This window comes from Alkalihalobacterium alkalinitrilicum (genome assembly GCF_002019605.1).
GTDB lineage: Bacteria > Bacillota > Bacilli > Bacillales > Bacillaceae_F > Alkalihalobacterium > Alkalihalobacterium alkalinitrilicum.
The window spans coordinates 3,519,698-3,733,847 of the sequence record NZ_KV917368.1; the positions used below are offsets into that span (position 1 = coordinate 3,519,698).

A 214,150-nucleotide genomic window follows, 5' to 3' on the forward strand; every position below is an offset into this window, starting at 1 on the left:
AAGCAACTAAAAACTGCTTTCTCTCAAAAAAACCGTTATCAAATCAAACTACTCAACCAATGTTGGTTCTATTATCAAAAAACACAATACAAAAGAAATACTGCAATGGAGAAAAGTAATTAATAAGAGGCTGACTTAGGTCAGCCTCTTATTCGTTACTGTATTTGTTTTTCTGGTTCCACCATCGTCAAAGCAACTCTCTGCTTCTTAAAATCCACATCATCCACCCAAACCGTAACAACTTCACCTACCGCTACAACTTCAAGTGGATGTTTTACAAATCGGTTACTTAGTTTAGAAATGTGAACAAGTCCATCTTGTTTAACTCCAACATCAATAAATGCACCGAAATCAACTACATTACGTACGGTACCCTGTAATTCCATCCCTTTTTGTAGATCTTCGAGAGCTAACACCCCTTTTTTCAATAATGGTTTTGCTAAATCATCACGAGGATCACGTCCAGGGCGAATAAGAGCCTCAATAATATCCTTCAAGGTCGGTTCTCCTATTTCTAACGTTTGAGCTGTTTCCGACAATGAAATTCGTTGCAATTTCTCTTTCAAGTCTTCCGTGCCTAACTCATCCATACTTGCATTAACAACCTCAAGCAGTCTCATTGTTTCACGGTATGATTCTGGATGAATGGCCGTATTATCTAATGGATTGTTTCCTTCTGCTATTCTCAAGAAACCAATACACTGTTCATAGGTTTTTTCACCGAGTCGAGGTACCTTCTTCAACTGTTGGCGAGAAGTAAATTTCCCTTCCTCATTTCGTTTTTTAACGACGTTATTAGCAACAACCTTCGATAAACCCGCAACATATTGTAAAAGCGATGAAGATGCTGTATTTACATTAACTCCTACACGGTTTACCGCTGTTTCTACAACAAACCCTAGTGACTCTGCTAATCTTTTTTGGGAAACATCGTGTTGATATTGTCCAACACCAACAGATTTCGGGTCAATTTTTACAAGCTCTGCTAAAGGATCTTGAAGTCGGCGGGCAATAGAGACCGCACTTCGCTCTTCCACTTGTAAATCAGGAAACTCTTCACGGCCGAGTTCAGACGCAGAATAAACACTTGCACCGGCTTCGTTAACGATCAAATAAGATACAGGCAAGTTATTTTCCTTAATTAAATCAGCGATAAATTGCTCCGATTCTCTTGAAGCCGTGCCATTACCAATTGCTACGACGTCAACTTTATGCTGCTCAATTAAACGATTTATTACTTTTTTAGCTTCATCTATCTTATTATGTGGTGGCGTTGGATAAATAACAGTAATGTCCAGTACTTTACCTGTGTCATCAACAACCGCTAACTTACAACCTGTTCGATAAGCTGGATCAAGACCTAGTACTGTATGATCTTTAATCGGTGGCTGCAATAGGAGGTTTCGTAAGTTTTCTGAGAAAATATGTATGGCTTGTTCTTCAGCTTTCGTTGTCAGTTCACTACGAATTTCGCGCTCAATTGAGGGCTCAATCAACCGTTTATACCCATCCTCTATTGCCGTTGTAACAAACGATGCTGCACTTGAACTCCTATTTGTTATGTAGGTTTTTTGCATATAGTTTTCAATTTTTTGAACAGGAAAAGTAATCCCTACACGTAATACATCTTCTTTTTCACCGCGGTTCATCGCAAGAATTCGATGGGGGACTACTCGTTTTACTGGTTCCTCGTACTCGTAGTACATTTCATAAATTCCTTTTTCATCTTTATCCGCGTCTTTAACTTTTGTTACAATAATTCCATCTTTAAACGTTAACTCTCTTATATGTTTTCTTGCTTCAGCATCGTCAGAAACCCACTCAGCAATAATATCTCTTGCGCCTTGGATTGCTTCTTCAATCGATAACACTTCATATTCTTCAGAAATATACTTACTCGCTTCGTCTTCTACATTCGCAGATTTGGGTAACGAGAATAACCAATTTGCTAAAGGTTCTAGTCCTTTTTCTTTTGCAACAGTTGCCTTTGTACGACGTTTTTGTTTATATGGACGGTAAAGATCTTCTACTTCTTGGAGCTTTCCTGCCTTTTCAATTGCCACTTTTAACTCACTTGTTAATTTCCCTTGCTCCTCAATAAGCCGAATGACTTCACTTTTTCTTTCACTTAAATTCATTGCATATTGCCACGTTTCCGTTATCGAACGTATTTGCACTTCATCTATTCCACCCGTTAACTCTTTTCGGTAACGTGCAATAAATGGGACTGTATTTCCTTCCTCAATAAGTTCAATGACTTGCTGTACCGTTTTCGTTGGTAAACTTAATTCTTTCCCTATTTTCATCATCATTTGCTGACGCAATTCATTACTACTCAAATTCATCTCTCCTCTAAACAACAACTTACCCATGTTAGCATTTCTTCTATTATATTGAATTATGCTCAAATGTGAATAACCCATACTATTCCTTCGACATGACCCGCTTCATTCCTTTAAATAAGCTATGCTTTTAAATACCTCATCAAAATAAGAAGGCTGATTCCTTGTATTCTCCCCATAAAACGAGGCCCAACACTAGTGAATCAGCTCTTTGCTAATTTAATGTAGTTGTCCAATAAGTATCGTAATATCATCCTCAGTAACTTGTACATGTTTTTGAATAATTTGCTTCGCATTTTCTTCAGAACATAGATCGATTAAATTTTCCCGTTTCATACTACTAAGCTTAACTCCATCTGAAAAGATAACAAAAGTACTTCCCGAGTCATATGGAAATTGCTCTGTTTTCACATCAACTTTTCTCCCTGATAAAAAACCTCTATTCGGTATCGGCCTGATCATTTGTCCATTTGCAGAATAAAACAAAAAACCGATATTGCCAATGCTACTATAGTGAACATTCTTTTTTTTACAATCAAACTTAACGACAGTTAGGACAACCCCTCGTTTCGCGACCAGCGTCTCATTACATCGTTGAATGATTTCTTTTACACTTTTTTCATGGTTTTGTTTTATAACATTCATTACTGATACCGAAGATGAGTGAGCATGTTCACCACTACCTAATCCATCAGAAACAGCGCAAACGATGTAACCATCCACTTCAAGCACAACAAACGAATCCCCATTAAGAGAATTCCCCTCTTTTGGTTTTTGATAGGTAGCGATATTCACATATTCCTTTAGTAGAAATTCAATCATTTAAGGTACTCCGTTGGTTTAATATGAATAGAATCTCTTAACTTTTGTAGTGCTCTTCGTTGCAACCTCGAAACATGCATTTGTGAAATACTTAAGCGCTCTCCTGTTTCTTTTTGACTTAAATTTTCAAAATACGTCAGTTGTAATATTTGCTTTTCACGTTCATTTAGTACGCTGAAAGCTTTTTCTAGAAGGATTTGTTGATCGGTTTGTTCGTATCCTTTTTCTTGTCGACCGACAAGATCTAACAATGTAGCTTCTCCGCCTTCTTGATCAGCCTCTATCGGTTTATCCACCGATAAAGCTTGATAACTTCTGCCCATTTCCATTGCTTCTAACACTTCTTCAACGGAAACATTGATAAACTCTGCTATTTCGTCGACCTTAGGAGACCGTTGTAAGTCATTTGTTAATAGATCAACAGCCTTTTTAATCTTCGGCCCTAGCTCTTTTATTCTTCTTGGGACATGTACGCTCCACGTTTTATCGCGAATATAGCGTTTAATTTCACCAACAACAGTTGGAACTGCAAATGATTCAAAACTTCTCCCTACCGATAAATCAAAACGGCGAATAGCACCTAATAAACCTAACATTCCGACTTGAAATAGGTCTTCAGCATGTTCAGGACCTCTCGAAAACTTACGTGAAAGTGTTTGTACAAGTGGCTTATAATGCTCGACTAACTTTGTCTGCGCTTCTTCTAGCTCATTCTCCTGATACTGTTTGATCCAAAGGATTACATCATCTTTACTATTGGGTCGTTGCTGAGGTTTCGTCGACATATCGTTCCACCCCATCTCTTCCCAAATACTTCGTCATCATTAAAATCACGCCATCTTCATCACTAATTTCTACCTTATCCATTAATGTATTAATAAGAAAGAGCCCCAGCCCTCCTTCTTTTAACTCATGGACTGGTTGACTGCTATCAATTGGTCCTAATTTATCTCTAATCCCATCGATATCAAAACTTTCACCGTTGTCCGCCACAACTACTTCTAAACGGTCCGCGAATACATGAAAAGTAACTGAAATACAACCACTTCCCTCGTAAGCGTGTTCTACTACGTTCGTACATGCTTCTGCAACAGCAATTTTTATATCTTCTATATCATCGTACGTATACCCAATTCGATTGGCAATTCCAGAAACAGTCAAACGGATGACTCCTACATACTCTGGTTTTGCAGGAACTTTCATCTCGATGCGATCACTTTGACAAGTCATTGCATTTCCTCCTTTTCTTGAGTTTCTATATCGATCACTTCATCTAATCCTGTAATTTTAAACAGTCGTTGCAACCGACTCGATAGACCTTGAAGTTGAATGTGACTCTCATAGTTATGAGTTGACTTTAACGCCCCGATAAAAATCCCCAACCCTGTACTATCAATGTAATCTACGTCAGCTAAATCGACAATGATCTTCATCCCACTTTCCTCGGTTAGCGGTATGAGTACTTCTCTCAATTTTGGCGCTGTAAAAGCATCTACTTCTCCTGATAGGCGTAATAAGTGCATATTCCCTTTTGTTTCCTGACGTATTTCTAAATTCATAATAACCCTCCTGAAAAAGTACTTATTCATGTAATTACCACACAATAAGATTTTTTAAACCTGCCTTCGTAAAAACATTAACGTGAAATCATCTTTTAATTCAAAGTCTTGTAGTTGAGCCAACTCATCGTATACTTTCTCAACAATTTCTTGTGCTGGCCGATCAATATACCGACGAATGATGTCCGTAATTTCTGTCCGTTCAATAAAACGCTCTCCCACTCTACATTCTGTTACACCGTCTGATAATAAAATAATAGCATCGCCGACCTCAACTTCATGACTGTACTCACGAAAAGTCGTGCTTTTGGACACCCCTAAAACCAAGCCCTTAGCATATAAATCTACAAATTCGTCTCTGGCCGCAATATAATAAAAACCTGGTTCATGACCTGCACCTGAGTAAGTAAATGTGTGTTGATTAGGATTATAAGACCCATACATCATCGTAATAAACATACTGGCATCAATATTTTGAGCAACGACTCGGTTTAAGTTTTCGAGTAACGAACTCGGTTCCATACGATGAGCTGGTATACTGTCAATCCCGTATTTGATCATTGACATACACATCGCTGCCGGAATCCCTTTCCCGATAATATCTGCAATCGCAACCCCAAGATGTCCACCTTCATTTTTTACACAGTAATAATAGTCTCCACTCATCTTTCCTGCTGGGACACTTGTAACACCTATATCAACATCAGGCAACTGTGGTATTTTTTTAGGCAATAGTGTCTGTTGCATTTTAGCGGCTACATCAATTTGCATCTCTAACTCTTTTTGCTTATCTCTTAAGCTTTGATGTTCTCGGTAGGCTAGTCCGTAACCTACCATCACTTCAAGCAAAACCGAAAAAGATTCTTTAATTTCAGGAGAAATCTCCTCAAACATCTCTTCTAAAACTTCACAATGTAAACTTACCATATCTTCGGGGGAAATTTGATTTTCAAGTAGACGTTTACTATATTGCTGAGCACCATACAAGTCCTGTTCACTTTTATTCTCTAAAAAACCACGAAGTAAATCTTTATAATCGGATTGTAAAGTTAAATCGCGACTTTCAGCTTCAATCACATGTTTCCCTCCTTATCTCATCCATTTCGTAATCGTGATTATAGTCCCTTCCCCTACATTTGTTTCAATTTGAAAATCATCCATCAAGCGCTTAACACCAGGCAGTCCAGCACCTAATCCACCCGATGTTGTAAAACCATCCTCCATCACTTGTCGTACATCTTCTATTCCTGGTCCCTCATCTAAAGCTGTAATTTTTATTCCTTGTTGAAACAAGTTTGTTTCTGTACCAACAACTCGTTCTATACAGACCTTCCCTTGTTTTGCATATAAATAGATATTACGAGCAAGTTCAGAAATCGCAGTTGCAATCCTAGCCTGATCTACGGTACCAAAGCCAATTTCTTTAGCCAAGTTTCTACCAGCTTGTCTAGCTGCAACAATTTCCCATTCACTCTTTACCTCTACACAGGATTGGATTTCCATCCTTACCCCTCCAATACTTGCTGCAACTTTTCCAACCCTTGCTCTAAATCGAGCGCCGTTTGGACACCACCTAACCCGACTCCCATATCAACTAGCGTGATGGCAACAGCAGGTTGTATTCCGGTAAGCACTACTTTTGCTCCCATTAAACTGGACATATCAACAACGTCCCCTAGTACTTTTGCAATAAAAGAGTCAATCATTTCTACAGATGTTAAGTCAATCACAACACCTATCGATCCTTCTTTATGAATTTTATTGAGCAAATCTTCTTGAAATTGAAGAGCTGTTTGATCATCGAGCTCTATCTGAACACTGACCAGTAAATAATTTTTCAACTTTAATATCGGGATTCGCATACTCATTTTAAGCCACCTACTTCTATAAATCTATTTCTCTATGATTTACTTATTTGTGAGTTCAAGCGCAGTTTGCACCCCGACTCGGAGGGTACTCTTTGTTGGGAAGTGACTTAGATCAATGCCTAAGTTCACGATTGTTTGCGCAATCTCTGGCCTAATTCCAACTAAAATGCACTTAGATCCTACCAGACGCACAGCTTCTGCTGCTTGAATAATATGATGAGCCACCATTGTATCGACAATTGGTACACCCGTAATATCAATTAGGACAACTTGAGCGCGATGCTTAATAACACCATTCAATAAGTTTTCCATAATTAATTTTGCTCTAGCTGTATCGATCGTTCCAATCAGAGGCATAACTGAAATATTTTCAAATATAGGGATGAGTGGAGCAGAAAGCTCTAATAAAGATAACTTTTGTAACTCAAAAGTATTCTCCCATGAACCTGTGTAGTTATGGATTACTTTATTAATAATGCCATCAATCCACGTCTCAATCTCATAAAATAAAGAAACGATTTTCTTACCATCACTTTCTCTTTCTGTTAACATCTCTAAGATGACACGACGGAATGCTTGTAGACCTTGGGTAATATACTCCAACTGCAAACCTACTTGAACTAAGCGATCCGAATATTGTCCTATCCGTTCTGTTGCTTCAACCTGACTCCAATGAAGCGTATCTAAAATTAACTCTACAAACTCTCGATTCGTATTTTCAAAGATATGTTCTGATACATTTTCCATATACGTTTCTTTCCGGACTGCTTCTACTTCTTTTAACCATCGGGCTTTTATTTCAACTTTGTTTTGCAAAATAATTTCAATAATATCTGGCTGCAATGATGCCACCTCCATTTCCTACTATTATTTCATGTCAACAAAAAAGTTGCAAAAGATGTACTTTATTAGAAAAGCGGAAGCTCCCTGGGTAGCTCCAGCCAGCAAATGTTCTAGCAGGAATAAAGTCCGCTTTTTGACTTTACCTTGACAGGATAATTGTCCTCGAGGAGCTGGGGACTGCAGCCCTCCCGTAGGAGATAAAGGATATACGGTGAGCGCTAATGCACATATAAACTCTTCTTGGTTACCAGGCTCGAGTCTCAAACTCTGTTGCGGGCACTATAAATCCTTCTTAGTTACCAGACTCGAGTTTCTACTCGCTGTTGCGGGCACTATAAACCCTTCTTAGTTACCAGACTCGAGTCTCAACCCGCTGTTGCGGGCACTATAAACCCTTCTTAGTTCCAGCGTCCTGTCTCAACTTCTGTTGCGGTTGGCAAGTAGTAACTTTTTTGCAAATAAAAAAAGCTACTTCATCTAGTGAGGAGAAGTAACTTTTCTACATTTGCAATAAAATTAAAAATTAATAAGACCTAAACTAATTTGAAGCGCATCATCCACTCGACTCATCATATCATCGTCCAAATGTGTGATTTTGTCAGTCAGCCGTTGCTTATCAATCGTCCTTATCTGCTCTAATAAAATCACCGAATCCCGATCAAACCCATAGCGCTTGGCATTGATCTCTACATGAGTCGGTAACTTCGCTTTTTGAATTTGGGCTGTTATCGCCGCGACGATGACAGTTGGACTAAACCGATTCCCGATATCGTTTTGAATGATGAGAACAGGCCTAACTCCACCTTGCTCTGAACCAACAACAGGAGATAAGTCAGCAAAGTAAACATCGCCACGTTTTACAATCAACAGCTACACCCCACTTACTAAGCGATCTAGGGTGTGCTCTGCTTCCTCCTCAGCAAGAAAGGCTTCTGATGCAATGTTTAAATTGATCTTTGCCATTTCCATATAACCCTGCTGCATAGATTCACGAATCTGACGTCTTTTTCGTTCTCGAAGATACATTTTTGTAGCTTGGGAGATAAACTCACTCCGGTTAACATTTTCTTGCTTTACTACCCCATCTACTTCGTTTAAAAGGTTCTGCGGCAAACTAATCATAATTCGCTTTGTGGCTTGTTCAGACACAAACATACACCCCCAACGTACGGTACGACCTATTTACATTCCGTATCTATAATAGCACTCTATAGACTGAATTGCAAAGTCGTTCTTCAATATTTTATAACTATTTATCTTTTCATTATGGTACTAATTTATTTTTCACGGTATAAACTTCGTGATTTTTGATATAAACTCTCGGTATTCTAGATCCAACCATACAAGGAACTTCATAATTAATCGTTGATAATCGGCCTGCGACTTCATCAATTGAAATCATTCGTTCTCCTTGAGAACCAATCAGCGTTACCTTAGTTCCAACGGGGAGTTCCCGAGGTAATTTAACCATACATTGATCCATACATATCCTTCCAACAAAAGGAACGTTTTCACCATTAACTAGAACCGTACCGCCATTTGTAGAATGGTATCGATACCATCCATCGGCATAACCGATTGGAATGGTTCCAATCCATTCCCACCCTGTTGTTTTATACGTTATTCCATAGCTAATTCCTTCTCCAGGTGGCACGTTTTTCACTTGAATAAGCTTTGCATGCAAAGAGAAGGCTTCTTTTAATTGTACCGGTAATCTATCCTTGATTTCAATAGAGGGGGTAAGCCCGTACATCGAGATGCCTAGTCGAACCATATTAAATGCCTGATTTGGGTGCATCAATCCTGTCGCACTATTCCCACAATGAATGATAGAAATATCTACTTCCAATTTTTCCATCATAGTTACAATTAAATTAAACCGCTCGTATTGCATATTAAAATAGTCATCACACAGCTCATCTGCGGTAGCAAAATGCGTATAGATACCTTCTAGTTGAAACCGTTTATCGTCATGAAGAGCTTCAATAACAGCTTTTCCCTCTTCTTGGTCTCTTATACCAATTCTCCCCATGCCTGTATCGAATTTCATGTGGAACTTAATTTTCTTTCCCCCTTGGTATAATGATTTAGCTCGAACCAACCATTCAGCAGAAAAGACTGTTATCGTAATGTCATGACTTGCAGCAACTTCTATATCTTCTGGTCGAATTGCACCTAACACAAGAATAGGGGCTTGAATATGAGCTGCTCGTAACTGAAGAGCTTCATCTAATATTGCAACCGCCAAATAACTAGCACCTGCTTCAAGTGCTGTTTCCGCAACAGGTATTGCCCCGTGACCATAACCATCTGCTTTTACAACAGCCATAATTTCCATGTTCTGCTTAAAACTTGCCTTTATGTTTCGTACATTTTCCCTAATATGATCAAGGTTCACCTCAACCCACGTATCACGATAAAAAGAGTCATTCCAACGTTGCAAAACGTTCTCCACCTTCCAAAATGCAGCTTTTTCTCTTTATTGTGATTATCGTTTTCTTTGTACACACTTGTCAACAATTCAAAAGTTACATTGATAAAATGAACCGTATTTTTTAGCCCTGTTTAACTAAAAAGAAGAGGTCGACTAGAAATGTCTAAGCACCCATTTTTACACACGATCGTGCATGAGTGCATAGCCACATCAATTTGAGTCAACCTCTGCAAATCAGTTCTTATTTTTATTTTTCAAGTGTACCGTAAACCGAACGAGCTATCGCCATCATTTCTTCTGCGTCTAAATCATTCGATGCTAGGTAGAAGTCCACCCCTTCATATGTCCACATTAATGAACCGTTTGACATAACACCAACCGTGAATCCTAAATCGACAGGATCTCCTGAACTTACATTCATTGGTGTACTAGCGGGTACAACTCTACTCTTTTCTTGAATTAATGTGAAGTTGTTTTCCCCTGTGTAAGTTAAAACGACTTTTTCACCGTCTTCTGTCATAATTGTTTCGGAACCTGTTAGTGCTGTACCTTGTGGTTCATAGATTGGATAAAGTACAGTTAGCGGTTCTGACACATCCGCCATAGTCGGAATTTCTTGGCCCATTTGCGCCGCTGTCATATTTCGCTCCATATCGAAATCATCTTCATTAAAACTTGGATTCATTGAAAACGCACTAAAGTTGACTTGCACAAGTACCTGTAAATCTGAATTCATAATTTTCACAGAAGCAGGTGTTAAATCTTTTTTATTGAGCATAATTTCTTGGCTGTTTAAATTCTTATTTTGATAATTGGTTCTCGTTTGAAACACATAATGATTTTCAGTAGCTTGGAACGTTCTTTCTGGGTCATTCAAAATATCTGAAACTAAAGACTCGTATAAATAGACTTGACTGTTATTTTTCGGCCAATCACTTTGAAAACGGAAGCTTTTATTGAGAGCTGGTGTTAATACAAATACTCCGTCATCATTACGTAAAATAATCTGACTTTGGTTTTTCTCGTCATTCTTTAATGCGACACGATAATGATTTTCCACCTGATGCCATACTTCAACATCGTACTGTTGTGGTTCTTTTCCCGTTTGTAAAATCATGGTAGCATCTGTCTTATAACCTGTCATTTCGCTAAGCTTTTGATCTAACCCTTCAATAATGTCCTCCTGCGTTTTTTCACCGCAACCTGCTAATACAAGAGTGAGAATGACGCTGACAAACAATGCAACTAGTCCTTTCCTTCTCACTTAGTTCACCCCTTTGTCTCATAATTAACGACAAAAGAGAAAGACATCCGTTACAAGTTTTTAAGTAATTTCGTTAAAAGCAAAGAGTATCCGTTCGTGCCTATCATTTCATTTTGTAATGTCACGGACCTGAGTCAAAGCCATAGCCGACAGAAGATATCAATCTTTAATCTCAAGGAATTCTACTAAGAAGTTTATCAATGATGACATCGGGTACATCCCCCGAGATTTTTTCTATCGCTTATCACAAACCCCGTGTTTAGACATCCATCATTAATAGCGCACGTCCTTTCTGCTCAAAGTCTATTAATCCATTACTCTTTTTTGTAACGAGGCTTTCTCCTAACCGCACTAACACTATATGAGACAAACTCCCACAATATGCAGACTAGCTTGACAAGCTTTCAATAATTACTTGAGCAACGGCAAATTCCTTGGAATGTGAAATTGAAACATGAACCTTATCATTCCCTTTCCAGGCAATGCTTGGTTTTCCACTATTCACGTCGTTAACCACTTCAATATCTTGCCATCCCACTTCTTTTGAAATTCCTGTGCCTATTGCTTTGACAAAAGCCTCTTTGGCAGCAAAGCGTCCAGCGACATATTCAAATTGTCGTTGTTTTGTCAGGGTATGATATTTTTTTCTTTCATTTTCAGTTAAAATTCTCAAAATAAATTTATCTGTTCGTTCTATCGCTTGTTTAATTCTTGCAATCTCTACAATATCAATTCCTATCCCTTTAATCATAAGAAACGGGCTCCTTTTTTACATTCTACTCTCATTATGATCATCATAAACTTATCATAACCTATTCATTTCATGGTAGTATGTAAGAGAAATGAAGTAAAAAGGTGGTTTTTTTATGTTTATAAGAAATGAAAGTTTTTACTCTTTCCGACGTAATTATCCTATAATTACAGTTATTGTTGCCATTCACCTACTTCTTTTTGTTTGGATGAACTTTTTACCTTTCGGCTACCTCGTTCGAAATATTGGGATCGGGTTCAATCCAGCAGTAGCTCAAGGTGAGTACTGGCGCTTGATTACCCCTATCTTTATGCATATAGGGTTAGGTCACGTTTTATTTAACTCATTTTCACTCGTTTTATTTGGACCCGCACTGGAAAAGATGCTCGGGAAAGTTAAATTTATTACCATTTATTTGTTGACAGGAATTATTGCTAACATCGCTACTTTTTATTTAGGCGGTCTCTCGTACCCTCCACACCTTGGAGCTTCCGGCGCGATCTTTGGTCTATTTGGAGTTTATCTTTACATGGTATTAAACAGAAAAGATTTAATTGACCAAGCAAACTCACAAATCGTCATGACGATTTTAATTATTGGTCTTGTGATGACCTTTGTAAACAGCAATATTAACATCCTTGCCCACCTGTTTGGCTTAATCGGCGGAGCAGCATTAGCACCTATTTTCCTTGCAAAAGCACGCCCTTTTTATGCCTATACACATGTACATGATCCTGAAGAAGTTACTTTTAATCCGAATCGTTGGAGACGCCGACGGATGAATAGTAAACTAGTTCAAAAAGTCATTTGGATTGGGTTCGGTGTACTAGTTGCACTTGGAATTATAATGCGCTTATTCTAAAAAAAGAAGAAAAAAGACAGAAGCTAGCACCTATCCATTCAGGAAAAAGTGCTAGCTCTTTATTGTTACAAAGTTAATAACAAATTTCATATGAAAGATGTTCATTTTAAACTAACTAGAAAACAAGGAGAGTATTTAGATGAGAACCCCTTCTCCTAAACCTGTTATTAGTGAAGTCTATTTAAGCCCGTTGACAAATATATTAACGTTATGTTCCATCATTTTAATATAACTCTCTGCTCCTGATCCTTCTGGGCCAATAGCATCAGTATAAACTTCTCCAGCAATTTCAACTCCTGCATTATTGGCTACTGTCTCCATATATCGTTGATCCACTGTTGTTTCAACAAATACAGCTGGTAGGTTACGTTCTTGTATTAAATCGACTAAACCAGAAATTTGACTTGGTGTTCCTTCTTCATGGGAGTTCAGTTCCCAAATTCCTGCTGTTTCAATTCCGTATCCCTGCCCGAAATAGCGAAATGCATCTTCACTCACAGCAATCATACGTGCCGCTTCAGGAATACTATTAATTTCAGCTTTAATCCAAGTATCAAGGATTTCTAATTCTTGTTTATAAGCTTCTGCATTGGCACGGTAGAGCTCTTCTCCATCAGGGTCACGTTCAACTAAGTCTTCAACGAGATTATTTACCATTATAATTACATTTTGTGCATCTAGCCAAATATGAGGGTCATCTCCATCCTCATTATTAAGCGGGATTACAGTTACACCTTCTGAAAGAGTGACTACTGGAATATCAGCTGTGTTTTGCACAAGCTTTTCAAGCCACTCCTCTAAACCTAATCCATTTACATAAAATACATCGGAATTGCTTACTTTTTGGAAATCACTTGGAATAGGCTCATATTCATGTGGTTCTTCACCAATTGGAACAATATACTCTACATTCCCACGATCACCTACAACATTATCAATAACATCACCTAATATAGAAAAACTGGTCGTAATGTTTAAACCTTCTCCTGTACTTTCTCCCTGCTCTCCATTGTCACCACCACATGCTACTAAAAACAACGACATAACCATAGCGGATGCTAATAAAATTAATCTTTTCCTCACAACAATTCCCTCCTTTAAAATATACGTACGTTAGTACAAGTTTTTTCATTCATATAAAATTGTTTCCTTAGGGCAAGTTTTTGAGCAAAAAAATATAGCTCATTCTTTACCACTAACAATAATGTTGACTTAATACAACATTTATTTTTTCATAAATATGTATTTTTGTCTAGAGGTTTTAAACAAAAAAATAAAAATGGGCACCTTAGCACGCATTTTTATTTCTTATCATAAAGTTTATACATACTTCCATCTGTTAAAGAGCAGATGCTTACCACTAGTTCTCTAGATATTCCAGGTCTCTCTATATGCCTTCTAATATTATTACAAAGATTTGTTGCCACTTCTACATCTACTTCCATCAGAAAAACGGTAGCACTTATTCCCCTGACTGATTCATCTATAATCACTGAATGACCTTTAATGATTTTAAGACTGCCGCCTTTATTGTAAGCTAGACCTTTCAATAAGAGGTCTGTAGTTTGAGCTAAAGTTTTGTAATAATCGGTTGTTGAATAAAAGTAATTGATGTTAATCTTTTTCCATTGTTCTGCGATCAGCAATAGTATGCGATAAGCCGTCCTTTCAGCCATATTTACCTTTAGGTAACCTTCTACAACGTTATTAACTATAGCTTGAATTCTATTGTTGCATTCCTTTTCATTTACAAAAGACGTTTTCTTTAAACTAATATTACTGCGAGACATCGTCTTCACGTCCCTTCTAATTTGAAATTTGACAATTCTTTTTATTAGGACAGCCCTCATAATCGCAACTGCCAATGGCCTGATAAATGGAACACCAAGACCGCTTTGCGTAACAGATTGGGATCCCTTGTTCATTTGCTTTCTTTTTTAATACGGACGATAAATTATGATTTATGTAATCCGTCAGTACGAGTACTAAGTCAACATGAGTTGGAATTTCTCTTTTTACTTGTTGAACTTTCCTTCCACTAATATGAATGACTTCTTTAAAACCAACTGACGCTAATTTACTTGGAATTTTACCTAAATGATCGGCACCAACAATGAGAAGAGCAGACACATTATATCCCCCTTTAATTTTCAAGTGATAATAATTTTCATTATCACTATTTTAATTGATAATGATTATCGGTGTCAACACCATTTGCAAAAATGTACAAAAAAAGGCTGATTTAGATAGGTAGTACTCATCTATAAAAACGACGAGACCACAAATTCTAAGTCAACCTTTGTTAAACAAACGTTTATTTAATACTTTTTTAACAAGTATCGTAGTGGAACAATCGATACTAGAATAATAATTAGTGCAGCGGGTGCTGCTAGATGATAGATAGCTTCTGACGCTTCAAAATATACACGTACAGCTAACGTATCAAACCCTGGTGGCCTGAGCATAAGTGTAGCTGGAAGCTCTTTAATTGAACTAACGAATACGAGAGCTCCTCCAGCCAGAACCCCTGGCAAAATAGATGGGAGGATCACTTTAAACATTACTTTCCATGGTGGATATCCAAGACTCCGTGCTGCCTCATCAATTCGAGGAGACACAAGACTTAATGAGGCTTCTCCCGCTTGCATTGCTTGTGGAAGAAAACGAACTACAAACGCTAGAGCCACCATATAAAATGTATTGTAAAGCATCGGAATATGGTTGTTAAAGATAAAAATAAATCCTAAGGCCACAATAACACCAGGAAGCGCATATCCTGCATAACTTAATTTATCAATACCACTTGAAATCACTGAAGGATAACGAGATTTCAAATAAATGATTGGCATAGCTAGTAGCATACATAATATTGCCGCAAACCCTGAAACTTTTAAACTATTCCAGGCAAAACCAAAGAACCGATTATCTAAAGCCCCCATACCAATACTAATAATAGACCAATAAACTAAAACGACAATCGGAAGGACAACCGATACGAAAAACACTCCTACTACAAAAACTAGCGTCAGTGGCTTCCACTTTCCAAGAGATAAAATATCTGGGGCCTTAAACGTATTCGACGTTTGGTAGTACTTATTTTTCTTTCTAGTTCTTGCTTCAATCCAAAGTATTACAATCGTAAAGAAAATAAGCACTAAGCTTAGGACGGATGCAGAAGCAGTGTCAAAGCTTGCTCGCTGAAAATAGATCGCCGCGGTAAATGTGACGTACCGAAGCATGGCAATCGCGCCAAAATCAGATAATACATACAATGAAATTAATATAGCTCCTGCCCCTATCGCAGGTCGCAAAAATGGAAGATTTACCTTCCAAAACACTTGTGATGTCGTCATCCCCTGGGAACGTGCCACTTCTTCAAAGTTTCGGTTCATTTTGCGAAGCGATGCACTCGCAATTAAAAAGACGTATGGGTAGGTAAACATCGTTAATACGAAAAACACTCCCCAAAATGAATAAATATTCAACGGATAATTACCAAAAAGATCAACAAGCCAAGGTGTATCTCTCCAAAAGTCACGAACCCATCCACTAGGGCCAAAGACAATTATATACGTAACTGCACCAACATAAGGTGGAATAACGAGTGGCATTGCTAAAAGCCATTGCCACATTTTCCTTCCAGGTAAATCTGTTCGCACAACAATCCAAGCAAGCATGACCCCTATTGTCACAGCACAAGCCGTAACGGCAAATGTAAGTGAGAACGTATTCCATAATAATTGTGGAATTCTTCCATCAAGAAGGCGCATCCACCGATCTACGCCCGCAAACATGGAGCGCCAAATTACGTAAATTATTGGGATAGACATAATGAGTGCAACAAAAATACCGAATAAGAGTAAAACTGGTCCAGGAGGGTTCCCTTTCCAAATATCAAACCACTTTCCCCGAAAGAAACGGAGAATGGCTGGGGAGTTACTCTCCCCAACCTCGGCATTCTGATCATTATTTATTTGTTTTTTGCGTTGACTATCATTACTCATTATGCCCTCTCCTAAGTCGTAAATCGTTTACACTTATCTTAATTCAAGGTCTAACCCTGATTGTTCAATAAGGTCTTTTGTATCTTCAAAGTATTCTCCTAATTCTTTCATAGGCATATCTTGAACTTTAAGCTCACTGAATTCTACAATGTGTGGCTCTACTTCTGGTGGATAAACTGCACCGTACTCTGAGTTAATTAGCAATTCTAAAGACTCACCAACAAACGCTACTTGGTTTTCGGGCAACAATACCCACTCAAGAAATGCAAGTGCATTAGCTTCATTTGGTCCATCAGCAACAAGACCTACACCTGCCGCATTTGCAATAACACCCATTTGACCTTCTTCTTGGTCAAGATAGATAAATCCTACATTATTATCTTGAGGCTCAAGTAATTGTTGATGGAAGTAATAGTTGTTTACTAAACCAAATGAATGCAAACCTTCTCCTACAGCTCGACGAATGTCACCGTGGCCATTGTAAATACCAGCTGCATTTTCTTTAATTGAAGTAACCCACTCAGCTGCTTTCTCATCACCCCACTCGTAACGAAGTGCTGATACGTTTCCGATCATACCGCCGTTTCCACCACGAGTAATTGCGTAACCACCTTCAACATCTGCCCATTTTGCATCAAATAAGTCTTCAATACTCTTCGGCATTTCTTCTTCTGTAATCATATCTTTATTGTAAATAAACCCACGTGATCTAGCAGAAATTGCAAAATACGCATTGTCATCAGCACGGAACTCTGCTGGAATTGTTTCAATTCCTTCAGGGTTTGCTCCTGTTAATAAACCTTCGTTGTGTAAGTAACCAAGTGCTCCTAGATCATTGGAGATATAAATATCAGCTTGAACATTCCCTGCTTCTTCTACAATTTGTAGAGGCTCAGCTCCATGTAACGCTACCACTTCAACTCCAGTTTCTGCTTCAAACTTTTCTAATAATGGTTGCACGAAATTTTCGTTACGTGCTGAGTATACTACAAGTTGCCCACCAAGTTCTACTACTTCTTCATCTTGTTCACCTTGTTGTTCTTCTTGCGGTTGATCTCCACCTGCTTCAGCTTCTGGCTCTGCTTCATCTTGTTGTCCGCAAGCTGCCACTACAAACACGATTGCTAATGACATCATTGCCAACATTAAAAGTTTTAATGATTTCTTCATGCGTATGTTCCCCCTATATATGTACATGTATTTTGTTATAGTTAGAATGAAACTCATTCTCAATTCCAACCACAATTCGTAGTATAGTGCAACTGATAATCATTGTCAATAAGTTTTCAAAAAAGTTTTAACGTTTTTGTACTAACTTAGTAGACAACAAAAAAGACTGACTTTAGCTAAATGTTTCCTACTCAAACACAGTCTTATAGATACAAAATAGCTACCTATATTATGCGAAGAATAAGGACATTTAATGAGTCAGTCTTTTATTTAATTCAATCCACTAAAGCTACTAATTCAGGTGTTATATCAAATGAAACGACACTTCCAATTTCAATGTCCTGTTCAATTGGTGCATAAATAATCATCGGATCATTAGATACTTGGTCTGATTGCAAGCGTACATGTACTTCTTGATACTCTCCGCTATATGTAACGCGTTCGACCAAACCAGCATAACGCCCTTTTTCTGCAAGGCGACAACCTTCAGGACGGATAGATACCATAACGTTTTCAATAACTTTATCCGTTTCTTGTGGCAAACAAACGCGACCGATATGTGTTTCTACATGTTTTAAGTCTGGACATAAAGTCCCAGAGATTAAATTTGTTTTACCCACAAATTGCGCAACAAAACAATTGGCAGGACAGCGGTACATTTCTTTCGGTGCTGCTATTTGTTGAATAATTCCTTCATTCATAACAACTACACGATCAGAAACAGCAAACGCATCTTTTTGATCATGGGTAACAATAATAGCTGTAGCGTTCGCTTTACGCAGAATATTTGTAACATCATAACGCATCTTTTCCCTTAGACCTGCATCAAGGTTACTAAATGGCTCATCCATCAAAATAACTTTCGGTCTTGGTGCTAATGCCCGTGCTAAAGCTACCCTTTGTTGCTGGCCACCCGAAAGTTCACTTGGTAAACGATGACCAAACTCACCAAGTCCCACTAATTCAAGGACTTCTTGCGCACGTTTTTTCTTATCTCGATTTTTCCATCTATTTAATCCAAAGGTTACATTCTTTTCAATTGTTAAGTGCGGGAATAAGGCATAGTCTTGAAACACCATCCCAATTCCTCTTTTCTCAGGAGGTAAGGCACGGCGATCATCATAAACCACTTCATCACCGATGCGAATTTTCCCTGTAGTCGGTTGCTCGAAACCAGCTAGCATTCTAAGTGTCGTCGTCTTCCCACAACCACTAGGACCTAATAGAGTAATAATTTCACCCTCTAGTATTTCAAGGTTTAACTGATCTACGGCAGGTGTTGCTGCTCTATTATAATATTTGGTAACGTTATCAAACTGAATGAAGCTCATAACTAACCTCCGATGTTCCTCAATTACTTTCACTGAGAATGATATTCATTGTTAAGATTTTAGCATAGGAACAACTCAGACGTCAATGAAAAGACAGATAATTACTAGGAATTACCGTCCAATCTTTTCTTTATCATATTTTCCTCTCTGTCCAGTATTCGAAATATTAAAGGAAACATTAATGTTAAATTTAGATTCGACCCACCCTGTTTCTCTCCAGTTTAAAGTTTCATAAAACTTAGGGTCAGTAGCCCATATTTTATGCCCCAATAACCAAGGTTCTACGTTAATTCTTTTCATTTTGGCAATCGTTTGTTCCATTTCTTTTTTTATTTCTTGCTCCATTTTTCTTTCTAGCTTCTCAATAAATTTGATGTCTGTAAGTTCTTCAATCGTAGCCACATCGATAACTTCTGCATCACCTTTCACATCTAAATGAAACGTCACTGGTTTTGTTTTTTCATAATAACTTTTCATTCTTAAATTCATTCGACTTAACGATACTGGTGTCTTTTGTTGATCGGATTCGACTCCAAGTGGGAATGGGGATTTTGAAAAATCTACTAAGTACTGACTTAATACTTTAGAAGATATGATTTGATCTGTCGTTACTTTTTTTAGGCGGTCTTGAAGCTTTCGTAATACACTCGGATCTACATATTCCTCTAAATAAACGACACCTATTTGCGTATGAGTGACAGATCCTACTTGGTATTTTTTTATTTTCAAACGTGGGTCAGGAAAATACTTTCTCATAATGGCCATATTTTTATGTACATCTTCAATAAAACCAACCTTCGGCCCATACACTTGTTGTTCAGTCGATGGATTTTCTAAACTTCTCGTTTCAACATCACCAAGAGCAATCGTAATCGGTTTCCTTCCCGAAAAATGGCAAACGACCTCTCCTCGCATACACCGTTCGATTAACTCGTGCCAATCTAGTTAATGTATCTTTTACACTCTCATGATTCTTAGAAATATTCTTACTATCTTCTATATTAATTTTCGGTTTTAAGTAATCTTCATAATCATACGTGTTAAACGTTGGTTGTTGCTTGAGTTTTTCTTTAGGAAGAACATGCTAACGCTCCATTTCATAGTTGTTCTCCCTTTATTATGCGATGAACTCTGTCCTCTATACTTATTCTTATTAGATAAACACCATTTATAGCGTTTGAGAAAAATTGATATATTTTCTTTCCCTCACTAGACATCAACCTTCATACAATACAAAACAAAAAGAGACTGACACATTAGTATTAGTAACCCTCATTGAACGACCACTCGATTATCGATCGTTTTGAGAGCCTAACACTTTCCTGAGTCAGCCTCTTTCATACTTTCAAAAAAGTTATCTACTTTTTACTAACAGGTTTACTGCTTCCTTAATCGTCTCTTCTGTATTCTCACCATTTTCAATCTGTTCACGAATACAAGCTTCTAAATTAGAGCTTACAACTACTCCAATTGCACGATCAAGGGCATTACGAACTGCAGCCATTTGTCCAACGATATCTTTACATTCTTTTTCATCTTCCATCATTCTAAGGATGCCTCGGACTTGACCTTCAATACGTTTCAATCTATTTTTCACTTTATCATCGTATTGCATGCCCATCACATACGCCCCCCGTCATCACATTTTTTTCATTATACACTAAACCTACTTGTTTAACACCTAATTACAGGTTAACGACCCTAAATGTATCATTAACTTTTGTTTTTTTATTAAAAATGTTTACTATTACCAAAAGTTCTTGTACATTTTAATAGGGTTTTATCCATTCAAATCCAATAAATGACGCATACTATATAGAACGAATTCGAGTAGGTGATAACATGATTGCAAATATGTCCGAAAACCAAATGCTTGTTTTGGTTATAAAATATTTAAAGGAATCTAAACGTGGGTCACTGCAACAACTTTTAGATGAGCTTCATCCATATGATTTTGCACAATTGTATCGGGGGTTACCCGATAAACACCATCATAAATTTCTAACCTTTTTAACACCTAATCAAATCGCAGCATTAATTGCAGAGTTAGAGAGAGAACTTCAAATACAAATCCTCCACAAACTCGGGATTGAACGTTCTTCAAAGGTCATGGATTTAATGGATAATGATGATGTTGTTGACTTACTGAATGACCTTTCAGTAGATAAAATTCAAGAATTTCTTAATGCTATGAAACAAGAAGAATCGGATACAGTTCGTGACCTTATGAGTTATCCTGCTGATACTGCGGGCGGCTTGATGACAAACCAATTTATTTGGATTAAAGAACAAGCTACTGTTCGAGAAGCAGTAGATAAACTCAAGTTATATGCAAGTATGTCAGAGAACATTTATTATTTATATGTAATTAATGAGGAAAAAAAGCTGGTTGGTGTTGTCTCTTATCGTGACCTCCTTATCGCTCATATCGATGACCAAATATCCGATATTATGTTCAATCGTGTGATATCAGTACTTGTAGATGCCGACCAAGAAGAAGTTGCTCAAATTATTGAACGATACGACTTCATCGCAGTCCCTGTCGTTGATAATGAACATACATTACTAGGTATTATAACCGTCGATGATGCAATTGATATTGTGATTAGAGAAGCTAACGAAGATATTGAAAAGCTTTCAGCTACTGGTAAATCTATAGATTTTAATACAAAAGCTCTAACCGCTTCCGCAAGACGTCTTCCTTGGCTCATATTACTTCTCTTTATTGGGCTTGTATCTGGTCAAATTTTAAATAGCTTTGAAGAGACATTAGACCAAGTACTAGCGCTTATCTTTTTTATGCCAATGATTGCTGGTATGACTGGAAACACAGGGACTCAATCACTTGCCGTTGTCGTAAGGGGGATTGTTACAACGACGGTTGATCGAAAAACGGTGATCAAACTAATTTTACGAGAATTTCGTGTTGGAATAACAATTGGGATTGTTTGTGGAATTCTAATCCTCCTCATCGCCTATATATGGCAAGGAAGTTTCATTCTTGGAATAGTTGTCGGTGTCTCCTTATTGATCACCCTAATCATCGGAACAATGGCTGGAACAATTATTCCTCTCGTTCTTTACCGAGTTGGAGTCGACCCAGCAGTAGCATCTGGTCCTCTAATTACTACATTAAATGATATTTTCTCACTCTTGATATATTTCGGGATTGCGAGTGCATTACTTACGCATTTATTGTAAGACTTTTAAAGAAGCGGCGTTCACTGTAACGGGTTCGGTTTTGAAGTGCAAAATTACAAATAGAACGTAAGATAACATTGCTTTTACCAACCAAATCAGCAAGGTAAACACATTATAATTAGCAATAGAAAAACGCGTTGAGTGTGAAAAACTCAGAGCGTTTCTTTTTAATGTCCTCTTCAACAAAAAACACCCGTTTGTTGAAGTGAGATAATTCACAAGCAACACTCTATATAGTCCTTTTCTGATTCCCCAAACAATTCGTAATGAATCACGCCTTGTTTTGATTCACTTTCAATCATATAAGTGAAAGGATCGATATCATACTCTTCATTGGTATAAACTTTCGGATCGACCTCTAACATCTCCATTGATTTTTCTTTCATTTCTTCGAGGTATACTTCAGATTTATCTTCAGCTTCCTGTTTAACTTCTTCCATAATCTCTTGGGCTTCCGTTTCAGTTAAATCAAAAGAAAAATAATTTTCCATATAAATATATTGATGTATATTGACAGGTCTAATCTCGATAGTTGGTACATCTTCTTCAAGAATTTCTCGTGTTGTATCAAGTTCAAATGGATATTCACTAGCTGAAGGCGCATGCCAAAAGTACATATGCTCATCAGATGATTCTCTTACATATTTTGAAACCAATTCAAACGAATTATCTATAGTTATTTTGATAAGAATTTGGTAGTAACCATTCCGGTCCTTCATGTCCATCTTGAACAAACCCATAAATCGTACTACTTGTCCCATCAGTTGAACAAGCCACCAGAAATATAAAGCCAATAAAAATAAGCCATATTTTCTTCATTTTTTCACCCCTGCTTCGTTAGTTGAATAGCGTCCAATTCTATTGGTTAATTGAACTGCTATTTGGTGTGTTATTTTCTACTTTGTACTCTTAAACCGAACCCGATACGTTCACTGCCTCTTTCTTATTTTTGTTCTAAGAAAATGAGACATGCATATACCTTACATATTAGAGGGCCAAGCTCCTAAACTCTAAATGCGAAGGGTGCTTCTCATGTTAAAAAGTTTAACCGCCATCCTTATTGGTAGTCTTTTAATTAGTTACGGTATCAACCAGTTTTTCATTCCTCACCACATTCTCGATGGTGGCATGATTGGTGTTGGATTAATTATTCATTATGTTTGGGAACTAGACGTCGGATTTTCAATTATACTGTTAAGCATTCCCATTTACATCCTCGCATGGATCTATTATCGCGCTTTTTTCTTTTACAGTATTCCAGGCTTTATCATTTCTTCGTTGTTTATTGATTGGTTTAGCTTTCTAGTTCTCCCTTATCAAGTAGATCCACTACTCAGTGCTATTTTAGGCGGCCTTATATTAGGAGCTGGAGTCGGCATTATGTTTAGAGAAGATATTAGTACAGGTGGGTTCGATCTACTAGCGCAAATGATTGCTGAGAAAACGAAGGTCAATATCGGAATTATGATTTTCATTATTGACTTTCTTGTTGTTATCGGTGGGATTTTTGTCATTACACCTACAGAGGTTCTATTATCCGTTATTGCCGTTACAGCTACAGGTTTTTCCACAATGCTCCTTACTTTAGATACTCACGGAACTATACATACATCATTTTAGTATTTCCGACAGTTTATTTCCCAGGAAAGCAAATTTCGACTTTCACATTTCCCACTAGTCTCTGTTTTTATTAGAAGACCAGCGGCAAGTTTCTAATGCTTAATTGCTATACCTTGAAAGAAAAAATGAGGCTGGTCATAACGCCAGCCTCATTTTTTGTTTTAACGATAAGCAACACCATTAGGGTAGATTTTTGTAGAAATTGCATCATTAAACTTATAATGGCCTAATTCCTCAACCCCAATATTCTCAAAGCGAATTTCTTGGATGCCAGAATCTCTAGCTGTTAATAATATAGCTTCAATCATCATTAATGGGGTTGGAGTCGTTAATACATCTGTATCATTCGAAAATGTAATTGTTGTAGTACCTGACTTCTCTTCTACTACACTTTCAATCACCACTTCTTCTGGGATTGTAGGAAATAAACCTTGATTTGTAGATTGCATCATTTGTAAATTCTCCTCAAAATCTAGGGCCCCTGTTTCTTCACTTGGACCTTTTACTAATAATTTTATTCCGCTAGCACTTTCATAAAAATAATATCCCGAAACAAAACTTTTTACATCTAAGCTGTCTAGCGGACCATACTGTCCGATATCTATTCCTTCTATTCCATTTACTAAGACGGTAGCAAAACTATAGGATAACGGTCTGATCGCCATTTTTATTGCCTCGACCAATATTTTCTCATTAGCAGATCCAATAGGCACTTCTGGAATATCAACTGCAACTGTTGTGTCTGACACTTCTTCAAATGTTACACCCTTAAGAGGAGATTCACTTAATCCAATGTAAGACGGATCATACTCTTCAAGAATAGCTGTCATTTGATGCAATATGGCATCGTCATCTCTTACGATAAAACTTACAGGAACTATAAAGTTTGCCTGTTCATCAACAAATGGTACCGTCACAATCCGCTGGTTTTCAAGAAGAATATCATCTACTAACGCTGAAATATATAGTTCTTGCTCTGTTGCTGCATTTTCATTTACTTCATCAACTTCAATAGCAAACATTTCATTATCTTCTGCTTCCTCGGTGACTGGTAAGGCTTCTTCACTTTCATTGCTTTCATTACTTAACATCATTGGAATGAGTAAAATCAAGAGAAAAGCAGCAAAAGTACTGGCTACTGTCGGTACGAGCCACTGTTTTCTTTTCTTCATTGGTTCAGTATTCATTTGTTTTCTTATATTTTGATATATGACTTCTTTCGAACGATTATCTTCTACTTTTGGTAATTGCCTGAGCTTTTTTTCAAACTCTTCGAAATCAAAATTATCTTTTTTGTCCATGTTATCCCTCCTTTACTGCTCCTAAACTTGGCTGTCCAACATAATCTTTTAACGCTTTAATCGCCCTATGTGTTGTCGTTTTCACTTTACTTTCCGTCCACCCTAGCACTTGTGCTGTTTCAGTAATTGTTAATGACTGGACATACCTTAATACAATGACCTGTCGTTGATCAGTAGAGCATTGTTCGAGTCCTTTATAAATTAGACGTAATTCGTCCGATTGCGTTACAATTTCTTCTGGTAAGGGGGCGGGATCACGAATATCTACCTTTTCAATAGGTCCAAGTAAGCCTAACCATTTTCTTTTTTGCCTGTTTTGTTTTCTAATCCAATCAATTGCGACATTCCTCGCAATCGAATACAACCACGTCTTTTCACTACTTTTCCCTTCAAAAGTAGTATAAGACTGGAGAACTTTTATATAAACTTCTTGAACTAGCTCTTCTGCTGTTTCCCTGCTGCGAACCATATAAAATAAATATTGAAATAATGACTGGTGATACGTTTCATATAGTCGATCAAATGTGCTCTCCAAAAAGGACACCTCCCCTTAGTACAGACGATAAACGCATGTGTACGTTACATAGAAAGTAGGATTTACTTAAAAAGTAGCAAAATAATGGCATTACCACCTACTATCCACATTTTCTTTAAGTAAAAAAACACAAAAAAAGCCCAAAAGGGAGAAACCTTGTGAGCTTCCTACACAATTTTTTTGTTTATCTCCTTGAAGATAAGATTATGTGAAAGTTTGGAAATTGACAACACAATTTATTCGACAAATCTACTGCCAATAATCCAATATAAAAAACCATAAAGTAACGCAATTCCCGCTATTAGTAGAAATAGTGCTCTATTGGATAATTTCAAATGCCATCCACCACCCTGACCGTTTTCTGTATCACATTATAGCATAGGGAATAGCAAAATAAATGTAAAGCATTAAGACAAACTGATTAAGCGCTCGTACGGCTAGATTTTAAATCGTCGAGCCAACTATGAACTTTATATACTAGGAGATATTGTAGAAGGAAGAAAAGAAGGGTTTCTAGTGTAGTATAATGAGTTTTTCGTTTAGCATGGCTATTTTTCTAGAGCAACATTGCCTCTGAATCGTCTTTTTTGGAATTTACCTGCTTCGTATTCAACCACCCAACGATGTACTAATCCGACACTTAACACGTACCTTCTAGCAATTAATGATTTATTTCCTGTTTCAATTGCTTCTTTCACCACCTTAACTTTGAACTCCTTCGAATAGCTAGCACGTTTCAACATTCATCCCCCATTCCATTGATTATTTGTAAACGCTTTCATCTTTAGCTACAAAAAAACAACCTTTTCGGTAGGCTGTTCTACACTACTTAAGATGTATATGTCTGAATTTTAAAAAAATATTGAAAATTTGTCAAGGTTTCAAACATTACAATTATATTAAATACATTAAAATGAATACTCCCGCTACTTAATTTCTTAACGAAATCTAGTCCTGAAAACCGCCAGTTCACCTAAAATTAACCGAATTTTTGAGGAAGGAGTCCTCTGGCTGAATGATAGAGGAATTGATACTATTACATCTACAATTTTTACTTTTCAAAATATCACTTTACAATCATAACTGGGCAATGAGCACGCTTGGCTACTTTATGACTGACACTTCCTAGGACCATCTCTTGTAGAACATTTAATCCTCTACTCCCCATCACGATTAAGTCATAATGATGGTCATTTGCGTATTTCACAATAGCAGCTCCTGGTTCACCCCGAACAATTTTGATCTCATACTTAACTTTTTCCATTTTCGCTTGTTGCTCAATTGCACTTAGCTTCGCTTTTCTTTGTGAAGCTATCCCTAATGCATCCCAATTCTTTAGCACATCCGCTTTTGAAATATTCCCATCGACTACATATAATACCGTTACCATGGCTTCGTTGGTTCCTTTTGAAATTGTGATCGCTTTTTCCGCAGCTCTTATGGAATGTTCTGACCCATCAGCTGGAAGTAATATACGTTTAAACATGAAAAGCCCCCTTTAAGAAAATGTACATGAAACTACCTCACCTGGTTAGCCTATATTAGTAAAATATTAATAGAATGATTTCACTTTTTCTTACAATCAGTATACCTTAAAATACCAAGAAGGTCATTGAAGAATAGTCAAATGTAACTAGTTAAAGCTTGAGTTGGTATCCTATACACCTTCTTTTTTACCTACTCACTTAGTTCGTAAAGGAGTATGACCATTTCTATTAACGAATAATTAATCTCTATTGAAAATGTCATTTACGTATATGAAATAATCAGTTTATAATAAATTAACATTGTACGTTAAAACCTTATGATTGAGGGACATTATGGAATTATTTGAATTTTTAATAATGAAATATGGCTATATTGCGATTGTATTAATACTTATGGGGGGGATCGTTGGTCTTCCAATACCAGATGAAGTATTACTTACATTGATTGGCTATTATACATACCTTGGCAAGATGTCTTACTTTTTAGCCATTTTATCTGCATTTATAGGTTCGGCTATCGGCATTACAATTAGTTACTTTTTAGGAGCAAAACTTGGACTACCATTTTTAATGAAGTATGGACCACGTTTTCATATTTCGCATAAGAAAATTGAATATACCCAACAACTCTTTCATAAATATGGACCTGTCCTTCTTTTTATCGGTTATTTCATTCCTGGGATACGTCACATCACAGGCTATTTATCTGGAATATCTAAGTATAGGCTAGTTAAATTCGCATTATTTGCCTACACAGGTGCGTTTACATGGGTATTTATTTTTATTGCATTAGGACATGAACTTGGGAATAAATGGTTTATTGTTGAAAAATACTTTTTAAAGTTTAGTATATACCTATTTATTATATTACTACTTGTAGTCCTTTTTCTTATTATTCGATATAAAACACAACCATCGAGTAAAAATATTGAAAAAAAGTGAGGAAATTCCTCTCCTCACTTTTTACTAATTATTCAGTTGCTTCTACTTGAATTTCTTCTCTCAGTTCTTCAACTGTTTCAAATGTCCATGATCCTGTAATTTCTTCACCATCAAAAGCAACGGCAACAAAACCATCTTCGACTTTGATGATATCAACTTTATAAGCACCATACTCTTCTTTATCTGTATCAATTGTGTCCATATAACGTACTTCTTGTGCAGAACCCCATAAAAGTAATTCAGTTGCATACGAGCTATATGTTTTTCCTTCAGGAGCTCTTTCAATAAACTCTTCAGCTGTTAAATAGCCTTCTTCTTCAGTCACTTCTTCCGTTTCTGGTGCTCCTGTTTGCTCTGCTTCTTCTACTGGCTCATTTTCTGCCGTGCCACAGCCAACTAATAGCAAACCTGCTGCTACTACTACTAAAAACTTTTTCATATCTGTCTCATCCCCTATATCCTTTTTTCTCTCCTACGATATTATATAACAAAACAAATTTTAAGATAAAGTAGAAAGTTTTTACTTCTAAAAACCTAGAAAATTCTGCATTATTACATTTTTCTAAAATAATATTTTTTTGACTTGTTTTAGAATTATTTTACCTTTGCATAAAAAGATAATGTTTATTAAAAAATCTATATTTATTTATAGAAGATTATCATGTATTATATACAATTGTATGGTTATTTACGCTTACTTTTAATTGCTACTGTCTTATTTACATACAAGTTACATTTAGGAGTCGATCAATATGAAAAAAGATAAAATTCGTGGAGTTAGTATCCACACAACGGGAGAAGGATTAGCTTACTATATTCATTATGACCAAAATGGTACAAAACATGTAAACAAACAAATGTATGAAGAAGCAATCTCTTCTTTACAAAAATGGGATCATCAAATTGACCAAAACAAAACTGAGGTTAGAGCATTAAAGCTCTAATCTCAGTTTTTTCTTTTTTCAAAGATTTGTCTTGAAATATTTTGTTGTTCCCATTATACTAATCCCAAGTAAACTAATAAGTTTTATTGTGATTAGGAGGCGTTATACTTGATTAAGCCCGTTCTTTTCCCATCAGGAAGTCTACAATTATCGGCTATGACTCATTATCCACAACAAATGTCAGTAAAAGAAAAAGCACCTGCCATTATTTTTGTTCACGGCTTTGTAGGCAGTAAAGTCGGTGAGCATCGTCTATTTGTTAAAGCTGCTCGATTTTTTTCAGAGCGTGGATACCTCGTGTTTCGGTTTGATTTTAGTGGATGTGGTGAGAGTGAAGGTGACTACGGTCAAGTTACCCTATCTAATCAAATCAAAGAACTACAATCAGCTATTGACTATGTTTTATCTATAGATAGCGTAGACCCTAACTTTTTAACCATTGTTGGTCATAGCTTAGGAGGAGCAGTCTCTTCTTTAACCGCAAGTCGTGATGAGCGAATTAAACAGTTAATCCTTTGGTCTCCTGTTGCAAGACCATACACGGATATTGTACGAATTACAGGCCAAGAAGCGGTAATTCGTACAAAAGAAGAAGGTGCTTATGATTACAACGGATTTTATTTAAGCCCTACTTTTTTTGAGGATTTAAAACTGCATCAACCTTTGAAAAGTGTTCAAAACTACCGTGGGCCTGCATATATCATTCATGCAGCGTTGGATGAGGATGTTCCTAAAGAGAATGCATTTGACTATTATCAAGCTTTTAGTAATAAAAAAACTACTTCTACTACGCATTATTCTTACATCGAAAAGGCAGATCACACCTTTTCAAGCTATACATTTGAACAACAGTTATTTGAACTAACATTTCAATGGATTACTGAACAAAACACGCAAAATACAGCTCAAATCATTTAAATAAAAAAGCTGATTTCCTTAGTGTTCAGGCTATAGACGAACTAAACGATTGCAACTCTTTTAGCAGCAATCGTTATATCTATATACCTACCCCAATTAGGAATCAGCTTTTTGTTTTCTAATAACCTGTTTAAAGCCTTAGCTAAGCTTGACGAGTCAAATTCTTAAAATAACATATCCCAACCAGAAGAAAGCTTTATTTCAGGATACTTATCTACAAACCAATTATACGTAAAGTCATTTTCAAATAATATAACAGTTCGCTCATGTAAATCTTTTACAAGAAGCTTTCGACTATCGGTCATTCGATCCGTCACTTCTCCTTCGACAACCCAACGTGCAAGTGAATGTGGCAAATAATTCAACTCAATGTCGACATTGTACTCATTTTTCATTCTGTATTCAAAGACTTGATATTGTAATTCCCCGACGGCCCCTAAAATATAATCATCAAAGTAAGGTGTACGGTACAACTGAATGGTCCCTTCTTGCACAAGCTGGTGAAGACCTTTATGAAAATGTTTATGTTTTAAAGCATTTTTTGCCAAGACTTTCGCAAAGCGCTCAGGTGGGAACTGTGGTAATTCCTCATATTGAAATACTTCATTCCCTGTTAATAACGTATCTCCAACTTGATAAACACCTGAATCATAAATTCCAATAATATCTCCAGCATAAGCTGTATCCACCGTTTCCCGCTCTGAAGCAAAAAATTGATGAGATTGAGCAAGCTTTATTTTTTTGCCTGTTCGAGCAAGAGTTACATCCATCCCTCGTTCAAAAGAACCTGAACAAATACGTAGAAACGCAATTCGGTCACGATGTTTTGGGTTCATATTCGCTTGGATCTTAAAAATAAACCCAGAAAATTTAGCGGATTCTGGCTGTATCTCCCCTTTTGATGACTGCCTCGGTTGTGGTGGGGATGCTAAACGAACAAACTGATCAAGAAAACCTTGAACCCCAAAGTTGCTTAGGGCACTCCCAAAAAATACTGGCGTCATCTTTCCTTCTCTTACTTTTTCCATAGCAAAATCGTTACCCGCTTCATCAAGAAGCATGATATCTTCATCTAACTTTTCGGTTTCATAATCACGAAGCCCCGCTTCTTCAAGACTCACTACTTGATGTTCTTGCCCTTCAATAAAAACTTCAATCGACTGATCCGTTCTGTTATAAATGCCTTTTAATGTTTTTCCCATACCAATCGGCCAATTCATCGCATACGTTTCCATTTCCAATACTTCTTCAATTTCAGCTAATAAGTCTAATGGTTCTTTTCCTTCACGATCGAGCTTATTAATAAAGGTTAAGATAGGAATTCCTCGCATCTTACATACTTTAAACAACTTCAACGTTTGCGCCTCAATACCTTTTGTACCATCAATCACCATGACCGCAGTGTCTACTGCCGTTAAGGTTCGATATGTATCTTCACTAAAGTCTTGGTGACCAGGAGTATCTAGAATATTAATTTGAACACCTTCATATTCGAGTTGCATGACACTTGATGTAACAGAAATTCCACGTTGCTTTTCAATTTCCATCCAGTCTGATGTGGCATAGACACCTGACTTCTTCCCTTTTACTGTCCCTGCTTTTCTAATTCCTCCACCGAGTAACAACACTTTTTCTGTTAAGGTCGTTTTCCCTGCATCGGGGTGAGAAATAATAGCGAATGTTTTTCTGGGTAATACTTCTTGTTTACTCATCTATTTGCTTCCTTCCTGTCATTGCTGCTATCCCAATAGTATAATGAAAGTTTTAACGACATACAATTATATTTTATTTAAGAGGTAACTTCTACTCTACTTTTTTGAGACATCGATTGAAAACAAGCATCCATAATCCGCATATTTTGTATTGTTTGTTGTCCATTATAGATAGGCTCGGTTTGTTCTAAGATTACACTTGAGAAATATTCAATTTGAGCTCGATACTGATCCGTCTCTATTTTTTCACTTCTTTCTCCATCATTAGTTGTAACTATGATTTCTCCTACTCCATTTCGTTTATCGGGTCGAAATGCATGTGGAACAACAATTTTTCCTTTCGTACCAATTATCTCATAGTCATTCATTGGAAACTGTTCAAAACTACAAGTAAACGTCGCCACGACGTTTTCAGGAAAAGACAGGACACCTTGAACGGTAACGTCAACATTTGTTCTAGAGTCTATATTAGCTTCACAGTACACAGAAATAGGTTCTACTTGTAATATGGAACGACTGGCATGGATACAATAACAGCCGACATCATATAGGCTACCACCCCCAAGATTTTGGTTGAGCCGAATATTATCCTCCTCTAGGTTGAGCAAATAGGTGAATGAGGAATTCATTTGTTTTACTTTTCCGATTTCCCCTGATGCTATGATTTCTTGTACGCGACGGTGTTGCAGATGAAATTGATACATAAATGCTTCCATGAATTGTACGTTTTTTTGCCGACAAGCCATAATCATCTCTTCTGCTTCTGCACTCGTTAACGCTGCTGGCTTTTCACACAAGATATGTTTGCCCTTTAACGCAGCTTCAATGACCCACTGTTTATGAAGAGCATTAGGCAGTGGGAGATAAATAACATCGACTTGTGAATCGGCTAATAATTGATTGTATGATGAGTATGCTTTTGCAATATTAAATTCTTCTGCCGTTTCTTGTGGCGCTCCTTTTTGACTAGCTATAGCAACAACTTCCGCATATTTTGATCGTTGTATTGCTGGAATGACCGCTTTCTTTGCAATACTAGAATCACCCAAAATCCCCCAGTTTATTGTGTTTTTCATTTCAAGATCCCTCCTTCTTAGCATATAAAAACCCTACTATGTAGTGGACTTTACATAATAGGATTCTCATTTATTCATGGTTTTTAATACGTTTTATTTTTTTATGTATGCCATTCCATCAGGGTGGATACCAACGTCTATTCTTTTATCTTCCTTTAACGTTTCCATATTGATGACCGAAACATCATTAGTTTTGTTATTGGCAACATAAGCTAACGTTCCATCCTCGTTAAACACGGTACCCCCAGGCCAAACACCTACACGGATTCGTTTCACTTCCCAAGGACGAACATTCCCTTTTAATTTATGTGCCGTATCTATGATTGATAAATCACCTGATTCACGATTAGGAATTAAGGCATACTTTCCATCTGGTGAAAATACTACTCGAATTGGTATCTCTCCTATACGACGTTTATGTTCGACTTCAAATGTTTCTGTATTTATCACATATAAATTATTGTCCCCTTGGTTAGCTACATACAATTGCTCTCCATTCGGATGAACCGCTACACCTTCTGGTGCTTTCCCTACTGGAAAGTGGTTAATAACTAGCTCTTTTTCTACATCAATAACTGTCATATTATCAGAACCTATATTAGGTACGTAGACTGTTTTCCCGTCTGGAGAAAACGAAATCATATGAGATAATTTTTGATATGTAGGAAATACCTTTTCAATTTCATCCGTCTCACTATTGATAATAAACACTTTTTCACTATATGTAGAGGCCATAAAAACTTTTTTTCCGTCATTTGTAACACCGAGTCCATGCGGAAAGTTGAATTCAGGATGTTCTAACGTTTTTACTATTTCAAACGTTTCATTATTCATGATATTGATTTTATTTCCTAACGAGCACGTTATATATGTCTTTTTACCGTCTGGAGTTACTACTACTTCGTGGGGATTATAGTCAGTATCAATCGTTTTAACTACTTCGTTTGTTGCTAATTCAACAATGGATATGGTATCTTCGTCCTTATTCAAAACAATTAAATATTCATGCATAAACCTACCTCCAAAATTAAGTTTCGTCTCCCTAAATATATCATTGTCCTAGAAATTTCACAAACGCAAAATGGTGTAAATGTTGTTCATAAATTGTGGTAAAATATATACTCAATAAGTCTCATTAGAAGAACACGTTTTTGGCTAATAAAGGGAAATATTGATATATATGTTATTTTATTCCGCAACAACAGTAATACCCCCACTTTAGACTTGATGAAGCAAAGAAGGATAAGTGGGGATTAACTGCCAGTAAAGACAAAGTCAACACAGACTAAAGACGCCACGTCCTGCGGCAACGTCTGTGTGACCCAGATCGTGTGGGCCTCAACTAACCTTCAGTAGGGAAGAGGAAAACCCTCACTGATGGAAGTTCCACTTTATCTATGAAGAGAAATTAATATTATTGGAAGTATAAAAAAACTAGGTGATATCAATGAAACTTTCTAAAACCATTACAACACATGAAGATGTAATTTGTTTACACGGGACAATTAAAAAGTTCGGTCGCGTTTTTACGTTTAATGTTTATTACGTGGACGGTTTACTTATTGATACTGGACCAATGTGTGTAAAAGATACTGTCGTAGAATTTGCTAAGGAAGTACAACCGAAACAAATTATTCTAACTCACTTTCATGAAGATCATTCGGGCAATGCCGATACCTTATCTAAGCTTTTTAATATACCGATAAGGACGAGCTCTTTAACCGCTGACTTATTAAAAACGTCCCCTACTATTCCTTTATACCGTCGCTTAATTTGGGGAAAAGAGCTTAAAGCTATTGAAGGAGACATTGTAGAACACTCTATCTCCACAGATAAATATCAATTTTCGATTGTCAAAACACCAGGCCATTCCATTGACCATATATGTCTCGTAAATGAGGTAAACGGTTGGCTTTTCTCAGGTGACTTATTTTTAGGAAAGCGCCTATTGTACGGTATGAAAGGTGAATCTATTCCGCAACTATATCATTCTGTGAGTAACATCTTGTCCTATGACTTTGATACCGTCTTTTGTGGTCATGCTGGGATCGTAGGGCATGGACATGAAGCACTCAAAGCAAAACAATCCTTTCTTCAAAAACTTATTCAAGACACCACCTCACTGTACAACCGTGGGTGGAGTGAAGAAAAGATAACAAAAAGACTACTCTCGCGACAATCTGCGATCCAACTTTTTTCTGGCGGTGAAATGGCTCCTAAACATCTCATTCACTCGATTATTAAATCCATTTCATCCAAAAAGAGTATACAAACTAATTAAACATGTAAAAAGTGAAGGTACTCCAAAAAGAAACATGGATACACCTTCACTTTACTATGTTCTTATTTTATTTTAACTGCCGTACCACTCGCAATACACATCATCATACCATCTCTTAATGTCTCAAAATCAAGGTCAACACCAATAACCGCATCTGCACCCATCCGCCGTGCTCTCTCCACCATTTCTTTAATGGCCAACTCTCGCCCTTCAGCAAGCTTACTTTCATATGCACCACTTCGGCCACCAATGATATCTGTTATTCCAGCTAAAAAATCACGAACAACATTTGCCCCCATTATTGCTTCCCCACTAACAATTCCATAATAAGTTTCAATTTCTTTCCCCTGTAAAATATGGGTTGTCGTTACAATCATCGGTATTCTCCTCTCAACCACTTTTTTATTACAGGATAAATATACCATACGGATTCCGTTTTAAATACTGCCTTCTAAGCAGACATTTGAACATTTATTTGCTGATTTGCGGGACAAACTATTTTTCTTTTTATATAAAATCGTTTACAATATTATCTAAATAGTCAAAATTATTAGGGGGTTTATTAATGGCTACTACCGCATTTACTTTTGCCCGATCGGCAAATCTACAAGTACTACAAGCTGCAAAAGAACACCAACTGGATGCTATTCCAGAAGGCTTCAACAATTCAATACGCTGGAATGCTGGGCATGTGCTCGTTATCGCAGAAAATGTCTTAAGCCATTCCGATCATTACGAGCCTGTCTTACCAAGTCTATATAAAACACTATTTGATATGGGTACTAGCCCTTCAGGGTGGACAGAAGAACCACCTTCTGTTGTAGAAATCGTTGAGATGTCTAAGAAACAATTAGAAGCTGTACAGAAGCTAAGTCAAAACTATGGAGATACTACTTTCTCCAAACCTTTCGTTTTATTTGGTACAAGCTTTGATAATGTTTCCGATGCAGTAGGTTTTATCTCTTTCCATGAGGGATTGCATTTTACAGCAATCAAATCGTTATTAAAGAAAACAAAGTAATCAATTAACAAATGGTTAGAAAAGGCTCAAAAAAGGGAGAAAGAGCTTATACTCTTTCTCCCTTTTCACCTATTATCGTTGAAATCCACCAAGTTGTTGCTCGGCCATTTGTACTAATCGCTTCGTAATTTCTCCCCCTACAGATCCGTTTGATCGAGAGGTTGTGTCAGCTCCGAGTTGTACACCAAATTCTTGCGCAATTTCCATTTTCATTTGATCAATTGCTTGTTGTGCATTAGGTGTTACTAGTTGGTTTGAAGAATTATTGTTTGCCACTAGAAATCAACTCCTTAATTAGATTTAATAATATTATCTTCGCAAACTGAGTTTATAAACCCGGTAATTTTTTCATGTAATTTGTACTTTTACATCATGCAATTCAATTATTAATACGTCTTCCAATTCGTTTAAGCCTTAATCATATAGACAAGACTGATGATGAGGTGATTGAAGTGAAGGTACTTTTAATTTTAGGTAGTTTTGTTGTTCCAATGATTATGGTAATCATGCAAAATAAATGGTCCAAATTCCGATTGATTTTTAACTTAATAGCTATATTAGCTGCACTGACCTTTGGAAATATGTTATCTCTTGCAATTTACCAAATTCTACATGATAACACCGTGTTCATGACGAATATACACGGTATCCTACTAAACCCTTTTTTCTTATTAACAGGAGCGTATTTAGGCGTATATCTCGTCTATACAATTACCCTTAATATATTTCAAGATGTTAGTAGTAAGCTATTTTAGAGAAAAATATCTGTAAATGTTGATTTTCTCGAAACATTCACAGAATCCCAGATTAAATCAAACTTACCGCGACCCTTTTAAATGAATCATTCAAGTTTTTGAAGCGTAAATACTTCATATGATGTCGAAGTTATTCATTTAATCCGCACCGACCAACCTGGAAAAACAGCAAGGATTTTCATGAATTTTTTGAGGGAAAAAGATATGTGTCAGCTCGCATGCCCCAACTAATAAAATGCAGAGGTTACTCTCTGCATTTTAATGTCGTTATGACACAAGTTCTATATATTCCTAAATATTTAGCTTGTTTATTAAAAAAATCTTCATTAGCTAGGTCCTCAAATAGTAATACCAATTTCATACTTTCTATCATAATGTCGTAATCATGTTATCTGTGATTTTAAAGTGTTGAGGTATGTACATGTTTTTCGGCTCCTAATAACGTTGTAAAGACATAACTAACTTGGTTATATTTCATTTTATATTCATTGAAACGATCGGCATCTTTCGTTTGTATACCTTAAGAAAGCGACACAACACATATTTAATTAAACATTTATTTAACATTATTCATACTAAAAGGAGTCGGCTCATACCAACTCCTTTTTGATGTTATACTTGTAAATTAAGTTTAGTTCCCTATCTTTTTTCTTTGAAAAGAGACTTAGAAGTAATAACAGTGGTTACCCACATTATTGTCGGTGAACAAAAAAATCAAATTCGAGATTATTCCACGGTAACCGACTTTGCTAGGTTACGTGGTTTATCTACGTCACATCCACGGTGTAATGCTGCATAATAAGCGAGCAATTGTAATGGAATGACACTAACTAGCGGTGTAAGCTCTTCATGTACATTTGGAATAACAAATGCATCATTTACATCATCTAAACCTTCCATACTAATAATGCATGCGTTCGCTCCACGTGCTGAAACTTCTTTCACATTTCCTCGGATACTCAAGTTAACGTGTTCTTGTGTTGCTAATGCAATTACAGGTGTTCCATCTTCAATCAGTGCAATTGTACCGTGCTTTAGCTCTCCACCAGCAAATCCTTCAGCTTGGATATACGATATTTCTTTTAACTTAAGAGCACCTTCTAAACCGACAAAATAATCAAGCCCACGGCCAATAAAGAAACAGTTACGTGTCGTCGATAAATAATCACGAGCTAATTTCTCAATCAATTCTTTTTGATCACATAACGCTTCAATCGATGTGGCTACAAGGCTTAACTCATAGATCGGATCAAAATCGATATCTAATCCTTGAGCAATTGCTGTGTCCGCTGCTAATATAGCCAGAACCGCCATTTGTGCTGTATAAGCTTTCGTTGAGGCTACTGCAATTTCTGGTCCTGCATACGTATGAAGGGTATAATTCGCTTCACGCGATAATGTAGAACCTGGTACATTGGTAATCGTTAAGGCAGGATACCCGAGTTTTCGTACATTGACTAAAACACCTCGGCTATCTGCTGTTTCACCACTTTGTGATATAAAGATAAAGAGTGGATTTTCTGATAACAATGGCATATTATATAAAAATTCACTCGCAATGTGAACTTCTACTGGTTTTTTCGCAAGACGCTCAATTAGTTGTTTTCCAACTAACCCCGCATGATAACTTGTTCCTGCTGCAATGATATAAATGCGATCCGCTACTTTCATTGCTTCTCGAATATTATCATCTAACTGAAGCTTATCATTACTATCTTTGTACTTAGAAATAATATTACGAATAACAACGGGTTGCTCATCGATTTCTTTTAACATGAAATGTGGATACGTTCCTTTTTCGATATCACTAGCATCTAGCTCAGCTGTAAATGGTTCTCTCGCGATCGTAACTCCAGCTAAGTTTTTAATCTCAATGTTTTCACGCGTCACAATTACAATCTCTTGATCCATTAATTCAACAAAGGTGTTTGTCACTTGTAACATCGCCATTGCATCACTTGCCACAACATTGACACCATCACCAATACCGATCAAGAGTGGGCTTTTATTTTTACCTACATAAATTTTCTCTGGATCTTTCTCGTCGATCAATGCAGCTGCATACGATCCTTTTAAAAGTGATAATGTTTGGCGAAAGGCTTTCTCTACCGTTTGCCCTTCATTAAGGGATTTTTCTACGAGTTGTACGATAACCTCTGTATCTGTATCACTTTCAAACGTTACATCTTGTAAATAATCACGTTTCAGTTGTTCATAGTTTTCAATCACGCCATTATGCACGATCGTAAATCGATGTGAAGTACTTTGATGCGGGTGAGCATTCACTTTACTCGGTTCTCCGTGCGTCGCCCAACGAGTGTGGCCGATTCCGACTGTTCCAGCTACATTCGCATCAACAATTCCTCGAAGAGTGGCTATTCGCCCCTTTTCTTTGAAAAGATGCACTCCTTTTTCATTAACAATGGCAATCCCTGCAGAGTCATACCCACGATACTCAAGCTTCTCTAACCCTTTTAATAAAATCTCTTTTGCGTCTTGTGTTCCAATATATCCTACTATTCCGCACATGGTTAATTTCCTCCTATGATCGGGAGGCAAGTAACACCCATGTAAATTTACATAACCCTAGGGCATTCTCTTGCCCCCACTCTTAGTTAATACCGTTTAGTGCATCAATGTTTTTGATTTTGTACAGAAAGTCACCTCTCTGTTTTTTACAAAAACTTTCGGTTGTGATGTTCAACCGAGGGGCATCCGCCGATCATCGATAAACCCCTTCCTCGTCAACTATTCTTCTCATCCGTGAATAGTTCAGGCGCTTTAAAAAATACAGTTGTCTGACCTCCAATCTCCTTTCAAAGTCAAAGATAATCATACAATATGAAACTGAAATTGGTCAATCCATTTCCTAATTGAAATAAAAATTGTAAAAAACTCCCACGACATATTAACTCAAAAAAATTTTCAATTTCAGATCATATAATATTAAAAATATGCAAAAGCGGCACGTCTTGTGCCGCTATCACTTACTCCGATATTCCCATTTCTTCTCGTACTACGTCAGAAATTTCGTTCACATACTGTTCACAAAGCTCTTCTGTTTTTGCTTCGACCATGACACGAACTAATGGTTCTGTACCAGAAGGTCTCACAAGTACACGACCATTACCTGCCATTTCTTCCTCCACTTTTGCAATCACTTGTGAAACTCTTTCATTTGCTTGAACCGCTTCTTTATCTGTTACTCGAATATTGACAAGTACTTGCGGGAATTTTTTCATCTCACCTGCAAGTAGAGACAATGGCTTACCTGTTGCTTTTATGATATTGACTAATTGAAGAGCCGACAACATACCATCCCCCGTTGTAATATGGTCTAAAAATATAATATGGCCAGACTGTTCCCCACCAAGGTTAAAACCGCCTTTACGCATTTCTTCCATTACATAACGGTCACCGACACTTGTTTGTTTGGCTTCAATCCCAACTTCTTCTATTGCTTTATAAAACCCTAAATTACTCATGACCGTCGATACAACGGTATTGTGCTTTAACCAACCTTGCTCATTCATATATTTAGCGCAAATAAACATAATTTGATCGCCATCTACAATATTTCCTTTTTCATCAACAGCAATTAATCGATCAGCATCACCATCAAATGCTAGTCCGAGATGTGCTCCTTTTTCAACAACAAATGCGGAAAGCACTTCTGGATGAGTCGAACCTACTTTATCATTAATATTAACACCATTAGGTGATGTTCCCATTGTGTAAATATCCGCTTCTAAATCAGCAAATAAATGAGGTGCTAAAGAAGATGCCGCACCGTGAGCACAATCAAGAGCAATACTTAAGCCTGAAAAATCTTCTTGTACGGTTTGCTTTAAGAATTGAAGGTACTTCTGTCCTCCCTCAAAATAGTCATTTACTTGCCCTAATTCAGCTCCAACTGGTCGTGGTAATGTATCTTCTTCGTCTAATAGTCTTTCAATTTCCTTTTCTTGATCATCCAATAATTTAAATCCATCTGGACCAAAAAATTTAATTCCATTATCGGCAACTGGATTATGCGAAGCTGAAATCATAATTCCAGCTTGACCACTTAAAGCTTTTGTAAGAAAAGCAACACCTGGCGTAGAAATTACACCTAAGCGCATAACCTCTGCTCCGATGGAAAGTAAACCTGCAATGAGGGCCCCCTCAAGCATTTCACCAGACAATCGTGTATCACGTCCGATTAATACCTTTGGCTTTTGTGTGTTTTTGGTTAATATGTATCCACCTATGCGACCTAATTTAAACGCCAATTCTGGTGTTAGTTCAGTATTCGCAACTCCACGGACTCCATCAGTTCCAAAATATTTACCCATGAATAATCTCTCCTTCAATAAATCCCTTATTGATCTTCTTGTTCCATTTCTTCTACTACAATTAACGCTTTTTCAATTTCCGTAAAAAACAATAAGTTTTGTGGACCTACTATTTGTATATCGACTTCATGTTCTCCTGGAGAAAGCTGATTAATATCGACAAATGCCTGAATATCTTCAGTCGTTAATTTATCTAAAAGTAACCTAGACCCTTTGACTAGTATATCGGTTACTTGATTTTCAGGAGTTATAATTTCAGCCGTAAACCCTTCAGGTAACCCTGTAATCTCTAAAGGTATATCTTCTATCGTTAAGGTTTCTTCCACACTTAATTCAATCGTTACATTAACTACTTCAGGATCTACCTTTTCCACTCCTCGCGGTCTCGGTACATTTAATTGTACTGTCTGACTTTGAGAAATTTCATTTAAATCTAAAATGATCCCCTCAATTAATGAAATATTGTTTAATACATTTTGTGGTCCAAAAATTGTCACCACTTTTGGATCTACAGTGATAGAATTTATGCTTACTCCTTCTGGTAGCTCCCCTTGTTTTGTTACTTTAACGGGTACTTCTTTATATGGACTTGTTATCGGAACACGCACATCGACTACTGATGGCTCAATATCAAGATGTAGCTCATTCCCAAAATGATCATACAACTTTACTGGCGCACTTTTTTCAATGGTTTTATCTGCATCTTTTACATCGACATACACTTTTGCTATTGCCACTTGATCAATGAATTCTTCTGCTGCAGTAATCTCTACATTTACTGGCGTCACAATTGGTGTACCTATAGAATACCCTTCAGCGATTTCGGCACGATTCACTAAATCAACTTCAACAGGTAACGATACCGTTCTTTTCTCCTGTAAAACCACTCGAACAAACTGTGGGACAATCGTAACCGAGACGTCATTTGGGAAGCCTCTATGTTCAATACTAATATGATGCACGCCCGCTTCTCGATCCGTTAAATCTGCAAACACCTCATAGGATGGCCGCGTCACTTGAAAAAGTGTAATTGAACTTTGCGGTCCTTTTAAGTTGACTTGAACGCTTTCTGTCATTTCTGTTATAGCAAAACGATCTTCATCATAATATGCGGTAACATCCACTTCTTCTAACGTATATGTACCAGGAGTAACGGTAGGTAAGACCCCTACTGGTTGATTAGTTAAGTTATCATAATTGACCATCATAAATAACATTAAGGCAATGAAAAAAGATACAATCTTAACAAACCATGGACTATTAAAGAATTTATCCATTTTTCTTCCCTCCCCATTGCCAACGAGAGGTGGTAGTTGGTCTTGTTTCCAACATAAGCTCTTTTTCTAGTAAGTGACGTAGTTGCTCTTCATTTAGATCACGGTGAAGCTCTCCATTTTTGGTAAGAGAAACATTCCCGGTTTCCTCGGATACAACAATTGTTATACTATCCGTTACTTCACTAATTCCTAGAGCTGCGCGGTGCCTTGTACCGAGTTCTTTTGAAATAAACGGGTTTTCTGATAAAGGTAAATAACAACCCGCAGCAAGGATTGAATTTTCCTTAATAATGACGGCTCCATCATGCAATGGTGTATTTGGTATAAAGACATTAATTAAAAGTTCTGAAGTTAACTTTGCATTCATACCAATTCCAGTTTCAACATAGTCATTCATGCCCGTTTCTCTTTCGACTGAAATAAGTGCACCAATTCGACGTTTCGCCATATAACTAGAAGCTTTTAAAATTGCTTCTATTGACTTCGTCGCTAACTCTTCTTGAGGGATATTCGTTCTTGAAAAGAAGCGTCCTCTCCCTAATTGTTCTAACGCCCTTCTAAGCTCAGGCTGGAAAATAATAATAATCGCTAATAAACCGTATGTCACTGTTTGCGTCATAAGCCAATGAAGTGTCCGTAAGCCGAGGATGTTACTTAATATCCATACAGCTAATATAACGGTAATCCCCTTTAATAATTGGACCGCTCTCGTTCCACGGATCACAATAATAAGCTTATAGATCACATAGGTGACTAATAATATATCAATTATACTTCCTAAATGCGTAAGAATTTGTATTTCACCGTCAGGAAACATACTTGCGTCCTCCAAACATTATTAAAACGAAACTATACTCTAATAAATAGCTTTTTCATTATACCATAAAGAAATACTTCAATATTTTTACTTTTACTTTAAAACTATGAACGCTCAAAAAAGTTACTCCTCTGAGTCACGTTCAAAAACATTAATCACTTCTAATAGGAAATGCTTAATATGATACCAAGTCCAATCTAACACTTGATTAATTTCTTTGATTTCTCCACTTACTGAACCAGCAGAAGCCAAATACTGCTCACTATTAATTAGCAGTATACTCCCTTTAACCTCACCAGCTACCTCAAGCTTTCCATTTCGTATCGTCAAATCCCCTTCAACAACTTCACCTTCTGGGACAACAACTGTTCCAGTCTCCTTATCTATTTGTAAGTTCCCAGCACCAGAGACCGTCAACTGTCCTTCTTGATGATTCCATAAGGAAACAACACTCGAAGACATAAATACTAAAAATATAGCAGCAGCAATTAAGAAAGGATGGCGTTTAATCCAACTTTTCCAAACACGCGAAGTAGTTCTTTTATCTTCAGGCAATTGCTTTAATACGTTCGCCGTTAAATCTTTAGGGGCGGATATATGAGAAGAACTTTGGACAAATGCTATCGTTCGTTTTAACTCTTTATAATGTTCATTACAGTCTTCACACTGTTTTATATGTTCGTAAAGGCTAGCACGTTCTTTGTCACACGCTTCACCGTCTAAATATTTATGCATTAATGAAACATATTTCGATTCACATGCCATTTGAAAGTCCTCCTTTTACTTATTTCTCATTCTCTTTCTTAATGCTTCTCTCCCTCTATGTATCCTTGTTTTTACCGTTGAAATAGGCAAATCTAGGACTTCACTAATTTCCTTGAGAGAAAGATCTTCGATGTATTTGAGTATAATCGCTGAACGATACTTCGGAGGAAGTTGACTAATTTCATCCTGAATCCACTCTTGCATTTCTAATACGACCACTTGATCTTCTGGAAGCTCTTGATCAGCTGCAATTTGTGATTGAACCGTCAGTCCCTCGCCCCCAGAAATTGGATCACCCAAAAATTGATCTGGCTTTTTCTTTCGCAGCCGATCAATTGATAAGTTTGTCGTTATTCTAAACAGCCAAGTAGAAAATTTACGAGAAGTGTCATAACTATCAAGGTTAGTATATGCACGTAAAAAAGCTTCTTGGGCAATATCTTGTGCTTCATGTACGTTACCAACCATCCGATATGACAACTGATACACTTTATCTTTAAATAATTCTACAAGTTCACCAAAAGCCTGTTGGTCACCTTTTTTCACTTCTTTAATTAGTTGCTGCACAATTCTATCCATTTTTTATTACCTCCGCTTAAATTGCGGTTAGTCTATATACGAACCACTGTAGAAAAAGTTTCTATTTCACTAATTTTTTTCAAAACATACTTCCTATTTTACCATGTTTATATGGAAATTGAAGGAATAAGATAGAATAATAGATTACACCTCACAAAAACAAAAAAATCCTTAGATATTCTATCTAAGGTTGTAGTAAATTATGGTGGAGCCTAGCGGGATCGAACCGCTGACCTCCTGCGTGCAAGGCAGGCGCTCTCCCAGCTGAGCTAAGGCCCCACTAAATATTATGGAGCGGGTGATGAGAATCGAACTCACGACATCAGCTTGGAAGGCTGAGGTTTTACCATTAAACTACACCCGCAGTTTATTCACTTACATTATCATGCCTCTTCCTCTTCTAGCAGATGCATAGATGTTCTTGCGTCAAGGCAACTCGATGTTATCTCACAGATGTTTCGCTCGTGGCTGAGGTTTTACCATTAAGCTATACCTGCAATTCACTTACATTGTTATACCATTTGGAGCGGAAGACGGGACTCGAACCCGCGACCCTCACCTTGGCAAGGTGATGTTCTACCACTGAACTACTTCCGCATTGAAATGGTGAGCCATGAAGGACTCGAACCTTCGACCCTCTGATTAAAAGTCAGATGCTCTACCAACTGAGCTAATGGCTCGAATGGCTGGGCTAGCAGGATTCGAACCTACGCATGACGGAGTCAAAGTCCGTTGCCTTACCGCTTGGCTATAGCCCATCCTATATTTAGTGGTGGAGGGGGACGGATTCGAACCGCCGAACCCTCAGGGAGCGGATTTACAGTCCGCCGCGTTTAGCCACTTCGCTACCCCTCCAAAAGATTGTACTTTGCTTAATTGTAAGCTGAAAATGGTGCCGGCGAGAGGACTTGAACCCCCAACCTACTGATTACAAGTCAGTTGCTCTACCAATTGAGCTACACCGGCATGGTGGAGGATGACGGGCTCGAACCGCCGACCCCCTGCTTGTAAGGCAGGTGCTCTCCCAGCTGAGCTAATCCTCCATTAAGATTTTGATAAGCTGCGAATTTCTTCGTCAGTTTCGCCCTTCTGTACTCACGTATCTAGATACGATCTGTTCCTCAGGACTTCACTTCCTCGAACTTCTTGCTTCTAAAAATCTTTTAGAAATTGGTGACCCGTACGGGATTCGAACCCGTGTTACCGCCGTGAAAGGGCGGTGTCTTAACCGCTTGACCAACGGGCCATGTGTTACCTTTTATACTGACAAAAGAGATTATATCAGAGGTAACCATTCGTTTGCAACCCTTTTTAAAAACTTTTGAAATAAAAAAACGATAATGGAGGCTGAAAAAGTTTTTGCTCTGACATACATCTCTATTTATACGATGTCAGAACAAAATTTCTTCATTAAAAACCAATAGACTCTATATTCAGCCTCTCACAATACTTTTCTAAAGTAAAAATAAACTAATTTGAGGAACAAAAGAAATAATTAATACACAAAGAATCATCACTATTATAAATGGAATAATGGCACGAACAATATTTTCAAATTTCGTTCCTGCAATATTAGAAGCAACGAATAAGTTTATCCCTACAGGCGGAGTAATAAAACCAATTGCTAAATTCACTATCATAATAATTCCAAAATGCACCATATCAATCCCTAATGCTAGCGCAACTGGTGCTAAAATAGGTGTTAAAATAATAATCGCTGCAGCTGTCTCTAAAAAGATACCAATGATCAATAATAAGACATTGATAATTAGAAGCGCTACAATCCAATTATCAGTAATCCCTAACATAAACTCAGTAATTTGAGCTGGAATCTTTTCTCTCGTTAAGTAATAACCAAAGATTGAAGCTCCTACAATAATGAACATAATTACTGATGTCATCAAGACAGAAGCCGAAAAAATTTCATATAATTGTTTTAGTTTGATTTCTCGATATATAAATACACCGACAATTAACCCGTAAACGACTGCAACTACTGCGGCTTCCGTTGGAGTAAAAATCCCACCGTAAATTCCACCTAAAATAATTACTGGCATCATAAGTGCTAAAAACGCATCTTTAAAAGCTTTCAGGAACTCTGAAAAATTGTAAGGTTCCCCACCACCATAGCCTTTGATTACAGAAATGATATAAACTAATACTGTTAATGAACAAACAATAAACACGCCAGGAATAATCCCCGCAATGAATAAATCACTAATTGAAACCCCTGCCGCTACACCAAATAATACGAGTGGAACACTCGGTGGGATGACTACGCCAACTGTTCCACCAGCAGCTTGAATGGCTGTTGAAAAATTTTTGTCATATCCCTTTTTAACCATTGCAGGGATAAGAATAGACCCTACTGCAGCTGTTGTCGCAGCAGCCGAACCTGAAAGAGCTGCAAAAAAGGCGCAGGCAACCACTGAAACGATTGCTAAACCTCCTCTAATTCTACCAAAGATCACATTTGCTAAATGAATAAGCCTTTTGGAGATTCCCCCACTTTCCATTAATTTACCGGCTAAAATAAAGAAAGGGATCGCGAGTAAAGGGAAAGAATCTACAGAATTAAACATACGTTGCATGATTGCAACGAGTGGAACCGAGTCTTGAATGATAAATATAATTGCTGCGGACATCCCTAGTGCAATAGCTACAGGAACGTTAATAATAAATAAAATAAATAATAAGATAAATAAAATAGTGCCCACCCTTACCCCTCCTCTCTTTGCCTTAATTGCCGAATGGTTACATCTATAATATTAATTGCTAGTATAACGCCACTTATTGGTATTACAGAATATACTATTCCCATCGGTATCTTTAATACGGGTGACAGTTGATTCATTGATCTTCCAGCTAAACTATAACCTTCTTTTATCATAATGAAGAAAAATCCAAGACAAACAACTGTTGCCACGATCGCCAAAATTTTTTTAAGAAAAGCAGGCGCTCGATCTCTAAGAACCTCCATACCGATATGTGCATTTTTGGACATGGCAAAGGCTGCTCCTAGAAAGGTAATCCAAACTAAACTATATCTCGATAGTTCTTCAGTCCAAGCTAAAGGTTGGTTAAGTACAAAACGAAATATAATTTGGCAAAAAACAGCTACAGTAAGGACTACAAAAATCAGGACTAATATAATATTTAATGTTTGATTCATTCCCTTTATGGCTTTTCTCAACATAATCACCGCCTTTTGGCAACTTTTAATATAACATTATTATCAACATGTAGTACTACCACAGGATTATTGACAGATTTAAAGACCAGATAAGAAGAAAAACGGGAAGACAACTTCCCGCTTTCCTTAACTTCAATGCTTATTGTTGTGCATCTAAAATTTGTTGTAACAACTCTTGATATTCAAATCTATCATATACATCAGAAATCGCTGAACGGAAAGGTTCAACATCTATATCTTCAATAATTTGCATACCTTGCTCAGCTAATTTGTTAAGAGATTCTTGTTCCATTTCCACAATTAAATCTCTTTGATACGAACCAATATTTTGACCTTCTTCAACTAAAATCTCACGTAAGTCTTCTGGTAATTTATCATATGTGTCTTGGCTTAACATAAAGATGGCTACAGAATAGACATGTCCAGTTAATGTCATATGTTCTTGATTTGCATTATATAAATCAAACTGATCAGCAACGATTGCAGGATTTTCTTGTCCCTTAACAACACCTTGTTGAAGAGCTGTTAAAGCTTCTGTCCAAGCCATCGGAGACGGACTAGCACCTAACATTTCAAATGCAGCTAAATGAAACTCATTTTCTTGTGTACGAATCGTTAACCCTTCTAAATCACTAGGACTATTGATTGGTCGTTCACTATTTGTAATATGTCTAAAGCCATTCTCACCCCAAGATAATCCGATAATTCCTTGCTCACTTAGACTTGAAAATAACCCCTGTCCAATTTCACCTTCTAATACTTCTACTGCAGCTTCACGATCATTAAATAAAAATGGCAAATCGAGCACACCTAATTCAGGAACAAAGTTCGTTACAGGTGCAGTTGAAGAAACTACTAAATCAACTGTACCAAAAGTAAGCCCTTCTGTTAATTCTCTTTCTGCACCAATTTGACTACTTGGAAACGTCTCAATTACAATTTGGCCATCTGTTCTTTCTTCAACAGTTTCAGCTAATTTCTGAAAAGCCTTTTCATAAGGATGATCTTCTGGTAAAGAGTGACCTGCTTGAAGTTTAAAAACTTCACCACTATCAGTACTGTCACTTCCGCTAGTAGTTTCTCCTTCATTTGTTGAGTCTGAGTCTGACCCACTGCCACACGCTACTAGTGATAAACTAGCAAGGACAGCAACAAATGGTGCTAAATACTTTCTCTTTTTCATTTTGAATCCCCCAAATTTAATTTTTTATTTATTTTGTTTTGTTGATCGATTAATCAACAAAAATTTTACCTGGATTTAATATATTATTAGGATCTAAAGACTTTTTAATAGCCTTCATCACTTCGTATGAACTGCCATGCTCTAACCGTTGGTACTTGGCCTTTCCAAGTCCGACACCATGTTCACCAGTACAGGTTCCACCCTTTGAAATAGCGTATTGAACAATGGTCTGGTTGAATTTTTGAGCTAACTTCATTTCTTCTTCATTGTTTAAATCAACCATTAACAATACATGGTAGTTACCATCGCCTACATGGCCTGTTATCGCACCATCTAAACCTAATTTATCTACTTCACTTCTTGAGTGCGCAATCGCATTCGACAACTCTGAAAGAGGAACACTAACGTCAGTAACCATTAACTTTCGCCCTGGTGAACCGTGTATAAAAGCATAAGCTAAATTATGGCGAGCTTCCCATAATTCATGTCTCGCTTTTGAGTCTATTTCAAACAAGATATCTTTACACCCTAAGTCATGTACGATTTCTTTCGTAAATTCTACATCCTGTTGTAAACCAGCTTCATTTCCATGAAATTCTAAGAATAACGTAGGACTCTCTTCATACGTCGTTTTCAATTGTTGGTTTACTTGTTTTATGGAACGTGCATCTACTAATTCAATTCTAGCAATAGGAATGCCTGCCGATAAAATTGACACAACCGCATCTACAGCATTATCTACTGAAGGAAAAGATGCTCTCGCCGCCATAGTCTCCTCTGGGATCCCGTACACTTTTAACGTTAACTCAGTTATTACACCTAATGTCCCTTCTGAACCGACCATTAAACCATTCAAATGATAACCAGAAGACGACTTAGCTGCCAAACCTCCTGTATGAATAATGTCACCATTAGCAAGGACGACTTCAAGGTCTCGTACTTGATCCCTCATAATTCCATACTTAACCGATGTTGTTCCACTAGCATTTGTTGCAGCCATACCACCGAGGGTAGCATCCGCTCCTGGATCTACAGAAAAGAACAACCCATATTTTTTTAACTCTTTATTTAATTGCGTTCTTGTCACCCCTGGCCCAACTTTTACAAGAAAGTCCTTTTCTTTTATTTCAACAATTTGATTCATGAGCGACAGATCGAGTGAAATTCCTCCATTGTAAGGAATAACATGTGCTTCAAGGCTTGTCCCTAATCCAAAAGGAACAACTGGAATTTTATGTTGATTTGCATAAGCTAAGATTTTACTAACTTCTTCTTTAGACTCAGGAAAAATAACGACATCTGGAAGGCTAGGACGATGATAAGATTCGTCTCTACTATGTTGTTCTAACATCGTCTCATTCGTAGTAACTCTTTCATTGGATATCAATTTTTTTAATTCGTTTATGTGGTTTAACATGGCTATCTCCTTCTGACTTAACTACAGCGAGCAATCGTCTTTTTCTCTATTCTGGTTTTTAAAAACTATTCTGATATTTTTCTTGAAATGCAAACTCAGTCTATAACCTACCATCTTCCTATAATTAATACTTTATAATTATGCACTATTGTAACAAATAAATCAAAATAATTAAACAGTTCAAATTATAATATTATTATACAAATTTAGTATTTTTTATTTTATTCAAGAAATTGTTGAAATTTTTTAGATACAAAAAAAGACCTTCCATTACGGAAAGTCATTATACCAAATATGTAAGTGTGCTGGAGCTTCCAAGCGGACTTGAACCGCTGACCCCTTCCTTACCATGGAAGTGCTCTACCGAACTGAGCTATGGAAGCGAGTTGGCTCCACAGGCAGGACTCGAACCTGCGACCGATCGGTTAACAGCCGATTGCTCTACCAACTGAGCTACTGTGGAACGAGAAATTATGTAATAGCCTAGCGACGTCCTACTCTCACAGGGGGAAGCCCCCAACTACCATCGGCGCTGAAGAGCTTAACTTCCGTGTTCGGCATGGGAACGGGTGTGACCTCTTCGCTATCGCCACTAGACTTATAAAATGGTGATAAGCTTCGCATTTCTACGATGCTTATGATGGAGCGTCATTCTCTCAAAACTGGATAATGTACTAGAAGAATATCAACGCTTTATGTTTTGGATAAGCCCTCGACCGATTAGTATCTCTCAGCTCCACGTGTCACCACGCTTCCACCCGAGACCTATCAACCTCATCATCTCTAAGGGGTCTTACTTACTTAACGTAATGGGAAATCTCATCTTGAGGGGGGCTTCACGCTTAGATGCTTTCAGCGCTTATCCCGTCCACACGTAGCTACCCAGCTATGCTCCTGGCGGAACAACTGGTACACCAGCGGTGTGTCCATCCCGGTCCTCTCGTACTAAGGACAGCTCCTCTCAAATTTCCTACGCCCACGACGGATAGGGACCGAACTGTCTCACGACGTTCTGAACCCAGCTCGCGTACCGCTTTAATGGGCGAACAGCCCAACCCTTGGGACCTACTTCAGCCCCAGGATGCGATGAGCCGACATCGAGGTGCCAAACCTCCCCGTCGATGTGGACTCTTGGGGGAGATAAGCCTGTTATCCCCAGGGTAGCTTTTATCCGTTGAGCGCTGGCCCTTCCATGCGCAACCACCGGATCACTAAGCCCGACTTTCGTCCCTGCTCGACTTGTAGGTCTCGCCGTCAAGCTCCCTTATGCCTTTGCACTCTACGAATGATTTCCAACCATTCTGAGGGAACCTTTGGGCGCCTCCGTTACTGTTTAGGAGGCGACCGCCCCAGTCAAACTGCCCACCTGACACTGTCCCTGAACCGGATCACGGTTCGAGGTTAGAACTTCAATGCAGCCAGGGTAGTATCCCACCGACGCCTCCACGTAAGCTGGCGCTCACGCTTCCAAGGCTCCTACCTATCCTGTACAAGCTGTACCAAAATCCAATATCAAGCTACAGTAAAGCTCCATGGGGTCTTTCCGTCCTGTCGCGGGTAACCTGCATCTTCACAGGTAATATAATTTCACCGGGTCTCTCGTTGAGACAGTGTCCAAGTCGTTACACCATTCGTGCGGGTCGGAACTTACCCGACAAGGAATTTCGCTACCTTAGGACCGTTATAGTTACGGCCGCCGTTTACTGGGGCTTCGGTTCACAGCTTCGGCTTGCGCCTAACCGCTCCCCTTAACCTTCCAGCACCGGGCAGGTGTCAGCCCCTATACTTCGCCTTGCGGCTTCGCAGAGACCTGTGTTTTTGCTAAACAGTCGCTTGGACCTATTCACTGCGGCTCTCTCGGGCATACACCCTACCAGAGCACCCCTTCTCCCGAAGTTACGGGGTCATTTTGCCGAGTTCCTTAACGAGAGTTCTCCCGAGCGTCTTAGAATTCTCTGCACGCCTACCTGTGTCGGTTTGCGGTACGGGCACCTCTCACCTCGCTAGAGGCTTTTCTTGGCAGTGTAGGATCAGGAACTTCGGTACTTAATTTCCCTCGCTATCACAGCTCAGCCTTTATGGTAAGCGGATTTGCCTACTTACCAGCCTAACTGCTTAGACGCGCATCCATCAGCGCGCTTACCCTACCTTACTGCGTCCCCCCATTGCTCAAACGGTGAGGAGGTGGTACAGGAATTTCAACCTGTTGTCCATCGCCTACGCCTTTCGGCCTCGGCTTAGGTCCCGACTTACCCTGAGCGGACGAGCCTTCCTCAGGAAACCTTAGGCTTTCGACGGAGGGGATTCTCACCCCTCTTTTCGCTACTCATACCGGCATTCTCCCTTCTAAGCGCTCCACCAGTCCTTCCGGTCTGACGTCGCTGCACTTAGAACGCTCCCCTACCCCTGTCCGTAAGGACAAGCCGTAGCTTCGGTGATACGTTTAGCCCCGGTACATTTTCGGCGCAGAGTCACTCGACCAGTGAGCTATTACGCACTCTTTAAATGGTGGCTGCTTCTAAGCCAACAGCCTGGTTGTCTGGGCAACTCCACATCCTTTACCACTTAACGTATACTTGGGGACCTTAGCTGACGGCCTGGGCTGTTTCCCTCTTGACTACGGATCTTAGCACTCGCAGTCTGACTCCCGAGGATAAGTATTTGGCATTCGGAGTTTGACTGAGTTCGGTAATCCTGTGGGGACCCCTAGCCCAATCAGTGCTCTACCTCCAATACTCTTCCCTCGAGGCTAGCCCTAAAGCTATTTCGGGGAGAACCAGCTATTTCCGAGTTCGATTGGCATTTCACCCCTACCCACACCTCATCCCCGCATTTTTCAACATGCGTGGGTTCGGGCCTCCATTCAGTGTTACCGGAACTTCACCCTGGACATGGGTAGATCCCACGGTTTCGGGTCTACGACCACGTACTTATCCGCCCTATTCAGACTCGCTTTCGCTGCGGCTCCGCCTTATCAGCTTAACCTTGCACGGGATCGTAACTCGCCGGTTCATTCTACAAAAGGCACGCCATCACCCGTAAATGGGCTCTGACTACTTGTAGGCACACGGTTTCAGGATCTCTTTCACTCCCCTTCCGGGGTGCTTTTCCCCTTTCCCTCACGGTACTGGTTCACTATCGGTCACTAGGGAGTATTTAGCCTTAGGAGATGGTCCTCCCTGCTTCCGACGGGGTTTCACGTGTCCCGCCGTACTCAGGATCCGTCTCGGAGAGACGATCATTTTGGCTACAGGGCTGTTACCTTCTCTGACGGGCCTTTCCAGACCGCTTCGCCTATGATCGTCTTTTCTTACTCCATGTGAGACGTCCTACAACCCCAAGAGGCAAGCCTCTTGGTTTGGGCTAATTCCGTTTCGCTCGCCGCTACTCAGGAAATCGCATTTGCTTTCTCTTCCTCTGGGTACTTAGATGTTTCAGTTCCCCAGGTCTGCCTCCTCATACCCTATGTATTCAGGTATGGGTACCATCCCATTACGGATGGTGGGTTCCCCCATTCGGATCTCCCCGGATCAAAGCTTACTTACAGCTCCCCGAGGCATTTCGCTGTTCGTCGCGTCCTTCTTCGGCTCCTAGTGCCAAGGCATTCACCGTGCGCCCTTTCTAACTTAACCATTCGACAAATGATAAGCGGCGGATTACTCGTTGACTGCGCTCTCTGCGTTGCTCATGTACACTTTAAACGTACATTCCGCTACTCGTGAGCTTGCCGCCTCGTACTCCTTGCTTCTAATTCGTCACTTAATTTAGAAATATATCAATTGAAAGAAGTAAATGCTTTCAAAACTGAACAAGGCAACTGACTTCAATTACAACTTGAACAGTCATCTAAGTTATACTTCTTGCAGCCTTGCATCGAGGAAGCTTACTTCGAAGCGTTGCTCGTAGACACAGATGCAAAAAGTAAATCAGAGAGTTTTGAGTTCTCTCAAAACTGAACAAAAAAGACCAAAGCGTACATACGAAGTATGTATCGACTAGAGTAAATACTCCATAGAAAGGAGGTGATCCAGCCGCACCTTCCGATACGGCTACCTTGTTACGACTTCACCCCAATCATCTGTCCCACCTTAGGCGGCTGGCTCCAAAAGGTTACCCCACCGACTTCGGGTGTTACAAACTCTCGTGGTGTGACGGGCGGTGTGTACAAGGCCCGGGAACGTATTCACCGCGGCATGCTGATCCGCGATTACTAGCGATTCCGGCTTCATGTAGGCGAGTTGCAGCCTACAATCCGAACTGAGAATGGTTTTATGGGATTGGCTCGACCTCGCGGTTTCGCTGCCCTTTGTACCATCCATTGTAGCACGTGTGTAGCCCAGGTCATAAGGGGCATGATGATTTGACGTCATCCCCACCTTCCTCCGGTTTGTCACCGGCAGTCACCTTAGAGTGCCCAACTAAATGCTGGCAACTAAGATCAAGGGTTGCGCTCGTTGCGGGACTTAACCCAACATCTCACGACACGAGCTGACGACAACCATGCACCACCTGTCACCTTGTCCCCCGAAGGGGAACGCTCTGTCTCCAGAGGTGTCAAGGGATGTCAAGACCTGGTAAGGTTCTTCGCGTTGCTTCGAATTAAACCACATGCTCCACCGCTTGTGCGGGCCCCCGTCAATTCCTTTGAGTTTCAGCCTTGCGGCCGTACTCCCCAGGCGGAGTGCTTAATGTGTTAACTTCGGCACTAAGGGCATCGAAACCCCTAACACCTAGCACTCATCGTTTACGGCGTGGACTACCAGGGTATCTAATCCTGTTTGCTCCCCACGCTTTCGCGCCTCAGCGTCAGTTACAGACCAGAGAGTCGCCTTCGCCACTGGTGTTCCTCCACATCTCTACGCATTTCACCGCTACACGTGGAATTCCACTCTCCTCTTCTGTACTCAAGTCTTCCAGTTTCCAATGACCCTCCACGGTTGAGCCGTGGGCTTTCACATCAGACTTAAAAGACCGCCTGCGCGCGCTTTACGCCCAATAATTCCGGACAACGCTTGCCACCTACGTATTACCGCGGCTGCTGGCACGTAGTTAGCCGTGGCTTTCTGGTTAGGTACCGTCAAGGTACCGCCCTATTCGAACGGTACTTGTTCTTCCCTAACAACAGAGCTTTACGACCCGAAGGCCTTCATCACTCACGCGGCGTTGCTCCGTCAGACTTTCGTCCATTGCGGAAGATTCCCTACTGCTGCCTCCCGTAGGAGTCTGGGCCGTGTCTCAGTCCCAGTGTGGCCGATCACCCTCTCAGGTCGGCTACGCATCGTCGCCTTGGTGAGCCATTACCTCACCAACTAGCTAATGCGCCGCGGGCCCATCCCGTAGTGTTAGGTAAACCCAACTTTTACAATAACACCATGTGATGTTATTGATTATCCAGTATTAGCTCCGGTTTCCCGAAGTTATCCCAGTCTACAGGGCAGGTTGCCCACGTGTTACTCACCCGTCCGCCGCTAACCTTTCAAGAGCAAGCTCTTGAAAGGTCCGCTCGACTTGCATGTATTAGGCACGCCGCCAGCGTTCGTCCTGAGCCAGGATCAAACTCTCCAATAAAGTGTTTGATTAAGCTCATCGTCACAAACGTGACGTTTTTAAAACTTTGACGAGATATCATGTATCTCTTTATTTCGCTTGGCTTTTTGTTCAGTTTTCAAAGAACTTTTTCGTCTCATCTTAACGACGACTTATTAATCATAACACATTTCAAAACTTGAAGTCAATATATTTTTTAAACGAAGAAACATATTAACTTGTTGATAATTAGTGTTTAATTAGTGCGTAAGAAATACTATAACAAACTCCTATATATTCGTCAATACATTATATTAAAAAATTCTACCCCGTGTAGATACACCTTACTTCACGAGGTAGTAGGAATAGCTTACTTAATTTAAATGTTTATACTGTGATGTTCTAATATACTTTGAACATTCTTTAGGTGATGCAAAGCGACGATATATCCCAAAAATGATTTGATACTTTTCTTCCATAGCTTTTTTTACTACGTTATCTATTCTTGGATCAGTTAAATCAAGAAGTAATTCCTCCATCTCTCTCTTCAACAAATATTCTACTTCTTGTACTTCTTTCATGTTTAGTAAAAACCCAAGCATTATTTTCCACCTCTACCAATAAATTTAAGAGTCTGTTTTAAAATTGTTTTCTAAAACTTGTAATTTTATTCATATCTTGTCCGTTATTGCATAGAGTTATTTTAGGGCATGGGACAAGGGAGGGGTAAAATGAAGTTCTTTTTGGTGTGGAATGGAAAAAAAATAAAGCAATTATCAATTATTATTGTTGCGGCCTTTTTTACCGCTGGACTATTGTTTGTCGAACGAAATGAATTAATGGTTTTTTCGACATCGGATGGACCTCAAGCGTTTCACAAAGCAAAAACCGATGATAAAGTGATGTCTCTAACTTTTAACATTAGTTGGGGTGATCAAAGAGCCTTACCAATTCTGGACATATTAAAAGATAAAAATGTTCAGGCTACTTTTTTTCTCTCAGGTGCATGGGCCGAACGTCACCCAGATACCGTCAAACGTATCGTTGAGGATGGACATGAAATTGGTAACCATGGTTATCAATATGAAAGCTACCCTTCTTGGGATGATGAAAAAATAAAAAAAGATATTCGAAGAGGAGATCAAGTTCTTACTGAACTAACGGAAAAAAAACCTACCTTATTGAGACCCCCACATGGACAGTTTGACAAACGCGTTCTTGGAATAGCTGACAAACTAGATTACTCCATTGTCCACTGGAGTGTTAATACTAATGACTGGGAAAACCCTGGAGTGGACCAAATTGTCGATCAAACGCTAGAACAATCTAGTAAAGGAGATGTAATTCTATTTCATGCATCAGACTCCGTGAAACAAACTCATAAAGCATTACCTATCATTCTAGACCGCCTAAAAAGTAAAGGGTATCAGTTCACAACAGTAACTGAATTAATAGCTAGTACAACAACTAAGAGTGAAGAAATTAAGTAGTACCACCGACAATGCGGTCAAAAGTTCTTCCTATTAAATCTACAATTTGATAAAGCTAAACAACCAACAGTGAGGGTGTTCCTCTTCCCCCACTGTTGGTTAGTCGAGACCCACACGATGTAATGCAGGTCTCATAGATGTTGCCATAGGACGTGGCAATGTTCATTAAGACTGGCAACTTATTCCCAACTTAAGCTTCTTTAATTCCTCGAAGTCTTCAAGTTAGATGTTAACCGCCTGTTAATTCTGGAAAAATTATAGTTTTAATAAAAAGAAAAAAGAAACAGATGGGAATTTTACATCTGTTTCCTTTTATTAATCGTTGGTTTTATTTCGTTTGATTTCCAGTTAGCCGGTGCAATATTAATAACTGCCACGTATTAGCTGCTAACAACGGTGCAAAATAAATCCATAACCATTTTGGGTCATTTACAGTAAGTGCTGGAACCCACTCAATTGTAGTGACAACTACAATGAAGAATAATGCAGGTATGAAAGCTCCTTGATTCGTATCTTTTGCTTTTATATACGCGATAATAATACCGTAAATCAAAATTAGAATAGGCATCAATACATAATTAAAAATGGTTTCATCCGCTTCGGCAAAAGCAATATAACGAAGGTATATTAAATCAAAAATGACAAAAGCAATAACAATAACTTGAACTTTGTTCCACAGCTTCGCTGTTTTAAATAGACCTAACCCTAAGCGATGAATAGTTAAATATGCAAAGAAACCCATTTGACTAATTAAACTAAAGGCAGCACTAATACCTAGTAACCAAACTAAACCAAAGATAAAGTTCATGGCACCTTCACTTGTATACAATGACCAGTCAATGACTAGTCCTACAATCGCACCACTAATACTTCCAATTAAAAGAGAGGTGAAAAACAAATAAACAACTTTACGGCTATTCACGATGAACGCTCCTCCATCTTTCTAATCATGCTCTATTGATTGTACCAATGACATTCTAAAAAATCTAGATTATGGCTTGAAGATACGCATAAAATTTGTAGAAATATTGCATATTAATGACAAAATGAGCGAAAGGAAGAGATTTATGGGGCGATATCGCAAACTAATCATAATACCAACTATCCTCATCTTTTTCATTACTGGTTGTGCGACTGCCGAAGGTGGCGGAAACTCCCAACCTGATTACGAGAGTATGAAAAAAATGATGGTCGATATGTTGCAAACAGATGAAGGAAAAAAAGCCATCTCAGAAGCGATAACGGATGAAGAAGTCCAACAGGAACTAATTATGGAACAGGCTTTTGTTAAGCAAACAATCCAACAAACCTTAACTTCTGAACAAGGAAAAGCCTTTTGGCAACAAACGATGCAAGACCCCGAATTTGCACGAGCATTAGCTGAAAGTATAAAACCCGAAACAGAAAAAATGCTTAAAGCACTAATGAAGGACCCAGAGTATCAACAAATGATGATGGATATACTAAAAGACCCGGAAATGGAAAAGGCCGCTCTTGATTTAATGAGAACAAAAGAATACCGCCAACAAGTGATGACCATTATGGCGGATGCTTTTGAAAGTCCATTCTTCGTTTCAAAAGTTAACCAAATATTAGGGAAGGTTACAGCGGAACAATTACAAAAGGAAGCGAAACAACAAGAAGAGAAAGAACAACAAGGTGAAGGTGGCGGAGAAGGCTCATAGCCAAAACAAGCAGTCCCAAAATTACAATGGGACTGCTTCTTTAATTTATTTTTCTACTTTTTCAATAACACGTTTTGCAATTTCAGTATAAATTTTTCCAATCGGATGATTATCATCATAAATTGAAGGTGCAAAATCATCTTTATTAATTTCTGGCTGACCTAGTGGAATTTGCCCTATGACCTTCGTCTTCAATTCTTCAGCAAGACGCTCTCCACCACCGCGACCAAATACGTACTCTTTTTCTCCTGTTACTTTGCTTTCGAAATAAGACATATTTTCAACTACTCCAATGATCTCATGATTCGTTTTAATCGCCATTGCGCCCGCACGTGCAGCAACAAATGCTGCAGTTGCATGTGGCGTAGTTACAATAATTTCCTTAGACGTCGGAAGCATTGTATGAACATCTAGCGCTACATCTCCAGTACCAGGAGGTAAATCTAAAATTAAATAATCGAGCTCCCCCCACTCTACTTCACTAAAAAAGTTGTTAAGCATTTTCCCTAACATCGGCCCTCTCCAAATAACAGGTGCATTATCTTCGACGAAAAATCCCATTGAAATTACTTTTACGCCAAAACGTTCTACAGGATAAATGCGCTCAGCGATAACCTTTGGACGTTCTTCTACACCCATCATATCAGGAACACTAAACCCGTATATGTCAGCATCTATAATTCCTACTTTTTTACCTAATCGAGCGAGTGTTGTTGCCAGGTTTACAGATACTGTTGACTTTCCAACACCACCTTTACCACTTGTCACTGCAATAAACGTTGTATCTTGAGATGTAAGTAATGATGGAGCTTGCTTCTGTTGAACTCCACCTCGCTGTTGCAATTCTGGTTCTGTTAGATTTTCAAAACGCAGTCCAACGGATTCAGCTCCAGCTTCTTTAAGTGTATTGACCATCTGTTGTTGTAATTGCATTTGTTCAGCTGTTCCTGTTTTTGCAATAGCTACTTTTAAACTTACATGATTATCATTTATTTTGATTTCTCTAATAGCATCAACTTCAACAATGGACTTATCTAAAAATGGATCCATCACTGTTTTTAATGCGCCTATTACTTTTTCTTCTGATAACAACGAGCACACCACCCTTTTTATGTAGATATAATTAGTATAGCATAACTCGTTTAAGGAATACGTTGATTTCGCTTACATGAGTTATGAAGCGGGAACTGGTTCTTCTGAATAATAACGGAGAATTCCTTGATAAATAGATGCAGCCACTTTTTGTTGATACTTTTCGGTTTCAAGTAATTCGGCTTCTTCTGGATTGGATAAAAATCCAACTTCGACGAGAACACCTGGGGTTACTGCTTGTTTTATTAAATAAACATTACCAATCGGTTTGGCCACTCGGTGAGTATTTTCTAAATTTCGACGAATTTCATCTTGAACAAACTTAGCAATGTACTCATTTTCTTCTATTGTCCGGTTGTAAAAGGTTTGTGCCCCTTTCCACTTCGGTGAAGGAATAGCGTTAAGGTGAATACTAACAAACATATCTCCATCTGAACCATTGATTAACTCGACTCTTCGCTTTAAGTCTTGTACTTTACGCTGGCGTATTTTTTTTATATCACTATCGGCTAAATCTCTGTCTTCTTCTCGAGTCATAAGAACTAGCGCTCCTGCTTCTTGTAAATAATCGCGAAGCTCTAATGAAATGTCTAACGTTACATCTTTTTCAAGTAATCCGTCTTTGGATACTGCTCCACCGTCTGGACCTCCATGACCTGGATCAAGTATAATTACTTTTCCTGACAAGGGGAGTTGCCACGTTGACCAAGAGTCATCGCTAATAAATTGGTATTGCACAATAAATAATAGTCCAACAACCGCAAGAGCGAAGCCGCCCCCTTTAATCCACTTTTTCATTCCAGTCCCTCCTACGTCCTCTTCTCTTTATTTATATTTGGACAAGGAGGAAATTATGAACAGAAACTTGTCTTTCTTAATGAAGACGCATTCGGTACCGTTTTGTACCTTCCGTGAACCCCTTTTCCCACCACTGTTCTACAAATTGTTCTACTGCTATATATAATGAATCCAACCCGATATCTCGATATGTGTACCAACCTTCAAGAATGTAAAATAATTGTGTATAAATATCTTTTAGTTCTTCTTCACAACGAAAGCGAACATCTAGAACCGTCTCTCCATAGTAGCCAAAACGGCTAAATTCTGCACCAATTAAAAAGGAATCAATCGCTGCATCAATAATAGGATCGACTAAAAACGGCTCATATTGAAAGTGGAAAGGAAACAAATGTTCAAAGTGTTGCTGAGCATCTTTTCGTAGATCATTTAACGACAATTGTCTCAATACTTTACGTTCAAACTTCCAGCGCTTTTCTCGTTGTTTTTCTGAGAACGTTGTTATGACTGTCATAGGGACCTCTCCTCGTACCTTTTTTCATTAGTATCGAGAAAAACAAACAGACTCATGCGATGGAAATACCGTTGAATTTATCCAATAAGTAAATGAAATGTTAATTAACGAGGGGCGATGTTGATTTTATTGGTCTAATTCTAGATTTATCAGTCTAATTCCAATTTTATTGGTCTACTTGCTCATTTATTGGTCTAACAGCAAATTTTTTTAGTCAAATTCCCAATTTTAAAATCGAACCCTTAAGTGCACATTTCATATACAAAAAAGACCCCCAAGCATAAATGCCTGAGAGCCTTGAAACGCATGTATATTAACGTTTTGAGAACTGAGGTGCACGACGTGCTGCTTTAAGACCGTATTTCTTACGCTCTTTCATACGTGCATCACGAGTTAAGAAACCAGCGCTTTTTAATGACGCACGGTATTCTGGATCTACTTCTAAAAGCGCACGAGAAACTCCGTGACGGATAGCTCCCGCTTGTCCAGTATAGCCTCCACCAGTAACATTAACAACAACATCATATTGTCCTTCTGTTCCTGTTTCAACTAGTGGTTGTTGAATGATTAACTTTAATACTTCTTTGTTTCCGAAGTATTCATTGAATTCACGATTATTGATAACGATACGACCGTCGCCTGGCACTAAACGAACACGTGCAACAGAGTGCTTACGGCGACCTGTACCATAATATTGTACTTGTGCCAAAGTAATACCCTCCCTTTAATTAACCACGAAGTTCAAGAACTTCTGGTTTTTGTGCTTGGTTTTTATGTTCGCTACCAGCATAAACGTGTAACTTCATACCTTGTTTACGACCAAGAGTGTTCTTTGGAAGCATGCCTTTAATTGCAAGCTCTAACATACGCTCTGGTTTGTTTTGTAGCATTTCGCCAGCTGTAGTTTGCTTAAGTCCACCTGGGTGATTTGTGTGACGGTAGTAAATTTTGTCTTGTAATTTCTTTCCTGTAAGAACGATTTTTGATGCGTTGATAATAATTACGTGATCACCTGTATCTACATTCGGAGTAAAGATTGGTTTATGTTTACCACGAAGAATAGAGGCAACTTCACTAGCAAGACGACCTAAAGTTTGGCCTTCTGCATCAACAACATACCATTTACGTTCAACTTCATTTGGCTTTGCCATAAATGTTGTACGCATGATTTTCCCTCCTATTTAAACATTCATAAATTTTTTTAATTTCGATTTTATGGTAATTGCATTGTTTTTAGTAACAAGCCTAAACAACCCGGGGCTAGTGGGTTTCATTTAGAAATACCATCTAACATCTTATAATATATATCACATGATGTCAATAACTTGTTACACTAGGATGAGTTGTTTTGTTAAATTTATTTTTTTTCTTGTCTTTACAGAGATTCTTACACCCACATCTTCATTTATAATCAACTTCCCATAAATATAAACCATGTCCTGGAGCTGTTTTTCCAGCCATCGCTCGATCTTTAGCTAAGATGATATCCTTTATGTCCTTTACATCCCGTTTTCCTGTACCGACTTCTAATAAAGTACCTACAATAATTCGAACCATATTATAGAGAAAACCATTTCCTTGGATACTAAAAATAATCTCATCCTCTTCTATTAGAATTTCAAGCTGATATATGGTTCTGATTTTATCTTCAACTGGCGAACCTGTTGAACAAAAGGAAGTAAAATCATGTGTCCCTATAAGGAAATTAGTCGCTTCCTTCATCACATCAATATTGATTTCATACGGAACGTGGTACGTATAACGCCGACGAAAGACGTCACTAAGTTTATGATTCAAGACACGGTATCGGTACTCTTTACGAACCGCATGAAATCGTGCATGAAAATCAGGATTTACTCCTTGTACATTACGGATTGTGATATCATCTGGTAAGTTTGCAGCTAAAGCTTGTCCCCATTTTTCAGTCGGTATGTGAAGAGGCGTATCAAAGTGAATGACTTGGCCAACAGCATGAACAGAAGCATCCGTCCTACCTGAAGCAAACACTTGAACTGTTTGATTTTTATGAATCGTTTTTAGTGCTTTCTCTAATTCTCCCTGAACTGTTCTCCTTTGGGGTTGAACTTGATAGCCAGAAAAATCTGTTCCATCATATGAAATGACGCACTTAAACCTTCTCATAATTCCACCTCACCTATACCCTTAAAAAGAATAAGCCTACTCCAAAACTAATAACAACAATGACGATCGTCGTGTCACGAAACGTCCAGCACAGTTGACGTAACTTTGTACGACCATCCCCTCCCCGATAACCTCTGGCCTCCATGGCTAAAGCCAGGTCCTCTGCACGCTTAAAAGAACTAATAAAAAGTGGGATTAGTAAAGGAATAAACGCCTTCATTCGATCCTTGAGTGGCCCACTTGAAAAGTCAACGCCACGCGCCATTTGTGCTTTGGCGATTTTTTCCGTTTCTTGTAACAAGGTAGGAATAAATCGTAGCGAAATGGACATCATTAAGGCCAACTCATGTGCTGGCAATCCAAAGCGTTTAAATGGAGATAAAATGCTTTCTAGCCCATCTGTTAAATCCATCGGCTTTGTCGTTAAAGTTAAGAGTGAAGTAAAGATAACTAATACAAGCAGGCGAATTGAGATAAACACACCTTGTGTAATCCCAGATTCATAAATTTTGATCGGTCCCCAATCGAATACAAGTTGTCCTTCTTTATTTAACAATAAATGAATAATAAGAGTAATAAGAACAAGTAATAAAATAGGCCTTAAACCTTTATAAATATAACGAATTGGTACCTTTGATAATAAAATGGTTGCAAAACAAAAAACGATGATCACAGCATAAGAAACCCAACTATTTGCAATAAAAACAACAATAACAAGTAAGAAAACCGCTAGTAATTTTGCTCGTGGATCAAGGCGATGTAATATTGATTTCCCTTGAACATATTGACCAATTAAAATATGTTGAAACATAGCATCACCTTTTTTCGAGCATAAATTGCTTTATAAATTGAGCTACTTGATCGACAGTAAATAAATCATGTGGCATCTGCTGTTGAAACTTCTTTTCCATTGTATTCAATAAAGTAATGGTCTCTGGAACATCTAGTCCTATGTCTTGAAGTTTGTTAAAATTCGAAAAAATCAGTTCAGGCTTACCTTGAATAGCTATTTCCCCTTGATTTAATACGATAATTTGATCTGCAAATAGTGCAGCGTCTTCCATATGGTGAGTTACTAACACTGTTGTTAACTCTTTTTCTTGATGAAGACGGTAAAACATTTCCATTATTTCACGGCGTCCCTTTGGATCCAGACCAGCCGTAGGTTCGTCAAGTACAAGTACTCTAGGGTCTAGTGCGAGAACACCTGCAATAGCTACTCGTCTTTTTTGCCCACCGCTTAATTCAAAGGGCGATCGTTTCAAAAAATCTTCAGAAAGTCCAACAAGTGGCATAAGAGATCTAGCTCTTTTTTTAGCCTTTTCTTCGGAAACACCAAAATTCATAGGGCCAAAAATAATATCTTTCTCTACAGTTTCTTCAAATAATTGGTGTTCGGGGTATTGAAATACAAGTCCTACATTTTTTCGCAGGGTCTTTAAATTCTTCTTCTTTTGATTCGCAATAAGTTCTGTCTTGCCAACTTTAATACTTCCAACAGTCGGTCTTAGTAATCCATTAAAATGTTGAATTAGGGTGGACTTTCCAGAACCAGTATGACCAATAAACGCCGTGTAAGAACCCGATGGAATCGTAAACGATAATTCCTTAAGAACTTCCTTTTCAAATGGTGTTCCTTGCATATAGGTATGGCCTAATTTTTCAATTTTAATTTCCATAGTTCCTCCACTAAATCCTCAACACTCAATGTCACTGTATTTAATGGTACCCCTTCCCTTACTAATTGTTGCTGTAGCTTCACGGAAAAAGGGACATCTAGACTTTGAATTCTCATAAATTCTTCATCCGTAAGAATTTCAGCAGGAATACCATCTCTTACAATTTCCCCCTGATTCATGACGACCACTCGATTGGCTAAAGAAGCCTCATTTAAATCATGTGTAATGGATATGACGGTAATTTCCTCAGTTTCTCTTAGGCGTAATACAGTGCGTAATACTTCTTTTCTACCTTGTGGATCTAACATTGAAGTCGATTCATCCAATATAATTACAGAAGGTTGTATTGCAATAATTCCTGCAATCGCAAGCCTTTGCTTTTGTCCACCTGACAGTCGATGTGGTTCTTCAGTGAGCAAATGCGCAATTCCTACCTTTTCAGCACTATCTTTAATTCTTGATTCCATTTCTAAAGGGGATACTCCATTATTTTCAAGACCAAAAGCAATATCATCCTTTACTGTCGTTCCTACTAATTGGTTCTCAGGATTCTGAAAAACAAGTCCTACATTACGACGAATATCCCACATTGACTCTTCATTCTTAGTATTCAATCCGTTAATGAAAACGTCACCATCTTCTGGAATGAGCAACCCATTTAAAAATCGTGATAGTGTAGATTTCCCAGAACCATTATGGCCAATAACAGCCAACCATTCTCCTTTTTGAACCGTAAGTGAAATATTTTTTAATACTTCTTCCCCTTCTTCATCATACTTATAAGAAAGGTTAATAATTTCAATAGGTACACCCATGATCATCACCTAAAATATTAAATCTCGATATAATAAAAAAGGGCTGTGAGTAGGAGCATAATGCTCACAACCTGTCACGCCCTTTGTCGTCAAATATATATGATGTATCAGAAATTAAACTAGCTCAATAATTGCCATTGGTGCACCATCACCACGGCGAGGACCTACTTTTAAAATACGAGTATATCCACCTTGACGCTCTTCATAACGTGGTGCGATATCTTCAAAAAGCTTTTGAATAGCATCTTGACCTGATTCTTCATTAGCTACTTCACGACGTACGAAAGATGCTGCTTGACGACGTGCGTGAAGGTCACCACGTTTACCAAGAGTAATCATCTTTTCAATGATCGGACGAAGTTCTTTAGCTTTTGATTCCGTAGTTTGGATTCTCTCGTTGATGATTAAGTCAGTTACTAAATCACGTAATAATGCTTTACGACCAGCACTATCACGACCTAATTTTGCATATGCCATGCTGTTTCCCTCCTTTGTAACGCTAATATGTTTGCCTCAACAGGCCACGACGATTTATTATAAAAACACAAGAAAAATGGAGAACCGCACAGCGTTAGCGTCCCCTATTAGTACCTATTCTTCTTTACGAAGACCTAAGCCTAATTCAGCAAGCTTTTCTTGGACTTCTTCAAGTGATTTACGTCCAAGATTACGTACTTTCATCATGTCTTCTTCTGTTTTTTGTGTTAACTCTTGTACGGTATTAATGCCAGCACGCTTTAAGCAGTTGTAAGAACGAACAGAAAGATCAAGCTCTTCAATCGTCATTTCAAGTACTTTTTCTTTTTGATCTTCTTCTTTTTCAACCATAATTTCAGCATTTTGTGCTTGATCTGTAAGACCGACAAAAATATTTAAATGCTCCGTTAAGATTTTAGCACCCAAAGATACGGCTTCTTCTGGACGAATGCTACCATCTGTCCATACATCTAATGTAAGTTTGTCATAGTTGGTAATTTGACCGACACGTGTATTCTCAACTTGATAGTTCACTCGAGATACAGGTGTGTAGATTGAATCAATCGGGATTACTCCAATTGGTTGATCTTCAGACTTATTATCTTCAGCTTGAACATAACCACGACCACGTTTAGCTATTAAACGCATATGTAGTCTTGCACCTTTGGATAATGTTGCGATATGAAGATCAGGATTTAATACGTCTACATCACTATCATGTGTTAAATCACCAGCTGTAACTACACCTTCACCTTGAGTGTCAATTTCTAAAACCTTCTCTTCATCCGAGTAGATTTTAAGAGCAAGTTGCTTCAAGCTTAGAATGATTGTTGTTACATCTTCTACAACACCTTCGATTGTAGAGAATTCATGTAAAACACCATCAATTTGTACGCTTGTTACAGCTGCTCCTGGTAAAGAGGATAAGAGGATACGACGTAAGGAGTTCCCTAAAGTTGTACCATACCCACGTTCTAGAGGTTCAACAACGAACTTCCCGTATTTAGCATCATCGCTAACTTCAATCGTTTCAATATTTGGCTTTTCTATTTCAATCATTCAACAAACCCTCCTTCAAAACGTCGAACTCCGGCAGACCCGTAAGGATTGCCTAACCGGAATTCCCCATTAGGCAGTTCCCATACGCATTACCATAGTTAATAAAAGCAAGAACCGTTTCATAGGGAAAATCTCGTCTTACCCATTATTAACACTTTTAGGAAATCTATACAAGAAATTGGATTTCTTTTATTACACTCTACGACGTTTTGGTGGACGGCAACCATTATGAGGAACTGGCGTAACGTCACGGATCATGCTTACTTCTAATCCTACTGCTTGAAGAGAACGAATAGCTGCTTCGCGTCCTGCACCAGGACCTTTAACAGTAACTTCAATCGTTTTCATGCCATTTTCCATTGCTGTTTTACCAGCAGCTTCAGCAGCCATTTGTGCAGCAAATGGAGTAGATTTACGAGATCCCTTGAAACCAAGGTTTCCAGCACTAGCCCATGAAATTGCATTTCCATGTACATCAGTAATCGTTACAATCGTATTGTTAAAAGTAGATTTAATGTGTGCTACACCACTTTCAACGTTTTTACGTTGACGACGTTTTGTACGTGTATTAGTCTTTTTAGCCATGTTCTTAACCTACCTCCTTTACTATTTCTTCTTGTTAGCTACTGTACGACGTGGACCTTTACGTGTACGAGCATTGTTTTTCGTATTTTGTCCGCGAACTGGTAAGCCACGACGGTGACGAACACCACGGTAACAACCGATCTCGATTAGACGTTTGATGTTTAGAGAGATTTCACGACGAAGATCTCCTTCAACTCTATACGCATCAAGTACTTCACGAATTTTACCTAACTCTTCTTCTGTTAAATCACGAACGCGTGTATCTTCAGAAACACCAGCTTTTTCTAGGATTTCAGAAGATAACTTTCTACCAATTCCGTAGACATATGTTAAAGACACTACTACTCGTTTGTCACGAGGAATGTCAACACCTGATATACGTGCCATGTATTAAAGCACCTCCTTGTATTAACCTTGTTTTTGTTTATGCTTAGGGTTTTCACAAATTACCATAACTGTTCCTTTTCTACGAATAACTTTACATTTTTCGCAGATTGGCTTCACTGATGGTCTTACCTTCATCTTATTTACCTCCTTATATTACGGAGTGCTCGTATCAAGCTCTCATTTGAGCAATCAAACTATATCTAAACCGACAAATACCTAAGGATTATTTATAACGATATGTGATTCGGCCACGCGTTAAATCATATGGAGATAATTCAACTGTCACTTTATCACCTGGTAAGATACGGATAAAGTGCATACGAATTTTACCTGATACATGAGCCAATACTTTATGACCATTTTCTAACTCGACACGGAACATTGCATTTGGTAGTGGCTCAATTACGGTACCTTCAACTTCAATTACATCCTCTTTCGCCATGAATTTACTCTCCTTCCTTCAGTAAATGATTTTGTTCTTGGAACTTTTGTATCGCAAAACGCAGCTTCGCGTTGGTAACACGACCAGTTTCATTCATGCTATTTATAACTTCTTCTGAGACATAATCAATGAATTTTAGGTGTTGGACATTTTTCTTTTTTGCGTTATCGAACTTTCGACTATCACCATCAGCAATATAAACAAAGCGATGATCAATAATACGAATTACGACACAAATCCGGTCCCGATCACGACCTTTGATTACTTCAACAATCTGACCAATAAATGGTCCTGATTCAGGATCTTTCATCTTCCATCACCTTCATACTACACTTTTGTTAGTATTTCAAAGCCAGTCTCAGTAATAGCAATCGTATGCTCAAAGTGTGCACAGTTTTTTCTATCAGTAGTTACAACAGTCCAATTATCCGCTAAGGTACGTACGTAACGAGTACCCGCGTTGACCATTGGTTCAATTGCTAAAACCATTCCAGGCTTTAAACGTGGACCTTTCCCCGGAGGACCATAGTGTGGAATTTGTGGATCTTCGTGAAGGTTTTGACCTACACCATGACCTACATATTCTCTTACAACTGAATACCCATACGATTCTACATACGTTTGGATCGCATGTGAAATGTTCGAAAGGCGTTCTCCCGGTTTCGCTTCCTCTAAGCCTTTATAAAGAGATGCTTCTGTTACATCCATTAATTTTTGGTCATTTTCAGCAATGTCTCCGACAGCATATGTCCATGCAGAGTCACCATGATATCCATTATATTGAGCCCCAATGTCAATACTAATGATGTCTCCCGCCTTGAGAACACGTTTCCCTGGTATACCGTGCACCAATTCTTCATTTACTGAAGCACAGATACTACCCGTAAATCCATTGTAGCCTTTAAAGGATGGTACCGCATCATATGAACGAATCAATTTATCAGCAATGTTATCTAATTCCTTGGTAGTAATACCAGGTTGGATATGCTTTTTCAGCTCCTGATGTGTGAGGGCAACGATCTTACCCGCCTCGCGCATTATCGCGATTTCACGTTCAGTCTTACAAATAATCATGCATTTATTCCTTTCAGAAGTTGGTCAATGTCCGAAAACACTTTCCCAATCTCTTGTAAACCATTGATATCACAAAGTACACCTTTCTTAGAGTAGAAATCAAGAAGTGGTTTACTTTGTGCAATATTTACTTCTAGACGTTTCTTTACAGTTTCTGGTTTATCATCATCTCTTTGAATCAATTGGCTACCGTCAACGTCACAGATCCCTTCAACCTTTGGAGGATTGAAAATAACATGATATGTTCTCCCTGATGTCGGTGAAACTCTTCTTCCCGTTAGTCGATCCATAAGGATGTCTTCTGGAACATCAATATTAATAACAAAATCAATTTTTTTCTCAAGTGATGCAAGCATTTCATCTAAAGCATCTGCTTGAGCAACAGTACGAGGAAATCCATCTAATAAAAATCCTTTTTCACAATCGGACTGACTTAATCTATCTCGAACAATCCCAATTGTTACTTCATCAGGTACAAGTTCACCTGCGTCCATAAACGATTTTGCTTTCATACCTAGCTCAGTTTCATTCTTAATTGCTGCACGGAACATATCCCCTGTAGAGATGTGTGGAATTCCATAGTTCTCAACAATTCTTTCTGCCTGAGTACCTTTACCAGCACCCGGAAGCCCCATTAATATTAAATTCATTTTTTCCCCTCCATTACCGAATTGAAAACTATAACACTAAGGGAAAATGTTTTCCCTTAGCCTTCTAGTTACTTAATGAATCCTTTGTAATGACGTTTAATTAACTGACTCTCAATTTGTTTCATCGTATCTAATGCTACACCAACGACAATTAATAATCCAGTTCCGCCAATTTGTATCGCAGGAGGTAACCCCATAATTGTAGTAAAGAAAACTGGAATAATTGAGACAACCGCTAAGAACAATGCTCCAACCAATGTTAGTCGATAAAGAATACGTGTTATGTATTCCTGAGTCGTCTTACCTGGTCGAATACCAGGGATATATCCACCTTGCTTCTTTAGATTGTCAGCTAACTGCTCAGGATTGACTTGGATAAACGTATAAAAATAGGTAAATCCAATAATGAGCAGTGCATACAATACCATTCCGATCGGCTGAGTATAATCAAATATTAGCGTTACCCAGTAAGCAATCGCATTATCCGTTCCAAAAAACCCAGCTACTGTCGGTGGAAAAATAAATAAAGATAAAGCAAAGATGACAGGGATTACCCCAGCTGCATTCACCTTAAGCGGTAGATGCGTTGATTGTCCTCCAACAGGACTTCTTCCAACAAGACGCTTTGCATATTGAACTGGAACTTTACGTAAAGCTTGTTGGACGTAGATAACTCCAACAATTATAGCAAGGATAGCAAGGAGTAATAGTAATACTGTTACAATACTTAGAAACAGTTGCTCACCAGCAGTTTCAATTTGGGTAGCATAAATTTGGTTCACCCCGTTTGGAATACCAGCAGCAATACCAGCAAAGATGATAATCGAAATTCCGTTTCCGACACCTTTTGCCGTAATTTGCTCTCCAAGCCACATTAAAAATGCCGTTCCAGCCGTAAGTACTAGTGCAATAAACAGATAGGTAGGAACAGTTGGGTTAGGGATTAATCCTGGAAAAATGGTATTAAATCCAATAGACATCCCTAGTGCTTGAATAAAACCTAACACAATTGTTCCATAACGAGTGATTTGTGCCAATTTCCGACGACCTGCTTCACCCTGTTTTGCCCACTCTGCAAACTTAGGCACTACATCCATTTGAAGTAACTGCACTACAATGGATGCTGTGATATACGGCATAATTCCCATTGCAAAAATCGAAAAGTTACCTAGTGCTCCACCACCGAATGTATTCAGAAAACCAAAAGCATTCGCTTGATCATAGAAGTTTAAAACATCTTTGTTTGAACCAGGCACTGGAATAAATGTACCAATTCGAAACACAATGAGCATTAATAAAGTGAATATAACTTTTCGCCTTAAGTCACCAACTCGCATAATGTTGGAGATCGTCCGGAACATTAAATCACCTCAGTTTTTCCGCCAGCAGCTTCGATTGCTTCTATAGCCGTAGCAGAAAACTTGTTGGCTTTCACTGTCAGTTGCTTATCAAGCTTGCCGTTACCAAGAATTTTAATACCATCCTTTACGTTCTTAACTACACCCGTTTCGATTAATAGTTCAGGTGTTACTTCTGTACCTGCATCAAAACGATTTAATGTGTCAAGGTTTACAATGGCAAACTCTTTGCGAGTAGGATTTGTAAATCCTCGTTTTGGTAAACGTCGGAAAATTGGGTTTTGTCCACCTTCAAAACCTGGACGAACACCACCACCAGAGCGTGAATTTTGACCTTTATGTCCACGACCAGCTGTTTTTCCGTTACCAGAACCGATACCACGACCTACGCGGTTACGGACTTTGCGAGAACCTTCTGCAGGTTTCAACTCGTGAAGTTTCATGTTGCCACCTCCTCTTAAATAAGTTTCAATTACGCATCTATTTCTTTCACTGTTAGTAAGTGAGATACTTTGTTAATCATACCACGAATAGCAGCGTTATCTTGTTGTACTACAGTTTGATGCATCTTGCGTAAGCCTAAAGTTTTTACAGTAATACGTTGGTCCTCAGGACGTCCGATAATGCTTCTAGTGAGGGTAATCTCTAACTTTTTAGCCATGTTTTTTCCCTCCTTATCCTAGCAGTTCTTCTACTGATTTACCACGTAATTTCGCAACCTCTTCAGCGCGCTTAAGTTCTTTAAGTCCTTCAATTGTTGCACGAACCATATTAATAGGATTATTTGATCCTAATGATTTTGATAAGATATCGCCTACACCAGCAAGCTCTAGTACTGCACGTACTGGTCCACCAGCAATAACTCCTGTACCTTCAGATGCTGGCTTTAGTAATACACGTCCTGCACCGAAGTGGCCTAAGATCTCATGTGGAATTGTTGTACCAACAACAGGTACTTCAATTAAGTTCTTCTTTGCATCTTCAATTGCTTTACGGATTGCTTCAGGAACTTCTTGAGCTTTACCCATTCCAAAGCCGACATGACCGTTTTTATCTCCTACAACAACTAATGCAGCAAAGCGGAAACGACGTCCACCTTTTACTACTTTAGCTACGCGGTTAACGGCAACAACTTTTTCTTCAAGCTCCAACGTATTTGCATCGATACGCATTTAGTTTCCCTCCTTTTTACATTAAAATTGTAATCCAGCTTCACGAGCTGCATCAGCTAATACTTGAACACGTCCGTGATATAAGTAACCTCCACGATCAAATACGATTGTCGTGAAACCATTTTCAACTGCACGCTTCGCTACAAGTTCTCCAACAGCTTTTGCCGCTTCTTTATTTCCACCGTTCTCTAAGTTAAGTTCTTTATCTAAACTTGACGCAGATGCTAATGTTACACCGTTCACATCATCAATTAGCTGTGCGTAAATGTGTTTAGAAGAACGGAAAACATTTAAACGTGGACGTTCAGGAGTACCTGTGATCGTGCGACGAACATGAGCATGTCTTTTCTTACGCGCCAAATTTTTGTCAGGCTTCGTAATCATTGAACGTCATTCCTTTCCGTTAACTATTTATTATTTACCAGTTTTACCTTCTTTACGACGTACATATTCACCTTCATAACGAATTCCTTTTCCTTTATAAGGCTCAGGTAGACGTACAGAACGAATGTTTGCAGCGATAGCACCTACACGCTCTTTATCGATACCTTTAACAAGTACTTTTGTATTAGAAGGAACTTCTATCTCGATACCTTGTTCAGGCTCGATTTCAACTGGATGAGAGTAACCTACATTTAATACTAATTTTGTACCAGACTTAGTCGCACGGTAACCTACCCCAATTAACTCTAGCCCTTTTTCATAACCCTTAGTTACACCTTCAACCATGTTGCTGATGATACTACGTGTTGTTCCGTGTAAAGAACGGTGTTCTTTGTTATCACTTGGACGTTCGATAACAATTTGATTTTCTTCAACTTTTACGACCATTTCTGGATGTACATTACGGCTAAGCTCACCTTTAGGTCCTTTAACCGCAATAACATTATCGTTAAAAGTGACTGTTACACCACTTGGAACTTCAATTGGTTTTTTTCCAATACGTGACATACATTTGCACCTCCAATCTTACCTTTATTGATTACCAAACGTAAGCTAATACTTCTCCGCCTACTTGTTGTTGACGAGCGTCTTTATCCGTCATAATACCTTTAGATGTTGAAACGATAGCAATACCTAAACCACCTAATACACGTGGTACTTCTGTAGCCTTTGCGTATACACGTAGACCAGGCTTACTAATACGTTTTAATCCAGTAATTACTCGCTCGTTATTTGAACCGTATTTTAAGAAGATACGAATTACACCTTGCTTGTTATCTTCGATATATTCAAAGTCACGGATGAAACCTTCACGCTTTAAGATATCAGCGATTTGTTTTTTGATGTTAGAAGCAGGAACTTCTAATTTCTCGTGACGTACTACGTTCGCATTACGGATGCGAGTTAGTAAATCTGCAACAGGATCTGTCATGACCATCTATATTACCTCCTTCCCATTTAAGGGTTTACCAGCTAGCTTTTTTAACGCCAGGAATTTGACCTTTATAAGCAAGTTCTCTAAAGCAAATACGGCATAATTTAAACTTTCTCATTACAGAATGCGGGCGTCCGCAACGTTCGCAGCGAGTATACTCTTGTACTTTATACTTCTGCTGACGCTTCTGTTTTGCGATCATTGATTTCTTCGCCAAAGTTTTCCCTCCTCTTCGGCTTAGCCGATTATTTTTGGAATGGCATGCCCATTTGTGTTAATAACTCACGAGCTTCTTCATCCGTGTTTGCAGTCGTTACAATAACGATATCCATACCACGTACTTTATCTACTTTATCGTAATCAATTTCAGTGAAGATTAATTGTTCTTTCACACCTAATGTATAGTTTCCACGACCATCGAAAGCTTTTTTCGAGATCCCACGGAAGTCACGTACACGTGGTAATGATACTGAAATTAATTTATCTAAGAATTCATACATACGGTCACCGCGAAGTGTAACTTTCGCACCGATTGGCATACCTTCACGTAATTTAAATCCTGCGATTGATTTCTTAGCTTTTGTAATTAACGGCTTTTGACCAGCAATTTGAGTTAACTCTTCAACTGCTTTGTCTAGAGCTTTTGGGTTAGCGACTGCGTCACCTACACCCATGTTAATAACGATTTTCTCAACTTTAGGTACTCCCATTACTGATGGGTAGTTAAATTTCTCAACTAAAGAAGAGACGATCTCACTGTTATACTTCTCTTTTAAACGAGTCATACGATTGACCTCCTTTCAACACTGACTACTTATCTAGTGCTTCGCCAGACTTTTTCGCAATACGTACTTTTTTACCATCTTCTACTTTATAACCAATACGAGTTGGTTCGCCCGTCTTAGGGTCAATAATCATTACATTAGAAACGTGAATTGCAGCCTCTTTGCTTACAATTCCTCCTTGAGGGTTATCTTGAGAAGGTTTCGCATGTTTTTTAACAATGTTAACACCTTCAACAAGAACACGATCTTTCTTAGGGAATGCTTCTAAGATAACGCCTTGTTTACCTTTATCTTTACCAGATATCACTTTTACTGTGTCACCTTTTTTTACGTGCATGTAATCATCGCACCTCCTTATAAAAGGGATGATGTATATTATAGTACTTCTGGAGCTAAAGAAACGATTTTCATAAATTGCTTTTCACGAAGCTCACGTGCAACTGGTCCGAAGATACGAGTTCCACGAGGACTTTTATCATCACGTACAATAACAGCTGCGTTTTCATCAAACTTAATGTAAGACCCGTCTGTACGACGAGCGCCGCTCTTAGAACGAACAATTACCGCCTTAACAACGTCACCTTTCTTGACAACGCCACCTGGTGTTGCTTGTTTGACAGAACAAACGATAATATCACCGACATTAGCCGTCTTACGACCAGATCCACCTAAAACTTTAATACAAAGTACTTCACGAGCACCAGAGTTGTCAGCAACTTTTAAACGGCTCTCTTGTTGAATCATACGATCTTACCTCCCTTCGGGTTTAAAAGAATAAGTTAAATAATAACTGATTCTTCTATTACTTCTACTAAACGGAAGCGTTTGTCTTTAGATAATGGACGAGTTTCCATAATCTTAACAATATCGCCAATTTTAGCTTTGTTTTCTTCATCATGGGCTTTGAACTTTTTAGAGTACTTTACGCGCTTTCCATATAAACGGTCCTTCTTATACGTTTCAACGAGTACACTAATTGTTTTATCCATCTTATCTGAAACTACGCGTCCGATGTACACTTTACGTTGGTTGCGTTCCATTTAAGCAAACCTCCTCTCAAATTAGCCGTTGTTAATCCCAAGTTCTCTTTCACGCAAAACAGTTTTTGCACGAGCGATTGCCTTACGAACTTCACGAATGCGGGTTGGATTATCCAACTGGCCAGTCGCTAATTGAAAGCGAAGGTTGAATAATTCTTCTTTAAGTGACTTCGTTTTAGTTTCAATTTCAGATGTCGTAAGATTACGAAGATCATTAGCTTTCATTTGCGTCACCACCCACTTCTTCGCGTTTTACAAATTTACATTTAACAGGTAACTTATGAGAAGCTAAACGTAACGCTTCACGTGCTACCTCTTCAGATACTCCAGATATTTCAAACATAATTTTCCCTGGTTTAACTACTGCTACCCATCCTTCAGGAGCACCTTTACCAGAACCCATTCGAACCTCTAAAGGTTTAGCTGTGTATGGCTTAGAAGGGAAAATTTTAATCCAAACTTTACCGCCACGTTTCATGTAACGAGTCATTGCAATACGAGCTGCTTCAATTTGACGGTTAGTAATCCATGAAGCCTCTACTGCTTGTAAACCATATTCACCAAAATGAACTTCCGTGCCGCCTTTTGCGCGACCACGCATCTTACCACGGTGTTCACGACGGTATTTAACACGTTTTGGCAATAACATAATTATTTGCCCCCTTCCTCTTTTTTCGTTCCTTTCGTTGGAAGGACTTCACCACGATAAATCCAGATCTTAACGCCTAGTTTACCGTAAGTTGTATCTGCTTCTGCAGTTCCATAATCAATGTCTGCACGAAGAGTGTGAAGTGGAACAGTACCTTCGCTATAGTGTTCTCCACGAGCGATATCTGCGCCGCCTAGACGACCCGATACTTGTGTTTTAATTCCTTTTGCACCCGCACGCATAGTACGTTGTAATGCTTGCTTCATTGCACGACGGAAAGAAATACGATTTTCTAATTGGCGAGCAATGTTTTCTGCTACTAACTTAGCATCTAAATCAGCATTTTTAATTTCAAAAATGTTGATATGAACTCGTTTACCTGTTAGTTCATTTAAAGCTTTACGAAGTGCTTCTACTTCTGAACCACCTTTACCGATCACCATTCCTGGTTTAGCAGTATGAACAGTTACGTTTACACGGTTAGCAGCACGTTCGATTTCGATTTTAGACACAGAAGCGTCCTTTAAACGTTTTTCGATGTACTCACGAATTTTAATATCTTCGTGTAGTAAGTCTGCATAGTCCTTTTCAGCGTACCATCTTGACTCCCAGTCACGAATAACGCCGACACGAAGTCCTATCGGATTGACTTTTTGACCCACGCTTATCCCTCCTTCTTTTCTGAAACAACGATTGTAATGTGGCTTGTGCGTTTGTTAATACGACTTGCACGACCCATAGCACGTGGACGGAAGCGTTTCAGTGTTACGCCCTCATCAACGAATACTTCTTTAATAAATAAGTTATTTGGTTCCATTTCATAATTGTGCTCTGCGTTTGCGATTGCAGAATTTAAAAGCTTTTCTACAATTGGAGAAGCAGCTTTTGGTGTATGGCGTAAGATTGCGATTGCTTCACCGACCTGCTTACCTCGGATTAAGTCCACAACTAGACGAACTTTTCGAGGAGCCACACGCACTTGTTTAGCTACAGCTTTAGCTTGTTGCATTGTCAAGGACCTCCCCTCTTAATTAACGTCTTGTTTTCTTATCATCAGCAGCATGACCTTTGTACGAACGTGTAGGTGCAAACTCACCTAGTTTGTGTCCGACCATGTCTTCTGAAACATATACTGGAACATGCTTACGTCCATCGTAAACTGCAAGTGTGTGCCCGATAAACTCAGGGAATATTGTTGAACGACGAGACCAAGTTTTAATAACCTTCTTCTCATTCTTTTCGTTCATATTTTCGACCTTTTTCATTAAGTGATCATCGACAAAAGGTCCCTTTTTTAAACTACGGCCCATGAATAAACCTCCCTTCGTGATTGACCCACGGTTCTTACGAACCGCAGAACAACCTCGTTATTTTTTGCGACGACGTACAATGTACTTATCAGAAGCTTTATTTTTCTTACGAGTTTTGTAACCAAGTGTTGGTTTACCCCAAGGTGACATTGGTGATTTACGTCCGATAGGAGCGCGTCCTTCACCACCACCGTGTGGGTGATCGTTCGGGTTCATTACAGATCCACGAACAGTAGGACGTTTGCCTAACCAACGTGAACGACCTGCTTTACCGATATTAACTAGCTCGTGTTCATCATTTCCAACAGATCCGATTGTTGCACGACAAGTAGAAAGAATGTAACGAGTTTCACCTGATTTCAAGCGAACTAATACGTAATCTCCTTCTTTACCAAGAAGTTGAGCTTCTGCACCAGCAGAACGTACAAGTTGAGCACCTTTACCAGGTTTTAATTCGATATTATGGATTACCGTACCTACAGGGATATTGATTAATGGTAGAGCATTTCCTACTTTAATATCAGCAGTTGAGCCTGACTCAATTACCATACCTACTTTTAAACCTTTTGGTGCGATAATGTAACGCTTTTCACCATCAGCATAATTAATTAACGCAATATTAGCTGTACGGTTAGGATCATACTCAATCGTAGCAACGCGGCCTGGAATGCCATCTTTGTTACGTTTAAAGTCGATAATACGATACTTACGCTTATGTCCGCCACCTTGATGACGTACAGTTAATTTACCTTGATTGTTACGTCCGCCTTTATTGTGTAAAGGCGCAAGTAATGATTTTTCTGGTTTGTCAGTTGTGATTTCAGAGAAATCAAGTACTGACATACCACGACGACCAGCACTGGTCGGTTTATACTTTTTAATCGCCATCTTGTTTCCCTCCTTCTCTGTTAAACTTATACACCTTCAAAGAATTCTAATTCTTTGCTTTCTGGTGTTAATGTAACAATTGCTTTTTTTCGTTTTGCAGTATAACCTGCGTGACGACCAAAACGTTTGAATTTCCCTTTGTAGTTCATTGTAGCTACTTTTAGCACTTTCACTCCAAAGATTTCTTCAATCGCACTTTTGATTTCAGTTTTGTTCGCGCGAGTGTCTACTTCAAAAGTATATTTTTTCTCAGACATTAAATCAGTTGAACGTTCTGTAATTACGGGGCGCTTAATGATATCACGTGCGTTTGACATTACGCTAGCACCTCCTCTACCTTTTCAACTGCACCTTTAGTAATGATTAGCTTATCGTGCTTAAGTACATCAAGAACATTTACTCCTTCAGCAGAAACAAATGTCACTCCCGGGATGTTACGAGCAGATAAGGCTACTGCATCATTGTAGTCAGCAGTTACAATTAATGCTTTACGATCTACAGATAAACCGGATAAGATCGAAACCATTTCTTTTGTCTTTGGTGCGTTTAATGCTAAATCCTCTAATACAACGATCTCAGCTGCTTTTACTTTACTAGAAAGAGCTGATTTGATTGCTAATCGGCGTACTTTTTTAGGTAATTTATAACCATAATCACGTGGTTGTGGTCCAAATACTACTCCACCACCAACCCACTGAGGTGAACGGATTGACCCTTGACGAGCGCGTCCAGTTCCCTTTTGACGCCATGGCTTTCGACCGCCGCCGCGTACTTCAGAACGTCCTTTTGTCTTGTGAGTACCTTGACGTAAAGATGCTTGTTGCATGACTACAGCGTCATGTAGAACATGCTCATTTGGTTCAATACCAAATACTGCATCAGATAATTCAATGTCTCCAACTTGAGAGCCGGATTGATTAAATAATGCTACTTTAGGCATGATGTATCCTCCTTTCCATTAAACGTTAGTCGTTTTTAACCGCACTTTTAACAGTTACGTAGCTCTTTTTAGCACCTGGTACATTACCTTTTACTAATAGAAGATTACGTTCTGTATCTACTTTAACGATTTCTAAATTTTGAACTGTAATTTGTTCTCCACCCATACGTCCAGGTAGTAATTTACCTTTAAATACACGGTTTGGAGCAACAGGACCCATTGAACCAGGACGACGATGGTAACGAGAACCGTGAGACATAGGTCCACGAGATTGGTTATGACGCTTGATAGCACCTTGGAAACCTTTCCCTTTTGAAGTTCCTGTTACGTCTACAATGTCACCTGCGTTAAATGTATCTGCTTTGACTTCTTGACCAACTTCAAACGTAGCTAAATCTACGTTACGAATTTCTTTCACGAAGCGCTTAGGTGCTGTGTTTGCTTTTTCTGCGTGTCCTTTTTCAGGTTTAATCACACGGTTAGCTTTTTGATCATCAAAACCTAACTGAACAGCTTCATATCCGTCATTTTCTACAGTTTTCTTTTGGAGAACTACGTTCGGAGTAACTTCAATTACAGTTACAGGAATTACATCACCGTTTTCTGCAAACACTTGAGTCATACCGATTTTCTTCCCTAAGATTCCTTTGGTCATTAGTCACACCTCCTGTGTTTTTATATAATTTATTTTTATGCCATTATTTTATAGATGAATTTGTTAATTTTTATTAATGAACTATACAAACTTTACATAAGTTAATATTAAAGTTTGATTTCGATATCAACGCCAGATGGCAGGTCTAATCTCATTAAAGCATCAACAGTTTGTGGTGTTGGATTTACAATATCGATTAAACGCTTATGCGTGCGCATTTCGAATTGCTCACGAGAATCTTTATACTTGTGAACTGCACGAAGGATTGTATATACACTCTTCTCTGTCGGAAGTGGAATTGGACCAGATACATTAGCACCTGAACGTTTCGCTGTATCAACAATCTTTTCAGCAGATTGATCAAGAATTCTATGATCGTAAGCTTTTAAACGAATACGAATTTTTTGTTTTGCCATTTAAGCCCCTCCTTTATCGTCCATTTTAATAAACAGACATACTCCGCGAAAATTTCCTCACACCCTGCCATGGCAATGGGGCCGGGTGTGTCAGCAACCTTTCGCATCATCGCTGTCACAGACCAACATTCAATATTATATAAAATATCAATATGAAATGCAAGTATATTTTTTCTGTTGATCACACTTTTATTATTATAGTGAGGAAATCTATAAATATCAAGTCCAAGTTTATGAATAAATCCTTCCAATTCATATGAATGCTTTCCATTTAATGATAAAGAAGAGGCACCTTTATTAAAAAGGTACCTCCATCACATCATGTTAGATGAAATTATTCTTGGATTGATGCTACAACGCCAGCTCCAACTGTACGTCCACCTTCACGGATTGAGAACTTCGTTCCCTCTTCGATCGCGATTGGTGAAATAAGTTCAACTGTCATTTCGATGTTGTCACCAGGCATAACCATTTCAACACCATCAGGAAGGTTACAAATACCAGTTACATCAGTTGTACGGAAGTAGAACTGTGGACGGTAGTTTGTGAAGAATGGAGTGTGACGTCCACCCTCTTCTTTAGAAAGTACATATACTTCAGCTTTGAACTTTGTGTGTGGAGTGATTGTACCTGGCTTAGCAAGTACTTGACCACGTTGGATGTCATCACGAGATACACCACGAAGAAGTGCACCAATGTTGTCACCAGCTTCAGCATAGTCAAGAAGCTTACGGAACATTTCTACTCCAGTTACTGTAGTTTTGCTAGGCTCTTCAGCAAGACCGATGATTTCAATTTCTTCACCGACTTTAACTTGTCCACGCTCAACACGTCCTGTAGCAACTGTACCACGACCAGTAATTGAGAATACGTCCTCAACTGGCATCATGAATGGTTTTTCGTTATCACGCTCAGGTGTTGGGATATAAGAGTCAACAGCTTCCATTAATTCATGGATTTTTGATTCCCAAGCTTCGTCTCCTTCTAAAGCTTTTAGAGCAGAACCTTGGATAACTGGTACATCATCACCAGGGAAGTCATACTCAGTAAGAAGGTCACGAACTTCCATTTCTACTAGTTCAAGTAACTCTTCGTCATCTACCATATCACATTTGTTTAAGAATACTACGATGTATGGTACACCTACTTGACGAGAAAGAAGGATGTGTTCACGAGTTTGTGGCATTGGGCCATCAGCAGCAGATACTACTAAGATCGCTCCATCCATTTGTGCAGCACCAGTGATCATGTTTTTAACGTAGTCAGCATGCCCTGGGCAGTCAACGTGTGCATAGTGACGGCTATCAGTTTCATACTCAACGTGTGCAGTAGAGATAGTGATACCACGCTCACGCTCTTCTGGCGCTCCATCGATTTGATCATATGCACGAGCCTCTGCTCCACCTTTTTTAGCTAGAACAGTTGTAATTGCAGCTGTTAAAGTTGTTTTACCATGGTCAACGTGTCCGATTGTACCAATGTTAGCATGTGTTTTCGAACGGTCAAATTTAGCTTTTCCCATTTTACTTTTTCCTCCCTTAAATAAACATCAAATATTATGGATAAGAAAGATGAAAAACCAATAGATTATCACCTTTCTTAGCTTACAACAAACTTATTAAAGAAACAATCTTAACTAATATTTATTGGCCAGTTTGTTTCTTAATGATTTCTTCAGCAATGCTCTTAGGTACTTCTTCATAGTGATCAAAGTGCATTGTGTAGTTTCCACGTCCTTGTGTACGTGAACGTAGTGAAGTAGCATATCCGAACATTTCAGCAAGTGGAACCATCGCACGTACTACTTGTGCATTACCACGAGCTTCCATACCTTCAACGCGTCCACGACGAGCAGTAACATCACCCATGATGTCTCCCATATACTCTTCTGGGACTACTACTTCTACTTTCATCATTGGCTCTAAAAGAGCTGGAGCACAATGTGATTTTGCATTTTTAAGCGCCATAGAGCCTGCAATCTTAAATGCCATCTCATTTGAGTCAACATCATGGTATGAACCATCAAAGATTGTAGCTTTTAAGTCTAATAGCGGGTAGCCTGCAAGCATACCGTTTTGTAACGATTCTTGAATTCCATTTTGAACAGCTGGGATATATTCACGAGGAACAACACCACCAACAATTTTGTTTTCAAATTGGAACCCAGCACCTTCTTCAAGTGGTTCAAATTCAATCCAAACGTGTCCGTATTGTCCACGTCCACCAGATTGACGAACAAACTTACCTTCAACTTTAGCCGCTTTACGGATTGTTTCACGGTAAGATACTTGAGGTGCACCAACATTGGCTTCTACTTTGAATTCACGGCGCATACGGTCAACGATGATATCTAGGTGTAACTCACCCATACCTGCGATGATCGTTTGGCCAGTTTCTTCATCTGTATGTGTACGGAATGTCGGATCTTCTTCTGCAAGTTTAGCAAGAGCCATACCCATTTTATCTTGGTCAGCTTTTGACTTCGGCTCAACAGAAAGTGAAATTACTGGCTCTGGGAACTCCATTGACTCAAGAATAACTTGATTTTTTTCATCACATAAAGTATCACCAGTTGTTGTATCTTTAAGACCAACTGCAGCAGCGATATCACCAGAATAAACTGTTGAAATCTCTTCACGACTGTTAGCGTGCATTTGAAGAATACGTCCAACACGTTCACGTTTACCTTTTGTTGAGTTAACAACGTATGAACCTGAATCTAATGTTCCAGAATATACACGGAAGAATGTAAGTTTACCAACGTAAGGATCAGTCATTACTTTAAATGCTAAAGCAGCAAACGGACCTTCATCACTTGATTCACGTGTTGTTTCTTCCTCAGAATCTGGTAAGATACCTTTAATTGCTGGTACATCTACTGGAGATGGTAAGTAATCTAGGACAGCATCTAACATAAGCTGAACACCTTTGTTTTTAAACGCTGTACCACAAATAACTGGGTAGAAATTAACAGAACATGTAGCAGTACGAATTCCTGCTTTTAGTTCTTCAATTGTAATCTCTTCTCCCTCTAAGTATTTCATCATTAACTCTTCGTCTTGTTCAGCAACTGCTTCTACTAACTTTGTACGGTACTCTTCAGCTTGGGCTTTGTATTCTTCAGGAATTTCTCCTATAGTAATATCTGTACCTAAGTCGTTACCGTAGAAGGTAGTTTTCATTTCTACTAGGTCAATGATTGCTTCAAATTGATCTTCAGCACCAATTGGTAATTGAATTGGATGCGCATTTGCACCTAAACGGTCGTGCAATGTTTTTAAAGAATATAAGAAGTCTGCACCAGTCTTGTCCATTTTGTTTACAAAAACGACACGTGGTACACCATAAGTTGTTGCTTGACGCCACACTGTTTCAGTTTGCGGTTCAACACCTGATTGTGCATCTAGTACCGCAACTGCTCCATCTAACACACGTAAAGAACGTTCTACTTCTACAGTGAAGTCTACGTGACCTGGTGTATCAATAATGTTAACTCGGTGACCTTTCCATTGGGCAGTAGTAGCAGCTGACGTGATTGTAATACCACGTTCTTGCTCCTGTGCCATCCAGTCCATTTGAGATGCACCTTCATGAGTTTCACCAATTTTATGAATACGACCAGTGTAGAATAAGATACGTTCTGTTGTAGTAGTTTTACCGGCATCAATGTGGGCCATGATGCCGATATTACGTGTATTCTTTAAGGAGAACTCTCTTGCCATAGTGTATTTCTCCTTTCAATCATTAAATGATTATTAGAATATTTTTTGTGTTGATTTTACCAACGATAGTGAGCAAACGCTTTGTTAGCTTCAGCCATTTTATGCGTATCTTCACGCTTTTTAACTGATGCACCTGTATTGTTAGCTGCATCTAGGATTTCATTAGCCAAACGCTCTTCCATCGTTTTTTCTCCACGAAGACGAGCATAGTTCACTAACCAGCGAAGACCTAAAGTTGTTCTGCGTTCAGGCTTAACTTCAATCGGTACCTGATAGTTAGCACCACCTACACGACGTGCTTTAACTTCTAGTACTGGCATGATGTTTTTAAGTGCTTGATCGAATACTTCCATAGGGTCATTTCCGCTACGCTCTTTTACTAAATCAAATGCATTATAAAGAATGCTTTCAGCTACACCCTTCTTTCCATCAACCATAATACGGTTGATAAGACGAGTTACAAGCTTTGAATTGTAAAGCGGATCTGGTAATACATCTCTTTTTGCTACGGGTCCTTTACGAGGCATTGTTTCCCCTCCTTTCATTATATAAACCATTTATTTTGAATTATTTTTTCGCTTCTTTTGGACGCTTTGTTCCATACTTAGAACGTCCTTGCATACGGTTTTGAACTCCTGCTGTATCAAGAGCACCACGTACGATATGATAACGTACCCCTGGTAAGTCTTTTACACGTCCGCCACGGATTAATACAACACTGTGTTCTTGCAGGTTGTGCCCAATTCCTGGGATGTATGCAGTTACCTCAATACCGTTAGTTAAACGTACACGAGCATATTTACGAAGAGCTGAGTTTGGCTTCTTCGGCGTCATTGTACCTACACGAGTACAAACACCACGTTTTTGCGGTGATGATTGGTTAGTTTGAGCTTTGATAAAGCTGTTATAACCTTTGTTTAATGCAGGTGAGTCAGACTTTTTAATTTTCGCTTGACGTCCCTTACGGATAAGCTGGTTAATTGTAGGCATTATTTTTCCTCCTTTCGTTATAAAATTGTTAAGACCACTGATCCTGGTGGTTCATTTTTAAACAAAGAGAAAGTTTTTGCCAAGTGATCGACATCACCTTGGCAAAAACATTATTACTTTGTTAATGTCACAGTGGCAGCTCCAACATCTATTCCACAAACTTTCCCTAGCTTCTTCATGGAATCTACTGTTGTTATCGGTACGCCTTTTTTCTGAGCTAGTAATTGGACTTTATGGATAACTCTAGCATCAGCGTCATTGGCTATGATGACCTCTATTGCGTTCCCTTGTTCGAGAGCTTTGATCGTTTGTTTAGTACCTATGACAACATTATCTGCCTGTGTCACTTTTTCATAAGACATCTTTTCATCCTCCAAAGTTACAGGTTTCTCAGGCACACTACGATATAATATCACTCTCACTTTACGCTGTCAACTATGATTTGAAATTTATTCTTGCGTAGCAACTTCCTCAATTGGTTCTAGTTGCTCCAATTCTGCTTGTTTATCGTGTTCAGAAATGATTTTTAGGTTACGATAACGTGTCATTCCTGTTCCTGCTGGTACTAGTTTACCAATAATTACATTCTCTTTAAGTCCTAGTAACTCATCTTTTTTACCTTTAATCGCTGCATCTGTAAGAACTCGTGTCGTTTCTTGGAAAGAAGCCGCAGATAAGAAAGATTCTGTTTCAAGAGATGCTTTTGTAATACCTAACAATACAGGACGGCCAGTTGCTGGGCGTTCTCCTTCAAGAAGAACTTTCAAGTTTTCATCATTAAATTGATGGATATCCATAAGTGCACCTGGTAGTACCGTTGTCTCACCGTTATCAACAACTCTAATTTTTCTTAACATTTGACGAACCATTACTTCAACGTGCTTGTCACCGATTTCTACCCCTTGCATACGGTATACTTTTTGTACTTCACGAAGTAAATACTCTTGGACGCCTTTAACGCCTTTTACATGCAAGAGTTCTTTAGGATCAATCGAACCTTCTGTAATACTTCCTCCTGGAACTAATTGGTCACCTTCAATGACCTTAATTCTTGCACCATAAGGTATCGCATAGTTTCTAGTTTCCATCTCACCTTGGACAACAACTTCTCGTTTGTCGGAACTATCATTTACAGAAACAACAGAGCCTTCAATTTCAGAAATAACCGCTTGCCCTTTAGGGTTACGAGCTTCAAATAATTCTTGAATACGCGGAAGACCTTGTGTAATATCGTCTCCTGCTACCCCACCTGTATGGAAGGTACGCATTGTAAGCTGTGTTCCTGGCTCCCCAATCGATTGTGCCGCAATGATACCGACTGCTTCACCAACCTCAACGTCACTACCTGTCGCTAGGTTACGGCCATAACATTTTTTACAAACCCCATGTCGAGTATCACATGTGAAAGCAGAACGAATAGTTACTGTCTCAACGCCTGAATCAACAATCGTTTTTGCAATATCTTCATCAATCAACTCATTTTTAGAAATGAGTACATCGCCTGTTTCTGGATGACGAACTGATTGGTAAGAGAATCGACCTACTAAGCGATCGTATAAGTTTTCAATGACTTCTGTACCTTCTTTAATGGCTTCAACAACTAGACCACGGTCCGTTCCACAATCATCTTCACGAACAATGACATCTTGAGCAACATCAACAAGACGACGAGTTAGGTAACCTGAGTCAGCTGTTTTTAATGCTGTATCTGCTAAACCTTTACGAGCTCCATGTGTAGAGATAAAGTACTCTAATACCGTTAAACCTTCTCGGAAACTGGATTTAATCGGTAACTCGATAATACGTCCAGATGGGTTAGCCATTAATCCACGCATACCCGCTAACTGTGTAAAGTTAGATGCATTACCACGGGCACCAGAGTCACTCATCATAAAGATCGGATTTAGATTATCTAATGATTTCATTAGTTTTTCTTGAATAATATCCTTCGCTTCACTCCAGATTGAGATAACACGATCATAACGCTCTTCTTCCGTAATTAGACCTCTACGGAATTGCTTCACGACACGATCTACTTTTTCTTCAGCTTTAGCTAGGATTTCTTTCTTCTCGGCTAATACAACGATATCAGCTACCCCTACTGTAATACCAGCTTTCGTTGAATACCTAAAACCAAGATCTTTCATACGGTCAAGCATTTTTGATGTTTCTGTAATTTTGAACTGCTTAAATACTTGTGCAATGATATTTCCTAAGAAGCCTTTTTTGAATGGGGCTACAATATCACGCTCCGCAAAAACTTCCTTGACATTCGTTGTCATTGGCGCCATGTATTTTTCAGGTAATGCTACTTCTAAGTTTGTCGCTGTTGGTTCATTCACGTACGGGAATGATTCAGGGAGAATCTCATTAAAGATAATTTTCCCTACAGTCGTTAAGAGCAGCATACTATATTGCTCATCTGTAAAAGTTGTTTTATTTAAAGAAGCGACTGGAATTGCGATACGACTGTGTAAATGTACATAACCATTTTGATATGCAATTAACGCTTCATTAGGGTCTTTAAAGATTGAACCTTCACCTTTAGCCCCAACTCTTTCTAATGTTAAGTAGTAGTTTCCTAATACCATATCCTGTGAAGGAGTAACTACCGGCTTACCATCTTTAGGGTTTAAAATGTTTTGCGCCGCCAACATTAGAATCCTTGCTTCCGCTTGGGCTTCTGCTGATAACGGAACGTGGACCGCCATTTGGTCCCCATCAAAGTCTGCATTATAAGCCGTACAAACGAGTGGGTGAAGCTTAATTGCACGACCTTCAACAAGCGTCGGTTCGAAAGCTTGGATCCCTAATCTATGCAATGTCGGTGCACGGTTCAGTAGAACTGGATGTTCACGAATGACTTCTTCTAGGACATCCCATACTTCTGGTTGAACACGTTCAACCTTACGTTTTGCACTCTTGATATTATGAGCTAAACCTTTACTAACTAGCTCTTTCATGACAAATGGTTTAAATAACTCTAAAGCCATCTCTTTTGGAAGTCCACACTGATACATTTTTAAGTTAGGACCTACTACAATAACCGAACGTCCTGAATAGTCAACACGTTTACCTAATAAGTTTTGACGGAAACGACCTTGCTTCCCTTTTAACATATGAGAAAGTGATTTCAAAGGACGGTTTCCTGGCCCAGTTACTGGACGACCTCTTCGGCCGTTATCGATTAATGCATCAACAGCTTCTTGTAACATACGCTTCTCATTTTGAACAATGATATTTGGAGCACCTAGATCAAGGAGACGCTTCAAACGATTATTACGGTTAATAACACGACGATATAAGTCATTCAAATCCGACGTAGCAAAACGTCCGCCATCTAACTGTACCATTGGTCGTAGTTCAGGGGGAATAACTGGTAGTACGTCAAGGATCATCCAAGATGGATCGTTACCTGAGTGTCTAAATGCTTCTAAAACTTCAAGACGCTTAATCGCTCTCGTCCGACGTTGACCTTGTGCAGTTGCAAGCTCATCTTTAAGTATGTCTACTTCTTTTTCTAGATCAATATCGGCTAACAACTTTTTAATTGCTTCTGCACCCATTTGCGCAGTGAAGGAACGTCCATACTTATCACGATATGTACGATATTCCTTTTCAGAAAGTAGTTGTTTTTTCTCTAAAGGAGTATCTCCTTGGTCTGTTACTACATAGGAAGCAAAATAAATTACCTCTTCTAGAGAACGTGGAGACATGTCGAGGACAAGCCCCATTCGACTAGGGATTCCTTTAAAATACCAAATATGAGATACTGGTGCCGCTAACTCAATATGACCCATTCTCTCACGACGAACTTTCGCTCGAGTGACTTCTACACCACAACGGTCACAAACGACTCCTTTGTAGCGTACTCGCTTATATTTACCACAATGACATTCCCAGTCTTTTGTTGGACCGAAAATTCTTTCACAAAATAGGCCGTCTTTTTCAGGTTTGAGTGTACGATAATTAATTGTTTCTGGCTTTTTCACTTCACCACGTGACCAAGAACGAATTTTATTCGGCGAAGCAAGGCCAATTTTCATAAACTCAAAATTATTCACATCTATCAAGGGGCCAACCTCCCTTTCCATCTTAAGGTTTTTAAGGTTGATAAGGTGAGGATGACTGTAATAATAGCAAAAATGCTATATTATCTTAGTCATCCTCTTAATGCCTCTAATCTATTTAGCCATTAGATTCTGTCGTTTCAATATTCAAATTCAGCTTCTCGTTTGCTTGTTCATCTTCATCATCTAGCTCTCTCATTTCGATTTCTTCTTCGTTGCTAGACAACATTTTGACGTCCATACCTAAACTTTGAAGCTCTTTAATTAATACTTTAAATGACTCTGGTACACCGGGCTCTGGTACATTTTCACCTTTAACGATTGCTTCATACGTTTTCACACGCCCAACGACATCATCAGATTTAACCGTTAAGATTTCTTGTAACGTATAAGCCGCACCGTATGCTTCAAGTGCCCATACTTCCATCTCACCGAAACGCTGACCACCAAATTGAGCTTTACCACCTAGTGGTTGCTGCGTAACGAGTGAGTAAGGTCCTGTTGAACGTGCATGTAATTTATCGTCAACCATGTGAGCAAGTTTGATCATGTACATAATCCCTACAGATACACGGTTGTCAAGTGGTTCACCTGTACGTCCATCAAAAAGTGTCGTCTTACCATCTCGTGCCATTCCAGATTCTTCAAGTGTTTCCCAAACGTCTTCTTCGCTGGCACCATCAAATACCGGTGAGGCAACATGAATACCTAAATACCTAGCAGCCATCCCTAAATGAAGTTCAAGCACTTGTCCGATGTTCATACGTGAAGGTACCCCTAGAGGGTTTAACATAATGTCAACTGGCGTACCGTCTGGTAAATAAGGCATATCTTCTTCAGGTAAAATTCTTGAGATAACCCCTTTGTTACCATGGCGACCTGCCATTTTGTCTCCTTCATGGATCTTACGTTTTTGAACAATGTAAACTCTCACTAGCTGATTTACACCTGGAGGTAACTCATCTCCATCCTCACGGTTGAAGATCTTAACATCAAGTACAATTCCATCTCCCCCATGCGGTGCACGAAGCGATGTATCACGAACTTCTCTAGCTTTCTCACCGAAAATGGCATGTAAAAGTCTTTCTTCTGCGGTTAGTTCGGTTACCCCTTTAGGAGTTACTTTACCAACGAGAATATCACCGTCTTTTACTTCTGCACCTACACGAATTATTCCACGATCATCAAGATTCTTTAATGCATCCTCACCAACGTTAGGAATATCACGTGTAATTTCTTCAGGACCAAGCTTTGTATCACGAGCCTCTGATTCATATTCTTCAATATGAACAGACGTATAGACATCATCTTTAACTAAACGTTCACTTAAAATAATCGCATCTTCATAGTTGTAACCTTCCCACGTCATGAAGGCGACCATTACATTACGTCCAAGAGCCATCTCACCTAACTCCATCGACGGACCATCCGCAATAATCTCTCGTCTTTCAACGACATTACCTTCGCTAACAATCGGTTTTTGATTATAACAAGTTCCTTGGTTCGACCTTACAAACTTTTGAAGACGGTATTTATCTATGTCACCTTTGATTTCTTTCCCATCGATTTCTTCAAGGCGACGGATCCATACTTCACGAGCTGTAACACGTTCTACAACTCCACGATGCTTAGCAACAATCGCTGCACCCGAGTCTTTTGCAGATACATGCTCCATTCCTGTTCCAACAATCGGTGATTCAGGACGAAGTAATGGTACTGCTTGTCGTTGCATGTTCGCTCCCATTAACGCACGGTTAGAGTCATCGTTTTCTAAGAACGGAATACAAGATGTCGCAGCTGAAACTACTTGTTTTGGCGATACATCCATGTAATCAACACGATCACGAGATACGACGATATTTTCCCCTTTAAAACGCGAGATAATATTTTCATCAATAAATGATCCATCATCCGAAAGCTTCATGTTCGCTTGGGCCACAATGTAGTTGTCTTCTTCATCAGCAGTTAAGTAATCGATTTGCGCTGTCACTTTCCCAGTTTCCGGATCAACACGACGGTATGGTGTTTCCATGAATCCAAACTCATTCACCTTTGCATAACTGGACAATGAGTTAATAAGGCCAATGTTTGGTCCCTCAGGCGTTTCAATCGGACACATACGTCCGTAGTGGGAATAGTGAACGTCACGAACCTCAAACCCTGCACGTTCACGCGTTAAACCACCAGGTCCTAATGCTGATAAACGACGCTTATGTGTAAGCTCAGCTAATGGATTGGTTTGATCCATGAACTGTGATAACTGTGAACTACCAAAGAACTCTTTAATTGATGCAATAACAGGACGAATATTGATTAACGCTTGAGGTGTGATCATATTTGGATCCTGAATAGACATACGTTCACGTACAACTCTTTCCATTCTTGAAAGACCAATACGGAATTGGTTTTGTAACAACTCCCCTACAGAACGTAAACGGCGGTTACCTAAATGGTCAATATCATCTGTATCTCCAACGCTATGTAATAGGTTAAAGAAATAGTTAATCGATGCGATAATGTCAGATGGCGTAATGTGTTTTACACTTTGTTCCACCATTCCATTACCGATTACTTTAATAGTCTGTTGATTTTCATGGTCACTTGGAGAATAGATTTGGATTGCTTGAAGTTGAACATCTCCTTCTTCTACAACCCCTCCAGAAACTCCAACTTGCTTAAATCCAACATTATTTTCTAAGTACGGAATAATCCGATCTAATGCACGACGGTCGAGTAGTGTACCTTCATCCGCAATAACTTCTCCCGTTTCAGGGTCTACTAACGTTTCTGCTAAACGTTGGTTGAATAGTCTGTTTTTAATATGAAGCTTTTTATTGATTTTATAACGACCTACACTTGCTAAATCGTAACGCTTCGGATCAAAAAACCTCGACTCTAGTAGACTTTTTGCGTTATCTACAGTTGGTGGTTCACCTGGTCGTAAACGCTCATAAATCTCTAATAGTGCTTTTTCAGTACCATCAGTATTGTCTTTTTCTAACGTATTACGTAAATACTCATCTTCTCCTAAAAGGTCAATGATCTCTTGATCAGATCCAAAACCTAGCGCACGCAAAAGAACCGTAACAGGGATCTTCCTAGTACGATCTATTCTCACATACACAATATCTTTGGCATCTGTTTCAAGCTCTAACCACGCTCCACGGTTAGGAATAACAGTTGCAGTAAACCCTTTCTTCCCGTTCTTATCTATTTTTTCGCTATAATAAACACTTGGCGAACGAACAAGTTGGGAAACAATTACACGCTCTGCACCATTAATAATGAAAGTACCCGTTTCTGTCATTAATGGAAAATCACCCATGAATACTTCTTGCTCTTTGACTTCACCAGTTTCCTTATTAATTAGACGAACTTTCACACGCAAAGGAGCAGCATATGTAACATCTCGTTCTTTTGATTCATCTACTGGATATTTCGGTTCTCCAAGACTGTAATCGATAAACTCTAAGACTAGATTGCCTGTAAAATCCTGAATCGGTGAGATGTCTTGAAACATTTCTCGTAAACCCTCATCAAGAAACCATTGATAAGAAGCTGTTTGAATTTCAATTAAGTTTGGTAATTCCAATACTTCTTTAATTCTCGCATAACTTCTTCGTTGGCGGTGGCGTCCATACTGAACTAGTTGACCTGTCAACTGATTCACCCCTCAAATCTCGCTTATTATAATGTTCTTCGTACAATGGATCAAAACCCAATTGAACTAAAAGAAAAGATGGATAATATTGTTATCACACCTACTTCTTACCATTACGACGATTATATAAGTATAACCAACCATTTCCAAAATATACAATAAATTTGTATTGATTTTTAATGTACAATGTGCATAAAAATTGGCGGTTATACGCATTAAATAACAATAACACAACAGATAGATATAGTCAATTTTTTTCTGCCTGAATGATAAAATAACCTTTTTTCTTTTGAACTACTTCAACGTTTGTATAGAGTATTTTTAGTTTTTCAATTGCGGATGGAGCTCCTTGTTTTTTCTGAATAACAACCCACAACTGCCCTCCCGAAACTAATTTGGAATATGCTTGTTCAAAGATCTGATGCACAGTCGATTTCCCAGCACGAATAGGTGGGTTCGTTAAAATGGCTGCAAAATTATCTTTTTCAATCGCTTCAAATAAATTGCTTTGGATCACTTTTATATTGGTGATTTTATTATCCGTCGCATTTTCTTTTGTTAACTCTACTGCTCGTTCATTTATATCTGCCATGTACACCGTTAGTGCCTTGTTCTCTTTCGCTAACGCTAATCCGATTGGCCCATATCCACACCCCATGTCTAGAATATCCCCTTTAACCTCAGGAAAAGTAAACGCATCTAGTAACAAGCGGCTCCCAAAATCAACTTCACGCTTCGAAAACACTCCAGCGTCAGAAGTAAATTTTAGGGTACTTCCTCTCAAGTCAAATACAAATGTACTTCGATTACTTTCAACACTTGGTTTTTCAGAAAAATAATGATTGGTCATTTAAACAACCCCACAATTCAAATTACATCTTTTTATTTTTACTTCTCTAGTTTTTTTTATACTGATAGATTGAATAATAAATTCATCTATTATTTGCTAAGTACCTAATCAGTAGAATAAATCGTTAACTTTTCGTAAACTACAAAAAAACTGGGTGCGGCTTAGCCTCACCCAGTCTTCTTTATTAAACTGAATTACTTAACTTCTACAGAAGCACCAGCATCTTCAAGTTTAGTTTTCATTTCTTCAGCTTCGTCTTTAGAAACGCCTTCTTTAATTGGAGCTGGAGCACCGTCTACCACACCTTTAGCTTCTTTTAAGCCAAGACCAGTGATTTCACGTACAACTTTGATAACATTGATTTTAGATCCGCCAGCGCTTGTAAGAATTACGTCAAATTCTGTTTGCTCAGCAGCAGCGTCAGCACCAGCAGCGCCACCCATAACTGCTACAGGAGCAGCTGCAGTTACGCCAAACTCTTCCTCGATTGCTTTTACTAAATCGTTTAATTCTAATACAGTCATTTCTTTGATTGCTTCTAAGATTTGCTCTTTACTCATGATAAATCCTCCTAATCAGATCTTTAGTATTTTATCCAAAACTTAAGTTTCCGTAACAATTATGCACCTTGTTCTTCTTTTTGATCAGCAACAGCTTTTGTAGCCAATGCAAAGTTACGAACTGGAGCTTGAAGTACACTAAGCAACATAGAAAGTAAACCTTCGCGAGAAGGAAGTTCTGCTAAAGCTTTCACTTCTTCCACTGTTGCAATACGACCTTCGATTACACCAGCTTTAATTTCAAGAGCTTCATGTTTCTTTGCGAACTCATTGATAATTTTTGCAGGCGCAACAACATCTTCACCACCAAAAGCGATTGCAGTTGGCCCAACTAGTTGTGCGTCTAAGTCAGATAATTCTACTTCAGCTGTCGCACGACGTGCCATCGTATTTTTATATACTTTGAACTCAACGCCTGCTTCACGAAGTTGTTTACGAAGTTCAGTAACTTCAGCTACGTTTAATCCACGATAGTCAACGATAATAGTTGACTTGCTGTCGCGAAGTTTATTCGCAATTTCAGTTACAACCTCTTGTTTTTTTGCAAGTACGCTCATTCTTACACCTCCTATGGTTTTTCATACCGTTCAGAAGCCAATATAAAAACCTCCGCATATAGACATACGGAGGTCATATTAGTCATAGAAATAACTTAAATGACAACCTCGGTAGGAAATTAAGCGTTTAACGCTCCTACTGTCTACGGTATGGATTGCTATTAACATTTTCAATCAATAGAACACTTAAAGAAGTATACTCTATCGATCGATCAGTGTCAACATTTATTTTGCAACAGAACCTACGTTAACTTTCACACCAGGACCCATTGTAGATGCAACAGCAACGTTCTTCATGTATGTTCCTTTTGCTGCAGCAGGTTTAACTTTCATTAGAGTATCAACAATTGTAGATAAGTTCTCAACTAGCTTATTTGTTTCAAAAGAAACTTTACCAATTGGGCAGTGGATATTTCCAGCTTTATCTACACGGTACTCTACTTTACCAGCCTTAATTTCATTCACAGCTTTTTCTACATCGAAAGTTACTGTTCCTGTTTTAGGGTTTGGCATTAAACCTTTTGGTCCTAGTACACGACCAAGTTTACCAACTTGACCCATCATATCAGGAGTTGCAACGATTACATCAAAATCAAACCAACCTTGGTTGATTTTGTTAATGTAGTCTTCATCTCCAACATAATCAGCGCCAGCTGCTTCTGCTTCTTTCGCTTTATCACCTTTAGCAAATACTAATACACGTTGAGTTTTACCTGTACCATTTGGAAGTACAACAGCTCCACGGATTTGTTGATCTGCTTTCTTAGGATCCACTCCAAGGCGAACAGCGATTTCAACTGTTTCGTCAAACTTAGCAGTAGATGCTTTCTTTACTAATTCAATAGCTTCTTCAGCAGAATATACTTGATCACGGTCAATTAACTTCGTAGCTTCTTCATATTTTTTTCCTCGTTTAGCCACTTTCATTTCCTCCTCGTTTGTGGTTTTATCGGTACTACCTCCCACTAATAAAGGTTGCGAACCTAACATATGTTAGGTAAGGATTCCTCCTCCATCGCAACCTCCTGCAACAAAACATTAGTCTTCAATAACGATTCCCATGCTTCTAGCTGTTCCTTCAACCATACGCATTGCTGCTTCTACATCAGCTGCGTTTAGGTCAGGCATTTTTTGCTCAGCGATTTCACGTACTTTGTCACGCTTAACAGTTGCGACTTTTGTACGGTTTGGCTCACCAGAACCAGACTCAATTCCAGCTGCTTTCTTTAGAAGTACAGCAGCAGGCGGAGTTTTAGTGATAAATGTAAAAGAACGGTCTTCGAATACCGTAATTTCAACCGGAATGATTAAACCAGCTTGATCAGAAGTACGAGCATTGAATTCTTTACAGAAGCCCATGATGTTTACTCCAGCTTGTCCTAATGCAGGTCCAACTGGTGGTGCTGGGTTTGCTTTCCCTGCTGGGATTTGTAACTTAACCATCTTAATAACCTTTTTAGCCACGCGACACACCTCCTTAGTCCGTGATGTGGTAACCGGGTTTTACCCCTCCCACTCATTGATCAGGTATACTCTTTGTTGTATACCCCCATCAAACAAAACAATATTATCACTTTCACCGACAGATAGCAAGTTCTTTTAAGAACTATTTATATCCAGTTTTACTTTTTCAGTGAAAAACATTAAACACAATTGTGTTTTCAACCAATTCTAGCCAGGAAAAAAATTAAGCTCCTGAACAAGGAGCTTATTATCCTACTACTTTTTCAACTTGGGTAAACTCCAGTTCAACTGGGGTTTCTCGACCAAACATATTGACGTGTACTTTAACTTTACGCTTGTCCGCTAGAATTTCCTCAATCGTCCCAATAAAGTTAGCAAATGGTCCCTCTATTACTCTAACCGACTCTTTAATCTCAAAGTCGATATCTGCTTTAGGTTCGTCTACACCCATTTGTTTTAAGATACCCTCTATTTCTTCTGGTAACAAAGCCGTCGGTTTCGATCCAGCGCCAGCTGAACCAACGAATCCCGTTACTCCAGGAGTGTTTCGGACAACATACCATGAATCGTCGGTCATTGCCATTTCAACAAGCACATATCCTGGAAATACTTTTTTTGTAACAGATTTACTTTTCCCATTCTTAATCTCAGTTTCTTCCTCTACCGGAACTAGAACACGGAAAATTTTATCTGTCATATCCATTGTTTCTACTCGCATTTCTAAGTTAGTTTTCACTTTGTTTTCATAACCAGAATACGTGTGAACTACATACCAATTTTTCTCCATACATCTTAGGACTATTCTCGTCCTTCCCTCCTCTATGGATAAACTCCATGTATAACTCGTTTAATTTTAACCTAATATTAAACGAAGTAAACGTGAAATTCCTAGGTCAACTATTGCAAAAAAGACTGAAATAAAAGCAACTGTTCCAATTACGACTAACGTATATCTCGTTAATTCTTTCCGATTTGGCCAAGTCACCCGTTTTAATTCAGCTATAACTTCACGCAAAAATTTTAAAATGCTTTTTCTCTCACGATCAGCCAATCATGACACCTCCAGCACCAACATTGAGTAAGCAACCGTTTATTTATAATAAAATAAAAAAGACCGCTATCTTTTTATTTTGTTTCTTGATGAAGTGTGTGTGTTTTGCACGTTTTGCAAAACTTCTTCATTTCAATGCGGATTGCCTGATTTTGCGTATTCTTTTCTGTCGTATAATTTCTTGAACTACATTCTGAACAAGCTAGTACAGTTTTTTTCCGCATCGAGCACCTCCGAAAGTAACATTTAAGAAATGCTTACATTCTTTTAAACTCTATCATAATGGCTAAACAGTGTCAATAAAGGAATTGAGTCCATTCCCATTATGTACAGTAATAGAAAAAAATAAACATAAGGTTGACTCTATTGACCTTACACTCCTCATACATGAGTATACAACCAATTCGAATCAACCTTATGTAAGTCTAGTACATTAATTGCTATTCAACTTTCTAAAAATCTATAGACTTATGCCTTTTAATTCAACATATCGCTCTAACTTTCTTTTCACTCGTTGCAGTGCATTATCGATTGATTTCACATGACGGTTAAGGTCAGCTGAAATCTCTTGATAGGAACGACCGTCTAAATATAGCATTAAAACTTTTCGCTCGAGCTCACTTAAGATTTCACCCATTTTTAATTCAATGTCATCAAATTCTTCTTGATTTATGAGCAATTCTTCAGGATCGGTCACTCGTGTTCCACAAATGACATCAAGGAGAGTCCGGTCTGATTCTTCATCATACAATGGTTTATCAAGGGAAACATACGAATTCAGTGGAATATGTTTTTGACGAGTTGCTGTTTTAATTGCTGTAATAATTTGTCTTGTAATGCAAAGTTCAGCAAACGCTTTAAAAGACGAAAGCTTGTCCTCTTTGTAATCACGAATTGCTTTATAAAGCCCAATCATTCCTTCTTGTACAATATCTTCATGATCAGCACCAATTAAAAAATACGATCTCGCCTTCGCACGTACAAAATTCTTATACTTATTAATTAAGTACTCAAGAGCCCCACTATCTCCCTCTCTAACCTTTTCTACTAACATTTCATCTTCAGCTTGTCCTAAATTCGGTTGTATCGTCTCCTTGAGTTGAATGCTCACAAATATCCCTCCGACCATGACTGATGTATAGATATAAATTTATTATATAGTACCTTTTTTGGAAGCGTCAACCACTCAAGAGTCGCCTCGACGCCATTTTTCAAAAATTTCTGCCATTTCCTTAGAAAGTGAAATTTTTGTCGAAGGAGGTATTTTTCGATTATTTTCGACAGCCTTTTTAATGCCCTTTTCTGTTGTTTCTAATTCAATCAAAAGCTCACGAGCCGATTTCCTTAGCGCACCACTACCGAAAATTACCGATTGTTCTGTAAAGTCCGATGTTGCTACATAAATTCGGGTTACAACGTTCTTTAATTCTTTAACAAGCTTTTCGATTCGTTCATCTGCCGTCTCATTCTCACGGGTATAGATCACCTGGATACGATAGTTTCTATACTTTTTCCCAACACCAGGGACCATGTGAGCATCAAACACTAACATAACCCTTATTCCTGTATATGCTTGATACTCTGCCATCTTTTCAATTAACTGGTCTCTAGCAAGGTTTAAGTCTTGACTCTTTAAATCCCTTAGCTCAGGCCACGCTCCAATAATATTATAGCCATCCACTAATAATATATCTTTCATTTTAGCCTCTGCCTATAGGATTACGCTGACGATAAACCTCATACATTAAGAGACTTGCTGCTACAGATGCGTTTAACGATGTGACCTGACCAACCATCGGTATTTTAACAAGAAAATCACATTTTTCCTTTATGAGACGACTAATTCCTTTTCCCTCACTACCAATGACTAGACCAATTGACATATTAAAATTAGCTTGTCTATAGTCATCAGTTCCTTTAGCATCTGTTCCCGCAAACCATAATCCCTCTTTCTTTAAATCATCCATGGTTCTAGCGAGGTTAGTCACTCGGACAACTGGTACATACTGAATAGCTCCTGTTGATGCTTTAGCAACCGCTTGGGTTAACCCTACCGCTCTCCTTTTCGGAATAATAACACCATGAGCACCAACCGCATCCGCTGTCCGTATAATTGAGCCCAGATTATGTGGGTCTTCAACTTCGTCAAGTACTAGAAAGAACGGTTCTTCATTTCGCTCTTTTGCCAAGGCGAATAAATCATTCATATCTGCATACTGATAAGCAGCGATTGAAGCGACTACTCCTTGGTGATGACCCGAGTCGACAAGCTGGTCAAGCTTTCGTTTTGGTACATGCTGAACGATGACCCCATTTTCTTTAGCAAGTTGAAGAACTTTAGCTACTTGTCCTTTTTGAGTACCTTCACCAATCCATATTTTATTGATAGGATGAGATGCTTTTAGTGCTTCTATAACTGGGTTTTTTCCCATTATGAACTCTACTTCTTTACTCATGACCAAACTAGCCCTCTCTTTCTATTAAAAGAAACATCCTTTGAATAATTTCATCTAATCTTCCTTGGTTTTCTAGTAAATAGTGATAACCAAGTAAAGCCTCAAATGCGGTACTATACCGGTACGTATTATGATCTGTATTTTTCGGGACTGTTCCTGATTTTGCATTACGACCTCGCATGAGGACACTATATTCCTCTTCGGTAAAAAAACCATCATCTAGTAATACCCCAACAACTTTCGCTTGAGCTTTCGCTGAAACATAACGAGTTGCTTCATGATGAAGTTTATTAGGTCTTGTTTTTCCTATCGAAATCAAATGGTAGCGTACATAGGTGTCTAGGATAGCATCACCCATGTACGCTAAAGCCAATGCATTTAGTTGTTTGGCATCCACGTTTGTATCATTCATTTTCATATGTTACGTCCTTTTCCATCGAACACCTTGTGGAGTATCTTCAAGAATAATCCCCTTATCCTTTAAATCATCTCTAATTTGGTCCGCTAACGCAAAATCACGATTTTTTCTAGCATTCGTCCGCTGTTCAATTAATTGTTCAATTTCTTCATCAAGTAAATCTTCTTTCACTTCTAGTTTGATCCCTAACACAGAACCTAATTCAGTTAATTGTTTATGAAATGCTGTTAAAACCGTTTTGGACGTTTGCTCTTCACGTAAATACACATTAGCTTCTTTGGCTAGGTCAAACAAAACAGAAATAGCGTTGGCTGTGTTAAAATCATCATCCATTTCTTGAATGAAACGATTTTTATAACTGTTTACTTTTTCCATCCAACTATCAACTTCTTTTCCTAAATCAGCACTTTCGGTTAAACGGTGCTGTAGATTTTCAACAGTTGTTTGCAAACGCTCTAATCCATTTTTGGCACTTTGCAACAACTCGCTACTAAAATTAATTGGACTTCTATAATGTGCAAGTAACATAAAGAACCTTACGACATCTGGCGAATGTTGTTGAATAATGTCATGTACAAGAACAAAGTTTCCGAGTGATTTCGACATTTTTTCGTTGTCAATTTTAATATAGCCGTTGTGAATCCAATAATTGGCCATTGTTTTTCCTGTTAGCGCTTCGGATTGAGCAATTTCATTCTCATGATGAGGGAATGTTAAATCCTGTCCACCCGCGTGAATATCAATTGTATCTCCTAAATATTTTTTTACCATCGCAGAGCATTCAATATGCCAACCTGGTCTTCCTTTACCCCAAGGACTACCCCAAGAGATTTCGTCTGCTTTTTCTGCTTTCCAAAGAGCAAAGTCTAACGGATCTTCTTTTTCAAAGCCTACATCAATACGAGCTCCTGACTGAAGATCTTCAATCGATTGATCAGAAAGCTTTCCATACTCGGCAAACTTTCTCGTCCGATAATACACGTCACCATTCACTTCATAAGCATATCCTTTATTAATAAGAACTGAAATAAAGTCAATAATTTCAGGAATTGTTTCTGTTACTCGTGGATGGTGGTCTGCTTTTTCAACACCTAATGCACATGTATCTTCGTGATACGCCTTAATAAACCGATCAGCGATTGTTGGCACATCTTCTCCCAACTCCTTTGCTGCACGAATTAACTTGTCATCAACATCAGTGAAGTTTGAAATAAAATTCACTTCATAACCACGGTATTGAAAATAACGGCGTACAACATCAAAGACGATCGCAGGACGTGCATTCCCGATGTGGATATAGTTATATACCGTCGGCCCACAAACGTACATTTTTACTTTTCCTTCTTCCATTGGGACAAACGGTTCTTTCTTTCTTGTAAGTGTATTATATAAAGTGATTGGCATAATGTATCAACTCCTAATGAATAGTCAAAAAGCGTGTTCAAAAAAAGTAAAACCCCTAAGACAAAGTTTCTTGGAACAGAGTGACGAAGGGGTTTAAAATAAATTTCCTATGAACAGCTCTTAAAATAGTTTATTCTTTTACGGTTGTTTGTCGTTTATAATATTCAATCTCGGTTCGAAGCGCGTCAATTTGATCTTCTAGCTCACGAAATTTATCAGAAATCGGATCTGGTAAGTTATGATGGTCTAAATTCCCCTGTACTTTCACACCATCTTGAAGAACGACTTTCCCTGGTATTCCTACAACGGTTGAATTTTTAGGTACTTCTTTTAGAACTACAGAACCAGCACCTATTCGTGCATTTTCACCAATAGTAAATGAACCTAACACTTTAGCTCCTGTTGCAATTAAAACATTATCCTCAACTGTTGGATGACGTTTTCCCTTTTCTTTTCCTGTACCACCTAACGTCACTCCTTGATAGATCGTTACATTATCACCAATTTCACACGTTTCTCCAATGACGACTCCCATTCCATGATCAATAAATAATCGTTGGCCAATCTTTGCCCCAGGATGAATTTCAATACCTGTAAAAAATCGACTAACTTGAGAAATTGAACGTGCAAAAAAGTACAGCTTTCTTTTCCAAAACCAATGTGCAAATCGATGAGACCAAATCGCATGTACCCCTGAATACGTAAAAATAACTTCTAAACGACTTCTCGCTGCTGGATCTTGTTCAAAAACGACATCAATATCACTTTTCAATGTTTGAAAAACTTTTCCCATACTTACCTCCCCCATCGCCTTGTTGACTTATGTTCTAAATAGTAGCTATAGAAAGCACACGATCTTCCACTTAAATGGATTCAATCGCTTTTCTTCTACTGCTTGATAATAAAGAAGTTAAACCTTTTAAAATCACAAAAAAGCGCCCTTGTGCATTTGCACAGAGACGCTTTTGGCGCGGTTCCACTCTGTTTAAGCAACAAACTACATTGCTTCCCTCATTTTACGATAACGGTGTAACCGCTCCTATCTACTAAAGACGTTCAATAAGAGACTCTAAGGCGCAACTTCAGAACTACTTGTCTTAAACCACTTTCAGCCTAGATGGTCCTCTCTGTAAAGACAGCCTTGTTCCTACTCTACCTCGTCTTCGTTTTACCTTTAATTTTCTTGTAACGCTTGATTTAGACGCTGATTGACTAAATCTTTCCCTAAAAGTTCAAGCGTATCTGGTAAGTCACGTCCGTGCGTTTGTCCTGTTGTTGCCACACGAATTGGCATAAACAATTTCTTTCCTTTTTGTCCTGTTGCCTTTTGTGTAGCTTTCATTGCTTTATTAATATTTTCAGCTGTAAATGTTTCTATTTGCTCAAGTTCACTCATAAATTGGTTTAATACTTCTGGAACTTGATCTTCTGTAAGAATTTGTTTTGCTTCTTCATTATAATCGATTTCTAATTTGAAAAACAACTCTGTAAGTTCTACGATTTCTGCCCCATATGACATTTGCTCTTGATAGAGTCCAATTAATCGTTTAGCCCAATCCTTTTGTTCAGTTGACATACTCTCTGAAAGTCTTCCCGCACGAACTAGATGTGGTAAAGCCAGCTCGACTACACGGTCTAAATCAGCTTCTTTCATATACTGATTGTTCATCCATGCTAATTTATCTGTGTCAAATACAGCTGGTGCTTTAGCAACTCTATCTAAGTCAAACTGTTCAATTAACTCCGCTTTAGTGAATACTTCTTCCTCTCCAACTGGAGACCATCCTAAAAGGGCTAGGAAATTAACAATCGCTTCAGGAAGATATCCTAAATCACGGTATTGCTCTACAAATTGAATAATCGACTCATCACGTTTACTCATTTTTTGACGATCTGGATTTAATATAAGAGAAGCGTGAGCAAACTTCGGCACTTCCCATCCGAATGCTTCATACAACATAGCCTGCCGAGGAGTATTCGACAAGTGCTCTTCTCCACGAATTATATGAGTAATTTTCATGAGATGATCATCAACGACGACAGCAAAATTATACATTGGAATTCCGTCTTTTCTTGCAATAACAAAGTCACCAATTCCATCAGATTCAAAACTAACCTGTCCACGAACAGCATCATCAATTATGTATGTTTTGTCTTCTTGAACACGGAAACGTACGACGGGTTTTAAACCTTTCTCTTCATATACTTTTCTCTGTTCTTCTGTTAGATCTCGATCACGGCCACTATATTTCGGATTTTCACCTCGAGCAATTTGTGCTTCACGTTCTGCTTCAAGTTCTTCTTCGGTCATATAACAGTAATAGGCTTTCTTTTCGTCAATTAACTGTTGGAGATATTTCTCATAAATATCTAAACGCTCCATACAACTATAAGGGCCATATTCGCCACCAATATCGACACTTTCATCCCAATCGATTTGAAGCCACTTTAAACTCTCTAATAATTTTTCTTTCGCATTTTCTACATTTCTTGCTTGGTCTGTATCTTCTATACGTAAAATAAATTTACCGCCTTGATTTCTAGCATACAAATAATTAAAAAGTGCTGATCTTGCTCCACCAATATGTAAGTGCCCTGTAGGACTTGGTGCAAAGCGTACTCTTACTTCATTTGACATAATGACACCTTCCATTCTCAATTCACATAATCATATGTAACATATTATTACGAACTCAAGCTATTCGGTCAAGCCTCGTTTAATAAAATAACGGCTTGAGCCGCAATTCCTTCTCCTCTTCCCGTAAACCCTAACTTTTCGGATGTCGTTGCTTTGACATTGACTTGATCAACTTTCGCTTCTAGTAACTCAGCAATCCTTTCTCTCATTTGCAAAATGTACGGAGCCATTTTGGGTTGTTGGGCAATGATCGTACAATCAACATTCCCTAAAGTAAAACCTTTTTCTTTAACGATCTTCCACACATGTTCAAGTAGCTTAGCTGAGTCAGCATCTTTAAATTCTGGGTCGGTATCAGGAAAATGTTTTCCGATATCGCCTTCACCAATGGCTCCTAATGCCGCATCAACAATTGTATGTAATAATACATCTGCATCTGAATGTCCTAGTAATCCTTTTTCATGCTCAATTTCAATCCCACCAATAATTAATGGACGCCCCTCTACTAACTGATGGACATCAAAGCCTTGTCCCACTCTAATCATTACGTCTTCCCCTTTCGGCTCTTTAATATCGCTTCTGCAAATAATAAATCTTCAGGTGTTGTTAATTTTAAATTTAAATAATCACCCTTGATAATTGCAACAGGCTCCTTTATATTTTCCACTAAACTCGCATCATCTGTCCCTAAAAAAGACTGTTCGTTCGCTTTTTTGTGTGCTCTTTTTATAACTGACAGACGAAAAGCTTGTGGGGTTTGTACAGCCCACAAGCTTGAACGCTCCATCGTTCGATCGACTTTGCTTTCACTTACTTTTTTTATTGTATCTTTTACTGGTACCGCTAAAACCGCTGCACCTGTTTCATGTGCACTACGAACAAGTTCGTGGATATGTGTCTCTTGAACAAAAGGTCTAGCTCCATCATGAATTAGAACAATTGTGTCTTCTTTAATCTTTTCTAGTCCATTAGCGACACTAAATTGTCTTTCATTTCCCCCAATTGCAAAATGACTCACTTTGTTGAGGTGAAAGATTTGAACTAAATTTGTCATTGCACTTTTCTCTTCTTCATTTGTGACAAGGATGATTTCTTTACACCAATGATCTCTTTCGAATACAAAAAGTGTATGAATAATAAGAGGAATACCTGATAATTGCAAAAATTGTTTGTTTTTTCCTGCCTTCATTCGTTTACCTTGCCCAGCAGCAGGTATGATAACTGAATAGTCCATTGTTAACCTCACCACAAATCCTATCTACTTTTTGAATTCATTATAACGCTTTTTCAAGCAACTTCGGTTTTGCAAAGATCATACGTCCCGCACTTGTCTGAAGTACACTCGTAACGATTACATCAATTTGTTTACCAATATAATCACGCCCACCTTCAACAACAATCATCGTACCATCATCTAAGTATGCTACTCCTTGATTGTGCTCTTTACCATCTTTGATTACTTGAACATTAAGTTCTTCTCCCGGAAGAACAACTGGTTTTACTGCATTCGCTAAATCATTAATATTTAAAACGGCAACACCTTGTAATTCACAAACTTTATTAAGGTTAAAGTCATTTGTTACGACAATACCAGACAATAGTTTTGCTAGCTTTACTAACTTGCTATCCACTTCATGGATTTCATCAAAGTCACCTTCGTAAATCTCAACTTTTATTGGTAATTCTTTTTGAATTTTGTTTAGAATATCAAGGCCACGCCGACCCCGATTTCGTTTTAATACATCTGAAGAGTCAGCAATATGTTGTAATTCTTCAAGTACAAATTCAGGTATAATCAACGTACCATCTAGAAATCCTGTCTTACAAATATCGGCAATTCGACCATCAATGATAACACTCGTATCTAGTAATTTGAGCCTGGCCCCTTTTTGTTCCTTTTCCGCATCTCCATCTTTCTTTTTGTCTTTACGTTGAGCTATCGAAAAAAGATTAATAAGTTCATCACGCTTTTTAAATCCGATTTGAAATCCAAAATAACCAAGGAAGAAAGTAATAAAAATAGGTAAAACTGAACTAATCACAGGAACTTGAATAGCGTCAATAGGAATACCAATTAAATAAGCTACAATAAGACCTACAATAAGGCCCATCGTCCCAAAAAGAACATCTGTTATCGGGGCTTTAACAATGGCCTCTTCCATCAACCTCATCAAACCTACAATATAATCAGCTAACCAAAAAGTAGTAAGATAAATAATAATTGCTCCAAAAATAGCTCCTGCATAAGAACTCATAACCCACGGTGGCAGTTCCCCTAAATTAAGTATATCAATTAATTCAGGAATAAAGAGAAACCCTAATATTCCACCTACTAGGACAAAAAATAGTTGGACTATTCGTTTTAGCATGATTTCACCTCCTTTTATTATTATAGACAAACTTTTAAATTTGAAACGTAGCATATTACATTTTCCACAAAATCACACAATAGTTACTTAGTATATAGTATACAAATAACCGTAACAGATATTATTGTTAAATGTCAATTTAAAACTTTCTATTATATAACTTTACATTCTTTTCGTCAATAATTTACAGCGAATTTTCTTTTTTTGTCGAAATAAATTTATATATGTCGATCAATAAATAATTGTTCTTGGATACGATTTAAACCTTGCTTAATCATTTTTGCTCGCGCTTCGCCGATTCCTTCTACTTCATCTAATTCTTTAATAGACGCAACCATAATATGACTTAAATTTTCGTATGTTTCGATTAAGTTTTCTATAACTAAGGATGGTAGACGCGGAATTTTGTAAAGAATGCGGTATCCTCTCGGACAAACGGTTTGTTCTTGTATGTTAAAGTTTTTTGAGTAACCTAATAACTTTACAACAAGTTGTTCGTCTAACAACTCTTCGTTCGATAGTTTCTGTAAATCTCTTAATGTTTCAAAAGCATCTTGTGAACGTTCTTTAACATAGTCTTTTAATAAGAGAAGCGCTTCTCTCTCAATGTTTGCAACAAGTTCATTTAGTTGCATAGTAATTAAACGGCCTTCACTTCCGAGCTCATTCACATAGTTCAAGATCTCGTTTTTTATTCGTAACACCATTTGAACTCGATGAATGACTTGAAATACTTCTTGAAAAGTAACCAGTTCTTCAAACTCTAACGCCCCTAAGTTAGTAATTCCTTGATCTAGTACTGTTTTGTATTTCTCAAGTGTTTGAATTGCTTGATTTGCTTTTGTGAGGATGACACCAATATCTCTTAGTGAATAGCGGTGTTCACCTTGGTATAAAGTTATTACATTACGACGTTGTGATATGGAAATAACTAATTTGCCTGTTTGTTTTGCTACTCGTTCTGCAGTCCGATGTCGAATTCCTGTTTCATTAGAAGAAATCGAGTTATTCGGATTTAATTGTGTGTTTGCATATAATATTCGTTTACCATCTTCACTTAAAATGATTGCCCCGTCCATTTTAGCAAGCTCATATAAATAGGCTGGAGAAAACTCACAATCGATAAAGAAACCGCCGTCTACTATATTTTGCATTTCTGCATTATGCCCTAAGACAATCAATCCACCTGTATTCGCTCGAAGTACATTATCAATACCCTCTCTTAATTTGGTGCCAGGTGCTACTAGTTTCAAAACACCCGTGATAAAGGTACCCTTTTTCCGCTCTTCCATCTTTTTCAGCCTCCTAGTGCAACATCTAAAGCATCTTCAAGTGTTTCTACACCAATGACTTGAATATTTTTGGGGATGGTCCACCCTCCAATATTTTTTTGAGGAATGATTGCTCTTTGAAAACCAAGTTTGGCCGCTTCATTTACTCGTTGCTCAATCCGTGCTACTCGTCTCACTTCTCCTGTTAACCCTACCTCCCCAATCATCACATCCGTTGGTTGAGTGGATTGATTTCGAAAACTTGAAGCAATACTTAGAGCAATAGCTAAATCAACTGCTGGTTCATCTAAACGAACGCCACCGGCAACATTTAAATATGCATCTTGATTTTGTAGAAGTAATCCTACCCGCTTTTCTAATACAGCCATTAATAAAGATACACGGTTATGGTCAATCCCAGTCGCCATTCTTCTAGGATTACCAAAGCTTGTTGGGGATACGAGGGCTTGAATTTCGACTAACACTGGTCTCGTGCCTTCCATTGAAGCTACAACAGTCGATCCTGCAGCTCCTTCTGTTCGTTCTTCTAAAAAAATTTCAGATGGATTAATGACTTCTTCCAAGCCACCTTCCTTCATCTCAAAGATACCAATTTCATTTGTCGAGCCAAACCGATTTTTTACTGCTCTTAATATTCGATACGTATGATGTCTTTCTCCTTCAAAATAAAGAACAGAATCGACCATATGCTCTAATAATTTAGGTCCAGCAATCGAACCTTGTTTGGTAACGTGTCCAACAATAAAAATGGCAATCCCTTTTGTTTTCGCAATACGCATGAATGCAGCTGTACACTCTCTAACTTGTGAAACACTTCCAGGTGCCGACGTGACATCCTGTTGAAACACTGTTTGAATGGAATCAATGACCACCAGTGTCGGTTGAATATCATTAATAGCTTTTTCAATATAATCAACGTCGGTTTCAGACAGGACATACAATTGATCAGCTAAAACACCTAAACGATCTGCCCTTAACTTCGTTTGTTTCATCGATTCTTCACCCGAAATATACAGTACTTTATAAGAATTTTTCGCAAGTTGGTAGGATAGTTGTAGTAGGATCGTCGATTTCCCTATTCCTGGATCTCCTCCAACTAATACGAGTGACCCTGGAACAATACCTCCACCTAGCACACGGTTTAGTTCTTTCATATCTGTACTAATTCTTTCCTCAAGTTCATTTTCTACTTTCGTAATTGGTTGTGGCTTCACAGACGTTTCAGAACGCTCTCCTGTTACAAAGCTTCTCCCTTTTGTTGCAGTTTCAATAAACTCTTCAACCATTGAATTCCAACTATGACACCCTGGACATTTTCCCATCCACTTCGTCGACTCGTAGCCACATTCTTGACATACAAATTTCGTTTTCTTTTTCGCCATTCTGTTCCCCTCTTTATAACCTACTCGTATAGTAATTGTATCATGAATGGTTTTTAGAAAAACATGAGTATCGTTAAGCACGATGAACCCCATTGTTTTCCTCATTAATTTCTGCATATAGCCATAATCAATCTTTATGGATTATGTTTACGATTGAAAAGGAACTGAAGGAGCAACTCCCCCAGTTCCTTACTTAAACAGTGTGCAAAAGATAAACAAAAGGGCTAAAGAAAATTAGAATTCCTTCCTCAGACTTTATAAAATCCCTTTTTATACTTGAGCACTTTCTTTTGTTTCTACAAAAAGCTCATTATCTTTAACATCGATAATCGCTTTTTGCCCCTTTTTGATCATACCCTTTAATAATTCTTCGGATAGACGATCTTCTACTTGTTTTTGGAGTGCTCTTCGCAATGGTCGCGCCCCATATTCTGGGTCAAACCCTTCATCTGAAATCTTATCTTTTGCAGCCTCGGTTAATTCGAACTGAATTCCCTGCTCAGCAAGACGCTTTTCTAATTGCTCAGCCATTAAAGTAATGATTTCACGAATATGTTTCTTTTCAAGCGAGTGGAAGACGATGATTTCATCGATACGATTTAAAAATTCTGGACGGAAGCTATTTTTTAGCTCACTCATCACTTTACCTTTCATATCTTTATATTCTTGTTCTTCACTATCAACAGTGAACCCTAATGATTTATTTTTACGTAACGTACTTGCTCCAACGTTTGACGTCATAATGACGGCTGTATTTCTAAAATCTACCGTACGTCCTTTCGAGTCGGTTAAACGACCATCTTCTAACACTTGTAACAAAATATTAAATACTTCTGGATGTGCCTTTTCAATCTCGTCTAATAAGATAACTGAGTACGGACGACGGCGAACTTTCTCTGTTAATTGTCCGCCATCTTCATGCCCAACATAGCCTGGAGGTGAACCTACTAAACGGCTTGTTGCGTGTTTTTCCATATACTCAGACATGTCAATACGGATAAACGCATCTTCATCACCAAATAACGTTTCTGCTACTGCACGAGCAAGTTCTGTTTTACCAACACCTGTTGGTCCTAAGAAAATAAATGATCCAATAGGACGCTTCGGATCTTTTAAGCCTGCACGTGCCCTGCGAACCGCCTTAGAAATCGATTTAACAGCTTCTTCTTGACCAATGACGCGTTGATGAAGAATTTCTTCCATTCGAAGAAGACGGTCGGTTTCCTCTTCTACTAGTTTCGATACAGGAATTCCTGTCCAACTCGTCACAACTTGTGCAATATCTTCGACTGTAACTTCTGTATTTTCTTGCCCTTGCTTCTTTTTCCACTCATTTTTCATAGTATCTAATTCTTCTCGTAAACGTTGTTCTGAGTCACGTAATGAAGCTGCCTTTTCAAACTCTTGACTTTGTACTGCAGCATCTTTTTCTTTTCGTGTTTCTTCTAATCTTCCTTCAAGTTCTTTTAAGTTCGGTGGTGCTGTATAAGAACGAAGGCGAACTTTTGATGCAGCTTCATCGATTAAATCAATTGCTTTATCAGGTAAAAATCGATCAGAGATATAGCGATCGGAAAGTTTAACCGCCTCTTCAATTGCAGAGTCTGTAATGGTCACACGATGATGCGCTTCATAACGGTCACGTAAGCCTTTTAAAATTTGAATGGATTCATCATTTGTCGGTTCATTAACTTGGATCGGTTGGAAACGACGCTCTAAAGCAGCATCTTTTTCGATATATTTACGATATTCGTCTAATGTTGTTGCACCGATACATTGTAATTCTCCACGAGCAAGGGATGGCTTTAATATGTTTGAAGCATCAATTGCTCCCTCTGCTCCCCCTGCTCCAATTAATGTGTGGAGTTCGTCAATAAATAGAATAACATTACCAGCTTGACGAATTTCATCCATCACTTTTTTCAAGCGATCTTCAAATTCACCACGATATTTTGTACCTGCTACCACAGTACCCATATCTAATGTCATAACGCGTTTATTTCGTAGGGTTTCTGGAACCTCGTTATTAATAATCGCTTGCGCTAATCCTTCAGCAATCGCCGTTTTACCAACACCAGGTTCTCCAATAAGAACTGGGTTATTTTTTGTACGCCGGCTAAGTACTTGGATCACACGCTCAATTTCTTTACTTCGACCAATAACAGGATCCAATCCTTCTTCTTTAGCAATTGCCGTTAAATCACGAGCTAGACTATCTAATGTTGGTGTATTGGCATGAGCGGTAGTGCCAGACTGTTGATTACCACCCGAAGCCTCGCTACTTCCAAGTAGTTGAAGAACTTGTTGACGTGCTTTGTTTAAGCTAACACCTAAGTTGTTTAAAACACGTGCTGCTACTCCTTCTCCTTCACGTATTAATCCCAATAGGATGTGTTCAGTTCCTACATAAGAGTGACCTAACTTTCGTGCCTCATCCATAGAAAGTTCAATCACCTTTTTTGCACGAGGAGTATAGTGAATAGTCTTCGTACCTTCTTGACCAGTCCCAATTAGCGTCTCTACTTCATTTTGAATTTTATCTGAACCTAAACCCAGGGCTTGAAGTGCTTTAGCTGCAATGCCTTCTCCTTCACGAATAAGTCCTAACAGTATATGTTCAGTCCCAATATTGTTGTGACCTAGACGAATTGCTTCTTCCTGTGCTAAGGCTAATACTTTCTGTGCTCTTTCAGTAAATCTTCCAAACATCATATTCAACACACCTCCAAGATTATTTCTGTACGTCTTCAAGTTTAAGACGTTCTCTAATTAATGCTGCTCTTCGCTCATCCCTCTGATTTGGAGAAAGCGTTTCCCCGGCGAACTGCTGTAAAAATCCTGGTTGCGTTAAGATCATAAGTTCATTAAGGATATTGCCTGATATACCGTTAATTAAACCTAAGTAAATCCCTAATCTTACATCGGATAGTCGTTGTGCCGCTTCCTTTGTTTCCATAATTCTACTATTCGATAGAATTCCAAAGGAACGAAACACGCGATCTTCTAATTGGATTTTAGACGATTGTAAGAGCATCTCTCTCGCTGCTCGTTCTTGTTGAATCAATTGAATAACCACAGCACGTAAGTCTTCGACAATATCTTGTTCTGATTTTCCAAGTGTCATTTGATTGGAAACCTGAAACAAGTTACCTAGCGCTTCACTGCCCTCGCCATAAATTCCTCGAACGACTAGTCCTAATTGATTGATCGCTGGTAATATTTTAGTCAATTGCTGTGTCATGACTAATGCAGGTAAGTGCATCATTACTGAAGCTCTTAAACCTGTGCCAACATTTGTTGGACAACTAGTTAAGTAACCCCTCTTTTCATCAAAGGCGTAGGTCAGTTTTTCTTCAATCCAATCATCTAATCCACTGGCCAAAACAAGCCCCTCATTTAGTTGAAATCCAGAAAATAAACATTGGATTCGTAAATGATCTTCTTCGTTAATCATAATGCTAACGGATTCATCCTCACTCAAAAGAACTGCACCATGTTTTGATTCTTCTGATAAATGAGGACTAATTAAATGCTTCTCAACTAATACTTTCTTAACATTTGCTTTTAAATCATCCATTGGAAGAAGTTCTAGTGGTCCTATAAAGTTATAAGGGCTTTTTAATAAATTTGTACTAATGTGGTTAACAATTAAATTTGCTTCCTCCATAGTAGCTAAAATTGGGAACGTAAAATCTTTTAGGTTTCTAGCTAATCTTATTCGACTACTTAACACAATATCCGAATCTGGACCATCTTTTTTCATCCAAGGACTAATAGCTTCACTAATAAAACGTTCAAGTGACATTTATTACTCCTCCCCTTGGTTGAACACAGATTTTTCCAAAGTACGAATTTGGTCTCTTACAATAGCTGCTTCTTCAAATTCTTCTTTAGTAATGTGGCGTTGTAAAGCCTCTTTCAAGGAGTTAATTTTCCTCCGAACTTCAATCGTACCACCAATTCTTTTCGGGATTTTTCCTGAATGAGTATGATTACCACTATGGACTTTCTTTAAAATGGGATCTAATTTATCACTAAATGTCTCATAACATGTTGCACAACCAAATCGGCCTGTACGGACAAACTGTTCATAGGACATTTTACATTTGTCACAGGTCAGAGACTGTTTTGATGAGGCTCCTGATGTATGCCCTTTTGAAATCGGTTGTTCAAAGTTTAATAAACCTGATAATAGTTGGTGAATAGAAAAGCTATTTGACCCAGGAAAATACTCACCTTTTTCTTTCGCACAATGTTCACATATATGAAATTCTGTTTTTTCACCGTTAATTATTTTAGTGAAGTGTAAAGTGGCAGGACGTTGATTGCATTCCTGACAAATCATTTGACCACCTCTCCCTTTAAAACATTAAGTATGGACGTGTTGTGAAAGAAAAAACTAGTTAATCTCGATATTTTAAAGTTTGGAGCATTGATTTAAGAACATTTGCTCGAATATAATCACGCAGTACGGGGTTCGTTGTATTAAATAATGAATGATCAACTACACTATACATTAAATTCGCTTCCCGTTTAGATACTGCCCCTTCTTCGTATAGTCTCGAGATTAAGGCTTCGGCATGGACTTGACTCACCCTATCACCTATAAGTTGCATCATTTGTTCGAAGAGATCTGCTTGGTTATGCGCTTTGACTTTTATTATTCGAATGTACCCGCCTCCACCGCGTTTACTTTCAACAATATAGCCTTTTTCAATTGTAAAGCGTGTACTGATCACATAATTGATTTGTGATGGAACACATTGAAAGCGTTTGGCTAACTCACTTCGTTTAATTTCTATTAGCTCTCCATCACTATTCGTTAGAATATTTTTTAAATACTGCTCAATAATATCTGAGGTATTCCTCATCATGCCCCCCTCCTTGACTTTGACTATCTTTGACTATCTTTATTATAAAAAAAATAACTGAGAGTTGCAAACACATACACCTAATATTATTGCCCATTTTTTTCATTTCATTCGATTTATGTATGTAAGAATACTTTCGAGGCGAACCCTTAAAAATCCTCTTTTAAAGTAGACAAAAATACATCGCCCTTTGTTGGTTCTCCCTCTATGGAAGTTGATATTTTGTTGAATTTCGTTTGGTCTTATCAATAAGTTTTACTTTTTGTCACAACTCGGTAAAATTTTTTTCTCAATTCCATCTTTTCTGTCACAATTTTTTGACTGCCTAAACTGATTGAATATCATTTAATTACTGTACACTTCGTTGTTTTCTACTTTCCTTCGTAACTCGGCGTCTCTTTGAGCTAAAAGCTCTTCATCTCCTGTAGCTTATTCATGTTTTTTCACAAAAAAAAGGCACAACCCACATGGGATTGTGCCTGGTGTCTAGCGACGTCCTACTCTCACAGGGGGAAGCCCCCAACTACCATCGGCGCTGAAGAGCTTAACTTCCGTGTTCGGCATGGGAACGGGTGTGACCTCTTCGCTATCGCCACTAGACTTATAAAATTGTGATAAGCTTCGCATTTCTTCGTTGGCTGCGCTCCCTGCGTTGCTCATGTACCCTTCAAACGTACATTCCGCTACTCGTGAACTTGCTGCCTCGAACTACTCGCTTCTAACAATTTCCTATTAGGATTTTTGATAAGCTGCGAATTTCTTCGTCAGTTTCAATTCTTGCGGTGTTCCGACGTACAGGATGTACTAGTGCCGACGTTGTCACAGGACGTGACGAACTTAGTCGGTTACCTTTCCGATACGCTCCACTCCTCAGAATTTCACTTCCTCGAACTTCTTGCTTCTGAAAATCCTTTTTTAAGTTGTGATAAGCTTCGAAGTTCTTCGATGCTTATGATTGAGAGTCATTCTCTCAAAACTGGATAATGTACTAGAAGAATATCAACGCTTTATGTTTTGGATAAGCCCTCGACCGATTAGTATCTCTCAGCTCCACGTGTCACCACGCTTCCACCCGAGACCTATCAACCTCATCATCTCTAAGGGGTCTTACTTACTTAACGTAATGGGAAATCTCATCTTGAGGGGGGCTTCACGCTTAGATGCTTTCAGCGCTTATCCCGTCCACACGTAGCTACCCAGCTATGCTCCTGGCGGAACAACTGGTACACCAGCGGTGTGTCCATCCCGGTCCTCTCGTACTAAGGACAGCTCCTCTCAAATTTCCTACGCCCACGACGGATAGGGACCGAACTGTCTCACGACGTTCTGAACCCAGCTCGCGTACCGCTTTAATGGGCGAACAGCCCAACCCTTGGGACCTACTTCAGCCCCAGGATGCGATGAGCCGACATCGAGGTGCCAAACCTCCCCGTCGATGTGGACTCTTGGGGGAGATAAGCCTGTTATCCCCAGGGTAGCTTTTATCCGTTGAGCGATGGCCCTTCCATGCGGAACCACCGGATCACTAAGCCCGACTTTCGTCCCTGCTCGACTTGTAGGTCTCGCAGTCAAGCTCCCTTATGCCTTTGCACTCTACGAATGATTTCCAACCATTCTGAGGGAACCTTTGGGCGCCTCCGTTACTGTTTAGGAGGCGACCGCCCCAGTCAAACTGCCCACCTGACACTGTCCCTGAACCGGATCACGGTTCGAGGTTAGAACTTCAATACAGCCAGGGTAGTATCCCACCGACGCCTCCACGTAAGCTGGCGCTCACGCTTCCAAGGCTCCTACCTATCCTGTACAAGCTGTACCAAAATCCAATATCAAGCTACAGTAAAGCTCCATGGGGTCTTTCCGTCCTGTCGCGGGTAACCTGCATCTTCACAGGTAATATAATTTCACCGGGTCTCTCGTTGAGACAGTGTCCAAGTCGTTACACCATTCGTGCGGGTCGGAACTTACCCGACAAGGAATTTCGCTACCTTAGGACCGTTATAGTTACGGCCGCCGTTTACTGGGGCTTCGGTTCACAGCTTCGGCTTGCGCCTAACCACTCCCCTTAACCTTCCAGCACCGGGCAGGTGTCAGCCCCTATACTTCGCCTTGCGGCTTCGCAGAGACCTGTGTTTTTGCTAAACAGTCGCTTGGACCTATTCACTGCGGCTCTCTCGGGCATACACCCTAACAGAGCACCCCTTCTCCCGAAGTTACGGGGTCATTTTGCCGAGTTCCTTAACGAGAGTTCTCCCGAGCGTCTTAGAATTCTCTTCCCGCCTACCTGTGTCGGTTTGCGGTACGGGCACCTCTCACCTCGCTAGAGGCTTTTCTTGGCAGTGTAGGATCAGGAACTTCGGTACTTAATTTCCCTCGCTATCACAGCTCAGCCTTTATGGTAAGCGGATTTGCCTACTTACCAGCCTAACTGCTTAGACGCGCATCCATCAGCGCGCTTACCCTACCTTACTGCGTCCCCCCATTGCTCAAACGGTGAGGAGGTGGTACAGGAATTTCAACCTGTTGTCCATCGCCTACGCCTTTCGGCCTCGGCTTAGGTCCCGACTTACCCTGAGCGGACGAGCCTTCCTCAGGAAACCTTAGGCTTTCGACGGAGGGGATTCTCACCCCTCTTTTCGCTACTCATACCGGCATTCTCACTTCTAAGCGCTCCACCAGTCCTTCCGGTCTGACTTCGCTGCACTTAGAACGCTCCCCTACCCCTGTCCGTAAGGACAAGCCGTAGCTTCGGTGATACGTTTAGCCCCGGTACATTTTCGGCGCAGAGTCACTCGACCAGTGAGCTATTACGCACTCTTTAAATGGTGGCTGCTTCTAAGCCAACATCCTGGTTGTCTGGGCAACTCCACATCCTTTACCACTTAACGTATACTTGGGGACCTTAGCTGACGGTCTGGGCTGTTTCCCTCTTGACTACGGATCTTAGCACTCGCAGTCTGACTCCCGAGGATAAGTATTTGGCATTCGGAGTTTGACTGAGTTCGGTAATCCTGTGGGGACCCCTAGCCCAATCAGTGCTCTACCTCCAATACTCTTCCCTCGAGGCTAGCCCTAAAGCTATTTCGGGGAGAACCAGCTATTTCCGAGTTCGATTGGCATTTCACCCCTACCCACACCTCATCCCCGCATTTTTCAACATGCGTGGGTTCGGGCCTCCATTCAGTGTTACCTGAACTTCACCCTGGACATGGGTAGATCACACGGTTTCGGGTCTACGACCACGTACTTATTCGCCCTATTCAGACTCGCTTTCGCTGCGGCTCCGCCTTATCAGCTTAACCTTGCACGGGATCGTAACTCGCCGGTTCATTCTACAAAAGGCACGCCATCACCCGTAAATGGGCTCTGACTACTTGTAGGCACACGGTTTCAGGATCTCTTTCACTCCCCTTCCGGGGTGCTTTTCACCTTTCCCTCACGGTACTGGTTCACTATCGGTCACTAGGGAGTATTTAGCCTTGGGAGATGGTCCTCCCTGCTTCCGACGGGGTTTCACGTGTCCCGCCGTACTCAGGATCCGTCTCGGAGAGACGATCATTTTGGCTACAGGGTTGTTACCTTCTCTGACGGGCCTTTCCAGACCGCTTCGCCTATGATCGTCTTTTCTTACTCCATGTGAGACGTCCTACAACCCCAAGAGGCAAGCCTCTTGGTTTGGGCTAATTCCGTTTCGCTCGCCGCTACTCAGGAAATCGCATTTGCTTTCTCTTCCTCTGGGTACTTAGATGTTTCAGTTCCCCAGGTCTGCCTCCTCATACCCTATGTATTCAGGTATGGGTACCATCCCATTACGGATGGTGGGTTCCCCCATTCGGATATCCCCGGATCAAAGCTTACTTACAGCTCCCCGAGGCATTTCGCTGTTCGTCGCGTCCTTCTTCGGCTCCTAGTGCCAAGGCATTCACCGTGCGCCCTTTCTAGCTTAACCTACGTTTTAAAATAAGCTACGAATTTCTTCGTCAGTTTTGTCCTTCCGGTACTCACGTATGTTAGATACGATCCGTTACTCAGGACTTCACTTCCTCGAACTTCTTGCTTCTTTTAAAACTTATAAAGTTTATCAAAAAACTTAAATAACTATAAAGGTTGTTGAATTCTTGACGACTCAAGTTACTCTTGGTTACACAATGTGCAACCCAGTGAAATCTTGATGTCATTTCTAGTCATTATCCAGTTTTCAAAGAACCACTGACGAATGATAAGCGGCGGATTACTTCGTTGGCTGCACTCTCTGCGTTGCTCATGTACACTTTAAACGTACATTCCGCTACTCGTGAGCTTGCCGCCTCGTACTCCTTGCTTCTAATTCGTCACTTAAATTAGAAATATATCAATTGAAAGAAGTAAATTCTCTCAAAACTGAACAAAAAAGACCAAAGCGTACATACTCGAAGTATGCATCGACTAGAGTAAATACTCCATAGAAAGGAGGTGATCCAGCCGCACCTTCCGATACGGCTACCTTGTTACGACTTCACCCCAATCATCTGTCCCACCTTAGGCGGCTGGCTCCAAAAGGTTACCCCACCGACTTCGGGTGTTACAAACTCTCGTGGTGTGACGGGCGGTGTGTACAAGGCCCGGGAACGTATTCACCGCGGCATGCTGATCCGCGATTACTAGCGATTCCGGCTTCATGTAGGCGAGTTGCAGCCTACAATCCGAACTGAGAATGGTTTTATGGGATTGGCTCGACCTCGCGGTTTCGCTGCCCTTTGTACCATCCATTGTAGCACGTGTGTAGCCCAGGTCATAAGGGGCATGATGATTTGACGTCATCCCCACCTTCCTCCGGTTTGTCACCGGCAGTCACCTTAGAGTGCCCAACTAAATGCTGGCAACTAAGATCAAGGGTTGCGCTCGTTGCGGGACTTAACCCAACATCTCACGACACGAGCTGACGACAACCATGCACCACCTGTCACCTTGTCCCCCGAAGGGGAACGCTCTATCTCTAGAGGTGTCAAGGGATGTCAAGACCTGGTAAGGTTCTTCGCGTTGCTTCGAATTAAACCACATGCTCCACCGCTTGTGCGGGCCCCCGTCAATTCCTTTGAGTTTCAGCCTTGCGGCCGTACTCCCCAGGCGGAGTGCTTAATGTGTTAACTTCGGCACTAAGGGCATCGAAACCCCTAACACCTAGCACTCATCGTTTACGGCGTGGACTACCAGGGTATCTAATCCTGTTTGCTCCCCACGCTTTCGCGCCTCAGCGTCAGTTACAGACCAGAGAGTCGCCTTCGCCACTGGTGTTCCTCCACATCTCTACGCATTTCACCGCTACACGTGGAATTCCACTCTCCTCTTCTGTACTCAAGTCTTCCAGTTTCCAATGACCCTCCACGGTTGAGCCGTGGGCTTTCACATCAGACTTAAAAGACCGCCTGCGCGCGCTTTACGCCCAATAATTCCGGACAACGCTTGCCACCTACGTATTACCGCGGCTGCTGGCACGTAGTTAGCCGTGGCTTTCTGGTTAGGTACCGTCAAGGTACCGCCCTATTCGAACGGTACTTGTTCTTCCCTAACAACAGAGCTTTACGACCCGAAGGCCTTCATCACTCACGCGGCGTTGCTCCGTCAGACTTTCGTCCATTGCGGAAGATTCCCTACTGCTGCCTCCCGTAGGAGTCTGGGCCGTGTCTCAGTCCCAGTGTGGCCGATCACCCTCTCAGGTCGGCTACGCATCGTCGCCTTGGTGAGCCATTACCTGACCAACTAGCTAATGCGCCGCGGGCCCATCCCGTAGTGTTAGGTAAACCCAACTTTTACAATAACACCATGTGGTGTCATTGATTATCCGGTATTAGCTCCGGTTTCCCGAAGTTATCCCAGTCTACAGGGCAGGTTGCCCACGTGTTACTCACCCGTCCGCCGCTAACCTTTCAAGAGCAAGCTCTTGAAAGGTCCGCTCGACTTGCATGTATTAGGCACGCCGCCAGCGTTCGTCCTGAGCCAGGATCAAACTCTCCAATAAAGTGTTTGATTAAGCTCATTGTCACAAACGTGACGTTTTTAAAACATTGACGAGATATCATGTATCTCTTTATTTCGCTTGGCTTTTTGTTCAGTTTTCAAAGAACTTTTTCATGTCTCAAAAGCGACTTCTCTATAATAACAAACAATATAAGATGTGTCAATAATTAATTTAAAAAAATATTTGGTGGAGCCTAGCGGGATCGAACCGCTGACCTCCTGCGTGCAAGGCAGGCGCTCTCCCAGCTGAGCTAAGGCCCCGATAAATGGTCGGGAAGACAGGATTTGAACCTGCGACCCCCTGGTCCCAAACCAGGTGCTCTACCAAGCTGAGCCACTTCCCGTATTAAATTGGCGCGCCCTGAGAGATTCGAACTCCCGACCTTTTGATTCGTAGTCAAACACTCTATCCAGCTGAGCTAAGGGCGCATATGGTGCCGAGGGCCGGACTTGAACCGGCACGGTAGTCACCTACCGCAGGATTTTAAGTCCTGTGTGTCTGCCAATTCCACCACCCCGGCAAAGCAGACTATTTTTTTGGAGCGGAAGACGGGACTCGAACCCGCGACCCTCACCTTGGCAAGGTGATGTTCTACCACTGAACTACTTCCGCAAATAAAATGGTGCGGGTGAAGGGACTCGAACCCCCACGTCAAAGACACTAGATCCTAAGTCTAGCGCGTCTGCCAATTCCGCCACACCCGCATTATAACATTGTAAAATGGTGAGCCATGAAGGACTCGAACCTTCGACCCTCTGATTAAAAGTCAGATGCTCTACCAACTGAGCTAATGGCTCGAAATAATAAACTTATATATGTCCAAAATGGTGCCGGCGAGAGGACTTGAACCCCCAACCTACTGATTACAAGTCAGTTGCTCTACCAATTGAGCTACACCGGCATAATGGTGGAGGATGACGGGCTCGAACCGCCGACCCCCTGCTTGTAAGGCAGGTGCTCTCCCAGCTGAGCTAATCCTCCAATATTGCCGCCTAGCGACGTCCTACTCTCACAGGGGGAAGCCCCCAACTACCATCGGCGCTGAAGAGCTTAACTTCCGTGTTCGGCATGGGAACGGGTGTGACCTCTTCGCTATCGCCACTAGACTTATAAAATTGTGATAAGCTGCGAATTTCTTCGTCAGTTTCAATTCTTGCGGTGCTCCGACGTACAGGATGTACTAGTGCCGACGTTGTCACAGGACGTGACGAACTTAGTCGGTTACCTTTCCGATACGCTCCACTCCTCAGAATTTCACTTCCTCGAACTTCTTGCTTCTGAAAATCCTTTTTTAAGTTGTGATAAGCTTCGAAGTGATTCGATGCTTATGATTGAGAGTCATTCTCTCAAAACTGGATAATGTACTAGAAGAATATCAACGCTTTATGTTTTGGATAAGCCCTCGACCGATTAGTATCTCTCAGCTCCACGTGTCACCACGCTTCCACCCGAGACCTATCAACCTCATCATCTCTAAGGGGTCTTACTTACTTAACGTAATGGGAAATCTCATCTTGAGGGGGGCTTCACGCTTAGATGCTTTCAGCGCTTATCCCGTCCACACGTAGCTACCCAGCTATGCTCCTGGCGGAACAACTGGTACACCAGCGGTGTGTCCATCCCGGTCCTCTCGTACTAAGGACAGCTCCTCTCAAATTTCCTACGCCCACGACGGATAGGGACCGAACTGTCTCACGACGTTCTGAACCCAGCTCGCGTACCGCTTTAATGGGCGAACAGCCCAACCCTTGGGACCTACTTCAGCCCCAGGATGCGATGAGCCGACATCGAGGTGCCAAACCTCCCCGTCGATGTGGACTCTTGGGGGAGATAAGCCTGTTATCCCCAGGGTAGCTTTTATCCGTTGAGCGATGGCCCTTCCATGCGGAACCACCGGATCACTAAGCCCGACTTTCGTCCCTGCTCGACTTGTAGGTCTCGCAGTCAAGCTCCCTTATGCCTTTGCACTCTACGAATGATTTCCAACCATTCTGAGGGAACCTTTGGGCGCCTCCGTTACTGTTTAGGAGGCGACCGCCCCAGTCAAACTGCCCACCTGACACTGTCCCTGAACCGGATCACGGTTCGAGGTTAGAACTTCAATACAGCCAGGGTAGTATCCCACCGACGCCTCCACGTAAGCTGGCGCTCACGCTTCCAAGGCTCCTACCTATCCTGTACAAGCTGTACCAAAATCCAATATCAAGCTACAGTAAAGCTCCATGGGGTCTTTCCGTCCTGTCGCGGGTAACCTGCATCTTCACAGGTAATATAATTTCACCGGGTCTCTCGTTGAGACAGTGTCCAAGTCGTTACACCATTCGTGCGGGTCGGAACTTACCCGACAAGGAATTTCGCTACCTTAGGACCGTTATAGTTACGGCCGCCGTTTACTGGGGCTTCGGTTCACAGCTTCGGCTTGCGCCTAACCACTCCCCTTAACCTTCCAGCACCGGGCAGGTGTCAGCCCCTATACTTCGCCTTGCGGCTTCGCAGAGACCTGTGTTTTTGCTAAACAGTCGCTTGGACCTATTCACTGCGGCTCTCTCGGGCATACACCCTAACAGAGCACCCCTTCTCCCGAAGTTACGGGGTCATTTTGCCGAGTTCCTTAACGAGAGTTCTCCCGAGCGTCTTAGAATTCTCTTCCCGCCTACCTGTGTCGGTTTGCGGTACGGGCACCTCTCACCTCGCTAGAGGCTTTTCTTGGCAGTGTAGGATCAGGAACTTCGGTACTTAATTTCCCTCGCTATCACAGCTCAGCCTTTATGGTAAGCGGATTTGCCTACTTACCAGCCTAACTGCTTAGACGCGCATCCATCAGCGCGCTTACCCTACCTTACTGCGTCCCCCCATTGCTCAAACGGTGAGGAGGTGGTACAGGAATTTCAACCTGTTGTCCATCGCCTACGCCTTTCGGCCTCGGCTTAGGTCCCGACTTACCCTGAGCGGACGAGCCTTCCTCAGGAAACCTTAGGCTTTCGACGGAGGGGATTCTCACCCCTCTTTTCGCTACTCATACCGGCATTCTCACTTCTAAGCGCTCCACCAGTCCTTCCGGTCTGACTTCGCTGCACTTAGAACGCTCCCCTACCCCTGTCCGTAAGGACAAGCCGTAGCTTCGGTGATACGTTTAGCCCCGGTACATTTTCGGCGCAGAGTCACTCGACCAGTGAGCTATTACGCACTCTTTAAATGGTGGCTGCTTCTAAGCCAACATCCTGGTTGTCTGGGCAACTCCACATCCTTTACCACTTAACGTATACTTGGGGACCTTAGCTGACGGTCTGGGCTGTTTCCCTCTTGACTACGGATCTTAGCACTCGCAGTCTGACTCCCGAGGATAAGTATTTGGCATTCGGAGTTTGACTGAGTTCGGTAATCCTGTGGGGACCCCTAGCCCAATCAGTGCTCTACCTCCAATACTCTTCCCTCGAGGCTAGCCCTAAAGCTATTTCGGGGAGAACCAGCTATTTCCGAGTTCGATTGGCATTTCACCCCTACCCACACCTCATCCCCGCATTTTTCAACATGCGTGGGTTCGGGCCTCCATTCAGTGTTACCTGAACTTCACCCTGGACATGGGTAGATCACACGGTTTCGGGTCTACGACCACGTACTTATTCGCCCTATTCAGACTCGCTTTCGCTGCGGCTCCGCCTTATCAGCTTAACCTTGCACGGGATCGTAACTCGCCGGTTCATTCTACAAAAGGCACGCCATCACCCGTAAATGGGCTCTGACTACTTGTAGGCACACGGTTTCAGGATCTCTTTCACTCCCCTTCCGGGGTGCTTTTCACCTTTCCCTCACGGTACTGGTTCACTATCGGTCACTAGGGAGTATTTAGCCTTGGGAGATGGTCCTCCCTGCTTCCGACGGGGTTTCACGTGTCCCGCCGTACTCAGGATCCGTCTCGGAGAGACGATCATTTTGGCTACAGGGTTGTTACCTTCTCTGACGGGTCTTTCCAGACCGCTTCGCCTATGATCGTCTTTTCTTACTCCATGTGAGACGTCCTACAACCCCAAGAGGCAAGCCTCTTGGTTTGGGCTAATTCCGTTTCGCTCGCCGCTACTCAGGAAATCGCATTTGCTTTCTCTTCCTCTGGGTACTTAGATGTTTCAGTTCCCCAGGTCTGCCTCCTCATACCCTATGTATTCAGGTATGGGTACCATCCCATTACGGATGGTGGGTTCCCCCATTCGGATATCCCCGGATCAAAGCTTACTTACAGCTCCCCGAGGCATTTCGCTGTTCGTCGCGTCCTTCTTCGGCTCCTAGTGCCAAGGCATTCACCGTGCGCCCTTTCTAGCTTAACCTACGTTTTAAAATAAGCTACGAATTTCTTCGTCAGTTTTGTCCTTCCGGTACTCACGTATGTTAGATACGATCCGTTACTCAGGACTTCACTTCCTCGAACTTCTTGCTTCTTTTAAAACTTATAAAGTTTATCAAAAAACTTAAATAACTATAAAGGTTGTTGAATTCTTGACGACTCAAGTTACTCTTGGTTACACAATGTGCAACCCAGTGAAATCTTGATGTCATTTCTAGTCATTATCCAGTTTTCAAAGAACCACTAAATCTCCAATAGATAAAAAATTCACTCCTGAAATTAAAAAGCAACTTTTAAATAATACATTGGAGACAGTACAAAATCAAGCGTAATTTTTGGTGGAGCCTAGCGGGATCGAACCGCTGACCTCCTGCGTGCAAGGCAGGCGCTCTCCCAGCTGAGCTAAGGCCCCTTTTTTTAAAAAATAAAGATAATTTAAAGCTATGGTGGGCCTAAGTGGACTCGAACCACCGACCTCACGCTTATCAGGCGTGCGCTCTAACCAGCTGAGCTATAGGCCCTTATTCAACCTGCCATTAAATTTAATTATAGAGAGTTTTGAGTTCTCTCAAAACTGAACAAAAAAGACCAAAGCGTACATACTCGAAGTATGCATCGACTAGAGTAAATACTCCATAGAAAGGAGGTGATCCAGCCGCACCTTCCGATACGGCTACCTTGTTACGACTTCACCCCAATCATCTGTCCCACCTTAGGCGGCTGGCTCCAAAAGGTTACCCCACCGACTTCGGGTGTTACAAACTCTCGTGGTGTGACGGGCGGTGTGTACAAGGCCCGGGAACGTATTCACCGCGGCATGCTGATCCGCGATTACTAGCGATTCCGGCTTCATGTAGGCGAGTTGCAGCCTACAATCCGAACTGAGAATGGTTTTATGGGATTGGCTCGACCTCGCGGTTTCGCTGCCCTTTGTACCATCCATTGTAGCACGTGTGTAGCCCAGGTCATAAGGGGCATGATGATTTGACGTCATCCCCACCTTCCTCCGGTTTGTCACCGGCAGTCACCTTAGAGTGCCCAACTAAATGCTGGCAACTAAGATCAAGGGTTGCGCTCGTTGCGGGACTTAACCCAACATCTCACGACACGAGCTGACGACAACCATGCACCACCTGTCACCTTGTCCCCCGAAGGGGAACGCTCTGTCTCCAGAGGTGTCAAGGGATGTCAAGACCTGGTAAGGTTCTTCGCGTTGCTTCGAATTAAACCACATGCTCCACCGCTTGTGCGGGCCCCCGTCAATTCCTTTGAGTTTCAGCCTTGCGGCCGTACTCCCCAGGCGGAGTGCTTAATGTGTTAACTTCGGCACTAAGGGCATCGAAACCCCTAACACCTAGCACTCATCGTTTACGGCGTGGACTACCAGGGTATCTAATCCTGTTTGCTCCCCACGCTTTCGCGCCTCAGCGTCAGTTACAGACCAGAGAGTCGCCTTCGCCACTGGTGTTCCTCCACATCTCTACGCATTTCACCGCTACACGTGGAATTCCACTCTCCTCTTCTGTACTCAAGTCTTCCAGTTTCCAATGACCCTCCACGGTTGAGCCGTGGGCTTTCACATCAGACTTAAAAGACCGCCTGCGCGCGCTTTACGCCCAATAATTCCGGACAACGCTTGCCACCTACGTATTACCGCGGCTGCTGGCACGTAGTTAGCCGTGGCTTTCTGGTTAGGTACCGTCAAGGTACCGCCCTATTCGAACGGTACTTGTTCTTCCCTAACAACAGAGCTTTACGACCCGAAGGCCTTCATCACTCACGCGGCGTTGCTCCGTCAGACTTTCGTCCATTGCGGAAGATTCCCTACTGCTGCCTCCCGTAGGAGTCTGGGCCGTGTCTCAGTCCCAGTGTGGCCGATCACCCTCTCAGGTCGGCTACGCATCGTCGCCTTGGTGAGCCATTACCTCACCAACTAGCTAATGCGCCGCGGGCCCATCCCGTAGTGTTAGGTAAACCCAACTTTTACAATAACACCATGTGATGTTATTGATTATCCAGTATTAGCTCCGGTTTCCCGAAGTTATCCCAGTCTACAGGGCAGGTTGCCCACGTGTTACTCACCCGTCCGCCGCTAACCTTTCAAGAGCAAGCTCTTGAAAGGTCCGCTCGACTTGCATGTATTAGGCACGCCGCCAGCGTTCGTCCTGAGCCAGGATCAAACTCTCCAATAAAGTGTTTGATTAAGCTCATCGTCACAAACGTGACGTTTTTAAAACTTTGACGAGATATCATGTATCTCTTTATTTCGCTTGGCTTTTTGTTCAGTTTTCAAAGAACTTGCCTGCTGCTGTGACAGCGACTTTACTAATATAACACGTTCGTAAATTAGAGTCAATATTATTTTTTCATCTTTTTTAAACGTGTTTTTATTTTCATCTAGAAAAGATGGATTGCTATCTATTATACTGATTGTCCCCCAAAAATAAACAGTATTTTTAAGGAAAAAAATACAAACACAATCTTCATTATTACGTTATTAATTTTATACTCACATCTCATTCCATATTAACAACTAAAAAGTGCCTGCTACGCCTATACCAAAATAATAGCTACATCGAATACATTGAGGCTTTTATTGGCTCACCGAAGGCGCGCAGACACTAAATTAATCTATTTTATTCATCATGCGTTTCACGGTGGCGCATTTGTGGGAATAATAATACATCTCGAATAGAAGGTGAATTTGTTAATAACATCACTAGACGATCGATACCAATTCCTAAACCACCAGTTGGAGGCATACCATATTCTAGTGCTTCTACAAAATCTTCGTCCATCATATGTGCTTCGTCATCACCTTGTTCTCTTTCTTTTAACTGGTCTTCAAATCTTTCTCTTTGATCAATTGGATCATTCAGCTCTGTAAATGCATTCGCATGCTCGCGTCCGACAATAAAGAGTTCAAAACGATCCGTAAATCGACCATCTTCAGGATTTTTCTTTGCTAACGGTGAAATTGCCGTTGGGTGTCCAAATATAAAAGTAGGTTGAATAAGTTTCTCTTCTACAAAATGCTCAAAAAATTCATTTACGACATGTCCATATGTCATCGTATCCTTCACAGGAACCTTATGCGCTTTTGCAATAGCTCGTGCTTCTTCATCGCTCATTTCCTTCCAGAAATCCACACCTGCATACTCTTTAATTGCATCAACCATATGAAGTCTTTTCCATTCAGGTTTTAAATCTACTTCATATTCACCATATTGTACCGTCGTACCGCCTAATACTTCTTCAGCTATGTGCGCAATCAAGTTTTCCGTCAGATTCATAATATCTTGATAATCAGCATAGGCCTCATATAACTCAATCATTGTAAATTCTGGATTGTGACGAGTAGATACACCTTCATTACGGAATACTCGTCCAATTTCATATACTTTTTCTAAACCACCGACAATGAGACGCTTCAAATGAAGTTCAATCGCAATTCTCATATAAAGTGTCATATCTAGAGCATTATGATGCGTCACAAACGGGCGTGCTGATGCCCCCCCAGCTATTGAATGCATCATAGGCGTTTCCACTTCCAAGTATCCCCTACTATCTAAATAACGTCTCATTGATTGCAAAATTTTACTTCTTAATACAAACGTATCACGAACCTCAGGGTTAACAATTAAGTCGACGTACCGTTGACGATAACGTTGCTCAATATCTTTTAACCCATGGAATTTGTCTGGTAATGGACGCAATGCCTTCGTAAGTAATTGGAAGTCTGTGACTTTAACCGATAGCTCTCCCACTTTTGTTTTAAAGGCTACACCTGACACACCCACCATATCCCCGATGTCAATCGTATTGAACAACTCATACGCCTCTTCACCTACAGCGTCTTGACGTACATAAATTTGGATTTTCCCTGTTAAATCTTGAATATGAGCAAAACCCGCTTTTCCTTTCCCTCGTTTTGTCATAATTCTTCCTGCAAGGATTACTTCATACTTTTGTTCTTCAAGTTGCTCTTTCGTTATTTCCCCAAATTGCTCTGTCATGTCATTAGCAGAGTGTGTACGTACAAACTTACTTCCAAAAGGATCGACACCTTTATCTACTATTTTTTTTAATTTTTCACGACGAACAGCTAATTGATCATTTAACTCTAATTCTTGTGTCATGTCATCAACTCCTAATTCTTATTTCCGATAAACTTTACGGATGAACATTCTAATTATGTAACTGATTACGTTAGTAAAAGTACGGTTTGGCATATATGTAGAAAAACTGCCAGTAAATACTGGCAGTATGTTATAATCTCAGACGAATTATAGAAAAGTAAGCTGATAAAGTCAACTATCTTAACCTATTTCAACCAACTCGTTTATTCTTGCTTCGACCTCATCTATATAAGCATAGAGGGAGTCGTTTACATCCTCACGAGTTTCAAAATGATTAATTTGATCTCTTACTTTTGAATTCCCACGTATACCTTTTAAATACCATGCGGCATGCTTTCTCATCTCACGAACCGCTACTTTTTCACCCTTTAAGTCTATTAAACGGTCTAAATGAAGCATACAAACATCTATTTTTTCACGAGGAGTTGGATCACCAGGTAGTTCACCCGTTTCTAAATAATGTACCGTTCGATAAAGCATCCACGGGTTTCCTAATGCAGCTCTTCCGATCATTACACCATCAACGCCCGTAGTATCTAACATTCGCTTAGCATCCTCAGGCGTTTTTATATCCCCGTTACCAATTACTGGTATATTCACTGATTCTTTTACTTCTTTAATGATATCCCAATTGGCTACCCCTTCATACATTTGTACACGAGTTCTTCCATGTACAGCGACAGCGCTACCGCCTGCTCGTTCAACTGCGCTGGCATTTTCAATAGCAAAGATATGTTCTTCATCCCAACCGATACGCATTTTCACAGTTACAGGCTTATCAACAGCATCTACTACAGCTGATACCATTTCATAGATTTTATTTGGATCAAGTAGCCACCTTGCACCCGCATCACATTTCGTGATCTTAGGTACTGGACACCCCATGTTAATATCGATAATATCAGCATTCGTGTTTTTATCTACAAATTTAGCAGCTTCAACTAACGTTTCTTTTTCACCACCAAAAATTTGTAAACTCAATGGCTTCTCACGTTCATCTACAAATAGCATACTTAACGACTTTTCATTTTTGTGTAAAATTGCTTTATCACTTACCATCTCGGCACAAACAAGGCCTGCACCGAATTCTTTCGCAATTAAACGGAAGGCTGGATTACATACACCTGCCATTGGAGCTAATACAACTTGGTTTTTCATTTTAATATTTCCTATTTTCAACATCACTTTCACCTCCAACTTTCAGAACTATTTATTTGAAGTCAATTCTTCTTTACTTATTTGTAAAGCTGTTACTATCTTTTCAATTAAATCTTCGGTTGGAACCCTCGTTCCTCTTTCAACTTCACCCAACACAGAAATCGAGATCCCCAAAGTGTGTGCAAACGATTCTTGTGTATAACCTTTCAGCTTCCGAAAAGCCCGTATTCTCCTACCCCATTGTTCATTCTCCATACTATAACACCTTCTTTATCTGTTAACCTTCTATAGATTTCCGAAACTGTTTTCTGCTCATGAGGCAGCTTTAATTTAGGGTTAATCTCCATTAACGGAATAATGACAAAACTTCGCTCACTCATTCTTGGGTGAGGAATAGTCAAATCATTCACCTTAATATTTTCTTGATTATAGAGTAAAATGTCAAGGTCTAATGTTCTTGGACCCCAGCGAATAGGTGTATTTCTTTTTGCCTTACTTTCTATATTTTGGGTTATTTCTAAAAGTTCCTCAGGTTTATATGAAGTGGAGACCTCTACAACCATGTTTAAAAAATTTTGTTGGTCTAAATAACCAACTGGTGCTGTTTCGTAAATAGACGAAACTCTTTTTACTGTAATTTGTTTCTCATTGTCTAATTCTTTCACCCCAAGTAATAGGTGATCTTCCCTTACTCCAATATTTGAACCCAATCCAATATATACAAGATTATTCACCGGTTCTACTCCTTGTAATTTCTACAGCTACAGAATGATAATGGCCATTAATTGGGGGATCAGGTTTTATTACTTTTATCGTACAAGATTGAACATTAGGAAATGTTTTCAATAGAGATGAGCAGATACGTTCAGCAATTGTTTCTACTAACTTAAAGGTTTGATTTTCAACAATATCTTTCGTAATTTCATATACCTCTGCATAATTCACGGTTTGGTTTAAATCATCGTTTTTTCCTGCCTCTTTCAAACTTAATGATAACACCGCATCGACCTTGAAACGTTGACCAAGTTTTGTCTCTTCTGGAAAAACACCATGGTATCCATAGAATTGCATTTGTTCAATAATAATCTTGTCTGTCATCTTACACACCTTTCCCTAACATCGCATCCATCATTTTTACCATTCGACTCATTTCTAAAACATCATGCACTCTTACAATATGACAGCCTTTAGCCACACCAAGGCAAACGGTCGCACCTGTCCCTTCTACTCGTTGATCAACTGGTAGGTCAAGAGTCTTCGCAATAAACGATTTTCGCGAAGTTCCTAATAACACAGGATAACCGAGCGCAACGATTTCATCTAACCTTCTCATCACCTCAAGGTTTTGTTCATATGTTTTTGCAAATCCAACTCCAGGATCTAGGATAATTTGATCATCATTTACCCCTGCCTTATGACAAATATCAATACTTTCTTGTAAATCGTTTTTCATATCTTCAAGTAAGTTTGAATAATTGGTATTGGCTCGATTATGTGTGAGAATAATCGGAACATCGTAGGTTGCAGCTACATCAGCCATCTGTGGATCAGCCTTCGCTCCCCAGATATCGTTTATAATAGACGCTCCTGCTTCAATTGCTTGTTTTGCTACTTCACTTTTGTACGTGTCAATTGAAATGGGCACATTAACTTCTTTAGCAATCGCTGAAATAATGGGAATAACCCTTTTCAATTCCTCATTTTGCTCGACTTTTTCATAACCAGGTCTTGTGGACTCACCACCAATATCAATAATTTTTGCACCTTGACTCACCATTCTTTTCGCATGGTAAACAGCAGCGTCTACCTCATTAAATTGACCACCATCCGAAAATGAATCTGGGGTTACATTTAAAATCCCCATAACCGTCGTTTCATCCAAAAATTCAGTTGCTCTCAACTTAATAGGATTTATCTGTATCGTCATATTAACTGAACTCCTTTTTAGGTAATTCCCTTCGACTGTTAAGCTGCTTTCTAAGTTGCTGATAAAATAAGCGTAACTTGGTAGCTATCGGCATGGCTGGATTATAGTTTGTCTTTTCATCGACATCACGAAGAGAAACAATTTCTTGAATTGAATTGGTAACAAATGCTTCATCTGCTTCAAGCAGTTCACGCTGACTGTAATACCCTTCTTTATATTCAATTCCTATTTGATCCAATAATGTTAAAACAAAATGTCTCGTAACTCCATTTAGTATTCCCGTTTCAATCGCAGGTGTATAAACAATATTATTTTTCACCCAAAAAAGGTTAGAAACAATTCCTTCTGCCAGATGGCCTTCTTTGGTTAGAAATATTCCTTCTACACCTGCATCAGGGCCTATTTCTTTTTTCCCAATAATATTGTTCAAGTAGTGATGTGATTTTAAACGTTTTGTTCCTTCAGGTGAGTTCCGTTTTGTCTCTAAGAGTACACCGCGTTTACTGTATTCCAATATCTCAGGTAATGGTTTCACATACACAATTGTTGAAGGTTGTTCATATGGATCTACTTGAAGTCCTAATGGGCCAACTCCTGCAGAAACATTCCACCTGACGTATGCATTCGTAAGATTATTCTTCTCTAATAACTCCCGTAAAATAGCAATAATTTCTACTTGATTATAATCCCAATGAATCGATAATTGTTTTATACTTTCCCGAAGGCGCTGAAAATGGTCATCCACAAGAAATGGATGACCTTCATAAATACGAAATGTTTCGAATACACCTAATCCATACATAAAACCATGATCAAAAACTGAGATTTTTGCATCGTTAGCTTGTACAATTTCTCCATTTACATAGATGTACATGCAGAAGTACGCCCCCTATAGCAATCAATAAAATTACGCAATAGTTTTTTCCCAGCATCGGTCATAATTGATTCAGGATGAAATTGAACTCCCTCTATAGGAAGAGTCTTATGACGAAGCCCCATAATTTCACCTTCACTAGTTTCTGCTGTTATTTCCAAACATTCAGGAAACGACTCTCGTTCGACGATTAATGAATGATATCGAGTCGCAGTAAAAGGCATTTCAATCCCTTGAAAGATCGTTTTCTCGTCATGATTAATTTTTGAAGTTTTCCCGTGCATTAGCCGCTCAGCACGGACCACTTGACCGCCAAATACTTGTCCAATGGACTGATGCCCTAGACACACGCCAAAGATCGGGATTTTACCAGCAAAGTATTCAATAGCTTTTAAACTAATTCCTGCTTCATTTGGGCTACACGGGCCGGGTGATATCATTAAATAATCAGGGTTAAGCTGTTCTATTTCAGCAATTGTAATTTCATCATTTCTTCTTACAACTAGCTCTTCACCCATCTCACCTAAATATTGCACTAAATTGTACGTAAACGAATCGTAATTATCAATCATTAAAATCATTATTGTTCCTCCTCAGCTCTACTTTACTTTTTCTTTACTTACCTCTTCTTCGCTCAACTCTTTCGCACGCCAAAGTGCTGTTGCTTTCTTTAATGATTCTTTATATTCATGTTGTGGATTAGAGTCAATGACAATCCCAGCCCCTGCCTGAACATAGGCAAGCCCATCCTTTGCAAGTATCGTTCGGATAACGATATTCAACTCCATATCTCCATTATAACCGATCCAACCGATGGAACCAGTGTAAACACCTCTTCTTACAGGCTCAAGTTCTTCGATAATTTCCATCGTTCGAACTTTTGGCGCACCTGTAATCGTTCCACCTGGAAATGTTGCACGAATAACATCATATGCATCCTTCTCTTGTGAAAGTTTTCCTTTTACGTTCGAGACAATATGCATAACATGTGAATATTTTTCAATGACCATTAATTCATCTACTTCAACAGAACCAAATTCACATACTCTACCTAAATCATTTCTCTCTAGGTCAACAAGCATTATATGTTCTGCACGCTCTTTTTCATTTTCTATTAATGTCTTCGCATTTCTTTCATCTTCTTCTTCTGTTTTTCCTCTTGATCGCGTTCCTGCGATTGGTCTTGTACTTACTTCATCACCAGCTTTTTTTACGAGAAGTTCTGGTGAACCGCTTGTGATTTGAAAATCAGGTGTATGAAAATAAGCCATATAAGGAGATGGGTTAACTTCACGCAATTTTTCATAAATATGAAGCGGGTCGGTATTGAGTGGTTTCGCTTGGCGAACAGACAAATTTACTTGGAAGATATCTCCTGCTGCAATATAGTCTTGAATTTCTTCGACCGCCCTTGAAAACTCTTCTTCAGATAGGGAGGCTGTCCATTCATTTTGACTCTTTTCTTTTATACGTTGCCATTCCCAAGCACCTACAGGTTGTAACCACGCCGCTTTATAAGTTTCTAAGCGCTCTAATGCCTTGTTTTGTTCACTCTTTTTATAATGAACAATAACTGTTAGTTGCTCATTCTCGACGTCATACACAAATACATCGTCAAAAACTAAAAAATATAGGTCTTCCATACCTAAGTCATCTTGAGCCAGTGCTGGAAGTTTCTCTATTTGTCTAACAAGATCATAACTAATGTAGCCAACAGCACCTCCTTGAAACGGTGGAGCGTCTGTGCAAAAGCTTCGCTGCTGTTCTTTCATCCACGCTCTCATATTCGTCAGAAGGTCCCCTGTTCGCGTTTCAACTTGCCCATTAGAATGAATGGTTAATGTTTGACCTTTTCCTCTTAATGTGGCAATTGGCTTTAGACCGATAATGTGATACCTTCCAGCTCTCCCACTCTCTAATAACACATGGTAAGGTTCTTCTTTTGAAAGCTGCTTATATTGTTGAAACCAAACGCTTTCTTTTAATGGGATTTTAGCTGTCAACACTTGACGGGTATTTACAGAATTGTCTTGAAGCAATTAACTCACTCTCCTCATTAATGGCGCGTGATGTCCAACCATTTTTCTTACCGTTTATTCTACAACAATTTATAAAAAGCGCAACATTTAAATGGAAAATGTCCCTACAGCAATGGATTTCATCATAGCTTTAGAACTTACACGTAAATAGAAAAAGAGGCTGACAATTTATGAGTCAGCCCCCTGTTTTATTTATTCATCAAATTGGTAAAGTGGAGTTGATAAGTAACGCTCACCGTTACTTGGTATAATCGCTACTACTTTCTTACCTGCACCTAATTTTTCTGCTACTTGGATCGCTGCATAGATTGCTGCACCAGAAGAAATTCCACCTAGGATACCTTCTTCACGTCCTGCACGGCGTGCATATTCAAAAGCTTGATCGTTTGTAACTTTGATCACTTCATCATAAACTTTTGTGTCTAGAATAGATGGTACAAAACCTGCGCCAATTCCTTGAATTTTATGAGGACCTGGTTTTCCACCTGACAAAACAGGAGAGTCAGCAGGCTCTACTGCATAAATTTTTAATTCAGGGAAGTTCTCTTTTAGTAAACCACCTGCACCTGTAATTGTTCCACCTGTTCCAATTCCAGAAATAAAAGCATCAACACTTCCATCTACTTGTTCAAGAAGCTCTTTCCCTGTTGTTTCACGGTGAATTTCTGGATTTGCTTCATTTTCAAATTGTTGAGGCATGAAATAACCGTCTTCTTTCGATAATTCAGTAGCCTTACGAATTGCACCACCCATGCCTTCTGGTCCTGGAGTTAGTACTAATTCAGCACCATAGGCTCTAAGTAAGTTACGACGCTCAATACTCATCGTTTCAGGCATTACTAATTTTGTTTTATATCCTTTAGCTGAAGCTACCATTGCTAATCCAATTCCTGTATTTCCACTTGTCGGTTCAACAATTGTATCTTCAGGCTTAAGACGTCCATCTTTCTCAGCCGCTTCAATCATTGCTAATGCAATACGGTCTTTTACACTGCTTCCAGGGTTAAAGTATTCAAGCTTTAAGTAAATATCCGCAGCCCCTTCAGGTACGATTCGGTTTAACTTTACTAATGGCGTTTGTCCAATTAAATCTGTAATTGAGTTTGCTACACGCATGCTAACTTCCCCTTTCATTAATACCGAGTAAATTCATTGGTTTTATTAAGATTATAGTAGCAAATGATTTCCATTAAGTCAACGGATTTTTTTGATAATTTAACCCTATTGACTTTCACCTGTTTCTATTAGCAATGTTTCTAACTCTTCTTTAGAGAATAAGTACGATTCGTTACAGAAGTTACATCGAGTTTCAGCTTGTCCTTCTTCATCTATCATTGATTGTATTTCTTTTGCACCCAGACTAATAATAGCGTTTTCAAACCTTTTCTTTGAGCATGTGCAGGAAAACTTAACATCCATTCGATCCAATATTTTTAAATTATCTGCACCTAGTAATTCTTGTAATATTTCTTCAGGTGTTTTTCCTGCTTCGATTAACTTCGATATCGGCGGTATTATACTTAATCGCTTCTCGATCATTTCTACGATTTCATCATCAGCTCCTGGCATCATTTGAAGGATAAACCCTCCAGAAGCCAGTATTGAGTGATCAGGGTTTACAAGAACACCGACACCTACCGCCGATGGCAGTTGTTCAGATGTTACGAAGTAATACGTAAAATCCTCACCTAATTCTCCGGAAATAAGCGGAACACTTCCTGTAAAATAATCTCTAAGGCCTAAATCTTTTACAACGGACAATTGACCATTAGTTCCTACCGCTCGTGCTACATCTAGTTTCCCGTGCGCATTTAAATCAAAATGAACATGAGGGTTTTTAACATACCCTCTTGTTTCCCCTTTAGCATTCGTATCGACAATGATATGGCCAATAGGTCCATCTCCTTCGATTTTTACGGTAATTTTATTATCACCTTTTAACATTGCCCCCATCATCGTTGCTGCTGTCATTGCTCTTCCTAACGCAGCTGATGCTGTTGGCCATGTGTCTTGTCTCCTAGCCGCTTCACCGACCATATCCGTCGTTCTCGTAGCGTATGCTCTAACTTTTCCGTCAAAGGCAATTGCCTTTACAAGGTAATCACTCATGCTCTTCTTCCTTCCTTGCATTTTTCAAATAAATCATTTGAAGACCCTTCAATGTTAAAAACGGATCAACTATTTCAATGGTTTTTGATTCTTGTCCAATAAGCGAAGCTAATCCTCCAGTAGCAATAACTCTAGGTTCTACTGACGATTGCTCTTTCATTCTTCTTACAATTTCATCAACTTGACCTACGTATCCATAAAAAATTCCCGCTTGCATTGCATTTACCGTGTTTTTTCCAACAACTGCAGGTGGTTTTGAAATTTCAATACGAGGAAGTTTCGATGCTCTTGTATAAAGAGCTTCAGTTGATATGCCGACTCCTGGTGCAATCGCTCCCCCCATATATTGCTTTTCTTCATTTATATAGCAGAAAGTCGTCGCTGTACCGAAGTCCACAATAATTAAAGGACTCCCATACATATGAATGGCTGAAACCGCATTTACGATTCGATCTGCACCTACTTCTCTTGGATTTTCATATTTAATATTTAACCCTGTTTTAATGCCAGGTCCTATAACGATTGGATCGATATTAAAGTATTTTTTACACATTTTTTCAAGCGCAAACATAATCGGTGGCACAACCGAAGAAATGATGATTCCATCGATCTCCGTTATTGCAACATCTTTGTCATGGAATAAACTTTTAACCATCATTCCAAACTCATCTTCAGTTTTATCCCGACTTGTAGCAATTCTCCAATGATGAATTAGCTGATCCTCATCATACACCCCAAGGACAATATTCGTATTACCAACATCTACAACAAATATCATAATTGCTTCACCACTTTTCACTTTATTTTATGTATGTATACCTTACCTTAATTTTATCACTTTAAAAAGAAAATAGGATGTCTTTAGACATCCTATTTTCTGATTATTTATCTGTCTTATTTTCTTCTTCTGATTTCGGCTTATCACCTTGTTCATCTGAAGACTTGACTTCACTCTTATCTTTCGGTTCAGTCTCATCTTTTTTAGAAGAAATATTTACTTTCACATCACCGTCTTGAACCGTTTCCGACTTTGCTTCTTGTTGTTTTCGGTACGCATCGGTATGATGGTTCTCAGGAAGCTTCCCTTCGTTAACAAGTGATTTAATTTGTTCTGCGTCTAACGTTTCAAGTTCCATTAACGTTTCGGCTACAAGATCTAACTTATCTTTATGAGCTAGAAGGATTTGTTTACATTGCTCATAGCACTCTTTAATGAAACGCTGTACTTCTAAGTCAATTTCATAAGCAATTTGATCACTATAATTTTGTTCATTTTGGATGTCTCGGCCTAAGAAAACTTGACCTCCAGAGTTTTGTCCGAATTGCATTGGACCCAGCTTTTCACTCATTCCATACTCGGTTACCATCTTACGTGCAATACCTGTTGCTCGCTGGAAGTCGTTATGAGCTCCAGTTGACACTTCACCAAAGGTAATCTCTTCGGCCACACGACCACCTAGTAGGCCCATAATTTTATCGAGTAACTCTGGCTTTGTCATAAAGTAACGATCTTCTTTTGGAAGCATGACGGCATAACCCCCAGCTTGACCTCTTGGAACAATAGTTACTTTGTGAACCATGTCGGCATTTTCAAGCTTTACACCTACGACAGTATGTCCTGCTTCATGCCATGCAACAATTTTCTTTTCCTTCGCAGAAATAACACGACTCTTCTTAGCTGGACCAGCAATGACCCGATCAATAGCCTCTTCGATGTGGATCATATTTACTTTCTTATTATCATGCCGCGCAGCAACTAGTGCTGCTTCATTGAGAAGATTTTCTAAATCAGCACCAGAAAATCCAGGTGTTCTGGCTGCAATGGCCTTTAGATCTACGTCATCCGCAAGTGGTTTATTTCTCGCATGAACTTTTAATATATCTTCACGGCCTTTAACATCTGGTCGCCCTACTAATATTTGTCGGTCAAAACGTCCTGGACGTAATAACGCTGGATCTAAAATATCAGCACGGTTTGTTGCCGCGATAATAATAATCCCTTCATTCGCACTAAATCCATCCATCTCAACAAGTAATTGGTTTAACGTTTGCTCACGTTCATCGTGACCTCCACCTAAACCAGCTCCACGTTGTCGACCAACTGCATCAATCTCATCAATAAAGATAATACATGGTGCATTTTTCTTCGCATTTTCGAATAGGTCACGTACACGGGATGCACCGACCCCAACAAACATTTCAACAAAGTCAGAACCACTGATGGAGAAGAACGGAACTCCAGCCTCACCTGCAACAGCTCTAGCTAGTAACGTTTTCCCTGTACCAGGCGGCCCCACTAATAAGACCCCTTTAGGAATACGCGCACCAATAGCAGAGAACTTTCTTGGGTCTTTTAAGAATTCAACGACCTCAACAAGTTCTTGCTTTTCTTCATCTGCGCCAGCAACGTCCTTGAATTTGGCTTTCTTCTTATCATCTTGAACCATCTTCGCTTTACTCTTACCAAAGTTCATGACACGGCTTCCGCCACCTTGAGCTTGGCTTAGTAAAAAGAAGAATAGGATAAAAATAATGATAAATGGAATAATCGACGTAAAAAAGGTCACCCAACCACTTGTCTCATCTGCAGGCTCCATGATGAACTCTGGTGTGGCACCCCCACCTTCTTGTGCATCAAACAGTCTTTCAACTGCTAGTTCTGCCCTAGGAATATAGGTTTGAAAAAACTCTCCTTCTGGTGTGTTCACAAGCTGACCTCGAACTAAGTACACTTGTCGTTCTGGCTTTAAAGCAAGAGTGGTTACCTCGCCATTTTGTAGATGTTGATAAAATTCATCAACAGTCATTGGTGTTGTCTCAGTTTGATCACCGCTAAAGACACTGACAATCCCAACGATGACTAGAAAAATTAACAAGTAAAATATCGTGTTACGAAAAATCCGATTCATTCCTGACCTCCTCCCACGTACAATCACAGCTTAAATTATAGTATCATATTTACCACTTTTTTCACAATCTTTACGTCCCATAAATTTCTGGCTTTAATACACCAATATACGGGAGGTTTCGATAACGCTCAGCAAAATCCAAACCATATCCGACAACAAAAGCATCTGGAACGGTAAATCCAGAAAGATCAGGTACTAAATCGACCTTTCTTCCATCTGGTTTATCTAATAGGGTGACAATTTTAACAGACTCCGCTTTCCGGTAATGGAAAAGCTTTACTAAGTAGCTTAGAGTTAAGCCGCTATCTATAATATCTTCTACAATTAAAACGTGACGACCTTCTACCGAAGTATTTAAATCTTTTACAATCTTCACTTCGCCCGTCGAAACGGTTCCAGCTCCATAGCTTGACACATCCATAAAGTCGAGCTCGATATGTGTATCTATTCTCTTCGTTAAATCAGCCATAAAAGGAAGGGCTCCTTTTAATACACCGACAACTAAGGGAAACTTACCGTCATATTCTTTTGTAAGTTTATCCCCTAATTCACGCACTTTCTCTTGTATTTGTTCTTCAGAAATTAATACTTCTTTGATTTCATCCTTCATTATGTGTTATACCCTCCTGTAAATACTGCTGAAAAGAATTATACCGAGCCTTCATGATGAAATTCAAATGAAAGCACTAAATAATTTTGCGACATTTCTGTGACAGCACCTTTTTTAGAATGTCCTAATCCGGGAATCCATATCACTTCATTATTTCCATCAGTAACGAGCGGCCAACCTTTTCGCTTGGACTGCTCTATTTTATGATCAATAAAAATACGACTCACTTTTTTCGATCCTTCCATCCCTATTAACTGGATACGATCGCCATTCATTTTTACTCTAACATTGAGTGGATACTTAAGTCGATCAGCATCACATATAAAAGTATAGGGGTTTCGTTGTTCGCAAGTGAGGTTTGACGTAAATTTTGCACTTATTATTCCCAACTTAGTCGAGATACAACCTGGAACTTTTAATTCGTTCGTAAAAGGTTGTAAACTGTCTAAAGCTGTCGTGAAGCGAAACCGACAATGATGATAGACTCTATCAACGATTACTCCTTTTGGCATATCCAATTGACCTGATGGATGTTGTGAATAAATCAGTTGATGAACGTGTTCAATATGTATAAATGAGAGAGATGGGTAATTTTCCCCGTAAAGATATTTTAATATTAGATGAATCGCCCTTCTTTGTAAAGCAAAGGGTAAATCTTGAAATTGTTGAACAGAAATAATGATTTCTTCATTCGTTCTTTTTTCAATGACATTTTCTAATTGTGTCCGAGTTAATTCTTCGAGATAGATTTGATCAGCATTTAAAGATTCGCTCATACGTTGAAAGTGAATATGTGCTTTTGGATTTTCATTTTTTATAAACGGCAGAACCTCTTGACGAAACCGATTACGAACATATTTATCCGAAAAATTACTTTCATCGATCTTTGGCTGTAATTGTTCTTCCTTACAATATTGCTCGATTTCTGCTTTCGTTATTCCTAAAAAAGGCCGAATTAATGTTCCAGTTGCAAATGGTCTAGATACCGGAATTCCTGTTAGTACATCTCCCTTCGTTCCTCTCACTTGGCTCATTAAAATCGTTTCAATTTGGTCATCTCCATGATGGGCTAATGCTAAATAATGAGCGTCATACTTTTGCATAATTTGGCTAAATACGTCGTAACGACATTTTCTAGCGGCCATTTGAACACTTAATCCAAATTGAATTTGAGCTTCCTTTACATTTACCCGCTTTCCTTCAAAAGGAATCGCTCGTTTTTCGCAAAATTGTTTGACGAACTGATAATCTTCAGCTGAAGTAATTTCTCTCAGCTGATGATCAACGTGAGAAACAACAATTTGATAATTTTCCTTATGACTTTCATTCCATAAAAAATGTAGTAAAGCAAGGGAATCAGGACCACCTGAAACACCGACTACTATCGTTGAGTTCGGTTCTAATAATTGGCGCTCTTTTATAAATTGCTTAACGGCCTGTTTCATATCGTTGACCGATTCCTCCTTTCTTAAAAGAAAAAATCGCGAGTGCAAAAACAAGCCCACCTGCAATCGCTCCAGCTTGAAGCATTGTACTTATCCCAAGTTCTAACCCAAGTAAATAATCACTCTCAACAAAGGCCAACATGGTAAAATACGCCTTACTTCCAGGAACTAAGGGAATAATTGCAGGAATACTAAACGTCGTTGCAGGTATACGAAACTTTTTGGCAAGAATGTGTGAAATTGTTGCACTCATGAATGAAGCTAGTGCAGTGGCTAGTATCAGGGATACTCCGAGTTCGGGGAGCGTCCGGTAGATGAACCAAGATAGACATCCAATTAACGCTCCAATAAACAAAGTCCTAGTCGGTACATTGAATAAAATTCCAAAGCAAAGCGTTGCTACATACACAAATAATAACTCCAACCACATGATGTTCCCCCCCTATTAAGCTAAAAATAAACCAATCGCGAGTGCAACACCCGTTGCAATAGAGAGCGCCGTCAAAAAGGCCTCAGCACCTCTACTTACTCCAGCTACATAATCACCAGATATTAAATCTCGCACTGCATTGGTTAGGGGTACCCCTGGCACGAGAGGCATTAAGATTCCAATAATAATTTGATCTAAATTAACACCGACACCTAAAAATACTAATCCGATGGCAACACTGCCTCCAATAAAAGCAGAAATAAATTCAGCAAAGAATTTCACTTTTAAGTACTCTTGAAATTTGAATACACACACACTAACGATAAACCCAGCAATAAAAGCAGGGAGCATATCGCGTAAGCTGCCCCCAAATAAGTATGAAAATCCAGCACCTGCAACTCCTGAAGCGATATGAACGAGCCACAATGGATAATTCATCGGCGACTTCGCAATTTCATTCAACTTAGCATAAGCTGTTTCCTCATCTATTTCACCTGTTACAAACTCGCGAGATACTTGATTGACTAATGACACTTTATTTAGATCATAAATACGGTCATCTACGCGAATCATCTGCATCGTATCGCCTTTTCCTACTTCATCAAAGGAGAGAAAAATGCCAGTTGTTGTAACAAAGCTATGAACATTTAAAAATCCTGCAGCTTTTGCCATTCGCTCTAACGTTTCTTCTACTCGATAAGTTTCTGCACCGTACGTTAGCATAATTTCTCCTGCCAACAAACATACATCCATCATTCGATCTGCTCTAAACATGGCACCCTCCAACTTACCTAAATCATCCTATCCTACAATTTGTGTTCAAAAAGGAGGACAAAAAGAGCCAAGAAGTTCGAGGAAGCGCCGCCTCCGAGCACCGGAACGTATGTTGTTAATACGTGAGGAGCGGAGGAGCAAGCTGACATAGAAATTCGACAGCTATTTTTCCCGGACTTTTTGAACATCCTCTTCTACATTAATTGTCCAAATAAGTATAGGATATATGCCAAAATAAGAAAAGAGGTTACGAGTAAGATTTCAATGAGATAAGAAGATTTTGATGCTTTTTTTCGTTCTTTCCTCTTCATTTTTGTCGAGTGAGACGCTTGACTCTTTTTATAGAATGTTGATTTCCTTTGAATAGCATCCATTAAATCCTTCTTCATCATTTGCGCATCATTGTACTTTCCTTGCATTCCTTTTAACATGACTTCACGGTACGGCTTAAGACCAGGTTTTGCATCTATCGCTTGTTTTAGTTGCTGTAATGGTTGGTCGCCTTTTTTATCAAAACGTCTCGGATATGAGCAATTAAGCATTACCATTACGAGAGAAAATAAATCATAGCTTGGTTCTGCTTTCCTAGAACCCAACCCCCAGTAGCCACGATCAAAAAATTCAGTGTACTCTTTAATTGACCTTCCGAGTAATGTCGTTCCACCGACATCAAGCCAACGAATTCGTGGCGTTGGACCAACAACAATTAAATTGTCTGGTTTTAAATCACCGAACGCCCACCCTGCGCGGTGGAGACGGTCTAAGTCGCCAAGCAACTGCACCATTAAAATACCAATCCATTCTTCTCCTCGCTTAGACGTAAAGGTGATTAATTGTTCCCCCTTCAAATATTCCATAACGTAAAATGGCATTACTCCTTGGGTTGTGACTAAATCATCAACATCTAACAAAGAAGGCCCAAGTATCTGACCTTGGACCTTCGAAAAATGCTTTAACACATTTACCTCAGATGTGATGGCCATGCTATTCACACCAATTTTTAATGCGACATCACCATCTACACTTCTAGCTAAATATACCGACCCTGTAGCACCAGACCCTAATAGTTTAACGATCTGGTAGGTTTTTCGATGCCACTTACCAACAACTTTTTCCCCTGGTGTTAAGTTACATGCCTGAGTCTTCGAGTAATTCATCCTCGTCACTAGAGATCAAACTCCTTCTCGAGTTAGTTTTCTCAAATCTTTGTAAGGCAACTTGTAAAGCAGGTCCAGTTGGAGTAATCCCACCTGATGATAACTTATGAAATATTCCTGTGAGGGATTCCAGTTTTGGGGTCCAATCTAGTAAACGGTCGATATCCTTTCTTTTGCCAGGAAATGAGTATAAAGAAAAGCGATTATCTCCCATCCGAGACGTAAGACTAATCGATAAATCTGTTAACGCATCTTGCACCATCGGTAATTTATTTTTCATACTAGCACTCGTATCAACTAATATTAATACATTTAAATCAATCGTCTCACCTAATTCGTCAACAACTTCCATTACTTGTCCACGTTTTTCTGGAGACAAATCTTCTAATTCTTGCTCTTCTCCTAGAATTTGCTGTAATTCCTTATTAACTACACCGTATAGTGTTTGCGTCATCGCTTTTCTCGTTACCATTTGTACGGTTTTAGCTAGCGCTTGCGCATAAACGATTTGACTGACACCACCACCTGCCATCGCAACAGATTCAATTTCTTGAACGCCTTGTTCATTCATTGGACTATTATCAACAACACCAATAACATTTACCGTTATCCCTTGCTCTTTCGCTAAAGCAGCTATAGCAACAGGGTCTTCCCCTTGGTTAGAGCAACCATCCGTTATAAGCAAAATTTGGCGTAATGTACCTTTTCCCAAGCATATCCCCTCCAATTTTCTGAATGTTACCATCATTCACCAATTGGAGGGCGTTTATACATGGTTAAACATGTACAAGACAGAAACTACTGTGCCTTTTTCTTCTCTACGTTTCGTGGTTTATACAACGGTATTGCAGCCCACTTTGGCATATTTCGTTTTACTCGTGCTACTACAATCGTCATATCATCTTCAATACTACCTTTTTCATCACGAATCACACGTTCTAATATTAAATCAGCGACTTCCTGAGGGTCTTCAGATGTTACTTCACTAATAATTCGTTTCATCCACATTTCCTTATTTTCAACATGCTTTGGTGCGTCGAAAATGCCATCACTCATCATGATTAATAAGTCCCCAGGTTTCATCTGCTCACTAACTACATCAACATCAAATTCTTGAATAATACCCATCGGTAAATTACTTGCTTCGATTTTAGTTACCTTTGTTCCCCTTTTTATAAAGCTTGGGATCGACCCAATCTTTAAAAACTTCGCATTTGCATCTTGTAAATCAATCATTGCTAAGTCTAACGTTGAAAAGATTTCATCGGTAGTTCGTAGCGATAAAACAGAATTAACGGACTTGATCGCAACGGTTTCCTCAATACCAGACTGCAAGATTTTTTGTAAAAGCTGTAAAGTTTCATTACTTTCAAGATGAGCACGCTCTCCATTTCCCATCCCATCACTAATTGCAATCGCATACTTTCCAGATCCCAACTCAATCGTAGAATAACTATCTCCAGATACATAGGCACCGCCTTTTGCGACAGTAGCCACACCTGTTTCTATTACAAATTTTCTCGCTGAACCAAACGATACATGACTATAACCGTTAGGATAAAAGTTTCGTTCTTCATTTTTAATTATAATCGTTTCTCCTAGTATGTCAGATAACATCGGCGCAATTACTTTTTCAAATTGCCCGTGTCCACCATCATCAGCTATACTTAACTCGATTTCAATATTCCCCTGTTCCAAATGGAAAATATCAATATGTCCTACTTCTAAACCTACACCTCTTAAGGCTTCTAACATTTGTTCTTCTTGAACGTAATGAGCTTCTTTCTCTTTTTGAATTTCTTTGGCAAAGTCATTCATCACTCTAGATACACCCAGTAATTGGTCTGCAACTAGCTTGCGACTTTCTAAAACCTGCTTTTTAAGTTTTTGATTTGCTTGAAACTGTCCAAGCTCTTGTTGAATGACTTGAGCGACCTTCTCATGTTTAACGCAGTACTTTTTCCATTCGGCTTTGAGCATCGAGTCCCTTAACTCTCCATTTTTTTCAACATCATTCATAATTTTGGACATGGACTCATATGTTTTACTAAAGTTACTAACCCAACAGCGGTCTTTTTTGAAACAAGCCTGACACGTTTTTTCCGTAACATTGCTTAGGAAATAATCGACTTCTTTTTCCGTATCATCAGCTTCAACAGGTGCAGTAGTTGCTGAAAAGCTATTCGATAATGTTTGGAATAAATGAGAGAATTGTTCGACTCTACCAGCCGTCACATCTCTTATTTTCCGTAAATATTGTTGCTGTTCTTTGGAATGCTCTACCGTTCCTGGAATATATCGTGCAAGCTTACTAATAATTGACCTTGGAGTAAGCAGAAATATGGCAATCGCTACACCTGATTCCATAACCGTAACTATCACTTGATCAGATCCTTCACCATACAATCCTATTAAAAGTGTACCAATAAGCAAACCAATACTGACTCCAAGCTTTTTCCCTTCTTTTAATAATCCACCTAGTAAACCTGCAAAAGCAAGTAAACTCATTTGATAGAGACTAGCAACACTTGCCAAACTTAAGATTAACCCAGTCACTACCCCTACTGTCGAGCCAATAGCTGCACCAGCTACAAATGCAAATAATAGTACTAGATAACGAGCTAATATATGTTCAACTGTTAAATCATAAACCATCCACCCGATCGTTCCCGTCATAACCGAAGCGAGTAAAATAATTAAGCAAACAATTTCTTCATTCTTTAATGGTTGTTGACTTCGTTTCGCTGTTATTAACGGAACACTCTGTAGAAATATCATCGTTAATATGAAACTAAGACCTGCTTCTACTCCAGCCATCATCCAATCATAGTTCGTTACTTGACCTTGCATAAAGAAAGTCAAAATAATGCGAGCTGAAATACTAGTAAAGAAAACGGTAAATGGAAGAAGCTTTGTTGTATTATCACTAAACTTTTCTACAACCTTTTGATAGATAATAAAAATGAGTAGTGACGCTAAAACAAACCAACTACTTTCTAAAATATGAGTCATTGCCCCAGCAAAGACAGCCAAGGCTGCAATTCCTAACTTGTCCCGTTTCAATACATAAATAGCAGCAACAAAAGGCAGTACAAATGGTGTAATTTCCGAAAGTATCATCGCTCGTCCAAGTAGAAAGCCAACAACAAAAATAAGAAGTCCCCATTGATAAAAAAGTAGATTCGTTCCTTTTTTGACTTTTTCAGTTGTCGATGTCGTTAGTGACATTGCTTTGGTAGGTAGCGTCCAACCACGAACGGGCTCAATAACTCCTTTTGTAACTCTCCGTAACATTTCGCAACACCCCACGGTTATATTTCGTGGTTTCATTATAAACATAGAAGAGATTCAGTTTTTGTCAGAATTTCAAGTCGAATAGAAAAAAGTCTTCGACGGCTTTCGTGTAAATGACCGCCCGATTTCCACCCTTTCCCATAACTAAGAATGGATTGACAGCAAACGTAGCCAAAATTGCAAAAACAGTGACTCATCAGCAATAGTTATGACGAAAGAAAAATGGTATTAATTAGAAAAATCGGGATAAGTAAGAGGCCTAAAACTCAACATCGAGACTTACCTGTAAATTACTATTAACTCAAATCTCACTTATTGACCTAATTATAAACACAAAAAAACTGCACCCTATTTGGATACAGTTGATTATAAGTATGTATGGTAGCGGCGGAGGGAGTCGAACCCACGACCTCACGGGTATGAACCGTACGCTCTAGCCAGCTGAGCTACACCGCCATAATACTATCGCTAACGACAAAATTTATTATACGATAAATCTCTTATAATAGTCAACCCTATTTTGAATTAAATGAGAGGCAAGCGTTATAACGCTTGCCTCTCATTTCTTTTATTAAAAAGCCGGCAGCAAGACTTACCCACGTCTGGCGCCTCGACCACCTCGCTTCGACTCTGTTTGGCGTTTTAGCGTGGAGAGACGTTCTTCACTATCTTTTAAAAATCGATTCATCTTATCTTCAAAGGACATCGTTGGACGCTGATTACGTGCACTACTATTTCCACCTTTACTGTAATTTCCCCCAGATCGTGCTGGGCGCGGTGGACGTGATGGACGAGGAGCACGATTGGCCATCTCCTCTTTTGGGCGTTCTTGAGCTTTTCTAATTGAAAGTCCAATCTTCCCATCTTGTTCAACATTAACAACTTTAACTAGAACTTCGTCGCCTACTTTTAACACTTCTTTAATGTCTTTAACATAATTATCAGCGACTTCACTAATATGAACCAGACCAGTAGTACCTCCTGGCAGCTCCACAAATGCCCCAAAATGGGTAATACCCGTTACTTTACCTTGCAACTTGCTGCCTACTTCGATTGACATGTTAAAAATTGCTCCTCCTTAAAAAACAAATAAAATAATGTTTTATAGAGATGGCTCAAAAGGTTAGAAGTTTCATTGCTCCTTCTTTTGAACACACTATATTATAAATTATACTTGATGCGGAAAAAGAGTGTCAATCCGTTGATATTTTAGGTAATTTAAACAAAATTTCCCTATCCTTTGATAAAAAGTAATCACGTCTAGCAATTTCAGCAATATAATCTAAATCATTGTAATTTATAATTTCTTGTTCTAAGTGAAGTTGTTCTATTTCTAATGCTTCGAGCCTCGCTTGAAGTGCTTGTTTCTCTTCATTTTTTTCTTCTAGTAATTGCGCCTGAGTATGAATCGTCATAAAAGCAATTACACTAAGGGTGACTACAATAAAAGCAAATGCTGTTAAACGACGAAATAAACCTCTTCTTTTCCGAAGACGATCTTCCGATACTTGTTCTTGCACTCGGTTAAAGTTTGCATCTAGCTCCCGAATTTTTCGTTTACGTTCCGAAACCATTAATCATCCCCCTTGTTGCCACGGGTTCGTATAAACTTCCAAAAGGCAACTGCTTTTTTCACCCACTTGGTCTTTTTTATGGAATTCACAAGGCGGTCTAATCTAGATAGCTTGTATACCAATTTTCCAAGCCAACGAATAGGCCTTACAATTAACCTAAATAAAAATGATAATATGGATAATATTACTGATATTACCATGATAACCAAGGAATATAATAGTTTCAATAGCCATTTAATAGGATTAATGAAGATTGTTAGGATAAGTGTCCGAATAAAACGAAAAATTGCAATGGACGTCTGAATGCCAATTTCTAGAATTCGCAAATACCAACGCTGAAATACGGCCTGGTAAGCGGCATAACCACATAACAATGCAAGAAAAATATAAAACCTCATTTCTCCTTCATTAACTTTAAGAAGAACATAAAAAATGAGAAGGCCTTGGATTAACCAAAATAAAAAGTCATTTAACACTGTGACCCATGATAATGATGGACGCGGCTGCCTAGCAAATCTTCTATAGGTATCAATAGAAGCTCCAAGCCAAGTACCTGCAGCAACCATTGATAGCATCGTATAGAATTGAATTGTTAAACTCACTTGAACAACTTCCCAAATAACCCTTTTGACTTCCCACCTTGATTTTCATCAAGATAAACAAGATCAAAAATTTTGCCTTCAATAGATACTAAGCCCTGTTCCACGTTTAAGTTTTTCATATGCAAGTTCTGGCCACGGATCGAAAGAAAACCCATTTCCGTTTCTAAAAGAAATTCTTCATTGTCAAAACTTTCAACTTGCCTTACACCTGTAATGTCTAGTTTCTTTCGGCCTCTTAGTGTAATGTCATGTTCTTTTGTTTTTCTTGCTTGCCCCATTGGTGTACCAAATTCATAATTGTGTTCCATATTTAATCCTCCTCAACACCTCATTTATTACAAATTTATGTTGAGTGGATATAAAATAGAACAAGCTGTTGGATTTCCTTACTCCGCAGCTTCTACTGATTGCTCTTTTGTGACTGTATACATAGAACTCGCCTCTTCTTTTCTTGTTGTATCTTTAATGGCCTCTACTTGAACCGTCACAAACTTTTGACCAAAACGAATCACCAGCTCATCACCAACACTAACATTTGTACCTGCTTTTGCCACTTGTCCATTAACTGTAATTCTTCCTTGGTCACATACTTCTTTAGCTAATGTGCGTCGTTTAATTAATCTTGATACTTTTAAGAACTTATCCAACCTCACTCTAAATTCCTCCTTTTTATTGATATTCCTCTTTACTTTTTTCCCAAATCTCATCAAGCTGTTCTAACGTGACATCAGAGAACGTTAACCCTTGTTTGGTTAGTTCGTCCTCAATCACTTGGAAACGACTAGAAAACTTTTTATTCGTCATATGTAGCGCCTCTTCAGGGTTAATTTTATAATATCGTGCTAAGTTAATAAGAACAAAAAGAATATCACCAAATTCTTTTTTCATTTTCTCTGTATTGTTTACCTTTAATTCTGAGAAAAATTCACTAATCTCTTCTTGAAGTTTCATCCACATCGGTGCCGCGTCTTCCCAGTCAAAGCCTACTTTTGCAGCTTTCTTTTGAAGTTCAAAAGCTTTTAATAAAGCGGGTAAGCTTTTAGGAATACCGTCTAATATTGATACTCTTTTCTCTTCACTTTTTTCTTTTCGCTTAATTTCTTCCCAGTTAGCAACTACTTCTGCAGCATCTATTGCATTTTGCCCTGAAAACACATGAGGGTGCCTTCTGATCATCTTTTCTGTAATCGAACAAATGACATCATCAATTGTAAACCAACCATCATCTTCACCGATTTGAGCATGTAACATGACTTGAAGCAATACATCACCGAGCTCTTCAACTAAATGGTCATCATCTTGTTCATCGATTGCTTCTAACACTTCGTAAGCTTCTTCTAATAAAAAAGGCTTCAATGTTTCATGAGTTTGTTCTTGATCCCATGGACATCCATCTGGTCCTCGCAATGTTGCAATCACTTCTCTTAACTTTTGAAAGTCTTGATATAGAAACTCTTCTGTTTTCACAGGTGGAACGTAAACAGCCGTTAAGTTGTTTAATTCAGTTACTCGATCAAGCTCATAGAGAGGACAAGTAATTATGCTTTCCATTGATGTTCCAACAGCTGTAGCTACTTTTACTTCATAATCATCAGGTAACAAATCCATCAAGGTCAGTTTTACTTCTGAGGCAATAAAAGCATCGTAAACTTGGCAAATAATGATATGTTGCCGAATTTGTATCTGGTCCCGTTTTAATTGTGTTCCATCAACTATTTGACAACCATCAATCGGGTCTATTTGTAATGCATTAAACATAGGATCTAAAAAGCTCTGACCACCCTGAATTTCAACATCAATATCACGCTCTTTTCCTTCCTTTAATAAAAGCTGGACTGTTTCTTCAGCAACTAAAGGGTGTCCAGGTACAGCATATGTAATTTCTTGTTGATTGTCTAATTGTGCGAGTAAGATATCCACTATTGAACGATACACATCTTCGAAACGTTCGTGTTTTTCATACTCAGCATCAAACGACGTATATTTGAAACTTTCATTTTTCAGCTCATCAATAACTGGGTGTTTTTCTGTTCTTAAAAAGAGAGGATCTGCTTTTTTAAGAACTTGGTACGTACCAAGCGATAATTGAGCGAGCTCCCCAGCCCCTAAGCCAATAACCGTTATTTTCTTCACTATAAATCTCTCCTTCGACCATTAATCACTCTATATAGTTTAGCAAATACTGGTATAATGGATACTTCTTTTTCTGAAAACACTTCGAACTTGATGATTAAAATAACCGCAACGACTCCTCCAATAGCAGCACTTGATAAAGCGATAATGCCATCGGTACTTCGTGATAATCCATCCGTTATTAGCCAATTCTCTAACATCGTTTTCCATAAAAAAGTAGTCAAACCCATTCCAAAAACGGTAATAAATAAGCCCATAATTTGTGCCTTATTCATACGTGTCATTCCTTCCATGCGGTAAATTAAGATCGTATTCAATAAAGCAATGATAGCTAAACTCACCGTCGTGGCAATAGCTGCTCCTAGTGTTCCGAAGCCTGGAATGAGCGTCACATTTAAAAATACTTTGGCCACTAAACCGTATACAATATGACGTGCAGCATAATGTCCTTTATCATATCCTTGCAAAATGGCAGCGGTTGTCATTACAAGTGCTCCGAAAACAATCGAAAAGGCTAATACAAACAACACATTTGATCCTTCACGATTTGTAAATAACAGTTGGTTTGTCGGTTCAATGATAATAGCTAACCCAACCGATGCTAATAAACCAAAAGCGACCGTTAAGCGTAGCGTAAGTTCGGTCTTTCGTTTCGCCTCCTGACGATCTTGTAACGATTTTGCCCTTGAGATCATCGGTACGACTGTTAAGGCAAAAGACGTAGCTACAATGGTTCCTAGCTGAATGAGTGGTTGCCCACGATCATATATCCCTTTTGCGACTTTTGCGAATTCTAATTCAACACCACTTTCTAGTAATAACCGAAGGACGGATAAACTGTCAATTAATTGAATGAACACAAGGACAAGAATGGTCATTGAAAATAAAAGGCTATTTTTAATAAACGGGAATATGCTCGCTTTATTTACTTTCCCTAATTGAAACTGAATTCCTTTTCCTTTATTAGATTGACGATAATAAAGGAGTAAACAAACAGCACCTGCTAACGCTCCTAGAACTGAACCAATGACTGCACCTAACCCAGCGCCGTACGGACCAAATCCTAGATTGATCATAGCGTACGCTAAAATTAGAATTAGAACGACTCGAATACTTTGATCCGTTAGTTGCGAAACAGCCGTTGGTGTCATCCACCCATCTCCTTGGAAATACCCGCGAAACACCGAAAGAATTGGTACGACAAAATAAGTTAGTGCGGTTACTCTTAACGGATGGACGAGTAATGGGTCTCCCATCCACTGAGCAAGTGGTTCAGCTAGTACCAACAATAATAACCCTGCTGTGATTGACAACAAAACTAAAGAAAATAAATATTTTGATAAAATCTCCTCGTCGTTATGCTTCTCTTTGCGGTTTGTCATTTCTTTGGAAATAATGACAGGGAATCCATAGATCGATAACGTAAAAGCAATCGCATAGAAAGGATACACTTGTTGATAGACATAAAAGCCTACATCACCTGCGATATTTTGGTAAGGTATCCGGTAAATTGCACTCAATACTTTTGTTAATAATGCAGCGATAGTTAAAATGAGTGCTCCTTGCCAAATTTTTTTCGTTTGGTCATTAAGATGAGACACCCAACCATTCCCCTTCCACAATTTGATAAAGTGAAACTTCCATCAGTGAGGGGTTTTCCTCTTCCCCTGATGGTTAGTTGAGGCCCACACGATGTGGGTCACACATACGTTGCCACAGGATGTGGCGCATCTAGTCTGTGTTCATTTAGTTTTTACTGGCAGTTTATCCCCCACTTATCCTCCTTTGATTCCTCGAAGTCTTGAAGTGGGGGTATTACTGCCAGTTGTTGCGGGATAAAACTAACCGCTATTATATCACAGTCGATCATAAAACATTTTATCCCATATAAAAAAAGGAGAGAGGGGAAACCTCACTCCTTTTTCTGAGTCTAAGCTGATGCTGACTATCATTCCGCTATTTTCCAATAATCATACAAAATTAAGATGAATTATTCAAAATAACGGATCTGTTGTCTGCTTCCTTTTAAATAAAGAGGCGAGAGTCTTCACTGCTTCTATCTTGCCTCTTTACGTTATATTATTGTTCCATTTGTCTAGCTAAAAAGCCAGCGGCCGTCTCAGCTAACTTCTGTTCAACTTCACCTGAGAACGACTCTTCTTTATTCAACATGACCACAGCTCCAATCGGGTCACCGTTAGCTATTATAGGTGCAACGACTAAACCTTTCAAATCCTCTTTTTGGTCACCTACAATGTTAAACTCACCTGCTGAAGACTCAACCCTCGATTTTCTTTCATCCATAGTTGCTTCAATAATTTCACCAATGCTTTTATTGTGATATTCTTTCTTGGAACCACCAGATACAGCAATATATGTATCACGGTCTGCAATGAGTACAGTATGACTTAAACTGTCATATAAAGCTTCAGCATATTCTTTTGCAAAATTACCTAACTCAGAAATTGGCGAGTACTTCTTCAATATGACCTCGCCGTCTCGGTCAACGAAAATCTCCAATGGGTCACCTTCACGTATTCGTAAAGTACGTCTAATTTCTTTCGGAATGACAACTCGACCTAGATCATCAATACGACGAACAATTCCAGTAGCTTTCATACCTAGATGCCTCACTTTCTAATGATGTAGTAGCATAGGAAATGGTTGTTAAAAAACATCATTTAATTTTTTAACATCAGAAAACCATCCACTAATGATGAATTCGTCTTGTCTATATTATCTATTGTTAGAAAAGAACTATTCACCAATTTTTCATATTTCTTGCTAGATTGGCATTTCCAATTTTTTCATGTAGGTATGTCAGCATGCTCTATTGGGGCTTTTTGACTTGATGAAGGTCACTTAAAAGCCTTTCGCACGTCAAAAGTAAATCTTTGCTTGTCATTCCTTTTGTTTTAATTACAACTTTTATTCTATCACCAGATGTCCCTAAGGATACTGCTCGCCCAAGTTGATTTATTAATTCAAATAATTTTGCACCATCTACCCGTTTACTTTCTTCTTCTGTCATCAATAATGTGCAATTATCTTTCGATTGTGTAATTTCACTAACCTTTTCTTGTTTCGAATATAATTTAATTTTTGCAATACTTAACAAATCAGCGACTTCTTCTGGGTAGTCGCCAAAACGGTCAATGAGTTCATCTTGTAAATCTGTAAGATCCTCCATACTTTCAACCGCTCGAAATCTTTTATACATTTCGATTTTTTGCTTGGCATCTTGTATATATGACTCAGGAATGTATGCATCAACAAGCATGTCAATTTCTACAGTAAATGGCGGTTCTTTTGGCTTATCACCTTTTCGCTCTTCTATGGCTTCTTTTAACATTTGAGAATATAGATCAAAACCGACAGATTCAATAAACCCATGTTGTTGGGCTCCTAATAAGTTTCCAGCCCCGCGAATGGATAAATCCCGCATTGCGATCTTAAAGCCTGAACCAAGCTCTGTAAACTCTTTGATTGCTTGTAAACGTTTTTCTGCAACCTCTGTAAGCACTTTATCACGCTGATACGTAAAGTAAGCATAGGCCACTCGATTTGAACGACCGACGCGACCACGAATTTGGTAAAGTTGTGATAGACCCATTTTATCTGCATCATAAATGATTAGTGTATTCACATTTGGAATATCTACACCTGTTTCGATGATCGTTGTAGTCACAAGCACATCACTATTTCCTTCAAGAAAGTCAATCATGATCGATTCCAGCTCTCGTTCGTTCATCTGACCGTGCGCAAACGATACTTTTGCATCAGGAACAAGCATCGAAATTTGATCTGCCATTTTCGTAATACTTTCCACTCGATTGTATAAGAAATAAACTTGACCACCTCGCGTTAATTCCCGTTCAATCGCTTCTTTTACGAGAGATGCATTGTATTCAACAACATACGTTTGCACAGGAAATCGATTTTCAGGTGGAGTCTCAATGACTGATAAATCCCTTACACCTAGCATTGACATATGAAGGGTTCTTGGAATTGGAGTTGCCGTTAAAGTTAATACATCAATATTTGATTTTAATTGTTTAATTTTTTCTTTATGTGTGACTCCAAATCGTTGTTCTTCATCAACGACCAGTAACCCTAAATCTTTATAAACAACATCCTTTGATAATAAGCGATGCGTTCCAACAACAATATCAACCGTTCCTGCCTTCAAACCTTTAATCGTTTCATTTTGTTCTTTTCGTGAACGAAAACGACTTAAAACACCAATTCCAATTGGAAATTCTGAGAATCGTTCTTTAATTGTTTCATAATGTTGCTGAGCAAGAATCGTTGTTGGAACAAGAACTGCCACTTGTTTGCCATCCATAATCGCTTTAAAAGCAGCTCGAATGGCAACTTCAGTTTTTCCGTAACCAACATCCCCACAAAGAAGTCGGTCCATCGGCCTTTGTATTTCCATATCTTCTTTAATTTCTTCAATGGCTCGAATTTGATCTTCTGTTTCTTGATAAGGAAAGGAGTTTTCAAATTCTTGTTGTTCGTGGCCGTCTTTCGTAAATGCATGACCAACACTCGCTTCTCGTTCTGCATAAAGCTTAATCAGATCATCGGCTATATCCTCTACAGAAGATTGAACTTTACGTTTTACCTTCTTCCAATCACTACCACCTAAAGCATAAATCTTTGGTTCCTTTTCTTCACTACCTACATATTTTTGGACTTGATCAATTTGTTCAACCGGAACATATAGCTTGTCATTTCCTGCATATCTTAAATGCAAATAGTCTTTATGTGTCCCATTGATTTCCAGTGTTTCAATTCCTAAATATTTACCAATCCCATGATTAGAATGAACAACGAGGTCACCGACTTGTAATTCTGAATAACTCTTAATTCGTTCTGCATTTGATATTTTTTGTTTTCGCTGTGTTCGTTTCACTTTTTTTGTAAAGACTTCTTCTTCAGTGATGACAACGAGTTTTTGAAGAGGTAGTTCAAAGCCACTATTCAATGTTCCAGTTAATATTTGTGATCTTCCTTGGAGAAGTGGGCTTTTATCTTCAATTAATTCAGCCTCTATTTTATAATCATCAAGAACGTGCTGAAGCCGCTTTGCTCGATCTTTAGTGGCTGCTAAAAATAGGACCGTCCATTTTGCTTTCAACCAACGATCGGTCTCCGTTTTTAACAAATGTAATTGTCCATGGAAATTTTGCATCGCTTTACAATTGATGTTTACGATGTTTTTAGGATTCGTTGAAGGAACGTGCTTTAAAAATAACGATAAATAAATGATTGGACAATTGGACGCACTTATAGATTTCTCAAATGGTTTAGACATTTCAAGATCGACTATTACCTCACCCTGTTCTAAAAGTGCGGTTAACCATTCGGCTTCTTCCTTTTCTAAATTAGTCGCCATCTCTTGTACACGACTTATTTCATCAATGATCAGCACACTATTTTTGCCAACATAATCAAGGATGGTTGCTTTTTCATCGTAGTACAACGACATGTATTTATTCATACCTTGAAAAGCAATTTTCTGTCTTAATTGACTAACTTCATACGAAATATGTTGGGTAATTTTTTCCTTAACCGTTTTTGCTTTAATTTTTTTTAACGTTTGGGATAACCCTTCCTCGAGTCGTTCCGCGCCTTTAATAAAGTGCTCTTCATCGAGAATAAGCTCATTCGCTGGTCCAATAACAATTTCCTCTAACTGACCTTGTGAACGTTGGTCTTCCACACTAAAGTAACGAAGTGAATCGATTTCCGTATCAAAAAATTCAATACGAATAGGCTGCTCTTCAGTTAAGGGATAAATGTCTACTATTCCTCCCCGAATAGAGAACTCCCCTGGTGAAGCAACCATATCTGTTCGAACGTAACCGATCTTTATTAATTTATATAGAAGTTTTTCTAAGTCAATATCCGTACCCACTTTCAAATGACATTGACTGTCTTTCCATAGCTGAGCTGGAGGTAGTAACCTCCTGAAACCTGCCATTGGTACAATAACAATTCCTTCATATCCGTTTACAAGCTGGTTTAATACTTCGATACGCTGTGCACGCATCTCAGGACTCGCAATGGCGATCTCAGAAGAAATTAACTCATTGACAGGGTAAAGAAACACTTTGCTACTATCGACAAGTGTTGAAAGATCTTCATACAATTTCTGTGCTTGAAATAAGTTATGGGTAATGACTAGTTGAGGACTTTTGATATCCTGGTAAAGTGCAGATAAAAACAGTGTTCTCGCCGAACCAGTAAGCCCTGTAATTAGTTGTTCTGAAAGACCTGCTTCTACACTAGTTGAAACCGCTTTAATTTCATCACTTTCTAATATATATTGTTGTAAGCCAAACATGGATGTTCCCCCTATTACTTTCGACCATCTATTACTAACATACTGATAATATGGTTGTACCTATTCTATAGTTATTTTGTATTTTCTATGTAGCTATTGTTTTTCCCTCTTTTTCCTTCATGTTTTCTTGAAATGATTACTTTTCACTAGTTAAGTCTCAAGTTTCGACAATAAGTTTCTTAGACTCGACTAGACAATAGAAAAATGCTTTGGTTTTACAACCAAAGCTGTTGTACACTGATTGATTTCAACTGTATTTACTGAATAAATGATTCTAATTGATGTAAATCAGGATTCCTGCTTAACGCTTCTTGACAATCTTCGCATATGACTTTTACATGAATATTACCAGTACCATCATAATTGATCATTTCATTTCGTTCCACATCATTTAAATGATCAAACCCTAGTTGAGTGGATGTGAGCGTTGCTTCCTCTATTTTACCAAGATCTAACTGACAATGGCGACATTGATAATGAATGGCCATAGATTTCCCTCCTTGTCGATGACACTCTCTTGCAGTTGACCAGCAATTCGAGCTGTTCTCTTTTGAACGCAATCTTATTGCTAGTCTCTCCAAATTAGGTTAATCTATTCAGCGACAATCAGATCTAATTGAAGTTATTCATAACAATAGGGAATTCATTTTTTAACCAAAAACTGCAAGCTTCCGTTGCTTTGTTAATCGCTTGATCAAGTAATTCCTGCTCGTCTTGTCGAAACGTCCCAAGTACATGATTAACAACACTAACACCTGGATCTGGACGCTCAACGCCTATTCGAATTCGCTTAAACTCATTTGTGCCCAAATGTGCATTCAATGACTTGATTCCATTATGGCCCCCATGACCACCTTTTTGTCTTAAACGAATTTGGCCAACGGGAAGGTCCATATCATCAAAAATAATCATAACATCTTCCAGGTCAATCTTAAAGTAATCCATAAAAGGACGTACACTTTCTCCAGATAAATTCATATATGTAAGAGGCTTAAGTAAAAAAACTTTTTCTCCATCGACTACAGCTGAACCATAAACTCCTTTGAACTTCGTTTCCTTAAGCTCAATCCCCATCGTTTTAGCACATTGATCAATCACTATAAATCCCGCATTATGCCTTGTGTTTTCATACTTAGCTCCAGGGTTGCCTAGGCCAACAATTAGCTTCATCTTCTCCAACTCCTTAATCTTTGTCTAAGTTAGAAGAAAAAGGTATAACCTCTATCTAGGCTATACCTTTAACAAACTTACTGTTCTTCATTTGCTTCTGTTTCATTCTCCGCATCGCCTTGTACAAGTTCAGCCACTTCTTCTTCTTCAACCTGCCCTGGTTCTTGTTCGGCTGGTTGAATTAAAATGGTGACAATTGTCTCTTCAGGATCATTTGTGATTTCAACCGACTGCTGACTCACAATATCTCTTACTTGAAGCGAATCCCCTACATTTAAGTTCGAAATATCAACTGTAATTTCAGATGGGATGTCTGACGGTAAAGCTCGAATTGATAGTTGATGCAGAAGATGTGATACCATTCCACCGTCACTAACTCCTGGTGCTTCACCCACGAGTTGAACTTTCACATCTGTATCCACTTCTGAGCTCATATCAACCGCACAAAAATCTACATGCACAAGTTCATTTTTTATTGGATCAACCTGCATGTCATATACCATGACCTCGTGTTTTGCACCATTAACGTTTAAAGAAATAATAGAATTTCGTCCTTCATCTCTTACTAACTTTACAAAGTTGATTTGATTTACAGCAATCGGCTGACTATCTACCTTTTTCCCGTATAACACTGCAGGGACGTTCCCATCTTCTCTAAACTTCCTAGTTGTTGATTTTTTCAAGTCTGGTCGTGTTATTGCTTCAAGAGCTACTGCCATTCTAATCACCTCTACCTTGTTTTTCACTACTCCCTATAAGGTTTTCCCTATTTTATAGTAATTCAAACAAATGAAGTGAAAATCACACCAGAAAGCACATTTTAATTCAAATACTCAAACCAGGCATACTTATTTTAATAAACTTCTTTTTAATCGAATAAGGTACTTACCGATGTATTTTCATGAACTCGAATAATTGCTTCTGCCATTAACGGAGCGACTGACAGTTCTGTTACTTTTTCAATTTTCTTTTGTTCCCCTAGAGGAATTGTGTTCGTTACCACAAGCTCACAAATTTTTGAATTTTGAATTCGCTCAATCGCCGGGCCCGAAAGTACAGGGTGTGTACAGCATGCATACACCGATTTGGCTCCATGCTCTACAAGTGCGTTAGCAGCTAGTGTGATCGTACCAGCTGTATCAATAATATCATCAATAATAATCGCTGTTTTGCCTTCAATATTACCGACAATATTCATTACTTCTGCTACGTTTGGCTTTGGTCTACGCTTATCAATAATTGCAATTGGTGCTTTTAAACGATCCGCTAATTTGCGGGCACGAATTACACCACCATGGTCTGGAGATACAACAACAACATCATCTAAGTTTTTCTCTTTAAAATAATCTGATAAAATCGGTACACCCATTAACTGATCGACTGGGATATCAAAGAACCCTTGGATTTGTGTTGCATGCAAATCAAGTGTTAACACTCTTGATGCACCAGCTGTTTCTAATAGATTAGCGACAAGTTTAGCTGTAATCGGCTCACGTGATCGAGCTTTACGATCTTGTCTGGCATAACCGTAATACGGTAAAACGACATTAATTGATTTTGCTGATGCGCGTTTAACAGCATCAATCATAATTAAAAGTTCCATAATATGCTCGTTTGCAGGAGCGCTTGTTGATTGAATTAAGAAAACATCTCCACCACGAATACTCTCTTCAATGTTAATTTGTACTTCACCATCACTAAAACGAGTTACAGAGCTTTTTCCCATTGGGATACCGATATGTTCGACAATCTGATGAGCTAATTCTGGGTTTGCATTCAATGTAAATACTTTTAAACTTGGATCACCATATTTAGGCATTGTTGTTTTACCTCCAACCACTTAGTTGTTCTTCTTTTTATTTATTTTTGTTACATAACCTTCTTTATTCACTTGTCTTGCACGAGCAACAGATAGTGCTTCTTCTGGCACATCATCAGTAATGGTTGATCCTGCTGCCACATAGGCATTTTTGCCAACCGTAACTGGAGCAATTAAATTACTATTACAACCGATGAACGCACCATCTTCTACTTTCGTTAAATATTTATTGACCCCGTCATAATTGACGGTAATAGAACCACAGCCTAAGTTTACATCCGCGCCAATTTCAGCATCACCGATATAACTTAAATGAGAAGCTTTACTTCTTTGTCCCATCGATGTTTTCTTGATTTCAACAAAGTTGCCTACACGAACTTCATCTTCAATCGATGACAACGGTCGAATATGGGCAAATGGACCAATGGAAACATCATTTCCAATCGAACTTTGATGGACAACCGATTGTTTTATAGTTGTACCATCTCCTACTTTACTATCAATGATTTCAGAATGTGGTCCAATAATACAATCGCTACCCAAGATAGAACTCCCCATAATCATTGAACCAGGGTAAATAATAGTATCCTGCCCAATCTTAGCATCTGCTGAAATATATGTGTTAGAAGGGTCGATAATTGATACTCCTTCTCTCATCCACTTTTTATTAATTCGCTCTTTCATAATTCGTTCAGATTCAGCCAATGCTACCCTGTCATTTACACCTAACGTTTCCTCAAATGAGTCCGTTTGGTATGCGGCAATTTTTTCACCTTCGTTTTTTAGTATCTCAATGACATCAGGAAGATAGTATTCCCCTTGTACATTTTGATTTCCAACGTTTTGAAGAGCTTTAAATAATGCTTGATTATCAAAGCAATAAGTACCTGTATTAATTTCTTGAATAGTTTTCTCACTGTCAGAGGCATCCTTATGCTCGACAATGCGTTCAACATGGCCATTACCATTTCGTACGATCCGACCATATCCTGAAGGATCTTCTGCATGAGCTGTTAATACTGTTGCCAATGCCTTCTCTTGTTCATGATAAGAAAGCAATGCTTCAATCGTTTCTGCTGTCACAAGAGGGGTATCACCACATAAAACAACGGTCACTCCTTTTTTTGTCGCTAATAGCTGTTCAGCTTGCAACACAGCATGACCCGTTCCTAACTGTTCTTCTTGAACTGTATATGTGATTTCATCACCTAATTGTGTTCTAACCTGCTCAGCACCATGGCCAACGATGACAACGATGTCAGAGAACTGTAGTTGCTTAACTTGATCTACAACATGCTGTACCATCGGTTTCCCACAAACAGGATGTAGAACCTTGTAAAGCTTTGATTTCATACGTGTTCCTTGTCCCGCGGCTAAAATGACCGCAAATCGATTGCTCATGTTTACCCTCCACAGTTTTATTCCATTAAGAATATATCTTAAATACGGTTGCATTTCAAGGAAAACACAGTTAAAACAAATAGGCAACCAACTTGATGAAAGGGGCTTAGACCAGTGTTTGTTTTGTCTCTAATCAAGTATCTTCAGTTGTTAAATTCACATTATTGTCACTTATTTTCAAGTCTCCTAAACATAATAACCCCTAGAATCAAAAGAGACTGACTCACAAATGTCAGACTCCTCAATTGGGTATCTAGTGGCTATTGAGTATTCTCTAGCCTCTATAACTGTCCTTGAGGTTGTTTGACCATTGTATTGAGTCAGCCTCTATCTAAACCTTAATTTAAGCACCAGCTTCTTCGAATTCTACTCCTTCAGTTTCACCTGCTCGCTCATATTCAGCAAGAACAGCAGATTGAATTTTTTCGCGAGTTTGTGAAGAAATTGGATGAGCAATGTCCCGGAACTCTCCATCTGGAGTCCTTTTACTTGGCATTGCAACAAATAGTCCATTATTGCCATCAATTACACGAATGTCATGTACAACAAACTCGTTATCAATCGTAATTGAAGCAATCGCTCTCATACGTCCCTCCGTGTTGACACGGCGTAGTCTCACATCTGTCACTTCCATGAATGTCACCACCTTTTTTCAATGTAAATCACCTAATCATTTCGCCATTTCCTCTTGATTTCCTTTTTTTCTGTAAGAAAATTATAATTTTTTTCTTAATTTACATATTTGTTCACAAAATGTTCAAAAAATATAAATAATTACTTCCTCTTTTCTTTACATGAACTCACTTTTTTTCAAAATAAGACCGTAAACCTTCTCCAAATAATTGAAGTGTAAAGATTGTAATGGTAATCATGAAAGCAGGTGCTAACGGTATCCAAATATTAGATTGTAGAAATTTCCGCGTATCAGCTAGCATTGTCGGCCATATGTGTAAATCATTTCGAACTAATATACCTATCTACTCATCATAAACCCGTGTTTGCGCAAAAAACATCGATAAAAATCCTAATTGTCCTAATAATAACATGACCCTTGATGCGTCTAGGAAAAAGAGAATAACTAATTGTGTCCTAAGATGGCGCCAGTAATAAAAACGAAAAACTGTTGACCACTTGCTCCCGTTTATAATTGCTCCTTCAATGTAGGTTGATCGATCAATTTGTCCCACTTGAGTTTGCACCGCCGTTGCCGTTCGCCCACATTCGAATAGAGCAAGAGTGAGTAGAATAAGGAGTAGCCGATGTTCGGACAAGAGAAACATAGGTAAATTCATAAATAACAAAGCGAAGAACAGTATAGGTACCATTGAGAAAAAACTATTTAAACTTTGTACAATACCGTGAAAAAATCCTTTATTTTTCCGCGCCATAATCCCTAATGGTACGGCTATTACATACCTTAATACGGTTATAGCAAAAACAACTAATAATGTGTCTCTTCCTCCTGTTATGATTAACGTTACTAAATCAACACCGTAGTGATCCGTCCCAAACCAATAGACCTTTGACGGGGAAAACGGAGCTACTTCGATCATCCCATTCTCATGCAAAATATACTCTTTCACATCTTCAGGAGATTGTAAGAATGGCATTACCTGTTACAATATACGGTTGCATCTTCTCCTTTTCTAACGTAGAAGAAACAATTCTAGCCATATACATGGTCGGAAAAAAAGATAGTAACCAGCCAGCTAATAAAAAGTTATGCCAGCTTTCATAACCGAATAAACTAAAGTGAGGAAACCCTTGACTGATAAGCCACATCAAGAACACTTGCACAATAATAATGAGAAAGAAATCAGGTAGTGCTTGAAGTGTAAACGTCGTATGATGACCAAATATCCGCCACCCACTTTCACTTGTTAAATAGTCAATAAATCCCTTCATCACACCAACTACTAAAGCAAAAATAAAGGCAATGACAAGAATTGTAATACTTCGACTTGCCACTAACCATACATCAGAAAATACAGAATCCAAAGCGTGTTTCTCCAAGTGTATGTTCAATAAATACCATACTTATGTAGGATTTTAGATTATCGTAATAATGTTCTATAGAAAAAGTATAGGTAGGTTTAATTTCATATTCATAAAACTCAAAACCAATTTCACGCGGAATACATACAAGAAGAATTAAAATAATGACTGCGCTAGCCCAGCCAAAAAACGTCTTCATCCATTCTTTAACAAAAAACAAAACAGTCACCCTTTCATCTGACTAATTCGATAAAAGGTCAATTTAATCCTTTATCTCAATAATAATTCCGTTCAAATTTTTTCAAAAAAAAAACTGACTCTAAGCTATTACCTCATTTCTCTCACCGATAACATAGTCTGTGCTAATTAGCCACTTCACTATATTTCATGAATAGGAAACAGTTATAAGGTACATAACATAGAGTCAGCTCTATTTTATTTCATTTTTATTTTACTAAAGCAATTACTTCAATTTCTACTAATACATCTTTTGGTAGACGTGCTACTTCAACACAAGATCGTGCTGGTCTATGATCACTAAAATATTCGCCATACACATTATTCAATAGTGGAAAGTCATTCATATCTTTTATAAATACAGTTGCTTTTACTACAGTTTCTAAAGAAGCTCCTGCAGCTTCAAGAACGGCTTTTAAATTTTTAAATACTTGATGCGTTTGCACTTGTACATCACCCGTAACGAGCTCACCTTCCGCTGTTAAAGGAATTTGTCCTGAACTGTAAAACATATTATTTACAATGATTCCTTGCGAGTATGGTCCAATTGCTTGTGGTGCATCACTTGTGTGTACTGTCTTCATTTGTTTTCCCCCTTCATTCCCTCATGTAGTTTGTTTAAATAGTTACCTGCTTCAACTTTAATTTCCTTATCACGAACATTCACATCCGAAATCTTCGAGATCGAAATGTACTCATCGACTAGTCGTTCTTCTTCACCTTCCGATTCAACGAGAACTCCAATTCCAACGACATTTGCCTGAAATTCCGCCAGCAAGTCCACCATTCCTCTTACAGTTCCACCAGCTTTCATGAAATCATCAATAATCAAAACATTTGAACCTGCTGAGAGACTCCGCCGCGCAAGTGACATTGTCTGAATTCGCTTTGTTGAACCTGATACATAATTAATACTCACCATCGAACCTTCTGTCACTCGGTGATCTCTACGAACAATGCTAACAGGAACGTCAAGATGACTTCCAACAGCATAAGCTAATGGAATTCCTTTCGTCGCTACCGTCATGACTGCATCAATTTTAACATTGCTATACACAGCCGCAAACAATCGACCGATATTGTTCATAATTCTGGGCTGTCCTAAAACATCCATCATATACAAGTAGCCACCAGGTAATAGGCGATCTGCTTTTGATAATTGTGTATTTAATTCTTCGATGTATTCCTCCGCTTGTTCTACTGTTACCATCGGCATATATTTCACGCCACCACTAGCCCCAGGTATCGTAAGTAAAGAACCAATGCCCTGTTCTTCAAATATTTCTTTTACAATCCCCAAATCTTCACTAATAGAAGATTTGGCAGATTGATACCGTTCAGAAAAGTGAGTTAATGAAATTAATTTATGTGGATTTTGTAACAAGTAGTTAGTCATATCGACTAATCTACCACTTCTTCTTAGCTTTTTCATTGCACCCTCCAACCAAAATCCGAATATTTATAACTAAATACTACACTTTTGTACGGTTTTTATCAAGAGTGTTGTTGGCTAATTAAACGAACAGCATAAACATTGCTACAAAATCCTCTTAAACCATTGTATATTCGGTTTAAACGCGATTCTTTTTGTACGAGTCCAAAAACAGTTGGTCCACTTCCACTCATTAAAACTCCATCAGCTCCAAACCTTTGCATTTGTGCTTTTATATGTTTGACTTCAGGATACGCCTTAAATGTGACATCTTCTAAGACATTATGTAATTGTGAACATATTCCCGTAAAATCTTTTTCATCAATCGCCTTTAACATCGCCTTTGTATCTGGATGGATTATTTGATCAACTTTAAGTTTCCCGTATACTTCTGCTGTCGAAACACCTATAGGTGGTTTCGCTAATACAACCCAGAAAGGTGGTGGCGAAGAAATTCTTTTTACAATTTCGCCTCTGCCAGTCGCTAGTGCTGTTCCACCATAAACACAAAAAGCAACATCTGATCCTATTTCCTTCCCCAATTCAGCTAATTCATCTAAAGAAAGATTCAGTTGCCACAACTCATTAAGTCCTCTTAACGTTGCTGCCGCGTCGCTACTACCACCTGCAAGTCCAGCTGCGACAGGTATATTTTTGGTAATGTATATAGAAACACCTTTTTGAATGTTATAACGTTCTTTCAGAATCTTCGCTGCTTGGTACGCAAGGTTACGTTCATCATTCGGAACATATCCCTCCGAAACATCCACAATAATCTGATCTTCCTCTAAATGAATAAGGTCAATCCGATCTGCTAAGTCAACAGTTGTCATTATCATTTCTACTTCGTGATAACCATCTTCTCTTTTCCTAAGTACGTCTAATGTTAAATTGATTTTAGCAGGTGCTTTCACCGATATTTTTATCTCCACCTAATCCACCTTCTACCTTGACCGAATTCCAAACACTTACGTTATTTTACCATTTACTTTTATTAAATGCCAAATGCATCATAATTTTTATAAAACACTCGTTCAATGTGGCATCTAGAGATTGTGATGGTGATCTTTATTGAGGCGGCTTCTGAGTCTGTAACATCTAAAAAAGCAGGCTAATTATAGAATTAACGACCTGTGTGTTCGCTAATAATTTGTCTTTCTTTCCATGCTGATACAATTTCAACCATTTTATGGCGACTTACTGAAGGGGGATAGCGAAGACACCTAAATTCTAGACACAAAAAAACCGAAGCAAACGCTTCGGCAGTCTCCCATCTAATCCTGCTGTTTAGCTGCTAATTGTTGTTCAGCAATTTCAATAGCTCTCTTTACCATATTACCTGCATCTCGAGCACGAATGCCGCCCCACCCTTCATTTTGGACGACATCGTAGAAGCCAAGTTCCTTCGCTAGCTCTTCTTTAAAGCGTTCGGACATTACCCCTCGTCTTCTGCTCATGGTAAAACAACTCCTTTGTTGTCATGATAGATGGTGAGACGTTTCTATTATGAGTCTTTTCGAGCACAAATATTAAATTGAACTTATATGTATAATTCTTTGTGAGAAAAATAAATATAGCTCTCCGACCAATACCGGAAAGCTAATTTATATAATATGATATTCATACCACTATACTTGTACAGATTGGCCTTTTTCTTCTTCTTCAAAAACCGTAAGTTCTACTGTCTCTGTTAAGATATCTGCATAACTATAAGATACTCGTTCAAATGCATTTTGTTGCTCATCGAGTTTAATAATAAAAACAGATGGATATGTTTCCTCTAAAAAGCCTGTCCGTTCAATGGTTTTTCGTCTACCACCATTTGCCTTAATCGCAATCCGTTTTCCAACATTTTCATCCAGTTCACGTTTAATATCCAGCAACGTTTTCGCCATTCTAAACACCCCACCTCACTATACAATAGTATACATGTTACAACATTTTTTGTCAAATAAATTTAAAATTATATCAATTAGACAAGAATTTTGTCAATGATATATATTTGACACATGGAAATTTTGCACCTAACATTTGTAATACAAACGTATTATTCCTCATTTTTCTAAAAATATGTAACTATTTCAAAAAACTCCTACAAAAGAAAAGTGCCAAGAACCTCAGGACGCGTTTATAATGGCAAAAGTCTAGATAACAACTATAAAGTGAACTTCATTCAGTAGGAGTTTTCTTCATCGCCCACTAAATGTTAGTTGAACCAATCGGGTTCTTACTGGCGCTTATCTCCCACTTAGTCTTTATTGTTGTCTCAAAGCCTTGAATTGGGAGTCTTAGCGCCAGTTAAACGGGATAAACGTTTCATTGAGGAACGTGACACTTTCGACAAAATTCAATTTCCTTCATCATAATCAGAAATAGGCATACCCCTTCTCATAAATCCTTTTGTTTCTATTCCACCAAGACCACGCTCTCCAGTAATTGTATTCTTTAATACGTCCCAAACGTTTACTTGGTCCATAAAAGGGGTAAGGCTGATTTTGGCAACGATGTATACTGGGTCTAACGCATGGATATTTATACGTTCAGGAGAGCTTGCATAGTTAGCTCCTGCTTTAATTAAAGTTTCAAAGTGAGATTGACACGCTCCTGCAAAAATAACGAGATCATCCAGGTTGGGGGTTCTTTTACGTGCAATTCTCACAGTCTCTGCAAAATATTTTGAATGCCTATATCCTTTTATATCTTTTTGATTCCCTCCCGACTTTAAGTAAGCATCATGGCCTGTTATAACTAAAATATCAGGTTGTACCATTTCCAAGAGAGAATTAATTTGAAGAGGCATTTCTTTTTCTACAACGTGTACCCCGTAAACAGGGACACCGAGCTTTTCGTATAGTTCCATACATTTTCTTAAATACATCGAGTCCCCGTCAATATGGAGGACTCGACCTCGAATTTCAAAGTAAGAAGGTTCGGTACTGTATCCTGAAGTCGCTTCATAATCTCCTTGTCTTTTTATGACTCGACTATCTTGCCGAAACAGGTAATAACAACTATCTTCTTTTTCTTTCTCAATTTTTCGTCGTTGTTTATGTTCGTCTTCTGAAATAATTACTAAGTCATCTAATGGTGCGTCTGCAACTAGTCGTACATCTTCACCATACAACTCGGCAACTTTATCATTTATAGCTGAAATTCGAAATAATATATCACATTGATATGATTTTCGACCTACAATCTGTCCGACTTTCAACTTCATAAAAAATTCCTCCTCACCGTAGCCTATGTGAGGAGGAACAAAAGAGTGCTTAACCTTTAAGGATTTCAATTATTTCGTTACTTAGTTTTGCATACTCTTCAATGGAGAGCGTTTCTCCCCGTCGTTTAGGATCAACATCCGCAGCTTTCAATGCAAACTCCATCTTTTCTTTATGGTCTTTACCAAAATGATGCGTAAGGTTATTAAAGATCGTTTTTCGTCGTTGAGCAAAGCTTGCTCTTATGATTTCGAAAAAGAATGGTTCATCTAATACGTCAACAGGCGGATTATCACGTATTGTTAGCCTTAACACCGCTGAGTCAACATTTGGTTGCGGTACAAATACCGTTTTGGGTACAGTAAACACAGTTTCCGCCTGTGCATAATATTGTGCAGCGATTGACAATGAACCATATTCTTTAGAGCCCGGACGGGCTGCAATTCGCTCTGCTACTTCCTTTTGGATCATAACGACAATTCTTTTTATCGGGAGTTGTTCCTCTAACAATTTCATTAAGATCGGAGTTGTTACGTAATAAGGGAGATTGGCCACGACCATAATTTCTTGCTCCTCTTTAAACTCCTCTTCAATAACCTGCTTTACATCTGCTTTTAGTACATCCGAATGAATGACTTTTACGTTTTCATATGGAGATAACGTGTCGGCAAGAACAGGGAGTAACCGTTGGTCAATTTCAAAGGCGACAACTTTGTCAGCATTCTTCGCTAACTGTTCTGTTAAAGCCCCGATTCCTGGACCAATTTCGATTGCTCCTATCGTATTATCTATTCCTGCTGCATCAACGATGCGCCCTAGAATATTTAAATCGATAAGAAAGTTTTGTCCTAAACTTTTCTTAAATGAAAATTTATATTTCTCTAAAATTGCTCTCGTACGAATTGGCGTTGCAATATCTTTATTCATTTACTTTCCTCCTCAAGCACCTGTTGTAACGCTTGTGATAATTCTTCTTTTGTAATTTGAAACATGTGAAGTCGTTTATGTAATTGTTTCCCATTCGCATAGCCGATTTTTAGTATGGAACCAATCTGTTCTCTGCGATTTCTTGATTGACTGCCACCAATTAAACCACCATCGACGAGGTCTTGCCAAGTAATCTCTTCTTTTGGGTTTTTAAACTCTTGTTTCACATTTGCTAAAGCTAATCGGATCGCTTCTGGTGTAGCATTTTCTACACCTAAATCATCTCCATTTTTTGAGATAGCTTCTTTTTTTGGTAAGAACGCGTGTTTACAACCTGGGACACGTTGACTCACGATGTGTCTAATTCGTTCTCCAGGATAATCAGGATCAGTTAGGATAATCACTCCTCTTCGGGCTTGAGCTAATTCAATCCGGCGTATAACTTCTTCTCCAATGGCCGATCCATTCGTTTCAATCGTATCTGCATTGACAGCTCGTTGAATGGCAACGGTATCATCTCTACCTTCAACGACAATCACTTCTTTAATTTTCATAAAATATCCTCCGAAAACTTGAAACTTTTTATAGTATAGAACGTCTAATAAGTAAAAGACAAATATATATCTAGTGTTCATATAGTATTCTACGTGAATAATAAATCTATTTACTACCTAATTGGTGCAAAACCATGTCAAAAAGAAAAAGCACAGAGATTTCTCTGTGCAAATGATCGCTTACTTTAATATGGTTATTTTTACTTGTCTAGAACCCCAACGATAAGCTTCTGACTTCGTCGGGACATGGACATCTATTTTATTACCACGTATAGCGCCACCTGTATCACCTGCTATCGCTTCACCATAACCTTCAACATGTACTCTAGAACCTAACGGAATCACATTAGGGTCAACAGCAATCACTTTCATATTACGGTTATTATTCAAGTTAATTCCCGTTGCTGTAATTCCACTACAACCACTACAATTCGCTGTATATGCTGTTGCTGTTACCGTCATAGTTCTTCCACTACCACTCGAAGTTGAAGTTTGACTAGTAGAAGGACTACTTCCACGAGAAACGGTTGGGGTGGGTTGGCGTGTACCAACTGCGACCACTCGGTCCTTACTATCTCTTGTCGTTTCTGTCTTAACTAATTCTCTTGAAACTTCCTTGCCATCTTCTAAAATGACTTCGTAATGTTTTTCAACAAGACCATTTTGTCCTGTTTCCACTACTTTCTCATTTCCTTTTTGCAACGAACTGTCATTTCTCGTTACCGTTGCAAATGCAACTGCTTCTTCCACTACATCGGTGACTTTTTCTACTCTAACTACCTTGATATCTTCTTCACTATTCAGTTCTTCCTCTAGAGCTGGTTCAACACGATCCAACTCACCTAGGGTGATCGATTCTCTTTCTAAAAAGTCAGCGACAGTAGTCGAAGTTGTCCATACCTCATGTTCTTCCCCGTCACTTTTGACTCTTACCATAAAAGCAGATTCATACGTAACATTCATCTCAGGTTGGATTTCTGTGTTTAAGCTAGGAATGATTTTATCATGTTCTTTAACGGTAAGTTGTAATTCTGATACTAAACCTTCTACACTTTCAGCAGTTGTCCATAATTGTCTTTCGTCTCCATTTATGACGATATGAACCTCTTTTGCCTTTTTCCAACTTATAGACATATTTCCTATAACTTTTTCATCAATTGCTGGCTCTAACTTATCATAATCTCCAATTTCAAACCCAAGTTCTTCCATAACTTCGGCAACTGTTTTTGCATGAGTTCGAATCATAATCTCTTCTTCATCTGCTATTACAGTTAAATTCGCTTTCGTTGTTTCATAGATTACAAAGCTCATTGCACCGATTATAAGGACAAAACTTAGTATAGAGATCGTCAGCTTTTTCCCAAAACTTAGATTGGAAAAAAGTGAGCTTATCCTACTGGGTTCCATGTTTAATCTTCCCCCTTCTCAAGGTACGAATTATAAACATTTCACCTCCCTTTGTCAACTGTTGTATTAGTCACTTGTTTCTTTCATAACATCTATTATCCACAAAAACACCGAAGAAGGAAACAAAAACTTATCGACAAGTTAAATGTATGCGAGCTCTCTTCGGTGTAGAACTTATACGAACAGAAGGAAAATTAGACAAGCTCTCTGACAATCCGACATAATCTTTTATCACAAAATGTTAAATAATTTTTTAGCATTCTCTGTCGTTTGTTTAGCCAATTGCTCAAGCGACATCCCTTTTAAATCTGCAATCTGTTGTGCAACAAGTGATACATATGCAGGTTCATTTCTTTTCCCCCGATATGGGTGTGGTGATAAATACGGACAATCGGTTTCGATTAACAAACGATCTAAAGGTACTTCTACCGCTACTTCTTTTGGCTTTTTTGCATTTTTAAAAGTTACTGGACCACCAAAAGATATGTGGAAATTCATTTCTAAACATGCTTTTGCGATTTCTACACTTCCACTAAAACAGTGCATAATTCCACCGACTTTTCCTGCCTCTTCTTCTTTTAAAATATCAACAATATCTTGGCTTGCTTCACGATTATGAATAATTATTGGCAAATTGACTTTTTTAGCTAAACGAATTTGTTTTCGAAATACGTCTTTCTGAATATCTTTTGGTGACTTATCCCAATGATAGTCTAGCCCCATTTCGCCTAGAGCAACCACTTTGGGATGAGATGCTAATTCTTCGAGCCAGTGTAAATGTTGATCTGTCATTTCTATAGCGTCTACAGGATGCCAGCCGACTGCTGCATATATCTTTTTATTTTCTTCAGCAATTTCTAAAGCGCCTCGAATTGTCTTTTCATCAAATCCAACAACAACCATGTATTCAACGCCTTCTTCTTGAGCTCTTTTAATGACTTCAGCTCGATCTTCTTCAAATTGTTCGGCGTTAAGGTGAACATGCGTATCAAATAACAAAGTATTCATCCTTTCATTTTTTATGTTGAGAATAACTTACTGAAGTAAAGGGAAAAGAGTAAGCGTTCCATGCTTACTCTTAAGCTTCCCAGCTTTGTTCTTTATTTTACCTTAGCTCCATTTGGCATCGATTGATCCACATTAGCAAGTGTAAGTTGATCTCCTTCAGAAGCTGCGAGTATCATACCTCTAGACATTTCTCCACGAAGTTTAATTGGCTTTAAGTTGGTTACACAAATTACTTTTCGACCGACTAATTCTTCTGGCGAATAATATTTTGCTATACCAGAAACCACTTGTCGTTGTTCATAGCCAAGATCTAGCTGAATTTTTAATAATTTATCTGCTTTTTTGACGGGTTCAGCTTTAATTACTTCAGCAACTCGTAAATCCACTTTCATAAAGTCCTCAATGCTAATCTCTTCAGATTGCTCTTCCACTTCTACTTTTTCATTTTGAATTTGTGGCTGTTCGTTCACTAGCGTTCCGCCCATTTTTTCTACAATATACTTTACTTCTTCTTCTACATCGAGGCGCGGGAAGATTGGCTCTCCTTTGGCTACTGTTGTTCCTTCTTGAATTTGACCAAATGTTTGAAGAGACTCCCACGCCGTTACTTCTTCAATTAGTCCTAGTTGTTGCCAAATCTTTTTAGGTGTTTCCGTCATAAAAGGTTGAATAAGGATAGAAATATAACGTAAAGATTCTGCCAAGTGATACATGACAGCTCCTAGCTTTTCTTTTTCATCCTCATTCTTCGCTAATACCCAAGGTTGTGTCTCATCAATGTACTTGTTTGTACGGCTAACAAGTTGCCATATCGCAGTTAACGCGACGGAAAATTCCATATCTTCCATTGCATTCTCAACTTTTTCAACAGTAGCATCTACTAGCTCAACCAAACTAGCATCAAAAGGCGTTCCGTCTTTTACATACGCTGGAAGTTGACCATCAAAATATTTATTAATCATCGCAACGGTACGATTGAGTAAATTACCTAGGTCATTGGCTAAATCATAGTTTACTCGTTCTACGAAGCTCTCAGGTGTAAACACACCATCTGAACCAAACGGTACTTCACGCAATAAATAGTATCTTAATGCATCTAAACCAAAGCGTTCAATTAGCGGTACAGGATCTACGACATTTCCCTTAGATTTTGACATCTTTCCATCTTTCATGAGTAACCAGCCATGACCAAATACTTTCTTCGGAAGAGGTAGATCAAGTGCCATTAACATGATCGGCCAATAAATGGTATGGAAACGAACGATCTCCTTTCCTACAAGGTGGACATCAGCTGGCCAATACTTCTTATATTTGTCTTCGTTACTACTGCCATAACCCAGAGCTGTAATGTAATTAGAAAGTGCATCAATCCAAACATAAACGACATGTTTCGGGTTGCTTGGAATTTTTACTCCCCATTCAAATGATGTACGTGATACCGCTAAATCTTCTAAACCTGGCTTAATAAAATTGTTAATCATTTCATTTTTACGCGATTCAGGTTGAATAAATTGAGGATTGTCTTCATAAAACTTCAACAATCGATCAGCATACTTACTCATTCGGAAAAAGTAAGATTGTTCACGAACTTTCTCTACAGGATGTCCGCTATCAGGGCTTTTTCCACCAATTACTTTTCCATCTTCAATGATAGGATCAACTAACTGGTGCTCTGTATAAAAGGTTTCATCTGGAATTGAGTACCAACCTTCATATTCATCTAAATAAATATCACCTTGAGCAAGTAGTTGTTCGAATATTTTTGCAACAACCTCTTTATGTCTGTCTTCAGTTGTACGAATAAAGTCATCATAAGAAATATCTAACTTCTTCCATAGATCTTGAATTCCACTTACAATATCATCAACAAACTGTTGAGGAGTGACGCCTTTTTCTTCTGCTTTTCGCTCAATTTTTTGCCCATGTTCATCTGTCCCTGTTAAATACATAACATCATAACCACGTAAACGCTTATAACGGGCCATCGCGTCACCTGCTACTGTCGTGTATGCATGGCCAATATGTAGTTTGTCACTCGGATAGTAGATTGGCGTTGTAAGATAAAACGTCTTGTTTGTACTCATAAAAATTCCTCCACTCATTTTTTATTACAAATTATTAAGATTTCATTAATAAATCCCATGACCTATTGCTTAAGTCCTTCTTTCGATTTACACTTTAGCTGTGCAAGACATACAAAAAAGCCCTCATCCAACAAGGGACGAGAGCGAACTCACGTGGTACCACCCTATTTCCCCATTCTTTCACAAGAACAGGCTCCATAAGTCATTGACTCCTCTATTAACGCTAGAGTACGTTGCTCCCTTATTAACCGTTTAACTCGAAAGCAATTCCTCACTGGACCATCTTCTAATAAGTGACTATACTGGTTCTCAGCAATCCCAGCTCTCTGCCATTAGCATTTAGCTAAAATAGTCATCCTATTATACTCATCCGTTCATCGGAAATCGTATTCACTTCTTTATAAGTAAAGTAACAGCATTTGCGAAGACATTTGCCATCTTGTTTACTACGCTACATTTCTTCGCACTAAACATGTACCGAGGAAGTGTTCTTCCTAAAACTAACTAGAAGACGCAAATATGATGACTCCATACTTTTTAACAACCTATTTACGTTTTTCCACATCCCACCAAAAAATATACCTAACAATTAGGACCAATGTCAAGGGCGATCATAGATTGTTGCAAATGGATTTTTTACTTTCTTTAACTTGCTTTTTTCTACTAATTTTTCTAACTCTTTTTTCAATTGAACAACGTCCCAGTTTTGGTTGAGGACTTGATTGATTTCATCGTTATGTCGCATTAATGCGGTTTCCGATAATGGAAGGAGAGAATCTATTGCTTTGTACAACTCTTCATCACTTTGTTCATTCACCATTTTTAACTCATCAAAAGGGTTCAATACATGTGGGCTCGTCGTATCCGAAAGACGAATTCGGACTGCAATCGTCCTGCCGAATATAGCAGAAGAAACAAATACATCTCCCGACCGTAAATAAGGCAATCGTTTTCCTTCCTCTTGAGTTAAATCGGTTTCTTCTTTAATCGTTTGAATGTCTGTACCGCGAACGGTGCGGAAGACAAACTTTGAGTTTAATTGTGCAGTAATCGTTTCATCTAACAGTGTCGGTCGTTGGGTTGCAAAAATAAGAAATACTCCATATTTCCGACCTTCTTGAGCAATTTCTTTTAGGACACCTTTTGCTGGAGCATCATACCCTTTAGGAGCAAAATTATGAGCCTCATCTGTTACTATAATAAAAGGTGGAAAAAACGTTCCTTGTTCATTTTGCAGTTTTGCATCCTTATAAGTTCTACGTTTCATATAAAGCGAACCGATCACATAACTTGAAAACACTTGTAGAAGCCATACAGACCCTTGAATGACAACCAATTTCCCGTTACTTAACCCTTGTTCAATCGCTCGAATATTATGTTGAAAGAGTCCTGCTTGATAAAGACGGTTTAACCGCCACTGGATTGCCTTGACCGACGATAATGGTAAGCTACCAAACTGGTTTAAAAGCTTCTGATATGTATCATATTGTTCTAATTGCTCGCGCGTGAGTCCATTTCCATCATAAATAAATGCATCAACTTTTTGCTTTCCTAACTCAAGTGCCTCGACTAAGTTAGCTATTCGATCGCTAAACGATTGATGACTATCTTTTCGTTTATGTACACTTTGAATGACATTCACCATTGATTCCGTTAACGAACCAGCTGCTCCTAGCAACCGTTCAATATCTCTAGTAGTTAAGGAACTAAAATCTACACCGACATCTCTCCCAATTTGTACAGACAGAAACCTATTTTTGTATTGATTTTCCTCTACTTCGTTCGATACATGGTTAAAACTCATTTCAAAATGAGGATCAAAAACAATCGTTGGTATAGATTGTTTCATAATTTCTTCTAACATCACACGTAAACCAAATGATTTTCCTGACCCAGAGCCACCAAAAACTCCAATGTGAGGGTATTGTTGCATCGATTTAATATCAAATATAAATGGGACTCCATTTTGTTGTCGCATCGTTTCATATTCTTGTATATCCATTAAATTGTTCAAATTAGAAGGTAAAGTTTTCAACAAATGATCTGTACTCCGAATTTCCCCTAAAACCAAACCTTCTTCTGGTGATACTTTGACTAAATAATGTTGGACTTCAGCGAATTCAGGAGCTCGAACAATGGCTCCCGTTTGAATCGGTTGAATTGCTTCTTCAAATAATCTAACTTTGGACAGGTTAATTTCATCTGCACCGATATCGTAACCAAGCTGTTCTAATGTCTTAATGACTTGTGCATCAACGATCCCTTTATCAAAGCCCATTGGAATAAAACGGTTATACGAAAACGTTTCTACGACTTCACCTTTTGGATTTCCTAGAGTTTCATCTTCTATGAGTAAAATTTCATTTATTCTAAATTTATGTTCCTTTGAGACAACATAAACTTCGTGTTGAGTCGTAATACCCACTACTTGCATTGTACTCTCTTCCTTCCCATATTTTAATACAACCTATCCATACGTTTTGGCGAAAATAGCCGTTGTTTTAATTCTGGTTGAATGTATTGTTCGACTAACGCTTCAACTAATTTATCTGAAATTCGTACGTCGCGATCAACCATATCCAGAAATAGTGGAATTCCCCTTCCTTCTTTCGGTGTAGTTGAATAAAGAAAATCACATATTGGTTCCATTTCTTCTTTTTGTTCAATTAATATATCTACGCCAATAACCGCTGGGTCAGATGATGGTCTAAGCCATGCTGTGTGAACATGAGGCTTATTTTGCGCTTTTTCCATAAAGAGCATTTCACCTTGTTTTAGGACACCAAAGAGTAAATCACGGTCATACACATTCTGTTGACCTTGGGCTTCTTTAAACTCTAAGTCTAACTCTTGATATAGAAAACTTGTTCCAACTTCTTCAGTTACTCCAATTAATAATGTTTCTTTATGAAGAGCTAATTGTTTCACTTCTTGCCAAAGCAGAGGAGCATCAATGGCATAATGCGTTAGCGATCCGTCCATTAAAATAAGCTTTAATGAACAGTCTTCCATCATAGCTTTAGCGGCTAGTAACTCTAGTTCGGCCATCCGTTTGGAGCGTATTCGCTTTTGGGTTTCTAACTCTTCTTCTTCTAAAACTTCTAGTAATGGCGTATAGAGATCAAATTCCCATTTTTCATATCCTTTTAACGTTCGTGCTAATGCTTGAAAGAAGTATATGACATGAGGTGGTTCCCCTTTGGTTTGATTTACCGAGCCATCGACTGCTGCTATTTGTAAACCACCAATCCAATTTGACAAAATTCTAAAATTGCGCAATTCCATTTGTCGAAAGCATCCATTTTTGTCGAATAAACTTTGTCGAATTGTCGAATTAACCTTTTGTTTATTTCCATATTTCAGTTGTAATTCTTTATCGATTTTTGTCATTTTTTCTATTAATTGTCTTGAAACTTCTAGCAACTATTTTCACCTCGCATAATAAAAGCCTTGTTATACAACAATCTAGTTTAAAATCTAGTAATATTTTCTAGTTATTTACAAAATATTATCGCAAAAATTAATTGACTTGTTTTGGAAACGCTGGTATTCTTAGTTTATAAAGAAATTTGTCGAAAAATGACATCAATAAAATCAAAATATAACCAATAACCATCGTTTTGGGAGGAGAAATAACATGAAATCTACAGGTATTGTTCGTAAAGTTGATGAATTAGGACGCGTTGTTATTCCGATCGAACTTCGCCGTACACTTGATATTGCAGAGAAAGATGCACTCGAAATCTATGTTGATAACGATCGAATTATCTTAAAGAAGTATAAGCCTAATATGACTTGCCAAATTACTGGTGAAGTTTCTGATGATAATCTTTCTATTGCAGATGGAAAAATCATCCTAAGTCCTCAAGGGGCAAAAGCTATCATTGATGAACTTTCAAGCTACTTAGAAAAAGTGGAAAAATAAGTTGATATACAAATTTGGCTCTGCATATGCAGAGCCTTCTCTATTTTATTTATGAAATTCTGCATACACTTCACGTTTTGGCAGCTGTCTTTCTTTGGCTACTTCTTTAATCGCCTCTTTACTACTCATTTGCTGGTCAATATAATGTTCGACATGTTCATTGATCGAAAAGTGAGTCCACCATGCCGTATCCATATCATTTGTCACTTCATTCGCTCCATCGACAATAATACAAAACTCTCCCCTTATCTGAGAGGATTGACACCACTCTAACACCTCTTGTAATGTACCACGGATAAATTCTTCGTACCTCTTAGTTAATTCGCGACAAACTGCAATTTTCCTATCACCAAATTGTTCGAATAGATGATTTAACATTTCCTCTAATCGGTGCGGTGACTCATAAAAAATAATTGGAACTTGAATATTTCTTAGTTGCTCTAGTTCTTTTTTTCGCTCTTTTTTTTGTCGACTTAAAAATCCGTAATAATAAAAATGTTGGGTATTAAGTCCTGATGCAATTAAAGCCGTAATAGCGGCATTGGCTCCTGGTAGAGAAATGACTGAAATTCCAGCATCAATACATTCAACGACTAACTCATACCCTGGGTCTGAAATGGCTGGTGTTCCCGCATCGCTTACTAAAGCAATATCGCGCCCTTCTTTTAATAACTGAAGTAGCTTTTCGCCACTTCCTCGTTTATTATGATCGTGGTAACTTACAAGTCTAGTCTCAATTTCATAATGTAGACAAAGTTTCTTCGTTTGTCTCGTATCTTCAGCTGCAATGACATCCACTTCTTTTAACATTCGTATGGCTCGAAATGTCATATCTTCTAAGTTACCGATAGGCGTTGGAACAAGATATAAGCTTCCTAGTTCGCCTTTTTCTTCAAAGCTTTTTTGTTGCCTCATTCGTTAACTTCCCTTCTTGTATTAATTGTTCTTTCGCCCGTTTTGAAAGTTGTTTAATCGCATATTCTGATTGCATGGCTTCTTGTTTTGTCGCATACTCCTCAAAATACTCCAGTAAAAAAGGGCCTTTTCCTCGCGTATATTTTGCCCCTTTCCCTTCTTCATGCATTTGTATTCTCCGAGTAACATCCGTCGTATATCCTGTATATAACGAGTCATCTTGACAGCGAATCATATATACATAATGATTACCCATAATAAATTTCTTGAAACTCCTTCGTATACGTTTTTTCATCCTCATAAACCACAATGGTAGGTAAGCATTTAACCCCTGCATTCCCATCTTTAATACCTTCCACCAGTATGATATTTGCTTCTTTATCTTTTTTCGGTTGCACAAATTGGATTCGCTTCGGTTCAATTCGGTACTTCCTCATCTTTTCAAATATATCGGTTAACCGTTCGGGTCGATGTACGAGAGCCACTTTTCCTTTTTGTTTAACTAATTTTGCACACGTTTGGATCACATCTTCAAGCGTACAGTAAATTTCATGCCGAGCGATTTGGAAATGGGGGTTTACATTTCGATCGGATAACTCATTTTTTTCAAAATAAGGAGGGTTACAAGTAACGACATCGTATTGTTGAGTTATAATTTCTTTTGGTAGTGCATTAATATCTGCACGTACAAATTGAATTTGCTCCGAAAGTTTATTGATTTTGCAGCTTCTTACTGCCATATCATATAGCCGTTCTTGAATTTCTACCCCAGTAATCGTTGCCTTACTTCTCATACTCATCATAATAGGAATAACACCATTGCCTGTACATAGATCAACAATTTTCCCCTTTTGAATAGGTACATATGAAAACTTTGCTAGTAATACTGCATCAATCGAAAACGAAAATACATCATCCGCCTGAATAATTTGTAAAGTCCGATTTGGTAAGTAATCTATTCTCTCATTCGTATGTATCGTAACCATCGTTCCCTCCCATTTTCGTTCCGTTATTCATATTGTACACCAACTTTCATGACTCATTAAAATATGTACAAAAAAAAGAGGATGACCCTCAAACCTAATGAGTCACCCTACTACATGTTATCGATTATTTTTGATTGAAAAATGATAAGCAAAAGAGACAATCATCTTTACGAATACTACCGTAATCGGTACTACAAATGTGAAACCCTTCTTGGTACAACCTCGCTAAATTATCGTACCCTTCACCTACTGATTTCTTTTTCGTAGAATTTCTCTGTTCAATAGCTTCTTCTTCTACTGTTTCATCGAGGCGTTTTCTTAAGTTTTCATTCTCCAACTTTAAATAATGGTTTTCTTCGATGAGAAGAGCAAGCTGCTCCTTTAAACCACGAAGTTCATCGTGCAAACCACCAATACGCTCTTCTATTGAGCTAACTTGTGAGAAAATTTCTTTATTATCCACGTTTCCCACCTCATTACTCTATGACCTGGGTCGAAACCGTTTCTTCAAAAAGCTCTTCAAGTGTATATTCAACAATTCGCTGTTGTTCAAATAATTCGACTTGAATGATACGTTCGAGTATGTTAAGCCCAACCACTTTACCGCGTCCATTCGGTGATTGAATTTCCTTACCAATATCAGGTAAAGCTTGTTTGACGGACTCATAATGATCATTTTCATATTTCAAACAACACATGAGACGACCACATAAACCCGAAATTTTTGCTGGGTTTAAGGATAAGTTTTGATCCTTCGCCATTTTTATGGACACGGGTTCAAAATCACCTAAAAATGAAGAACAACATAGAATGCGTCCACACGGCCCAATTCCACCAAGCATTTTCGCTTCATCTCGAACACCTATTTGACGTAATTCAATTCGCGTTCGGAAAATCGCTGCTAAGTCTTTTACAAGCTCTCGAAAGTCAATTCTTCCATCCGCAGTAAAATAAAAAAGGACTTTATTTCGATCAAACGTATATTCTACATCAACAAGCTTCATATCTAGTTGATGTTCGATGATTTTTTCTTGGCAAACATTGAAAGCTTTCTTCGCTGCTTCTTTATTCTCATGAACAATCAGCTTGTCTTTTTCGTCTGCTATACGAAGAACTTGCTTTAACGGAAGTACGACATCATTTTCACCGACTTCTTTTCTTTCAATGACTACCCTACCATATTCAACCCCTCTTGATGTTTCGACAATTACCCATTCACCATTAGGCAATTCGAATTCACCAGGGGAAAAGTAATAAATTTTACCCGCTTTTTTAAAGCGAACACCTACGACATGATGCACTATCAACTATCCCTCCTGTAACCTGAGCATAAGCCTCTCCATTAATAATTGTGGATTCACATTTGAACTCAGATGTCTCTTTGCATCAAAAATAGCCGACATTTGTTTCGTGATTTTCTCTTGTGAGCTATAAAGTGCTTGGTGGTCAAGGCGTTCTAGTTGGTCAACAAATATCAGACCGTCTTTTTCTCCAAGCTGTGTGTATAATAAATCTCTATACCATAAGAGCATTAAATCAATTCCTAACCCAAACTCTTCTTTCCCTTTAAAATGGGACAACCATTTATCTTGTAGAGTAAAGAACATTTGTTGTGGGCGAGAATAGATCTCTTCCGTTAATTGTAACACTACATTACGTACTTGTACAATCCAGTCTTCTTGACAAAGTTGGCGAGCATCTTCTAGATTGGATGTAATTTCCGTTAAAAGTTTCGCAATAGGGTAGGAGATGCCATCCTCTTTTAACATTTGTTCCATTTCTTTCCTAGATAGTGGAGTGAACGTTAAAATTTGACTGCGGGATAAGATCGTATTTAACATTTGATATAAATGCTCAGTAAGAAGCACTGCAATTGTAGGTGCTTCTGGTTCTTCAAGGAACTTGAGCAAGCTATTTGCAGCACTCGGTGTCATTTTATCGGCATGATTTATGATATAAAACTTTTGTTTTGATTCCATTCCACGATAAGAAAACTCTGTTCGTAATAGTTCAACTTGCTGTTTTTTGATTGATTGCCCATCTGGTGATATCACATGAAGATCTGGATGGTTACCAGATGAAATTCGTTTACAATCGGGACACTCATTACAAGGCTCAGCCGTTGATCGTTCTTTACAAAAATAGCTTTTTCCAAGTTGTATAGCGACTTCCATCTTACCCGTTCCTCTGCTTCCTTCAAAAACATAAGCATGAGTTAAACGATTTTTTTTTATACTGTTCGTTAAGATTTGGACAACCTTATGTTGAGTCTGATTTAGCTGCTCCCACGTCATTAACTCCACACCTTCATATTAAAATTGCTCGAACTGATCCACTGGTAAAACAAATACAGTTGCCCCACCTATTTGTACTTCAACAGGATAGGGTACATAGGAATCTGCATTGCCTCCCATTGGTGAAATTGGTGCTACTAATTGTTCTCTACTTTTACAATTGTCTTTAATAATTTCAAGTACTTCGTCTACATTTGTATCTTCGGTTCCTATTAGAAATGTTGTATTTCCTGCTCTTAAAAACCCACCTGTACTTGCAAGCTTCGTTGCTCTATAATCAGTTTTTACTAACGCTTCTGATAACCGGTTACTATCCTTATCTTGTATCACAGCAATAATAAGCTTCATTCCCTTACCTCCTTAAGCTTTATTGGCCTTATTTAAAAGTTGTGTTATCAAATGAAATGCATTAGAATACACACTATCAAACGGTTCGTTAGCATTCACAACCTGAATTCGACCTTTATACATTTTTGTTAATTGATCATATCCTTCTAATACTTTTTTATGAAATGTCTCGCCCTCTTTATCTAGTCGATTTATTTCTCTAGCTTTATCCTTAGCAATCCTTGCTAAACCAACTTCGGGTTCTACTCTAAAATAAATCGTTAAATCGGGCCAATACTCATCAATAGCAAATTGATTAATCGTTAGAATGTTTTTAATACCAATTTCTCTCGCAAAGCCTTGATAAGCCAGACTACTATCAATAAAACGGTCACAAAGAACAATCTTCCCGTCCTGTAAAGCTGGGATAATCTTCTCTACTAAATGTTGCCTTCTTGCCGCTGCATAAAGTAACGCTTCTGTTCTACCGTCCATACTTGTATATTCCTGGTTCAATATGATTGAACGTATTTCTTCAGATATTTGAATTCCCCCTGGTTCCCTCGTCATGACAACTTGATAACCTTCTTCTACTAGATTTTTATAAATCCTCTTTAAAACTGTTGTTTTCCCAGCACCTTCTCCACCTTCTACGGTAATAAATAAACCCTTTCTCATTCTTCATCCTCTTTTCTCTCATCTATGATAAAAACTTTGATTCCTGTTTCAGTTATATTAGGATGGCCTTGAAATCGTGCGCCTACATCGATTAGATTTACAATTGTTGTAATTACTTCACTTGTAATGATTTCTCCTGGTATTAACAACGGTACTCCTGGTGGATAAGGAATAACGTGTTCTGCAATAATATGGCTTACCGCTTGTTCTAACGGTATAACCGTTGTACTGTACGTTTCCATTTCCTCTTTACTTAAATATAAAGATGAAATTTTTTGCATGAACAATTTTTTTTCTATATATTTTTTTCTCACTGGTGGAAAAGGTTTCAATACCTTTTTAATAATAGAAGTTATATGTTCCCCTTGAGTAAAAGGCAAAAGTGGTAAAATAAGCAACAAATATTCTTCATTTGCTAATTCGACAAATATTCCTTTTTCCTCTAGTAACATTTGAATCTCTACTCCAGTTAATTCACAATTCGTTCGTACTGTAATCTTTAAGGGATCTAATTTATAATTGGTAAGTTCATTTACTTCAAACACAGTTAACTGCGGGATTTCTTTTAAAAGACATTTAAACTTCTTACTACTTTCTACAATTTTTAATAGCTCAGATTCTTTTAAATTGGCAACGTAATGTCTCGCTAAGTCGAGCGAAGCCATAATTGGATAAGAAGGACTGCTTGACTGTAACATTTGTAAGTAATGTTCTACCTTTTTCTTGGAAATTGAAGAACTATTAAAATGTAAGTAAGAACCCATCGTCATGGCTGGTAACGTTTTATGTGCAGACTGAACGACGATATCAGCACCTTGTGAAATAGCAGAAGGTGGTATTCCCTTTCCAATGCCAAAATGGGCCCCATGCGCTTCATCAACTAGTACTGGTACATTATATTTATGAGTGAACTCTATTATTTCACTTAAATCGTTTGTAACCCCATAATAGCTAGGATTGGTTAAAAAAAGAGCTTTTGCATTTGGGTATGTCTTTAATGCAAGTATAACTGTATCTAATCTTACCCCCATAGATAAACCCGTTCCTTCATCATATTCAGGTGTTAAATATATCGGTTTTGCTTGTGCTAATTGTATGCCATTCATCACAGACTTGTGACTATCTCTTTGAACGAGGATGATATCATTACTCGAACAAACAGATAGTAACATCGCTATATTTCCAACCGTTGAACCCCCTATCAAAAAGTAAGATGCTTTTGCCCCATAAACATTTGCCAATAACTGCTGTGCTTCTTTAATAATTGTTTGGGCATCATGAAGATCATCTAAGTCGGTTAATTCTGTGCCGTCTATCTCTAAAATTGCTTCATATTTTTCTTTTGCAAACTCTGGAAGAACACTTCCCCATTTATGACCTGGTACATGAAATGAATGAGGTTTTTTCCGAGCGTGGTTTATAACCATGGAATAAAGTGGTGTTTCTTTTTGATTTAACATAAAGCCAATCCCTTTAGTAAGCTTTTATTTGGTTTCTATTATAAAGCATTTCATCGAAACTTGCTTGTCACTATCCATTAAATAGTAATTGGAGGATATGTAATAAATAAAGAAGCTGACTCACTAGTGCCGCTTCCACAAACATACGTAACTTAGTACCCGTTCATACTGTGATGGCACCTTATTCGTAGCAATGGGTTTGACACATGATTTGAGTCAGCCTCTTTTAATTAATCGTAGGTAATTTTATCTTTTTCATTTTCTTTAAATAGTAATGATAGTAGACATCGTTTGGCTCTGTAATGACGATTTGCCTTTCACATTTCTCACAAATAAAATATTCAAACAAATGAATTCCTTCACTCTTTTCTTGCTCACAGATCACACAATGCTTCTGACCTTGATTTAATAGCTTTACATTATCGATTACAATCACCCCCATTATAAATTAATGGACAAGTTGATTGGAAAATATACACTTTTAAGAATATTCATTTTATTATTAGGTATTTGCCTAAACTTACTCTTAACTATATGTTCTATGCAACGGCTTCGTGTCTGTCTCAACAAGGAAAATAGATGATTTTTGTTCCATAAGAAAAAAAGTACAAACACTTTACCTCTCGATCTCTTATTAAATGGAACCCATTGAGTTTGCAGTTATGATCCTAACTTTGATTTTATAATATTAACTGCCAAAAATTATCAAAAAAACATATAAAAAGGCACAACCCACATGGGATTGTGCCTGGTGTCTAGCGACGTCCTACTCTCACAGGGGGAAGCCCCCAACTACCATCGGCGCTGAAGAGCTTAACTTCCGTGTTCGGCATGGGAACGGGTGTGACCTCTTCGCTATCGCCACTAGACTTATAAAATTGTGATAAGCTTCGCATTTCTTCGTTGGCTGCGCTCCCTGCGTTGCTCATGTACCCTTCAAACGTACATTCCGCTACTCGTGAACTTGCCGCCTCGAACTACTCGCTTCTAACAATTTTCTATTAGGATTTTTGATAAGCTGCGAATTTCTTCGTCAGTTTCAATTCTTGCGGTGCTCCGACGTACAGGATGTACTAGTGCCGACGTTGTCACAGGACGTGACGAACTTAGTCGGTTACCTTTCCGATACGCTCCACTCCTCAGAATTTCACTTCCTCGAACTTCTTGCTTCTGAAAATCCTTTTTTAAGTTGTGATAAGCTTCGAAGTTCTTCGATGCTTATGATTGAGAGTCATTCTCTCAAAACTGGATAATGTACTAGAAGAATATCAACGCTTTATGTTTTGGATAAGCCCTCGACCGATTAGTATCTCTCAGCTCCACGTGTCACCACGCTTCCACCCGAGACCTATCAACCTCATCATCTCTAAGGGGTCTTACTTACTTAACGTAATGGGAAATCTCATCTTGAGGGGGGCTTCACGCTTAGATGCTTTCAGCGCTTATCCCGTCCACACGTAGCTACCCAGCTATGCTCCTGGCGGAACAACTGGTACACCAGCGGTGTGTCCATCCCGGTCCTCTCGTACTAAGGACAGCTCCTCTCAAATTTCCTACGCCCACGACGGATAGGGACCGAACTGTCTCACGACGTTCTGAACCCAGCTCGCGTACCGCTTTAATGGGCGAACAGCCCAACCCTTGGGACCTACTTCAGCCCCAGGATGCGATGAGCCGACATCGAGGTGCCAAACCTCCCCGTCGATGTGGACTCTTGGGGGAGATAAGCCTGTTATCCCCAGGGTAGCTTTTATCCGTTGAGCGATGGCCCTTCCATGCGGAACCACCGGATCACTAAGCCCGACTTTCGTCCCTGCTCGACTTGTAGGTCTCGCAGTCAAGCTCCCTTATGCCTTTGCACTCTACGAATGATTTCCAACCATTCTGAGGGAACCTTTGGGCGCCTCCGTTACTGTTTAGGAGGCGACCGCCCCAGTCAAACTGCCCACCTGACACTGTCCCTGAACCGGATCACGGTTCGAGGTTAGAACTTCAATACAGCCAGGGTAGTATCCCACCGACGCCTCCACGTAAGCTGGCGCTCACGCTTCCAAGGCTCCTACCTATCCTGTACAAGCTGTACCAAAATCCAATATCAAGCTACAGTAAAGCTCCATGGGGTCTTTCCGTCCTGTCGCGGGTAACCTGCATCTTCACAGGTAATATAATTTCACCGGGTCTCTCGTTGAGACAGTGTCCAAGTCGTTACACCATTCGTGCGGGTCGGAACTTACCCGACAAGGAATTTCGCTACCTTAGGACCGTTATAGTTACGGCCGCCGTTTACTGGGGCTTCGGTTCACAGCTTCGGCTTGCGCCTAACCACTCCCCTTAACCTTCCAGCACCGGGCAGGTGTCAGCCCCTATACTTCGCCTTGCGGCTTCGCAGAGACCTGTGTTTTTGCTAAACAGTCGCTTGGACCTATTCACTGCGGCTCTCTCGGGCATACACCCTAACAGAGCACCCCTTCTCCCGAAGTTACGGGGTCATTTTGCCGAGTTCCTTAACGAGAGTTCTCCCGAGCGTCTTAGAATTCTCTTCCCGCCTACCTGTGTCGGTTTGCGGTACGGGCACCTCTCACCTCGCTAGAGGCTTTTCTTGGCAGTGTAGGATCAGGAACTTCGGTACTTAATTTCCCTCGCTATCACAGCTCAGCCTTTATGGTAAGCGGATTTGCCTACTTACCAGCCTAACTGCTTAGACGCGCATCCATCAGCGCGCTTACCCTACCTTACTGCGTCCCCCCATTGCTCAAACGGTGAGGAGGTGGTACAGGAATTTCAACCTGTTGTCCATCGCCTACGCCTTTCGGCCTCGGCTTAGGTCCCGACTTACCCTGAGCGGACGAGCCTTCCTCAGGAAACCTTAGGCTTTCGACGGAGGGGATTCTCACCCCTCTTTTCGCTACTCATACCGGCATTCTCACTTCTAAGCGCTCCACCAGTCCTTCCGGTCTGACTTCGCTGCACTTAGAACGCTCCCCTACCCCTGTCCGTAAGGACAAGCCGTAGCTTCGGTGATACGTTTAGCCCCGGTACATTTTCGGCGCAGAGTCACTCGACCAGTGAGCTATTACGCACTCTTTAAATGGTGGCTGCTTCTAAGCCAACATCCTGGTTGTCTGGGCAACTCCACATCCTTTACCACTTAACGTATACTTGGGGACCTTAGCTGACGGTCTGGGCTGTTTCCCTCTTGACTACGGATCTTAGCACTCGCAGTCTGACTCCCGAGGATAAGTATTTGGCATTCGGAGTTTGACTGAGTTCGGTAATCCTGTGGGGACCCCTAGCCCAATCAGTGCTCTACCTCCAATACTCTTCCCTCGAGGCTAGCCCTAAAGCTATTTCGGGGAGAACCAGCTATTTCCGAGTTCGATTGGCATTTCACCCCTACCCACACCTCATCCCCGCATTTTTCAACATGCGTGGGTTCGGGCCTCCATTCAGTGTTACCTGAACTTCACCCTGGACATGGGTAGATCACACGGTTTCGGGTCTACGACCACGTACTTATTCGCCCTATTCAGACTCGCTTTCGCTGCGGCTCCGCCTTATCAGCTTAACCTTGCACGGGATCGTAACTCGCCGGTTCATTCTACAAAAGGCACGCCATCACCCGTAAATGGGCTCTGACTACTTGTAGGCACACGGTTTCAGGATCTCTTTCACTCCCCTTCCGGGGTGCTTTTCACCTTTCCCTCACGGTACTGGTTCACTATCGGTCACTAGGGAGTATTTAGCCTTGGGAGATGGTCCTCCCTGCTTCCGACGGGGTTTCACGTGTCCCGCCGTACTCAGGATCCGTCTCGGAGAGACGATCATTTTGGCTACAGGGTTGTTACCTTCTCTGACGGGTCTTTCCAGACCGCTTCGCCTATGATCGTCTTTTCTTACTCCATGTGAGACGTCCTACAACCCCAAGAGGCAAGCCTCTTGGTTTGGGCTAATTCCGTTTCGCTCGCCGCTACTCAGGAAATCGCATTTGCTTTCTCTTCCTCTGGGTACTTAGATGTTTCAGTTCCCCAGGTCTGCCTCCTCATACCCTATGTATTCAGGTATGGGTACCATCCCATTACGGATGGTGGGTTCCCCCATTCGGATATCCCCGGATCAAAGCTTACTTACAGCTCCCCGAGGCATTTCGCTGTTCGTCGCGTCCTTCTTCGGCTCCTAGTGCCAAGGCATTCACCGTGCGCCCTTTCTAACTTAACCATTCGACAAATGATAAGCGGCGGATTACTTCGTTGACTGCGCTCTCTGCGTTGCTCATGTACACTTTAAACGTACATTCTGCTACTTGAGAACTTGCCACCTCGTACTCCTTGCTTCTAATTTGTCTCTTAAATCTATAAAGGTTGTTGAATTCTTGACGACTCAAGTTACTCTTGGTTACACAATGTGCAACCCAGTGAAATCTTGATGTCATTTCTAGTCATTATCCAGTTTTCAAAGAACCACTGACGAATGATAAGCGGCGGATTACTTCGTTGGCTGCGCTCTCTGCGTTGCTCATGTACACTTTAAACGTACATTCCGCTACTCGTGAGCTTGCCGCCTCGTACTCCTTGCTTCTAATTCGTCACTTAATTTAGAAATATATCAATTGAAAGAAGTAAATTCTTTCAAAACTGAACAAGGCAACTGACTTCAATTACAACTTGAACAGTCATCTAAGTTATACTTCTTGCAGCCTTGCATCGAGGAAGCTTACTTCGAAGCGTTGCTCGTAGACACAGATGCAAAAAGTAAATCAGAGAGTTTTGAGTTCTCTCAAAACTGAACAAAAAAGACCAAAGCGTACATACTCGAAGTATGCATCGACTAGAGTAAATACTCCATAGAAAGGAGGTGATCCAGCCGCACCTTCCGATACGGCTACCTTGTTACGACTTCACCCCAATCATCTGTCCCACCTTAGGCGGCTGGCTCCAAAAGGTTACCCCACCGACTTCGGGTGTTACAAACTCTCGTGGTGTGACGGGCGGTGTGTACAAGGCCCGGGAACGTATTCACCGCGGCATGCTGATCCGCGATTACTAGCGATTCCGGCTTCATGTAGGCGAGTTGCAGCCTACAATCCGAACTGAGAATGGTTTTATGGGATTGGCTCGACCTCGCGGTTTCGCTGCCCTTTGTACCATCCATTGTAGCACGTGTGTAGCCCAGGTCATAAGGGGCATGATGATTTGACGTCATCCCCACCTTCCTCCGGTTTGTCACCGGCAGTCACCTTAGAGTGCCCAACTAAATGCTGGCAACTAAGATCAAGGGTTGCGCTCGTTGCGGGACTTAACCCAACATCTCACGACACGAGCTGACGACAACCATGCACCACCTGTCACCTTGTCCCCCGAAGGGGAACGCTCTGTCTCCAGAGGTGTCAAGGGATGTCAAGACCTGGTAAGGTTCTTCGCGTTGCTTCGAATTAAACCACATGCTCCACCGCTTGTGCGGGCCCCCGTCAATTCCTTTGAGTTTCAGCCTTGCGGCCGTACTCCCCAGGCGGAGTGCTTAATGTGTTAACTTCGGCACTAAGGGCATCGAAACCCCTAACACCTAGCACTCATCGTTTACGGCGTGGACTACCAGGGTATCTAATCCTGTTTGCTCCCCACGCTTTCGCGCCTCAGCGTCAGTTACAGACCAGAGAGTCGCCTTCGCCACTGGTGTTCCTCCACATCTCTACGCATTTCACCGCTACACGTGGAATTCCACTCTCCTCTTCTGTACTCAAGTCTTCCAGTTTCCAATGACCCTCCACGGTTGAGCCGTGGGCTTTCACATCAGACTTAAAAGACCGCCTGCGCGCGCTTTACGCCCAATAATTCCGGACAACGCTTGCCACCTACGTATTACCGCGGCTGCTGGCACGTAGTTAGCCGTGGCTTTCTGGTTAGGTACCGTCAAGGTACCGCCCTATTCGAACGGTACTTGTTCTTCCCTAACAACAGAGCTTTACGACCCGAAGGCCTTCATCACTCACGCGGCGTTGCTCCGTCAGACTTTCGTCCATTGCGGAAGATTCCCTACTGCTGCCTCCCGTAGGAGTCTGGGCCGTGTCTCAGTCCCAGTGTGGCCGATCACCCTCTCAGGTCGGCTACGCATCGTCGCCTTGGTGAGCCATTACCTCACCAACTAGCTAATGCGCCGCGGGCCCATCCCGTAGTGTTAGGTAAACCCAACTTTTACAATAACACCATGTGATGTTATTGATTATCCGGTATTAGCTCCGGTTTCCCGAAGTTATCCCAGTCTACAGGGCAGGTTGCCCACGTGTTACTCACCCGTCCGCCGCTAACTTTTCAAGAGCAAGCTCTTGAAAGGTCCGCTCGACTTGCATGTATTAGGCACGCCGCCAGCGTTCGTCCTGAGCCAGGATCAAACTCTCCAATAAATTGAAAATAGCTTGATATAAGCTCATTGTCACAAACGTGACGTTTTTAAAACATTGACGAGATATCATGTATCTCTTTATTTCGCTTGGCTTTTTGTTCAGTTTTCAAAGAACTCGTTTGCTGTTTTGATAGCAACTTTATTATCATAACAGATCAACTTGTTAGTGTCAACCAGTTATTTTTTTCGTTTACGCTACCTCGTCAGCGACAAGTAATAATATACCACGATTAAAATTACGATGCAATACCTTTTTATAAAAAAATAGTAAGGAACTTATTTTAACGTAAGTTCCTTACTAACTTTATAATACAAAATGCTCAATAGCAATTAATAATACTACGCCTGGAATACCTAAAAATCCTGAAACTGAAGCAGTGATCATATTAATTGGAATATGATAATCTACAAGAGAACCAAACGCATTTAAAAAGAATAAAAAAAGTGCTCCGATCATTAGCTTCACTGCTGCCTGTCCTACAAAGCGAAGCGGTTTTATAGGTGCTCCTACAATCAGCAGTAAAAATATAAGGCCTCCAATTAACGCAACGATTAAAATAGGATCCATTTTTCCACGCTCCTTTCATTACTTATTCTTATTAAAGCTGTAGCATTGCATTAGTTGTTAGATCTGCTAAAAAACAACAATGCATCCACCACAAGTCTAAGGGAAAACATATAGTTCATCTGTATTTTTATATTTGGTCAAGCTTCTACTACTACCTATATGAAACAAAACATAAAAAAAGAACGATAGGATGTTAATCCTTATCGTTCCTCCGGGTTTGCCTTATTCTTGCTTCTCGTAATAAAAACATGTATTTAGCTTCAGTAACTTTTACATCGTTTAAGACCATAGGGGAAGGATCTACACTATTATTAATTAATAACTGTTGTTTCGTTAATTTTTGTTTCATATCATCAATTAAAGACAACAATCTTTCGTTTTCTTCTTTACGTATACGGCCTTTTTTCTTAAAAAACATCTTCCACGCTCCAATCAAAGAAAAATTGTTAGATTTCTCGTCTTCCTTCAATCGCTTTGGATAATGTTACTTCATCCGCATACTCTAAGTCTCCTCCCACAGGTAAACCATGGGCAATTCTGGTCACTTTTATGCCTGTAGGTTTAACTAAACGTGAAATATACATAGCTGTAGCTTCACCCTCAATATTCGGGTTCGTCGCAATAATAATTTCTTGTACCGTTTCATCTTGTAGACGCTTTAATAGCTCTGGGATTTTAATATCCTCAGGGCCAATACCATCCATTGGAGAAATCGCTCCATGTAACACATGGTATAGACCATAGTATTCCTTCATTTTCTCCATTGCAATAACATCTTTTGCATCTTGAACAACACATATAGTTGAACGATCTCTTTTCATATCCTCACATATTCGACACGGATCCGTATCGGTAATATTATGACACACCGAACAATATGATAGGTTACGTTTAGCGTTTACTAGTGCTTTTGCAAAGTCTAGCACATCATCTTCTTTCATATCTAGAACAAAAAAGGCCAGACGACTGGCTGTTTTGGGGCCGATGCCTGGCAATCTCATAAAGCCTTCCATTAATTTTGCTATTGGTTCAGGATACTGCAAACAGTTTACCTCCTTAGAGTGTTACGTTGCTTAGAACAACCCTGGCATATTCATACCTTTTGTATACTTACCCATATCCTGTTCTACTAGCTCATCGACTTTTTTCAACGCTTCATTCATAGCTGCTAAAATTAAGTCTTGTAGCATATCTACATCATCAGGATCTACTACTTCTTCTGAAATTTTAATATCTAGAATTCGTTTATCGCCACTCGCTACAACAGTCACCATACCGCCTCCTGCTGTCGCTTCAACTGTTTTTTCCTTTAATTCTTCCTGTGCTTGCATCATCTGTTTTTGCATCTTTTGTACTTGTTTCATCATTTGTCCCATGTTCTTCATATTAACTACCTCCAAATATTATTTACTTTCAATAATTTCTATTAAATCCGAACCCACTAATTTAATGGCCTCATCGACAATAGGATCTTCCTCTGGTTGATCTGTATCACCACGTTGTTCTCTTAAGAAGTCTTCTTTTATTTTATCCCATTGAATTAATAAAATTGATAAGAAACTCATCTGTTTTTGGTAAACTTGCTGGACGACATTTTCCACATCGGATCTAAACTTCGATTCAATCATATCTCTATGCATTTCGTTTTGAAATGCGAGTACAATATTATCACTTGAAGCAGCAACAGGTTTACAATCACTTAGCCAAGCTTGCGCAGGAACACTATGTTGTTTCACTCGCTCCATTACTAAGCCCCACTGACCACTAACCGTTTGCAAATCTTGTTTGGTTGCTTTCTTTAATACTTCTTTTACTTGAGGGGAAACTGTTTTGCCTCCTAGCGAAGGGGAGCTTTTTCTTTGTAACGGTTTAGGAGCTTCTTTCCGTTTTTCACCAGCAACTAAATTTGATTGTCCAGACTTTAAGTCTTGTATTTCTTTTTCAAGACTAGCCAATTTTTTTTCAAGCGTTGTAACCTTTTCATCATCAACTACAGACTGCGTTGTTGATGATGCTGATGTTTGACACAGTTTAACAATCGCAAGCTCTAAAAATATTTTTCCTTGTGTTGCCCATTTCATTGCTTGTTGACTTTCACTAAGTAAATGAAGCCATTCATAAATGGAAGCTTGAGAAACTTCATTTGTTAGTTTTTCAAATTGAACATCCACCTTGGCTCTCTCCAGCATTCCTTCGAGTGATGGAGCTGTTTGATATAAAAGAATATCCCGATAATAAAAAATCAAATCTTCAATAAAGCGTTGAGGGTCTTTCCCTTCAGCCAGAAGGACATTCACTGATTTTAAAGCCTGTACCGAGTCTTTTGCCTGGATTGCATTTACAATATCCGACAAAAAGTTTTGGGAAACTGCTCCTGTTATTGAAAGTACATCCTCAAGTGTTACTGCGTTTTCTGAGTAGGACATGGCTTGGTCTAATAAGCTAAGAGCATCACGCATCCCACCATCAGCAGCACGAGCAACCATTTGTAGAGCCTCGTCATTAACTTCAACATCGTAGTGACTAATGATAAATTTCATTCGTTCTACTAAAGCTTCATTTGAAATTCTCTTAAAATCAAAACGTTGACAACGAGAAATAATCGTCAAAGGAATTTTATGAGGTTCTGTTGTTGCTAAAATAAACAGAACATGCTTTGGTGGCTCTTCAAGAGTTTTTAATAACGCATTAAATGCACCTGTTGATAGCATATGAACTTCATCAATAATATACACTTTATACCGAACTTCATTAGGTGCAAATTTTACTTTATCACGAATATCGCGGATTTCATCAACACCATTATTAGAAGCAGCGTCAATTTCAATCACATCAACAATCGAACCGTCAGTAATCCCTTTACATGACTTACATTCATTACATGGCTCAGGCACTGGCGCTCGATCACAATTAATTGCTTTTGCAACAATTTTAGCGGCGCTGGTTTTTCCTGTTCCCCTAGGTCCTGTGAAGAGATAAGCATGGGAAAACTTATTATGTACTAAAGCATTTTGCAACGTCTTCGTAATATGTTCTTGTCCAGCAATATCTCTCAACTGCTGAGGTCTCCATACACGATATAGTGCTTGATATCCCAACTCCTACTCCTCCTCGGTCACTATTGCTTTCATTATACCTTAATTCGCCTACTATTTTCAAAAGACAAATAAAAAAACAGCTTATAATAAGCTGTTTTACATTTATTTTAAATTTAAAGCCGTGCACCTTCCTTCGATCAAGTTGCCCCAAGCGTTACCTAAGCAGTTAGCTCGGCCCAGGCGACTCTGCGGCACACGGAAGGGGCCACTTACTGCTGCTTCCTTCCGGACCTGACAGGGTTCATGGGTTTCCGTTGCGCAGAACCCAAGCGTCAACACCACTTACTTAGGTCAGACCTCACGACAACAAGACCTCGAGAAGGGATTCAGCCTCGCTACAGCGGATTGCGAGTACAGGGCACCGCTACCTCCCCACCTAGCACGACAAATTTAATAACAATTTTAGGTGCGCCTCTTATGTGACGCATAATTTAGTATAGAGGTTTTCAATATAAAATGCAATAGCAATACTTTCGTCTATTGGTTATTATTTCTGAGAACTTCAGCATGTACCTCTTCTGTATTAAGTATATCATAATAACGTCAAATTATTTATTTAACTTTTGCCTTTGTCTTAAAGTTTTAAAGAAATCTTTTAATAATTGGGCACATTGATCAGCAAGAATTCCATTTGTGACCTCTGCTTGGTGATTAAACCGAAAATCATTAACCAAATCGTAAAGAGTTCCTGCACAGCCTGCCTTAGGATCGACTGCGCCGTAGACAACTCTTTTAATCCTTGACTGCACTATTGCCCCTGCGCACATTGGACATGGCTCTAATGTTACATATAACGTGCAGTCCATTAGTCTCCAACTGTCTAACTGACGGCATGCTTGTTCAATTGCTAGCATTTCCGCATGTGCTTGCGCTTGTTTTGTTGTCTCTCGTAAGTTATAAGCTCTAGCAATGACCTTATCAGCCTTTACAATGACTGCACCGATAGGAACTTCCTTTATTTCCATGGCTTTTTTTGCCTCATCTATGGCTAACTGCATATAATATTCATCATTTGTTATGCAATCCATATTCGTTAATGACTTTCCTTACTACGATTTTGAAGGTCTTCTTCTAAGCGCTTTAAACTTACCCAGCGAAGAAACGTTTTTTCCATAGCATGAAGTTCACTCTTTTTTAATGGTTGCCCTATTTTTTTTTGTCTCATAAACCCATTCCTCTCTTACTACACTCTATTAAAAGTATTGTTCACTCAGTTCTTCTTATTCACTAATTGAAAAAAAATCCCTGCAAATGCAGGGACTTTTTTATCGTTTCGTCTTCGGGTCAAATGCATCTCGAAGTCCATCACCTATGAAGTTAATTGCCAAGACCGTAAATAGAATGGCCAAACCAGGCGGAATCCATGCTTCTGGATGCTGAGTTAACACCCTTAAACTTCGAGCTTCAGTTACCATGTTCCCCCATGTTGGAGTCGGTTGAGGAATACCAAAACCAATAAAGCTTAAAGCTGATTCAATGATAATCATCGTTGCCATCATTAACGTAGCATTTACAATAATTGGACCAACTGCATTCGGCAAAAAGTGTTTTGCGATTATGCGAAAGTCTGAACATCCAATAGAACGAGCTCCTAGAATAAATTCTTTTTCTCGTAATGCTAAGAACGTTCCACGTAATATCCTCGTTATATTTGGCCAGGTTGTTAATGCAATTATGGTTACAAATATAGGAACACTTATTCTTTCTAATATTGCCATTACGGTTAGTACTAAAAGTAAGAACGGGAATATGAGCATCAAGTCGGCAGCCCTCATAATGAGACTATCCACTTTGCCACCATAATACCCTGCTAACGATCCTAAAACAACACCAATCAATAACGTAAAGGCCATCGCTGTAACCCCTACTGTTAAGGAAATACGTGAGCCATACACCATTCGTGCGAAATTATCACGTCCAGAACTATCGGTTCCTAACCAATGTTCAGCACTAGGCTTCGCCATGACATTCATTAAGTTCGACTTTGTAGGATCATGGTTTGTTAATAAAGGTGCAAAAAGTGCTATTAAAACAAAAAATACTAATATAAAGATCCCAGCAACTGCAAGTTTATTACGAAGGAAGCGACGCATTGCAAGCTGTAAAGGGCTCGCACTTTTTGCAGGTTTTTGTGTTTGTTCAACATTAGTTGTATTATTCATTGCGCTCACCTCAATCGTAACGTATTCTTGGATCTACTACAGCATAGAAAATATCAGCAAGTAAGTTACCTATTAGGATTGTTATTGCTAACAGTAAGTTTATTGCCATAATCACTGGATAATCACGATTCATAATCGAGTTTAAAAACAGTGTTCCTAAGCCTGGATAGTTAAATACTGCCTCAGTAATAACGGCACCACTTAACAATGTTCCAAATTCAAAACCGAGTAGAGTAATAATCGGAATTAATGCATTTCGAAGAGTATGCTTGTATAATACAGGTCTTGGTCCTAAACCTTTTGCCTTTGCCGTACGAATAAAGTCACTACCCATAACTTCCATCATTTCTGTTCTCATATAACGCATATAGATCGCTGTACTTGCTAAACCCAGCGTAAATCCTGGTAACACTAAATGTCTTAATTTATCAAAGAATAACTCAAAACCTGTTAAGCCAATTGTTGAAACCGTTCCTTGAGATGGAAACCAACCTAATTGGAACGAGAATACATAAATAGCAATTAGCGCCGCAAAGAAGTTTGGAGTTGCAAGACCGAGAAAAGCAAAAGTAGTTGCACTATAGTCAAGCAAAGAATATGGTTTTTTCGCAGAGTAAATTCCAATTGGAATTGCTACTACGATCGTTATAAAAAGTGAAAATAATGATAGATATAACGTGTTCATAATACGTGAACCAATCAGTTCACTTACTGAACGTCCTGTATAGTGCATGGATTGTCCAAAATCACCTACTGCTACAGAAGATAGCCAATTCCAATATTGAACTGGTATGGGGTCATTTAACCCTAATGCTTCTCTTCGCTCTTCCAACACTTCCGCTGGTATATTTGGATCTAAGATTTCACCAGATAGTGGATCTCCAGGTGCCGCATAGGCTAATGCGAAAATAACAACTGTCACGATAAAAAGCATAGGTATAAATTGCAAGACCCTTCGTATGATGTATTTATACATGATTGTCCTCCTCCTACTCAGTAAAAGGGGGTGCATAGCAGGTCTAGACCATGCACCCTTGTACTTCTACTTTAAAAAATTATTGTTCTAACCACCATAAATGAGAGTCAGCATTTACATTACGAGGCTTAACTGTCCAGCCGTGGAACTTCGTGTTAAATGCAACGTTTACGTTTGCACTGTATAACGGTAAAGCTGGAAGTTGCTCAGAATAGTAGTTTGCCCAGTCACGATATACTTGTTGACGATATTCAAGGTCAAATGCTTCTGGTGTTTTTAATGCTGCATCTAATAACTCATCACTATGAGTGTCATCCCAACGTAAGTAGTTATATGGAGCAGTTGATCTGTGGATTCCTGATGGATCTGGGTCACCAGTTGATAATCCCCATCCAGCTAAATATAAATCCCAATCCGTGTTGTTTTGCTCTACCATCTCAAAGTGAGCAGCTGCTTCACGTGGGCTACGCATGTTTACACGAATACCTACAGCTTCTAAGTTCTCTTTAATGATTGGAGCTGTACGCTCACGAACTGTGTTACCAGTTGGGAAATCAAGATTTAACGTATATTCGTTTCCATTTGGATCTAAACGGAAACCATCACCGTCTCTTTCAGTAAATCCAGCTTCATCAAGAAGTGCATTAGCTTTTTCTTCACTGTACTCATAGTCATTTACTGCATCAGGATCAAATGCCCAAGAAGCTTCTGGGAATGGAGCATTTAATACAGTACCTGAACCATAAAGTAATCCATCTACAAATCCTTGACGATTAACTGCATGCGCGATGGCTTGACGTACTTTTTCATCTTGTAACTTTTCGTTTGGAACCCATCCAGACTTGTCAGTCCAGTCACTTTGCTCACCTTGAGAGTGATGAAGCTTGAAGCCCATATATTGGTATCCAAAATCTTGATCTTGAACTAATGTAACGTTTTGCATTGCTTCTACATCTTGTGCATCAGCTGCAGGTACCCCACCTGGAAGACCTACCATGTGAAGCTCTTCATTTTGAAGTTGTCCAAGCATAACATCTTGGTTTACTACTTTCCATACGATACGATCTAAGTATGGAGCACCTTGCCAGTAATCTTCATTACGCTCTAAAACATATTGTTGTCCTTCAAGAATATCTGTTAATTTGAAAGGACCTGTACCGATAACTTCACCTGCGTTACGAGATGCTGTGTGCTCAGGCATTTCACTCACTCGAACCTCTTCAAACACATGTTTCGGAATAATTGGGAAACTTGTATATTGGTTTGCCGTGATACTTGGCTCTTTGAACGTAAATTTAACAGTGTAAGGATCGACTGCTTCAACACCAGCTAAAGTATCTGCTTCACCATCACGGTACTCTTCATAACCCACTAATTGGTTTACGTAATCAACACGTACACCACCAGCAGCAGTATAAGCACCATCAGCAATTGAAGTGTAAGTGAATACTACGTCATCTGCAGTAAACTCTTCACCATCGTGCCACTGAACACCTTCGTTTAAGATGTAAGTTAACTCTGTATGGTCATCATTAAAGTCCCACTCTTTTGCTAATGAAGGAATCCATTGTAACTCTTCATCTAGAGCAACTAGAGCTTCGTGAGTGAAGTCTAAAATGTTTGCCTCATATGAATCTGCGTAGAAAATTGGATTGAATTGACCAGCTGGAGCTGAGAACATAGCCGCGTTGATTGTACCACCTTGTTGTGGTTCACCTGCAGCTTCTTCACCTTGCTCTGTTTCTTCTGTTGGATCAGTTGTTGGAGCTTCTTCTTCCGTTCCGCCTCCTCCACATGCAGCAAGAATTGTACTAAGAGAAAGAGCGCCAGCTAACATTAATGCTAAACTTTTCTTCATTGTTTTCCCCCCTGAAAATGTCTTTAATACATAGATTGCTACAAAACTACTTTTTCAAACCTTCCTTTTGAACCATCACCTCCTCAAAAAGGTAAAAGCACTATTTATTAAACTTCTTTTGGCTCAATCTTTGGCTCTGGATCTGTATATAGGTGACAAGCAACATAATGGCCATCTCCCATATGAGTTAAATCTGGGCGTTCTACTTTACAACGATCATGTGCTTTTGGACACCTCGTATGGAAAGAGCATCCTGTTGGTGGGTTTGACGGGCTTGGTAAATCACCAGATAGTTTAATTTTTTCCCTTTTTGCATGTACGTTTGTTGATGGAACTGCTGATAGTAACGCCTGTGTATATGGGTGAAGTGGTTTTTCGTATAAGGAATGCTTCGGTGCTATTTCTGCAATTCTCCCTAAATACATAACCGCAACACGATCACTAATATGCTTAACAACACTTAAATCATGGGCAATAAATAAATACGTTAATCCAAATTCATCTTGCAGATCTTCCATAATATTTAATACCTGAGATTGCACAGATACATCTAACGCTGATACTGGCTCATCCCCGATAATAAACTTTGGTTTTGTTGATAATGACCTAGCAATACCAATTCTTTGACGTTGACCACCTGAAAATTCGTGCGGATATTTCAAGCGAGCTTCTGGACCTAACCCTACTTTACCTAATAAATCAACAACCATGTCTTTACGATCTTTAGCAGACATCGTATTTTGCACAAGCATTGGTTCTTCAATAAGTTCCCCTACACTCATACGTGGGTTAAGTGATGCATATGGATCTTGGAAAACCATTTGCATATCTTTACGTAGTGGGCGAAGTTTTCTTTGACTTATTGTAGAAATGTCATTTCCTTCAAATTTTATAGTTCCAGAAGTCGGATCTAATAAGCGAAGCAGGACTCTTCCCATTGTTGACTTACCAGAACCAGACTCACCAACAATACCTAAAGTTTCACCTTTATATATATCAAAACTAATATCATCTACTGCTTTTACATTACTAACTGTACGTTGAAGGATACCGCCTTTTACTGGAAAGTATTTTTTTAAATTTTTAACCTCTACTAGCTTCTCTCTGTCATGTTGTAAGTTTTCTTTGTTAGTCATTATTTACTCCTTTCCGTCAAAAAGAACACAACGTACTTTATGCCCTGGACCTGCATCATAAAGTTCAGGTACGTCGTTAGTACACTTGTCCATCGCATGTTTACAACGAGGGGCAAAACGGCAACCCTTTGGAAAATTATGCGCTGGTGGTACCATTCCAGGTATTGCTTCTAAACGCTCTTTGTCATCATCGATTTGCGGCATACTATTCAATAATCCAACAGTATACGGATGTTTAGGATTTGTGAATAGCTCTTTTACATCAGCTTGTTCGACTATTTGTCCACCATACATAACCATCACTCGGTCAGCTGTTTCTGCTACAACACCTAAGTCATGGGTAATCATTAAGATTGACGATCCGAACTCTTCCTTCATATCAACCATTAAATCTAAGATCTGTGCTTGAATGGTAACGTCCAATGCCGTAGTAGGCTCATCTGCAATTAATAACTTCGGATTACAGGAAAGTGCCATCGCAATCATTGCACGTTGTCTCATACCACCTGATAATTGGTGCGGGTACTCATGAATGATTTCATCCGCACGTGGAAATCCAACTAGCTTTAATAATTCTAGTGCTTTTGCATACGCTTCCTTTTTCTTCATTTTCTTATGTTTCATTAATGGTTCTGCAATTTGATTTCCAATTGTAAACACTGGATTTAAAGATGTCATTGGTTCTTGAAAGATCATACCAATATCATTTCCACGAACATTTGTCATTTCTTTTTCAGATAGCTTTAGAAGGTCTTTTCCATCTAACTTAATTGAGCCTGCAACAATCTTCCCTGGTGGTGATTGAATTAATTGCATAACTGATAGAGAAGTAATACTCTTACCACTACCTGACTCCCCTACTAGAGCAAGTGTTTCACCTTTACGTATGTCAAAATCGACACCATCTACAGCTTTTGCTACTTTACCGTCATCTATAAAAAAATGCGTTTTTAACCCTCTTACTTCTAATAGAACATTTTTGTCCATTCGTGCACCTCAATCTACTCTGCTTATTTTCTCGCTGTACGTTCTGTATTGTTTTGATAAAAAATAAGGATTTTATACATCTTTTTCTTGTACATAAGAAAATGAGTCTTTATATTGTTTCAGTTCTATATTAACGTCAGCACTTATTATTCCGTCCATTTTAGCTAATTCTTTATTTACAAAATGGACTAAATCCTCATTGCTCTTAAAGTATGCCTGAATGATCAAATCATGTCTTCCTGAGAATGCTCCGACAAAGCGCACTTCCGCATACCGATTTAGTTGGTCTGCAATTTCTTCCTGACTTCCTAACTTCGTTGAAATGCCAATAATTGCTTGAACGTTTAATCCTACTTTATTTGGGTTAGTATGAATAATGAATTCAAATACATTCTCTTTAAGCATTCGATTAATTCTCGTCCGAATTGTTCCTTCACTTACGTCCAACAACTTCGCAATTTCTGTATAGGATCTTTTGCCGTTTTCTTGTAGATATCCTAATATAGCAAAGTCCATATGATCTAATTTACTCATGCTATCACATCACTTTACGTTTTCAAATAGGTTTACTTGATAATCTTTACGAAAAACCACACTATTAAATTAATATTTCTGTAAATTTCGTAAAAATTTAAACCGAATAAGGTCATTATAAGTAATATCATAGCCAATTGCAATATTCGTTTTTGTATTTTTTCATTTTTTTATAGCAAAAAATCTAACAAACTATGATTCTCAAGGGATTGGAAGCCCTTTCAAAAACTAATTTGAGAAAAAAGTTCTATTTCGAAATTAGAAAAATCTATCGTTTTTTTTTACGAATATGCAAAACTTGTCTTTAATACTCGATATTTTAGTATTTTTCTAATAAAATTATTATTAACTTTATTGCATGAAAAAAGCTAAGCAAATTAAATTTTGCTTAGCTTTTTTATATTATTTAATATTTATACTTGTTTTATTCCCCATATAAGGACGTAATACATTAGGGATCATAACACTACCGTCTTCTTGTTGATAATTCTCCAAAATTGCCGCAACAGTTCGACCTAACGCTAATCCAGATCCGTTTAATGTATGAACATACTCTGTTTTACCTTTTGCTTCTCGTTTAAAACGAATATTGGCTCTTCTTGCTTGGAAATCCTCAAAATTACTACAAGAAGAAATTTCTCGATATGTACCATAGCTCGGGATCCAAACTTCAATATCGTATTTCTTAGCTGCTGTAAATCCTAAATCTGCTGTACACATACTCATAACACGATAAGGAAGCTTTAATAATTGAAGAACTTTCTCAGCGTGTCCAGTTAGTCTCTCAAGTTCCTCATACGACTCTTCTGGCTTTACAAATCGAACTAGCTCCACTTTGTTAAACTGATGTTGTCGAATGAGTCCTCTAGTATCTCTTCCTGCAGAACCAGCTTCTGAACGAAAACAAGCGCTAAAAGCTGTATATGCGATCGGCAATTGTTCCACTGATAAAATTTCATCTCGATGTAAATTTGTTACAGGTACTTCAGCTGTTGGAATGAGAAAATAATCTTCTTCAGTTATTTTGAAAGCATCTTCCTCAAACTTTGGTAATTGCCCTGTTCCAATCATACTTGTGCGATTGACCATGTAAGGAGGTAGAATTTCTTCGTAACCATGCTCATCTTGGTGTAAATCCATCATAAAATTCAGTAATGCTCGTTCTAATCTTGCACCAAGTCCTTTGTAAAATACAAATCGACTTCCAGTTACTTTGGCTGCTCTTTCAAAATCTAGTATTTCTAACTCTGTTGCAATGTCCCAATGTGGTTTTGCCTCAAAAGAAAATTCAGGCCGTTCCCCCCATTGTCTAACTTCGACGTTGTCATCTTCACTTTGACCGACAGGAACCGTTTCGTGTGGAATGTTAGGAATCGTCAAGAGTAAATAATCTAACTGTTCTTCAATTGTTCGAAGTTCGTCGTCTAATTCTTTTACTTTATCGGATACTTCACGCATCTCTAAAATTAGATGATCTGCCTCTTTTTTCTCACGCTTCAATTGAGCGACTTCTTGAGAAACTGCGTTTCTTTTACTTTTTAATTCTTCTACAGAAACAATTATTGTTCTTCTTTTTTCGTCAAGATCTTGAAACTGATCAATTCCTGATAATTCTTCTCCACGCATTTCTAGTTTCTTTTTAATTTCACTAAAATCCTTACGCAATAATTTTATATCAAGCATACTTATTTACCCTCCTATACAATACTTTCCTTATTACCATTATTCACTATTTACTAATCAATTAAAAGTCTCTATACATTTATGCCACGAGGTATAAGAAATAAACAGTTTACTGATAGTAAATAGTACCTTTCCCATTTTTAACATCAAAATGTTAAAAATGGGAAAGGATAAAAAAACGCAAAAAGCCCTCATCCCTATCTAAGGGACGAGAGCACCCGCGTTGCCACCCTTCTTGCAAATAGAAAACATCTATTGCCTCTTATAACAGATAACGGCTGTTACCGGAAATGCTTTTGAATATACTTTCATTGGCATTCCACTCAGGGGGCAGAATTCACAAACGGTTTCGATCGGTTTTCACCAACCACCGACTCTCTAAATACGAAATTCGTTTGCTACTAAATCCCATCAACGCATTACTTTATTACGCTTGTACTTTTTGTTTTATTGATTCACGGACCATTTCTACAAAATACTGATGAAAGCGATGGTCATCTGTTAATTCAGGGTGAAAAGAGCAAGCTAAGTAATGCCCTTGTCTCGCTACAACAATCTCTTCATTAAACTTTGAAAGGATTTCAACAGTTTCATCTACATCTACAATAAGCGGTGCACGAATAAATACAGCACGAATATCATCACCGACTCCTGTTACAATTAAGTCCGTTTCAAAGCTTTCACGTTGTCTACCAAAGGCATTTCTCTGTACAGTCATATCCATGAACCCTAAATGTCCTTCAGGTTGCCCGACAATATGTTTGGACATAAGGATAAGGCCTGCACACGTTCCAAAAATGGGTTTACCCTTAGCTCCGAATTCTTGTAGCGCTTCAAAAAATCCATACTCATCAATCAATCGGCGCATTGTCGTACTTTCTCCACCAGGGAAAACAAGGCCATCAACATTTTCTAATTGCTCGACTTTTTTTATAATTACGGTTTCTATATCAGGAGCTGCAAGACATTTTATATGTTCTCGAACTGCCCCTTGAAGAGCAAGAACTCCAATTTTAATCATATCTAAGCTCCCTCCCTAATTGAGTAGGAATTTTACCAACCACGCTCTTGCATGCGCTCAGAAGGATTTAATGAAGAAATTTCAATTCCTTTCATCGCTGACCCTAGATCTTTAGAAAGTTCAGCAATCAAAGCATAGTCTTGGAAATGTGTAGTTGCTCTAACAATTGCACGAGCAAATTTTTCAGGATTATCTGACTTAAAGATACCAGAACCAACGAATACTCCGTCAGCACCTAACTGCATCATTAACGCAGCATCAGCAGGAGTAGCTACACCACCAGCTGCAAAGTTAACGACTGGTAATTTACCTTCCTTTTGAATTTGAAGTAAGATTTCATAAGGTGCACCTGTGTTTTTCGCTTCAGTCATTAGCTCGTCCGTTGACATAGAAACAATTTTACGAACTTGAGACTGCATCATTCGCATGTGACGCACAGCTTCTACGATATTTCCTGTTCCAGGCTCACCTTTTGTACGAAGCATTGCTGCACCTTCACCAATACGACGAGAAGCTTCACCAATATCACGAGCTCCACAGACAAAAGGAACTGTATATTCATTTTTATTTAAATGATATACTTCATCAGCCGGCGTTAAGACTTCACTCTCATCAATATAGTCAACACCTAATGCTTCTAGCACACGTGCTTCTACAATGTGACCGATACGGCATTTAGCCATAACTGGTATTGAAACTGCTCCCATAACTTCCTCAACAATTGTTGGGTCAGCCATACGAGCTACCCCACCTGCTGCACGAATATCTGCAGGAACACGCTCTAATGCCATAACTGCAACTGCACCTGCTGCTTCAGCAATTTTAGCTTGTTCTGCATTGACAACGTCCATAATAACGCCGCCTTTTTGCATTTCTGCCATTCCACGTTTTACGCGATCTGTACCCGTTTCTACCATTCGTAATTCCTCCTATACATTCTATGAGCTCTTCGTGTTGTTTTTATATCGTAGCTATGTAATTCTACCTAGCAACACGCACAATATAATAAATTTTCAGTAATTATTGTACCACTTTTCTAAAGTAAAGCAAATGCAAAGTAGAGAAAGAAGGTTGGATTAATTAAACCAACCTTTTACTGTGTCCGCAACATTCGTCCAAACATTTGAGATAAAGCCACCAACTCCACGCATCCCTCGACTAAAGAAACCTGCACGTTCTACAGCTTCTGCCGTCTCAACCTGTACTATTTCATGTTGAACCGCATTAGCATACAAATGGCTATATTCTGTATCTCCTTGATGAATTGCTGTCAAAGTACCAATAACTTCACCTTGTTCAATTGGTGCAATGAGCTCACCATCTTCAGTAACCAGATTAGGATCTAACTCTAAGAGAGGGGCAAAAAATTCTTCATCTCCAGATTTCAACAACACTTTTAAAGGTTCACTTACTGTAACTTTTACTTCACGTGCTTTTCCATTGACTACTGGTAATGTTGTTACACCTTCTTCAAATACATCTTCAAGGTGAACTTCGTATTGATTAAAATTATTAAAACCGTAGTCTAAAAGGCGCTGGGTTTCAGTAAATCTATCATCTAAATCTTTCAAACGCATGACAACAGAAATTAATGTAACTCCATTTTTTTCAGCAACACCAGTAAAACAGTATCCTGCTTCATTAGTATATCCTGTTTTTAGTCCTAACATCCCATCATACTCATGCTTTAATCCTGGTAACATCTCATTCCAGTTTTTCATGCATGTCCAATCATTTAAACAAGCTTGTGTATCTACGTCTGTTAATACTTCACCTTGAAACCGTTGCATCGGGATACTTGCGGTATCTAACATTTCTGGAAAATCATTAATTAAATGAAAGGCAAGTTTAGCGGTTGCTCGGGCAGATAAACGGTTTTCATCATTTTCATTACCAGCAACATGCTGACCAAGATATGACCGATTTGGTAAACCCGTTGAGTTCACAAAGCTGTAATCATCTAGTTCTAACTCTTCTGCCTTCTCATTCATTCGTTCAACAAATGTAGCATACGAACCACCTGCAATGACTTCTGCAAGTGCAATGGTCGCTGCATTTCCAGATTCAATAGCCATTGCTTCATACAAATCTTTTACAGTATACATTTCTTCTGGGTCTAAGAATACATTTGAAGATCCAGCTTGGTGTGACATATTACTAACAAAACTATTAATCGGAACCGTTTGATCCCACATAATCGTTCCTTTATGAATTGCTTCTAACACCAAGTATTCTGTCATCATTTTTGACATACTTGCTGGCGGTAACATGACATCTGCATTTTTTTCAAACAATACTTTCCCAGTATTGGCATCTACTAAAATAGCAGATTCAGCTACTAAATCTATGCTTGCTTCAACTTTTTGGAATGAACCAAAAAAAGTAACAAAAACAATGGCACAAAGTAACGTATGGACTACTACTTTTTTATATCTGTGTATCATTAACAACCACTCCTCTTTATTCATTACACAAACGGTATTGTAACACATCTACACATAAAAAAATAGATAGGTAAAGTACCTATCTATTACAGTTATGTTAAGGGTTTTGACCTAGTTTTTCTACGATTGAATCGAGTAATTTGGTGCTTCTTTCGTAATTTGCACGTCATGTGGATGACTTTCTCTTAAACCTGCACCTGTAATTCGGATAAATTGTCCATTTTCTCGTAAATCGGTAATTGTTTTAGTACCACAATATCCCATTCCAGCACGTATACCTCCAATTAATTGGTGTATAGTGTCTGAAAGTGGACCTTTATAAGGAATACGCCCTTCGATTCCTTCAGGAACTAGCTTTTGATTATTTTCTTGGAAATAACGGTCTTTACTGCCTTTTTCCATAGCTCCAATAGAACCCATACCTCTATATACTTTGAACTGACGTCCTTGATAAATTTCACGTTCACCAGGACTCTCTGATACTCCTGCTAATAGACTTCCTAACATAACTGCATGGCCACCTGCAGCTAATGCTTTTACGATATCACCAGAATACTTTATACCACCGTCTGCAATAATCGATACACCATGTTTTCTCGCTTCAGTAGCGCAGTCATAAACGGCTGTAATTTGAGGAACTCCTATCCCAGCAATAATTCGTGTCGTACAAATGGATCCTGGACCAATTCCCACTTTTACAACACTAGCTCCAGCTTCAATTAAATCTCTAGTTGCTTCAGCTGTTGCAACATTACCTGCGACTATATCAAGATCTGGATACTCTTTTCTAACCTCACGTACTTTTTGTAAAACACCTTGAGAATGTCCGTGTGCAGTATCAATTACAATAATATCTACACCAGCTTCAACGAGTGCCTTTACACGAAGCATCGTATCTGCAGTAACACCTACAGCTGCACCAACAACTAATCTGCCTTGACTATCTTTTGCTGAATTAGGAAACTCAATCACTTTTTCAATATCTTTAATGGTGATGAGTCCTTTTAAAATGCCTTCATCATCCACAAGTGGTAATTTTTCAATCTTATACTTTTGCAATATTTTTTCTGCTTCTGCTAACGTTGTACCAACAGGAGCAGTTACCAAATCTTCCTTTGTCATAACATCATCAATTTGAATTGAATAATCTTCAATAAACCGTAAATCTCGATTTGTAAGAATTCCAACTAACTTTTGCTTTTCATCAACAATTGGTACACCAGAAATACGAAACTTACCCATTAAATGTTCGGCATCAAAAACTTGGCGATCAGGTGTTAAATAAAACGGATTTGTAATTACACCACTTTCAGATCGTTTCACACGGTCAACCTGCTCAGCTTGTTCCTCGATGGACATGTTTTTATGTATAATACCAATTCCACCTTCTCGTGCCATAGCGATTGCCATACTAGCCTCAGTTACAGTATCCATCCCTGCGCTTATAATTGGCATATTGAGTTTCAACTTTGCGGTTAATTCCGTTTTAACTGAAACATCTTTAGGAAGAATCTCTGATTTTTGCGGAACGAGCAATACATCATCAAAGGTTAAACCTTCTTTAGCAAACTTATTTTCCCACACAATAATTCCCTTCCTCTCCTATAAATAAGTTCTAAAAGGAGGACAAAAAGCTCCAAGAATTTCGAGGTTTGCAGTTGAATAGCACAGCGCATGCTTTCCATAGATGAGTAACGCAGCAGCAAACCAATGATGAAATTCGTTAGGAATCTTTCCTGGACTTTTTGAACAAACCTCTCATATAAATAAGTTTTTCCTGTAAATATTATTTGTAGCTTAACAATTGGTTAAACTACTGTCAAGAAAGGAAAAGTAATTAGATTTTTCTAAAGATTATCATAACAAGCTTTATGAAGAAAGGGTACTGATTTTATGGAAATGAAAATAGATACTTGGAATAAAATTTTAAAATATCGATCTGCTAAATATACTCAATCGTTTTTAAAATCTTGTTATGAATTAAGTGGAGAAAAGGAATGTGAGGCATTAGCCTTTCGAAATACATATCCTTATATATATTATCTTGAACATGGTGAAAAATATTTTTCACAAGTTCAAGTTTCACCAAATGAGATACGGCCTGTACTCCTGTTTTATGGCATGGTTCAATTAATGAAAGCATGCTTACTCATAAAAGATCCTCATTATCCAGAAACAAGTCAAGTACTTGCGCACGGAGTAACAACGAGAAAACGAAAGAAAAGTCAGTATATCTTTCTCGACGATGAAGTGAAACTTCAGAAGAATGGGTTGCTAACTCATTTTTCTGAAAAAATGTTTCATGTGAAACAATTCTCGGGAGAAAAGTACAAAATGAGACTTTTACTTCGACAAATTTTTGAATTGCACCCTTTATTTGTAGAAATAGAAAAAAAGAAACAACCTTACCTAATTAAAATTATTAATCATAATCTAAAAATACCAACTACAATATTAGATGATTTTCAATTTGGTCTTTCAAGCTTTTGTGCCCATATTTCAGAACGCTCAAAACAAACCTTTCAAACGTCAGAAAATCAAACAACTGGTGAACATTTATTACTTAATGGCAATTCTTCTATCCACCCTACACAATGTTACCCTTTTTTATATGCTACAGATGACAACTATTACTTGTCTCCTTATAAAAGCGATTTGTTAGACGTACCAGAAATAATTGTACATTACTTAATCCTTTACAATCTTAGTATGATTTGTCGGTATGAAACAGAATGGTGGGGAGAGTTGTTTCATCACTATCCAGAATATGACTACCCGTTTATTAATAAATTCTTATCAGTTGCAACAGAAAAAGTTCCTCTACTACTTTTTTCTCTCATGGAAAACCAAATAACATCTCAAAATAAATGAGCACTGTTCTATAGTGAATAGTGCTCAGCATTAATTACGCCTTTAAGTGTACTAATAACGTTTGACCCCAACAGTATACCTTAGGATAGACATTTGGCTTTAATCCCCCAACGTCTATAGCTGGGTAGCTGGACAGTTTATTTACTATCAAAGTACAACCATATGGACTTTTCCTGTTGCCTAGTGATATCCCTCTAAACCTTTCTTTCCTATCGGGATTCTTTTCTTATTGCACCCACTTCGATGTGTTTCATCGCGTTTTACGAATTGAAAGATTTCCTCTCACAGGAGGCAAGTAGATTCGCCTCGTTGGTTCTGCACGATGTTTCATCTACTTTCCTTCGTAGCTCGGCGTCTCTTTGAGCCAAAAGCTCTTCATCTCCTGTAGCTTATTCATGTTTTTTCACAAAAAAAAGGCACAACCCACATGGGATTGTGCCTGGTGTCTAGCGACGTCCTACTCTCACAGGGGGAAGCCCCCAACTACCATCGGCGCTGAAGAGCTTAACTTCCGTGTTCGGCATGGGAACGGGTGTGACCTCTTCGCTATCGCCACTAGACTTATAAAATTGTGATAAGCTTCGCATTTCTTCGTTGGCTGCGCTCCCTGCGTTGCTCATGTACCCTTCAAACGTACATTCCGCTACTCGTGAACTTGCCGCCTCGAACTACTCGCTTCTAACAATTTTCTATTCGGATTTTGATAAGCTTCGAATTTCTTCGACGCTTATGATTGAGAGTCATTCTCTCAAAACTGGATAATGTACTAGAAGAATATCAACGCTTTATGTTTTGGATAAGCCCTCGACCGATTAGTATCTCTCAGCTCCACGTGTCGCCACGCTTCCACCCGAGACCTATCAACCTCATCATCTCTAAGGGGTCTTACTTACTTAACGTAATGGGAAATCTCATCTTGAGGGGGGCTTCACGCTTAGATGCTTTCAGCGCTTATCCCGTCCACACGTAGCTACCCAGCTATGCTCCTGGCGGAACAACTGGTACACCAGCGGTGTGTCCATCCCGGTCCTCTCGTACTAAGGACAGCTCCTCTCAAATTTCCTACGCCCACGACGGATAGGGACCGAACTGTCTCACGACGTTCTGAACCCAGCTCGCGTACCGCTTTAATGGGCGAACAGCCCAACCCTTGGGACCTACTTCAGCCCCAGGATGCGATGAGCCGACATCGAGGTGCCAAACCTCCCCGTCGATGTGGACTCTTGGGGGAGATAAGCCTGTTATCCCCAGGGTAGCTTTTATCCGTTGAGCGATGGCCCTTCCATGCGGAACCACCGGATCACTAAGCCCGACTTTCGTCCCTGCTCGACTTGTAGGTCTCGCAGTCAAGCT

General features: G+C 39.1%; 208 protein-coding genes, 23 tRNA genes, 13 rRNA genes, 1 other RNA gene, 1 pseudogene and 6 other annotated features (1 of these 252 only partly in view). Of the genes and pseudogenes, 14 read left to right on the top strand and 232 right to left on the bottom strand.

Annotated features, from left to right (window positions below):
- Positions 1-123: the 3' portion of a cortex morphogenetic protein CmpA gene (gene cmpA / locus BK574_RS27065; protein ID WP_139313878.1), read on the top strand. The gene continues 18 nt to the left of window position 1, outside the view; the window shows 123 of its 141 coding nt (coding positions 19-141); its start codon lies beyond the left edge, outside the window; it ends in the stop codon at positions 121-123.
- Positions 124-155: 32 nt separating this feature from the next.
- Here the strand turns inward: cmpA and BK574_RS16960 are convergent, their stop codons facing one another.
- From BK574_RS16960 to acpS, 14 genes are all read right to left on the bottom strand, one after another.
- Positions 156-2,345 carry a Tex family protein gene (locus BK574_RS16960; RefSeq protein ID WP_078430905.1) on the bottom strand — a complete coding sequence of 730 codons (2,190 nt, stop codon included), beginning with the start codon at positions 2,343-2,345 and terminating at the stop codon, positions 156-158.
- A 216-nt stretch (positions 2,346-2,561) separates the two neighbouring features.
- Positions 2,562-3,164, bottom strand: coding sequence for a PP2C family serine/threonine-protein phosphatase (locus BK574_RS16965; RefSeq protein ID WP_078429410.1), 603 nt, complete (start codon positions 3,162-3,164; stop codon positions 2,562-2,564).
- Positions 3,161-3,949: an RNA polymerase sigma factor SigB gene (sigB, locus tag BK574_RS16970; protein ID WP_078429411.1), complete on the bottom strand. Its 789-nt coding sequence runs from the start codon at positions 3,947-3,949 to the stop codon at positions 3,161-3,163. Before sigB ends, BK574_RS16965 begins: the two co-directional genes overlap by 4 nt.
- Positions 3,918-4,394, bottom strand: coding sequence for an anti-sigma B factor RsbW (gene rsbW / locus BK574_RS16975; protein WP_075387508.1), 477 nt, complete (start codon positions 4,392-4,394; stop codon positions 3,918-3,920). The genes sigB and rsbW overlap by 32 nt, the downstream gene beginning before the upstream one ends.
- Positions 4,391-4,723: an STAS domain-containing protein gene (locus tag BK574_RS16980; protein WP_078429412.1), complete on the bottom strand. Its 333-nt coding sequence runs from the start codon at positions 4,721-4,723 to the stop codon at positions 4,391-4,393. Before BK574_RS16980 ends, rsbW begins: the two co-directional genes overlap by 4 nt.
- 54 nt (positions 4,724-4,777) lie before the next feature.
- A complete protein-coding gene (locus tag BK574_RS16985; protein ID WP_238457569.1) occupies positions 4,778-5,800 on the bottom strand; it encodes a PP2C family protein-serine/threonine phosphatase in 1,023 nt (340 codons plus the stop codon).
- A gap of 12 nt (positions 5,801-5,812) precedes the next feature.
- Complete coding sequence (locus BK574_RS16990) at positions 5,813-6,226, bottom strand: anti-sigma regulatory factor (protein ID WP_075387510.1); 414 nt, start codon at positions 6,224-6,226, stop codon at positions 5,813-5,815.
- Between the two features lie 2 nt (positions 6,227-6,228).
- On the bottom strand, positions 6,229-6,585 hold the full coding sequence (locus BK574_RS16995; protein WP_075387610.1) for an STAS domain-containing protein: 357 nt from the start codon (positions 6,583-6,585) through the stop codon (positions 6,229-6,231).
- 45 nt (positions 6,586-6,630) lie between these two features.
- Positions 6,631-7,443: an STAS domain-containing protein gene (locus BK574_RS17000; protein WP_338020602.1), complete on the bottom strand. Its 813-nt coding sequence runs from the start codon at positions 7,441-7,443 to the stop codon at positions 6,631-6,633.
- A gap of 507 nt (positions 7,444-7,950) precedes the next feature.
- Positions 7,951-8,301, bottom strand: a complete 351-nt coding sequence (locus BK574_RS17005; protein ID WP_075387512.1) for a type II toxin-antitoxin system PemK/MazF family toxin — start codon at positions 8,299-8,301, stop codon at positions 7,951-7,953.
- Between the two features lie 3 nt (positions 8,302-8,304).
- Complete coding sequence (locus BK574_RS17010; protein ID WP_075387513.1) at positions 8,305-8,589, bottom strand: CopG family ribbon-helix-helix protein; 285 nt, start codon at positions 8,587-8,589, stop codon at positions 8,305-8,307.
- Between the two features lie 109 nt (positions 8,590-8,698).
- Entirely contained in the window at positions 8,699-9,877 is a 1,179-nt protein-coding gene (alr, locus tag BK574_RS17015) for an alanine racemase (protein WP_078429414.1), read from the bottom strand.
- A 238-nt stretch (positions 9,878-10,115) separates the two neighbouring features.
- On the bottom strand, positions 10,116-11,132 hold the full coding sequence (locus BK574_RS17020; protein WP_075387515.1) for a LolA family protein: 1,017 nt from the start codon (positions 11,130-11,132) through the stop codon (positions 10,116-10,118).
- A 388-nt stretch (positions 11,133-11,520) separates the two neighbouring features.
- A complete protein-coding gene (gene acpS / locus BK574_RS17025; RefSeq protein ID WP_078429415.1) occupies positions 11,521-11,883 on the bottom strand; it encodes a holo-ACP synthase in 363 nt (120 codons plus the stop codon).
- A 115-nt stretch (positions 11,884-11,998) separates the two neighbouring features.
- Here acpS and BK574_RS17030 point away from each other — a divergent pair, with 115 nt between their 5' ends.
- On the top strand, positions 11,999-12,745 hold the full coding sequence (locus BK574_RS17030) for a rhomboid family intramembrane serine protease (RefSeq protein WP_078429416.1): 747 nt from the start codon (positions 11,999-12,001) through the stop codon (positions 12,743-12,745).
- A 177-nt stretch (positions 12,746-12,922) separates the two neighbouring features.
- On the opposite strand, the gene BK574_RS17035 is transcribed toward BK574_RS17030, so the two are convergent.
- The 8 genes and pseudogenes from BK574_RS17035 to BK574_RS17070 all read right to left on the bottom strand — a co-directional run bounded on the left by BK574_RS17035 (position 12,923) and on the right by BK574_RS17070 (position 20,865).
- Entirely contained in the window at positions 12,923-13,828 is a 906-nt protein-coding gene (locus BK574_RS17035; protein WP_238458043.1) for a metal ABC transporter substrate-binding protein, read from the bottom strand.
- Positions 13,829-14,046: 218 nt separating this feature from the next.
- Positions 14,047-14,535, bottom strand: a complete 489-nt coding sequence (locus BK574_RS17040) for a hypothetical protein (protein ID WP_078429417.1) — start codon at positions 14,533-14,535, stop codon at positions 14,047-14,049.
- Positions 14,536-14,551: 16 nt separating this feature from the next.
- Complete coding sequence (locus BK574_RS17045) at positions 14,552-14,875, bottom strand: DUF2325 domain-containing protein (RefSeq protein WP_078429418.1); 324 nt, start codon at positions 14,873-14,875, stop codon at positions 14,552-14,554.
- Positions 14,876-15,063: 188 nt separating this feature from the next.
- Positions 15,064-16,749: an ABC transporter permease gene (locus tag BK574_RS17050; RefSeq protein WP_078429419.1), complete on the bottom strand. Its 1,686-nt coding sequence runs from the start codon at positions 16,747-16,749 to the stop codon at positions 15,064-15,066.
- 33 nt (positions 16,750-16,782) lie between these two features.
- A complete protein-coding gene (locus BK574_RS17055) occupies positions 16,783-17,919 on the bottom strand; it encodes an extracellular solute-binding protein (protein ID WP_078429420.1) in 1,137 nt (378 codons plus the stop codon).
- 275 nt (positions 17,920-18,194) lie between these two features.
- Positions 18,195-19,250 (bottom strand): ABC transporter ATP-binding protein, encoded by a 1,056-nt coding sequence (locus tag BK574_RS17060; protein WP_078429421.1) that lies wholly within the window; start codon positions 19,248-19,250, stop codon positions 18,195-18,197.
- A 111-nt stretch (positions 19,251-19,361) separates the two neighbouring features.
- A pseudogene (locus BK574_RS17065) lies at positions 19,362-20,180 on the bottom strand (Ger(x)C family spore germination C-terminal domain-containing protein); the annotation flags it as partial.
- A gap of 424 nt (positions 20,181-20,604) precedes the next feature.
- Positions 20,605-20,865: a metal-sensitive transcriptional regulator gene (locus BK574_RS17070; RefSeq protein WP_075389114.1), complete on the bottom strand. Its 261-nt coding sequence runs from the start codon at positions 20,863-20,865 to the stop codon at positions 20,605-20,607.
- A gap of 227 nt (positions 20,866-21,092) precedes the next feature.
- Between BK574_RS17070 and mgtE the strand changes: the two genes are divergently transcribed.
- Positions 21,093-22,451, top strand: a complete 1,359-nt coding sequence (gene mgtE / locus BK574_RS17075; protein ID WP_075389105.1) for a magnesium transporter — start codon at positions 21,093-21,095, stop codon at positions 22,449-22,451.
- 215 nt (positions 22,452-22,666) lie between these two features.
- On the opposite strand, the gene BK574_RS17080 is transcribed toward mgtE, so the two are convergent.
- A complete protein-coding gene (locus BK574_RS17080) occupies positions 22,667-23,245 on the bottom strand; it encodes a hypothetical protein (RefSeq protein WP_158211687.1) in 579 nt (192 codons plus the stop codon).
- A 238-nt stretch (positions 23,246-23,483) separates the two neighbouring features.
- On the opposite strand from BK574_RS17080, the gene BK574_RS17085 reads away from it, so the two are divergent.
- A complete protein-coding gene (locus tag BK574_RS17085; protein WP_078429424.1) occupies positions 23,484-24,071 on the top strand; it encodes a YitT family protein in 588 nt (195 codons plus the stop codon).
- 161 nt (positions 24,072-24,232) lie between these two features.
- On the opposite strand, the gene BK574_RS17090 is transcribed toward BK574_RS17085, so the two are convergent.
- From BK574_RS17090 to BK574_RS17105, 4 genes are all read right to left on the bottom strand, one after another.
- Positions 24,233-25,372, bottom strand: a complete 1,140-nt coding sequence (locus tag BK574_RS17090; RefSeq protein WP_078429425.1) for a hypothetical protein — start codon at positions 25,370-25,372, stop codon at positions 24,233-24,235.
- A 1-nt stretch (position 25,373) separates the two neighbouring features.
- Positions 25,374-25,907 carry an RNA polymerase sigma factor SigX gene (gene sigX, locus BK574_RS17095; RefSeq protein ID WP_078429426.1) on the bottom strand — a complete coding sequence of 178 codons (534 nt, stop codon included), beginning with the start codon at positions 25,905-25,907 and terminating at the stop codon, positions 25,374-25,376.
- Positions 25,908-26,455: 548 nt separating this feature from the next.
- On the bottom strand, positions 26,456-26,650 hold the full coding sequence (locus tag BK574_RS17100; protein WP_078429427.1) for a transposase: 195 nt from the start codon (positions 26,648-26,650) through the stop codon (positions 26,456-26,458).
- A gap of 323 nt (positions 26,651-26,973) precedes the next feature.
- On the bottom strand, positions 26,974-27,393 hold the full coding sequence (locus tag BK574_RS17105; protein WP_078429428.1) for a universal stress protein: 420 nt from the start codon (positions 27,391-27,393) through the stop codon (positions 26,974-26,976).
- 334 nt (positions 27,394-27,727) lie between these two features.
- Between BK574_RS17105 and BK574_RS17110 the strand changes: the two genes are divergently transcribed.
- Positions 27,728-28,336: a DedA family protein gene (locus tag BK574_RS17110; RefSeq protein WP_078429429.1), complete on the top strand. Its 609-nt coding sequence runs from the start codon at positions 27,728-27,730 to the stop codon at positions 28,334-28,336.
- A gap of 28 nt (positions 28,337-28,364) precedes the next feature.
- Here BK574_RS17110 and BK574_RS17115 read toward each other — a convergent pair whose 3' ends face one another.
- A complete protein-coding gene (locus BK574_RS17115) occupies positions 28,365-28,775 on the bottom strand; it encodes a hypothetical protein (RefSeq protein WP_078429430.1) in 411 nt (136 codons plus the stop codon).
- A 313-nt stretch (positions 28,776-29,088) separates the two neighbouring features.
- Between BK574_RS17115 and BK574_RS17120 the strand changes: the two genes are divergently transcribed.
- Together BK574_RS17120 and BK574_RS17125 are read left to right on the top strand one after the other, a co-directional pair.
- Positions 29,089-29,280, top strand: coding sequence for a hypothetical protein (locus tag BK574_RS17120; RefSeq protein WP_075389095.1), 192 nt, complete (start codon positions 29,089-29,091; stop codon positions 29,278-29,280).
- A gap of 108 nt (positions 29,281-29,388) precedes the next feature.
- Positions 29,389-30,198: an alpha/beta hydrolase family protein gene (locus BK574_RS17125; protein WP_078429431.1), complete on the top strand. Its 810-nt coding sequence runs from the start codon at positions 29,389-29,391 to the stop codon at positions 30,196-30,198.
- Between the two features lie 164 nt (positions 30,199-30,362).
- Here the strand turns inward: BK574_RS17125 and BK574_RS17130 are convergent, their stop codons facing one another.
- From BK574_RS17130 to BK574_RS17140, 3 genes are all read right to left on the bottom strand, one after another.
- The gene (locus BK574_RS17130; protein ID WP_078429432.1) at positions 30,363-31,910 is read right to left on the bottom strand and encodes a peptide chain release factor 3; all 1,548 of its coding nucleotides are present in this window, start codon (positions 31,908-31,910) and stop codon (positions 30,363-30,365) included.
- 77 nt (positions 31,911-31,987) lie between these two features.
- A complete protein-coding gene (locus tag BK574_RS17135) occupies positions 31,988-32,986 on the bottom strand; it encodes a Gfo/Idh/MocA family protein (protein ID WP_078429433.1) in 999 nt (332 codons plus the stop codon).
- Positions 32,987-33,079: 93 nt separating this feature from the next.
- Positions 33,080-33,997 carry a YncE family protein gene (locus BK574_RS17140; RefSeq protein WP_078429434.1) on the bottom strand — a complete coding sequence of 306 codons (918 nt, stop codon included), beginning with the start codon at positions 33,995-33,997 and terminating at the stop codon, positions 33,080-33,082.
- A gap of 436 nt (positions 33,998-34,433) precedes the next feature.
- Here BK574_RS17140 and BK574_RS17145 point away from each other — a divergent pair, with 436 nt between their 5' ends.
- A complete protein-coding gene (locus tag BK574_RS17145; protein ID WP_078429435.1) occupies positions 34,434-35,267 on the top strand; it encodes an MBL fold metallo-hydrolase in 834 nt (277 codons plus the stop codon).
- Between the two features lie 62 nt (positions 35,268-35,329).
- Here BK574_RS17145 and BK574_RS17150 read toward each other — a convergent pair whose 3' ends face one another.
- Positions 35,330-35,644 (bottom strand): YbjQ family protein, encoded by a 315-nt coding sequence (locus BK574_RS17150; protein WP_078429436.1) that lies wholly within the window; start codon positions 35,642-35,644, stop codon positions 35,330-35,332.
- A 188-nt stretch (positions 35,645-35,832) separates the two neighbouring features.
- On the opposite strand from BK574_RS17150, the gene BK574_RS17155 reads away from it, so the two are divergent.
- On the top strand, positions 35,833-36,288 hold the full coding sequence (locus BK574_RS17155; RefSeq protein WP_078429437.1) for a DinB family protein: 456 nt from the start codon (positions 35,833-35,835) through the stop codon (positions 36,286-36,288).
- Between the two features lie 72 nt (positions 36,289-36,360).
- Here BK574_RS17155 and BK574_RS17160 read toward each other — a convergent pair whose 3' ends face one another.
- The gene (locus BK574_RS17160) at positions 36,361-36,564 is read right to left on the bottom strand and encodes an alpha/beta-type small acid-soluble spore protein (RefSeq protein WP_075389088.1); all 204 of its coding nucleotides are present in this window, start codon (positions 36,562-36,564) and stop codon (positions 36,361-36,363) included.
- Positions 36,565-36,740: 176 nt separating this feature from the next.
- On the opposite strand from BK574_RS17160, the gene BK574_RS17165 reads away from it, so the two are divergent.
- The gene (locus BK574_RS17165) at positions 36,741-37,043 is read left to right on the top strand and encodes a transposase (RefSeq protein ID WP_078429438.1); all 303 of its coding nucleotides are present in this window, start codon (positions 36,741-36,743) and stop codon (positions 37,041-37,043) included.
- Between the two features lie 726 nt (positions 37,044-37,769).
- On the opposite strand, the gene glmS is transcribed toward BK574_RS17165, so the two are convergent.
- The 25 genes from glmS to BK574_RS17290 all read right to left on the bottom strand — a co-directional run bounded on the left by glmS (position 37,770) and on the right by BK574_RS17290 (position 56,736).
- Positions 37,770-39,572, bottom strand: a complete 1,803-nt coding sequence (gene glmS, locus BK574_RS17170; protein WP_078429439.1) for a glutamine--fructose-6-phosphate transaminase (isomerizing) — start codon at positions 39,570-39,572, stop codon at positions 37,770-37,772.
- A gap of 458 nt (positions 39,573-40,030) precedes the next feature.
- Complete coding sequence (gene glmM / locus BK574_RS17175) at positions 40,031-41,377, bottom strand: phosphoglucosamine mutase (RefSeq protein WP_075389083.1); 1,347 nt, start codon at positions 41,375-41,377, stop codon at positions 40,031-40,033.
- 26 nt (positions 41,378-41,403) lie between these two features.
- Positions 41,404-42,654, bottom strand: coding sequence for a CdaR family protein (locus BK574_RS17180; RefSeq protein WP_078429440.1), 1,251 nt, complete (start codon positions 42,652-42,654; stop codon positions 41,404-41,406).
- The gene (gene cdaA, locus BK574_RS17185) at positions 42,647-43,471 is read right to left on the bottom strand and encodes a diadenylate cyclase CdaA (RefSeq protein ID WP_078429441.1); all 825 of its coding nucleotides are present in this window, start codon (positions 43,469-43,471) and stop codon (positions 42,647-42,649) included. Before cdaA ends, BK574_RS17180 begins: the two co-directional genes overlap by 8 nt.
- A gap of 123 nt (positions 43,472-43,594) precedes the next feature.
- The gene (locus BK574_RS17190) at positions 43,595-44,236 is read right to left on the bottom strand and encodes an anti-sigma factor family protein (protein ID WP_078429442.1); all 642 of its coding nucleotides are present in this window, start codon (positions 44,234-44,236) and stop codon (positions 43,595-43,597) included.
- Positions 44,237-44,251: 15 nt separating this feature from the next.
- The gene (gene sigW, locus BK574_RS17195; protein WP_075389079.1) at positions 44,252-44,815 is read right to left on the bottom strand and encodes an RNA polymerase sigma factor SigW; all 564 of its coding nucleotides are present in this window, start codon (positions 44,813-44,815) and stop codon (positions 44,252-44,254) included.
- Between the two features lie 203 nt (positions 44,816-45,018).
- Positions 45,019-45,094 (bottom strand) — tRNA-Ala (locus BK574_RS17200).
- Positions 45,095-45,105: 11 nt separating this feature from the next.
- Positions 45,106-45,179: transfer RNA gene (locus BK574_RS17205), tRNA-Gly, on the bottom strand.
- 158 nt (positions 45,180-45,337) lie between these two features.
- Positions 45,338-45,412 (bottom strand) — tRNA-Gly (locus BK574_RS17210).
- A 7-nt stretch (positions 45,413-45,419) separates the two neighbouring features.
- Positions 45,420-45,495: transfer RNA gene (locus BK574_RS17215), tRNA-Lys, on the bottom strand.
- Positions 45,496-45,498: 3 nt separating this feature from the next.
- A tRNA-Gln gene (locus tag BK574_RS17220) sits at positions 45,499-45,573 on the bottom strand.
- A gap of 12 nt (positions 45,574-45,585) precedes the next feature.
- Positions 45,586-45,670, bottom strand: a tRNA-Tyr gene (locus BK574_RS17225).
- Positions 45,671-45,705: 35 nt separating this feature from the next.
- A tRNA-Thr gene (locus tag BK574_RS17230) sits at positions 45,706-45,781 on the bottom strand.
- A 1-nt stretch (position 45,782) separates the two neighbouring features.
- Positions 45,783-45,858: transfer RNA gene (locus BK574_RS17235), tRNA-Val, on the bottom strand.
- 128 nt (positions 45,859-45,986) lie between these two features.
- Positions 45,987-46,061 (bottom strand) — tRNA-Glu (locus BK574_RS17240).
- A gap of 208 nt (positions 46,062-46,269) precedes the next feature.
- Complete coding sequence (locus tag BK574_RS17245; protein ID WP_075389078.1) at positions 46,270-47,532, bottom strand: TRAP transporter large permease; 1,263 nt, start codon at positions 47,530-47,532, stop codon at positions 46,270-46,272.
- A 2-nt stretch (positions 47,533-47,534) separates the two neighbouring features.
- Entirely contained in the window at positions 47,535-48,008 is a 474-nt protein-coding gene (locus BK574_RS17250) for a TRAP transporter small permease (protein WP_078430907.1), read from the bottom strand.
- Between the two features lie 139 nt (positions 48,009-48,147).
- Entirely contained in the window at positions 48,148-49,191 is a 1,044-nt protein-coding gene (locus tag BK574_RS17255) for a TRAP transporter substrate-binding protein (protein WP_078429443.1), read from the bottom strand.
- A gap of 49 nt (positions 49,192-49,240) precedes the next feature.
- Positions 49,241-50,608 (bottom strand): FAD-binding oxidoreductase, encoded by a 1,368-nt coding sequence (locus BK574_RS17260; RefSeq protein ID WP_078429444.1) that lies wholly within the window; start codon positions 50,606-50,608, stop codon positions 49,241-49,243.
- A gap of 306 nt (positions 50,609-50,914) precedes the next feature.
- Positions 50,915-50,991 (bottom strand) — tRNA-Thr (locus BK574_RS17265).
- Positions 50,992-50,995: 4 nt separating this feature from the next.
- Positions 50,996-51,071, bottom strand: a tRNA-Asn gene (locus tag BK574_RS17270).
- An 18-nt stretch (positions 51,072-51,089) separates the two neighbouring features.
- A 5S ribosomal RNA gene (rrf, locus tag BK574_RS17275) occupies positions 51,090-51,205 on the bottom strand.
- 103 nt (positions 51,206-51,308) lie between these two features.
- Positions 51,309-54,240: ribosomal RNA gene (locus tag BK574_RS17280) — 23S ribosomal RNA — on the bottom strand.
- A gap of 383 nt (positions 54,241-54,623) precedes the next feature.
- Positions 54,624-56,176 (bottom strand): 16S ribosomal RNA (locus BK574_RS17285).
- The 16S, 23S and 5S rRNA genes sit together here with 2 tRNA genes alongside, the layout of an rRNA operon.
- Before the next feature lie 332 nt (positions 56,177-56,508).
- Complete coding sequence (locus tag BK574_RS17290; RefSeq protein WP_075388555.1) at positions 56,509-56,736, bottom strand: hypothetical protein; 228 nt, start codon at positions 56,734-56,736, stop codon at positions 56,509-56,511.
- 129 nt (positions 56,737-56,865) lie between these two features.
- Between BK574_RS17290 and pdaB the strand changes: the two genes are divergently transcribed.
- Positions 56,866-57,624 (top strand): polysaccharide deacetylase family sporulation protein PdaB, encoded by a 759-nt coding sequence (gene pdaB, locus BK574_RS17295; RefSeq protein WP_075388556.1) that lies wholly within the window; start codon positions 56,866-56,868, stop codon positions 57,622-57,624.
- A 328-nt stretch (positions 57,625-57,952) separates the two neighbouring features.
- Here the strand turns inward: pdaB and BK574_RS17300 are convergent, their stop codons facing one another.
- Positions 57,953-58,546, bottom strand: a complete 594-nt coding sequence (locus BK574_RS17300; RefSeq protein ID WP_078429445.1) for a KinB-signaling pathway activation protein — start codon at positions 58,544-58,546, stop codon at positions 57,953-57,955.
- 145 nt (positions 58,547-58,691) lie between these two features.
- Between BK574_RS17300 and gerD the strand changes: the two genes are divergently transcribed.
- Positions 58,692-59,309 carry a spore germination lipoprotein GerD gene (gene gerD / locus BK574_RS17305; RefSeq protein ID WP_075388558.1) on the top strand — a complete coding sequence of 206 codons (618 nt, stop codon included), beginning with the start codon at positions 58,692-58,694 and terminating at the stop codon, positions 59,307-59,309.
- A 45-nt stretch (positions 59,310-59,354) separates the two neighbouring features.
- Here the strand turns inward: gerD and BK574_RS17310 are convergent, their stop codons facing one another.
- The 140 genes from BK574_RS17310 to BK574_RS18010 form a co-directional block, all read right to left on the bottom strand.
- Positions 59,355-60,401 (bottom strand): Mrp/NBP35 family ATP-binding protein, encoded by a 1,047-nt coding sequence (locus tag BK574_RS17310; RefSeq protein WP_078429446.1) that lies wholly within the window; start codon positions 60,399-60,401, stop codon positions 59,355-59,357.
- An 81-nt stretch (positions 60,402-60,482) separates the two neighbouring features.
- The gene (gene cwlD, locus BK574_RS17315; RefSeq protein ID WP_075388560.1) at positions 60,483-61,199 is read right to left on the bottom strand and encodes an N-acetylmuramoyl-L-alanine amidase CwlD; all 717 of its coding nucleotides are present in this window, start codon (positions 61,197-61,199) and stop codon (positions 60,483-60,485) included.
- A 76-nt stretch (positions 61,200-61,275) separates the two neighbouring features.
- Positions 61,276-61,713, bottom strand: a complete 438-nt coding sequence (locus BK574_RS17320; protein ID WP_075388561.1) for a DUF2521 family protein — start codon at positions 61,711-61,713, stop codon at positions 61,276-61,278.
- Between the two features lie 313 nt (positions 61,714-62,026).
- Positions 62,027-62,422, bottom strand: a complete 396-nt coding sequence (gene rpsI / locus BK574_RS17325) for a 30S ribosomal protein S9 (RefSeq protein WP_075388562.1) — start codon at positions 62,420-62,422, stop codon at positions 62,027-62,029.
- Between the two features lie 19 nt (positions 62,423-62,441).
- A complete protein-coding gene (rplM, locus tag BK574_RS17330; RefSeq protein ID WP_075388563.1) occupies positions 62,442-62,879 on the bottom strand; it encodes a 50S ribosomal protein L13 in 438 nt (145 codons plus the stop codon).
- 235 nt (positions 62,880-63,114) lie between these two features.
- On the bottom strand, positions 63,115-63,855 hold the full coding sequence (gene truA, locus BK574_RS17335; RefSeq protein WP_078429447.1) for a tRNA pseudouridine(38-40) synthase TruA: 741 nt from the start codon (positions 63,853-63,855) through the stop codon (positions 63,115-63,117).
- 13 nt (positions 63,856-63,868) lie between these two features.
- Positions 63,869-64,666 carry an energy-coupling factor transporter transmembrane component T family protein gene (locus BK574_RS17340; protein ID WP_078429448.1) on the bottom strand — a complete coding sequence of 266 codons (798 nt, stop codon included), beginning with the start codon at positions 64,664-64,666 and terminating at the stop codon, positions 63,869-63,871.
- A 4-nt stretch (positions 64,667-64,670) separates the two neighbouring features.
- The gene (locus tag BK574_RS17345; protein WP_075388566.1) at positions 64,671-65,534 is read right to left on the bottom strand and encodes an energy-coupling factor ABC transporter ATP-binding protein; all 864 of its coding nucleotides are present in this window, start codon (positions 65,532-65,534) and stop codon (positions 64,671-64,673) included.
- Positions 65,510-66,349, bottom strand: coding sequence for an energy-coupling factor transporter ATPase (locus BK574_RS17350; RefSeq protein ID WP_078429449.1), 840 nt, complete (start codon positions 66,347-66,349; stop codon positions 65,510-65,512). Before BK574_RS17350 ends, BK574_RS17345 begins: the two co-directional genes overlap by 25 nt.
- Positions 66,350-66,463: 114 nt before the next feature.
- Positions 66,464-66,826, bottom strand: a complete 363-nt coding sequence (gene rplQ, locus BK574_RS17355) for a 50S ribosomal protein L17 (protein WP_075388568.1) — start codon at positions 66,824-66,826, stop codon at positions 66,464-66,466.
- A 114-nt stretch (positions 66,827-66,940) separates the two neighbouring features.
- Positions 66,941-67,885, bottom strand: coding sequence for a DNA-directed RNA polymerase subunit alpha (locus tag BK574_RS17360; RefSeq protein ID WP_075388569.1), 945 nt, complete (start codon positions 67,883-67,885; stop codon positions 66,941-66,943).
- Positions 67,886-68,077: 192 nt separating this feature from the next.
- Positions 68,078-68,470, bottom strand: coding sequence for a 30S ribosomal protein S11 (gene rpsK / locus BK574_RS17365; RefSeq protein ID WP_075388570.1), 393 nt, complete (start codon positions 68,468-68,470; stop codon positions 68,078-68,080).
- Between the two features lie 21 nt (positions 68,471-68,491).
- Positions 68,492-68,857: a 30S ribosomal protein S13 gene (gene rpsM / locus BK574_RS17370; protein WP_075388571.1), complete on the bottom strand. Its 366-nt coding sequence runs from the start codon at positions 68,855-68,857 to the stop codon at positions 68,492-68,494.
- 21 nt (positions 68,858-68,878) lie between these two features.
- A complete protein-coding gene (gene rpmJ / locus BK574_RS17375) occupies positions 68,879-68,992 on the bottom strand; it encodes a 50S ribosomal protein L36 (protein WP_003322638.1) in 114 nt (37 codons plus the stop codon).
- Positions 68,993-69,080: 88 nt separating this feature from the next.
- Positions 69,081-69,299 (bottom strand): translation initiation factor IF-1, encoded by a 219-nt coding sequence (gene infA, locus BK574_RS17380; RefSeq protein ID WP_003322635.1) that lies wholly within the window; start codon positions 69,297-69,299, stop codon positions 69,081-69,083.
- A gap of 4 nt (positions 69,300-69,303) precedes the next feature.
- Positions 69,304-69,609 (bottom strand): KOW domain-containing RNA-binding protein, encoded by a 306-nt coding sequence (locus BK574_RS17385; RefSeq protein WP_075388572.1) that lies wholly within the window; start codon positions 69,607-69,609, stop codon positions 69,304-69,306.
- 17 nt (positions 69,610-69,626) lie between these two features.
- Entirely contained in the window at positions 69,627-70,373 is a 747-nt protein-coding gene (gene map, locus BK574_RS17390) for a type I methionyl aminopeptidase (RefSeq protein WP_078429450.1), read from the bottom strand.
- A complete protein-coding gene (locus BK574_RS17395; RefSeq protein WP_075388574.1) occupies positions 70,370-71,023 on the bottom strand; it encodes an adenylate kinase in 654 nt (217 codons plus the stop codon). The genes map and BK574_RS17395 overlap by 4 nt, the downstream gene beginning before the upstream one ends.
- A gap of 68 nt (positions 71,024-71,091) precedes the next feature.
- Positions 71,092-72,384 carry a preprotein translocase subunit SecY gene (gene secY / locus BK574_RS17400; protein WP_075388575.1) on the bottom strand — a complete coding sequence of 431 codons (1,293 nt, stop codon included), beginning with the start codon at positions 72,382-72,384 and terminating at the stop codon, positions 71,092-71,094.
- Positions 72,384-72,824 carry a 50S ribosomal protein L15 gene (rplO, locus tag BK574_RS17405; protein WP_075388576.1) on the bottom strand — a complete coding sequence of 147 codons (441 nt, stop codon included), beginning with the start codon at positions 72,822-72,824 and terminating at the stop codon, positions 72,384-72,386. Before rplO ends, secY begins: the two co-directional genes overlap by 1 nt.
- A 29-nt stretch (positions 72,825-72,853) precedes the next feature.
- Entirely contained in the window at positions 72,854-73,042 is a 189-nt protein-coding gene (rpmD, locus tag BK574_RS17410) for a 50S ribosomal protein L30 (RefSeq protein WP_075388577.1), read from the bottom strand.
- A gap of 13 nt (positions 73,043-73,055) precedes the next feature.
- Positions 73,056-73,553, bottom strand: a complete 498-nt coding sequence (rpsE, locus tag BK574_RS17415; RefSeq protein WP_075388578.1) for a 30S ribosomal protein S5 — start codon at positions 73,551-73,553, stop codon at positions 73,056-73,058.
- Between the two features lie 21 nt (positions 73,554-73,574).
- Entirely contained in the window at positions 73,575-73,937 is a 363-nt protein-coding gene (gene rplR, locus BK574_RS17420) for a 50S ribosomal protein L18 (protein WP_075388579.1), read from the bottom strand.
- A 30-nt stretch (positions 73,938-73,967) separates the two neighbouring features.
- Positions 73,968-74,504: a 50S ribosomal protein L6 gene (gene rplF / locus BK574_RS17425; RefSeq protein ID WP_075388580.1), complete on the bottom strand. Its 537-nt coding sequence runs from the start codon at positions 74,502-74,504 to the stop codon at positions 73,968-73,970.
- A 31-nt stretch (positions 74,505-74,535) separates the two neighbouring features.
- Positions 74,536-74,934 (bottom strand): 30S ribosomal protein S8, encoded by a 399-nt coding sequence (gene rpsH, locus BK574_RS17430; RefSeq protein ID WP_075388581.1) that lies wholly within the window; start codon positions 74,932-74,934, stop codon positions 74,536-74,538.
- Between the two features lie 28 nt (positions 74,935-74,962).
- Positions 74,963-75,148 (bottom strand): type Z 30S ribosomal protein S14, encoded by a 186-nt coding sequence (locus tag BK574_RS17435; RefSeq protein ID WP_075388582.1) that lies wholly within the window; start codon positions 75,146-75,148, stop codon positions 74,963-74,965.
- Positions 75,149-75,176: 28 nt separating this feature from the next.
- Positions 75,177-75,716 (bottom strand): 50S ribosomal protein L5, encoded by a 540-nt coding sequence (rplE, locus tag BK574_RS17440; RefSeq protein ID WP_075388583.1) that lies wholly within the window; start codon positions 75,714-75,716, stop codon positions 75,177-75,179.
- 25 nt (positions 75,717-75,741) lie between these two features.
- Positions 75,742-76,053, bottom strand: a complete 312-nt coding sequence (gene rplX, locus BK574_RS17445; protein WP_075388584.1) for a 50S ribosomal protein L24 — start codon at positions 76,051-76,053, stop codon at positions 75,742-75,744.
- A 38-nt stretch (positions 76,054-76,091) separates the two neighbouring features.
- The gene (gene rplN, locus BK574_RS17450) at positions 76,092-76,460 is read right to left on the bottom strand and encodes a 50S ribosomal protein L14 (RefSeq protein WP_075388585.1); all 369 of its coding nucleotides are present in this window, start codon (positions 76,458-76,460) and stop codon (positions 76,092-76,094) included.
- 35 nt (positions 76,461-76,495) lie between these two features.
- Positions 76,496-76,756, bottom strand: coding sequence for a 30S ribosomal protein S17 (gene rpsQ / locus BK574_RS17455; protein WP_075388586.1), 261 nt, complete (start codon positions 76,754-76,756; stop codon positions 76,496-76,498).
- Positions 76,757-76,777: 21 nt separating this feature from the next.
- Positions 76,778-76,981: a 50S ribosomal protein L29 gene (gene rpmC, locus BK574_RS17460; protein ID WP_075388587.1), complete on the bottom strand. Its 204-nt coding sequence runs from the start codon at positions 76,979-76,981 to the stop codon at positions 76,778-76,780.
- Positions 76,971-77,405 carry a 50S ribosomal protein L16 gene (rplP, locus tag BK574_RS17465; RefSeq protein WP_075388588.1) on the bottom strand — a complete coding sequence of 145 codons (435 nt, stop codon included), beginning with the start codon at positions 77,403-77,405 and terminating at the stop codon, positions 76,971-76,973. The genes rpmC and rplP overlap by 11 nt, the downstream gene beginning before the upstream one ends.
- Before the next feature lie 2 nt (positions 77,406-77,407).
- The gene (rpsC, locus tag BK574_RS17470; protein ID WP_075388589.1) at positions 77,408-78,067 is read right to left on the bottom strand and encodes a 30S ribosomal protein S3; all 660 of its coding nucleotides are present in this window, start codon (positions 78,065-78,067) and stop codon (positions 77,408-77,410) included.
- A gap of 2 nt (positions 78,068-78,069) precedes the next feature.
- Positions 78,070-78,414, bottom strand: a complete 345-nt coding sequence (gene rplV, locus BK574_RS17475; RefSeq protein ID WP_075388590.1) for a 50S ribosomal protein L22 — start codon at positions 78,412-78,414, stop codon at positions 78,070-78,072.
- Positions 78,415-78,436: 22 nt separating this feature from the next.
- Positions 78,437-78,715, bottom strand: a complete 279-nt coding sequence (gene rpsS, locus BK574_RS17480; protein WP_075388591.1) for a 30S ribosomal protein S19 — start codon at positions 78,713-78,715, stop codon at positions 78,437-78,439.
- A gap of 57 nt (positions 78,716-78,772) precedes the next feature.
- Entirely contained in the window at positions 78,773-79,603 is an 831-nt protein-coding gene (gene rplB / locus BK574_RS17485; RefSeq protein WP_078429451.1) for a 50S ribosomal protein L2, read from the bottom strand.
- 26 nt (positions 79,604-79,629) lie between these two features.
- Positions 79,630-79,920 (bottom strand): 50S ribosomal protein L23, encoded by a 291-nt coding sequence (rplW, locus tag BK574_RS17490; protein ID WP_075388593.1) that lies wholly within the window; start codon positions 79,918-79,920, stop codon positions 79,630-79,632.
- Complete coding sequence (rplD, locus tag BK574_RS17495) at positions 79,920-80,543, bottom strand: 50S ribosomal protein L4 (RefSeq protein WP_075388594.1); 624 nt, start codon at positions 80,541-80,543, stop codon at positions 79,920-79,922. The genes rplW and rplD overlap by 1 nt, the downstream gene beginning before the upstream one ends.
- Positions 80,544-80,568: 25 nt before the next feature.
- On the bottom strand, positions 80,569-81,198 hold the full coding sequence (rplC, locus tag BK574_RS17500; protein WP_078429452.1) for a 50S ribosomal protein L3: 630 nt from the start codon (positions 81,196-81,198) through the stop codon (positions 80,569-80,571).
- Positions 81,199-81,305: 107 nt separating this feature from the next.
- On the bottom strand, positions 81,306-81,614 hold the full coding sequence (gene rpsJ, locus BK574_RS17505; protein ID WP_026673495.1) for a 30S ribosomal protein S10: 309 nt from the start codon (positions 81,612-81,614) through the stop codon (positions 81,306-81,308).
- Positions 81,615-81,948: 334 nt separating this feature from the next.
- A complete protein-coding gene (gene tuf / locus BK574_RS17515) occupies positions 81,949-83,136 on the bottom strand; it encodes an elongation factor Tu (protein WP_075388597.1) in 1,188 nt (395 codons plus the stop codon).
- Positions 83,137-83,257: 121 nt separating this feature from the next.
- Positions 83,258-85,336 carry an elongation factor G gene (gene fusA, locus BK574_RS17520; protein ID WP_078429453.1) on the bottom strand — a complete coding sequence of 693 codons (2,079 nt, stop codon included), beginning with the start codon at positions 85,334-85,336 and terminating at the stop codon, positions 83,258-83,260.
- A 56-nt stretch (positions 85,337-85,392) separates the two neighbouring features.
- Entirely contained in the window at positions 85,393-85,863 is a 471-nt protein-coding gene (rpsG, locus tag BK574_RS17525) for a 30S ribosomal protein S7 (RefSeq protein WP_075388599.1), read from the bottom strand.
- Between the two features lie 40 nt (positions 85,864-85,903).
- Positions 85,904-86,326: a 30S ribosomal protein S12 gene (gene rpsL / locus BK574_RS17530; RefSeq protein WP_075388600.1), complete on the bottom strand. Its 423-nt coding sequence runs from the start codon at positions 86,324-86,326 to the stop codon at positions 85,904-85,906.
- Between the two features lie 113 nt (positions 86,327-86,439).
- Positions 86,440-86,688: a 50S ribosomal protein L7ae-like protein gene (locus BK574_RS17535; RefSeq protein ID WP_078429454.1), complete on the bottom strand. Its 249-nt coding sequence runs from the start codon at positions 86,686-86,688 to the stop codon at positions 86,440-86,442.
- Between the two features lie 87 nt (positions 86,689-86,775).
- Positions 86,776-90,399: a DNA-directed RNA polymerase subunit beta' gene (rpoC, locus tag BK574_RS17540; protein WP_078429455.1), complete on the bottom strand. Its 3,624-nt coding sequence runs from the start codon at positions 90,397-90,399 to the stop codon at positions 86,776-86,778.
- A gap of 115 nt (positions 90,400-90,514) precedes the next feature.
- Entirely contained in the window at positions 90,515-94,057 is a 3,543-nt protein-coding gene (rpoB, locus tag BK574_RS17545) for a DNA-directed RNA polymerase subunit beta (RefSeq protein WP_078429456.1), read from the bottom strand.
- Between the two features lie 247 nt (positions 94,058-94,304).
- The gene (locus BK574_RS17550) at positions 94,305-94,907 is read right to left on the bottom strand and encodes a class I SAM-dependent methyltransferase (protein WP_078429457.1); all 603 of its coding nucleotides are present in this window, start codon (positions 94,905-94,907) and stop codon (positions 94,305-94,307) included.
- Positions 94,908-95,101: 194 nt separating this feature from the next.
- Positions 95,102-95,467, bottom strand: a complete 366-nt coding sequence (rplL, locus tag BK574_RS17555; RefSeq protein ID WP_075388605.1) for a 50S ribosomal protein L7/L12 — start codon at positions 95,465-95,467, stop codon at positions 95,102-95,104.
- A gap of 59 nt (positions 95,468-95,526) precedes the next feature.
- Entirely contained in the window at positions 95,527-96,024 is a 498-nt protein-coding gene (gene rplJ / locus BK574_RS17560) for a 50S ribosomal protein L10 (RefSeq protein ID WP_078429458.1), read from the bottom strand.
- Positions 96,025-96,058: 34 nt separating this feature from the next.
- Positions 96,059-96,191, bottom strand: a sequence feature (ribosomal protein L10 leader region).
- Positions 96,192-96,249: 58 nt separating this feature from the next.
- Complete coding sequence (rplA, locus tag BK574_RS17565; protein WP_274379216.1) at positions 96,250-96,990, bottom strand: 50S ribosomal protein L1; 741 nt, start codon at positions 96,988-96,990, stop codon at positions 96,250-96,252.
- A 72-nt stretch (positions 96,991-97,062) separates the two neighbouring features.
- A complete protein-coding gene (rplK, locus tag BK574_RS17570; protein WP_139313924.1) occupies positions 97,063-97,488 on the bottom strand; it encodes a 50S ribosomal protein L11 in 426 nt (141 codons plus the stop codon).
- A 247-nt stretch (positions 97,489-97,735) separates the two neighbouring features.
- Positions 97,736-98,275 (bottom strand): transcription termination/antitermination protein NusG, encoded by a 540-nt coding sequence (nusG, locus tag BK574_RS17575; protein ID WP_075388608.1) that lies wholly within the window; start codon positions 98,273-98,275, stop codon positions 97,736-97,738.
- A gap of 66 nt (positions 98,276-98,341) precedes the next feature.
- Entirely contained in the window at positions 98,342-98,539 is a 198-nt protein-coding gene (gene secE / locus BK574_RS17580; protein ID WP_075388609.1) for a preprotein translocase subunit SecE, read from the bottom strand.
- Positions 98,540-98,613: 74 nt separating this feature from the next.
- A complete protein-coding gene (rpmG, locus tag BK574_RS17585; protein ID WP_075388610.1) occupies positions 98,614-98,763 on the bottom strand; it encodes a 50S ribosomal protein L33 in 150 nt (49 codons plus the stop codon).
- Between the two features lie 236 nt (positions 98,764-98,999).
- Positions 99,000-99,650 (bottom strand): RNA polymerase sporulation sigma factor SigH, encoded by a 651-nt coding sequence (sigH, locus tag BK574_RS17590; protein ID WP_075388611.1) that lies wholly within the window; start codon positions 99,648-99,650, stop codon positions 99,000-99,002.
- Between the two features lie 75 nt (positions 99,651-99,725).
- A complete protein-coding gene (locus BK574_RS17595; protein WP_075388612.1) occupies positions 99,726-100,238 on the bottom strand; it encodes an NYN domain-containing protein in 513 nt (170 codons plus the stop codon).
- 1 nt (position 100,239) lies between these two features.
- Positions 100,240-100,995, bottom strand: coding sequence for a 23S rRNA (guanosine(2251)-2'-O)-methyltransferase RlmB (gene rlmB, locus BK574_RS17600; RefSeq protein WP_075388625.1), 756 nt, complete (start codon positions 100,993-100,995; stop codon positions 100,240-100,242).
- A gap of 7 nt (positions 100,996-101,002) precedes the next feature.
- Entirely contained in the window at positions 101,003-101,413 is a 411-nt protein-coding gene (locus tag BK574_RS17605; protein ID WP_078429459.1) for a Mini-ribonuclease 3, read from the bottom strand.
- A 3-nt stretch (positions 101,414-101,416) separates the two neighbouring features.
- Positions 101,417-102,817, bottom strand: a complete 1,401-nt coding sequence (cysS, locus tag BK574_RS17610; protein ID WP_078429460.1) for a cysteine--tRNA ligase — start codon at positions 102,815-102,817, stop codon at positions 101,417-101,419.
- 130 nt (positions 102,818-102,947) lie between these two features.
- The gene (gene cysE / locus BK574_RS17615; protein WP_078429461.1) at positions 102,948-103,610 is read right to left on the bottom strand and encodes a serine O-acetyltransferase; all 663 of its coding nucleotides are present in this window, start codon (positions 103,608-103,610) and stop codon (positions 102,948-102,950) included.
- A 159-nt stretch (positions 103,611-103,769) separates the two neighbouring features.
- Positions 103,770-103,990: a binding site (T-box leader), on the bottom strand.
- Position 103,991: 1 nt separating this feature from the next.
- Positions 103,992-105,455 carry a glutamate--tRNA ligase gene (gltX, locus tag BK574_RS17620; RefSeq protein WP_078429462.1) on the bottom strand — a complete coding sequence of 488 codons (1,464 nt, stop codon included), beginning with the start codon at positions 105,453-105,455 and terminating at the stop codon, positions 103,992-103,994.
- A 68-nt stretch (positions 105,456-105,523) separates the two neighbouring features.
- Positions 105,524-106,000 (bottom strand): 2-C-methyl-D-erythritol 2,4-cyclodiphosphate synthase, encoded by a 477-nt coding sequence (gene ispF / locus BK574_RS17625; protein ID WP_078429463.1) that lies wholly within the window; start codon positions 105,998-106,000, stop codon positions 105,524-105,526.
- The gene (gene ispD / locus BK574_RS17630; protein ID WP_078429464.1) at positions 106,000-106,689 is read right to left on the bottom strand and encodes a 2-C-methyl-D-erythritol 4-phosphate cytidylyltransferase; all 690 of its coding nucleotides are present in this window, start codon (positions 106,687-106,689) and stop codon (positions 106,000-106,002) included. Before ispD ends, ispF begins: the two co-directional genes overlap by 1 nt.
- A gap of 40 nt (positions 106,690-106,729) precedes the next feature.
- On the bottom strand, positions 106,730-107,824 hold the full coding sequence (locus BK574_RS17635) for a PIN/TRAM domain-containing protein (protein ID WP_075388618.1): 1,095 nt from the start codon (positions 107,822-107,824) through the stop codon (positions 106,730-106,732).
- A 218-nt stretch (positions 107,825-108,042) separates the two neighbouring features.
- Positions 108,043-109,116, bottom strand: a complete 1,074-nt coding sequence (disA, locus tag BK574_RS17640) for a DNA integrity scanning diadenylate cyclase DisA (RefSeq protein ID WP_075388619.1) — start codon at positions 109,114-109,116, stop codon at positions 108,043-108,045.
- 5 nt (positions 109,117-109,121) lie between these two features.
- A complete protein-coding gene (radA, locus tag BK574_RS17645; RefSeq protein ID WP_078430908.1) occupies positions 109,122-110,498 on the bottom strand; it encodes a DNA repair protein RadA in 1,377 nt (458 codons plus the stop codon).
- Positions 110,499-110,768: 270 nt separating this feature from the next.
- Entirely contained in the window at positions 110,769-113,210 is a 2,442-nt protein-coding gene (gene clpC, locus BK574_RS17650) for an ATP-dependent protease ATP-binding subunit ClpC (RefSeq protein ID WP_075388620.1), read from the bottom strand.
- A gap of 19 nt (positions 113,211-113,229) precedes the next feature.
- On the bottom strand, positions 113,230-114,303 hold the full coding sequence (locus tag BK574_RS17655) for a protein-arginine kinase McsB (protein ID WP_078429465.1): 1,074 nt from the start codon (positions 114,301-114,303) through the stop codon (positions 113,230-113,232).
- A 3-nt stretch (positions 114,304-114,306) separates the two neighbouring features.
- Complete coding sequence (locus tag BK574_RS17660) at positions 114,307-114,843, bottom strand: protein-arginine kinase activator protein McsA (protein WP_075388622.1); 537 nt, start codon at positions 114,841-114,843, stop codon at positions 114,307-114,309.
- Positions 114,844-114,901: 58 nt separating this feature from the next.
- Positions 114,902-115,369 (bottom strand): CtsR family transcriptional regulator, encoded by a 468-nt coding sequence (locus tag BK574_RS17665; protein ID WP_078429466.1) that lies wholly within the window; start codon positions 115,367-115,369, stop codon positions 114,902-114,904.
- A gap of 484 nt (positions 115,370-115,853) precedes the next feature.
- Positions 115,854-115,969 (bottom strand): 5S ribosomal RNA (rrf, locus tag BK574_RS17670).
- 414 nt (positions 115,970-116,383) lie between these two features.
- Positions 116,384-119,315: ribosomal RNA gene (locus BK574_RS17675) — 23S ribosomal RNA — on the bottom strand.
- A 496-nt stretch (positions 119,316-119,811) separates the two neighbouring features.
- Positions 119,812-121,364, bottom strand: a 16S ribosomal RNA gene (locus tag BK574_RS17680).
- A gap of 184 nt (positions 121,365-121,548) precedes the next feature.
- Positions 121,549-121,624, bottom strand: a tRNA-Ala gene (locus tag BK574_RS17685).
- A 6-nt stretch (positions 121,625-121,630) separates the two neighbouring features.
- A tRNA-Pro gene (locus tag BK574_RS17690) sits at positions 121,631-121,707 on the bottom strand.
- 8 nt (positions 121,708-121,715) lie between these two features.
- Positions 121,716-121,792: transfer RNA gene (locus tag BK574_RS17695), tRNA-Arg, on the bottom strand.
- A gap of 3 nt (positions 121,793-121,795) precedes the next feature.
- A tRNA-Leu gene (locus BK574_RS17700) sits at positions 121,796-121,884 on the bottom strand.
- Positions 121,885-121,901: 17 nt separating this feature from the next.
- A tRNA-Gly gene (locus tag BK574_RS17705) sits at positions 121,902-121,976 on the bottom strand.
- 8 nt (positions 121,977-121,984) lie between these two features.
- Positions 121,985-122,068: transfer RNA gene (locus BK574_RS17710), tRNA-Leu, on the bottom strand.
- 17 nt (positions 122,069-122,085) lie between these two features.
- Positions 122,086-122,161: transfer RNA gene (locus BK574_RS17715), tRNA-Lys, on the bottom strand.
- Positions 122,162-122,189: 28 nt separating this feature from the next.
- Positions 122,190-122,265: transfer RNA gene (locus BK574_RS17720), tRNA-Thr, on the bottom strand.
- A 4-nt stretch (positions 122,266-122,269) separates the two neighbouring features.
- Positions 122,270-122,345 (bottom strand) — tRNA-Val (locus tag BK574_RS17725).
- A gap of 9 nt (positions 122,346-122,354) precedes the next feature.
- Positions 122,355-122,470: ribosomal RNA gene (rrf, locus tag BK574_RS17730) — 5S ribosomal RNA — on the bottom strand.
- Between the two features lie 284 nt (positions 122,471-122,754).
- Positions 122,755-125,686: ribosomal RNA gene (locus BK574_RS17735) — 23S ribosomal RNA — on the bottom strand.
- A 353-nt stretch (positions 125,687-126,039) separates the two neighbouring features.
- A tRNA-Ala gene (locus tag BK574_RS17740) sits at positions 126,040-126,115 on the bottom strand.
- A 32-nt stretch (positions 126,116-126,147) separates the two neighbouring features.
- Positions 126,148-126,224, bottom strand: a tRNA-Ile gene (locus BK574_RS17745).
- A gap of 118 nt (positions 126,225-126,342) precedes the next feature.
- Positions 126,343-127,895 (bottom strand): 16S ribosomal RNA (locus BK574_RS17750).
- Positions 127,896-128,339: 444 nt separating this feature from the next.
- Positions 128,340-129,842 (bottom strand): lysine--tRNA ligase, encoded by a 1,503-nt coding sequence (gene lysS, locus BK574_RS17755; RefSeq protein ID WP_078429467.1) that lies wholly within the window; start codon positions 129,840-129,842, stop codon positions 128,340-128,342.
- A 180-nt stretch (positions 129,843-130,022) separates the two neighbouring features.
- The gene (dusB, locus tag BK574_RS17760; RefSeq protein ID WP_078429468.1) at positions 130,023-131,024 is read right to left on the bottom strand and encodes a tRNA dihydrouridine synthase DusB; all 1,002 of its coding nucleotides are present in this window, start codon (positions 131,022-131,024) and stop codon (positions 130,023-130,025) included.
- 24 nt (positions 131,025-131,048) lie between these two features.
- Positions 131,049-131,255, bottom strand: a complete 207-nt coding sequence (locus BK574_RS17765; protein ID WP_075388443.1) for a helix-turn-helix domain-containing protein — start codon at positions 131,253-131,255, stop codon at positions 131,049-131,051.
- Entirely contained in the window at positions 131,207-131,734 is a 528-nt protein-coding gene (gene folK, locus BK574_RS17770; RefSeq protein WP_078429469.1) for a 2-amino-4-hydroxy-6-hydroxymethyldihydropteridine diphosphokinase, read from the bottom strand. Before folK ends, BK574_RS17765 begins: the two co-directional genes overlap by 49 nt.
- Positions 131,727-132,098: a dihydroneopterin aldolase gene (folB, locus tag BK574_RS17775; protein ID WP_075388445.1), complete on the bottom strand. Its 372-nt coding sequence runs from the start codon at positions 132,096-132,098 to the stop codon at positions 131,727-131,729. Before folB ends, folK begins: the two co-directional genes overlap by 8 nt.
- 1 nt (position 132,099) lies before the next feature.
- Positions 132,100-132,927: a dihydropteroate synthase gene (gene folP, locus BK574_RS17780; RefSeq protein ID WP_075388446.1), complete on the bottom strand. Its 828-nt coding sequence runs from the start codon at positions 132,925-132,927 to the stop codon at positions 132,100-132,102.
- A 1-nt stretch (position 132,928) separates the two neighbouring features.
- Positions 132,929-133,801 (bottom strand): aminodeoxychorismate lyase, encoded by an 873-nt coding sequence (gene pabC, locus BK574_RS17785; protein ID WP_078429470.1) that lies wholly within the window; start codon positions 133,799-133,801, stop codon positions 132,929-132,931.
- Positions 133,786-134,382 (bottom strand): aminodeoxychorismate/anthranilate synthase component II, encoded by a 597-nt coding sequence (pabA, locus tag BK574_RS17790; RefSeq protein ID WP_078429471.1) that lies wholly within the window; start codon positions 134,380-134,382, stop codon positions 133,786-133,788. Before pabA ends, pabC begins: the two co-directional genes overlap by 16 nt.
- Before the next feature lie 18 nt (positions 134,383-134,400).
- On the bottom strand, positions 134,401-135,840 hold the full coding sequence (gene pabB / locus BK574_RS17795; protein WP_078429472.1) for an aminodeoxychorismate synthase, component I: 1,440 nt from the start codon (positions 135,838-135,840) through the stop codon (positions 134,401-134,403).
- Between the two features lie 192 nt (positions 135,841-136,032).
- Positions 136,033-136,956 (bottom strand): cysteine synthase A, encoded by a 924-nt coding sequence (cysK, locus tag BK574_RS17800; protein ID WP_075388449.1) that lies wholly within the window; start codon positions 136,954-136,956, stop codon positions 136,033-136,035.
- Between the two features lie 105 nt (positions 136,957-137,061).
- Complete coding sequence (hslO, locus tag BK574_RS17805; protein ID WP_078429473.1) at positions 137,062-137,949, bottom strand: Hsp33 family molecular chaperone HslO; 888 nt, start codon at positions 137,947-137,949, stop codon at positions 137,062-137,064.
- Positions 137,942-138,727, bottom strand: a complete 786-nt coding sequence (locus BK574_RS17810; protein WP_078429474.1) for a type III pantothenate kinase — start codon at positions 138,725-138,727, stop codon at positions 137,942-137,944. The genes hslO and BK574_RS17810 overlap by 8 nt, the downstream gene beginning before the upstream one ends.
- Before the next feature lie 103 nt (positions 138,728-138,830).
- Positions 138,831-140,858 carry an ATP-dependent zinc metalloprotease FtsH gene (ftsH, locus tag BK574_RS17815; protein ID WP_078429475.1) on the bottom strand — a complete coding sequence of 676 codons (2,028 nt, stop codon included), beginning with the start codon at positions 140,856-140,858 and terminating at the stop codon, positions 138,831-138,833.
- Between the two features lie 70 nt (positions 140,859-140,928).
- Positions 140,929-141,468, bottom strand: a complete 540-nt coding sequence (gene hpt / locus BK574_RS17820) for a hypoxanthine phosphoribosyltransferase (protein WP_075388453.1) — start codon at positions 141,466-141,468, stop codon at positions 140,929-140,931.
- A 38-nt stretch (positions 141,469-141,506) separates the two neighbouring features.
- Positions 141,507-142,913 carry a tRNA lysidine(34) synthetase TilS gene (tilS, locus tag BK574_RS17825; protein WP_078429476.1) on the bottom strand — a complete coding sequence of 469 codons (1,407 nt, stop codon included), beginning with the start codon at positions 142,911-142,913 and terminating at the stop codon, positions 141,507-141,509.
- Positions 142,897-143,343 carry a threonine/serine exporter family protein gene (locus BK574_RS17830; RefSeq protein ID WP_078429477.1) on the bottom strand — a complete coding sequence of 149 codons (447 nt, stop codon included), beginning with the start codon at positions 143,341-143,343 and terminating at the stop codon, positions 142,897-142,899. Before BK574_RS17830 ends, tilS begins: the two co-directional genes overlap by 17 nt.
- 15 nt (positions 143,344-143,358) lie before the next feature.
- Entirely contained in the window at positions 143,359-144,117 is a 759-nt protein-coding gene (locus BK574_RS17835; RefSeq protein WP_075388456.1) for a threonine/serine exporter family protein, read from the bottom strand.
- 194 nt (positions 144,118-144,311) lie between these two features.
- Positions 144,312-145,274 carry a protein kinase domain-containing protein gene (locus BK574_RS17840; protein WP_078429478.1) on the bottom strand — a complete coding sequence of 321 codons (963 nt, stop codon included), beginning with the start codon at positions 145,272-145,274 and terminating at the stop codon, positions 144,312-144,314.
- Positions 145,246-145,986 carry a VWA domain-containing protein gene (locus BK574_RS17845; protein ID WP_142247987.1) on the bottom strand — a complete coding sequence of 247 codons (741 nt, stop codon included), beginning with the start codon at positions 145,984-145,986 and terminating at the stop codon, positions 145,246-145,248. Before BK574_RS17845 ends, BK574_RS17840 begins: the two co-directional genes overlap by 29 nt.
- A gap of 86 nt (positions 145,987-146,072) precedes the next feature.
- Positions 146,073-148,568 (bottom strand): stage II sporulation protein E, encoded by a 2,496-nt coding sequence (spoIIE, locus tag BK574_RS17850; protein WP_078429480.1) that lies wholly within the window; start codon positions 148,566-148,568, stop codon positions 146,073-146,075.
- A gap of 379 nt (positions 148,569-148,947) precedes the next feature.
- A tRNA-Met gene (locus BK574_RS17855) sits at positions 148,948-149,024 on the bottom strand.
- 136 nt (positions 149,025-149,160) lie between these two features.
- A complete protein-coding gene (locus BK574_RS17860) occupies positions 149,161-149,628 on the bottom strand; it encodes a S1 domain-containing RNA-binding protein (RefSeq protein WP_075388460.1) in 468 nt (155 codons plus the stop codon).
- A gap of 133 nt (positions 149,629-149,761) precedes the next feature.
- Positions 149,762-150,142, bottom strand: coding sequence for an FtsB family cell division protein (locus tag BK574_RS17865; protein WP_078429481.1), 381 nt, complete (start codon positions 150,140-150,142; stop codon positions 149,762-149,764).
- On the bottom strand, positions 150,142-150,744 hold the full coding sequence (gene yabQ, locus BK574_RS17870) for a spore cortex biosynthesis protein YabQ (protein ID WP_075388462.1): 603 nt from the start codon (positions 150,742-150,744) through the stop codon (positions 150,142-150,144). The genes BK574_RS17865 and yabQ overlap by 1 nt, the downstream gene beginning before the upstream one ends.
- Positions 150,741-151,052, bottom strand: a complete 312-nt coding sequence (gene yabP, locus BK574_RS17875) for a sporulation protein YabP (RefSeq protein ID WP_075388463.1) — start codon at positions 151,050-151,052, stop codon at positions 150,741-150,743. Before yabP ends, yabQ begins: the two co-directional genes overlap by 4 nt.
- A 78-nt stretch (positions 151,053-151,130) precedes the next feature.
- Complete coding sequence (locus BK574_RS17880) at positions 151,131-151,397, bottom strand: RNA-binding S4 domain-containing protein (protein ID WP_075388464.1); 267 nt, start codon at positions 151,395-151,397, stop codon at positions 151,131-151,133.
- Positions 151,398-151,413: 16 nt separating this feature from the next.
- Positions 151,414-152,877: a bifunctional methyltransferase/pyrophosphohydrolase YabN gene (yabN, locus tag BK574_RS17885; protein WP_078429482.1), complete on the bottom strand. Its 1,464-nt coding sequence runs from the start codon at positions 152,875-152,877 to the stop codon at positions 151,414-151,416.
- Positions 152,877-154,478 carry a putative polysaccharide biosynthesis protein gene (locus BK574_RS17890; protein ID WP_158211688.1) on the bottom strand — a complete coding sequence of 534 codons (1,602 nt, stop codon included), beginning with the start codon at positions 154,476-154,478 and terminating at the stop codon, positions 152,877-152,879. Before BK574_RS17890 ends, yabN begins: the two co-directional genes overlap by 1 nt.
- 478 nt (positions 154,479-154,956) lie before the next feature.
- A complete protein-coding gene (gene spoVT / locus BK574_RS17895; RefSeq protein ID WP_078429484.1) occupies positions 154,957-155,496 on the bottom strand; it encodes a stage V sporulation protein T in 540 nt (179 codons plus the stop codon).
- Positions 155,497-155,707: 211 nt separating this feature from the next.
- Positions 155,708-159,229: a transcription-repair coupling factor gene (gene mfd / locus BK574_RS17900; RefSeq protein ID WP_078429485.1), complete on the bottom strand. Its 3,522-nt coding sequence runs from the start codon at positions 159,227-159,229 to the stop codon at positions 155,708-155,710.
- A 257-nt stretch (positions 159,230-159,486) separates the two neighbouring features.
- A complete protein-coding gene (locus tag BK574_RS17905) occupies positions 159,487-159,717 on the bottom strand; it encodes an anti-sigma-F factor Fin (protein ID WP_075388469.1) in 231 nt (76 codons plus the stop codon).
- A 124-nt stretch (positions 159,718-159,841) separates the two neighbouring features.
- Positions 159,842-160,399 (bottom strand): aminoacyl-tRNA hydrolase, encoded by a 558-nt coding sequence (gene pth, locus BK574_RS17910; RefSeq protein ID WP_078429486.1) that lies wholly within the window; start codon positions 160,397-160,399, stop codon positions 159,842-159,844.
- A 77-nt stretch (positions 160,400-160,476) separates the two neighbouring features.
- Positions 160,477-161,118 (bottom strand): 50S ribosomal protein L25/general stress protein Ctc, encoded by a 642-nt coding sequence (locus BK574_RS17915; protein WP_078429487.1) that lies wholly within the window; start codon positions 161,116-161,118, stop codon positions 160,477-160,479.
- A 149-nt stretch (positions 161,119-161,267) separates the two neighbouring features.
- Positions 161,268-162,218 carry a ribose-phosphate diphosphokinase gene (locus BK574_RS17920; RefSeq protein WP_078430909.1) on the bottom strand — a complete coding sequence of 317 codons (951 nt, stop codon included), beginning with the start codon at positions 162,216-162,218 and terminating at the stop codon, positions 161,268-161,270.
- Between the two features lie 21 nt (positions 162,219-162,239).
- Entirely contained in the window at positions 162,240-163,619 is a 1,380-nt protein-coding gene (gene glmU, locus BK574_RS17925) for a bifunctional UDP-N-acetylglucosamine diphosphorylase/glucosamine-1-phosphate N-acetyltransferase GlmU (RefSeq protein ID WP_075388473.1), read from the bottom strand.
- 343 nt (positions 163,620-163,962) lie between these two features.
- A complete protein-coding gene (spoVG, locus tag BK574_RS17930; RefSeq protein WP_075388474.1) occupies positions 163,963-164,253 on the bottom strand; it encodes a septation regulator SpoVG in 291 nt (96 codons plus the stop codon).
- Positions 164,254-164,596: 343 nt separating this feature from the next.
- On the bottom strand, positions 164,597-165,229 hold the full coding sequence (locus BK574_RS17935) for an ABC transporter permease subunit (RefSeq protein WP_078429488.1): 633 nt from the start codon (positions 165,227-165,229) through the stop codon (positions 164,597-164,599).
- Positions 165,207-165,617: an ABC transporter permease family protein gene (locus BK574_RS17940; protein ID WP_078429489.1), complete on the bottom strand. Its 411-nt coding sequence runs from the start codon at positions 165,615-165,617 to the stop codon at positions 165,207-165,209. Before BK574_RS17940 ends, BK574_RS17935 begins: the two co-directional genes overlap by 23 nt.
- Positions 165,598-165,813 carry a hypothetical protein gene (locus BK574_RS28125; protein ID WP_218970590.1) on the bottom strand — a complete coding sequence of 72 codons (216 nt, stop codon included), beginning with the start codon at positions 165,811-165,813 and terminating at the stop codon, positions 165,598-165,600. The genes BK574_RS17940 and BK574_RS28125 overlap by 20 nt, the downstream gene beginning before the upstream one ends.
- Positions 165,814-166,060: 247 nt before the next feature.
- Complete coding sequence (locus BK574_RS17950) at positions 166,061-166,435, bottom strand: RidA family protein (protein ID WP_078429491.1); 375 nt, start codon at positions 166,433-166,435, stop codon at positions 166,061-166,063.
- Positions 166,432-167,283: a pur operon repressor gene (gene purR, locus BK574_RS17955; protein ID WP_078429492.1), complete on the bottom strand. Its 852-nt coding sequence runs from the start codon at positions 167,281-167,283 to the stop codon at positions 166,432-166,434. The genes BK574_RS17950 and purR overlap by 4 nt, the downstream gene beginning before the upstream one ends.
- Positions 167,284-167,345: 62 nt before the next feature.
- The gene (gene ispE, locus BK574_RS17960; protein ID WP_078430910.1) at positions 167,346-168,209 is read right to left on the bottom strand and encodes a 4-(cytidine 5'-diphospho)-2-C-methyl-D-erythritol kinase; all 864 of its coding nucleotides are present in this window, start codon (positions 168,207-168,209) and stop codon (positions 167,346-167,348) included.
- Positions 168,210-168,557: 348 nt separating this feature from the next.
- Complete coding sequence (locus BK574_RS17965; protein WP_075388479.1) at positions 168,558-168,740, bottom strand: small, acid-soluble spore protein, alpha/beta type; 183 nt, start codon at positions 168,738-168,740, stop codon at positions 168,558-168,560.
- A gap of 171 nt (positions 168,741-168,911) precedes the next feature.
- The gene (gene veg / locus BK574_RS17970) at positions 168,912-169,178 is read right to left on the bottom strand and encodes a biofilm formation stimulator Veg (RefSeq protein ID WP_075388480.1); all 267 of its coding nucleotides are present in this window, start codon (positions 169,176-169,178) and stop codon (positions 168,912-168,914) included.
- A 452-nt stretch (positions 169,179-169,630) separates the two neighbouring features.
- On the bottom strand, positions 169,631-170,500 hold the full coding sequence (gene yabG, locus BK574_RS17975) for a sporulation peptidase YabG (RefSeq protein ID WP_078429493.1): 870 nt from the start codon (positions 170,498-170,500) through the stop codon (positions 169,631-169,633).
- A gap of 49 nt (positions 170,501-170,549) precedes the next feature.
- Positions 170,550-171,425, bottom strand: coding sequence for a 16S rRNA (adenine(1518)-N(6)/adenine(1519)-N(6))-dimethyltransferase RsmA (gene rsmA, locus BK574_RS17980; RefSeq protein WP_078429494.1), 876 nt, complete (start codon positions 171,423-171,425; stop codon positions 170,550-170,552).
- Positions 171,422-171,979: a ribonuclease M5 gene (gene rnmV, locus BK574_RS17985; RefSeq protein ID WP_078429495.1), complete on the bottom strand. Its 558-nt coding sequence runs from the start codon at positions 171,977-171,979 to the stop codon at positions 171,422-171,424. Before rnmV ends, rsmA begins: the two co-directional genes overlap by 4 nt.
- Before the next feature lie 180 nt (positions 171,980-172,159).
- Positions 172,160-173,386 (bottom strand): ubiquitin-like domain-containing protein, encoded by a 1,227-nt coding sequence (locus tag BK574_RS17990; RefSeq protein WP_078429497.1) that lies wholly within the window; start codon positions 173,384-173,386, stop codon positions 172,160-172,162.
- 231 nt (positions 173,387-173,617) lie between these two features.
- On the bottom strand, positions 173,618-174,385 hold the full coding sequence (locus BK574_RS17995) for a TatD family hydrolase (RefSeq protein WP_078429498.1): 768 nt from the start codon (positions 174,383-174,385) through the stop codon (positions 173,618-173,620).
- A gap of 101 nt (positions 174,386-174,486) precedes the next feature.
- Complete coding sequence (metG, locus tag BK574_RS18000; RefSeq protein WP_078429500.1) at positions 174,487-176,478, bottom strand: methionine--tRNA ligase; 1,992 nt, start codon at positions 176,476-176,478, stop codon at positions 174,487-174,489.
- A 601-nt stretch (positions 176,479-177,079) separates the two neighbouring features.
- Complete coding sequence (locus BK574_RS18005; protein ID WP_078429501.1) at positions 177,080-178,912, bottom strand: ATP-binding protein; 1,833 nt, start codon at positions 178,910-178,912, stop codon at positions 177,080-177,082.
- A gap of 23 nt (positions 178,913-178,935) precedes the next feature.
- Positions 178,936-179,901 (bottom strand): DNA double-strand break repair nuclease NurA, encoded by a 966-nt coding sequence (locus tag BK574_RS18010; RefSeq protein ID WP_078429502.1) that lies wholly within the window; start codon positions 179,899-179,901, stop codon positions 178,936-178,938.
- Positions 179,902-180,115: 214 nt separating this feature from the next.
- Here BK574_RS18010 and BK574_RS18015 point away from each other — a divergent pair, with 214 nt between their 5' ends.
- Positions 180,116-180,403, top strand: a complete 288-nt coding sequence (locus BK574_RS18015; protein WP_075388489.1) for an AbrB/MazE/SpoVT family DNA-binding domain-containing protein — start codon at positions 180,116-180,118, stop codon at positions 180,401-180,403.
- Positions 180,404-180,448: 45 nt separating this feature from the next.
- On the opposite strand, the gene rsmI is transcribed toward BK574_RS18015, so the two are convergent.
- From rsmI to guaB, 32 genes are all read right to left on the bottom strand, one after another.
- A complete protein-coding gene (gene rsmI / locus BK574_RS18020) occupies positions 180,449-181,318 on the bottom strand; it encodes a 16S rRNA (cytidine(1402)-2'-O)-methyltransferase (protein ID WP_078429504.1) in 870 nt (289 codons plus the stop codon).
- Positions 181,296-181,574, bottom strand: a complete 279-nt coding sequence (locus tag BK574_RS18025) for a GIY-YIG nuclease family protein (protein ID WP_078429505.1) — start codon at positions 181,572-181,574, stop codon at positions 181,296-181,298. The genes rsmI and BK574_RS18025 overlap by 23 nt, the downstream gene beginning before the upstream one ends.
- Positions 181,567-182,304, bottom strand: coding sequence for a tRNA1(Val) (adenine(37)-N6)-methyltransferase (locus BK574_RS18030; RefSeq protein ID WP_078429507.1), 738 nt, complete (start codon positions 182,302-182,304; stop codon positions 181,567-181,569). Before BK574_RS18030 ends, BK574_RS18025 begins: the two co-directional genes overlap by 8 nt.
- A 124-nt stretch (positions 182,305-182,428) precedes the next feature.
- Positions 182,429-182,767: a DNA replication initiation control protein YabA gene (yabA, locus tag BK574_RS18035; protein WP_075388493.1), complete on the bottom strand. Its 339-nt coding sequence runs from the start codon at positions 182,765-182,767 to the stop codon at positions 182,429-182,431.
- Positions 182,768-182,780: 13 nt separating this feature from the next.
- The gene (locus BK574_RS18040; protein WP_075388501.1) at positions 182,781-183,605 is read right to left on the bottom strand and encodes a PSP1 domain-containing protein; all 825 of its coding nucleotides are present in this window, start codon (positions 183,603-183,605) and stop codon (positions 182,781-182,783) included.
- 6 nt (positions 183,606-183,611) lie between these two features.
- The gene (holB, locus tag BK574_RS18045) at positions 183,612-184,598 is read right to left on the bottom strand and encodes a DNA polymerase III subunit delta' (protein ID WP_078429509.1); all 987 of its coding nucleotides are present in this window, start codon (positions 184,596-184,598) and stop codon (positions 183,612-183,614) included.
- 18 nt (positions 184,599-184,616) lie between these two features.
- On the bottom strand, positions 184,617-184,946 hold the full coding sequence (locus BK574_RS18050; protein WP_075388495.1) for a cyclic-di-AMP receptor: 330 nt from the start codon (positions 184,944-184,946) through the stop codon (positions 184,617-184,619).
- A 12-nt stretch (positions 184,947-184,958) separates the two neighbouring features.
- On the bottom strand, positions 184,959-185,603 hold the full coding sequence (gene tmk, locus BK574_RS18055; RefSeq protein WP_078429511.1) for a dTMP kinase: 645 nt from the start codon (positions 185,601-185,603) through the stop codon (positions 184,959-184,961).
- Positions 185,600-187,063: an aminotransferase class I/II-fold pyridoxal phosphate-dependent enzyme gene (locus BK574_RS18060; protein WP_078429513.1), complete on the bottom strand. Its 1,464-nt coding sequence runs from the start codon at positions 187,061-187,063 to the stop codon at positions 185,600-185,602. The genes tmk and BK574_RS18060 overlap by 4 nt, the downstream gene beginning before the upstream one ends.
- Before the next feature lie 226 nt (positions 187,064-187,289).
- Positions 187,290-187,499: a sigma factor G inhibitor Gin gene (locus BK574_RS18065; protein WP_274379432.1), complete on the bottom strand. Its 210-nt coding sequence runs from the start codon at positions 187,497-187,499 to the stop codon at positions 187,290-187,292.
- 317 nt (positions 187,500-187,816) lie between these two features.
- A 5S ribosomal RNA gene (gene rrf, locus BK574_RS18070) occupies positions 187,817-187,932 on the bottom strand.
- A gap of 414 nt (positions 187,933-188,346) precedes the next feature.
- Positions 188,347-191,278, bottom strand: a 23S ribosomal RNA gene (locus BK574_RS18075).
- Between the two features lie 629 nt (positions 191,279-191,907).
- Positions 191,908-193,460, bottom strand: a 16S ribosomal RNA gene (locus BK574_RS18080).
- 303 nt (positions 193,461-193,763) lie between these two features.
- A complete protein-coding gene (locus BK574_RS18085) occupies positions 193,764-194,027 on the bottom strand; it encodes a pro-sigmaK processing inhibitor BofA family protein (RefSeq protein ID WP_075389361.1) in 264 nt (87 codons plus the stop codon).
- A gap of 193 nt (positions 194,028-194,220) precedes the next feature.
- On the bottom strand, positions 194,221-194,445 hold the full coding sequence (locus tag BK574_RS18090; RefSeq protein WP_078429515.1) for a YaaL family protein: 225 nt from the start codon (positions 194,443-194,445) through the stop codon (positions 194,221-194,223).
- Positions 194,446-194,473: 28 nt separating this feature from the next.
- On the bottom strand, positions 194,474-195,070 hold the full coding sequence (gene recR, locus BK574_RS18095; RefSeq protein ID WP_078429516.1) for a recombination mediator RecR: 597 nt from the start codon (positions 195,068-195,070) through the stop codon (positions 194,474-194,476).
- 30 nt (positions 195,071-195,100) lie between these two features.
- Positions 195,101-195,412 carry a YbaB/EbfC family nucleoid-associated protein gene (locus BK574_RS18100; RefSeq protein ID WP_075389358.1) on the bottom strand — a complete coding sequence of 104 codons (312 nt, stop codon included), beginning with the start codon at positions 195,410-195,412 and terminating at the stop codon, positions 195,101-195,103.
- Between the two features lie 18 nt (positions 195,413-195,430).
- Complete coding sequence (dnaX, locus tag BK574_RS18105; protein WP_078429517.1) at positions 195,431-197,125, bottom strand: DNA polymerase III subunit gamma/tau; 1,695 nt, start codon at positions 197,123-197,125, stop codon at positions 195,431-195,433.
- Between the two features lie 119 nt (positions 197,126-197,244).
- An RNA gene (ffs, locus tag BK574_RS18110) (signal recognition particle sRNA large type) lies at positions 197,245-197,510 on the bottom strand.
- Between the two features lie 163 nt (positions 197,511-197,673).
- Positions 197,674-198,153, bottom strand: coding sequence for a tRNA adenosine(34) deaminase TadA (gene tadA, locus BK574_RS18115; protein WP_078429519.1), 480 nt, complete (start codon positions 198,151-198,153; stop codon positions 197,674-197,676).
- Positions 198,154-198,158: 5 nt separating this feature from the next.
- Complete coding sequence (locus BK574_RS28870; protein WP_274379433.1) at positions 198,159-198,290, bottom strand: hypothetical protein; 132 nt, start codon at positions 198,288-198,290, stop codon at positions 198,159-198,161.
- A gap of 100 nt (positions 198,291-198,390) precedes the next feature.
- The gene (gene opp4C, locus BK574_RS18120) at positions 198,391-199,287 is read right to left on the bottom strand and encodes an oligopeptide ABC transporter permease (RefSeq protein WP_078429520.1); all 897 of its coding nucleotides are present in this window, start codon (positions 199,285-199,287) and stop codon (positions 198,391-198,393) included.
- Positions 199,288-199,297: 10 nt separating this feature from the next.
- Complete coding sequence (locus BK574_RS18125) at positions 199,298-200,263, bottom strand: ABC transporter permease (protein WP_078429522.1); 966 nt, start codon at positions 200,261-200,263, stop codon at positions 199,298-199,300.
- Between the two features lie 79 nt (positions 200,264-200,342).
- Entirely contained in the window at positions 200,343-202,121 is a 1,779-nt protein-coding gene (locus tag BK574_RS18130; protein WP_078429524.1) for a peptide-binding protein, read from the bottom strand.
- Positions 202,122-202,228: 107 nt separating this feature from the next.
- The gene (locus tag BK574_RS18135) at positions 202,229-203,257 is read right to left on the bottom strand and encodes an ABC transporter ATP-binding protein (RefSeq protein ID WP_078429526.1); all 1,029 of its coding nucleotides are present in this window, start codon (positions 203,255-203,257) and stop codon (positions 202,229-202,231) included.
- 3 nt (positions 203,258-203,260) lie between these two features.
- On the bottom strand, positions 203,261-204,244 hold the full coding sequence (locus tag BK574_RS18140) for an ABC transporter ATP-binding protein (protein ID WP_078429527.1): 984 nt from the start codon (positions 204,242-204,244) through the stop codon (positions 203,261-203,263).
- A gap of 72 nt (positions 204,245-204,316) precedes the next feature.
- Positions 204,317-204,778 (bottom strand): Lrp/AsnC family transcriptional regulator, encoded by a 462-nt coding sequence (locus BK574_RS18145; RefSeq protein ID WP_078429529.1) that lies wholly within the window; start codon positions 204,776-204,778, stop codon positions 204,317-204,319.
- A 402-nt stretch (positions 204,779-205,180) separates the two neighbouring features.
- Positions 205,181-206,461, bottom strand: a complete 1,281-nt coding sequence (gene serS, locus BK574_RS18150; RefSeq protein ID WP_078429530.1) for a serine--tRNA ligase — start codon at positions 206,459-206,461, stop codon at positions 205,181-205,183.
- 201 nt (positions 206,462-206,662) lie between these two features.
- Positions 206,663-206,885, bottom strand: a binding site (T-box leader).
- A gap of 3 nt (positions 206,886-206,888) precedes the next feature.
- Positions 206,889-207,482, bottom strand: a complete 594-nt coding sequence (gene pdxT, locus BK574_RS18155) for a pyridoxal 5'-phosphate synthase glutaminase subunit PdxT (protein ID WP_078429531.1) — start codon at positions 207,480-207,482, stop codon at positions 206,889-206,891.
- A gap of 32 nt (positions 207,483-207,514) precedes the next feature.
- Positions 207,515-208,399 (bottom strand): pyridoxal 5'-phosphate synthase lyase subunit PdxS, encoded by an 885-nt coding sequence (gene pdxS / locus BK574_RS18160; RefSeq protein ID WP_078429533.1) that lies wholly within the window; start codon positions 208,397-208,399, stop codon positions 207,515-207,517.
- Between the two features lie 159 nt (positions 208,400-208,558).
- Entirely contained in the window at positions 208,559-209,926 is a 1,368-nt protein-coding gene (locus tag BK574_RS18165; RefSeq protein WP_078429535.1) for a D-alanyl-D-alanine carboxypeptidase family protein, read from the bottom strand.
- Between the two features lie 120 nt (positions 209,927-210,046).
- Positions 210,047-211,510: an IMP dehydrogenase gene (guaB, locus tag BK574_RS18170; RefSeq protein WP_075389374.1), complete on the bottom strand. Its 1,464-nt coding sequence runs from the start codon at positions 211,508-211,510 to the stop codon at positions 210,047-210,049.
- Between the two features lie 309 nt (positions 211,511-211,819).
- Here guaB and BK574_RS18175 point away from each other — a divergent pair, with 309 nt between their 5' ends.
- Entirely contained in the window at positions 211,820-212,797 is a 978-nt protein-coding gene (locus BK574_RS18175) for a YaaC family protein (protein ID WP_078429537.1), read from the top strand.
- Between the two features lie 444 nt (positions 212,798-213,241).
- On the opposite strand, the gene rrf (BK574_RS18180) is transcribed toward BK574_RS18175, so the two are convergent.
- Positions 213,242-213,357, bottom strand: a 5S ribosomal RNA gene (gene rrf / locus BK574_RS18180).
- Positions 213,358-213,601: 244 nt separating this feature from the next.
- Positions 213,602-213,864, bottom strand: a sequence feature (23S ribosomal RNA rRNA prediction is too short).
- 19 nt (positions 213,865-213,883) lie between these two features.
- Positions 213,884-214,043 (bottom strand) — a sequence feature (23S ribosomal RNA rRNA prediction is too short).
- A gap of 20 nt (positions 214,044-214,063) precedes the next feature.
- Positions 214,064-214,150 (bottom strand) — a sequence feature (23S ribosomal RNA rRNA prediction is too short).

What these genes read in the sequence shown, in the direction of transcription:
- spoIIE (WP_078429480.1), bottom strand. Translation starts at nt 148,568, where the DNA reads ATGTTACGGAGAGTTACAAAAGGAGTTATTGAGCCCGTTCGTGGTTGG.
- ispF (WP_078429463.1), bottom strand. Translation starts at nt 106,000, where the DNA reads ATGATTAGAGTGGGACAAGGCTTTGATGTCCATCAGTTAGTAGAGGGG.
- rplD (WP_075388594.1), bottom strand. Translation starts at nt 80,543, where the DNA reads ATGCCTAAAGTAGCATTATTTAATCAATCCGGCTCTCAAGTTGGAGAC.
- BK574_RS17030 (WP_078429416.1), top strand. Translation starts at nt 11,999, where the DNA reads ATGTTTATAAGAAATGAAAGTTTTTACTCTTTCCGACGTAATTATCCT.
- BK574_RS18165 (WP_078429535.1), bottom strand. Translation starts at nt 209,926, where the DNA reads ATGATACACAGATATAAAAAAGTAGTAGTCCATACGTTACTTTGTGCC.
- BK574_RS17130 (WP_078429432.1), bottom strand. Translation starts at nt 31,910, where the DNA reads ATGAGTAAACAAGAAGTATTACCCAGAAAAACATTCGCTATTATTTCT.
- yabG (WP_078429493.1), bottom strand. Translation starts at nt 170,500, where the DNA reads ATGAAGTTGAAAGTCGGACAGATTGTAGGTCGAAAATCATATCAATGT.
- veg (WP_075388480.1), bottom strand. Translation starts at nt 169,178, where the DNA reads ATGGCGAAAACGTTGCTGGATATTAAACGTGAACTGGATGAAAATGTT.
- BK574_RS17550 (WP_078429457.1), bottom strand. Translation starts at nt 94,907, where the DNA reads ATGACCAATCATTATTTTTCTGAAAAACCAAGTGTTGAAAGTAATCGA.
- tadA (WP_078429519.1), bottom strand. Translation starts at nt 198,153, where the DNA reads ATGGATTGCATAACAAATGATGAATATTATATGCAGTTAGCCATAGAT.
- BK574_RS18125 (WP_078429522.1), bottom strand. Translation starts at nt 200,263, where the DNA reads ATGTATAAATACATCATACGAAGGGTCTTGCAATTTATACCTATGCTT.
- rplQ (WP_075388568.1), bottom strand. Translation starts at nt 66,826, where the DNA reads ATGGCATATGCAAAATTAGGTCGTGATAGTGCTGGTCGTAAAGCATTA.
- ftsH (WP_078429475.1), bottom strand. Translation starts at nt 140,858, where the DNA reads ATGAATCGGATTTTTCGTAACACGATATTTTACTTGTTAATTTTTCTA.
- BK574_RS16990 (WP_075387510.1), bottom strand. Translation starts at nt 6,226, where the DNA reads ATGGAAATCCAATCCTGTGTAGAGGTAAAGAGTGAATGGGAAATTGTT.
- BK574_RS18015 (WP_075388489.1), top strand. Translation starts at nt 180,116, where the DNA reads ATGAAATCTACAGGTATTGTTCGTAAAGTTGATGAATTAGGACGCGTT.
- BK574_RS17085 (WP_078429424.1), top strand. Translation starts at nt 23,484, where the DNA reads ATGTTAAAAAGTTTAACCGCCATCCTTATTGGTAGTCTTTTAATTAGT.
- rplN (WP_075388585.1), bottom strand. Translation starts at nt 76,460, where the DNA reads ATGATTCAACAAGAGAGCCGTTTAAAAGTTGCTGACAACTCTGGTGCT.
- rplX (WP_075388584.1), bottom strand. Translation starts at nt 76,053, where the DNA reads ATGCACGTAAAAAAAGGTGACACAGTAAAAGTGATATCTGGTAAAGAT.
- BK574_RS18100 (WP_075389358.1), bottom strand. Translation starts at nt 195,412, where the DNA reads ATGAAGAACATGGGACAAATGATGAAACAAGTACAAAAGATGCAAAAA.
- BK574_RS16995 (WP_075387610.1), bottom strand. Translation starts at nt 6,585, where the DNA reads ATGCGAATCCCGATATTAAAGTTGAAAAATTATTTACTGGTCAGTGTT.
- BK574_RS17965 (WP_075388479.1), bottom strand. Translation starts at nt 168,740, where the DNA reads ATGAGCAGAAGACGAGGGGTAATGTCCGAACGCTTTAAAGAAGAGCTA.
- pth (WP_078429486.1), bottom strand. Translation starts at nt 160,399, where the DNA reads ATGAAGCTAATTGTTGGCCTAGGCAACCCTGGAGCTAAGTATGAAAAC.
- BK574_RS17345 (WP_075388566.1), bottom strand. Translation starts at nt 65,534, where the DNA reads ATGGAAATTAAAATTGAAAAATTAGGCCATACCTATATGCAAGGAACA.
- BK574_RS17920 (WP_078430909.1), bottom strand. Translation starts at nt 162,218, where the DNA reads ATGCCTAAATATGGTGATCCAAGTTTAAAAGTATTTACATTGAATGCA.
- rpsH (WP_075388581.1), bottom strand. Translation starts at nt 74,934, where the DNA reads ATGGTCATGACAGATCCTGTTGCAGATTTACTAACTCGCATCCGTAAT.
- BK574_RS17810 (WP_078429474.1), bottom strand. Translation starts at nt 138,727, where the DNA reads ATGATATTTGTTGTAGATGTTGGTAATACGAATATTGTCCTTGGGGTG.
- rpmJ (WP_003322638.1), bottom strand. Translation starts at nt 68,992, where the DNA reads ATGAAGGTAAGACCATCAGTGAAGCCAATCTGCGAAAAATGTAAAGTT.
- rpmD (WP_075388577.1), bottom strand. Translation starts at nt 73,042, where the DNA reads ATGGCTAAAAAGTTAGAGATTACCCTCACTAGAAGCATTATCGGACGT.
- glmU (WP_075388473.1), bottom strand. Translation starts at nt 163,619, where the DNA reads ATGAGCAATCGATTTGCGGTCATTTTAGCCGCGGGACAAGGAACACGT.
- BK574_RS17135 (WP_078429433.1), bottom strand. Translation starts at nt 32,986, where the DNA reads ATGAAAAACACAATAAACTGGGGGATTTTGGGTGATTCTAGTATTGCA.
- cysE (WP_078429461.1), bottom strand. Translation starts at nt 103,610, where the DNA reads ATGGGAAAAGTTTTTCAAACATTGAAAAGTGATATTGATGTCGTTTTT.
- BK574_RS28125 (WP_218970590.1), bottom strand. Translation starts at nt 165,813, where the DNA reads ATGAAGACGTTTTTTGGCTGGGCTAGCGCAGTCATTATTTTAATTCTT.
- BK574_RS17950 (WP_078429491.1), bottom strand. Translation starts at nt 166,435, where the DNA reads ATGAAGACAGTACACACAAGTGATGCACCACAAGCAATTGGACCATAC.
- folP (WP_075388446.1), bottom strand. Translation starts at nt 132,927, where the DNA reads ATGACGATACAGATAAATCCTATTAAGTTGAGAGCAACTGAATTTTTG.
- yabP (WP_075388463.1), bottom strand. Translation starts at nt 151,052, where the DNA reads ATGGAACACAATTATGAATTTGGTACACCAATGGGGCAAGCAAGAAAA.
- BK574_RS17395 (WP_075388574.1), bottom strand. Translation starts at nt 71,023, where the DNA reads ATGAATTTAATATTAATGGGGCTTCCGGGTGCTGGTAAAGGTACTCAG.
- rplF (WP_075388580.1), bottom strand. Translation starts at nt 74,504, where the DNA reads ATGTCACGTATTGGAAAAAAACCAATTGAAGTTCCAAGTGGTGTAACA.
- rplR (WP_075388579.1), bottom strand. Translation starts at nt 73,937, where the DNA reads ATGATTACGAAGCCTGACAAAAATTTGGCGCGTAAGAAAAGACATGCT.
- rsmA (WP_078429494.1), bottom strand. Translation starts at nt 171,425, where the DNA reads ATGAATAAAGATATTGCAACGCCAATTCGTACGAGAGCAATTTTAGAG.
- BK574_RS17140 (WP_078429434.1), bottom strand. Translation starts at nt 33,997, where the DNA reads ATGCATGAATATTTAATTGTTTTGAATAAGGACGAAGATACCATATCC.
- BK574_RS17150 (WP_078429436.1), bottom strand. Translation starts at nt 35,644, where the DNA reads ATGATTGTAACGACAACCCATATTTTACAGGGGAAAGAAATTGAAACT.
- BK574_RS16980 (WP_078429412.1), bottom strand. Translation starts at nt 4,723, where the DNA reads ATGAATTTAGAAATACGTCAGGAAACAAAAGGGAATATGCACTTATTA.
- metG (WP_078429500.1), bottom strand. Translation starts at nt 176,478, where the DNA reads ATGAGTACAAACAAGACGTTTTATCTTACAACGCCAATCTACTATCCG.
- gltX (WP_078429462.1), bottom strand. Translation starts at nt 105,455, where the DNA reads ATGTCAAATGAAGTAAGAGTACGCTTTGCACCAAGTCCTACAGGGCAC.
- BK574_RS17865 (WP_078429481.1), bottom strand. Translation starts at nt 150,142, where the DNA reads ATGGTTTCGGAACGTAAACGAAAAATTCGGGAGCTAGATGCAAACTTT.
- BK574_RS17635 (WP_075388618.1), bottom strand. Translation starts at nt 107,824, where the DNA reads ATGCTAAAACGAATAGTCCAACTATTTTTTGTCCTAGTAGGTGGAATA.
- BK574_RS17010 (WP_075387513.1), bottom strand. Translation starts at nt 8,589, where the DNA reads ATGTTTGTGTCTGAACAAGCCACAAAGCGAATTATGATTAGTTTGCCG.
- BK574_RS17090 (WP_078429425.1), bottom strand. Translation starts at nt 25,372, where the DNA reads ATGGACAAAAAAGATAATTTTGATTTCGAAGAGTTTGAAAAAAAGCTC.
- rplE (WP_075388583.1), bottom strand. Translation starts at nt 75,716, where the DNA reads ATGACTCGTTTAAAAGAGAAGTATAACAGTGAGATCGTCTCTTCTTTA.
- pdxS (WP_078429533.1), bottom strand. Translation starts at nt 208,399, where the DNA reads ATGGTAGAAACGGGTACAGATCGCGTAAAACGTGGAATGGCAGAAATG.
- truA (WP_078429447.1), bottom strand. Translation starts at nt 63,855, where the DNA reads ATGAGAAGGTTTAAGTGCGTCATTTCATATGATGGAACAGATTTTTCT.
- BK574_RS17655 (WP_078429465.1), bottom strand. Translation starts at nt 114,303, where the DNA reads ATGTCACTTGAACGTTTTATTAGTGAAGCTATTAGTCCTTGGATGAAA.
- BK574_RS17990 (WP_078429497.1), bottom strand. Translation starts at nt 173,386, where the DNA reads ATGGAACCCAGTAGGATAAGCTCACTTTTTTCCAATCTAAGTTTTGGG.
- clpC (WP_075388620.1), bottom strand. Translation starts at nt 113,210, where the DNA reads ATGATGTTTGGAAGATTTACTGAAAGAGCACAGAAAGTATTAGCCTTA.
- tmk (WP_078429511.1), bottom strand. Translation starts at nt 185,603, where the DNA reads ATGAGAAAGGGTTTATTTATTACCGTAGAAGGTGGAGAAGGTGCTGGG.
- BK574_RS17290 (WP_075388555.1), bottom strand. Translation starts at nt 56,736, where the DNA reads ATGCTTGGGTTTTTACTAAACATGAAAGAAGTACAAGAAGTAGAATAT.
- rpmG (WP_075388610.1), bottom strand. Translation starts at nt 98,763, where the DNA reads ATGCGGAAAAAAACTGTACTAGCTTGTTCAGAATGTAGTTCAAGAAAT.
- gerD (WP_075388558.1), top strand. Translation starts at nt 58,692, where the DNA reads ATGGGGCGATATCGCAAACTAATCATAATACCAACTATCCTCATCTTT.
- BK574_RS17665 (WP_078429466.1), bottom strand. Translation starts at nt 115,369, where the DNA reads ATGAGGAATACCTCAGATATTATTGAGCAGTATTTAAAAAATATTCTA.
- BK574_RS17385 (WP_075388572.1), bottom strand. Translation starts at nt 69,609, where the DNA reads ATGAAAGATCCTGAATCAGGACCATTTATTGGTCAGATTGTTGAAGTA.
- rplJ (WP_078429458.1), bottom strand. Translation starts at nt 96,024, where the DNA reads ATGAGCGTACTTGCAAAAAAACAAGAGGTTGTAACTGAAATTGCGAAT.
- secY (WP_075388575.1), bottom strand. Translation starts at nt 72,384, where the DNA reads ATGTTCCGGACGATCTCCAACATTATGCGAGTTGGTGACTTAAGGCGA.
- rsbW (WP_075387508.1), bottom strand. Translation starts at nt 4,394, where the DNA reads ATGACTTGTCAAAGTGATCGCATCGAGATGAAAGTTCCTGCAAAACCA.
- cysK (WP_075388449.1), bottom strand. Translation starts at nt 136,956, where the DNA reads ATGCGTGTAGCAAACTCAATTACAGATTTAATTGGACAAACGCCATTA.
- BK574_RS17100 (WP_078429427.1), bottom strand. Translation starts at nt 26,650, where the DNA reads ATGTTGAAACGTGCTAGCTATTCGAAGGAGTTCAAAGTTAAGGTGGTG.
- BK574_RS17115 (WP_078429430.1), bottom strand. Translation starts at nt 28,775, where the DNA reads ATGAAAAAGTTTTTAGTAGTAGTAGCAGCAGGTTTGCTATTAGTTGGC.
- BK574_RS18130 (WP_078429524.1), bottom strand. Translation starts at nt 202,121, where the DNA reads ATGAAGAAAAGTTTAGCATTAATGTTAGCTGGCGCTCTTTCTCTTAGT.
- rplP (WP_075388588.1), bottom strand. Translation starts at nt 77,405, where the DNA reads ATGTTATTGCCAAAACGTGTTAAATACCGTCGTGAACACCGTGGTAAG.
- holB (WP_078429509.1), bottom strand. Translation starts at nt 184,598, where the DNA reads ATGACGTGGGAGCAGCTAAATCAGACTCAACATAAGGTTGTCCAAATC.
- rpsS (WP_075388591.1), bottom strand. Translation starts at nt 78,715, where the DNA reads ATGGGCCGTAGTTTAAAAAAGGGACCTTTTGTCGATGATCACTTAATG.
- BK574_RS17155 (WP_078429437.1), top strand. Translation starts at nt 35,833, where the DNA reads ATGGCTACTACCGCATTTACTTTTGCCCGATCGGCAAATCTACAAGTA.
- cysS (WP_078429460.1), bottom strand. Translation starts at nt 102,817, where the DNA reads ATGCCAATCACTTTATATAATACACTTACAAGAAAGAAAGAACCGTTT.
- BK574_RS18090 (WP_078429515.1), bottom strand. Translation starts at nt 194,445, where the DNA reads ATGTTTTTTAAGAAAAAAGGCCGTATACGTAAAGAAGAAAACGAAAGA.
- pdaB (WP_075388556.1), top strand. Translation starts at nt 56,866, where the DNA reads ATGAAGTTCTTTTTGGTGTGGAATGGAAAAAAAATAAAGCAATTATCA.
- glmM (WP_075389083.1), bottom strand. Translation starts at nt 41,377, where the DNA reads ATGGGTAAATATTTTGGAACTGATGGAGTCCGTGGAGTTGCGAATACT.
- BK574_RS17835 (WP_075388456.1), bottom strand. Translation starts at nt 144,117, where the DNA reads ATGTTTAGAGCAGATCGAATGATGGATGTATGTTTGTTGGCAGGAGAA.
- rpsL (WP_075388600.1), bottom strand. Translation starts at nt 86,326, where the DNA reads ATGCCTACAATTAACCAGCTTATCCGTAAGGGACGTCAAGCGAAAATT.
- BK574_RS17340 (WP_078429448.1), bottom strand. Translation starts at nt 64,666, where the DNA reads ATGTTTCAACATATTTTAATTGGTCAATATGTTCAAGGGAAATCAATA.
- BK574_RS18085 (WP_075389361.1), bottom strand. Translation starts at nt 194,027, where the DNA reads ATGGATCCTATTTTAATCGTTGCGTTAATTGGAGGCCTTATATTTTTA.
- map (WP_078429450.1), bottom strand. Translation starts at nt 70,373, where the DNA reads ATGATTATTTGTAAGACTGAACGTGAAATCGCGATAATGCGCGAGGCG.
- serS (WP_078429530.1), bottom strand. Translation starts at nt 206,461, where the DNA reads ATGCTTGATATAAAATTATTGCGTAAGGATTTTAGTGAAATTAAAAAG.
- BK574_RS18145 (WP_078429529.1), bottom strand. Translation starts at nt 204,778, where the DNA reads ATGAGTAAATTAGATCATATGGACTTTGCTATATTAGGATATCTACAA.
- BK574_RS17840 (WP_078429478.1), bottom strand. Translation starts at nt 145,274, where the DNA reads ATGAATTACTCGAAGACTCAGGCATGTAACTTAACACCAGGGGAAAAA.
- BK574_RS17110 (WP_078429429.1), top strand. Translation starts at nt 27,728, where the DNA reads ATGGAATTATTTGAATTTTTAATAATGAAATATGGCTATATTGCGATT.
- infA (WP_003322635.1), bottom strand. Translation starts at nt 69,299, where the DNA reads ATGGCGAAAGAGGATGTAATTGAAGTTGAAGGTACCGTAATTGAGCCA.
- sigW (WP_075389079.1), bottom strand. Translation starts at nt 44,815, where the DNA reads ATGGATAGAATTGTGCAGCAACTAATTAAAGAAGTGAAAAAAGGTGAC.
- BK574_RS18050 (WP_075388495.1), bottom strand. Translation starts at nt 184,946, where the DNA reads ATGAAGCTTATTATTGCTGTGATACAAGATAAGGATAGTAACCGGTTA.
- BK574_RS17105 (WP_078429428.1), bottom strand. Translation starts at nt 27,393, where the DNA reads ATGTTTAAACGTATATTACTTCCAGCTGATGGGTCAGAACATTCCATA.
- BK574_RS17605 (WP_078429459.1), bottom strand. Translation starts at nt 101,413, where the DNA reads ATGAAAATGAATGATACAAACGTGGATGCCAAACAACTAAATGCATTG.
- ispD (WP_078429464.1), bottom strand. Translation starts at nt 106,689, where the DNA reads ATGGACTATTCAGTTATCATACCTGCTGCTGGGCAAGGTAAACGAATG.
- rnmV (WP_078429495.1), bottom strand. Translation starts at nt 171,979, where the DNA reads ATGAAAATTAAAGAAGTGATTGTCGTTGAAGGTAGAGATGATACCGTT.
- lysS (WP_078429467.1), bottom strand. Translation starts at nt 129,842, where the DNA reads ATGACACAAGAATTAGAGTTAAATGATCAATTAGCTGTTCGTCGTGAA.
- BK574_RS18140 (WP_078429527.1), bottom strand. Translation starts at nt 204,244, where the DNA reads ATGGACAAAAATGTTCTATTAGAAGTAAGAGGGTTAAAAACGCATTTT.
- rplO (WP_075388576.1), bottom strand. Translation starts at nt 72,824, where the DNA reads ATGAAACTTCACGAGTTGAAACCTGCAGAAGGTTCTCGCAAAGTCCGT.
- BK574_RS17360 (WP_075388569.1), bottom strand. Translation starts at nt 67,885, where the DNA reads ATGATTGAAATAGAAAAGCCAAATATTGAAACGATTGAAGTTAGCGAT.
- BK574_RS17935 (WP_078429488.1), bottom strand. Translation starts at nt 165,229, where the DNA reads ATGCCATTCTTACAATCTCCTGAAGATGTGAAAGAGTATATTTTGCAT.
- dusB (WP_078429468.1), bottom strand. Translation starts at nt 131,024, where the DNA reads ATGTTGAAAATAGGAAATATTAAAATGAAAAACCAAGTTGTATTAGCT.
- BK574_RS17070 (WP_075389114.1), bottom strand. Translation starts at nt 20,865, where the DNA reads ATGCAATACGATGATAAAGTGAAAAATAGATTGAAACGTATTGAAGGT.
- mfd (WP_078429485.1), bottom strand. Translation starts at nt 159,229, where the DNA reads ATGTTTGGCTTACAACAATATATATTAGAAAGTGATGAAATTAAAGCG.
- radA (WP_078430908.1), bottom strand. Translation starts at nt 110,498, where the DNA reads ATGGCGAAAAAGAAAACGAAATTTGTATGTCAAGAATGTGGCTACGAG.
- hslO (WP_078429473.1), bottom strand. Translation starts at nt 137,949, where the DNA reads ATGAGTGATTACCTTGTAAAGGCAATTGCCTTTGACGGAAAAGTTAGA.
- BK574_RS17260 (WP_078429444.1), bottom strand. Translation starts at nt 50,608, where the DNA reads ATGTTAAACCACATAAACGAATTAAAAAAATTGATATCCAATGAAAGA.
- BK574_RS17055 (WP_078429420.1), bottom strand. Translation starts at nt 17,919, where the DNA reads ATGAAGAAATCATTAAAACTTTTAATGTTGGCAATGATGTCATTAGCA.
- mgtE (WP_075389105.1), top strand. Translation starts at nt 21,093, where the DNA reads ATGATTGCAAATATGTCCGAAAACCAAATGCTTGTTTTGGTTATAAAA.
- BK574_RS17860 (WP_075388460.1), bottom strand. Translation starts at nt 149,628, where the DNA reads ATGTCAATCGAAGTAGGCAGCAAGTTGCAAGGTAAAGTAACGGGTATT.
- glmS (WP_078429439.1), bottom strand. Translation starts at nt 39,572, where the DNA reads ATGTGCGGAATAGTAGGATATATTGGAACACAAGACGCAAAAGAGATT.
- BK574_RS17660 (WP_075388622.1), bottom strand. Translation starts at nt 114,843, where the DNA reads ATGATTTGTCAGGAATGCAATCAACGTCCTGCCACTTTACACTTCACT.
- folB (WP_075388445.1), bottom strand. Translation starts at nt 132,098, where the DNA reads ATGACAGACAAGATTATTATTGAACAAATGCAATTCTATGGATACCAT.
- BK574_RS16960 (WP_078430905.1), bottom strand. Translation starts at nt 2,345, where the DNA reads ATGAATTTGAGTAGTAATGAATTGCGTCAGCAAATGATGATGAAAATA.
- BK574_RS17040 (WP_078429417.1), bottom strand. Translation starts at nt 14,535, where the DNA reads ATGTCTCGCAGTAATATTAGTTTAAAGAAAACGTCTTTTGTAAATGAA.
- pabC (WP_078429470.1), bottom strand. Translation starts at nt 133,801, where the DNA reads ATGTACATCTATGTAAATGGAGAAATTGTACAAGCTAACGATGCAAAA.
- nusG (WP_075388608.1), bottom strand. Translation starts at nt 98,275, where the DNA reads ATGGAGAAAAATTGGTATGTAGTTCACACGTATTCTGGTTATGAAAAC.
- BK574_RS18030 (WP_078429507.1), bottom strand. Translation starts at nt 182,304, where the DNA reads ATGGTTACGATACATACGAATGAGAGAATAGATTACTTACCAAATCGG.
- BK574_RS18175 (WP_078429537.1), top strand. Translation starts at nt 211,820, where the DNA reads ATGGAAATGAAAATAGATACTTGGAATAAAATTTTAAAATATCGATCT.
- rsmI (WP_078429504.1), bottom strand. Translation starts at nt 181,318, where the DNA reads ATGAGGCAACAAAAAAGCTTTGAAGAAAAAGGCGAACTAGGAAGCTTA.
- BK574_RS17145 (WP_078429435.1), top strand. Translation starts at nt 34,434, where the DNA reads ATGAAACTTTCTAAAACCATTACAACACATGAAGATGTAATTTGTTTA.
- BK574_RS17320 (WP_075388561.1), bottom strand. Translation starts at nt 61,713, where the DNA reads ATGACAGTCATAACAACGTTCTCAGAAAAACAACGAGAAAAGCGCTGG.
- disA (WP_075388619.1), bottom strand. Translation starts at nt 109,116, where the DNA reads ATGGAAGAGCGGAAAAAGGGTACCTTTATCACGGGTGTTTTGAAACTA.
- BK574_RS17050 (WP_078429419.1), bottom strand. Translation starts at nt 16,749, where the DNA reads ATGAGTAATGATAGTCAACGCAAAAAACAAATAAATAATGATCAGAAT.
- BK574_RS18060 (WP_078429513.1), bottom strand. Translation starts at nt 187,063, where the DNA reads ATGTTAAATCAAAAAGAAACACCACTTTATTCCATGGTTATAAACCAC.
- rplB (WP_078429451.1), bottom strand. Translation starts at nt 79,603, where the DNA reads ATGGCGATTAAAAAGTATAAACCGACCAGTGCTGGTCGTCGTGGTATG.
- BK574_RS28870 (WP_274379433.1), bottom strand. Translation starts at nt 198,290, where the DNA reads ATGAGACAAAAAAAAATAGGGCAACCATTAAAAAAGAGTGAACTTCAT.
- BK574_RS17765 (WP_075388443.1), bottom strand. Translation starts at nt 131,255, where the DNA reads ATGGAGAATGAACAATGGGGTAGGAGAATACGGGCTTTTCGGAAGCTG.
- rpsQ (WP_075388586.1), bottom strand. Translation starts at nt 76,756, where the DNA reads ATGGAACGCAACCAACGTAAAGTGTACATCGGACGCGTAGTTTCAGAT.
- purR (WP_078429492.1), bottom strand. Translation starts at nt 167,283, where the DNA reads ATGAAAAAGCTAAGAAGAAGTGGTAGATTAGTCGATATGACTAACTAC.
- BK574_RS17595 (WP_075388612.1), bottom strand. Translation starts at nt 100,238, where the DNA reads ATGAAAGATATATTATTAGTGGATGGCTATAATATTATTGGAGCGTGG.
- rpsK (WP_075388570.1), bottom strand. Translation starts at nt 68,470, where the DNA reads ATGGCTAAAAAGACTAATACACGTACAAAACGTCGTCAACGTAAAAAC.
- BK574_RS18025 (WP_078429505.1), bottom strand. Translation starts at nt 181,574, where the DNA reads ATGGGTAATCATTATGTATATATGATTCGCTGTCAAGATGACTCGTTA.
- spoVG (WP_075388474.1), bottom strand. Translation starts at nt 164,253, where the DNA reads ATGGAAGTGACAGATGTGAGACTACGCCGTGTCAACACGGAGGGACGT.
- rplV (WP_075388590.1), bottom strand. Translation starts at nt 78,414, where the DNA reads ATGCAACAAGCTAAAGCTGTAGCTAAACAAGTGCGTGTGGCTCCTCGA.
- rpmC (WP_075388587.1), bottom strand. Translation starts at nt 76,981, where the DNA reads ATGAAAGCTAATGATCTTCGTAATCTTACGACATCTGAAATTGAAACT.
- BK574_RS17830 (WP_078429477.1), bottom strand. Translation starts at nt 143,343, where the DNA reads ATGTGGTTGGAGTTATTATTTGTGTATGTAGCAACGCTTTGCTTTGGA.
- BK574_RS17060 (WP_078429421.1), bottom strand. Translation starts at nt 19,250, where the DNA reads ATGAGCTTCATTCAGTTTGATAACGTTACCAAATATTATAATAGAGCA.
- rlmB (WP_075388625.1), bottom strand. Translation starts at nt 100,995, where the DNA reads ATGAGTAAAGAAGTAGAGTTCATAATGGGAAAAAACCCAGTTATAGAA.
- tilS (WP_078429476.1), bottom strand. Translation starts at nt 142,913, where the DNA reads ATGAAACAGGCCGTTAAGCAATTTATAAAAGAGCGCCAATTATTAGAA.
- BK574_RS17905 (WP_075388469.1), bottom strand. Translation starts at nt 159,717, where the DNA reads ATGGCCATTCATTATCAATGTCGCCATTGTCAGTTAGATCTTGGTAAA.
- rpsM (WP_075388571.1), bottom strand. Translation starts at nt 68,857, where the DNA reads ATGGCACGTATATCAGGTGTTGACATTCCTCGTGACAAACGAGTAGTA.
- BK574_RS17350 (WP_078429449.1), bottom strand. Translation starts at nt 66,349, where the DNA reads ATGGGTGTACCTATTGAAATTATTAACCTTTCTTATAAGTATGATGAA.
- BK574_RS17255 (WP_078429443.1), bottom strand. Translation starts at nt 49,191, where the DNA reads ATGAAAAAGAGAAAGTATTTAGCACCATTTGTTGCTGTCCTTGCTAGT.
- acpS (WP_078429415.1), bottom strand. Translation starts at nt 11,883, where the DNA reads ATGATTAAAGGGATAGGAATTGATATTGTAGAGATTGCAAGAATTAAA.
- rplM (WP_075388563.1), bottom strand. Translation starts at nt 62,879, where the DNA reads ATGCGTACAACATTTATGGCAAAGCCAAATGAAGTTGAACGTAAATGG.
- rplW (WP_075388593.1), bottom strand. Translation starts at nt 79,920, where the DNA reads ATGTCAAACGCACGTGATATCATTAAGCGCCCCGTAATTACAGAACGT.
- opp4C (WP_078429520.1), bottom strand. Translation starts at nt 199,287, where the DNA reads ATGAATAATACAACTAATGTTGAACAAACACAAAAACCTGCAAAAAGT.
- BK574_RS16965 (WP_078429410.1), bottom strand. Translation starts at nt 3,164, where the DNA reads ATGATTGAATTTCTACTAAAGGAATATGTGAATATCGCTACCTATCAA.
- cdaA (WP_078429441.1), bottom strand. Translation starts at nt 43,471, where the DNA reads ATGTTTCCTGACGGTGAAATACAAATTCTTACGCATTTAGGAAGTATA.
- rpsJ (WP_026673495.1), bottom strand. Translation starts at nt 81,614, where the DNA reads ATGGCAAAACAAAAAATTCGTATTCGTTTAAAAGCTTACGATCATAGA.
- pdxT (WP_078429531.1), bottom strand. Translation starts at nt 207,482, where the DNA reads ATGATTAAAATTGGAGTTCTTGCTCTTCAAGGGGCAGTTCGAGAACAT.
- rpsE (WP_075388578.1), bottom strand. Translation starts at nt 73,553, where the DNA reads ATGCGTATCGATGCAAATACGTTGGAGCTTGAAGAAAAAGTTGTTGCC.
- fusA (WP_078429453.1), bottom strand. Translation starts at nt 85,336, where the DNA reads ATGGCAAGAGAGTTCTCCTTAAAGAATACACGTAATATCGGCATCATG.
- rplL (WP_075388605.1), bottom strand. Translation starts at nt 95,467, where the DNA reads ATGAGTAAAGAGCAAATCTTAGAAGCAATCAAAGAAATGACTGTATTA.
- cwlD (WP_075388560.1), bottom strand. Translation starts at nt 61,199, where the DNA reads ATGAAAAAGTGGATTAAAGGGGGCGGCTTCGCTCTTGCGGTTGTTGGA.
- spoVT (WP_078429484.1), bottom strand. Translation starts at nt 155,496, where the DNA reads ATGAAAGCTACTGGAATTGTTCGTCGTATTGATGATCTAGGTCGAGTT.
- hpt (WP_075388453.1), bottom strand. Translation starts at nt 141,468, where the DNA reads ATGAAGGATGAAATCAAAGAAGTATTAATTTCTGAAGAACAAATACAA.
- BK574_RS17120 (WP_075389095.1), top strand. Translation starts at nt 29,089, where the DNA reads ATGAAAAAAGATAAAATTCGTGGAGTTAGTATCCACACAACGGGAGAA.
- pabA (WP_078429471.1), bottom strand. Translation starts at nt 134,382, where the DNA reads ATGATTTTAATGATTGATAATTACGATTCGTTTACGTACAATTTAGTG.
- rpsG (WP_075388599.1), bottom strand. Translation starts at nt 85,863, where the DNA reads ATGCCTCGTAAAGGACCCGTAGCAAAAAGAGATGTATTACCAGATCCG.
- BK574_RS17180 (WP_078429440.1), bottom strand. Translation starts at nt 42,654, where the DNA reads ATGGATAAATTCTTTAATAGTCCATGGTTTGTTAAGATTGTATCTTTT.
- BK574_RS17190 (WP_078429442.1), bottom strand. Translation starts at nt 44,236, where the DNA reads ATGGCATGTGAATCGAAATATGTTTCATTAATGCATAAATATTTAGAC.
- rplC (WP_078429452.1), bottom strand. Translation starts at nt 81,198, where the DNA reads ATGACCAAAGGAATCTTAGGGAAGAAAATCGGTATGACTCAAGTGTTT.
- BK574_RS17915 (WP_078429487.1), bottom strand. Translation starts at nt 161,118, where the DNA reads ATGGCAGTAGCTCTTGAAGCAATAACACGACCAGACTTGAAAAAATCA.
- tuf (WP_075388597.1), bottom strand. Translation starts at nt 83,136, where the DNA reads ATGGGAAAAGCTAAATTTGACCGTTCGAAAACACATGCTAACATTGGT.
- BK574_RS17535 (WP_078429454.1), bottom strand. Translation starts at nt 86,688, where the DNA reads ATGTCTTATGAAAAAGTGACACAGGCAGATAATGTTGTCATAGGTACT.
- BK574_RS18005 (WP_078429501.1), bottom strand. Translation starts at nt 178,912, where the DNA reads ATGCAAGTAGTGGGTATTACGACTCAACACGAAGTTTATGTTGTCTCA.
- sigB (WP_078429411.1), bottom strand. Translation starts at nt 3,949, where the DNA reads ATGTCGACGAAACCTCAGCAACGACCCAATAGTAAAGATGATGTAATC.
- BK574_RS18135 (WP_078429526.1), bottom strand. Translation starts at nt 203,257, where the DNA reads ATGACTAACAAAGAAAACTTACAACATGACAGAGAGAAGCTAGTAGAG.